Origin of the sequence: Microbacterium sp. SORGH_AS_0888, assembly GCF_030818905.1 — a bacterium.
GTDB lineage: Bacteria > Actinomycetota > Actinomycetes > Actinomycetales > Microbacteriaceae > Microbacterium.
In genome coordinates this window covers 342331-570843 of the sequence record NZ_JAUTAZ010000001.1, presented here as the reverse complement: position 1 = coordinate 570843, position 228513 = coordinate 342331, and the positions used below count along the sequence as shown (strand labels likewise).

221 protein-coding genes, 5 tRNA genes, 1 other RNA gene, 1 pseudogene and 1 riboswitch (2 of these 229 cut by a window edge) are annotated in these 228513 nt (G+C 70.3%); of the genes and pseudogenes, 90 read left to right on the top strand and 138 right to left on the bottom strand.

The features are described from left to right. The 8 genes in view from QE381_RS02765 to sufB are tightly spaced (at most 15 nt apart) and all read right to left on the bottom strand, a layout consistent with a single transcriptional unit that may run on beyond the window. Positions 1–618, bottom strand: the 5' portion of a protein-coding gene (locus QE381_RS02765) for an iron ABC transporter permease (RefSeq protein ID WP_307215301.1). It extends 396 nt beyond the left edge of the window; the window shows 618 of its 1014 coding nt (coding positions 1–618); the start codon lies at positions 616–618; its stop codon lies off the left edge, out of view. Then, positions 615–1541, bottom strand: a complete 927-nt coding sequence (locus tag QE381_RS02760) for a siderophore-interacting protein (RefSeq protein WP_307215299.1) — start codon at positions 1539–1541, stop codon at positions 615–617. Before QE381_RS02760 ends, QE381_RS02765 begins: the two co-directional genes overlap by 4 nt. 15 nt (positions 1542–1556) lie before the next feature. Beyond that, on the bottom strand, positions 1557–2705 hold the full coding sequence (locus tag QE381_RS02755) for a MalY/PatB family protein (protein WP_307215297.1): 1149 nt from the start codon (positions 2703–2705) through the stop codon (positions 1557–1559). Between the two features lie 5 nt (positions 2706–2710). Next, complete coding sequence (locus QE381_RS02750) at positions 2711–3040, bottom strand: metal-sulfur cluster assembly factor (protein WP_307215295.1); 330 nt, start codon at positions 3038–3040, stop codon at positions 2711–2713. A gap of 9 nt (positions 3041–3049) precedes the next feature. Beyond that, on the bottom strand, positions 3050–3820 hold the full coding sequence (gene sufC / locus QE381_RS02745; protein ID WP_307215293.1) for a Fe-S cluster assembly ATPase SufC: 771 nt from the start codon (positions 3818–3820) through the stop codon (positions 3050–3052). Further along, complete coding sequence (locus tag QE381_RS02740; RefSeq protein ID WP_307215291.1) at positions 3821–4147, bottom strand: non-heme iron oxygenase ferredoxin subunit; 327 nt, start codon at positions 4145–4147, stop codon at positions 3821–3823. Further along, positions 4144–5328: a Fe-S cluster assembly protein SufD gene (gene sufD, locus QE381_RS02735; RefSeq protein ID WP_307215289.1), complete on the bottom strand. Its 1185-nt coding sequence runs from the start codon at positions 5326–5328 to the stop codon at positions 4144–4146. Before sufD ends, QE381_RS02740 begins: the two co-directional genes overlap by 4 nt. Then, positions 5328–6746, bottom strand: a complete 1419-nt coding sequence (gene sufB / locus QE381_RS02730) for a Fe-S cluster assembly protein SufB (RefSeq protein WP_307215287.1) — start codon at positions 6744–6746, stop codon at positions 5328–5330. The genes sufD and sufB overlap by 1 nt, the downstream gene beginning before the upstream one ends. Positions 6747–6994: 248 nt before the next feature. Here sufB and QE381_RS02725 point away from each other — a divergent pair, with 248 nt between their 5' ends. Then, positions 6995–7927 (top strand): heme A synthase, encoded by a 933-nt coding sequence (locus tag QE381_RS02725; protein WP_307215285.1) that lies wholly within the window; start codon positions 6995–6997, stop codon positions 7925–7927. Between the two features lie 86 nt (positions 7928–8013). Beyond that, on the top strand, positions 8014–8460 hold the full coding sequence (locus tag QE381_RS02720; protein ID WP_307215283.1) for a hypothetical protein: 447 nt from the start codon (positions 8014–8016) through the stop codon (positions 8458–8460). Between the two features lie 64 nt (positions 8461–8524). On the opposite strand, the gene QE381_RS02715 is transcribed toward QE381_RS02720, so the two are convergent. After that, positions 8525–9448: a heme o synthase gene (locus tag QE381_RS02715; RefSeq protein WP_307220385.1), complete on the bottom strand. Its 924-nt coding sequence runs from the start codon at positions 9446–9448 to the stop codon at positions 8525–8527. A gap of 188 nt (positions 9449–9636) precedes the next feature. Here QE381_RS02715 and tkt point away from each other — a divergent pair, with 188 nt between their 5' ends. From tkt to pgl, 6 genes are read left to right on the top strand one after another with little or no spacing between them, the layout of a single operon-like run. Next, positions 9637–11715 carry a transketolase gene (tkt, locus tag QE381_RS02710; protein ID WP_307215281.1) on the top strand — a complete coding sequence of 693 codons (2079 nt, stop codon included), beginning with the start codon at positions 9637–9639 and terminating at the stop codon, positions 11713–11715. Beyond that, on the top strand, positions 11712–12818 hold the full coding sequence (gene tal, locus QE381_RS02705) for a transaldolase (protein WP_307215279.1): 1107 nt from the start codon (positions 11712–11714) through the stop codon (positions 12816–12818). The genes tkt and tal overlap by 4 nt, the downstream gene beginning before the upstream one ends. Continuing rightward, positions 12815–14437, top strand: a complete 1623-nt coding sequence (locus QE381_RS02700) for a glucose-6-phosphate isomerase (RefSeq protein ID WP_307215277.1) — start codon at positions 12815–12817, stop codon at positions 14435–14437. The genes tal and QE381_RS02700 overlap by 4 nt, the downstream gene beginning before the upstream one ends. Before the next feature lie 11 nt (positions 14438–14448). Continuing rightward, positions 14449–15999, top strand: coding sequence for a glucose-6-phosphate dehydrogenase (zwf, locus tag QE381_RS02695; RefSeq protein WP_307215276.1), 1551 nt, complete (start codon positions 14449–14451; stop codon positions 15997–15999). After that, positions 15996–16937 carry a glucose-6-phosphate dehydrogenase assembly protein OpcA gene (locus QE381_RS02690; protein WP_307215274.1) on the top strand — a complete coding sequence of 314 codons (942 nt, stop codon included), beginning with the start codon at positions 15996–15998 and terminating at the stop codon, positions 16935–16937. Before zwf ends, QE381_RS02690 begins: the two co-directional genes overlap by 4 nt. A 3-nt stretch (positions 16938–16940) precedes the next feature. Further along, complete coding sequence (gene pgl, locus QE381_RS02685; protein ID WP_307215272.1) at positions 16941–17720, top strand: 6-phosphogluconolactonase; 780 nt, start codon at positions 16941–16943, stop codon at positions 17718–17720. A 67-nt stretch (positions 17721–17787) separates the two neighbouring features. Here pgl and QE381_RS02680 read toward each other — a convergent pair whose 3' ends face one another. The 11 genes from QE381_RS02680 to QE381_RS02630 all read right to left on the bottom strand — a co-directional run bounded on the left by QE381_RS02680 (position 17788) and on the right by QE381_RS02630 (position 29559). After that, positions 17788–18141, bottom strand: coding sequence for an RNA polymerase-binding protein RbpA (locus tag QE381_RS02680; protein WP_307215270.1), 354 nt, complete (start codon positions 18139–18141; stop codon positions 17788–17790). 2 nt (positions 18142–18143) lie between these two features. Then, positions 18144–18395: a preprotein translocase subunit SecG gene (secG, locus tag QE381_RS02675; protein WP_307215268.1), complete on the bottom strand. Its 252-nt coding sequence runs from the start codon at positions 18393–18395 to the stop codon at positions 18144–18146. 77 nt (positions 18396–18472) lie between these two features. After that, complete coding sequence (gene tpiA / locus QE381_RS02670; protein ID WP_307215266.1) at positions 18473–19255, bottom strand: triose-phosphate isomerase; 783 nt, start codon at positions 19253–19255, stop codon at positions 18473–18475. Further along, complete coding sequence (gene pgk / locus QE381_RS02665) at positions 19255–20472, bottom strand: phosphoglycerate kinase (RefSeq protein ID WP_307215264.1); 1218 nt, start codon at positions 20470–20472, stop codon at positions 19255–19257. Before pgk ends, tpiA begins: the two co-directional genes overlap by 1 nt. Positions 20473–20481: 9 nt before the next feature. Further along, complete coding sequence (gene gap / locus QE381_RS02660; protein WP_307215262.1) at positions 20482–21492, bottom strand: type I glyceraldehyde-3-phosphate dehydrogenase; 1011 nt, start codon at positions 21490–21492, stop codon at positions 20482–20484. A 123-nt stretch (positions 21493–21615) separates the two neighbouring features. Further along, the gene (locus tag QE381_RS02655) at positions 21616–22242 is read right to left on the bottom strand and encodes a superoxide dismutase (protein WP_307215260.1); all 627 of its coding nucleotides are present in this window, start codon (positions 22240–22242) and stop codon (positions 21616–21618) included. Positions 22243–22371: 129 nt separating this feature from the next. Beyond that, on the bottom strand, positions 22372–23349 hold the full coding sequence (whiA, locus tag QE381_RS02650) for a DNA-binding protein WhiA (protein WP_307215258.1): 978 nt from the start codon (positions 23347–23349) through the stop codon (positions 22372–22374). Between the two features lie 59 nt (positions 23350–23408). Next, entirely contained in the window at positions 23409–24287 is an 879-nt protein-coding gene (rapZ, locus tag QE381_RS02645) for an RNase adapter RapZ (protein ID WP_307215256.1), read from the bottom strand. 26 nt (positions 24288–24313) lie between these two features. Continuing rightward, positions 24314–26173, bottom strand: a complete 1860-nt coding sequence (uvrC, locus tag QE381_RS02640; protein ID WP_307215254.1) for an excinuclease ABC subunit UvrC — start codon at positions 26171–26173, stop codon at positions 24314–24316. A gap of 1 nt (position 26174) precedes the next feature. Continuing rightward, on the bottom strand, positions 26175–29072 hold the full coding sequence (gene uvrA / locus QE381_RS02635) for an excinuclease ABC subunit UvrA (protein WP_307215252.1): 2898 nt from the start codon (positions 29070–29072) through the stop codon (positions 26175–26177). Between the two features lie 58 nt (positions 29073–29130). Beyond that, a complete protein-coding gene (locus QE381_RS02630) occupies positions 29131–29559 on the bottom strand; it encodes a MarR family winged helix-turn-helix transcriptional regulator (protein WP_307215250.1) in 429 nt (142 codons plus the stop codon). A 31-nt stretch (positions 29560–29590) separates the two neighbouring features. Here QE381_RS02630 and QE381_RS02625 point away from each other — a divergent pair, with 31 nt between their 5' ends. Next, entirely contained in the window at positions 29591–29833 is a 243-nt protein-coding gene (locus QE381_RS02625; protein ID WP_373426896.1) for a hypothetical protein, read from the top strand. Between the two features lie 34 nt (positions 29834–29867). On the opposite strand, the gene uvrB is transcribed toward QE381_RS02625, so the two are convergent. The 8 genes from uvrB to rpsA all read right to left on the bottom strand — a co-directional run bounded on the left by uvrB (position 29868) and on the right by rpsA (position 41692). After that, positions 29868–31949, bottom strand: a complete 2082-nt coding sequence (uvrB, locus tag QE381_RS02620) for an excinuclease ABC subunit UvrB (protein ID WP_307215246.1) — start codon at positions 31947–31949, stop codon at positions 29868–29870. A gap of 39 nt (positions 31950–31988) precedes the next feature. Next, a complete protein-coding gene (coaE, locus tag QE381_RS02615; protein WP_307215245.1) occupies positions 31989–32585 on the bottom strand; it encodes a dephospho-CoA kinase in 597 nt (198 codons plus the stop codon). Between the two features lie 20 nt (positions 32586–32605). Further along, entirely contained in the window at positions 32606–33793 is a 1188-nt protein-coding gene (locus tag QE381_RS02610) for a hypothetical protein (RefSeq protein WP_307215243.1), read from the bottom strand. Position 33794: 1 nt separating this feature from the next. Beyond that, positions 33795–35468 carry a cell wall metabolism sensor histidine kinase WalK gene (locus tag QE381_RS02605; RefSeq protein WP_307215241.1) on the bottom strand — a complete coding sequence of 558 codons (1674 nt, stop codon included), beginning with the start codon at positions 35466–35468 and terminating at the stop codon, positions 33795–33797. Between the two features lie 95 nt (positions 35469–35563). Further along, complete coding sequence (locus QE381_RS02600) at positions 35564–36784, bottom strand: hypothetical protein (RefSeq protein ID WP_307215239.1); 1221 nt, start codon at positions 36782–36784, stop codon at positions 35564–35566. Continuing rightward, positions 36769–38514, bottom strand: a complete 1746-nt coding sequence (locus QE381_RS02595) for a cell wall metabolism sensor histidine kinase WalK (RefSeq protein ID WP_307215238.1) — start codon at positions 38512–38514, stop codon at positions 36769–36771. Before QE381_RS02595 ends, QE381_RS02600 begins: the two co-directional genes overlap by 16 nt. A 10-nt stretch (positions 38515–38524) precedes the next feature. Further along, positions 38525–40141: an MFS transporter gene (locus tag QE381_RS02590; protein WP_307215236.1), complete on the bottom strand. Its 1617-nt coding sequence runs from the start codon at positions 40139–40141 to the stop codon at positions 38525–38527. Positions 40142–40234: 93 nt separating this feature from the next. After that, on the bottom strand, positions 40235–41692 hold the full coding sequence (gene rpsA / locus QE381_RS02585) for a 30S ribosomal protein S1 (protein ID WP_307215234.1): 1458 nt from the start codon (positions 41690–41692) through the stop codon (positions 40235–40237). 234 nt (positions 41693–41926) lie between these two features. Between rpsA and msrA the strand changes: the two genes are divergently transcribed. The 4 genes from msrA (at position 41927) to QE381_RS02565 (ending at position 44774) form a co-directional block, all read left to right on the top strand. Beyond that, positions 41927–42481 carry a peptide-methionine (S)-S-oxide reductase MsrA gene (gene msrA / locus QE381_RS02580; RefSeq protein ID WP_307215232.1) on the top strand — a complete coding sequence of 185 codons (555 nt, stop codon included), beginning with the start codon at positions 41927–41929 and terminating at the stop codon, positions 42479–42481. A 91-nt stretch (positions 42482–42572) separates the two neighbouring features. Beyond that, a complete protein-coding gene (locus QE381_RS02575) occupies positions 42573–43109 on the top strand; it encodes a hypothetical protein (protein ID WP_307215230.1) in 537 nt (178 codons plus the stop codon). A 28-nt stretch (positions 43110–43137) separates the two neighbouring features. Continuing rightward, positions 43138–44190 (top strand): LLM class flavin-dependent oxidoreductase, encoded by a 1053-nt coding sequence (locus QE381_RS02570; RefSeq protein ID WP_307215229.1) that lies wholly within the window; start codon positions 43138–43140, stop codon positions 44188–44190. Positions 44191–44231: 41 nt separating this feature from the next. Further along, positions 44232–44774, top strand: coding sequence for a GNAT family N-acetyltransferase (locus QE381_RS02565; RefSeq protein WP_307215227.1), 543 nt, complete (start codon positions 44232–44234; stop codon positions 44772–44774). Positions 44775–44911: 137 nt separating this feature from the next. Here the strand turns inward: QE381_RS02565 and QE381_RS02560 are convergent, their stop codons facing one another. Beyond that, on the bottom strand, positions 44912–45307 hold the full coding sequence (locus QE381_RS02560; protein ID WP_307215225.1) for an ASCH domain-containing protein: 396 nt from the start codon (positions 45305–45307) through the stop codon (positions 44912–44914). A gap of 198 nt (positions 45308–45505) precedes the next feature. Here QE381_RS02560 and QE381_RS02555 point away from each other — a divergent pair, with 198 nt between their 5' ends. The 6 genes and pseudogenes from QE381_RS02555 to rsmD all read left to right on the top strand — a co-directional run bounded on the left by QE381_RS02555 (position 45506) and on the right by rsmD (position 50802). Further along, positions 45506–46081, top strand: coding sequence for an acetyltransferase (locus QE381_RS02555; protein WP_307215223.1), 576 nt, complete (start codon positions 45506–45508; stop codon positions 46079–46081). Between the two features lie 105 nt (positions 46082–46186). After that, positions 46187–48080, top strand: a pseudogene (locus QE381_RS02550) (amylosucrase). 57 nt (positions 48081–48137) lie between these two features. Continuing rightward, the gene (locus QE381_RS02545) at positions 48138–48500 is read left to right on the top strand and encodes a GntR family transcriptional regulator (RefSeq protein ID WP_307215221.1); all 363 of its coding nucleotides are present in this window, start codon (positions 48138–48140) and stop codon (positions 48498–48500) included. Continuing rightward, positions 48497–49393: an ABC transporter ATP-binding protein gene (locus QE381_RS02540; protein ID WP_307215219.1), complete on the top strand. Its 897-nt coding sequence runs from the start codon at positions 48497–48499 to the stop codon at positions 49391–49393. Before QE381_RS02545 ends, QE381_RS02540 begins: the two co-directional genes overlap by 4 nt. Next, positions 49390–50118, top strand: coding sequence for a hypothetical protein (locus QE381_RS02535; RefSeq protein ID WP_307215217.1), 729 nt, complete (start codon positions 49390–49392; stop codon positions 50116–50118). The genes QE381_RS02540 and QE381_RS02535 overlap by 4 nt, the downstream gene beginning before the upstream one ends. A 105-nt stretch (positions 50119–50223) precedes the next feature. Next, positions 50224–50802, top strand: a complete 579-nt coding sequence (rsmD, locus tag QE381_RS02530; protein ID WP_307215215.1) for a 16S rRNA (guanine(966)-N(2))-methyltransferase RsmD — start codon at positions 50224–50226, stop codon at positions 50800–50802. On the opposite strand, the gene thiL is transcribed toward rsmD, so the two are convergent. Continuing rightward, entirely contained in the window at positions 50772–51752 is a 981-nt protein-coding gene (gene thiL, locus QE381_RS02525) for a thiamine-phosphate kinase (RefSeq protein WP_307215213.1), read from the bottom strand. The two genes, rsmD and thiL, sit on opposite strands and share 31 nt — an antisense overlap. A 102-nt stretch (positions 51753–51854) precedes the next feature. Here thiL and QE381_RS02520 point away from each other — a divergent pair, with 102 nt between their 5' ends. Then, on the top strand, positions 51855–52340 hold the full coding sequence (locus QE381_RS02520; RefSeq protein WP_307215211.1) for a DUF3515 family protein: 486 nt from the start codon (positions 51855–51857) through the stop codon (positions 52338–52340). A gap of 1 nt (position 52341) precedes the next feature. Here QE381_RS02520 and QE381_RS02515 read toward each other — a convergent pair whose 3' ends face one another. The 6 genes from QE381_RS02515 to leuC are packed head-to-tail and all read right to left on the bottom strand — an operon-like array spanning position 52342 to position 58656. Further along, entirely contained in the window at positions 52342–53427 is a 1086-nt protein-coding gene (locus QE381_RS02515; RefSeq protein WP_307215209.1) for a D-alanine--D-alanine ligase family protein, read from the bottom strand. After that, positions 53327–54463 (bottom strand): NAD(P)H-dependent glycerol-3-phosphate dehydrogenase, encoded by a 1137-nt coding sequence (locus tag QE381_RS02510; RefSeq protein ID WP_307215207.1) that lies wholly within the window; start codon positions 54461–54463, stop codon positions 53327–53329. Before QE381_RS02510 ends, QE381_RS02515 begins: the two co-directional genes overlap by 101 nt. Next, positions 54447–55223 carry a 1-acyl-sn-glycerol-3-phosphate acyltransferase gene (locus QE381_RS02505; protein WP_307215205.1) on the bottom strand — a complete coding sequence of 259 codons (777 nt, stop codon included), beginning with the start codon at positions 55221–55223 and terminating at the stop codon, positions 54447–54449. Before QE381_RS02505 ends, QE381_RS02510 begins: the two co-directional genes overlap by 17 nt. After that, a complete protein-coding gene (gene murA, locus QE381_RS02500) occupies positions 55223–56584 on the bottom strand; it encodes a UDP-N-acetylglucosamine 1-carboxyvinyltransferase (RefSeq protein WP_307215203.1) in 1362 nt (453 codons plus the stop codon). The genes QE381_RS02505 and murA overlap by 1 nt, the downstream gene beginning before the upstream one ends. A gap of 10 nt (positions 56585–56594) precedes the next feature. Beyond that, entirely contained in the window at positions 56595–57206 is a 612-nt protein-coding gene (gene leuD, locus QE381_RS02495; protein WP_307215201.1) for a 3-isopropylmalate dehydratase small subunit, read from the bottom strand. 1 nt (position 57207) lies between these two features. Continuing rightward, positions 57208–58656 carry a 3-isopropylmalate dehydratase large subunit gene (gene leuC, locus QE381_RS02490; RefSeq protein WP_307215199.1) on the bottom strand — a complete coding sequence of 483 codons (1449 nt, stop codon included), beginning with the start codon at positions 58654–58656 and terminating at the stop codon, positions 57208–57210. Positions 58657–58886: 230 nt separating this feature from the next. Between leuC and QE381_RS02485 the strand changes: the two genes are divergently transcribed. Then, positions 58887–60218 carry an O-acetylhomoserine aminocarboxypropyltransferase/cysteine synthase family protein gene (locus QE381_RS02485; protein ID WP_307215197.1) on the top strand — a complete coding sequence of 444 codons (1332 nt, stop codon included), beginning with the start codon at positions 58887–58889 and terminating at the stop codon, positions 60216–60218. Further along, positions 60215–61528, top strand: a complete 1314-nt coding sequence (locus tag QE381_RS02480; RefSeq protein ID WP_307215195.1) for an LLM class flavin-dependent oxidoreductase — start codon at positions 60215–60217, stop codon at positions 61526–61528. Before QE381_RS02485 ends, QE381_RS02480 begins: the two co-directional genes overlap by 4 nt. Positions 61529–61533: 5 nt before the next feature. Here the strand turns inward: QE381_RS02480 and QE381_RS02475 are convergent, their stop codons facing one another. After that, positions 61534–62526: a TerC/Alx family metal homeostasis membrane protein gene (locus QE381_RS02475; protein ID WP_307215193.1), complete on the bottom strand. Its 993-nt coding sequence runs from the start codon at positions 62524–62526 to the stop codon at positions 61534–61536. A gap of 246 nt (positions 62527–62772) precedes the next feature. Between QE381_RS02475 and QE381_RS02470 the strand changes: the two genes are divergently transcribed. Together QE381_RS02470 and QE381_RS02465 are read left to right on the top strand one after the other, a co-directional pair. After that, the gene (locus QE381_RS02470; RefSeq protein ID WP_307215191.1) at positions 62773–63333 is read left to right on the top strand and encodes an RNA polymerase sigma factor; all 561 of its coding nucleotides are present in this window, start codon (positions 62773–62775) and stop codon (positions 63331–63333) included. Continuing rightward, positions 63330–64373, top strand: a complete 1044-nt coding sequence (locus QE381_RS02465) for a DUF4349 domain-containing protein (RefSeq protein WP_307215189.1) — start codon at positions 63330–63332, stop codon at positions 64371–64373. The genes QE381_RS02470 and QE381_RS02465 overlap by 4 nt, the downstream gene beginning before the upstream one ends. Here QE381_RS02465 and QE381_RS02460 read toward each other — a convergent pair. Further along, the gene (locus QE381_RS02460) at positions 64345–65529 is read right to left on the bottom strand and encodes a glycosyltransferase (RefSeq protein ID WP_307215186.1); all 1185 of its coding nucleotides are present in this window, start codon (positions 65527–65529) and stop codon (positions 64345–64347) included. The two genes, QE381_RS02465 and QE381_RS02460, sit on opposite strands and share 29 nt — an antisense overlap. A gap of 183 nt (positions 65530–65712) precedes the next feature. Here QE381_RS02460 and QE381_RS02455 point away from each other — a divergent pair, with 183 nt between their 5' ends. Both QE381_RS02455 and QE381_RS02450 read left to right on the top strand, forming a co-directional pair. Continuing rightward, entirely contained in the window at positions 65713–66120 is a 408-nt protein-coding gene (locus QE381_RS02455) for a DUF4383 domain-containing protein (protein ID WP_307215184.1), read from the top strand. Continuing rightward, positions 66117–66620, top strand: coding sequence for a hypothetical protein (locus QE381_RS02450; RefSeq protein WP_307215182.1), 504 nt, complete (start codon positions 66117–66119; stop codon positions 66618–66620). The genes QE381_RS02455 and QE381_RS02450 overlap by 4 nt, the downstream gene beginning before the upstream one ends. Before the next feature lie 44 nt (positions 66621–66664). Here the strand turns inward: QE381_RS02450 and QE381_RS02445 are convergent, their stop codons facing one another. Continuing rightward, the gene (locus tag QE381_RS02445) at positions 66665–67348 is read right to left on the bottom strand and encodes a helix-turn-helix domain-containing protein (RefSeq protein WP_307215180.1); all 684 of its coding nucleotides are present in this window, start codon (positions 67346–67348) and stop codon (positions 66665–66667) included. Between the two features lie 191 nt (positions 67349–67539). Between QE381_RS02445 and QE381_RS02440 the strand changes: the two genes are divergently transcribed. Together QE381_RS02440 and QE381_RS02435 are read left to right on the top strand one after the other, a co-directional pair. Continuing rightward, on the top strand, positions 67540–68349 hold the full coding sequence (locus QE381_RS02440) for an MBL fold metallo-hydrolase (RefSeq protein ID WP_307215178.1): 810 nt from the start codon (positions 67540–67542) through the stop codon (positions 68347–68349). After that, positions 68346–69029: a redoxin domain-containing protein gene (locus tag QE381_RS02435; RefSeq protein WP_307215176.1), complete on the top strand. Its 684-nt coding sequence runs from the start codon at positions 68346–68348 to the stop codon at positions 69027–69029. The genes QE381_RS02440 and QE381_RS02435 overlap by 4 nt, the downstream gene beginning before the upstream one ends. A 65-nt stretch (positions 69030–69094) precedes the next feature. On the opposite strand, the gene QE381_RS02430 is transcribed toward QE381_RS02435, so the two are convergent. Then, a tRNA-Glu gene (locus tag QE381_RS02430) sits at positions 69095–69167 on the bottom strand. Positions 69168–69293: 126 nt separating this feature from the next. Between QE381_RS02430 and QE381_RS02425 the strand changes: the two genes are divergently transcribed. After that, positions 69294–69932: an MBL fold metallo-hydrolase gene (locus tag QE381_RS02425; RefSeq protein WP_307215174.1), complete on the top strand. Its 639-nt coding sequence runs from the start codon at positions 69294–69296 to the stop codon at positions 69930–69932. Between the two features lie 40 nt (positions 69933–69972). Here QE381_RS02425 and QE381_RS02420 read toward each other — a convergent pair whose 3' ends face one another. The 5 genes from QE381_RS02420 to QE381_RS02400 form a co-directional block, all read right to left on the bottom strand. Next, entirely contained in the window at positions 69973–70242 is a 270-nt protein-coding gene (locus QE381_RS02420; RefSeq protein ID WP_307215172.1) for an HPr family phosphocarrier protein, read from the bottom strand. 33 nt (positions 70243–70275) lie between these two features. Further along, positions 70276–72339: a fructose-specific PTS transporter subunit EIIC gene (locus QE381_RS02415; protein ID WP_307215170.1), complete on the bottom strand. Its 2064-nt coding sequence runs from the start codon at positions 72337–72339 to the stop codon at positions 70276–70278. A 29-nt stretch (positions 72340–72368) separates the two neighbouring features. Then, entirely contained in the window at positions 72369–73307 is a 939-nt protein-coding gene (locus QE381_RS02410; RefSeq protein ID WP_307215168.1) for a 1-phosphofructokinase family hexose kinase, read from the bottom strand. Continuing rightward, complete coding sequence (locus tag QE381_RS02405; RefSeq protein WP_307215166.1) at positions 73304–74089, bottom strand: DeoR/GlpR family DNA-binding transcription regulator; 786 nt, start codon at positions 74087–74089, stop codon at positions 73304–73306. Before QE381_RS02405 ends, QE381_RS02410 begins: the two co-directional genes overlap by 4 nt. 124 nt (positions 74090–74213) lie before the next feature. Then, positions 74214–74987, bottom strand: a complete 774-nt coding sequence (locus QE381_RS02400) for a hypothetical protein (RefSeq protein ID WP_307215164.1) — start codon at positions 74985–74987, stop codon at positions 74214–74216. A gap of 160 nt (positions 74988–75147) precedes the next feature. Between QE381_RS02400 and QE381_RS02395 the strand changes: the two genes are divergently transcribed. The 4 genes from QE381_RS02395 to thiD all read left to right on the top strand — a co-directional run bounded on the left by QE381_RS02395 (position 75148) and on the right by thiD (position 80211). Further along, positions 75148–77160 (top strand): DUF262 domain-containing HNH endonuclease family protein, encoded by a 2013-nt coding sequence (locus QE381_RS02395; protein WP_307215162.1) that lies wholly within the window; start codon positions 75148–75150, stop codon positions 77158–77160. A 12-nt stretch (positions 77161–77172) separates the two neighbouring features. Continuing rightward, positions 77173–77264, top strand: a riboswitch (TPP riboswitch). A gap of 42 nt (positions 77265–77306) precedes the next feature. Beyond that, the gene (thiM, locus tag QE381_RS02390; RefSeq protein WP_373426895.1) at positions 77307–78062 is read left to right on the top strand and encodes a hydroxyethylthiazole kinase; all 756 of its coding nucleotides are present in this window, start codon (positions 77307–77309) and stop codon (positions 78060–78062) included. Further along, complete coding sequence (thiE, locus tag QE381_RS02385; RefSeq protein ID WP_307215158.1) at positions 78059–78703, top strand: thiamine phosphate synthase; 645 nt, start codon at positions 78059–78061, stop codon at positions 78701–78703. The genes thiM and thiE overlap by 4 nt, the downstream gene beginning before the upstream one ends. Next, entirely contained in the window at positions 78700–80211 is a 1512-nt protein-coding gene (gene thiD, locus QE381_RS02380; protein ID WP_307215156.1) for a bifunctional hydroxymethylpyrimidine kinase/phosphomethylpyrimidine kinase, read from the top strand. The genes thiE and thiD overlap by 4 nt, the downstream gene beginning before the upstream one ends. Here thiD and QE381_RS02375 read toward each other — a convergent pair. Then, positions 80174–81505 (bottom strand): aspartate aminotransferase family protein, encoded by a 1332-nt coding sequence (locus tag QE381_RS02375; RefSeq protein ID WP_307215154.1) that lies wholly within the window; start codon positions 81503–81505, stop codon positions 80174–80176. The genes thiD and QE381_RS02375 overlap by 38 nt on opposite strands. A gap of 4 nt (positions 81506–81509) precedes the next feature. After that, positions 81510–83081 carry an APC family permease gene (locus QE381_RS02370; RefSeq protein ID WP_307215152.1) on the bottom strand — a complete coding sequence of 524 codons (1572 nt, stop codon included), beginning with the start codon at positions 83079–83081 and terminating at the stop codon, positions 81510–81512. Positions 83082–83289: 208 nt separating this feature from the next. On the opposite strand from QE381_RS02370, the gene QE381_RS02365 reads away from it, so the two are divergent. From QE381_RS02365 to QE381_RS02350, 4 genes are read left to right on the top strand one after another with little or no spacing between them, the layout of a single operon-like run. Next, complete coding sequence (locus QE381_RS02365) at positions 83290–84312, top strand: phosphotransferase enzyme family protein (RefSeq protein WP_307215150.1); 1023 nt, start codon at positions 83290–83292, stop codon at positions 84310–84312. Between the two features lie 18 nt (positions 84313–84330). Continuing rightward, positions 84331–85116 (top strand): 3-oxoacyl-ACP reductase FabG, encoded by a 786-nt coding sequence (gene fabG, locus QE381_RS02360; protein WP_307215148.1) that lies wholly within the window; start codon positions 84331–84333, stop codon positions 85114–85116. Positions 85117–85154: 38 nt separating this feature from the next. Then, the gene (locus tag QE381_RS02355; RefSeq protein ID WP_307215146.1) at positions 85155–85946 is read left to right on the top strand and encodes a GntR family transcriptional regulator; all 792 of its coding nucleotides are present in this window, start codon (positions 85155–85157) and stop codon (positions 85944–85946) included. A 46-nt stretch (positions 85947–85992) separates the two neighbouring features. After that, positions 85993–86874, top strand: coding sequence for an AraC family transcriptional regulator (locus QE381_RS02350; RefSeq protein ID WP_307215144.1), 882 nt, complete (start codon positions 85993–85995; stop codon positions 86872–86874). 4 nt (positions 86875–86878) lie between these two features. Here the strand turns inward: QE381_RS02350 and QE381_RS02345 are convergent, their stop codons facing one another. Beyond that, positions 86879–88078: an MFS transporter gene (locus QE381_RS02345; RefSeq protein WP_307215142.1), complete on the bottom strand. Its 1200-nt coding sequence runs from the start codon at positions 88076–88078 to the stop codon at positions 86879–86881. Between the two features lie 146 nt (positions 88079–88224). Further along, entirely contained in the window at positions 88225–88977 is a 753-nt protein-coding gene (locus QE381_RS02340; RefSeq protein WP_307215140.1) for a GAP family protein, read from the bottom strand. A gap of 72 nt (positions 88978–89049) precedes the next feature. Between QE381_RS02340 and QE381_RS02335 the strand changes: the two genes are divergently transcribed. Beyond that, the gene (locus QE381_RS02335; RefSeq protein WP_307215138.1) at positions 89050–89652 is read left to right on the top strand and encodes a TetR/AcrR family transcriptional regulator; all 603 of its coding nucleotides are present in this window, start codon (positions 89050–89052) and stop codon (positions 89650–89652) included. Positions 89653–89675: 23 nt separating this feature from the next. Here the strand turns inward: QE381_RS02335 and QE381_RS02330 are convergent, their stop codons facing one another. The 5 genes from QE381_RS02330 to QE381_RS02310 form a co-directional block, all read right to left on the bottom strand. After that, complete coding sequence (locus QE381_RS02330) at positions 89676–90818, bottom strand: AI-2E family transporter (protein ID WP_307215135.1); 1143 nt, start codon at positions 90816–90818, stop codon at positions 89676–89678. Positions 90819–90959: 141 nt separating this feature from the next. Next, positions 90960–92750 carry a lipase family protein gene (locus QE381_RS02325; protein ID WP_307215133.1) on the bottom strand — a complete coding sequence of 597 codons (1791 nt, stop codon included), beginning with the start codon at positions 92748–92750 and terminating at the stop codon, positions 90960–90962. 545 nt (positions 92751–93295) lie between these two features. Next, complete coding sequence (locus QE381_RS02320; protein WP_307215131.1) at positions 93296–94582, bottom strand: DNA/RNA helicase domain-containing protein; 1287 nt, start codon at positions 94580–94582, stop codon at positions 93296–93298. Between the two features lie 455 nt (positions 94583–95037). After that, positions 95038–95358, bottom strand: coding sequence for a nucleotide pyrophosphohydrolase (locus tag QE381_RS02315; protein ID WP_307215128.1), 321 nt, complete (start codon positions 95356–95358; stop codon positions 95038–95040). A 42-nt stretch (positions 95359–95400) separates the two neighbouring features. Next, the gene (locus QE381_RS02310) at positions 95401–96450 is read right to left on the bottom strand and encodes an alcohol dehydrogenase catalytic domain-containing protein (RefSeq protein ID WP_307215126.1); all 1050 of its coding nucleotides are present in this window, start codon (positions 96448–96450) and stop codon (positions 95401–95403) included. A 242-nt stretch (positions 96451–96692) separates the two neighbouring features. On the opposite strand from QE381_RS02310, the gene QE381_RS02305 reads away from it, so the two are divergent. Beyond that, positions 96693–97589, top strand: a complete 897-nt coding sequence (locus tag QE381_RS02305; protein ID WP_307215124.1) for a helix-turn-helix transcriptional regulator — start codon at positions 96693–96695, stop codon at positions 97587–97589. 15 nt (positions 97590–97604) lie between these two features. On the opposite strand, the gene QE381_RS02300 is transcribed toward QE381_RS02305, so the two are convergent. After that, positions 97605–98534, bottom strand: a complete 930-nt coding sequence (locus QE381_RS02300; protein ID WP_307215122.1) for an aldo/keto reductase — start codon at positions 98532–98534, stop codon at positions 97605–97607. A 62-nt stretch (positions 98535–98596) separates the two neighbouring features. Here QE381_RS02300 and QE381_RS02295 point away from each other — a divergent pair, with 62 nt between their 5' ends. Beyond that, complete coding sequence (locus QE381_RS02295) at positions 98597–98965, top strand: MerR family transcriptional regulator (protein WP_307215120.1); 369 nt, start codon at positions 98597–98599, stop codon at positions 98963–98965. Between the two features lie 198 nt (positions 98966–99163). Here the strand turns inward: QE381_RS02295 and QE381_RS02290 are convergent, their stop codons facing one another. Then, complete coding sequence (locus QE381_RS02290) at positions 99164–99286, bottom strand: hypothetical protein (RefSeq protein WP_307215118.1); 123 nt, start codon at positions 99284–99286, stop codon at positions 99164–99166. Between the two features lie 92 nt (positions 99287–99378). Between QE381_RS02290 and QE381_RS02285 the strand changes: the two genes are divergently transcribed. Further along, a complete protein-coding gene (locus QE381_RS02285) occupies positions 99379–100383 on the top strand; it encodes a GlxA family transcriptional regulator (protein WP_307215116.1) in 1005 nt (334 codons plus the stop codon). Positions 100384–100526: 143 nt separating this feature from the next. On the opposite strand, the gene QE381_RS02280 is transcribed toward QE381_RS02285, so the two are convergent. The 4 genes from QE381_RS02280 to QE381_RS02265 form a co-directional block, all read right to left on the bottom strand. After that, positions 100527–100814: a hypothetical protein gene (locus QE381_RS02280; RefSeq protein ID WP_307215114.1), complete on the bottom strand. Its 288-nt coding sequence runs from the start codon at positions 100812–100814 to the stop codon at positions 100527–100529. A gap of 298 nt (positions 100815–101112) precedes the next feature. Further along, positions 101113–103290 carry a heavy metal translocating P-type ATPase gene (locus tag QE381_RS02275; protein WP_373426894.1) on the bottom strand — a complete coding sequence of 726 codons (2178 nt, stop codon included), beginning with the start codon at positions 103288–103290 and terminating at the stop codon, positions 101113–101115. A gap of 289 nt (positions 103291–103579) precedes the next feature. Next, positions 103580–103831, bottom strand: a complete 252-nt coding sequence (locus tag QE381_RS02270; protein ID WP_373426973.1) for a metal-sensing transcriptional repressor — start codon at positions 103829–103831, stop codon at positions 103580–103582. Positions 103832–104375: 544 nt separating this feature from the next. Beyond that, a tRNA-Gln gene (locus QE381_RS02265) sits at positions 104376–104450 on the bottom strand. Between the two features lie 141 nt (positions 104451–104591). Between QE381_RS02265 and QE381_RS02260 the strand changes: the two genes are divergently transcribed. After that, positions 104592–106631 carry a glycosyltransferase family 39 protein gene (locus tag QE381_RS02260; protein WP_307215112.1) on the top strand — a complete coding sequence of 680 codons (2040 nt, stop codon included), beginning with the start codon at positions 104592–104594 and terminating at the stop codon, positions 106629–106631. 58 nt (positions 106632–106689) lie between these two features. Here QE381_RS02260 and gltX read toward each other — a convergent pair whose 3' ends face one another. The 6 genes from gltX to QE381_RS02230 are packed head-to-tail and all read right to left on the bottom strand — an operon-like array spanning position 106690 to position 113987. Then, entirely contained in the window at positions 106690–108204 is a 1515-nt protein-coding gene (gene gltX / locus QE381_RS02255) for a glutamate--tRNA ligase (RefSeq protein ID WP_307215109.1), read from the bottom strand. A gap of 11 nt (positions 108205–108215) precedes the next feature. Then, a complete protein-coding gene (locus QE381_RS02250) occupies positions 108216–109457 on the bottom strand; it encodes an MFS transporter (protein ID WP_307215107.1) in 1242 nt (413 codons plus the stop codon). After that, positions 109450–110214 carry a fumarylacetoacetate hydrolase family protein gene (locus tag QE381_RS02245; RefSeq protein WP_307215106.1) on the bottom strand — a complete coding sequence of 255 codons (765 nt, stop codon included), beginning with the start codon at positions 110212–110214 and terminating at the stop codon, positions 109450–109452. The genes QE381_RS02250 and QE381_RS02245 overlap by 8 nt, the downstream gene beginning before the upstream one ends. 7 nt (positions 110215–110221) lie before the next feature. Continuing rightward, complete coding sequence (locus QE381_RS02240; protein ID WP_307215105.1) at positions 110222–111328, bottom strand: branched-chain amino acid aminotransferase; 1107 nt, start codon at positions 111326–111328, stop codon at positions 110222–110224. A 60-nt stretch (positions 111329–111388) separates the two neighbouring features. Beyond that, the gene (locus QE381_RS02235) at positions 111389–112441 is read right to left on the bottom strand and encodes a 3-isopropylmalate dehydrogenase (RefSeq protein WP_307215102.1); all 1053 of its coding nucleotides are present in this window, start codon (positions 112439–112441) and stop codon (positions 111389–111391) included. Further along, a complete protein-coding gene (locus tag QE381_RS02230) occupies positions 112404–113987 on the bottom strand; it encodes an MFS transporter (RefSeq protein ID WP_307215100.1) in 1584 nt (527 codons plus the stop codon). The genes QE381_RS02235 and QE381_RS02230 overlap by 38 nt, the downstream gene beginning before the upstream one ends. A 66-nt stretch (positions 113988–114053) precedes the next feature. Here QE381_RS02230 and QE381_RS02225 point away from each other — a divergent pair, with 66 nt between their 5' ends. Continuing rightward, positions 114054–114599, top strand: coding sequence for a TetR/AcrR family transcriptional regulator (locus tag QE381_RS02225; protein WP_307215097.1), 546 nt, complete (start codon positions 114054–114056; stop codon positions 114597–114599). A 19-nt stretch (positions 114600–114618) separates the two neighbouring features. Here the strand turns inward: QE381_RS02225 and serA are convergent, their stop codons facing one another. The 9 genes from serA to QE381_RS02180 all read right to left on the bottom strand — a co-directional run bounded on the left by serA (position 114619) and on the right by QE381_RS02180 (position 124835). Beyond that, on the bottom strand, positions 114619–116223 hold the full coding sequence (gene serA, locus QE381_RS02220; protein ID WP_307215095.1) for a phosphoglycerate dehydrogenase: 1605 nt from the start codon (positions 116221–116223) through the stop codon (positions 114619–114621). A gap of 129 nt (positions 116224–116352) precedes the next feature. After that, positions 116353–116724 carry a hypothetical protein gene (locus QE381_RS02215; RefSeq protein WP_307215093.1) on the bottom strand — a complete coding sequence of 124 codons (372 nt, stop codon included), beginning with the start codon at positions 116722–116724 and terminating at the stop codon, positions 116353–116355. Beyond that, positions 116721–117269: a DNA polymerase III subunit gamma/tau gene (locus QE381_RS02210; RefSeq protein ID WP_307215091.1), complete on the bottom strand. Its 549-nt coding sequence runs from the start codon at positions 117267–117269 to the stop codon at positions 116721–116723. The genes QE381_RS02215 and QE381_RS02210 overlap by 4 nt, the downstream gene beginning before the upstream one ends. A 174-nt stretch (positions 117270–117443) precedes the next feature. Then, a complete protein-coding gene (ilvC, locus tag QE381_RS02205; protein WP_307215089.1) occupies positions 117444–118469 on the bottom strand; it encodes a ketol-acid reductoisomerase in 1026 nt (341 codons plus the stop codon). 99 nt (positions 118470–118568) lie between these two features. Further along, positions 118569–119078, bottom strand: a complete 510-nt coding sequence (ilvN, locus tag QE381_RS02200) for an acetolactate synthase small subunit (protein WP_307215086.1) — start codon at positions 119076–119078, stop codon at positions 118569–118571. Between the two features lies 1 nt (position 119079). Further along, entirely contained in the window at positions 119080–120882 is a 1803-nt protein-coding gene (locus QE381_RS02195) for an acetolactate synthase large subunit (RefSeq protein WP_307215085.1), read from the bottom strand. A 48-nt stretch (positions 120883–120930) separates the two neighbouring features. Beyond that, positions 120931–122637, bottom strand: coding sequence for a dihydroxy-acid dehydratase (ilvD, locus tag QE381_RS02190; RefSeq protein WP_307215083.1), 1707 nt, complete (start codon positions 122635–122637; stop codon positions 120931–120933). 9 nt (positions 122638–122646) lie between these two features. Beyond that, entirely contained in the window at positions 122647–123429 is a 783-nt protein-coding gene (gene otsB, locus QE381_RS02185) for a trehalose-phosphatase (protein WP_307215081.1), read from the bottom strand. Continuing rightward, complete coding sequence (locus QE381_RS02180; protein WP_307215079.1) at positions 123426–124835, bottom strand: trehalose-6-phosphate synthase; 1410 nt, start codon at positions 124833–124835, stop codon at positions 123426–123428. The genes otsB and QE381_RS02180 overlap by 4 nt, the downstream gene beginning before the upstream one ends. 114 nt (positions 124836–124949) lie before the next feature. Here QE381_RS02180 and QE381_RS02175 point away from each other — a divergent pair, with 114 nt between their 5' ends. From QE381_RS02175 to QE381_RS02165, 3 genes are all read left to right on the top strand, one after another. Continuing rightward, positions 124950–125207 (top strand): hypothetical protein, encoded by a 258-nt coding sequence (locus QE381_RS02175; protein WP_307215077.1) that lies wholly within the window; start codon positions 124950–124952, stop codon positions 125205–125207. Positions 125208–125288: 81 nt separating this feature from the next. Continuing rightward, positions 125289–125720, top strand: coding sequence for a MarR family winged helix-turn-helix transcriptional regulator (locus tag QE381_RS02170; protein ID WP_307215075.1), 432 nt, complete (start codon positions 125289–125291; stop codon positions 125718–125720). Next, complete coding sequence (locus QE381_RS02165; protein WP_307215073.1) at positions 125717–126943, top strand: MFS transporter; 1227 nt, start codon at positions 125717–125719, stop codon at positions 126941–126943. The genes QE381_RS02170 and QE381_RS02165 overlap by 4 nt, the downstream gene beginning before the upstream one ends. A gap of 101 nt (positions 126944–127044) precedes the next feature. Here the strand turns inward: QE381_RS02165 and QE381_RS02160 are convergent, their stop codons facing one another. Next, a complete protein-coding gene (locus tag QE381_RS02160) occupies positions 127045–127188 on the bottom strand; it encodes a hypothetical protein (RefSeq protein WP_307215071.1) in 144 nt (47 codons plus the stop codon). 173 nt (positions 127189–127361) lie between these two features. On the opposite strand from QE381_RS02160, the gene QE381_RS02155 reads away from it, so the two are divergent. Then, positions 127362–127901 carry a GNAT family N-acetyltransferase gene (locus QE381_RS02155; protein ID WP_307215069.1) on the top strand — a complete coding sequence of 180 codons (540 nt, stop codon included), beginning with the start codon at positions 127362–127364 and terminating at the stop codon, positions 127899–127901. Positions 127902–128231: 330 nt separating this feature from the next. Here QE381_RS02155 and QE381_RS02150 read toward each other — a convergent pair whose 3' ends face one another. Both QE381_RS02150 and QE381_RS02145 read right to left on the bottom strand, forming a co-directional pair. Continuing rightward, entirely contained in the window at positions 128232–129287 is a 1056-nt protein-coding gene (locus QE381_RS02150) for a DMT family transporter (RefSeq protein ID WP_307215067.1), read from the bottom strand. A gap of 559 nt (positions 129288–129846) precedes the next feature. Beyond that, entirely contained in the window at positions 129847–130836 is a 990-nt protein-coding gene (locus QE381_RS02145; RefSeq protein ID WP_307215065.1) for a DUF4062 domain-containing protein, read from the bottom strand. 269 nt (positions 130837–131105) lie between these two features. Between QE381_RS02145 and QE381_RS02140 the strand changes: the two genes are divergently transcribed. The 6 genes from QE381_RS02140 to QE381_RS02115 all read left to right on the top strand — a co-directional run bounded on the left by QE381_RS02140 (position 131106) and on the right by QE381_RS02115 (position 133855). Next, complete coding sequence (locus QE381_RS02140; RefSeq protein ID WP_307215063.1) at positions 131106–131330, top strand: hypothetical protein; 225 nt, start codon at positions 131106–131108, stop codon at positions 131328–131330. Beyond that, positions 131327–131710, top strand: a complete 384-nt coding sequence (locus QE381_RS02135; protein ID WP_307215062.1) for a hypothetical protein — start codon at positions 131327–131329, stop codon at positions 131708–131710. The genes QE381_RS02140 and QE381_RS02135 overlap by 4 nt, the downstream gene beginning before the upstream one ends. Then, a complete protein-coding gene (locus QE381_RS02130) occupies positions 131703–132332 on the top strand; it encodes a hypothetical protein (protein WP_307215060.1) in 630 nt (209 codons plus the stop codon). Before QE381_RS02135 ends, QE381_RS02130 begins: the two co-directional genes overlap by 8 nt. An 86-nt stretch (positions 132333–132418) precedes the next feature. Beyond that, on the top strand, positions 132419–132892 hold the full coding sequence (locus QE381_RS02125) for a hypothetical protein (protein ID WP_307215057.1): 474 nt from the start codon (positions 132419–132421) through the stop codon (positions 132890–132892). A 165-nt stretch (positions 132893–133057) separates the two neighbouring features. After that, positions 133058–133516 (top strand): hypothetical protein, encoded by a 459-nt coding sequence (locus QE381_RS02120; protein ID WP_307215056.1) that lies wholly within the window; start codon positions 133058–133060, stop codon positions 133514–133516. 117 nt (positions 133517–133633) lie between these two features. Next, positions 133634–133855 carry a hypothetical protein gene (locus tag QE381_RS02115; protein WP_307215054.1) on the top strand — a complete coding sequence of 74 codons (222 nt, stop codon included), beginning with the start codon at positions 133634–133636 and terminating at the stop codon, positions 133853–133855. A 100-nt stretch (positions 133856–133955) separates the two neighbouring features. On the opposite strand, the gene QE381_RS02110 is transcribed toward QE381_RS02115, so the two are convergent. The 3 genes from QE381_RS02110 to QE381_RS02100 form a co-directional block, all read right to left on the bottom strand. Next, positions 133956–134570 (bottom strand): DUF4145 domain-containing protein, encoded by a 615-nt coding sequence (locus tag QE381_RS02110; protein ID WP_307215052.1) that lies wholly within the window; start codon positions 134568–134570, stop codon positions 133956–133958. A gap of 10 nt (positions 134571–134580) precedes the next feature. After that, positions 134581–135429, bottom strand: a complete 849-nt coding sequence (locus QE381_RS02105) for a hypothetical protein (RefSeq protein ID WP_307215050.1) — start codon at positions 135427–135429, stop codon at positions 134581–134583. Between the two features lie 379 nt (positions 135430–135808). Further along, positions 135809–136153 carry a hypothetical protein gene (locus tag QE381_RS02100; RefSeq protein ID WP_307215049.1) on the bottom strand — a complete coding sequence of 115 codons (345 nt, stop codon included), beginning with the start codon at positions 136151–136153 and terminating at the stop codon, positions 135809–135811. 124 nt (positions 136154–136277) lie between these two features. Between QE381_RS02100 and QE381_RS02095 the strand changes: the two genes are divergently transcribed. Then, positions 136278–136583: a hypothetical protein gene (locus QE381_RS02095; RefSeq protein ID WP_307215047.1), complete on the top strand. Its 306-nt coding sequence runs from the start codon at positions 136278–136280 to the stop codon at positions 136581–136583. Positions 136584–136701: 118 nt separating this feature from the next. Here QE381_RS02095 and QE381_RS02090 read toward each other — a convergent pair whose 3' ends face one another. After that, positions 136702–137223, bottom strand: a complete 522-nt coding sequence (locus QE381_RS02090) for a helix-turn-helix domain-containing protein (RefSeq protein WP_307215045.1) — start codon at positions 137221–137223, stop codon at positions 136702–136704. Positions 137224–137301: 78 nt separating this feature from the next. Beyond that, positions 137302–139821: a phage tail tape measure protein gene (locus QE381_RS02085; protein ID WP_307215043.1), complete on the bottom strand. Its 2520-nt coding sequence runs from the start codon at positions 139819–139821 to the stop codon at positions 137302–137304. 17 nt (positions 139822–139838) lie between these two features. Here QE381_RS02085 and QE381_RS02080 point away from each other — a divergent pair, with 17 nt between their 5' ends. After that, positions 139839–140321, top strand: coding sequence for a hypothetical protein (locus QE381_RS02080; RefSeq protein WP_307215042.1), 483 nt, complete (start codon positions 139839–139841; stop codon positions 140319–140321). Positions 140322–140381: 60 nt separating this feature from the next. On the opposite strand, the gene QE381_RS02075 is transcribed toward QE381_RS02080, so the two are convergent. The 8 genes from QE381_RS02075 to QE381_RS02040 form a co-directional block, all read right to left on the bottom strand. Beyond that, entirely contained in the window at positions 140382–140687 is a 306-nt protein-coding gene (locus QE381_RS02075) for a hypothetical protein (protein WP_307215040.1), read from the bottom strand. After that, positions 140684–141349: a hypothetical protein gene (locus QE381_RS02070; protein ID WP_307215038.1), complete on the bottom strand. Its 666-nt coding sequence runs from the start codon at positions 141347–141349 to the stop codon at positions 140684–140686. Before QE381_RS02070 ends, QE381_RS02075 begins: the two co-directional genes overlap by 4 nt. 72 nt (positions 141350–141421) lie before the next feature. Beyond that, entirely contained in the window at positions 141422–141697 is a 276-nt protein-coding gene (locus QE381_RS02065; protein WP_307215036.1) for a hypothetical protein, read from the bottom strand. Continuing rightward, positions 141694–142077 (bottom strand): WhiB family transcriptional regulator, encoded by a 384-nt coding sequence (locus QE381_RS02060; protein WP_307215034.1) that lies wholly within the window; start codon positions 142075–142077, stop codon positions 141694–141696. Before QE381_RS02060 ends, QE381_RS02065 begins: the two co-directional genes overlap by 4 nt. After that, on the bottom strand, positions 142074–142355 hold the full coding sequence (locus QE381_RS02055; RefSeq protein ID WP_307215032.1) for a hypothetical protein: 282 nt from the start codon (positions 142353–142355) through the stop codon (positions 142074–142076). The genes QE381_RS02060 and QE381_RS02055 overlap by 4 nt, the downstream gene beginning before the upstream one ends. 303 nt (positions 142356–142658) lie before the next feature. Continuing rightward, complete coding sequence (locus QE381_RS02050) at positions 142659–143432, bottom strand: hypothetical protein (protein WP_307215030.1); 774 nt, start codon at positions 143430–143432, stop codon at positions 142659–142661. Positions 143433–143542: 110 nt separating this feature from the next. Continuing rightward, positions 143543–143800, bottom strand: a complete 258-nt coding sequence (locus QE381_RS02045) for a helix-turn-helix domain-containing protein (protein WP_307215028.1) — start codon at positions 143798–143800, stop codon at positions 143543–143545. Further along, positions 143797–144024: a helix-turn-helix domain-containing protein gene (locus QE381_RS02040; protein WP_307215026.1), complete on the bottom strand. Its 228-nt coding sequence runs from the start codon at positions 144022–144024 to the stop codon at positions 143797–143799. The genes QE381_RS02045 and QE381_RS02040 overlap by 4 nt, the downstream gene beginning before the upstream one ends. A 306-nt stretch (positions 144025–144330) precedes the next feature. On the opposite strand from QE381_RS02040, the gene QE381_RS02035 reads away from it, so the two are divergent. Together QE381_RS02035 and QE381_RS02030 are read left to right on the top strand one after the other, a co-directional pair. Beyond that, the gene (locus QE381_RS02035; protein ID WP_307215024.1) at positions 144331–144705 is read left to right on the top strand and encodes a hypothetical protein; all 375 of its coding nucleotides are present in this window, start codon (positions 144331–144333) and stop codon (positions 144703–144705) included. Positions 144706–144773: 68 nt separating this feature from the next. Further along, on the top strand, positions 144774–146018 hold the full coding sequence (locus QE381_RS02030) for a site-specific integrase (protein ID WP_307215022.1): 1245 nt from the start codon (positions 144774–144776) through the stop codon (positions 146016–146018). Between the two features lie 63 nt (positions 146019–146081). Here the strand turns inward: QE381_RS02030 and QE381_RS02025 are convergent. Continuing rightward, a tRNA-Lys gene (locus QE381_RS02025) sits at positions 146082–146157 on the bottom strand. 121 nt (positions 146158–146278) lie between these two features. On the opposite strand from QE381_RS02025, the gene QE381_RS02020 reads away from it, so the two are divergent. Genes QE381_RS02020 through QE381_RS02010 form a run of 3 tightly spaced genes read left to right on the top strand, consistent with a single transcriptional unit; the run spans position 146279 to position 148631 of the window. Then, positions 146279–147085 carry an inositol monophosphatase family protein gene (locus QE381_RS02020; protein WP_307215021.1) on the top strand — a complete coding sequence of 269 codons (807 nt, stop codon included), beginning with the start codon at positions 146279–146281 and terminating at the stop codon, positions 147083–147085. Then, a complete protein-coding gene (locus QE381_RS02015; protein ID WP_307215019.1) occupies positions 147082–147606 on the top strand; it encodes a hypothetical protein in 525 nt (174 codons plus the stop codon). Before QE381_RS02020 ends, QE381_RS02015 begins: the two co-directional genes overlap by 4 nt. 14 nt (positions 147607–147620) lie before the next feature. Further along, complete coding sequence (locus QE381_RS02010; RefSeq protein ID WP_307220379.1) at positions 147621–148631, top strand: epimerase; 1011 nt, start codon at positions 147621–147623, stop codon at positions 148629–148631. A 4-nt stretch (positions 148632–148635) separates the two neighbouring features. Here the strand turns inward: QE381_RS02010 and QE381_RS02005 are convergent, their stop codons facing one another. Both QE381_RS02005 and QE381_RS02000 read right to left on the bottom strand, forming a co-directional pair. Continuing rightward, a complete protein-coding gene (locus QE381_RS02005; protein ID WP_307215017.1) occupies positions 148636–148908 on the bottom strand; it encodes a hypothetical protein in 273 nt (90 codons plus the stop codon). Between the two features lie 128 nt (positions 148909–149036). After that, positions 149037–149414: a MerR family transcriptional regulator gene (locus QE381_RS02000; RefSeq protein WP_307215015.1), complete on the bottom strand. Its 378-nt coding sequence runs from the start codon at positions 149412–149414 to the stop codon at positions 149037–149039. Between the two features lie 70 nt (positions 149415–149484). On the opposite strand from QE381_RS02000, the gene QE381_RS01995 reads away from it, so the two are divergent. Further along, entirely contained in the window at positions 149485–150705 is a 1221-nt protein-coding gene (locus tag QE381_RS01995) for an MFS transporter (protein WP_307215013.1), read from the top strand. Here the strand turns inward: QE381_RS01995 and QE381_RS01990 are convergent. Together QE381_RS01990 and QE381_RS01985 are read right to left on the bottom strand one after the other, a co-directional pair. Continuing rightward, positions 150678–152033, bottom strand: a complete 1356-nt coding sequence (locus QE381_RS01990) for a styrene monooxygenase/indole monooxygenase family protein (protein ID WP_307215011.1) — start codon at positions 152031–152033, stop codon at positions 150678–150680. The two genes, QE381_RS01995 and QE381_RS01990, sit on opposite strands and share 28 nt — an antisense overlap. Continuing rightward, positions 152020–153465, bottom strand: a complete 1446-nt coding sequence (locus tag QE381_RS01985; protein ID WP_307215010.1) for an NtaA/DmoA family FMN-dependent monooxygenase — start codon at positions 153463–153465, stop codon at positions 152020–152022. The genes QE381_RS01990 and QE381_RS01985 overlap by 14 nt, the downstream gene beginning before the upstream one ends. 412 nt (positions 153466–153877) lie before the next feature. Between QE381_RS01985 and QE381_RS01980 the strand changes: the two genes are divergently transcribed. Continuing rightward, positions 153878–154876 (top strand): IS481 family transposase, encoded by a 999-nt coding sequence (locus QE381_RS01980; RefSeq protein WP_307215008.1) that lies wholly within the window; start codon positions 153878–153880, stop codon positions 154874–154876. Here the strand turns inward: QE381_RS01980 and QE381_RS01975 are convergent. Both QE381_RS01975 and QE381_RS01970 read right to left on the bottom strand, forming a co-directional pair. Next, positions 154873–155767 (bottom strand): IS5 family transposase gene (locus QE381_RS01975; RefSeq protein WP_307215006.1). Its coding sequence is split into 2 segments (ribosomal slippage): positions 154873–155415 and positions 155417–155767, totalling 894 coding nucleotides; the frame shifts between segments, so codons are not numbered across the junction. The genes QE381_RS01980 and QE381_RS01975 overlap by 4 nt on opposite strands. Before the next feature lie 46 nt (positions 155768–155813). Then, positions 155814–156812, bottom strand: coding sequence for an IS481 family transposase (locus QE381_RS01970; RefSeq protein WP_307220378.1), 999 nt, complete (start codon positions 156810–156812; stop codon positions 155814–155816). A gap of 281 nt (positions 156813–157093) precedes the next feature. On the opposite strand from QE381_RS01970, the gene QE381_RS01965 reads away from it, so the two are divergent. From QE381_RS01965 to QE381_RS01955, 3 genes are all read left to right on the top strand, one after another. Then, complete coding sequence (locus QE381_RS01965; protein WP_307215004.1) at positions 157094–157384, top strand: hypothetical protein; 291 nt, start codon at positions 157094–157096, stop codon at positions 157382–157384. Between the two features lie 165 nt (positions 157385–157549). Then, complete coding sequence (locus tag QE381_RS01960; RefSeq protein WP_307215003.1) at positions 157550–158182, top strand: LysE family translocator; 633 nt, start codon at positions 157550–157552, stop codon at positions 158180–158182. A gap of 137 nt (positions 158183–158319) precedes the next feature. Further along, positions 158320–159126, top strand: coding sequence for an isocitrate lyase/phosphoenolpyruvate mutase family protein (locus tag QE381_RS01955; protein ID WP_307215001.1), 807 nt, complete (start codon positions 158320–158322; stop codon positions 159124–159126). Positions 159127–159254: 128 nt separating this feature from the next. Here QE381_RS01955 and trpS read toward each other — a convergent pair whose 3' ends face one another. Next, a complete protein-coding gene (gene trpS / locus QE381_RS01950; RefSeq protein ID WP_307214999.1) occupies positions 159255–160289 on the bottom strand; it encodes a tryptophan--tRNA ligase in 1035 nt (344 codons plus the stop codon). 295 nt (positions 160290–160584) lie between these two features. Then, positions 160585–160954, bottom strand: a transfer-messenger RNA (tmRNA) gene (gene ssrA, locus QE381_RS01945). A gap of 122 nt (positions 160955–161076) precedes the next feature. Between ssrA and QE381_RS01940 the strand changes: the two genes are divergently transcribed. Together QE381_RS01940 and QE381_RS01935 are read left to right on the top strand one after the other, a co-directional pair. Then, positions 161077–162417, top strand: coding sequence for a M20/M25/M40 family metallo-hydrolase (locus QE381_RS01940; protein ID WP_307214997.1), 1341 nt, complete (start codon positions 161077–161079; stop codon positions 162415–162417). Then, complete coding sequence (locus QE381_RS01935; RefSeq protein WP_307214995.1) at positions 162414–163844, top strand: MFS transporter; 1431 nt, start codon at positions 162414–162416, stop codon at positions 163842–163844. The genes QE381_RS01940 and QE381_RS01935 overlap by 4 nt, the downstream gene beginning before the upstream one ends. Before the next feature lie 6 nt (positions 163845–163850). Here QE381_RS01935 and smpB read toward each other — a convergent pair whose 3' ends face one another. The 18 genes from smpB to QE381_RS01845 form a co-directional block, all read right to left on the bottom strand. Further along, complete coding sequence (gene smpB, locus QE381_RS01930) at positions 163851–164327, bottom strand: SsrA-binding protein SmpB (RefSeq protein WP_307214993.1); 477 nt, start codon at positions 164325–164327, stop codon at positions 163851–163853. Between the two features lie 16 nt (positions 164328–164343). Continuing rightward, positions 164344–165261 carry a permease-like cell division protein FtsX gene (ftsX, locus tag QE381_RS01925; RefSeq protein WP_307214990.1) on the bottom strand — a complete coding sequence of 306 codons (918 nt, stop codon included), beginning with the start codon at positions 165259–165261 and terminating at the stop codon, positions 164344–164346. After that, complete coding sequence (ftsE, locus tag QE381_RS01920; RefSeq protein ID WP_307214988.1) at positions 165258–166211, bottom strand: cell division ATP-binding protein FtsE; 954 nt, start codon at positions 166209–166211, stop codon at positions 165258–165260. The genes ftsX and ftsE overlap by 4 nt, the downstream gene beginning before the upstream one ends. 86 nt (positions 166212–166297) lie before the next feature. Beyond that, complete coding sequence (gene prfB, locus QE381_RS01915; RefSeq protein ID WP_307214986.1) at positions 166298–167410, bottom strand: peptide chain release factor 2; 1113 nt, start codon at positions 167408–167410, stop codon at positions 166298–166300. Positions 167411–167440: 30 nt separating this feature from the next. Continuing rightward, the gene (locus QE381_RS01910; RefSeq protein ID WP_307214984.1) at positions 167441–168307 is read right to left on the bottom strand and encodes an anchored repeat-type ABC transporter permease subunit; all 867 of its coding nucleotides are present in this window, start codon (positions 168305–168307) and stop codon (positions 167441–167443) included. Then, positions 168304–169065, bottom strand: a complete 762-nt coding sequence (locus QE381_RS01905) for an anchored repeat-type ABC transporter ATP-binding subunit (RefSeq protein ID WP_307214982.1) — start codon at positions 169063–169065, stop codon at positions 168304–168306. Before QE381_RS01905 ends, QE381_RS01910 begins: the two co-directional genes overlap by 4 nt. Beyond that, positions 169062–169844, bottom strand: a complete 783-nt coding sequence (locus QE381_RS01900) for a choice-of-anchor M domain-containing protein (RefSeq protein WP_307214980.1) — start codon at positions 169842–169844, stop codon at positions 169062–169064. Before QE381_RS01900 ends, QE381_RS01905 begins: the two co-directional genes overlap by 4 nt. A 189-nt stretch (positions 169845–170033) precedes the next feature. Then, positions 170034–171626: an anchored repeat ABC transporter, substrate-binding protein gene (locus QE381_RS01895; protein ID WP_307214979.1), complete on the bottom strand. Its 1593-nt coding sequence runs from the start codon at positions 171624–171626 to the stop codon at positions 170034–170036. A gap of 76 nt (positions 171627–171702) precedes the next feature. Then, positions 171703–172305 carry a hypothetical protein gene (locus tag QE381_RS01890; protein WP_307214976.1) on the bottom strand — a complete coding sequence of 201 codons (603 nt, stop codon included), beginning with the start codon at positions 172303–172305 and terminating at the stop codon, positions 171703–171705. Positions 172306–172419: 114 nt separating this feature from the next. After that, the gene (locus QE381_RS01885; RefSeq protein WP_307214974.1) at positions 172420–172839 is read right to left on the bottom strand and encodes a pilus assembly protein TadG-related protein; all 420 of its coding nucleotides are present in this window, start codon (positions 172837–172839) and stop codon (positions 172420–172422) included. Further along, positions 172836–173318 carry a TadE family protein gene (locus tag QE381_RS01880; RefSeq protein ID WP_307214972.1) on the bottom strand — a complete coding sequence of 161 codons (483 nt, stop codon included), beginning with the start codon at positions 173316–173318 and terminating at the stop codon, positions 172836–172838. The genes QE381_RS01885 and QE381_RS01880 overlap by 4 nt, the downstream gene beginning before the upstream one ends. After that, complete coding sequence (locus QE381_RS01875; RefSeq protein ID WP_307214970.1) at positions 173293–173685, bottom strand: TadE family protein; 393 nt, start codon at positions 173683–173685, stop codon at positions 173293–173295. The genes QE381_RS01880 and QE381_RS01875 overlap by 26 nt, the downstream gene beginning before the upstream one ends. Positions 173686–173688: 3 nt before the next feature. Beyond that, entirely contained in the window at positions 173689–173889 is a 201-nt protein-coding gene (locus QE381_RS01870; RefSeq protein WP_307214968.1) for a hypothetical protein, read from the bottom strand. 21 nt (positions 173890–173910) lie between these two features. Then, positions 173911–174828, bottom strand: a complete 918-nt coding sequence (locus tag QE381_RS01865) for a type II secretion system F family protein (protein ID WP_307214966.1) — start codon at positions 174826–174828, stop codon at positions 173911–173913. Next, complete coding sequence (locus tag QE381_RS01860; protein ID WP_307214964.1) at positions 174825–175679, bottom strand: type II secretion system F family protein; 855 nt, start codon at positions 175677–175679, stop codon at positions 174825–174827. The genes QE381_RS01865 and QE381_RS01860 overlap by 4 nt, the downstream gene beginning before the upstream one ends. Then, the gene (locus QE381_RS01855) at positions 175676–176833 is read right to left on the bottom strand and encodes a CpaF family protein (protein ID WP_307214962.1); all 1158 of its coding nucleotides are present in this window, start codon (positions 176831–176833) and stop codon (positions 175676–175678) included. Before QE381_RS01855 ends, QE381_RS01860 begins: the two co-directional genes overlap by 4 nt. Positions 176834–176911: 78 nt before the next feature. Beyond that, the gene (locus QE381_RS01850) at positions 176912–177880 is read right to left on the bottom strand and encodes a hypothetical protein (protein WP_307214961.1); all 969 of its coding nucleotides are present in this window, start codon (positions 177878–177880) and stop codon (positions 176912–176914) included. Further along, positions 177877–178224: a GntR family transcriptional regulator gene (locus QE381_RS01845; RefSeq protein WP_307214959.1), complete on the bottom strand. Its 348-nt coding sequence runs from the start codon at positions 178222–178224 to the stop codon at positions 177877–177879. Before QE381_RS01845 ends, QE381_RS01850 begins: the two co-directional genes overlap by 4 nt. A 39-nt stretch (positions 178225–178263) precedes the next feature. Here QE381_RS01845 and QE381_RS01840 point away from each other — a divergent pair, with 39 nt between their 5' ends. The 3 genes from QE381_RS01840 to QE381_RS01830 all read left to right on the top strand — a co-directional run bounded on the left by QE381_RS01840 (position 178264) and on the right by QE381_RS01830 (position 179584). Continuing rightward, complete coding sequence (locus QE381_RS01840; RefSeq protein WP_307214957.1) at positions 178264–178614, top strand: SdpI family protein; 351 nt, start codon at positions 178264–178266, stop codon at positions 178612–178614. Between the two features lie 144 nt (positions 178615–178758). Then, positions 178759–178840 (top strand) — tRNA-Leu (locus QE381_RS01835). A gap of 57 nt (positions 178841–178897) precedes the next feature. After that, positions 178898–179584 carry a DedA family protein gene (locus QE381_RS01830; protein ID WP_307214955.1) on the top strand — a complete coding sequence of 229 codons (687 nt, stop codon included), beginning with the start codon at positions 178898–178900 and terminating at the stop codon, positions 179582–179584. Here QE381_RS01830 and QE381_RS01825 read toward each other — a convergent pair whose 3' ends face one another. Next, complete coding sequence (locus QE381_RS01825; protein WP_307214953.1) at positions 179585–180385, bottom strand: Ku protein; 801 nt, start codon at positions 180383–180385, stop codon at positions 179585–179587. Positions 180386–180453: 68 nt separating this feature from the next. On the opposite strand from QE381_RS01825, the gene QE381_RS01820 reads away from it, so the two are divergent. Next, the gene (locus QE381_RS01820) at positions 180454–182883 is read left to right on the top strand and encodes an ATP-dependent DNA ligase (RefSeq protein WP_307214951.1); all 2430 of its coding nucleotides are present in this window, start codon (positions 180454–180456) and stop codon (positions 182881–182883) included. A 3-nt stretch (positions 182884–182886) separates the two neighbouring features. Here QE381_RS01820 and QE381_RS01815 read toward each other — a convergent pair whose 3' ends face one another. The 4 genes from QE381_RS01815 to murI all read right to left on the bottom strand — a co-directional run bounded on the left by QE381_RS01815 (position 182887) and on the right by murI (position 186164). Beyond that, positions 182887–183801 carry a cation diffusion facilitator family transporter gene (locus tag QE381_RS01815; RefSeq protein WP_307214949.1) on the bottom strand — a complete coding sequence of 305 codons (915 nt, stop codon included), beginning with the start codon at positions 183799–183801 and terminating at the stop codon, positions 182887–182889. An 85-nt stretch (positions 183802–183886) separates the two neighbouring features. Next, complete coding sequence (gene rdgB / locus QE381_RS01810; RefSeq protein ID WP_307214947.1) at positions 183887–184537, bottom strand: RdgB/HAM1 family non-canonical purine NTP pyrophosphatase; 651 nt, start codon at positions 184535–184537, stop codon at positions 183887–183889. After that, positions 184483–185226: a ribonuclease PH gene (gene rph / locus QE381_RS01805; RefSeq protein ID WP_307214945.1), complete on the bottom strand. Its 744-nt coding sequence runs from the start codon at positions 185224–185226 to the stop codon at positions 184483–184485. Before rph ends, rdgB begins: the two co-directional genes overlap by 55 nt. A gap of 119 nt (positions 185227–185345) precedes the next feature. After that, positions 185346–186164 (bottom strand): glutamate racemase, encoded by an 819-nt coding sequence (gene murI / locus QE381_RS01800; protein WP_307214943.1) that lies wholly within the window; start codon positions 186162–186164, stop codon positions 185346–185348. 49 nt (positions 186165–186213) lie between these two features. Between murI and QE381_RS01795 the strand changes: the two genes are divergently transcribed. Further along, positions 186214–187512 (top strand): nicotinate phosphoribosyltransferase, encoded by a 1299-nt coding sequence (locus QE381_RS01795; RefSeq protein ID WP_373426893.1) that lies wholly within the window; start codon positions 186214–186216, stop codon positions 187510–187512. A gap of 4 nt (positions 187513–187516) precedes the next feature. Here the strand turns inward: QE381_RS01795 and QE381_RS01790 are convergent, their stop codons facing one another. The 4 genes from QE381_RS01790 to QE381_RS01775 form a co-directional block, all read right to left on the bottom strand. Further along, the gene (locus tag QE381_RS01790; RefSeq protein WP_307214941.1) at positions 187517–187783 is read right to left on the bottom strand and encodes a DUF3039 domain-containing protein; all 267 of its coding nucleotides are present in this window, start codon (positions 187781–187783) and stop codon (positions 187517–187519) included. A 28-nt stretch (positions 187784–187811) separates the two neighbouring features. Beyond that, positions 187812–188015, bottom strand: coding sequence for a hypothetical protein (locus tag QE381_RS01785; RefSeq protein ID WP_307214939.1), 204 nt, complete (start codon positions 188013–188015; stop codon positions 187812–187814). Between the two features lie 61 nt (positions 188016–188076). Continuing rightward, positions 188077–189381 (bottom strand): hypothetical protein, encoded by a 1305-nt coding sequence (locus QE381_RS01780; protein ID WP_307214937.1) that lies wholly within the window; start codon positions 189379–189381, stop codon positions 188077–188079. Further along, positions 189357–190487 carry an ABC transporter ATP-binding protein gene (locus QE381_RS01775; RefSeq protein ID WP_307214935.1) on the bottom strand — a complete coding sequence of 377 codons (1131 nt, stop codon included), beginning with the start codon at positions 190485–190487 and terminating at the stop codon, positions 189357–189359. Before QE381_RS01775 ends, QE381_RS01780 begins: the two co-directional genes overlap by 25 nt. A gap of 96 nt (positions 190488–190583) precedes the next feature. Here QE381_RS01775 and QE381_RS01770 point away from each other — a divergent pair, with 96 nt between their 5' ends. Beyond that, complete coding sequence (locus QE381_RS01770; RefSeq protein WP_307214933.1) at positions 190584–191387, top strand: hypothetical protein; 804 nt, start codon at positions 190584–190586, stop codon at positions 191385–191387. On the opposite strand, the gene QE381_RS01765 is transcribed toward QE381_RS01770, so the two are convergent. Then, positions 191388–192908: a S1C family serine protease gene (locus tag QE381_RS01765; protein WP_307214931.1), complete on the bottom strand. Its 1521-nt coding sequence runs from the start codon at positions 192906–192908 to the stop codon at positions 191388–191390. A 97-nt stretch (positions 192909–193005) separates the two neighbouring features. Here QE381_RS01765 and QE381_RS01760 point away from each other — a divergent pair, with 97 nt between their 5' ends. Continuing rightward, positions 193006–194211, top strand: coding sequence for a pyridoxal phosphate-dependent aminotransferase (locus QE381_RS01760; protein WP_307214930.1), 1206 nt, complete (start codon positions 193006–193008; stop codon positions 194209–194211). Between the two features lie 4 nt (positions 194212–194215). Here the strand turns inward: QE381_RS01760 and QE381_RS01755 are convergent, their stop codons facing one another. Continuing rightward, positions 194216–195013: a carbon-nitrogen hydrolase family protein gene (locus QE381_RS01755; RefSeq protein ID WP_307214928.1), complete on the bottom strand. Its 798-nt coding sequence runs from the start codon at positions 195011–195013 to the stop codon at positions 194216–194218. Between the two features lie 64 nt (positions 195014–195077). Between QE381_RS01755 and QE381_RS01750 the strand changes: the two genes are divergently transcribed. Continuing rightward, positions 195078–195151, top strand: a tRNA-Met gene (locus tag QE381_RS01750). A 59-nt stretch (positions 195152–195210) separates the two neighbouring features. Here the strand turns inward: QE381_RS01750 and QE381_RS01745 are convergent. Together QE381_RS01745 and QE381_RS01740 are read right to left on the bottom strand one after the other, a co-directional pair. Further along, the gene (locus QE381_RS01745; RefSeq protein WP_307214927.1) at positions 195211–196728 is read right to left on the bottom strand and encodes an MFS transporter; all 1518 of its coding nucleotides are present in this window, start codon (positions 196726–196728) and stop codon (positions 195211–195213) included. Positions 196729–196814: 86 nt separating this feature from the next. Next, positions 196815–200357: a proline dehydrogenase family protein gene (locus QE381_RS01740; protein ID WP_307214926.1), complete on the bottom strand. Its 3543-nt coding sequence runs from the start codon at positions 200355–200357 to the stop codon at positions 196815–196817. A 131-nt stretch (positions 200358–200488) separates the two neighbouring features. On the opposite strand from QE381_RS01740, the gene QE381_RS01735 reads away from it, so the two are divergent. The 6 genes from QE381_RS01735 (at position 200489) to QE381_RS01710 (ending at position 207288) form a co-directional block, all read left to right on the top strand. Next, on the top strand, positions 200489–201403 hold the full coding sequence (locus QE381_RS01735) for a LysR family transcriptional regulator (RefSeq protein WP_307214924.1): 915 nt from the start codon (positions 200489–200491) through the stop codon (positions 201401–201403). 100 nt (positions 201404–201503) lie between these two features. After that, a complete protein-coding gene (locus QE381_RS01730) occupies positions 201504–202133 on the top strand; it encodes an ATP-binding cassette domain-containing protein (protein ID WP_307214923.1) in 630 nt (209 codons plus the stop codon). Beyond that, positions 202130–202810, top strand: a complete 681-nt coding sequence (locus QE381_RS01725; RefSeq protein ID WP_307214921.1) for an ATP-binding cassette domain-containing protein — start codon at positions 202130–202132, stop codon at positions 202808–202810. The genes QE381_RS01730 and QE381_RS01725 overlap by 4 nt, the downstream gene beginning before the upstream one ends. Next, positions 202807–204012: an MFS transporter gene (locus QE381_RS01720; RefSeq protein ID WP_307214919.1), complete on the top strand. Its 1206-nt coding sequence runs from the start codon at positions 202807–202809 to the stop codon at positions 204010–204012. The genes QE381_RS01725 and QE381_RS01720 overlap by 4 nt, the downstream gene beginning before the upstream one ends. After that, the gene (locus QE381_RS01715; RefSeq protein WP_307214918.1) at positions 204009–205553 is read left to right on the top strand and encodes an ABC transporter substrate-binding protein; all 1545 of its coding nucleotides are present in this window, start codon (positions 204009–204011) and stop codon (positions 205551–205553) included. The genes QE381_RS01720 and QE381_RS01715 overlap by 4 nt, the downstream gene beginning before the upstream one ends. Beyond that, entirely contained in the window at positions 205540–207288 is a 1749-nt protein-coding gene (locus QE381_RS01710) for an ABC transporter permease subunit (RefSeq protein WP_307214916.1), read from the top strand. The genes QE381_RS01715 and QE381_RS01710 overlap by 14 nt, the downstream gene beginning before the upstream one ends. 46 nt (positions 207289–207334) lie before the next feature. Here QE381_RS01710 and QE381_RS01705 read toward each other — a convergent pair whose 3' ends face one another. Further along, positions 207335–207862 carry a MarR family winged helix-turn-helix transcriptional regulator gene (locus QE381_RS01705; protein WP_307214914.1) on the bottom strand — a complete coding sequence of 176 codons (528 nt, stop codon included), beginning with the start codon at positions 207860–207862 and terminating at the stop codon, positions 207335–207337. A 41-nt stretch (positions 207863–207903) separates the two neighbouring features. On the opposite strand from QE381_RS01705, the gene idi reads away from it, so the two are divergent. Genes idi through QE381_RS01670 form a run of 7 tightly spaced genes read left to right on the top strand, consistent with a single transcriptional unit; the run spans position 207904 to position 213399 of the window. After that, positions 207904–208449, top strand: a complete 546-nt coding sequence (gene idi / locus QE381_RS01700; protein WP_307214913.1) for an isopentenyl-diphosphate Delta-isomerase — start codon at positions 207904–207906, stop codon at positions 208447–208449. Next, positions 208446–209504: a polyprenyl synthetase family protein gene (locus tag QE381_RS01695; RefSeq protein WP_307214911.1), complete on the top strand. Its 1059-nt coding sequence runs from the start codon at positions 208446–208448 to the stop codon at positions 209502–209504. The genes idi and QE381_RS01695 overlap by 4 nt, the downstream gene beginning before the upstream one ends. Then, positions 209501–210361, top strand: a complete 861-nt coding sequence (locus tag QE381_RS01690) for a squalene/phytoene synthase family protein (protein WP_307214909.1) — start codon at positions 209501–209503, stop codon at positions 210359–210361. Before QE381_RS01695 ends, QE381_RS01690 begins: the two co-directional genes overlap by 4 nt. Then, positions 210358–211908 (top strand): phytoene desaturase family protein, encoded by a 1551-nt coding sequence (gene crtI, locus QE381_RS01685; RefSeq protein ID WP_307214907.1) that lies wholly within the window; start codon positions 210358–210360, stop codon positions 211906–211908. Before QE381_RS01690 ends, crtI begins: the two co-directional genes overlap by 4 nt. Continuing rightward, complete coding sequence (locus QE381_RS01680; RefSeq protein ID WP_307214906.1) at positions 211908–212225, top strand: lycopene cyclase domain-containing protein; 318 nt, start codon at positions 211908–211910, stop codon at positions 212223–212225. Before crtI ends, QE381_RS01680 begins: the two co-directional genes overlap by 1 nt. Then, complete coding sequence (locus tag QE381_RS01675; RefSeq protein ID WP_307214904.1) at positions 212222–212536, top strand: lycopene cyclase domain-containing protein; 315 nt, start codon at positions 212222–212224, stop codon at positions 212534–212536. The genes QE381_RS01680 and QE381_RS01675 overlap by 4 nt, the downstream gene beginning before the upstream one ends. Then, a complete protein-coding gene (locus tag QE381_RS01670; RefSeq protein WP_307214902.1) occupies positions 212533–213399 on the top strand; it encodes a prenyltransferase in 867 nt (288 codons plus the stop codon). Before QE381_RS01675 ends, QE381_RS01670 begins: the two co-directional genes overlap by 4 nt. A 19-nt stretch (positions 213400–213418) precedes the next feature. Here the strand turns inward: QE381_RS01670 and QE381_RS01665 are convergent, their stop codons facing one another. Then, complete coding sequence (locus tag QE381_RS01665; RefSeq protein ID WP_307214900.1) at positions 213419–216313, bottom strand: UPF0182 family protein; 2895 nt, start codon at positions 216311–216313, stop codon at positions 213419–213421. Between the two features lie 54 nt (positions 216314–216367). Beyond that, positions 216368–217486 carry a PDZ domain-containing protein gene (locus QE381_RS01660; protein WP_307214899.1) on the bottom strand — a complete coding sequence of 373 codons (1119 nt, stop codon included), beginning with the start codon at positions 217484–217486 and terminating at the stop codon, positions 216368–216370. Positions 217487–217611: 125 nt separating this feature from the next. Here QE381_RS01660 and QE381_RS01655 point away from each other — a divergent pair, with 125 nt between their 5' ends. Continuing rightward, positions 217612–218973 carry a zinc-dependent metalloprotease gene (locus QE381_RS01655; protein WP_373426892.1) on the top strand — a complete coding sequence of 454 codons (1362 nt, stop codon included), beginning with the start codon at positions 217612–217614 and terminating at the stop codon, positions 218971–218973. A gap of 744 nt (positions 218974–219717) precedes the next feature. Here the strand turns inward: QE381_RS01655 and QE381_RS01650 are convergent. Then, entirely contained in the window at positions 219718–221493 is a 1776-nt protein-coding gene (locus QE381_RS01650) for an ATP-dependent helicase (protein ID WP_307214897.1), read from the bottom strand. Continuing rightward, positions 221472–222356: an NAD(+) diphosphatase gene (gene nudC / locus QE381_RS01645; RefSeq protein ID WP_373426891.1), complete on the bottom strand. Its 885-nt coding sequence runs from the start codon at positions 222354–222356 to the stop codon at positions 221472–221474. Before nudC ends, QE381_RS01650 begins: the two co-directional genes overlap by 22 nt. Positions 222357–222418: 62 nt before the next feature. Between nudC and QE381_RS01640 the strand changes: the two genes are divergently transcribed. Further along, positions 222419–223576, top strand: coding sequence for a phosphotransferase (locus QE381_RS01640; protein ID WP_307214895.1), 1158 nt, complete (start codon positions 222419–222421; stop codon positions 223574–223576). Here the strand turns inward: QE381_RS01640 and QE381_RS01635 are convergent. Both QE381_RS01635 and QE381_RS01630 read right to left on the bottom strand, forming a co-directional pair. Then, positions 223563–226772 carry an ATP-dependent DNA helicase gene (locus QE381_RS01635; RefSeq protein WP_307214893.1) on the bottom strand — a complete coding sequence of 1070 codons (3210 nt, stop codon included), beginning with the start codon at positions 226770–226772 and terminating at the stop codon, positions 223563–223565. The genes QE381_RS01640 and QE381_RS01635 overlap by 14 nt on opposite strands. Further along, positions 226769–228513, bottom strand: partial view of an ATP-dependent DNA helicase gene (locus QE381_RS01630; protein ID WP_307214892.1) — the 3' portion only. 1291 nt of this gene lie beyond the right edge of the window; only the last 1745 of its 3036 coding nucleotides appear in the window; its start codon lies off the right edge, out of view — the gene reads right to left on this strand; the stop codon is at positions 226769–226771. Before QE381_RS01630 ends, QE381_RS01635 begins: the two co-directional genes overlap by 4 nt.

Genomic DNA, 228513 nt, shown 5'->3' with positions numbered 1-228513 from the left:
AGCGACCGGCACGGCCACCACCGCGACCGCATCCAGCCCGCGGGCCGTCAGCCCGCCGACCTGCCAGTACCGGTAGACGTCGAAGGTCAGCACGGAGGTCGTGAGGATCAGGGTCGCGACCGCGGTCAGTCCCGCCGTCATGGCGGCGCCCGTGAGGGCCAGCTTCGCGGGGTTGGTCCCGTCGGGCCCGCGCGTGCCGACGACGGCGACCGCCACGGCGGCGATGGCGGCGCCCGCGAAGGCGAACCAGACGAAGGCGCCCGGGTTCGTCAGACCGAACAGTGTGATCGCGGTGAGGACCGCGACAGAGGCTCCGGCGTTGATGCCGAGGAGACCGGGATCGGCGAGCGGGTTACGGGTCAGCCCCTGCATCAGAGTGCCGGCGAGTGCCAGGGCTGCTCCGGCGACGAGTCCGATCACGGTGCGCGGCACGCGCTGCGTGAGGACGACCACGTGGTCGTTCGAGGCGGGGTCGAACCGCACGAGCGCGTCGATCACGACCGCGGGCGGGATGGGGCGCGCGCCGACCATGAGCCCGAGCAGCGTGGCGGCGGCGAGCAGGAGGACGGCGAGGACGAGGACGAGCCGCGCCCGGCGGAGCCGAGTCGCGCCCGTCATTCCATACGTTCCGACTGCCCCGCTCGCCAGTAGCCCATGAACGCGACCCGCTTCCGATCGACGCCGTGTCCCTGCACGAGCAGGCGACGCAGCGTCTTGACGGTTCCGGACTCCCCCGCGATCCAGGCGTAGAACTCGCCCTCGGCGTCCTGCGGGCTGTCCCAGAGCAGCTCCGCGTCGACGTCGATGTCCTCGAGCACCTGGGGTCGCGGCGCCGCCGCGGCGGAGAGGACGTCGCCGGCCGACCGCGTCCACGCGGTGACGGCCGCGATCAGCCCTTCTCCGCAGGGACGTTGCTCGCGTGCGACCCAGTGCACGCGAGCGTGCGGGGCGCCGATCGCCAGGGCATCGGCGGCCGAGGGGACCTCGATGAAGGCGTCGACGTCCGTCTGGGGGTCGAGGCTCTCGAGGATCGCGCCGATCGCCGGCGCCGCGGTCTCGTCACCGGCGAGCAGCAGCCGGCGTGCCGTGCCGGGGTGCCAGTCGTAGCCGCCGCCTCCGTCGACGCCGCCGCGCACGTCGGGACCGACGAGCAGCAGCTCCTGCCCCGCAGCGGCGTTCGCCGCCCAGGCGCCCGCCGGGCCCTCGTCGCCGTGGACGACGAAGTCGACGTCGACGAGGTTGAGCAACGGGTCGACGCCGCGCACGGTGTAGGTGCGGAACGGATTGCGCTCCGCGGTGGGCAGCGCTCGCCAGCGGTCGTACCAGTCGGAACTTTCGCTGTGCTGCCCGACGTCGGAGAACGAGCCGTCGGCGAACGGAAGCACGACCTTGATGCGCTGATCCGGACCTCCGACGCGGAAGTGCTCGAAGCCCTCGCCGCCGAAGGTGATGCGCACGAAGTGCGGGCTGAGTCGCCGCACGCGCTCGACGCGAGCGAGATAGGGGCGGTAGGCGGGCCGGGCGGCACGAACGGTCGTCACCGAATGAGGATAGCCTTACCTGACAAGGACTTCAATCCGACGGACGGCCTCGGTCAGCACCTCGGGCGCGCAGCCGACGTTGATCCGCACATGACCCTCTCCGCCCGGGCCGAACCGGGGACCGTGGTGCAGCGCCACCCTGCCCTCGCGGAGGATCCTGGTCGCCGGGTCGTCGCCCCAGCCGAGCGCGGAGAGATCCACCCACGCGAGGTAGCCGGCATCCGGGATCCGGAACCGTGCGCCGGGAATGCGGTCCGCGAGGAGATCGGCCAGCAGTGCGTGGTTCGCGGTGATCGCCGCCCGCAGCCGGTCGAGCCACTCGTCGCTCGCCGGCGAGAACGCGGCGGTGCCCGCCAGCGCCCCGAACAGGCCCGTGCGCCACTCGACCTCGTCGGGAAGCGACGAGACGACCGCGGTGGTCGCGTCATCCGCCGTGATGATCAAGGCGCACTTGAGACCCGCGAGGTTGAACGCCTTGCTGGCGGAGGTCACGGCGTATCCGACCCGAGCCGCGATCTCGGAAGCGGACAGGAAGGGGGTGAAGTCGCGGCCCGCGAGCGGCGCGTGGATCTCGTCGCTGATCACGACGGCGCCGTGTCGGTGCGCGATGTCGGCGAGCTCACGCAGCACGGTCTGCGCGTGCACCGTCCCGGTGGGGTTGTGCGGATTGCACAGCAGCAGGGCGCGGGCACCCGCCGCGAACGCCCGTTCGATGCCCGCGAGGTCGAGGGCGGGCGCGTCGTCGAGCCCCACGAGGGGAACCGAGACGGTCTCCGCGCCCGCCTCGGCGACGCAGTCGAAGAACGGCGGGTACACGGGCGGGGTGACGACGACCCGGTCGCCCGGGCGCGTGAGGCGGCGCAGCAGCTCGACGACGCCCATCATCACGTCGCCCGTCGAGCGGATGCGACGCGCGTCCACGTCCCACCCGAACCGTCGTGCCGCGAAGCCCGCGTAGGCGGCGCGGATCCCGGGGTCGGACGGGGTGTACCCGGTGTCGCCGCGGGCGACCGCCTCCGCGAGCACGTCGTGGACCGCCGGTGCGAGGGGGAAGTCGGTCTCCGCGACGAACAGCGGCAGCACGTCCTCCGGGTAGGCGCGCCACTTCACGCTCCGACGCCTGCGGAGCTCCTCGAGCGGCAGTGCCTGCAGCGGCTGCGGCATCCCGATCAGATGGCGAAGCCGAGCGCGCGCATCATGTCGCGACCGTCGTCGGTGATGCGCTCCGGTCCCCACGGCGGCATCCACACCCAGTTGATGCGGAACCGCTCGACGACCTCATCGAGGGCCTGAGCCGTCTGCTCCTCCAGGACATCGGTCAGCGGGCAGCCGGCCGAGGTGAGCGTCATGTGGATGACGAGAGCGTCGTTCTCGTCATCCCAGGCGAGGTCGTAGATGAGGCCGAGGTCGACGACATTGATCCCGAGCTCGGGATCCATGACGTCCTTGAGGGCTTCGGTGACCTCGTCGTACTTCTCCGGCGTGAGCGTCGCTGGCATGGCCGGAGTCTACGCGTCGATCGCGGCGTCGGAGGGGAGGAATCGGTCGTATCCCTCGTTCTCCAACTGCTCGGCCAGCTCGGGTCCGCCCTCCTCGACGATCCGGCCCTTGACCATGACGTGCACGAAGTCGGGTCGGATGTAGCGCAGGATGCGGGTGTAATGCGTGATGAGCAGGACGCCCAGATCGGTCTCGGACTTCGCGCGGTTCACGCCCTCCGAGACGATCTTGAGAGCATCGACGTCGAGGCCGGAGTCGGTCTCGTCGAGCACGGCGATCTGCGGTTTGAGCAGCTCCAGCTGGAGGATCTCGTGGCGCTTCTTCTCACCTCCGGAGAAGCCCTCGTTCACGTTGCGCTGCGCGAACTTCGGGTCCATCCGGAGGTTGCTCATCGCGGCCTTGACGTCCTTCGTCCAGCTGCGGATGGCCGGCGCCTCACCGTCGATCGCGGTCTTCGCGGTCCGGAGGAAGTTCGTCACGGTGACGCCGGGGATCTCCACCGGGTACTGCATGGCGAGGAAGAGACCGGCCCGTGCGCGCTCGTCGACGCTCATCGCGAGCACGTCGTCGCCGTCGAGCGTGATGGTGCCGCCGGTGACGGTGTACTTCGGGTGCCCGGCGATCGTGTACGCGAGCGTCGACTTGCCCGAGCCGTTCGGGCCCATGATGGCGTGCGTCTCACCCGTGCGGACGGTCAGATCGAGGCCGTTCAGGATGGGCGTCGTGCCCTCCTCGGTCTCGACCGTGACGTGCAGGTCGTGGATCTCGAGAACAGACATTCAGACTTCCTTCTTCAGAGCGGGGTCGATGAGCACGTCGTCTCCGTCGATCGTGACGACGAAGACCGGGACGGGCTCATAAGCGGGGAGATTGAGGGGCTTGCCGGTGCGGAGGGAGAACGCCGAGCCATGGGCCCAGCACTCGAGGGTGTCGCCCTCGACGAAGCCGTCGGACAGCGAGATGTCGCCGTGGGTGCACACGTCTCCGATCGCGTGCACCTCGCCGCTCGAGTCGAGCACGAGCGCGATCGCCACGCCGTCCACCTCGACGCGGCGCGCCTCGTCCTGGACGAGATCGGACAGCGCGCATACGCGCGTGGCGCTCATCGGGCGGCCCCGGCGGCGAGCTCGGCCTCGATCCGCGTGACGAGACGCTCCGCGAGATCGTCCACACCGATCTTCTGGACGATCTCCATGAGGAAGCCCAGCACGACGAGTCGTCGCGCCTCCTCCTCGGCGATCCCCCGAGCCTGCAGGTAGAAGAGCTGCTCGTCGTCGAACCGGCCGGTCGCGCTCGCGTGGCCGGCGCCTTGGATGTCGCCGGTCTCGATCTCGAGGTTCGGGATCGAGTCGGCGCGGGCGCCCTCGGTGAGCACGAGATTGCGGTTGGCCTCGTACGAGTCGGTGCCGACCGCATCCGGGCCGATCAGGACGTCGCCGATCCAGACGGTGTGCGCCGACGCGCCCTGGAGCGCCCCCTTGTAGAGGACGTCACCGACCGTGTGGGGTCCCTTGTGGTGGAGGTAGACCTGGCTCTCCAGGTGCTGCCCGGCGTCGGCGAAGGCGAGCCCGTACAGCTCTCCCCTGGCGCCCGCGCCCGCGAGCTCGACGCTCGGGTTGACGCGGACGACCCCGCCGCCGAAGCTGACCACGACGTGGCGGAGGGTCGCGTCCTTCGCCACGCGCGCCTGGTGGGCCGAGAGATGGATCGCGTCGTCCTCCCACTCCTGCACGCTCACGAGCGTCAGGTGGGCCCCATCGCGGACGACGATCTCGACGTTCTGCGCGTGCTGCGCGGAGCCGCGGTGGCGGAGCACGACCACGCCCCGCGACTGAGGCGCCGCCTCGATCACGACGTGTGCATGGGCCACGCCGCCGTTTCCGGTGAGGGTGACGACCACGGGCTCGTCGAGCTCGACCCCTGCCGGGATCCGCAGCAGCGGTGCCTCGGACTCCTGGTGCCAGGCGATCGCGCTGGTCACGTCCTCGGGCGTGAAGACCTCGCCGCGCGGGGCGGCATCCGGACGCAGACGCGTCTGCTCGACGACGTCGGGCGCGCTGACCTCGACCGAGATCACGCCGTGCGGGGCGGGCTCGTCGACGAACAGCGCGGCGAGCCGCTCCACGGGCGTGTGCTTCCAGTTGACCTCGCGGCCGGTCGGCGCGCCGAAGTCCGCCGGGTCGAACGACGTCTGCCGCTCCGAACGGGTCTGCACCGGCACGAAGGCGGAGGCAGGGTCGATGTGGCCCTTCTCGGCGGTGCCGGGGGCCGTTGTGGTCGCGCTCATCAGCCGACGGATCCTTCCATGCCCATCTCGATGAGCTTGTTGAGTTCGAGGGCGTACTCCATCGGCAGCTCCCGAGCGATCGGCTCGATGAAGCCGCGAACGATCATCGCCATCGCCTCGTCCTCGGCGAGGCCGCGGCTCATCAGATAGAAGAGCTGCTCCTCGCTGACCTTCGAGACGGTCGCCTCGTGGCCCAGCTGGACATCGTCCACGCGGATGTCGATCGCGGGGTAGGTGTCCGACCGCGAGATCGTGTCGACCAGGAGCGCATCGCAGCGCACGGTGTTGGCGGAGTGGTGCGCGTTCGCGTCGACGCGGACCTCGCCGCGGTAGCCGGCGCGGCCGCCGCCGCGCGCGATCGACTTCGAGACGATCGACGACTGCGTGTACGGGGCCATGTGGATCATCTTGGCGCCGGCGTCCTGGTGCTGGCCGGGGCCGGCGAACGCGACCGAGAGCGTCTCGCCCTTCGCGTGCTCGCCCATCAGGTAGATCGACGGGTACTTCATCGTCACCTTGGAGCCGATGTTGCCGTCCACCCACTCCATCGTCGCGCCCTCGTGCGCGATCGCGCGCTTGGTCACGAGGTTGTACACGTTGTTGGACCAGTTCTGGATCGTCGTGTAGCGCACGCGGGCGTTCTTCTTCACGACGATCTCGACCACGGCGGAGTGCAGCGAGTCGCTCTTGTAGATCGGCGCCGTGCAGCCCTCGATGTAGTGCACGTAGCTGTCCTCGTCCGCGATGATGAGCGTCCGCTCGAACTGGCCCATGTTCTCCGTGTTGATGCGGAAGTAGGCCTGCAGCGGGATGTCGACGTGCACGCCCTTCGGCACGTACACGAACGATCCGCCCGACCAGACGGCCGTGTTGAGGGCGGCGAACTTGTTGTCTCCGGCGGGGATGACCGTGCCGAAGTACTCCTCGAAGAACTCCGGGTGCTCCTTGAGCGCCGTGTCGGTGTCCATGAAGATGACGCCCTGGCGCTCGAGGTCCTCCTGGATCTGGTGGTAGACCACCTCGGACTCGTACTGCGCGGCGACGCCGGCGACCAGCCGCGCCCGCTCCGCCTCGGGGATGCCGAGCCGCTCATACGTGTTGCGGATGTCCTCGGGCAGCTCCTCCCAGGAGCCGGCCTGCTTCTCGGTCGAGCGGACGAAGTACTTGATGTTCTCGAAGTCGATGTCGCTGAGATCGGCGCCCCACGTCGGCATCGGCTTGCGCCCGAAGAGCTGGTAGCCCTTCAGACGGTTCTTCAGCATCCATTCCGGCTCGGCCTTCAGAGCCGAGATGTCGCGCACGACGGCCTCCGACAGGCCGCGCTTCGCGCTGGCTCCCGCCGCATCGGGGTCGTGCCACCCGAACTCGTAGACGCCAAGGCCCTCGAGCTCAGGACGATCGATCAGCACATCGGACATGGTGTGTCACTCTCCTCATGGGGCCCAACGGTGTCATCCGTTCCGGTGTTCCGTGACCCTCGTGGGAGTTCGCGAGGGGGAACGCCGCTTCCAGGCCCGGATCATCCGGCGTGTGCGCCGCCTAGACTGTCGGAGGCGGCGCTGGTGCGTCGCATCCCGAACCCCTCGATTCTACAGGTTTCCCTCCGGCCGCGGGCCGGACGGCGCGCTCCGAGGGCCGAGGGAGGACGCATTCAGGAGGATCCCCCATGTCCGTGCCCCCCACCGGCAGACTTCTCCGCCCGGTCGCCTGGCTGAACTTCCTCGGCAACGTCGCGATCATCGGCACCGGAGGTGCGGTGCGACTGACCGATTCCGGCCTCGGCTGCCCGACCTGGCCGACGTGCACGGCGGGGTCCATCGTGCCCACTCCGGCACTCGTCGACGACAACTTCCACTCCCTGATCGAGTTCGGCAACCGGCTCATGAGCCCCGTGCTCGGGATCCTCGCCCTTCTCCTGCTCGTGCTCGTATGGCGGCTGCGGCGAGAACGGCGCGACCTCTTCATCCTGTCGTGGGTCGTCATGGGCGGGATCATCGCGCAGGCGATCGTCGGCGGGATCACGGTGTGGACGGGGCTGAACCCGTTCATCGTCGGCTTCCACTACGTGGCCTCGCTCCTGCTGGTGTGCGTCACCGCCGCGATCCTCGTGCGGCTCGCGTCCGTACCCGGGCCGCGTGTGCGGGCCGTGCCTGCCTGGTACGCGATCCTCACCCACGTGACGACGCTCGTGCTCGCCGTCACGATCGTCTTCGGCGTGCTGACCACGGGGGCCGGTCCGCACTCCGGCGACGACGCCGCGGCGCGCAACGGCTTCGACGCCCAGGTGCTGGAGCACGTGCACGCCTGGCCGGGATACGCGCTGTTCGTGCTGACGGTCGTCCTGACGGTCGTCGCGTGGATGCGGCGGCTGCCCACCCGCGCATGGATCACCGCGCTGCTGGCCATCGAGCTCGTCCAGATCGCGCTCGGGCTCTACCAGGCGCGCAACGGTGTCCCGCCGCTGGCCGTCGGGGCTCACATGATCCTCGCCGCACTGACCGCCGCGGCGATGACCGTCGTGGTGCTGCGCCTGAAGGCGACGCCGGCGGACACGCCGCCCGCGACGGCGGCCAGCCCCGTTTCCTCAGCAAACGCATAGCCGACGCAGAAGTGCTGCCGGGGCGCGCCCGGCAGGGTGGCGGGGGTGCGGCAATCCGTGCCGCGCATTCGAGGAGTGACCCCCACATGAACACTGCCCCCCGCCTGTCCCGCAGCTTCCCGTTCTGGCTGCTGCTGGTCGGCTCCCTCGCGAGCCTCGGCTATGGCGTCTGGCTGACGATCGACAAGCTGACCACGATGACGAGCACCTTGAAGGACGGCTCCGCCACCGGTGTGGAGGTGTACGCGGGTCAGTCCTGGGCCGTGTTCGCCGCCGCCTTCGTCGGTGCCGGACTCGTCGGGCTCGTCGTCGTGCTCGGTCTCGTGGTAGCGGCATCCTTCGTCGCGCGGCCCGTCGCGGTCGTCGAGGCGATCGACTGGACCCAGGAGCCCGCCGGCGACACCGCGGTGACGCCGGTCGCCCCGGACACGACGGCTGTGCCGGTCGCATCGGCCGCCGCGGACGAGGAGAAGCCGTCGGATGAGGTCGCCGAGGCGAAGCCGTCGGACGAGACGGCGACGCCCGCGCGCTGAGCCCCTGCACGAAAGAGCCCGCTCCCTCATCCGAGGGGCGGGCTCTTTCGCATGCCCGCCGCGGTCAGAACGGGAGCAGCGGGTCGATCGCGATCGCGACGAAGAGGAGCGTCAAGTAGGTGATGGATGCGTGGAAGACCCGCATCGGACGGGGCTCGCCCCCGCGGACGGCGCGCGAGTAGAGGCGGTGCGACTCGTAGATGAACCAGCCGCCGAAGACGAAGGCCGCGACCGAGTACACGAGGCCCATGCCGGCGACGGGGATCAGCAGCAGCGAGCAGGCGACCGTCGCCCAGGCATAGAGGATGACCTGAAGGCCGACCTGCGCGCCGCTGCGGGTCGAGCCGAGCATCGGCACCTCGACCTCGTCGTAGTCGCTCTTGTACTTCATCGACAGCGGCCAGTAGTGCGGCGGCGTCCACAGGAAGACGAGGACGAACAGGATCGCGGCCGACCACGAGAGCGATCCCGTGACGGCGCTCCATCCGATGAGGACCGGGAAACAGCCGGCGATGCCGCCCCAGACGATGTTCTGCTCCGTGCGGCGCTTGAGCAGCAGCGTGTAGATGACCACGTAGAAGAAGATCGCGCCCGCCGACAGCGCGGCCGCCAGCGGGTTCGTCGTCAGCCACAGCCAGAGGGTGGAGACGACCGCGAGCGTCCATGCGAACACGAGCGCACCACGGGGCGAGACCTCCCCCGTCACGAGCGGCCGGTTCTCGGTGCGCTGCATGTGGGCATCGATGTCGCGGTCGAGGTACATGTTGAACGCGGCCGCGGAGCCGGCGCTCAGCGACCCGCCGACGACGGTCGCGAGCACGAGCCACAGATCGGGCAGCCCGTTCGCGGCGAGGATCATCACGGGCACGGTCGTGACGAGCAGCAGCTCGAGAACGCGGGGCTTGGTGAGGGCGACGTACGCGCGCACCGTGCGGCCGAGGGGACGGCGAGCGGTGGGTGCCTCGATCCCGGTGGTCGTGATGTCCATCTCCCCCGCATTCGCCCGCATCATGGTGGCTTTCAGTCTATGCCACCCGGCTCGGCGAGGCGGCCCGGGGGTCCGGCTGCTTCGCTATGCTGAACACTACGCGCGCCCCTGTGCCGGCTGCCCCACCTGAGTACGTGGTCTGCGGACTGGCCCCTCTCGGGGCGCACCCTCACTCGAAAGGCGGTCCGGTGACCGATTTGCGTTGGGACGAGATCGATCGGCGTGCGGTGGACACCGCTCGCGTGCTCGCGGCGGACGCCGTCGAGAAGGTGGGCAACGGTCACCCGGGCACGGCGATGAGCCTGGCCCCGGCCGCATACCTGCTGTATCAGCGGGTGCTTCGCCACGACCCCGCCGACACCCACTGGCTCGGTCGTGACCGCTTCATCCTCTCCGCGGGGCACTCCTCGCTCACGCAGTACGTGCAGCTCTACCTCGGCGGTTTCGGCCTGGAGCTGAAGGACCTCGAGGCGCTTCGCACCTGGGGATCGCTGACTCCCGGTCACCCCGAGTACGGGCACACCAAGGGCGTCGAGATCACGACGGGCCCGCTGGGTCAGGGTCTCGCCTCCGCGGTGGGCTTCGCCTACGCCGCACGCTATGAGCGTGGCCTCTTCGACCCCGAGGCGCCGGCCGGCACGAGCCCCTTCGACCACTTCGTCTACGTGATCGCCGGAGACGGCGACCTGCAGGAGGGTGTCACGAGCGAGGCCTCGAGCCTGGCGGGACACCAGAACCTGGGCAACCTGATCGCGATCTACGACTCGAACCAGATCTCGATCGAGGACGACACGAACGTCGCCTTCACGGAGGACGTCGCGAAGCGCTACGAGGCGTACGGCTGGCAGGTCCAGACGGTCGACTGGAAGAAGACCGGGCAGTACGTCGAGGACGTCGCCGAGCTGTACGCCGCGATCGAGGCCGCCAAGGGAGAGACCGACAAGCCGTCGCTCATCATCCTCAAGACGATCATCGGCTGGCCCTCCCCCGGCAAGCAGAACTCCGGCAAGATCCACGGCGCCGCGCTGGGCGCCGACGAGCTCGCGGCGACCAAGGAGGTCCTCGGGTTCGACCCGGAGAAGTCCTTCGTCGTCGCCGATGACGTGATCGCACACACCCGCGCCCTCAAGGACCGTGCCGCCGAGGCCCGCGCGCAGTGGCAGAAGGGCTTCGACGCGTGGGCGTCGGCGAACCCCGGGCGGAAGGCGCTGCTGGACCGTCTGGAGGCGGGCGAGCTCCCCGCCGACATCAGCGTGCCGGCGTTCGCCGCGGGCAAGGACGTCTCCACGCGAGCGGCATCGGGCCAGGTCATCAACGCGCTCGCGGAGCAGCTGCCCGAGCTGTGGGGCGGATCAGCGGACCTCGCCGAGTCGAACCTGACGACCATCAAGGACGCGAAGAGCTTCATCCCCGCCGAGTGGTCGACCCACGAGTGGTCGGGCGACCCCTACGGCCGGGTGCTGCACTTCGGCATCCGCGAGCACGCGATGGGCGCCATCGTCAACGGCATCAAGCTGCACGGTCCGACCCGCCCCTTCGGCGGCACCTTCCTGATCTTCAGCGACTACATGCGTCCGCCGGTGCGCCTGGCGGCCCTCATGGACATCCCGTCGATCTTCGTCTGGACCCATGACTCCGTCGCGCTCGGCGAGGACGGCCCGACGCACCAGCCGATCGAGCAGCTCTCCACGCTCCGCCTCATCCCGAACTTCACCGTGATCCGGCCCGCGGACGCCAACGAGACGGCTGCGGCATGGCTCGAGATCGTGCGCCGCTCGAGCGGCGGCCCCGTGGGCATCGCGCTCACGCGCCAGAACATCCCGGTGTTCCCGCGCGGCGAGAACGGCTTCGCGACGACGGACGGTGTCGCCAAGGGCGCGTATGTGCTGCTCGACGCCGAGGGCGGCGAGCCGGACGTGATCCTCATCGCCACCGGATCCGAGGTGCAGCTGGCGGTCGAGGCGCGCGAGACGCTCGCCGGCGACGGCATCCGCGCCCGTGTCGTGTCGGCTCCGTCGCTCGAGTGGTTCGCCGAGCAGGACGAGGCGTACCGCGAGAGCGTCCTGCCCGCCGCGGTGACGGCCCGTGTGTCCGTCGAGGCCGGATCGACCCCGCTGTGGCGCAGCATCGTCGGCAGCACCGGCCGCACCGTCGGCATCGACCACTTCGGCGCGTCCGCCGACTACAAGACGCTGTTCCAGAAGTTCGGCATCACGACCGACGCCGTCGTCCAGGCGGCCCGCGAGACCATCGAGGAGAACGCATGAGCACCCCCACCGAGCAGCTGGCCGCAGCCGGCGTCAGCATCTGGCTGGACGACCTGTCGCGCGAGCGCATCACGACGGGCAACCTGCAGAGCCTGATCGCGGAGCGTTCGGTCAGCGGTGTGACGACCAACCCGACGATCTTCGCCGGAGCGCTCTCGAAGGGCGAGGCCTACGCCGAGCAGGTCGCCTCCCTCGCCGCGGACGGCGCCGACGTGGACCGCGCGATCTTCGAGATCACGACGGACGACGTGCAGGCGGCGTCCGAGATCTTCCGCCCGGTCTACGACGCGACCGGCGGCGTCGACGGTCGCGTGTCGATCGAGGTCTCCCCCGACCTCGCGCACGACACGGCGGCGACCGTCGCCGAGGCCAAGAAGCTGTGGGCCAAGGTCGACCGTCCGAACGCGCTCATCAAGATCCCGGCGACGCGCGCGGGCCTGCCGGCCATCACCGAGGTGATCGGCGCCGGCATCAGCGTCAACGTCACGCTCATCTTCTCGCTCGAGCGCTATGCGGCCGTCATCGATGCGTACCTGGCGGGCGTCGAGAAGGCGCGCGACGCGGGCCACGACATCTCCCAGATCCACTCGGTCGCCTCGTTCTTCGTGTCCCGCGTGGACACGGAGGTCGACAAGCGGCTGAAGGCGATCGGCACGGATGCGGCCACCGCCCTTCTCTCGAAGGCGGGGATCGCGAACGCGCGCCTCGCCTACGAGCTGTTCGAGCGCGAGTTCTCCTCCGACCGCGCTCGCGCGCTCGTCGAGGGCGGCGCCACGGTCCAGCGTCCGCTGTGGGCCTCCACCGGCGTCAAGGACCCGGCTCTCCCCGACACGCTGTACGTCACCGAGCTCGTCGCTGCGGGCACCGTCAACACGATGCCGGAGAAGACGCTCGAGGCGACGTTCGACCACGGTGTCATCGAGGGCGACACGATCACCGGCAACTACGACGACGCACACGCCGTGTTCGACGGCCTCGCCGCGGTCGGGGTCGACTTCGACGATGTCACGCAGGTGCTCGAGGACGAGGGCGTCGAGAAGTTCATCGTGTCCTGGCATGAGCTGCAGGACACCGTCAAGGCCGCGCTGAACGAGGCCCGATGAGCTTCGACGTCCGCGTCAGCGGAGCCGTCGAGGAGGTCGTGGCGCAGACGTTGCCCGGCCTCGTCGAGGCGCTCGTCGCGTCGGGCATCACGGCGCAGGACGCGTCGCTGTGGGGTGCCGCCGCCGAGGCGGAGGCATCCCAGCGGCTCGGCTGGGTGAATGCGGTCTCGGTCTCGCGGCCGCTCCTCCCCCGGATCGCCGCCGTGCGCGACGAGCTCCGCGCACGTGGCGTGACGCGGATCGTGCTGGCCGGGATGGGCGGTTCGTCGCTGGCGCCGGAGGTCATCGCGCAGACGAGCGGGGTGCCTCTCGTGATCCTCGACTCGACGGCGCCCGGGCAGGTGCTGGCGGCGATCGACGGCGACGTGGAGTCCGGCGGCCTCGCGCAGACCGCGCTCGTCGTCTCCTCCAAGAGCGGCTCCACCGTCGAGACCGACTCGGCGCGGCGCGCGTTCGAAGCGGCGTACCGCGATCTGGGCATCGACCCCGCCGAGCGCATCGTCGTGGTGACCGACCCCGGCTCGCCGCTCGAGCTGTCGGCGACGGAGGCGGGCTACACGGTGTTCGCCGCGGATCCCACCGTGGGCGGTCGCTACTCGGCTCTCACGGCGTTCGGACTCGTCCCGGCGGGGCTTGCCGGGGTGGACGTCGCCGAGCTGCTCGACGAGGCGGAGGCGACACTGCTCGAGGTCGCGATCGACGACCCCCGCAACCCGGCGCTCGTCCTCGCGGCGGCCATCGCCGGGGGCACGCCGCGCGCGGACAAGCTCGGTCTCGTGAGCGACGAGACGTACCTCCGTGGGCTTCCGGACTGGATCGAGCAGCTGATCGCCGAGTCCACCGGCAAGGAGGGCACCGGCATCCTGCCCGTGGTGCTGTTGCCGGTCTCTCCCGAGGTCGATCGGACGCCCGATGATCTGCGCATCGTGCGGCTCGTGGACGACGTGCATCACGAGCACCTCTTCGAGCACCACCACGGCGAGGTGCTCGTCTCGGGTTCTCTCGGCGCGCAGTTCGTCGTGTGGGAGTATGCGACGGCGATCGCCGGTCGCCTGCTCGGGATCGACCCCTTCGATCAGCCCGACGTCGAGTCCGCGAAGGCCGCGACCCGTGCGCTTCTGGAGTCGCGCCCGGAGCCGTCGGCTCCGGCGTTCACGGCGGACGGCGTCCAGGTACGAGTCTCGGACCCGGAGCTGGCGGCCTCCGGAACCCTGGCCGGCGTCCTCGACGCCCTCTGGAAGCTGATCCCGGTCGACGGCTATGTCGCGATCCAGGCCTACGTCGACCGGTGGCGGTCGCCGCAGCTCGCGGGACTCCGCGAGCTGGTCGCGGCGGATGCCGGACGTCCGACGACGTTCGGGTGGGGCCCACGGTTCCTCCACTCGACCGGCCAGTTCCACAAGGGCGGCCCGGCGACGGGGGTGTTCCTGCAGATCCTCGAGTCCACCGACGTGGATGTCGAGATCCCCGGTCGACCCTTCACCTTCGGCGAGCTCATCGCCGCCCAGGCCGCCGGCGACGCGGCGGTGCTCGCCAACGAGCACGGCCGCCCCGTCGTGACGCTCACGCTCACCGACCCGACCGTCGATGTGCTGACCCTTTTCGAAGCAGCCCAGTAGGAGTTCCTCTCATGCCCGTCGAGATCTCGCGCGCGCACAATCCGTTGCGCGACCCCGACGATCGGCGCCTCAGCCGCATCGCCGGACCCAGCGCTCTCGTGATCTTCGGTGTCACCGGAGATCTGTCGCGCAAGAAGCTCATGCCCGCCGTGTACGACCTCGCCAACCGCGGCCTGCTCCCGCCGGGCTTCGGCCTGGTCGGCTTCGCGCGCCGCGACTGGGAGGACGAGGACTTCGCCGAAGTCGTGCACGACGCCGTACGACAGCACGCCCGCACCGAGTTCCGCGATGAGACCTGGCAGCAGCTCCTCCAGGGCATCCGCTTCGTCCAGGGCGAGTTCGACGACCCCGAGGCGTTCCGGCGTCTGCGTGAGACCGTCGGCAAGCTCGACACCGAGCGCGGCACGATGGGCAACCACGCCTACTACCTGTCGATCCCGCCGAAGAACTTCGCCGTCGTCGCCCGCCAGCTCAAGGAATCGGGACTCGTCGACGACACCGCCGACGCGCCCGACCGGTGGCGCCGGGTCGTCATCGAGAAGCCGTTCGGGCACGACCTCGAGTCGGCGCGCGCCCTGAACGACGCGCTCCGTTCCGCGTTCCCGACCGACTCGATCTTCCGTATCGACCACTACCTCGGCAAGGAGACGGTTCAGAACATCCTGGCGCTGCGCTTCGCCAACGAGCTGTACGAGCCGATCTGGAACCGCAACTACGTCGACCACGTGCAGATCACGATGGCGGAGGACATCGGGGTGGGTGGCCGAGCCGGCTACTACGACGGCATCGGCGCAGCGCGCGACGTCATCCAGAACCACCTGCTGCAGCTGCTCGCCCTCACGGCGATGGAGGAGCCGATCCGTTTCGACGCGACGCAGCTGCGCGCCGAGAAGGAGAAGGTGCTCGCGGCCGTCACGCTCCCGGACGACCTCTCACTCGCCGCAGCCCGCGGACAGTACGCGGGTGGCTGGCAGGGCGGCGAGAAGGTCACGGGGTTCCTCGACGAGGACGGCATGGACCCGCAGTCCACGACCGAGACCTACGCGGCGATCAAGCTCGAGATCAACACGCGCCGCTGGTCGGGAGTGCCGTTCTACCTGCGCACCGGCAAGCGGCTCGGCCGGCGTGTGACCGAGATCGCCGTCGTCTTCAAGCGTGCGCCCGAGCACCTGTTCGGACGCAACCAGACCTCCGGGCTCGGCCAGAACGCGCTCGTCATCCGGGTGCAGCCCGACGAAGGAGTGACGATCCGCTTCGGATCGAAGGTGCCCGGCGCGGACACGCAGGTCCGAGACGTCACGATGGACTTCGGCTACGGACACGCGTTCACCGAGGCGAGCCCCGAGGCGTACGAGCGGCTCATCCTCGATGTCCTGCTGGGCGACCCGCCGCTGTTCCCCCGTCACGAGGAGGTCGAGCTCAGCTGGAAGATCCTCGACCCGATCGAGCGGTACTGGGCCGCGCAGGGCGGCCCGCTCGAGCAGTACTCCCCCGGTTCCTGGGGGCCCGAATCCGCGGACGCGCTCCTCGCGCGTGACGGCCGCACCTGGAGGCGCCCGTGATCATCGACCTGCCCGACACCAACGTCAGCAAGATCTCGAAGGCGCTCGTGAGCGTTCGCGAGGAGGGCGGCGCCGTCGCGCTCGGCCGCGTGCTGACGCTCATCATCGTCAGCCACCACGGCGTGGACGAGGAGGCCATCGAGGCGGCCAACGACGCATCGCGCGAGCACCCCATGCGGGTCATCGTGCTGATGGAGAAGGATCCCGACGGCGATCCGCGGCTGGATGCGCAGATCCGCGTCGGCGGCGACGCCGGTGCGAGCGAGGTCGTCCTGCTGCACGCCTACGGCCCCGCCGGCTCCAACTCCGAGAGCCTCGTCACGGGGCTTCTCCTGCCCGACGCGCCGGTCGTCGCGTGGTGGCCGGCCGACACGCCTCCCGCCCCGTCCCGCTCCGCGATCGGCCGTATCGCGCAGCGCCGGATCACGGATGCCGCGCAGCAGCCGGACCCGCACGCCTGGCTCGATCGGCTGGGTGAGATGTACGCGCCGGGAGACACCGACCTCGCCTGGACGCGGCTGACCCGTTGGCGCGAGCAGCTCGCGGCGGTCCTGGACCAGCCGCCCTACGAGCCCGTGACCGCGGTCGAGGTCCTCGGCGGTGCCGACTCGCCCTCCACGCCCTTGCTGGCGGCCTGGCTCCGGCTGCAGCTGCAGGTCCCCGTCGACTGGCGCTATCTGGACGCCGCAGAGTGGAAGAGCGGCATCAAGTCGGTGCGGCTCACCCGCGAGAGCGGCGACATCCTGCTCGCGCGCCCGGAGCCGGGAATCGCCGTGCTCACCCAGCCGGGACAGCCGAGTCACGACCTCGCGTTCCCGCGTCGGTCGCTGCGTGAATGCCTCGCAGAGGAACTCCGACGGCTGGATCCTGACCTGCTGTATGGTCGGGTCATCACCGAGGGGTGCGCGCTCCTCGACAGTGACGACCGAGAGGCATGAGCAATGGCCGGAGTGACCGCAGAGAAGCGAGTCGTCATCCTTCCGGACGCGGAGCAGCTGGCGGACGCGGTCGCGGCGCGCTTCCTGAGCCGCCTCGTCAAGATCACGGGGACGGGAGCGCTCGCGCACATCTCGCTCACGGGCGGCTCCATGGGCGGCCGGGTGCTCGAGGCCGCCGCTGCTCATAGCCGCAGCTCTGAGGTCGACTGGTCGCTGGTCCACCTGTGGTGGAGCGATGAGCGGTTCGTGCCCCGCGGTGACGCCGATCGCAACGACGGGCAGGCGTTCACGGCGCTCACCGGGGTCGGGATCCCGGCCGAGAACGTGCACACGATGGCGGGCAGCGACGACGGGCTGACGCTGGAGGACGCGGCACGTGCCTACACGGCGGAGCTCGCCCGCTTCGCCGACGACGAGGTCGGCGGCTGGCCCTCGTTCGACATCTGCTTCCTCGGGGTCGGTCCCGACGCCCACATCGCCTCGCTGTTCCCCGACCGCCCCGAGATCAGGGTGACGGATGCCTCGGTGCTTCCGGTGCGGGACTCCCCCAAGCCGCCGCCGGAGCGCCTGACCCTGACGCGTCCCGTCATCAACTCCTCGCAGCGCGTGTGGCTCGTGCTGTCGGGCGCGGACAAGGCTTCCGCGCTCGGTCTCGCCCTCGCCGGGGCGAGCTATCAGAGCGTCCCCGCCGCGGGCGCGAAGGGTCGCAGCCGCACGGTGTTCTTCGTCGACGAGGCGGCTGCGGCGAAGGTGCCGCCGGAGCTCATCGACGCGGAGTACTGATACCGCAACGAGAGAAGGGGACCGATCGATCGATCGGTCCCCTTCTCTCGTTGCGCCCTCGCTCGGGCTACTGACCGCGTCGGTCGCGCAGCTTCTGCAGCGCCTCGTCGAGCAGTTGCTCGGCTTCCTCGTCGGTCCGACGCTCCTTCACGTACGCAAGGTGCGTCTTGTACGGCTCGTTCTTCGCGATCGCCGGCGGGTTCTCCTTGTCGCGGCCGGCCGGGAGGCCGGAGTGCGGCGAGTCGATCGTCTCCGGGATCTCCTCGTCGGGGATGCCCGCGGCGAAGTACCGGACGGTCTCGTTGCCCAGGGCGTCCCAATAGGACACCGCGACGCGGTCCGCGTGGTAGCCGTGGTCCTGCTCGCCCATCGGGCCGGCACCGACGCGGGTGCCGCGGATCGCGTTTCCTCCTGTCGCCACGGTCACACCAGCCCGGTGAACTTGGTGATCATGCCGAGCGCGACGATCGAGACGAACCACACCAGCGCCAGCACGACGGTGAAGCGGTTGAGGTTGCGCTCCGCCAGGCCCGACGAGCCGAGCGTCGAGCTCATGCCGCCACCGAACATGTCGGACAGGCCGCCACCGCGTCCCTTGTGCAGCAGGATCAGCAACGTCAGCAGGAGGCTCGTGATGCCGAGAAGCACCTGGAGCACGAACTCGAGGATCTGCACTGTCACCCTTTCACAGCGATCCGGCGGATCGCACGACAACAACCCATCATACGGGAGGGCGGCTCGGCCGCCCGGTATCAGACGCCGACGTGCTTCTGATACCGGATGATGGCGGCGAACTCGTCGGCCACGAGGCTCGCTCCCCCGACCAGCGCGCCGTCCACGTCCGGCTCACGCATGAAGCTCGCGATGTTGCCGGACTTGACCGAGCCGCCGTACAGCATGCGCGTGCGCGCCGCCGCGTCCGCGCCGAGCTCATCGGCGACGACGCCACGCAGGGCGGCGCAGACCTCTTGAGCCTGTTCGGGCGAGGCGACCTGGCCGGTGCCGATCGCCCACACGGGCTCGTAGGCGACCACGACGTCCGCGTCCGACGACAGGCCGGCGACCGCCGCGCGGAGCTGGGCGACCGACACCGCGGTGGGGCCGGACTCCTCGCGCTGCTCCAGCGTCTCGCCCACGCAGATGACGGGTGCGAGACCGTGGCGGAGCGCGGCCTTCACCTTCGCTGCGACGACCTCATCCGTCTCGCCGTGGTACTCGCGGCGCTCGGAGTGCCCGATGATGACGTAGCGGCAGTCGAGCTTCGCGAGGAACGCCCCCGAGATCTCGCCCGTGTAGGCGCCGGAGTCGTGCGCCGACACATCCTGTGCCCCGAGGGCGAACGGGATGCTGTCCGCATCGATCAGGGTCTGCACGGTGCGCAGGTCGGTGAAGGGCGGGAAGACCGCCACTTCGACGCTGCCGGTCTCATGGCCGGCGTCCTTCAGCGTCCAGTGCAGCTTCTGGACGAGAGCGACAGCCTGCAGGTGGTCGAGGTTCATCTTCCAGTTGCCGGCGATGAGCGGCGTGCGCGCCATCAGGACTCCCATCCCAGGATCTCCAGCCCGGGGAGCTTCTTGCCCTCCAGGAACTCCAGGCTCGCTCCGCCGCCGGTCGAGATGTGCCCGAACTGGTCGTCGGCGAAGCCGAGCTGACGCACCGCCGCCGCCGAGTCGCCGCCGCCGACGACGGACAGGCCGTCGACCTCGGTCAGCGCCTGTGCGACGGCCTTCGTCCCGGCCGCGAACGCCGGCATCTCGAACACGCCCATCGGGCCGTTCCAGAAGACCGTCTTGGCGCCGCGGATCGCCTCGGCGAAGATCTCGGCCGTGCGGGGGCCGATGTCGAGCCCCATCCCGTCGGCGCCGAAGGGGGTGTCCTCGAGCGCGTCTGCCGCGGCGACCACGTGCTCGGCGTCGGCGGCGAAGCCGGACGCCATGACGGCGTCGACCGGCAGGATCAGCTCGACGCCGCGCTCGGCCGCGTCGGCGATGTAGCCCTTGACCGTCTCGATCTGGTCGGTCTCCAGAAGGCTCTTGCCCACGGGGTGGCCCTGTGCGGCGAGGAAGGTGAACAGCATCCCTCCGCCGACGAGGATCTTGTCGGCGCGGGGAAGCAGATGCGCGATGACGCCCAGCTTGTCGCTGACCTTCGACCCGCCGAGGACGACCGCGTACGGACGCTCGGGGTTCTCGGTGAGGCGGTCGAGCACGTCGACCTCCTTCTCGATCAGGTAGCCGGCCGCGGACGGCAGCAGCTCCGCGAGGTCGTACACCGAGGCCTGCTTGCGGTGGACGACGCCGAACCCGTCGGACACCAGCGCGTCGCCGAGCTCCGCGAGCTGCTCCGCGAAGGCACGGCGCTCCGCGTCGTCCTTGGCGGTCTCGCCGGGGTTGAAGCGGAGGTTCTCGATGACGGTCACGGCGCCGTCCTCGAGCGCCGCCACGGCCTCGTGCGCCGAGGAGCCCACCGTGTCGCGTGCGAACACGACCGGCTTGCCCAGCAGCTCGGACAGGCGCTGGGCCACGGGCTCCAGGCTGTACTTCGGGTCGGGGGCGCCGTCGGGCCGCCCGAGGTGGGAGCACGCGATGACGCGGGCGCCCTGGTTGATGAGCTCGTTGAGGGTCGGAAGAGCCGCCCGGATACGGCCATCGTCCGTGATGACGCCGTCCTTGAGGGGGACGTTGAAGTCAACACGGACGATGACGCGCTTACCGGCCAGCGACCCCAGTGATGCGAGGGTGCGCAAAGCCACGGCGGAGCCTCAGAGCTTTTCGGCGACGAGCTCGGTGAGGTCGACGAGGCGGTTCGAGTAGCCCCACTCGTTGTCGTACCAGGACGAGACCTTGACGAGGTTGCCCGAGACGTTCGTCTGGCCCGCGTCGAACACCGACGAGTGCGGGTCGAGCTGGATGTCGCTGGAGACGATGGCGTCCTCGTTGTACTTGAGGTACCCCACGAGTGCGCCCTCGGCGGCGGCCTTCTTGTAGGCCTCGTTGATGACCTCTGCCGTGAGGCCCTCGGTCGGCGTGATGATGGTCAGGTCGACGATCGAGCCGGTCGGGACCGGGACACGGTACGACGAGCCGCTGAGCTTGCCGTTGAGCTCCGGGAGCACGAGACCGATCGCCTTGGCGGCGCCGGTGGACGCCGGAACGATGTTGATCGCGGCGGCGCGCGCACGGTGCAGGTCGCTGTGCGGGCCGTCCTGCAGGTTCTGGTCGGCCGTGTAGGCGTGCGCGGTCATCATGAAGCCGCGCTCGATGCCGAAGTTGTCGTTGAAGACCTTGGCCAGGGGCGCGAGGCAGTTCGTCGTGCAGGAGGCGTTGGAGATGATGTTCATCGTCGCCGAGTCGTACTCGCCGTCGTTGACGCCCATGACGAACGTGCCGTCGACATCGGTGCCGGGGGCCGAGATGATGACCTTCTTGGCGCCGCCCTCCAGGTGCTTCTTGGCGTCGACGGCCTTGGTGAAGCGTCCCGTGGACTCGATGACGATGTCGACGCCGAGCTCGCCCCAGGGGAGGTTGGCGGGGTCGCGCTCTTCGAAGACCTTGATGGCCTTGCCGTTGACGGTGATCGAGTCCGCGTCGTACGAGACCTCCGCGTCGAGGCGACCGCCGACGGAGTCGTACTTCAGCAGGTGTGCGAGGGTCTTGTTGTCGGTGAGGTCATTCACCGCCACGATCTCGAGGTCCGCGCCCTGCTCCAGGGCGGCGCGGAGGAAATTGCGCCCGATCCGGCCGAAGCCGTTGATGCCGATCTTGACAGACACGGTGTCTCCCGTTTTCTCGTCGCGGCGCACCGTTGTCCCCGGGCGTCGCAGGCAGTTGTTTTTCGTGTGGAAGAGGATGCCGGGGCCTCCGGCGGGCGGGGGCCCCGAGGCATCCTCACCCGGTCACGACACTACCAGCAGACCCGCAGTCTTCTCGCGGGCGGCGGCGAGCCGCTCGGACACGTTCTGCCAGTTCGCGATGTTCCAGATCGCCTTGACGTAGTCCGCCTTGACGTTCAGGTAGTCGAGGTAGAACGCGTGCTCCCACATGTCGACCTGGAAGATCGGCACGGTGCCCTGAGCGGTGTTGGCCTGCTGGTCGAACAGCTGCTGGATGATGAGCTGCTCCCCGATCGGATCCCAGCTCAGCACGGCCCAGCCGGAGCCCTGGATGCCGGTCGCCGCGGCGGTGAAGTGGGCCTGGAACTTCTCGAAGCCGCCGAAGAACTCGTCGATGGCCGACTTGAGCTCGCCCTCGGGCTGGCCGCCGCCCTCCGGGGAGAGGTTGGTCCAGAAGATCGAGTGGTTGACGTGGCCGCCGAGGTTGAACGCGAGGTCCTTCTCGAGCTTGTTCACGTTCGCGAGGCTGCCGGTCTCACGGGCCTCGGCAAGCTGCTCCAGCGCGGTGTTCGCGCCCGTCACGTACGCCTGGTGGTGCTTGTCGTGATGCAGCTGCATGATCTTGCCGCTGATGTGCGGCTCGAGCGCTGCGTAGTCGTAGGGGAGGTCGGGCAGGGTGTAGATCGCCATGTTCTCTTCTTCCTGTCGGCGCCGCGCCGGAGTCCCCGACGCGGCGAGGGTGACGTGTTCATCCTACTGAGCGGCAACCCGCCCGCGCCGGGGTTGATTCCCGCAGGCGGCTGTCTCTCGCGAGGCCGATCAGTCCTCGACGCCGCCGGGCACGGCCGACTCGGTGCCGGGCACGCCGTCGGTCTCGGCCTTCTTGTCGGCCATCGCGAGCAGGCGGCGGATGCGACCGGCCACGGCATCCTTGGTCAGGGGCGGGTCGGCGTGGTGACCGAGCTCGTCCAGGCTCGCGTCGCGGTGCGCGAGCCGCAGCTCACCGGCTTCGCGCAGATGCTCGGGCACGGTGTCGCCGAGGATCTCCAGCGCCCGCTCGACACGGGCGCAGGCTGCCACGGCGGCCTGCGCAGAGCGGCGCAGGTTCGCATCGTCGAAGTTGACGAGACGGTTGACCCCGGCGCGGACCTCCCGGCGCTGGCGCAGCTGATCCCACTCCTGTGCGGCACGTCGAGCGCCCATCTCGGTCAGCATGGCGCGGATGCCCTCGCCCTCGCGGACCACGACGCGCGGCGCGCCACGCACCTCGCGCGCTTTCGCGGCGATGCCGATCCGATGCGCGGCGCCCACGAGAGCCATGGCCGCCTCCCCTGTGGGGCAGGCGATCTCCAGCGCCGCCGAACGTCCCGGCTCGGTCAACGTGCCGCTCGCGAGGAACGCCCCTCGCCAGACGGCGGCGAGGTCGGCACGGGAGCCGGTCGTCAGCCGGTTCGGGAGTCCGCGGACCGGACGTCGACGCTGATCGAGCAGCCCCGTCTGTCGGGCGAGCGTCTCCCCGCCGTCGATGACACGAACCGCGACACGGGATCCGGGGTTTCCGGCGCCGCCCTGCACATGGGCGAGCTCCGGGCGCACCCCGTAGATCTCGACGAGCTCGCGACCGATCCGACGTGCGAGCCGGTCCGAGTCGAGCTCCGCCTCGACGGCGACGCGACCGGCGATCGAGTGCAGGCCGCCCGCGAACCGGAGAACCGTGGTGAGCTCGGCGACCCGGGCTGCGGGCCGGGGGTCGCGGACCGTGAGAAGCTCGGCCTTCACATCGGCGGTCAGTGGCACGGCTCTCCTTGGGTCGGCGGGCGGATCGGCGTCGTCCGAGTCGGGGACGACGGTCCAGCCTACTCGCGGCCGAGGTCGCGGTGCGTGACGGATACCGCCACCCCGGGCGTCGTGGCGAGGCGTTCGGCCAGCTCGACGGCCATCGCGACGGAGCGGTGCTTTCCGCCGGTGCAGCCCACGGCGATGGTCGAGTGGCGCTTGTTCTCGCGCTGGTAGCCCTCGAGGACGGGTGTGAGCGCGTGCGCGTACGCGTCCAGGAACTCGTGAGCGCCCGGCTGGGCGAGCACGTAGTCGCGCACCTCCGGGTCCTCCCCCGTCTGGGCGCGCAGCTCTTCGACCCAGAACGGGTTCGGCAGGAACCGCATGTCCGCGACGAGGTCGGCGTCGGGCGGCAGTCCGTACTTGAAGCCGAAGCTCAGCACGGTGAGGGTGTGGCGCGCCGCACCCTCGGCAGAGAAAAGCTCCCCGACGCGCGTGGTGAGGTCGTGGATGTTGTAGCCGCTCGTGTCGATGATCACGTCTGCGCTCTCGCGGACGGGGGCGAGAAGCCGCCGTTCGCGCTCGATGCCGTCGATGATCGTCCCGCGCTGCTGCAGCGGATGCGGGCGTCGGACCGCCTCGAAGCGACGGACGAGGACGTCGTCGGAGGCGTCCAGGAAGAGCAGACGCACCGACCTCCCGTCGCGAAGCGCGCGCGTGACCTCCGGCAGCCGGGCGAACAGCTCCCGCCCGCGGACGTCCACCACCACCGCGACACGCGGGACAGCGCCCTGGGCGAGCTCGGAGAGCTCCAGCAAGGGCTTCAGCATCTGCGGCGGGAGGTTGTCCACGACGTACCAGTCGAGGTCCTCGAGCGCGTTCGCCACGGTCGAGCGGCCGGCGCCGGACATGCCGGTCACGATGAGCACTTCGCCCGCGCTCTCGGTCTCCGCTTCCATGTCCCTCTCCCCGCCCCGCTGACAGCCTATCGAGAAGCGAGATGGCCGTGGACGGTCTCCGCCAGCTTCGGCCCGATGCCGGGCAGCTCCGCGATCTGTTCCGGCGTGGCCGCGCGCAACGCCGTCACGGAGCCGAAGTGCCGCAGGAGTGCGCGGATGCGCGCCGGGCCGAGGCCGGGGATCTCGGCGAGCACGGTCGTGATGTCGCGCTTGCGCCGGCGCCGCTGATGCGTGATCGCGAACCGGTGGGCCTCGTCGCGCAGTCGCTGCACCAGGTACAGCGCCTCGGAGGTGCGCGGCAGGATGACCGGATACTCCTCCCCCGGGAGCCAGATCTCCTCGAGGCGCTTCGCGATGCCGCACAGTGCGATCTCGGGATGTCCCGCGTCGTCCAGCGCGCGCTGGGCGGCCTCCACCTGCGGTCTGCCGCCGTCGACGATCAGCAGCTGCGGCGGGTACGCGAAGCGCGGACGCCGGCCGGTCTCCTCCTGCTCTTCCCCGCGGTCGAGGTAGGCGGCGCGGCGCGTGAGCACCTGGTAGATCGAGTCCGTGTCGTCCGTCGTCTCGGCGATCGAGAACGAGCGGTACTGGTCCTTGCGAGGGAGACCGTCTTCGAAGACGACCATCGAGGCGACCACATGGGTGCCCGACAGATGCGAGACGTCGAAGCACTCGATCCGCAACGGCGCCTCGGCCAGGCCCAGCGCCTCCTGCAGATCGGTCAGCGCCTGGGTGCGTGCCACGTAGTCGCTCGTGCGGCGGGTCTTGTGCAGCAGAAGGGCCTGCTTCGCGTTGAGCGTCGCCGTCTTCATCAGCTCGGCCTTGCGTCCTCGCTGCGCCACCTGCACGGTGACGGGGCGGCCGCGTCTCTCGCGCAGCCATTGCTCGATCTCGGCGGCGTCCTCGGGCAGCTCGGGGACGAGCACCTGGCGAGGGATGTCAGCGGGTGCCGCATCGCCGTAGGTGCGCTGCAGCACCTGGTCGACGAGCTCGGGGCCCTCGATGTCGATCTCCTTGTCGATCGTCGTGGCACGTACTCCCCGTACGCGGCCGCCGCGCACGACGAAGTGCTGGACGGCCGCGGCGAGCTCGTCCTCGGCGATGCCGAAAAGATCGGCGTCCGTGTCATCGGCCAGCACGAGCGCGCTGCGGGTGAGCACCGCGTCGATGGCCTGCAGCTTGTCTCGGTACGCCGCCGCCGCCTCGTACTCCATCGCGGCCGCGGCATCCTGCATCCGCGCCGTCAGCTCCCGGGCGAACCGCTGGTCGCCGCCGGACATGAAGGCGACGAAGTCGTCGACGATCGCACGATGCTCCTCGATCGTCACCTTCATGGAGCACGGCCCCCCGCAGCGGCCGATCTGTCCGGGGAAGCAGGGGCGGCCCGTGGCCATCGCCTTGCGGTACGACGCGTCGGAGCAGGTGCGGATCGGGAACACCTTGATCATCAGGTCGATCGTGTCGTGGACGGCCCACACCTTCGGGTAGGGGCCGAAGTACTTCGCGCCCTTGATCCGGTGGTTCCGCGTGACGATCACGCGCGGCGCCTCGTCCGCGAGCGTGATCGCCATGTACGGGTAGGACTTGTCGTCCTTGTACCGCACGTTGAAGGGGGGCGAGAACTCCTGGATCCACATGTACTCGAGCTGCAGCGCCTCGACGTCGCTGCCGACGACGGTCCACTCGACGGACGAGGCGGAGGTCACCATGCGCCGGGTGCGCTCGTGCAGCGTGTGCAGCGGCGCGAAATAGTTCGACAGTCGCGCCCGGAGGTTCTTCGCCTTGCCGACGTAGAGGATGCGGCCCTCGCCATCGCGGAACCGATAGACGCCGGGGCTCGTCGGGATCTCGCCGGGACGCGGGCGGTACGAGAGGTCGCCGGCCACGTCAGCCCGCCTTGCGTGCCGCCCGGCCGCCGAGGATCTCCGCCAGGAACACGCCGGTGTGGCTCTCGGGCACCGCCGCGATCTGCTCCGGAGTGCCCGTCGCGACGATCGTGCCGCCGCCGGAGCCGCCCTCGGGACCGAGGTCGATGACCCAGTCGGCGCTCTTGATGACATCGAGGTTGTGCTCGATCACGATGACCGTGTTTCCCTTGTCGACGAGCTCCGAGAGCACGTCGAGGAGGCGCCGGACGTCTTCGAAGTGCAGACCGGTCGTCGGCTCGTCGAGCACGTAGACGCTGCGCCCGTTCGACCGGCGCTGCAGCTCCGTGGCGAGCTTGACGCGCTGCGCCTCGCCGCCGGAGAGCGTCGTCGCGGACTGCCCCAGCCGCACGTACCCCAGCCCCACGTCGACGAGCGTTCGCAGATAGCGGTGGATCGCCTGGATCGGCTCGAAGAACTCGGCGGCCTCGGTGATCGGCATGTCGAGCACTTCGGCGATGTTCTTGCCCTTGTAGTGGACCATGAGCGTGTCGCGGTTGTACCGCTGACCGTGACAGACCTCGCAGTCGACGTATACGTCGGGCAGGAAGTTCATCTCGATCTTGATCGTGCCGTCGCCCGAGCACGCCTCGCAGCGCCCGCCCTTGACGTTGAAGGAGAACCGCCCGGGCTGGTACCCCCGCGCCTTCGCCTCGGGGGTCTCGCTGAACAGCGTCCGGATGCGGTCGAACACCCCCGTGTAGGTCGCGGGGTTGGAGCGGGGCGTGCGGCCGATGGGCGCCTGGTCGACGTGGACGACCTTGTCGAGCTCCTCGAGTCCGGTGACGCGCGTGTGCTTGCCGGGCACGGTCCGGGCGCCGTTGAGCCGGGAGGCGAGGACCTGGTACAGGATGTCGTTGACGAGCGACGACTTGCCGGACCCGCTGACGCCGGTCACCGCCGTCATGACGCCGAGCGGGAACTCCGCCGTGACGTTCTTGAGGTTGTTCTCCCGCGCACCCACGACGACGAGCTGCCGCTTCCGGTTGATCCGTCGCCGACTGTCGGGGATCGGGATCTCCCGGCGGCCCGCCAGGTAGTCGCCCGTGAGCGAATCCGTGTCGGCGAGCAGCGAGGCGTACGGGCCGGAGTGCACCACGGTTCCGCCGTCGACGCCGGCACGCGGTCCGATGTCGACGACCCAGTCGGCGGCCTGCATGGTCTCTTCGTCGTGCTCGACGACGATGAGGGTGTTGCCGAGGTTCTTGAGCGCCAGGAGCGTCTCGATCAGCCGGCGGTTGTCGCGCTGGTGGAGTCCGATGGAGGGCTCGTCGAGCACGTAGAGCACGCCGGTGAGCCCGGAGCCGATCTGCGTCGCGAGTCGGATGCGCTGCGCCTCACCGCCCGAGAGCGATCCGGCCGACCTCCCCAGGCTCAGGTAGGTGAGCCCGACCTGGATCAGGAAGTCGAGACGCACGCGGATCTCGCGCAGGACGGCGGCGGCGATCTTGGCCTCACGGTCGCTCAGCTCGAGCTCGGCGAAGTACTCCTGCGCCTCGGCGAGGCTCATGCGCGACGCATCGGCGATCGAACGGCCGTGCACGCGGACGGCGAGCACCTCCGGCTTGAGGCGCGCGCCGTCGCAGACCGGGCACGGCACCTCACGCAGGTACTCGCCCCACCGCTGGCGCGCGCTGTCGGACTCGGCCTGCTGGTACTGCCGCTCGATGTAGGGCACGACGCCCTCGAACCCCGACGTGTACCGCATCTCGCGGCCGTAGCGGTTCTTCCACTTCACGGTCACCTTGAAGTCCTGTCCGTGCAGGACCGCATCGCGGACCTCTTGCGGCAGATCCTTCCACGGCTCGTCGAGCGAGAAGCCGAGGTCGGCGGACAGGCCCTCGAGCAGTCGTTCGTAGTACTGGAACAGGCCTTTGCCCTGGGTCGTCCAGGGGATGATGACGCCCTGCGCGATCGACAGCTCCTCGTCGCCGAGCATGAGGTCGGTGTCGACGGACATCCGGGTGCCGAGTCCCGAGCACGCGGGACAGGCGCCGAACGGCGCGTTGAACGAGAAGGTGCGCGGCTCGATCTCGGTGAGCTGCAGGGGGTGGCCGTTGGGGCAGGCGAGCTTCTCGGAGAACGACTGCCAGGCGGCGTCGCCTTCCTCGTCGACGAAGTTGACCTGCATGACGCCGCCGGCGAGCCCGAGCGCCGTCTCGACCGAGTCGGTGACGCGCGACAGGATGTCGGGGCCCGCGACCAGTCGGTCGACGACCACCGCGATGTCGTGCTTGTAGCTCTTCTTGAGCGCCGGGGGCTCGGCGAGCTGGATGAGCTCGCCGTCGACGACCGCGCGTGCGTAGCCCTTGGCGCTCAGCTCCTGGAACAGGTCGACGAACTCGCCCTTCTTCTGGCTGACGATGGGCGCCACGATCTGGTAGCGCGTGCGCTCGGGCAGCTCCATGAGCTGATCGGCGATCTGCTGCACCGTCTGACGTTGGATGACCTCGCCGCACACCGGGCAGTGCGGCACCCCGATCCGCGCCCAGAGCAGACGCATGTAGTCGTGGATCTCGGTGATCGTGCCGACGGTCGAGCGCGGGTTGCGGTTGGTCGACTTCTGATCGATCGACACGGCGGGGCTCAGACCCTCGATGAAGTCCACGTCCGGACGATCGACCTGGCCGAGGAACTGGCGCGCGTACGAGCTCAGCGACTCGACGTAGCGGCGCTGACCCTCGGCGAAGATCGTGTCGAACGCGAGGCTCGACTTGCCGGAGCCGGAGAGGCCCGTGAACACGACGAGACTGTCGCGCGGGATGTCGAGGTCGACGTTCTTGAGGTTGTGCACCCGCGCGCCGCGGACACTGAGTTTGCCGGCGTTGTGGGCGAGCTCGGACACAGGAAGGATGGGCACCCGTCAAGTCTAGGTTGGGCCTCCGACACCGGGCCGGGGCTTCGCTTTCGGCGGAGCCTCAGTCGCGTCTGCCGGCGAAGGGTGCCAGGCCGTCGCGCAGCGCGGCGAGCTCTGCGGCGTCCATCCCCACGGCGGCCATGATCTGCTGCGGCACCCGCAGCGCGTCCGCCCGGAGCGCGCGCCCCTCGGTCGTCAGCGAGATGTCGAGCACGCGTTCGTCGTCGACGCGTCGCGTGCGGGCGATCCTCCCCTGACCCTCCAGACGCTTGACCAGCGGCGAGAGCGTCGCCGGCTCCATAGCGAGGTCCTCGGCGAGATCGCGCAGCGACCGCGGCGATCGTTCCCACAGGGCGAGCATCACGAGGTACTGCGGATGCGTGAGTCCCAGCGGCTCGAGGACCGGCCGGTAGATCGACACGATGTTGCGCGCGGCCGTCACGAGGGCGAAGCACACCTGGTTCTCGAGCAGGAGAAGATCGTCGTCCACAGGACGAGTCTACGCGATACTTAGTACACTAATGGTTATGACACAAAACGATGACTCCCGTCCCCCGCTTCGTCAGCGTGTGCGGGAGGCCGGAGGCTGGTACGCGTGGGTGAACTCGCGCCTGATCCGGGCGGCAGGACCGGCGTCGGTCGGCCCCTACGAGACGACGCCCGAGCCGGACCGGACGCACCGGCCCTGCCCGCTCTGTGGCGCGCCCATGACCGAGCACACGTTCGATCGCACCGGCCCGAAGCCCCTCATGCACTGCCCATGACGTACCGCCGCGCGCCGGGATGGGCCCGGCTCTGTCAGGCGTGACCGGCGCGCTCCATCGCTCTGAGCTCCTTCTTGAGATCCTGCACCTCATCGCGCAGACGAGCCGCGAGCTCGAACTTGAGCTCGGCGGCGGCGGCGAGCATCTGCTCGGAGAGGTCGCCGATCGTCGCCTCCAGTTGTGCCGCCCCCTCGGCCGCGATGCCTTCGCGCCCCTTCGACGTGCTCAGGGAACGCGGCGTGGGAGCCTTGCCCTTGCCGGCACCGCTCTTCGCGAGGAGCGCCTTCGTATCGGCGCCCTCGCGGATCAACGCATCGGTGATGTCGGCGATCCGCTTTCGCAGCGGTTGCGGATCGATGCCGTGCTCGAGGTTGTAGGCGATCTGCCTCTCGCGGCGTCGCTCGGTCTCGTCGATCGCGCTCCGCATCGAATCCGTGATCTTGTCGGCGTACATGTGCACCTGGCCGGACACGTTGCGTGCGGCGCGGCCGATGGTCTGGATGAGCGAGGTGCCGCTGCGCAGGAACCCCTCCTTGTCGGCGTCGAGGATCGAGACGAGCGAGACCTCGGGAAGGTCGAGCCCCTCGCGGAGCAGGTTGATGCCGACGAGGACGTCGTACACCCCCGCACGGAGCTCCGTGAGCAGCTCGACACGGCGGAGGGTGTCGACATCCGAGTGCAGGTAGCGCACACGCACGCCGTGCTCGCCGAGGAAGTCGGTGAGCTCCTCGGCCATCTTCTTGGTGAGCGTCGTCACGAGCACGCGCTCGTCGCGTTCGACGCGGATCCGAATCTCTTCGAGCAGATCGTCGATCTGTCCCTTCGACGGCTTGACGACGATCTCGGGGTCCACGAGCCCGGTGGGACGGATGATCTGCTCGACGATGCCGTCGGCGATGCCCATCTCGTACCGCCCCGGCGTCGCCGACAGGTACACCGTCTGGCCGATGCGCTCCTTGAACTCGTCCCACCGGAGCGGCCGGTTGTCCATCGCGGACGGCAGCCGGAAGCCGTGCTCCACGAGCGTGCGCTTGCGAGACGCGTCGCCCTCGTACATCGCTCCGATCTGTGGGACGGTGACGTGCGACTCGTCGATAACCAGGAGGAAGTCGTCGGGGAAGAAGTCGAGCAGTGTGTGGGGAGGCTCCCCCGCGGAGCGGCCGTCGAGGTGCCGGGAGTAGTTCTCGATGCCGGAGCAGAACCCGAGCTGCTGGAGCATCTCGAGATCGAAGGTGGTGCGCATCCGCAGACGCTGTGCTTCGAGCAGCTTCCCCTGTCGTTCGAACTCGGCGAGCCGTTCCGCCAGCTCCGTCTCGATCGTGCCGATCGCCCGCTGCACGACATCCGTTCCCGCGACGTAGTGCGACGCCGGGAAGATCGGGACGGACTCCATCCGCCGGATGACCTCGCCCGTGAGCGGGTGCAGGATGTAGAGCGCCTCGATCTCGTCCCCGAAGAGCTCGATCCTGATCGCGTACTCCTCGTAGACCGGGATGATCTCGATCGTGTCCCCCCGGACGCGGAAGTTGCCGCGCGAGAAGTCGACGTCGTTGCGGTTGTACTGCATCGCGATGAACTGCCGGATGAGCGCGTCGCGGTCGTAGCGCTCCCCCACCTGCAGGGCGACCATGGCGCGCAGATACTCCTCCGGTGCGCCGAGACCATAGATGCACGACACCGTGGAGACGACCACGACATCGCGTCGGGAGAGCAGCGAGTTCGTGGTGGAGTGGCGCAGCCGCTCCACCTCGGCGTTGATGGAGCTGTCCTTCTCGATGAAGGTGTCCGTCTGGGGCACGTACGCCTCGGGCTGGTAGTAGTCGTAGTACGACACGAAGTACTCGACCGCGTTGTTCGGCATGAGGTCGCGGAACTCGTTCGCCAGCTGCGCCGCGAGCGTCTTGTTGTGCGCCAGCACGAGAGTCGGTCGCTGCACCTGCTCGATCAGCCACGCCGTCGTCGCCGATTTGCCGGTGCCGGTCGCTCCGAGGAGCACGACGTCGGTCTCACCGGCGTTGATGCGCGAGGCGAGCTCGGCGATCGCCTGTGGCTGGTCGCCGCTGGGCGAGTACTCGCTGACGACCTCGAAGGGCCGGACCGAACGTGTTGTCTGCACCCATCCAGAGTAGGACGGGGCACCGACATCGGGGCCGGGTCAGTCGCGCAGCCTCGACCAGAGGGCGTCCACCTGGGCGAGCGTGCGGTCGATCGTGCCCGCCGTGTCGATCACGTCGTCGGCCAGTGCCAGCCGGGTCTCGTCCGGTGCCTGCGCGTCGATGCGGGCGGCGGCCTCCGCCGGTGTGAGGCCGCGGAGCGCGATCAGACGCTGGGCACGGACGGCGGCCGGAGCATGGGCGACGACGATCCGGTCCCACTCCCCGCCGCCGCGTGCCTCCGCGAGCAGGGGCACGTCGTATACGACGACGGCATCGGGGTCGTCTGCGAACGCGGCGGCGAAGCGCCGCTGCGACTCGTCACGCACGGCTGGGTGCACGATGGCGTTGAGACGGCCACGGGCCTGCGCGTCTCCGAACACGACGGCGCCGAGCGCCGCACGGTCGAGGCTTCCGTCGGCTCGGATCATCTCGTCCCCGAATGCCGCGACGATCTCCTCGAGGACGGGCGAGCCCGGCTCCTGGACCTCGCGCACGAGGGCATCCGCGTCGACGACGACCGCGCCGAGCTCGGACAGCCGTCGCGCGATGGTCGACTTCCCGGAGGCGATCCCGCCGGTCAGGGCGATCAAAGGCATGCAACGAGCATGCCATGCGCTCACAGGTCGAGGTGACGGGCCGCGTTCGTGCCGCCGAAGGAGACCGAGGTGTCGGGGCTGACGGCGGCGAGTGCCGCGGCCTCGCGCGCCGTCGCCAGGAGCACCTCCACGTCGTAGCCGACCGTCTCGCTGAGGGCGACGCCCACTCCGACGACGGGGATCACCGCGCCCGTGATGCGCCCCAGCGAGTCGAAGAGCCCCCGGTAGATGGCGCCCGCCTGGCGGCGCGCATCGGGTGCGCTCGTCACGATCGTGGCGACGACGAGCGCCGCCTCGCCGTCCTCACCGACCACGGATGCCGACGGCGCGAACCGGCGCACGCCCTGCCGCCACGCGCCGGCCACCTGTCCCGCGACGTCGGCCCCGAAGGCGATGCCGATCTGACGGAGGTCCTCCAGGCGCACCACCGTGACGGAGACGATCTCGCGGCGCCACTCGGCGCGCTGCGACATGTCGTCGAGCGTGGCCTCGAACGTCTCCGCGACCAGGATCCCGTCGCTCGTCACGCCGGCACGCGACATCCATACGTACTCGCGGAGATCGGAGTGCGAGGCTCGGAGCACCGAGACGACGACGACCGCGACGATCGTGAGCACGACCGTCACGATGCTCGTCGCGTTGGTCCCGAAGTAGCGGGTGAACACCGCGCCCTCCGGGCCGACCGCGAGGAACGCCGCGATACGTCCGACGTAGAAGACGGCTTCCGCCCCGAGGACGATCCCGAGCGCCCAGCTCGAGCGGATGCGGCGCATCGGCTCGCGGAAGGTCTCGACGCAGGCGGCGGCCGAGAGCGCGAGGAGGGCGAAGGCCATGACCAGCCAGCCCGCCCAGTCGCCGGCCTGGGGTCCCGCGACGAGCACGGCGCCGCCGACGACGACCGCGGCGGCTCCCACGATGCAGCTCGGCACGAGCATCGGCCGCTGGTTGAAGCGCCGTGAGCCGAGCCACATGCAGCCCGTCGCGCTGACGAAGAGCGCGTTCCCCAGGGCGACCGCGACGAAGCCGCCGAGGCCGGCCGCCCACGCCATGTAGGCGATCGTGGTGGCGATGCCGCAGAGGAACGCGAGCGACCACACCCGGCCCGAGCCCTCGTCGCGTCGCAGCAGGGTCTCGACGATGAAGGCCGTTCCCGCGACGGTGCACACGATCGCCGTCATCAGCGACGTGCTGAACAGATCGAGCTCCACCTCATCCCTCCTGCACCGCGTCGAAGCCGCCGGTGACCGCGGCGGCGTCCGCGCTCACCGGGACGCGGACCATGAACATGGAGCCCGCGCCGGACGCGCTGTGGACGGTGATGTCCCCGCCGTGCGCGCGCACGATGTCACGGCTGATGGACAGTCCCAGCCCGGTGCCGTCGACCCCCGTCCTGGCGCGGAAGAAGCGCTCGAACAGCCGATCCTGATCCGCATCGGAGATGCCGATGCCGGTGTCGCGGATGAGAACCCAGCTCGACTCGCCGTCGGTCGTGGTGCCGAGCGTCACCTCGCCGCCGTCGCGGTTGTACTTGACGGCGTTGCTGACGAGGTTGTCGATCACCTGACGGATCCGCAGCGGGTCGACGTACGCCGGCGCGGTGTCGATCCCCTCCACGGAGATCGTGATGGCGCGCTCGTCCGCCCGCGCCCGCCAGGCCTCGGCCGCGGTGCGGACGATCACGGCGAGGTCCGTGTCCTCCGGTGAGACCGTCATGTCCATCGACAATCGCGACGAGCTGGAGGCGGCGAGGATGTCGGAGACGATCTCGAGGAGACGTTCGCCGTTCTTCGCCGCGACGTCGAGGTCCCGCCGCGCCTCGTCCGGCCGGTCGAGGTGGTCGACGGCGAGGTCGATGTAGCCCAGCACCGACGTCAGCGGTGTGCGCAGCTCGTGCGATACCGACGCGACCAGCTTGTCCCTCGCACGGAGCGCCGTCATCTCTGCCGTGACGTCGCGAGCGATGAGCACGCAGCCGCTGTCCCTGCCGTCGGTGTCACGCAGCCGCCGTGTCGTCATGCTGAGGGCCCAGCGGCGCTGGTCGGGGGCGCCGAACCAGACGATCTGGTTGTCGAAGACCTCGCCGCGGAGCGCGCGCAGAAGAGGACGCTCGTCGCTCGGCAGCGGCGTCGTCCCGTCGGCGAGGTAGGCGTCCTCGAGCGGCCTCGTCGCGTCGCCGAACCCCGGGATGAGGCGCTGGAAGCGACCGAGCGCCTCGTTCACGACGGAGATCGATCCGTCGGGGCCGATGCGGATGACGCCGAAGTCGACCGCGTCCAGCACTTCGCTCACGAGTTGCTCCTGTCGCTGCGCCCGGGCGAGTGCGCCCGTGAGCAGGATGGCCTGCTTGTCGAGGAGGGACTGCTGGGCGACGAAGCGACGGGTGCTGAAGAAGCTCGTCGTGCCGACGACGAGGATGACGACCGGGAGCAGCAGCGCGCCATACGTCCACAGCGTCTGGGTGCTGGTCGCCAGGAGCAGCCAGTACAGACCGATGATGAGAACCGCCTGGGCGATGAAACCCGCGAGCCCGACCGACGCGAGCCACATCGCGGGGAACACCCACAGCGTGGCGAACCCTCCCATCGGCTCGGCCCAGCGCATGAGCCCGATGGCGGCGATGTCCACGAGCGGCACGACCGTGAACCACGTGGCGGACAGCCGCGCCCAGGGAACGATGAGCATGGCGGCGCCGCCGGCGAAGATCATCATCGACCCGATGAGGAAGGCCGCACGTCCCACCGGGCCGCCGTTCGTGAGAGCCAGGGCCGCGACGCCCAGCACGATCGCGCACAGCACCAGCTGCGTGATCGTCGCCGCGCGGACACGTGTGCGGGTCGCGGGGTCCGTCCGTTCCGAGAAGGCGGCGTTCAGCGACCACGGCAAGGTACCTGAGCTCGAAGCGGAGCGTGCCCGCGCAGCATGCATACGGTGACGCTACCGTGCTCGTGCGCCGATGGGTCGTGATCGGAAGCCGCGAGTCACGCGGACTCTCTGAGCGTCGAGTCGGGTGCGAATCCCTGCGCCGGCGCGAACACGACGGAGGACTCCTCGCTCGCCACGGCCTCCGCCGACGCCGCGAGCGCGGCCGCGCACAGCACGGTCGCGTCGTATCCCACCGTCTGGCTGAGAGCGACGCCCACGCCCATGCCCGGGACGATGACGCCGCCCTCCCCGACGAAGGCCTGGACGACGCCGCGGTAGATGAGACCGGCTTGTCGCCTCGCGTCCGCGGGGCTCGCGCTCTGGGTGGCCACGAACATGGACGTCGGCACGTCGCCGTCGCCGACGAGCGCCAGCGGGGCGGCGAAGCGCCGCACGCTGTCGCGCAGCGAACGGGTGATCTCATGGACGACCTCGCTGCCGAACGCGATCCCGATGGCCGGCGAGTCCTCGACACGCACGGCGATGACGGCGACGACCTCCATTCGCTCGGTCGCGCGTCGCAGCACGTTCTCCAGATGTGCGCGGAACGCGGCGGGGGTCAGGACCTCGTCGTCCTCCGACATCGTCGCGACTCGCGCTCCGTCCGAGAGCTCCTCGCGCAGGATGAACGTGCAGATCATCATGACCAATCCCGCCGTCACGGCGACGAGAGCATAGGCAGTCGAACCGAACCATGCCAGGACGGGGTCGCTGGTCCCCCAGCCGGCGAGGATGAGCGTTCCGCAGGCCAGCGAGAACGCCGCCTGCACCGCGGCCGCTGCCGCGAAGGCCCAGGACGTGCGCGTCGTTCGCATCCGGCCCCGGAAAGCGTGGACGACGACGCCCACGAACATGCCGCCGAGCGCGAGGAACAGCCAGATCGAGCCGAAGTGCTGCGAGTCGACGGCTTCGTCCGCGACCGTGGCGGCACCCGTGAGGAGCGCGACGGCGCCGACCATGAACGCCGGCCCCTCGACCGCTGCGCCGTTGAATGCGCGGCAGCCGAGCAGGAAGCACCCCGCCGCGCCGACGGTCGCCGCGTTTCCCAGCCCAGCAGCCCACTCGACGTGCGACGCGGGTTCGGCCGCCACCACGTCGACGGAGCGCGCCACGGCCGCGACGAGCACCAAAAGATAGGCGAGCGCCCAGAGTCGCGCGCCCCCGCCGTCACGCCGCACGACCGAGCCGACGACGTACGTCAGAGCGGTGACGGTGACCACCGCCCCGGTGACGATCGAGACACTGCAGGGGTCGAGCACGATCACGGCATGTCCCACCCTCCGCGAGCACCCTCGTTCGAGACGGTCGCCCGACCGTCCATGCTCTCCGCGGTCGCGGGCAGGTCGACCGTGAACGTCGTGCCGATCCCGATCGTGCTGCGCACCGAGATGTCGCCGCCGTGGGCACGCACGAGCTCACGGCTGATGGCGAGGCCGAGTCCCGTTCCGCTTCTCGCGCTGTCGCCCGCGCGGAAGAACCGCTCGAACAGCCGGTCGAGGCTCTCATCGGAGAGGCCGATCCCGGTGTCCGACACCAGGAGCGAGGTCACGAGCCCGTCGGACTGCGTGCGCAGGGTCACGACCCCGCCGTCTCGGTTGTACTTCACCGCGTTGCTGAGCAGGTTGTCCACGACCTGCCGCATCCGGAGCGGGTCCGCGTAGGCAGGCGCTGCGGCCACCTGCCCGAGATCGATGTGTATCGCGCGCTCGGCCGCCGCGGGGCGCCACGACTCCCCCGCCGCGCGCACCAGATCGGCGAGATCGATGTCCTGCTGCGAGATCGTCATGTCGGCGCTCATCTCGGAGCGGCTCGACGCGGTCAGGATGTCGGACACGATCTCGAGCAGTCGCGAGGCGTTCCGTTCGGCCACGACCAGGTTCTCCCGGGCCGGACCCGGGATCCGCGGATCGTCGACGGCGAGCTCGAGGTAGCCGATGATCGAGGTCAAGGGCGTGCGGAGCTCGTGCGACACCGACGAGACGAGCGAGTCGCGTGCCCGCAGCGCGGTCAGCTCGCTCGTCACATCGCGGGACACGACGACGGCGCCGGTGTCGCTGCCGTCGGCAGCGAGAGTCCGGCGAGCGGTGATGCTCAACGCGCGGCGTCGGGCGCCCTGTGTCCCGAACCAGACGATCTGGTTGTCGAAGACCTCGCCGCGCGCGGCGCGGGCGAACGGGATCTGCTCGCGCGGCAGCGGCGTCACGCCGTCCGCGGCGAACACCCCGTGGCGATCGCCGCTGGAGAGGTCCGCGGTCCTGGCAGACCGCTGGAGGCGGGCGTGCGCCTCGTTCGTGATGGTCGTCGTGCCGTCGGCCGCGATCCTGATGACCCCGAAGTCAACCGTGTCGAGGACTTCCGCCAGCAGCTCCTCCTGCCGTTGCGCGCGTCGGAGGGTGCGCCCCATCGTGCGCGTCTGCCGTTCGAAGAGCAGCTGCTGCACCCCGATGCGGCGAGCCATCAGGATGCCGATCGTCGAGATGAGCACCAGCATCAGCGGCAGCACGAGCGTCGCGTAGGTGAACGGCTGTCCCGCGAGGGCGCTGGTCGTGAGGATCGCCCCCGGGAGGAGGAGGACGGCGAGCAGGTATCCGGTGAGTCCGAAGAAGACGGAGAGCCAGACCGCGGGGACGAACAGCAGGATGCCGAATCCGCCGGTCGGGTCGCTCAATCGCATGAGCGCGACGGCGAAGGTGTCCAGAAGCGGGACGGGCAGCAGCGCCCACGGCGAGATCCGGCTCCACGGCACGAGCGCCACGACGAAGCCCGCCGCCAACGTGAGCGTCGCACCGACGAAGAACGGGCCGAGATCACCGGCGAGCGGGAAGACCGAGACGAGCACGAGGAAGAGGACGACGAGCGCGCACAGGCTCGACTGGAGCGTCACCGCGATCCGTCCGCGCCCCACGACGAGGTACGCCGGCACGGCGAACAGCCGGGTGAGCCGGGCACGTGCGAGCAGTCGGCTGCGACCCGGGCCCGGCGACGGCGGGACCTCGGTGAAGCTCATAACGCCGACGTTATCGTCCCCCACGCTGTCGAAGGCGGTGAATCGTGGGGAGGTCCCCCGAAAGGGGGACAGTCTCGGTAGTCTCCGCCGCGAGATAGCCGGAGATGAGCGCCTGCTCCCGCGCATGACCCGGCAGCAGCACGGCGACGAGCGCCGCGCCGACCGCGATGGCGACGGCGCCGACGATGTACGCGCCCGCCGCCCCGGCGACGAGGCTCTCCTGTGCGGCGTGCAGGATCGCGTCGCGCTCCTGCGGGTACCGCTCGGCGACGCCGAGGGCGGACGCGAAGGACGCCTGCAGCGCGCGCACCACCTCGTCCGAGATCTCCGACGCCTTGCCCGACGCGGCGATGGCCTGCGAGAACGCGTGCGCGAACCCGGCGGTGAGGATCGCACCGAGCAGCGCCTGCATGATCGAGCCGCCCAGGTCTCGCTGCAGGTCGGATGTCGCGGATGCCATCCCCACGCGCCGCACCGGCGTCGCGTCCGTCAAAGAGCGCGACGCGGGAGTCATGGCGAAGGCCGCGCCGCCGCCGATGACGAAGAAGCCGACTCCGATGAGCCAGTAGGGCGTCTGTTCGCGCCAGAACAGCGTGGTGATGAATCCGGCGAGCACGACCAGGTAGCCGGTGAGCATGGTGAAGCGGGTGCCGCGGGCGACGAGGAGACGCGCCGAGACGGGGGCGACGAGCAGCAGTCCGAGCGCGGCGGGGACCACCGCGAGGCCCGCCTCGAGGGTGTCGTACCCCAGGACGTTCTGCAGGAACTGCTGCCCGATGAACATCGCTCCCATGAGGGAGCCGAACACGATCATGCCCGCGACGGCCGGAACCCAGAACAGGCGTCGGCCCGCGACGGCCAGGTCGTAGAGCGGATAGCGAGCGGTGCGCTGGCGCCAGACGAAGGCGATGACCAGGACGACGGCGGCACCGAGCGATACGAGACCCGGCACGAGCTGGTCCGGTGCCGCGAACACGCCGACGCCGAACACCAGGGCCGCGACGGCGATCGCCGACAGGGCGCCTCCGACATGGTCGACCGGATCGTTCGACTCCGCGACATGACTGGGAACGACGACGGCGACCAGCACGAGTCCCACCGCGGCCAGCGGCGCAGCGAGAAGGAAGGCGGAGCCCCACCAGAGGACCTCGAGCAGGAGGCCGGCCGCGACGGAGCCGGCTACCGTGGCCGTCGCGCTGACGCTGGACCAGAGGGCGATCGCCTTCGTCCGGGCCGGGCCCTGTGCCCACAGCGCGGTGATGAGGGAGAGGGTCGTCGGGTATGCCATGCCTGCGGCGACCCCAGTGAAGACGCGGGCGGCGATGAGCGCCTCGACCGAGGGGGCGAACGCGGAGGCGATGCTGGCGACGATGGTCAGCCCGAGCCCCAGCATCAGCAGCTGCTTGCGGCCGTAGCGGTCCGCGATCGCCCCCAGGTACAGCACCGACATCGCGAGTCCGAGCGAACAGCCCAGAGCGACGAGATTGAGGGTGGTCTGTCCGGCGCCGAACGCGTCGCCCACCTCGGGGAGGGCGATGTTGGCCGCCGCGAGGTTGATGTTGCAGACGAGTGCGGCGAGGACCAGTGCGCCGAGGACGAGCAGGGGGCGCCGCGGACCGTCGCTCACGGCGCCCCCTGCTCCGAACCGGTCATGCCCCCACCGTAACGGCGAGCGGGCCGGAACCCGAAGGTCCCGACCCGCTCACGATCAGACTGTTGCTCAGCGACCCGAGAGCTTCTCGCGCAGCGCCGCGAGAGCCTCGTCGTCGGCCAGCGTGCCGGCCGGCGACGACTCGCTCGAGTAGGTCGAGGCGCCGCCCACGGCTGCGTCCCCGATGCTCTGCGCCTCGGCCTCGAGGGCCTTGGCGACCTGCGCCTTGTGCGCCTCCCAGCGAGCCTGCGCGGCCGCGTACTCGGCCTCCCAGGCGATGCGCTGCTCGTCGAAGCCTTCCTTCCAGGCGTTGGTCTCCGGGTCGAAGCCCTCGGGGTACTTGTACTCCCCGTTCTCGTCGTACTCGGTGACCATGCCGTAGAGGGCCGGGTCGAACTCGGTGCCGTTGATGTCGACGGCCTCGTTGGCCTGCTTGAGGGACAGCGAGATGCGGCGACGCTCGAGATCGATGTCGATGACCTTGACGAAGACCTCTTCGCCCACCGACACGACCTGCTCGGCGAGCTCGACGTGCTTCCCGGACAGCTCCGAGATGTGCACGAGGCCCTCGATGCCGTCCGCGACACGCACGAAGGCACCGAACGGCACGAGCTTGGTGACCTTGCCCGGTGCGATCTGACCGATCGCGTGGGTACGGGCGAAGACCTGCCACGGGTCCTCCTGCGTCGCCTTGAGCGAGAGCGACACGCGCTCGCGGTCGAGGTCGACCTCGAGGATCTCGACGGTGACCTCCTGGCCCACCTCGACGACCTCGGAGGCGTGCTCGATGTGCTTCCAGGAGAGCTCGGAGACGTGCACGAGGCCGTCCACGCCGCCCAGGTCGACGAACGCGCCGAAGTTGACGATCGAGGAGACCGTGCCCTTGCGGACCTGGCCCTTGTGCAGGTTGTTGAGGAAGTTCGAGCGCGACTCGGACTGCGTCTGCTCGAGCAGGGCGCGGCGCGAGAGGACCACGTTGTTGCGGTTCTTGTCGAGCTCGAGGATCTTCGCCTCGATCTCCTGGCCGAGGTACGGCGTCAGGTCGCGGACGCGGCGGAGCTCGATGAGCGACGCCGGCAGGAAGCCGCGCAGGCCGATGTCGACGATCAGACCACCCTTGACGACCTCGATCACGGAGCCGGTGACGACACCGTCGTTCTCCTTGATCTTCTCGACGTCGCCCCACGCGCGCTCGTACTGAGCCCGCTTCTTGGAGAGGATGAGGCGCCCTTCCTTGTCCTCCTTCTGGAGAACCAGGGCCTCGACCTCGTCGCCGACCTTGACGACCTCGTTCGGGTCGACGTCGTGCTTGATGGAAAGCTCACGCGAGGGGATGACGCCCTCGGTCTTGTAGCCGACGTCGAGGAGGACCTCGTCGCGGTCGATCTTCACCACGGTGCCTTCGATGAGGTCGCCGTCGTTGAAGAACTTCAGAGTCTTCTCGACCGCGGCCAGGAAATCCTCAGCAGATCCGATGTCGTTGATGGCGACCTGCTTGGTGGCCGGGGCGGTCGTTGCGGTAGTCATGTAGTGGGTTGTCCTTGTTGGGTTGGATGTTCGGGCCTCGACACGCACGGGCGTCTGCGTTTCCAGAGAAGCGCACGCGACGATCGAGGCGAAGGCGGATCGTTCATACGGCGTCACAGTCGGCGAACCTCGGAAGGCCTACCACAAGAGTGACATTCCATGCTATCAGAGCGGGGCCGTCCTCCGAGGGCGGATTTCGACCCCATCGCCCGGCGCTCGGGGGATGATGGTGACATGACCAACGACACCGGAGACATCACGACGCGTCCGGGAGCCGAGACCGCGGTCCTGGCCGGCGGCTGCTTCTGGGGCATGCAGGAGCTCATCCGCGCACAGCCGGGCGTGCTCAGCACCCGCGTGGGCTACACCGGCGGGCAGAACGCTCACGCCACCTACCGCAACCACCCCGGGCATGCGGAGGCGGTCGAGATCGTGTTCGACCCGACGCGGACGACCTATCGAGACATCCTCGCGTTCTTCTTCCAGATCCACGATCCGTCGACGCGCGACCGTCAGGGCAATGACATCGGCACGAGCTATCGCTCCGCCATCTTCCCGCTCTCCCCGGAGCAGGAGCGTGTCGCTCGCGAGACGATCGCGGATGTCGACGCGTCCGGGCTGTGGCCGGGGCCGGCGGTGACGCAGATCGAGGCCGCCGGGCCGTTCTGGGAGGCCGAGCCCGAGCATCAGGACTATCTCCAGCGGATCCCGAACGGCTACACCTGTCACTTCCCGCGCGCGGGATGGGTGCTGCCGCGGCGGGAAGAGGCTGCAGGTCCCGCGTCTTGACGCGGGCCGCGCCGACCGAGAGGATGGCGGAGTCCGATCCGACACGTCGTCGGGCCGTCCCGAGGCCTGGCGAACAATGACGAGGAGACCTGTGCGCGTCCGTCTGATCCTGCTCGCCCTTGTGGGCGCGGCAGCGGCGACCGCGGTGGTCGGTGCCGTGCTCACCACGATGCCGCGACCAGCGGCGACAGGCGAGGCGTCGGCGATCGAGGAGACCGCGGCACATCTGCCCGGCGTCGCGCTCGATGACCAGGAAGCGACCGTGAAGCGGTTCCTCGGCTACGAGAACGCGCCGGTGCCGAGCGAGCCGCCTGTCGCGCCCTGGGTGCCGCGATCCGGCGGCTCCGATCACACCTCCTCGGACGCGCCCGAGTCCGGGTCGGACGGGCGCGGCACGTCGGAGCCGGCGCAGCAGGTCCCCCCGCCTTCGACCCCCACGCCGTCGCCGGATCCGACCTCGCCGAGTCCGACCCCTTCGCCGACGCCGTCGCCGGAGCCCACCGACGGGAACGGGGCGTCCCCCGCGCCCGGCGGCTCCGAGAGCACTCCCCCGAGTGTGATCCCGGCGCCGCCCGCTCCGTCGGAGGACCGTCCGTCCGGCGCCGACGATATCCATTCGGTGGAATGATTTCTTCGCGCGCTTCGTTGTGACGGGCATGCAACGATTCGGAACTCTGTCCTTCGGTCACTACGGCCCCCTCGGCGGGGGCCGGGTCCTCACGGCGGGCGACTCGATGCACCAGGCGATCGACCTGGCGCAGGGCATGGACGAGTTGGGTGCGAACGGGATCTACTTCCGCGTTCACCACTTCGCGCGGCAGCAGTCGTCGCCCATGCCGCTGCTGGCGGCGATCGCGGCTCGCACGTCACGCATCGAGATGGGCACCGGCGTCATCGACATGCGGTACGAGAACCCGCTGTACCTCGCCGAGGAAGCCGCGGCGGTCGACCTCATCAGCGACGGCCGGCTCGCCCTCGGCGTGAGCCGCGGGTCACCCGAGTCCGTCGTGCGCGGCTATGAGGTGTTCGGCTACACCGGATCGGGCGATCCGCGCGGCGCCGATATCGCCCGCGACCACTTCGAGCTGTTCCTCCGTGCGATCGACGGTGAACCGCTCGCGCAGCGCGACCCGCAGAGTCCTTTCGGAGGCGGCACCGGCGGGCAGCAGATCGAGCCGCAGTCGCCCGGCCTGCGCTCGCGCGTGTGGTGGGGCGCCGGCACCCGGCAGACCGCCGAATGGGCGGGCCGGACGGGCGTGAACCTCATGTCGTCGACGTTGCTCACCGAGGCCACCGGCGAGGCCTTCGATCTCCTCCAGGCAGAGCAGATCGATGCGTTCCGCGCCGCATGGCGTGACGCCGGGCACCCGGGCACGCCGCGGGTTTCCGTGAGCCGGAGCGTCTTCCCGATCACGACGTCGGAGGACGCGATGTACTTCGGTCGCAGCCAGGAGGAGGGCGGCATCGGATACATCGATGGCGGCCGGGCCACCTTCGGCAAGACCTACGCGGCGGAGCCGGACGTGCTGGTCGAACAGCTGTTGCAGGACGCGGCGATCGCCTCCGCCGACACGCTCATGCTCACGATCCCGAGCCAGCTGGGGGTCGCGTTCAACCTGCGGGTGGTCGAGTCGTTCGCGAAGTACGTCGCCCCCTCGCTGGGTTGGAAGCCGAACTGGGAAGCTCCGGTGCAGGGAGACGCGATCTAAGCTCATACAGCTCCGGCGAACACGACGGATAGCATCAACCGGTGTTTGAACGCCAGGTGATCGCTCCAGACGTAGAGCTGCGTATCCTCCTAGTGGAGGATGCGATAAAGCTGACAGAGGCCTATCAGCGCAATCGGGAGCACCTCGCTCCATGGGAACCTACTCGCCCAGCGGAGTTCTTCACGGAGCGTTTTCAACGGGAAGACATCGAACGCCGACTCATTGCCACGAGATCCGACGAGGGCTTCCCTCTCGTGCTTGTGAGCGGCAACGAGATTATCGGCCGCTTCAATCTCGCGGGAATCACTCGGGGTCCCTTCCAGAGCGCAGGTCTCGGCTATTGGGTCGACAGGAATCACCTGGGCAGAGGCCTCGCAGGTGCGACTGTTCGTGCAATCGTGGAGGAAGCGCGCGACAAGCTCGGTCTGCACCGCATAGAGGCCAGCACTTTGGTGCACAACGCCGCCTCCCAGCGGGTGCTCCTCAAAAACGGCTTCCATCAGATCGGAATGGCACCTCAGTACCTACAGATCGCCGGAGAGTGGCAGGACCACAATCTCTATCAGCGCATTCTGCACGAGTAGGCCCGAGCATGCCGTTCCGAGCCGGCTGGGGGTCGCGTTCGACCTGCGGGTGGTCGAGTCGTTCGCGACGTGCGTCGCCCGCTCGCTGGGTCGGGCGCCGAACAATGTGACGGCTTCCGTCCGACGCGTCATCGGACTCATGCGGATCGGGCGGGGCGCACGCCGGCAGGGATGACGTGCACCAGCCGGAACCCCTCGCACACCACAGGCAGTTTGACGTCGAATCCACGCGGACTGCGGGAGTGCGTCCGCCAGAAGCGTTCGTGAGCCTCCCGCCGGTGCGTCAGTGAGCGGTCTCCTTCGCCTTCCGCGCGAGCGTGCGCCTCCGTCACCTCATCGAAAGGAACGACGGCGACGGAGAGGGTCTGAATGATGGCGCGCGGCGCGCCGCGGCCATCGAGCACGATGCTGTGGTCGCCTTCGGCGGGCAACGCCTCTCCCTCGGCCTCGTAGTCCCACAGCGATGACGCCGTTGCCGTGCCGGTCGCCGAGGACCAGCTCGAGGAGCAGGTCAGCCTGTTCTTCACCGGCACCGAACGCCCACGCGGCGGGAACCGACTCGGGAAGCCCGTCGACCGCCGCGCGGCAGGAGGCCCAGAAGGACACGATCGATTCGTCGACGCTCATCGCGACACGATATCCGGACGAGCCGGCCCGCCACGCGGCGGCATCGCGGGACGGGCGACGGCGGCTTCTTCGCGCGTCGTCGTGCTCGCTGGGAGAATGGGCGGATGCCCCCGCGGAAAGAGCCGATCATGCCCGTTCTGAGCATCCGTCCCTCGGTCGGAGCTGAGGAGTATCCGGCGCTGGCCGGGATCTGGCGCCGGGCGGTGGATGCGACGCACGACTTCCTTGCGGAAGAGGATCGGGACGAGATCGAAGCCAGACTGCAGTCCGACTACTTTCCGGCAGTCGTGCTCTCCGTCGCGGAGCGTGGTGGTCGACCAGTGGGATTCTCGGGCGTGCTCGACGGGGCTCTGGAGATGCTCTTCGTCGATGCGACGCAACGCAACGGCGGAATCGGCAGCGCGCTTCTCATCCATGCGATCAGGGAACACGGCGTCACCCAGGTCGATGTCAACGAGCAGAACGTCACGGCCGCAGGCTTCTACGCTCGCTATGGATTCGAGGTCGTCGCTCGCAGCGAGACCGACGAGGCCGGTCGGCCGTATCCATTGCTCCATCTGAGGCTCAGTGCGCCGCCTTCACGAGCTGAAGCCGCCCACTGGTGGTCGCGCCTCGGGATCGTCGCGACGACGCCGACGCCGTACGCGCGCGAGGTGCGCGGAGGATCCGCGGACACGTGAGACGAGCAGTGACTCCGTCGAGGGGCAGCGCATCCGCCCCCCCGGCGTAGCCTCCCGTCCGAACCGCGCGAGCGCCCATAGGGTGAATCGGGAGAAGGAGCCGCCTTGACCGCACTGACGACCCTCGACGCCGATCGCGCGGCCGCCCTGTCGGCCTGCGCCACGAGCGGACGCGTCGACGACGCCTTCCGCCGGCGATTCGATGCCCAGTTCCCCCGCTTGCACGAGCTGTTCTCGCAGCTGTACGGCGAGCGTGCGGACGGACAGGAGCAGCTCGCCCGCGACGGTGGCCGCCGCATCCCGCTCGTGGAACGCGCGCCCCCTCGACCTCAAGGTTCACGATGCCCAGCGCGAGGCGCGACCGGACTGGTTCCAGTCCGAGCGGATGCTCGGTGGCGTCTGCTACGTCGACCGGTACGCCGGGGACGTCGCCGGCCTCCGGGAGCAGATCCCCTACTTGCGTGACCTCGGGCTCACGTACCTGCACCTCATGCCCCTGTTCGACGCGCCGGACGGCGAGAACGACGGCGGTTACGCCGTGTCGAGCTATCGCCGCGTGCGCCCCGAGCTGGGGACGATGGAGGAGCTGTCGGAGCTCGCGGCCGAGCTGCGGCTCGCCGGCATCTCCCCCGTCGTCGACTTCATCTTCAACCACACGAGCAACGAGCACGAGTGGGCGCGAAAGGCGGTCTCCGGCGATCCGGACTTCGCCGACTTCTACCTGATCTTCCCCGACCGTGAGATGCCGGACGCCTACGAGCGAACGACGCGCGAGATCTTCCCCGACGATCATCGCGGCTCGTTCGTGCAGCTGCCCGACGGACGCTGGATCTGGTCGACGTTCTACCATTACCAGTGGGATCTCAACTATGCGAACCCCGCGGTCTTCCGCGCCATGGCGGGCGAGATGCTCTTCCTCGCCAACCAGGGCATCGAGGTGCTGCGCATGGATGCCGTCGCCTTCGTCTGGAAGCGGCTCGGCACCTCCTGCGAGTCGCTGCCGGAGGCGCATCTGCTGTTGCGGGCGTTCCACGCCGTGCTCGCCATGGCCGCTCCCGGCATGCTGTTCAAATCGGAGGCCATCGTCCATCCGGACGAGGTCGTCAGCTACATCTCGCCGGAGGAGTGCGAGCTCTCCTACAACCCCCTGCAGATGGCCCTGACCTGGGAGGCGCTCGCGACGCGCGACGGTCGGCTGCTGCAGCAAGCCCTCGATCGCCGACACGCGCTCCCGGCGGGAACGGCCTGGGTGAACTACGTCCGCTCGCACGACGACATCGGCTGGACCTTCGCCGACGAGGATGCCGCGGAGCTGGGGATCGACGGCTACGCGCATCGCCGGTTCCTCAACAGCTTCTACACCGGACGCCACGAGGGCAGCTTCGCCCGAGGGGTGGCGTTCCAGGAGAATCCCGACACGGGTGACGCGCGTGTGACGGGCACGACCGCGTCGCTCGCGGGGATCGAGTCGGGCTCAGCGGCGGGCGAGGAACGCGTGATCCTGGCCTACGCGCTCGCGCTCTCGACCGGCGGCATCCCGCTGCTCTACCTCGGCGACGAGGTGGCGCAGCTCAACGACTACTCCTATGTCGATGACGAGGCCCGGCGCGACGACAGCAGATGGGTCCACCGCGGTGAGCGCGACGTCGCCCGCTACGCCGATCGTGACGATCCGGGCACGGTGGCGGGTCGCGTGCACTCACGGCTGCGCGCCCTCATCGCCGCGCGTCAGGAGGCGCCGGAGCTCGCGGGCAACGTGCTGCTCCCGTTCCACACCCCCCACGACGCGGTCGTCGGTTTCCAGCGGCCCGGAGAGGCATCGCGCGTGCTCGTGCTGGCGAACGTGGGCGAGTCCGCCGTGACGATCGACCCGCTCACGCTCTCGGGATTCGAGAGCGTCGCCTGGGACCTCATCGAGCGTGAGGAAAGCGACCTGAGCGGCGGGCTCGCTCTGCCACCGCTCGGCACCGTCTGGCTGCGGGTGACTCCGCGCGCTTGACATCGCGTCCATGACCTCCTAGGTTCATTACTCAAGTAGTGAACCTAGGAGGTGTCGATGCTCGACGACGGCCGGCCGATCTTCGTGCAGATCGCGGAGAGCATCGCCGACGGCATCCTCGCGGGCACGTATGCGGAAGGCACGCAGGTGCCCTCGACGAACGAGCTCTCGGCGTTCCACCGCATCAATCCGGCCACGGTCGGCAAGGGGCTCGGGCTGCTGGTCGACCGCGACATCCTCCACAAGCGGCGCGGACTCGGGATGTTCGTCAGCGACGGGGCGCGCCAGCGGTTGCGCGACGAGCGCACAGCCTCCTTCCGCGCCGACTTCGTCGTTCCGCTGCTGACAGAGGCGCGCTCCCTCGGACTCGAGCTCGCCGACATCCACCGCATCATCGATCAGGAAGGGGAACGATCATGACCGAGCCCGCCGTCCGCCTCTCCGGGGTGACCCGCCGCTTCGGCACCGTGTCCGGCCTCGAGGACGTCACCCTCGACCTCCACGCCCACGCCATCACCGGCCTGCTCGGCCGCAACGGCGCCGGCAAGACCACGCTGATGTCGCTCATCGCCGGTCAAGACCGGCCGACGACGGGCACGGTGGAGGTCCTGGGACACGACCCGTTCGAGCATGCCGTGACGATGTCGGCCATCAGCTTCGTGCGTGACAACCAGCGCTATCCCGACGACTTCACCCTCCGGCAGGTGCTCGAGGTCGCGCCGCACTTCCACCCCGGCTGGAGCGCCGAGACCGCGGATGCCCTCGTCGCCGGCTTCCGGCTGCCCCGCAAGACCGCCATCAAGAAGCTCTCCCGCGGCCAGCTCTCGTCGGTCGGCATCACGCTGGGGCTCGCGTCGCGGGCCCCCCTCACGATCTTCGACGAGCCGTACCTCGGACTGGATGCGACCGCGCGAACCTTCTTCTACGACACTCTGATGCAGGACTTCCTGGACCATCCCCGCACGATCCTCGTCTCGACGCACCTGATCGACGAGATGGAGCCGCTGCTCGAGCACGTCGTGATCCTCGACGGCGGTCGGGTCGTGCGCACGGCCCCCGCCGACGAGCTCCGCGGGAGCGCCGTGACGGTCAGCGGTCCGACGGACGCCGTCACCGCCTTCGCGGCGGGCCGTCGCATCCTGCAGCGCCGCGTCGTCGGCGCGCTCAGCTCGATCGTCCTCGAGACCGCGGACGACCCCGCACTCCGGACCGATGCCGCGCGAGCCGGGATCCAGATCACGCCGGCCACGCTGCAAGACCTCGTCGCCGCCTACGGCGTCGCCACCGAGAACCTCGAAGGGACACTGTCATGACCACGCAGACGCTGGAGCGCACCACCCACGCGACGGCTCGCGACGTCGTGCGCCTGCACTTCGCGCAGCGCGTCATGCTGCTGGCCACCCCGCCGGCGATCATGGGCATCGCCTTCGTCGTCACGGCGATCGTCTGCGTGATCCTGTGGCGCATGGGATCTGTGCCCGGCAGTGCCGAGTGGGCCGCGAACAGCCGGAACAACCCGGCCGTGGTGTGGTCGCTCCCCGGCTTCTTCGGCTGGATCGGCGTGCAGACGGTCTCGCTGACCTTTCCGCTCGCGCTCTCGCTGGGCAGCACTCGCCGCACGTTCGTCACCGGCACGATCCTCACGCACATCGCGATCTCGCTCTACGTCGCGGTCATGATGCTCGTCCTCCTGGGGCTCGAGCTCGCGACCGACCACTGGTTCGTCGGCGTCTACGTGACGGATGTCTACCTGCTCGGTGACGGTGACCCGTTCCGCCTCGCGCTCACGACCTTCCTCGGCACGCTCCTCGTGCTCTCCGTCGGCGGCGCGATGGCCGCGTCCTGGGTGCGCGTGGGCGCACGGGGACCCCTGGCCCTCGCCGCGGGCGCGATCATCGTGCTCGGACTCGTGGTGATCGCACTCGTGCCGCTCCTGCCGCACTTCCGGTTGTGGTGGCTGGTCGTCGCAGCCGTCGTCATGATCGCGATCGCGCTCGTCGGCCAGTACACGTTCCTCCGCCGCGCGACGGTGCGTTGAACGGGCGCCGCCGCGCGGGCATGGCCAGGGCCCTCCGAAGCGGCACGGCCGCCGCGCCCGTGCGGGACGGACGTCGCCCGAGCCCGATTCGCGTACGCTGAGGCGGTGACCCGGATCATCTCGGGCCGCGCCGGCGGCATCCGACTCGACGTCCCCGCACGCGGCACCCGTCCCACGAGCGACCGGGTGCGGGAGTCCATGTTCGGGGCACTCGAGTCTGCGGACGCGATCGATGGGGCGCGCGTGCTCGACCTCTACGCCGGCTCGGGCGCGCTCGGCCTCGAGGCGCTGAGCCGCGGGGCTGCGTCCGCGGACCTCGTGGAGCGGTCCGCCGACGCGGCCCGGGTCGCCGAGCGCAACGCCGCACGCCTCGCCTCGTCGCTGGGCACCCGAGCGCGCGTCCATCGCGGCGCCGTGCAGGCCTTCCTCGCACGCGCGACTCCGGGCGAATACGACCTGGTGTTCACCGATCCGCCCTACGATCTTGCGGACGCCGACATGCTCGCCGACCTGGCGCTGCTCCGGCCGGCGCTGAGCATCGATGCGCTCGTGGTCGTGGAGCGCGCCCGGCGCTCTCTCGAGCCGGCGTGGGAGGATGCCGCGCTCGAACCCGTGCGGGAGCGCGTCTACGGAGACACGATCGTGTGGTGGGCTCAGCCCCTCACAGCGTCCCAGTCCGAGTAGGGGTCCCAGCCGCCGCGTCCGCGGTACGGCCTGCCATCGACGATCACCGCGTCCGCGCCGCGCACGCGGACGGCGCCGATCCGCCGGAAGCCCACCGGCAGCACCGCCCCGGGTGCGAACGTCGCGAGCAGGCCGTGGTCCTCGCCGCCCGCGAGTGCGACATCCGGATCTGGCCCCAGCGCTTCCGTCTCCAGCGAGAGGGTGACGGCGGAGGCGTCGGCCAGACGCGTGGCGTCGAGCACGAGGCCGTCGGAGACGTCCATCATGGCGGTCGCCCCTGCGGCGGCTGCGCGCGGCCCCGCGTCGATGGGCGGATGCGGCCGGAGCTGTCGGGCGACATCCGCCCGCTCGGCCTCCGTGAGCGTGGTGAGATCGATCGGGACCGGCGTCCCCGCCGCGTCCCGGAAGCGGTCGAAGAGCAGCCGGAGCCCGCGGGCGGCGGGGCCCGCCTCCCCCGCGAGCGCGACCGTGTCCCCGATGCGGGCTCCGGAGCGGCGAACGGCGGGACGGTCGAGCGCCCCGAGCGCCGTGACCGCGATCGTGAGGGTGTCGGATGCGGTGAGATCGCCCCCCTCGACGGCGCACATCGGCGCGAGGGCCGCACACGCATCGCGCAGGCCCTCGGCGAGGTCGGCCACGAAGCCGAGCGGTGTGTCATCGGGCATCGCGAGCGCGACGAGGAGAGCGACGGGGCGCGCGCCCATCGCGGCGACGTCCGCAAGGTTGACCGCCGCCGCCTTCCAGCCGAGATCGCGGCCGCTGGACCAGGCGAGCCGGAAGTCCGGCCCGTGGACCAGCGTGTCGGTCGTCGCGACGAGACGATCCGTGGGCAGAGCGATCACCGCCGCGTCGTCACCCGGCCCCACCTCCGCTCGGCTCGGGCCGACGCCCGCCAGGACGATTCGGAGGACCTCGGCCTCACCGGCCTCGCCCACGGTTCGCTCCTGCACTCCCCTACGCTATCCCGGCCCGTGCGCCTTCCCGTCGTCGCCGCGCAGCCGGTCGACGGGGCATGTGACGGATCGGGCCGCGGCGCGGGTTAGCCTGAAGGGGTGTCCCGCTCGCGTGTCGGCGTCTTCGCCGTGCTCCTCACCGCCGCGGTCGCGGTGACCGGCTGTTCCACCACGGTGTCCCTCCCCACGCCCACGGATGCGAACGATCCGCTGTGCGCGCAGGTCACCGCCTACCTGCCGGGGACTCTCGACGGTCAGCCCCGCCGGTGGACGGATGCGCAGGCCACGGGTGCGTGGGGCGACGGCGAGACGACGATCATCGTCTCCTGCGGCGTCGCCGTGCCGGCGGCATCCGAGCTGCCCTGCCAGACGGTCGACGGGATCGACTGGCTGATCGACGACAGCGAGGCCCCGCACTATCGGTTCACCACCTTCGGGCGGACCCCGGCCGTCGAGGTGTACGTCGACTACGACAAGGTCTCGGCGTTCAGCGCGCTCGACGCGCTGTCATCGCTCGTGAGCAAGCTGCCGAAGGACGGCGAGTGCACGGCGCGACCGGGAGCCACCCCCGGGCCGACCGCCTGACTCAGCGCGTCGCGAGCGCCGTGTCGATGAGCTCCGACACCAGCTGGGGATAGGTCATCCCGGAGGCGATCCAGCACTTCGGGAACATCGAGATCGGCGTGAAGCCGGGCATCGTGTTGACCTCGTTGACGTAGAACCGGGTTCCGGTGAAGAAGAAGTCGACGCGCGCGAGACCTTCGCCGCCGAGCGCCTCGAACGCGCGCGCCGCGATCCGCTGCATCTCGGCGAGCTCGCCGTCGCCCAGCTCCGCCGGGCACACGAGCTCCACACCGGGTGCATCCAGGTACTTCGCCTCGAAGTCGTAGAACCGGCGTCCCGTGATGACGATCTCTCCGGCGACGCTCACGCGCGGCGGTGCGCCCGCGTGGCCCGGCAGCACGCCGCACTCGACCTCGCGCCCCGTGACCGCCTGCTCGACCAGCACCGAGGAGTCCTCGGCGAACGCCACCTCCAGCGCCGCGTCGAGCTCGGCGAGGTCGTCCACCCTGGAGACGCCGACGCTCGAGCCGGCACGGGCGGGCTTCACGAAGACCGGCAGCCCGAGGGCACGGACGCGGCGCTCCCAGAGGTCGCGGTCACGCTCGAGCGCGTCGCGCGTCAGGGTGACCCACGGCACCACGGGCACGTCCGCGGCCTTCAGGACGCTCTTGGTCGCGTGCTTGTCCATGCCGATCGCGGACATGAGCACGCCGGCGCCGACGTAGGGAAGCCCGAGCAGCTCGAGCATCCCCTGGATCGTGCCGTCCTCGCCGAAGCGCCCATGGAGGATGGGGAACACGACGTCGACATCGCCGAGCGACCGCTCGCCCGACGCATCGCGCACACGCAGCTCACGCGTCACCGCCGACTCGGGCCAGAGCACGCGTGTGCCGTTGTCGACGACCTCCGGGAGACGGTGCGGGTCGAGCGTGAACTTCGCCGGGTCGTCCTCCTCCAGGACGAACGCGCCGTCGCGGGTGATGCCGACCGGGATCACCCGGAAGCGGTCACGGTCGATGGCCCTCAGCACCCCGCCCGCCGTGGCGGAGCTGATCGAGTGCTCGCTGGAGCGCCCGCCGAAGAGCACCACCACTGCCGGCTTGTCCATGCTGTGTCCTCTCCCCCTGGGGGGTGTCGTCATCGGTCGTCAGGTGCGGCGCGATCTCGCGGGGGTCCATCGTGCCGTCGAGCACCCGCTTGACCTGTTCCACGATCGGCATCTCGATGCCGGCGGTGCGCGCGAGCTGCAGGATCGGGCCCACCGAGGCGAGTCCCTCGGCCGTCTGCTGCATGTTGTCCACGACGTCCTGGAAGCTGTATCCCTGACCGAGCAGACGCCCCGCCGTGTTGTTGCGGCTGAGCGGCGACTGACACGTCGCGATCAGATCGCCGAGGCCCGCCAGACCCTGCAACGTCTCGGGCTGCGCGCCGTTGGCGACCGCGAAATCGGTCATCTCGACCAGCCCACGCGTGATGATGGACGCCTTCGTGTTCTCGCCGTAGCCGACGCCGTCGACGATGCCGATCGCGACGGCGATGAGGTTCTTGAGCACGCCGCCGAACTCGGTGCCGATGACATCCGTGTTCACGAAGCTGCGGAAGTAGTGGTTGCGCGCGCGCCGGGCCACGGCCTCGGCGGTCTCGAGGCTCGTCGACGCGATGACGGCGGCCGTCGGCTGCTCCTGCGCGATCTCCAGCGCGAGGTTGGGGCCCGAGGCGACGGCGATACGCGCCGGATCGCACCGCAGCTCCTGCTCGATGACCTCGCTCATCCGCATCCCGGTGCGCTTCTCGACGCCCTTCATGAGCGACACGATGGGCGCGTCGCCGCGATCGACGAGCGCACGGAGACCCTTGAGGTTCTGGCGCAGCGCCTGGCTCGGGATCGAGAGGTAGATCTGCTCGGCACCGTCCACCGCGGCCGCGAGCTCCGCGGTCGCCGTCATCGACCGCGGGAGGTTGATGCCGGGCAGATACCTGCTGTTGCGGCGGCCCGTGCGGATCTCGGTCGCGAGCTCCGGACGCCGGGCCCACATCGTGACCTGGGCACCGCCGTCGGCGAGGATCTTCCCGAAGGTCGTGCCCCAGCTGCCGGCGCCGAGCACCGCGACGCGAGGCGCCGCGCTCTCAGTTCTCCGGCTCAAGTCGGCCCGTCTCCCTCTGCCCGTGATCGTTCGGGTTCCAGCGCGTCGCGGGCGCCGGCTCGTTGCGGATGCCCGCGAGGAGCTCCGCGATCTCGTCCATCAGCTGCGCCGTGACGCGAGACTGCTCCGTCGTCTGGTTCGGGTGCTCACGCGCCTGCTCGTCGATGACGAGCGCGGGGCCGAAGGCGAAGGTGACGCGCTTGCGCAGGGGCCACAGACGCAGCTTCCCGTATCGCGGCATGATCTCCTGCACGCCCCAGTGCGCCGCCGGGATCAGCGGGATGTCGCCGGCCATCGCGAGCCGCGCGGCACCGGTCTTGCCGCGCATGGGCCACATATCGGGGTCGCGGGTGAGGGTCCCCTCCGGGTAGACCGTGATCCCCGCGCCGCGTTCCACGAGGTGCCGAGCGGTGTCGAGGGTGTGCTTCGCGGCGACCGAGGACGCGGCGCGCGGCACCGGCACCATTCCGGTCACGCGCAGCGCCCAGCCCACGACGGGGATGCGGAACAGGCTCTCCTTGGCCATGAAGCGCGGTGCGCGGCCGAGCCGCCACAGGGCCACGCAGACCACGAGCGGATCGAACTCGCTGTAGTGGTTCGGTGCGAGGACGTAGGGCCCCTCCTCGGGAAGGTTCTCCTCGCCCTGGATCTCGATCTTTGCCAGCAGCCCGACGAGCGGGAGGACGATGCCCGCGAGCGCGCGGAAGACCGTGATGCCGGACTTCTCCGGATCGACGCGGCGACGCCGTGCGCGGGCCATCAGCCGATGACGTCGAAGTCGGCGCCGAGCGCCGACAGCTTGTCGAGGAAGTCCGCGTAGCCGCGGCGGATGATGCCGATGTTGCGGACGACGGACTCGCCCTCGGCGGTCAGAGCCGCGATGACGTGGCTGTATCCGCCTCGCAGGTCGGGAACCGTGATGTCGGCGCCGTGGAGCGGGGTGGGCCCGTCGATGACCGCCGCCTGCTCGAGCGAACGACGCGGGACGCGACGCGGGCCCTCCTGCAGACCGTTCGGGTACACGCTGATCTGCGCGCCCATCTTGACGAGCGCCTGGGTGAAGCCGAATCGGTTCTCATAGACCGTCTCGTGCACGACCGAGCGTCCGTGGGCCTGCGTGAGGGCGACGATGAGCGGCTGCTGCCAGTCGGTCATGAAGCCGGGGTGCACATCCGTCTCGACCGTGACGCCGCGCAGCTCGCCGCCGCGTCGGAACAGGATCCCGTCCTCGCGGATGTCGAAGTCGCCGCCGACCTTGCGCACGACGTTGAGGAACGTGAGCATCTCCTGCTGCTTCGCGCCGCCGACGAAGATCTCGCCGTCCGTCGCGAGGGCCGCGGCGGCCCAGCTGGCGGCCTCGTTGCGGTCGAAGATCGCGCGGTGGTCGTAGCCGCGGAGGCTGTCGACCCCCTCGATGAGGATGACGCGGTTGGGCTCGTACGAGATGATCGCGCCCATCTTCTGCAGCACCGCGATGAGGTCCATGATCTCAGGCTCGATCGCGGCGTTGCGCAGCTCGGTGGTGCCGGCGGCACGGACCGCGGTGAGCAGGACCTGCTCCGTCGCACCCACGCTCGGGTAGGGCAGGTGGATGTTGGCACCGTGCAGGCCGCGGGGGGCGGAGAGGCGGATGCCGCTCGGCTGCTTCTCGACGACCGCGCCGAACTTGCGCAGCGCGTCGAGGTGGAAGTCGATCGGGCGGTCGCCGATGCGGCAGCCGCCGAGGTCGGGGATGAACGCCTGCCCCAGCCGATGCAGGAGGGGCCCGCAGAACAGGATGGGGATGCGGGAGGCGCCCGCGTGCGCATCGATCTCCTCGAAGTGCGCCGATTCGACGTCCTGCGGGTCGAGCCGCAGCGAACCCCGCTCGGGCCCCTCGTCCACGCGCACGCCGTGCACTTCCAGCAGCGAGCGCACGACCGCCACGTCGCTGATGTCGGGGACATCGCGCAGCACGCTCGGCTCCTCGCCGAGGAGCGCGGCGACCATCGCCTTCGTGACGAGGTTCTTCGCGCCCTTCACCTCAACGGTTCCCGAGAGCGGCTGGCCGCCCCGGATCGAGAGGATCTCCCCCTCCTGCTTCGCGCCGTTCGTGCTGATCGTCTCGCCGAGGAGTGTCATAGGGAGTGCCTCACTGTGCGGGGAGCGACGGGATCGGTAGGGTCCGTGGCTTCCATGATTCGCGTCGCGCCTCGTAGGCGGCGATCTCGTCTTCGTTCCGGAGGGTCAACCCGATGTCGTCGAGCCCCTCCAGGAGCCGCCACCTAGTGTAATCGTCGATCTCGAAAGGGACCCGGAGCGTGCCCAGGACGGCCTCGCGTGTCTGGAGGTCGACCGTGATCTCGATCCCCGGCTGTGCGTCGATGGCGGCCCAGAGCGCCTCGAGGTCCGCCTCCGAGATCACGCCGGTGAGAAGGCCCTGCTTGCCGGAGTTGCCGCGGAAGATGTCGGCGAACTTCGGGCTCAGCACGACCCGGAAGCCGTAGTCGCGCAGCGCCCACACGGCGTGTTCGCGGCTCGAGCCGGTGCCGAAGTCGGGTCCGGCGATGAGCACGGAGCCCGAGCGGTAGGCGGGCTGGTTCAGCACGAACTCCGGGTCCTGCCGCCAGTTCGCGAACAGCGCGTCCTCGAAGCCGGTCTTGGTGACGCGCTTGAGGTAGACCGCGGGGATGATCTGGTCGGTGTCGACGGCGGAGCGGCGCAGCGGCACCGCGACACCCGTGTGGGTCGAGAACTTCTCCATGTCAGGCGCTCACCTTCGCGTCGAGGTCGGCGGGGCTCGCCAGTCGCCCGAGAACGGCGGTCGCCGCGGCGACCAGCGGCGACACGAGGTGCGTGCGTCCGCCCTTGCCCTGGCGGCCCTCGAAGTTCCGGTTCGAGGTCGAGGCGCACCGCTCGCCGGGGGCGAGCTGGTCCGGGTTCATGCCCAGGCACATCGAGCACCCCGCGAAACGCCACTCGGCACCGAAGTCGGTGAAGACCTTGTCGAGGCCTTCCGCCTCCGCTTCGAGCCGCACGCGTGCGGAACCGGGAACCACCATGACGCGCACGCCGTCGGCCTTCGTACGACCGCGCACGATGGACGCGAAGGCGCGGAGGTCCTCGATGCGGCTGTTGGTGCAGGAGCCCATGAAGACCGCGTCCACCGCGACGTCCTTCAGCGGTGTCCCGGGGACGAGATCCATGTACTGCAGCGCACGCTCGGCAGCGACGCGCTCGTTCGGGTCGTCGAAGTCGTCGGGCGAGGGGACGGCCGCGCTCAGCGAGACGCCCTGGCCGGGGTTGGTGCCCCAGGTCACGAACGGCTCCAGCTCGTCGGCGTCGAGGAACACCTCTGCGTCGTAGACGGCGCCCTCGTCGCTGGGCAGCGTCCGCCAGTAGGCGACGGCATCCTCCCAGTCCTGGCCCTTCGGCGCATGCGGCCGTCCCTCCAGGTACGCGAAGGTCGTCTCGTCGGGGGCGACCATGCCCGCGCGGGCACCGGCTTCGATCGACATGTTGCACATGGTCATGCGCCCCTCCATCGAGAGGGACCGGATCGCGCTGCCGCGGTACTCCAGAACGTAGCCCTGGCCGCCGTTCGTGCCGATCTTGGCGATGACGGCGAGGATGATGTCCTTCGCCGTGACCCCAGGCTTGAGCTCGCCCTCGACCGTGATGGCCATGGTCTTGAACGGCTTGAGCGGCAGCGTCTGGGTCGCCATGACGTGCTCGACCTCGCTCGTGCCGATCCCGAAGGCCATGGCGCCGAAGGCGCCATGGGTCGAGGTGTGGCTGTCGCCGCAGACCACCGTGATCCCCGGCATCGTGAGGCCGAGCTGCGGACCGACCACGTGCACGATCCCCTGCTCCGCGTCGCCCAGCGAGTGGAGGCGCACACCGAACTCCGCGGCGTTGCGGCGCAGCGTCTCGATCTGGGTGCGGCTGGTGAGGTCGGCGATCGGCTTGTCGATGTCGAGCGTCGGGGTGTTGTGGTCCTCGGTCGCGATCGTCAGGTCGAGTCGGCGCAGCCCGCGCCCCTCGGCACGGAGGCCGTCGAAGGCCTGCGGACTGGTGACCTCGTGCACGAGGTGGAGATCGATGTAGATGAGGTCGGGTTGCCCGTCCTCGCCTTTCACGACCAGGTGGTTGTCCCAGACCTTCTCGGCCAGCGTGCGCGGGCGCTCGGGAATGTCGGATGCAGAGATGCTCATGACTGTCGTCCTTCGGAAAAGGGGTGATCAAGCCCGCGACGAACTCCGCGACGAGTGAGGCTTGGAATCAGCGCCCGCCGCGGCCGCTAAGGAGAACACGAGCGATCCGCACTCCCCCAGGCTACCACCGGCGCAGACCGTGACGCTCTGTGTCGCCCCGACGGACGGCGCGGGCGGGCTCGTGCGAGCCTTGCCGGGCACGTCACGCGCCCCCGATCCGAGAGGACACGATGTCCGAGACCCGACGCACGGCCGCCGCCGGCTTCGCCACCCGGCAGGTGCACGCGGGCACCGACTGGGCGGAGGCGTCGCCCCGTGCGCTGCCGATCTTCCTCACCGCCGGCTTCCGGTTCGACGACGTCGATGCGGCCGCGGACCACTTCCGCACGGGTGCCGGCTTCGGCTACACCCGTACCGGGAACCCGACGATCGATGCGCTGGAACGCCGGCTCGCCGACCTGGAGGGCGGCGCGGAGGCCGTCTTCGTCGCGAGCGGGCAGGCCGCCGTGAGCGTCGCGCTGCTCGCTCTGGTCGGAGCGGGAGACCACATCGTGTGCGCGAACCAGGTGTACGAGGGAACCCGTGGCCTGCTGCTGGACAACCTCGCGCGCCTCGGGATCGAGACGACCTTCGTCGCCGACGTCGCCGACCCCGACGCGTGGCGCGCCGCACGGCGCCCGACGACGCGGGCGTTCTTCGCCGAGTCGATCTCGAACGCGCGCAACGACGTCCTCGACATCGCCGCGATCTCGGCGGTCGCGGACGAGCACGGCATCCCGCTGGTGGTGGACAACACCTTCGCGACGCCCTATCTGCTGCGCCCGATCGAGCACGGCGCCGCGGTCGTCGTGCATTCCGCGAGCAAGTTCCTCGCCGGGCAGGGCGCGGCCCTCGGCGGCGTGGTGGTCGACGACGGCCGCTTCGACGCCGGGCGCTCGGGCTCGCTGTTCCCGCACCTGGTGGCGGCCTCGCGATCGGGCGGGCCGAGCGTCGCCGAACGGCACGGCGGGCGCGCACGGATCGGCTACCTCCGGGAGACGGTCGCGCCACGTCTCGGGCCGAGCGCGTCGCCGCTGAACGCCTTCCTCGTCGCGCAGGGCGTCGAGACCCTGAGCCTGCGCGTGCGCGAGCAGTCGCGCAGCGCGCTCACGATCGCCCGCTGGCTCGCCGAGCGTCCCGAGGTCGCACGCGTCGACTACGCGGGCCTGCCGACGCATCCTCACCATCCGATCGCGCGCCGATACCTCCCGCGCGGCTACGGCTCCGTCTTCCAGGCCACCCTCGCCGGCGGCGAGCCCGCGGCACGGCGTCTCATCGAGACCCTCGAGGTGTTCACCCACATGACCCACCTCGGCGACGTCCGCTCCCTGGTGCTGCACCCGGCCTCGACGAGCCACGCCCATCTCGACGAGACCGGCCGGGAGGCGGTGGGCGTGGCACCCGGCACGGTGCGCTTCTCGATCGGCATCGAGGATGCGGACGATCTCGTCGCAGATCTCGAGCGCGGGCTGCGGGCGGCCTCGCTCGCCCGTCCCGAGGTCGCCGTGGAGGTGCTCGGGTGACGCGACCCCAGCACTTCGGCTGGTTCCTCGCACGCGGGTTCGGACCGCACGGCTGGGGCCAGGACGCCTGGGCGTGGAACCGCGACTGGACCCGAGCCGACCTGTATCAGGAGTCCGCGCGGACGCTCGAGCAGGCGGGCTTCGATCTGCTCATCATCGAGGATGCGCCCTCCCTCGGATCCCCCGACACGATCGATCTCCGGGTACGCCACGCCTTCGGCGGCCCCAAGCACGATCCGCTCCTGCTCGCACCGTACCTGTTCGCGGCGACGCGGCATCTCGGGATCGTGCCGACCGTCAACCCCGCCGCGATCCTCCCGTACACGGCGGCGCGCCAGTTCGCGACGCTCCACCACCTCTCGGGCGACCGCCTGGGACTCAACGTCGTCACCGACACCGGCAGCGCCCGGCATTTCGGTGCCGCGCCTCCCCTCGGCCATGACGCCGCCTACGACCGTGCCGAGGAATGGCTCACCGCGATCCGCGCGCTCTGGCGCAGCTGGGACGAGGGCGCACTGGTCCAGGACGTCGAGCGCGGCCGGTACGCCGACGGCGCACGCATGCGCCCGACCAGGCACCGCGGTGAGTACTTCGCGTTCGACGGACCGCTCAACGCGATCCCGTTCGAACACGGCGAGCCCGCGATCGTCTCCCCCGGCGGGTCGGGACGCGGTCTCGCCTTCGCCGGCACGAACTCGGATGTCCAGCTGGCGCTCTCGCCCCTCGACGAGCACAGCGTCCGCCGCTACCGCGGCCGCATCCATGATGCGGCGCGCGCAGGTGGTCGCGCGCCGGAGGAGATCGCGATCCTGTTCGCCGTGCAGCCGGTCCTCGTCGACTCCCCCGAGGAGGCCGACCGGATCGTCGCCGCCTCACTCGACCCGGATGACGCGGTGCTGCGGGAGATCGCGCGCCGTCAGTCGAGCGACCTGGAGACGGATCTCACGGTCCTCGACCTCGACGCGCCCCTGGATCCCGCGATCTTCGCAGACCACGTCTCGCACGGCAGCATCCGACGGCTGGTGGGCGATCGCGACGCGGATGCGCCGCTGCGGACGCTTCTCGCGGCGCAGGCGCGGGCGGGCCGGCTGTCCGACGGCAGCGGCATGGTGGGCACGGCCGACGAGTTCGCGGACCTCGTCGAGCGGTTGGCGGACTGGGGCAACGACGGGATCCTGCTGTGGGGCGACCTGCACCCGGTGACGGTGCATCGCACCCTGGATCGGCTGGTGCCGGTCCTCCGCCGGCGCGGGCTGCTGCGCACGGAATACGCGGGCGGTGGCCTGAAAGCCGAGCTCGCCGCGTTCTGAGCGGCTCAGCGCGCCGCGACGTCGTCGCGGCGCGCGGCCAGCAGGCTCGCGACGGTCGCCACCGTCATCGCCGCCACGATCACGCCGAGCGACACCCAGGACGAGAGCTCGGGGGCCCACGCCACGCCGTTTCCCCCGTTGATGAAGGGCACCTCGTTCTCGTGCAGCGCCTGGAGGATCAGCTTCACGCCGATGAACGCGAGGACGAACGCGATGCCGAAGTGCAGGTACCGCAGCCGGTCGAGCAGCCCGCCGAGGAGGAAGTAGAGCTGCCGCAGTCCCATGAGGGCGAAGAGGTTCGTCGTGAAGACGATGAACGGGCTCTGCGTGATGCCGAAGATCGCCGGGATCGAGTCGACCGCGAAGATGAGGTCCGTCACCCCGATCGCGACGAACACCAGGAGCATGGGCGTGAACATCCGCGCGCCGCCGACGGTGGTGCGCAGCTTCGCTCCGTCGTACTCGTCGGTGATCGGGACGAATCTCCTGAGGAACCGCACGATGCCGGACTCGGTCTTCGCGTCCTGCTCCTCCGCGCCGGGGAAGGCCTGGCGCCACGCGGTGAAGACCAGGAACGCGCCGAAGACGTAGAAGATCCAGCTCAGGTTCTCGATCAGTGCCGCGCCGACGAGGATGAACACGCCGCGCAGCACGAGAGCGATGATGATGCCCACCATCAGCACCTCCTGCTGATAGCGCCGCGGCACGGCGAACTGCGACATCAGCAGGACGAAGACGAAGAGGTTGTCGACGGAGAGGCTGTACTCCGTGAGCCACCCGGTGAGGAACTGGCCGGCCGCGTCGCCGCTGCCGGTGACGGCGAACAGGAGCGCGGCGAACGCGAGGGCGAGGGCGACGTAGAAGACGATCCAGCCCGTCGCCTCCCTCATGGCGGGCACGTGCGGTCGCGCGAGGATGATCAGCAGATCGGCGGCGAGCACCGCGGTCAGCACGACGAGCGACGTGATGGCGAACCAGAGCGGGATCTCGAAGCCCATGGCTTCCTTTCGAGGGGTCGGCAGAACCTCGAGAGTCTCTCCCCACGATTCGATCGCGGCACGGCCCGGAGGCACCATGACGTGCTTCGTGATGACGGGCTCGTGCTGACGGGATACTCCCCCTCGCCCGCTCAGTCTAGCCGCGCGGCCGCCCCGCGGCGGTCGACCACGTCCTCTGAGACGATCGCCCGCTCACGGACACCTGCATGATGAGAGACGGCAGAAGACCGAGGACGAGGGGGCCGGATGTCGGCGGAACACGACAGCGACGCGGCGTTGACGGCGCGGGCGGGCCGCGGCGACGACGTCGCGTTCCGGACGCTCTACCGACGGCATGTCACACCGGTCTACCGGATCGCCTACGCCATCGTCGGGACGGCGTCGGACGCTGAGGACATCACCCAGGAGACGTTCGTGACGGCGTGGCGGAAGCTCCGCGCGCTCCGGCTGGAGGGAGAGTCGCTCCTTCCCTGGCTCGCGACGATCTGCCGGTACCAGTCCGCCAATCGTCTGCGGTCGCTCCGTCGCGATCGAGATCGAACGGCCGCCGAGAACGCGGCGGAGCGCGCCGACACCGTGATGGTCGAGGACCAGGTGATCGGCGCCGACCTCGCGCGGCGCATCGCCGGCGAGGTCGAACGACTGAGCGAGCTCGACCGCGAGATCTTCGTGCTCTGCGTGTCCGAGGGGTACGCGTACGTCGCGGCAGCAGAGCGGCTCGGCATCGCGCACGGCGCGGTGCGCAACCGTCTCACCCGCATCCGGACCCGGTTGCGCGGCGTCGTCGAGGAGGCAGCGGAGTCATGAGCCAGCACGAACGCGGGGAGCACGTCCTCCCCCCGGTACCGGACGACGAGCAGGTCCTGCGCATGGAGCGGACCGTGCTCGCGGAGATCGCGGACGACGCGAGACGGCGTCGTGCGCGGCGCGGGCGCGTCTGGGCGGGCGCGGGGGCGGCCGCAGCGGTCGTCGTGCTCGCGGCGCTCATCGGACCCGTCGTCGCCGGTCCCGGAGGAAGCTCCGGGAGCGTCGTGAGGGGCGTCTCCCTCGGCGGCGGCGCCGCGGAGCCGGCGCAGGTGGTCCAGGGTTCTGCGGCGGACGGCGTCGAGCTCGGACGCGCGACGACGGGAGACGCCGGGACCGGACGCGAGATCGTCGCCTCGGGTGCCGTCACGCTCGCGGTCGACGATCCGACCGCGATGGTGGCGCCGCTCAGCACGATCGTCACCGAGCTGGGCGGGTACGTCGAGTCGTCCACGACCGACACGGGACCGACGGCCGCCGGGTCGCGGCCGGCGAACGCCTCGCTCCAGGCGCGAGTGCCTGCCGACGCGCTGCAGGCCCTGCTCGATCGGCTCGCCACGCTCGGCGATGTCACGTCGTCACAGGTGACACGCGCCGATGTGACCGATCAGGCGGCCGATCTCCGTGCGCGTCGGGACGCGGCGCAGACGTCGGTGACGCGTCTCACCCAGCTCATGTCTCAGGCCGGCTCGGTCGCCGATCTGCTGACGGCGGAGAAGGCGCTGGCCGAGCGTCAGGCGGAGCTCGAGTCCCTCGAGCAGCAGCTGGCCGCCCTCGAGGGCCAGGTCGCGATGTCCACGCTCAGTGTGACCCTGACCGCCCGTGCCCCGGCCGTCGAGCCCGAGCCCGGGGGCTTCCTCGACGGTCTGGCGACGGGGTGGCACGGGTTCCTCGTGACCGTCAACGGCGTCGTGGTCGGACTCGGGTTCCTGCTGCCCTGGATCCTGCTCGCCGGTCTCGTGGCGGGGGTCGTGTGGGGCGTCCGCCGACTGCGCCGCCGGCGCGGCCGGAACGCTACGCAGCCAGGTCGAGACGCTCCGTGAGCGCGTCGATCACCGCCCGATACTCGGCCAGCATGCGAGCGCGGTCCAGCCGGGGCCGGGCGGCCAGGGCGGCGCGCCGCATCCACGTCCGGTGCCGCAGCACGCGCTCCCACGTGCCGGCGATCGCCTCCGGGTCCCGCGGCGTGACCGCGCCGAAACCGCGCACCTCGCGCGCGGCGTCGCCGACGTCGGTTGTGACCGGGGTCGCCCCGCACGCCGCGCCCTCTCGAAGGCAGAGCGGGGAGGCCTCGCCGTACGCGCTCGTGAGGGCGACGATGTCGGCCACGCGGTAGACGTCGGGCATGTCGTCGCGGATGCCCCACGTGTGCACGCGAGGGTCGTCCCGGAGCCCGGCGTCGACGAGCAGACGCGTCAGCGCGGGGTTGGCGGCGTCCATGCCCGCGCCGCACAGCACGTAGTGCGCGTCGTTGCGGCTCGCGTGTCGCGCGGCGGCCGTGACGAACAGCTCCGGGTCCTTCATCTCGTCGAAGCGAGCGGCGTAGACGATGACCGGCAGGTCCTCCGGCAGGCCGAGTGCGATGCGCAGCCGCGCGCGACGGGAGCGGGACACCGGCGAGAACAGTCGGATGTCGATGCCGTTCGCGATGACAGCCTCGCTGGCGGCGCGGACTCCGGCCGCGGCGTACGCGTCGGCCGTCGACTCCGCGCACGCGATCGTCGTCGTGACCAGACGCTCGGCGGCGGCCCGACGCAGCCATCCCAGGGCGGGTCCGGCGTGCTCCGGGTCCGAGCGGTGGAGGGCGACGGCCACCGGCACGCGCGGCAGCAGGCCACGGTCGTGAAGAGCAAGCAGGAGCCCGAGCGGCTGCTCCTTGAGGGAGACGACGACATCCGCCTCCGCGAAGATCTCCGCCGCGAGCTCGAGCTCGTCGGCTGTGAAGGCCTCCGGGGCCGGCGGCGCGCCCTCGGCGCGACGGCCCAGCGATCGCACGTCGACGCCCGCGGCGCGGAGCGCACGGTAGCGCGGGTCTGCGGTCATCCGCTGCACAGTGCCTTCGCGACGAGCGGTCGCGGCGATGGAGAGCACGGAGTGGCGTTCGCGATCGCTGTGCAATCCGCGCACGACGTCCGTGTGCAGGATGCGCGCCCCGCCCGCGAAGAACCCCTCGAACAGGTGCAGCACTCGTGTGGTCATGGCGAGCTCCTCTCCGGGCCGGATGGCGGCGACTGGGCCATCCCACGGCATCCGGACCGCGCACAGAAGACCTGGGAGGTGACGGGCGGGAGAACATCGCGTGACGCACCCATCCGATTCGGTCGATGCGACGAACAACTGGTGATCGCGGCGCCCGCCGCGTCATGACACTAGGAGGTCCTCATGGGCTCGTCACCGAACCGTCTGCTCGCCGTCGTCTTCGGCGGCGTCTACCTTGTCGTCGGCCTGCTCGGGTTTGCGTTCACGAGCGGCGTCGGCTTCATCTCGACCGAGGGCGGGCTTCTGCTCGGCATCTTCGCGGTGAACCCGCTGCACAACATCGCGCATCTGCTGATCGGAGCCGCGCTGCTCATCGCGGGCCTGAGCGGTGTGCGCGCCGCGAAGACGGTCAACGTCGTGATCGGAGCAGCGTACCTGCTCCTCGGCGTCGTGGGCTTCTTCCTCGTCGGCACGGGAGCCAACATCCTCGCCCTGAACACACCGGACCACTTCCTGCACCTGGGCAGCGCGGTTCTGCTGCTCGCCGTGGGACTGGGCGCCGAGCGCGGTGCGCGGGCGGCGACGGCGTGAGAACCCTCTGGGCCACGGCATCGGCGTGGGGGGGCGGCCTCGTGCAGGCGGCCCTCGGCGCCGGTGCCGTCTCCGCGGCCTCCGCGCCCCCGGCCGCGCGCGTCATCGGCGCCGCGCTGGTCCTCAGCGGGCTGCTGGCCCTCCTCTGGGGAGCGCTGTGCCTCCGATCCGGTCGCATCCTGGTCCGCCGCGCTGTCCCGGGTGTCGCGGTCGCCGGCATCGCGCTGATCGCCGCGCTGCTCGGGGTGTCTCCCGCTCGGACGAGCATCGCGGCGGTGGCCGTCGCCCTCCTCCTGCTCGTCGCGGTCGCGGTGTCCGCGGCGCGGCGGGCGTCGGAGTCCGCCCCACGACGGCGGCTGCGCGTCCCCCTCTGGGCCTTCGCCCTGGTGACCGTGCTCATGACGGCGCTCACGGTGCCTGCGCTGGCGAGCGTTCAGGACACGCTGCTGATGGATGCGGATGGTCGCGTGCCCGTGATCCCCGGCCACGCCGGTCACTGAGCCGAGCGCACTCGCCCATCCGGTGGCCCTCCCGTCAGGGAGCGTCACCGCGCGTAGGCGACGGAGGACGCGAACGGGCTGAGCGTGAACCAGGCGGAGAACGCGCGCGTCGCGGCCGGGGCGCCGAGCAGCTCGATCTCTCCTTCCCGCACCGCTGCCGGGAGCGCGCGGTGCCCGTACCAGACCTCGTTCCAGACGCGTGCGGTCGCGGTGACCACCAGGTCGATGTCGTAGCCGGGGTGTTCGAGGCAGACGGTGGGCTCTCGGCCCCGGAGGACGATCCATGCTCGGGGCTTCGGGCTGCCGGGGAACCGGAACTCGATCGTGAACCGGCCCTCCGGGAGCGCATCTCGGTTCAGCCCCTGACTGACACGCCAGATGATCATCGACGGGTCCGACTGCCGCTCGGTGGGCGTCGGGAAGTGATGCTTCACCGTCCACTCGCCGATCGCGAGGATGACAGGACGGAGCGCCTCGCCTTCGATCGTGAGTGCGTATCCGCGGGGGTCGCGTCGCGCAGCGATCACGCCCAGCCGTTCCAGGTAGCGGAGCCGCTCGGTGAGCGTCGACCGCGAGAGCCCCGGCAGCCCTCGCTGGATGTCGTTGAAGCGGGAGGCGCCGGTCATCAGCTCGCGCACGATCAGAAGGGACCACCGCTCGCCGATCAGCGACGCTCCGATCGAGACGGGACAGTACTCGGCATCGAGCTCGTCGGCGACATCGGGCATGCGCGCCTCCGTGGGTCGCGGGCTTCTTCGGATGCCTCAGTCGATCCTGTTCCGCGGCTCGCCGGCGGTTCCGCGTTCACAGAGCGTAATGAGTGCGTTTCTCGAACTAGTCGCGTCGTCGGGTCCCGGGTTCACTGGCAGTCAGGCACCCGCTCAGGGGCAGCTCTCGACGAACACGAAAGGCAAGACCGATGTCCTCCACAGCCACGCGGCACGCGCTCACCATCCAGCCCCTCGGCGGTCCGACCGCGATCATCGGCGTGGGCGGGCTGCGGATCATCACGGATCCGACGTTCGACCAGCCGCAGGACTACACCGGTCACCCGAACACGGAGGGACTGCAGGGCGTCGAGCGGACGGAGGCCCCGGCGCTGTCCCCGCAGGAGGTGGGCCGCATCGACGTCGCGCTGGTCTCGCACGATCACCACATCGACAACCTGGACGACTCCGGGAAGGAGTTCATCAAGGATGTCCCCCACGTCTACAGCACCGATGTCGGCGCTGAGCGTCTCGGGAACGGCGTCGTCGGTCTGGACGGCAAGAGCGCGAGCCTCGACCTGCCGGAAGGCGGACGGCTCACGATCACCGGTGTTCCGGCGCAGCACGGCCCCGACGGCGTGTGGCAGCTCATCGGCCCCGTCACCGGATTCGTCATCGACGGCGACGGGGTGCCCACGACCTACGTGAGCGGCGACAACTCGTCGGTCGATGTCGTCCGCGAGATCGCGCAAGCCCATCCCGATATCGAGGTCGCGATCCTGTTCCTCGGCGGCGCCGGCTTCGCCGAGCTCGCGGACGGGGACTACATCACACTGTCCAACGAACGCGCGCTCGAGGTGTCCGATCTCCTCCCGCATGCCGTCATCGTCCCGATCCACAACGACTCATGGAAGCACTTCCGCGAGGACAACGCGCATCTGCGCGCCGTGTTCGCGGGAGCGGGGGCGGAGGATCGACTGCGCATCGTCGAGCGCGGCGCATCCGAGGTCGTCGCTCGATGACGACGTTGCTGCTCGGCGACCGCGCCCCCGACTTCCGCGCGGAGAGCCAGGACGGACCATTGCATCTGTACGGGTGGCAGGGAGGCTCGTGGGTCGTGCTGTTCTCGCACCCCAGAGACTTCACACCTGTCTGCTCGACCGAGGTCGCGGAGATCGCACGGCTGTCGCCCGAGTTCACGCGACGCGATGTCAAGGTCGCGACGCTCTCGACGGGCACGCCGGCCGGCCACGCCGTCTGGGCGGAGCAGCTGACGGAAGCGTTCGGGACGCCCGTGCGATTCCCGCTCATCTCGGATCCGAGTCTCACGGTGGCGCGGCTGTACGGGATGCTGCACCCGAGCTCGAGCGATGTGACGACCATCCGGTCGGTCTTCGTCATCGACCCGCAGCACCGTGTGCGGCTCACGTTGAGCTATCCGCCCACGACGGGGCGGAACTTCGCCGAGATCCTTCGCGTGGTCGACTCCCTCCAGATCGCCGACCGTCAGAACGTGGTCACGCCGGCCAACTGGATGCCGGGTTCCCCCGTTCTCGTGCCGCACGACATCGGTGACGATGAGGCGGAACAGCGGTGGGGTGAAGTCGACCGGACGCTGCCCTATGTGCGCAAGGTCTCTGTCGCGGGCCGATCGGCGCTCGCGCCGGAGAGCGCCCGCCCCGTGCGCCTGCTGAGCGACTGACCCGCATCCCCGCGCCCGCGAACGCAGAAGAGCCCCCGGAACTCCGGGGGCTCTTCTGTCATCTGTGACCCCAGCGGGATTCGAACCCGCGTTACCGCCGTGAGAGGGCGGCGTACTAGGCCGCTATACGATGGGGCCGTTTCGTTGTCTCCGCAGCTCCGGAGGCAACCGTTCGATTATGCCACGCCTTTTCCGAGTCCGCCAAATCGAGCCGGGCATCTGCATCGGCTTGCCTCCCGCCCGCCGCGGGAGTTGACTCAGTGCATGCGCATCACGAAGCACGAGCACGCGGCTCTCACCCTGGAGAAGCACGGGAAGAAGCTCCTCGTCGACCCCGGCAGCTTCACGACCCCGCTCGTCGACCTGCACGGCGTGGTCGCGGTCGTGCTCACGCACGAGCACCCCGATCACTGGACGCCCGAGCATCTCGACCGGGTTCTCGACAAGAACGCCGGAGTGCCCATCTACGCGCCCGAGGGCGTCGCGCAGGCAGCGGCCGGCTACGACATCCGGGTGGTCTCCCCCGGCGATGTCGTCGAGGCTGAGCCCTTCCGGCTCGAGTTCTTCGGCGGGCGGCACAGCGTCATCCACGAGTCGATCCCCGTCGTCGACAACGTGGGCGTTCTCGTCGACGACGCGTTCTACTACCCGGGGGACTCCTATGCTGTCCCGCACGGCCGCGAGATCGAGCTCCTGGCCGCTCCCGTGGGAGCGCCGTGGCTGAAGATCGGTGAGGCCATGGACTTCGTCATCGCGGTCTCGCCGCGGCAGGCCTTCGCGACGCACGACATGACGCTGTCGCGCGCCGGCCTGGAGATGGGCCGCGCCCGCCTCACCTGGGCGACGGAGCAGGGCGGCGGTCGCTTCTACGCACTCGAGCCCGGCGACGGTCTGGACATCTGACCGTCGCCGGGCTCGAGTCGGCGAGCACGGGCGCGCGGGATTACTCCGCGTCGAGGTCCGTCTCGAGGAGCTTCACCAGGTCGTCGAGGGCGGCATCCGCGCCCTCCGCGTCCGACTTGAGAGTCACGACGGTGCCCTTGCCGGCCCCCAGGCCGATGAGCGAGAGGATGCTGCCGGCGTTCAGGTCGGGCCCGCCCTCCGCAGCGATCGTGATCGGGATCTTCTTCTCCTGCACCGCCTGCACGAAGAGCTTCGCGGGGCGGGCGTGCAGCCCGGAGGCGCTGGCGATGGTGGCCTGGCGTTCAGCCATGTTCTTCTTCTCTCTTCTTCGTCGGGAACGGGGTCAGGCGCTGGCCACGACGGCCGGCGTCACCTCTGCTTCGGCGAGTTCTTTGCGTCCGACCCACTTCTTGAGGGCGACGACGATCAACGCAGTCACGACGGTACCTGCCACGATCGAGAACGCGAAACCCCAGAACGGGTTGATGGCGAAGAACACGAAGATCCCGCCGTGCGGCGCCAGCGACGAGACTCCCAGCGCCATGCTGAGGCCACCCGTGATCGCGCCTCCGATGAGGTTCGCCGGGATCACACGAAGCGGGTCCGCCGCGGCGAACGGGATCGCTCCCTCGCTGATGAACGACGCGCCCAGCAGCCATGCCGCCTTGCCGTTCTCCCGCTCGACCGGGGTGAACGCGTCGCGACCCAGCACCGTCGAGGCGAGCGCCATCGCGAGCGGCGGGACCATGCCGGAGGACATCACGGCGGCCATGATGAGGAACGGCACGGCGTGGATGTCGCTCGTCGAGGCGGTCGCAAGACCCGCGGTCGCGAACGCATAGGCCACCTTGTTGACGGGGCCGCCGAGGTCGAAGCACATCATGAGGCCGAGGATGACGCCGACGCCCACGATCGCGCCCGTCCCGGCGAGGCTCGTCAGGCCGTCGTTGAGCAGCTCCATGAGCGAGGCGATCGGTCGACCGAGGAACAGGATCATCAGGCCCGAGGCCACGATCGATCCGATGAGCGGGATGATCACGACCGGCATGAGGCCGCGGAGCCAGCGCGGCGGGTCGAGACGCCCCAGCCACCACGCCACGACGCCGGCGAGCAGGCCGCCGATGATGCCGCCGATGAAGCCCGCGTTCATGAGCACCGCGACGGCGCCGGCCACGAAACCGGGGGCGATCCCGGGACGGTCGGCGATCGCGAACGCGATGTAGCCCGCGAGTGCCGAGACGAGGAAGCCCATCGAGGTCGAGCCGATCATGAACGCGACCGAGCCGAGGTACTGCCCGAGCGGACCGAGCGGCGAGGTGATGTCGGTGGTCGGGAGGTCCCAGAGCGAGTTCTGCACGATGACGTGCGCGGCATTGGCCGTGACCTGGTAGCCGCCGAGGAGGAACCCCAGTGCGATGAGGAGCCCGCCACCGGCGACGAAGGGGATCATGTAGCTCACGCCGGTCAGCAGCACGCGCTGGATCTTCGCTCCCCAGGACTGCGGGGCTGCGGGAGCCGTGGAGGCGGAGGAGGCCGACCCGGACACGCGCGGCGCGGCCGGGTCCTTGGCGGCCGCCACGGCCTCCCGGATCATCGCGTCGGGCTGTTCGATCCCGCGCTTCACGCCCGCGCGAACGACCGGCTTGCCGGCGAAGCGCTGCGGCTCACGGACGTCGACGTCGACGGCGAAGATCACGGCGTCCGCCGCGTCGATGACCGAGGAGGGCAGCGCCTGGTAGCCGCTGGACCCCTGGGGCTCGACGGTCAGCTCGACCCCGTCCTTCTTGCCGGCCGCGGTCAGGGCGTCGGCAGCCATGAACGTGTGCGCGATTCCTGTCGCGCAGGCCGTGACAGCCACGATCCGGGCCGGGCGCCCGTCGATCGTGAGGGACTCGTCCGCGGTCGCGACCGGCGCGACGGCGGGTGCCGCGGGCTCGGCGGCAGGGGCCGCCGCCTCCTCGCCGATCGCGACGCGGACGATGTGCACGACGTCGTCGGGGGTGCGCGCCGCGCGCAGTCCGTCGGTGAAGTCGGACTGCATGAGGCTCCGCGCCAGCTTCGACAGCACCGCGAGGTGCGCCTCCGCGGCATCCGCGGGGGCGGCGATCAGGAAGACGAGGTCGGCGGGTCCGTCGGGCGCGCCGAAGTCGACCCCCGGGGACAGACGGGCGAAAGCGAGCGAAGGAGTCGTGACGGCCGCGCTCTTCGCGTGCGGGATCGCGATCCCGCCGGGCAGCCCGGTCTCATCCTTCTGCTCGCGGGCCCAGGCGTCCTCGAAGAGCGCTTCCGCGTCTGTCGCGCGTCCCTCGGCGACGACGCGCGTCGCGAGGGCACGGATGACCGCGGCCTTGTCGTCGCCCAGGCTCGCATCGAGCGAGACGAGGGCTGGGGTGATGGTGTCGGACACGATGACCTCCAGTGGTCGGTGGTACGGGATCAGAGGGAACGCACGGGCACATCGCCCTGCGGAAGGTCGAGGGGACGCGGCGCCTGCGTGCCGGGCAGGGAGGCCGCAGCGGCGCCGTAGCGGATCGACTGGCGAAGCGCCTCGGCCGGGCTCGCGCCGCGTGCCGCGGCGAGCACGAAGCCGGCGAGCGAGCTGTCACCGGCGCCGACCGTGCTGACGACGCGGATGCGCGGCGGACGTCCCGCCCATGCACCGTCGGCCGTGACCAGCACGGCCCCCGCGGCGCCGAGCGTCACGAGCGCCGCCCCCACCCGCGCCGGCACGAGGGAGCGTGCCACGGGCAGGACCGCGGCGACGAGGTCGACGCCTTCGTCGAGCGGAATGCCGGCGAGCTCGGCGAGCTCGTCCTCGTTCGGCTTGATGAGATCCGGGGCACCCTCCGCCACGACGGCGCGCAGCGCCGCGTCCGAGGTGTCGACCGCGATGCGCGGCGGCCGGGAGCCCGCGCGGACCGCACGGATCACGTCGACGTAGAACGCGTCGCCCGCGCCGGGCGGGAGAGAGCCGGCGAGCACGAGCCAGTCGGCCCCCGCGGAGGCGGCGACCACGGCATCGATGAGAGCCTGCCGCTGCGCGGCGTCGAGCGCGGTGCCGGGCAGGTTGAGCTTCGTGGTCTCGCCGTCGGCGTCGACGATCGTCAGGTTCGACCGCACGTGCCCGTCGACCCCGACGGCTCGGTACGTGATCCCCGCACCGTCCAGCACGGCACGATAGGGGTCGTCGGCGGACAGCGGCAGCACGGCCTGCGTGTCCTCGCCGGCGAGTGCGACGACGCGGGACACGTTGATCCCCTTGCCGCCCGCATCCTCACGTCCTCCGAGTGCCGTCTGCACCTGGCCGGGCCGCAGCGGCGCGGCCAGGCTGATCGCCCGGTCCAGGGAGGGGTTGGCGGTGAGTGTGACGATCATGCGAGCCATACCTCCACTCCGGCATCGCCGAGCGCGGAGGCGAGCTCCCCGGCGGGCGGCGTGTCGGTCACGAGAACATCGATGTCTGTCAGAGGGGCGAAGCCGACCAGCAGCTCGCGGTCGAACTTGCTGCCGTCGACGACAACCACTGTGCGCCGGGCGCACCGCACGATTGCCCGCTTGACCGCCGCTTCCTCGGGATCGGGCGTGCTCAGACCGAACTCCGCCGACATGCCGTTCGTCCCCACGAACGCGATGTCGGGACGGAGCGCTCCGATCGCCTCGACCGTCTGCGCGCCGACGGCGGCGGAGGTGACGCTGCGCACCCGGCCGCCGATCACGGTGAGGGCGACACGGTCGGCGTCGGCGAGTGGGCCGGCGAAGCTGAAGGCGTGGGTGACGACGTCCGCCTGGCCGCCCTGCTCGGCCAGTCGCGCGGGCAGGAGAGCGGCGACCGCACCCGTCGTGGTGCCGGCGTCCAGGAACACGGATCCGCGGAAGCCGGACCCGATGGCCGAGAGCGCGCGACGCGCGATCGCGTGCTTCTGCGAGCCCCGCAAGGTGGACCGCTCGACGAGCGTCGCCTCGGTCGTGCTCTGCCTGTCGGGCGCGATAGCGCCGCCGTGCACCCGGATCACCGAGCCCTGACGCTCGAGCGCGTCCAGGTCGCGTCGCACCGTCTCGGTCGTGACGCCGAAGCGGCGGGCAAGGTCGGTCACCGACACTCGTCCGTCGACGAGGAGCATGCCCTCGATCGCCTCTTGGCGCTCCATCGCGTACACGGTGGCCTCCTTTGGATAGCCACAGATTACAACACAGTCCCACATGGAGCAACGGTTTCGGCGGGCGAAAACACAGAAGCGCCCCCGGTCGTCGGACCGGGGGCGCCTCAGGAGACGGGACGGCTCAGGCTTCGCTCATGGCCTGCACCTCGGCGCGGCCCTTTGCGGCGTAGTAGGCGGCTCGTGCGGCATCCTTGCGGGCCTGCTCCGCCTGACCGGCGTCGAGCTCCTCCTGCGAGATCGGGACGCTCTCGACGTGGTTCACGCCGTGGTACTTCTCGATGTAGGCGTCGAGCTCGGGGCCCGACTCCCACGAGGTGATCAGGCAGTAGCGCGGCTCGGTGCCGCGGTGCGTCGCCGCGTGCCACAGCCGCTGCGTGTCGATGATGAGCTGCGCGCCGGCGGGCAGCGCAATGCGCACCTCCCCCTCCGGATCGGTGCGGTTGTGGCGCAGCACGAAGAAGCTGTCGGTGTCGTCGGTCAGGTTGAAGAAGCCGCGGACGACCCAGCCCGTCCCGTCCGGGTTGAGGCGGTTGTTGTCGTCCTGGTGCAGGTTGTAGAGGCAGTCGCCGTACGGAGTCGGCTGCAGCTCGATCACGCGGCACCGCCCGACGTTCGCGCCCGGCTCCTGTGCGCGACGCGCGAGGTTCGGCGCCTTCTCGACCTGGGAAGGGATCCAGACGCCGTCCTTGTCCGTGCGCGGCGGCTTGTGGTTCCAGAAGCCGTTGCACTCGATCTCGCCGAAAGCGCTCGCGAGCGGCGCGAAGCGCGTGTCACCGGAGGACTTCCAGTCGTTGTACTCGATGTCGAGCCACTCCTTGGGGTCCAGCTCCTGGTTGTAGCGATCCAGGACGACGTAACCCGTCTCCTCGAGCGCGGCGGACGTGATGTAACCCATGACGAATCATGCCTTTCGGTCGGGGCCAGCGAAGTTTTTACAGGCCCAGGTAAGGTCAGCCTATTCCCGCGGGCTGCCGCACCCCTGGGAGGCGGGCCGGTAAAATCGGACCCGGCCGCGGCGCGCTCCGATGCCGGTGCCGCTGCGAAGGACGACCGCCATGACCCTCTCCCCTGCCGCCGCCACCAACGTCGACGCGACGGCGGTGGGCACCCTCGCGTGGCTCTCGTCCCGTGTCTCCGGCATCGTCGTCCCGGTCTACCAGCGTCAGTACCGCTGGGACATCGGCGGGTGCGATCAGCTGCTCTCCGACATCCGCGCGGTCGCGGACGCCGACGACGGCCGCACGCACTTCCTCGCCTCCATCCTGTCGACGCGCACGGAGGGATCTGACGACGAGCTCGTGCTGATCGACGGCCAGCAGCGCATCACGACGCTCATGCTGCTGGTCGCCGCGCTCCAGCACACCGTGCGCCCGAACGACCCCTCCCTGGCCGAGGAGATGGCGAGCGTGCTCGTCCGCCCCGACGATCCCCGCCGCACCAAGCTTCGGCCGCATCGTGCGTGGGCGGGAGTCTTCGAGGATGTCGTGCTCGACCGTGGCGCGGACGGCGCGCAGGGTTCGCGCTTCGCCGACAACTACGCCTTCTTCCGCAGCCAGATCCGGGCGGAGGAGGTGCCCCGCATCTGGCGGGGGCTGCAGCGCCTGGAACACGTGTCGATCACCCTCGGCCCGCACGCGGGGGCGCAGCAGATCTTCGAGAGCCTGAACGCCACGGGCGAGCCGCTGCGGGACCACGAGCTCATCCACAACTACGTCCTGATGGGGCTCAGCCATGCGCAGCAGCTCGACGTCGAGGAGTCGTTCTGGGTCCCGATCGAGCAGAACACGGGTGAGGCGATCGGCGAGTTCTGGCGCCACTACCTCGTCATGCGCACGGGCCGCGAGGTCACGGTATGGGGCGGTCGGGGGGTGTACGACGCCTTCCGGCGCGAGTTCCCGCGTCTGGAGGCGGACTCGCTGCACGACCAGGCCGCCCAGTGGCGGGACTTCTCCGAGATCTATCGTGTCCTCCGGCAGCCCGCCCACGCCGAGTCCGAGGCGATCGGGCGCCAGCTCGCGTACCTGAACACGTTCGGCCCACGGCTGCACTCGCTCGTGATGCGGCTGCTCTCCGAGCGCCGCCACGGGCTCCGCGACGAGGCGGCGCTGATCGAGGTGCTCGAGTACCTGCAGGCGCTCCTGCTGCGACGGACCCTCGTCGGCGTGCCGCTCGATCGCATCGTCGCACGGCTGTGCCGCGCCCACGCGGACGGCGGTGACGCGCTCGAGCGGGCGATCGCGCGCATCTCGCCCTCGGACGAGCGCGTGCGCGTCGCGGTCAAGTACGGCGCTCTCCCCCACCCGGCGTACGTGCTGGGCCGCCTCGCCGGGCTTCCGCGTGTCGCGGGTCTCGACGTCGAGCACGTCCTGCCCGTCGCTCCCGGGGACGACTGGACGGGCGACGGCCGCCGGGCCTGGCGAGACTATGGCGACGACGAGCAGAACAGCGCGCGCGCCCTGACGGAGACGCTCGGCAACCTCACCCTGCTCGAGGAGGCGCTCGCGGAGCGGGCGATGGATGCGTCCTTCCCTGCCAAACGCGGGCTCTACGGGACATCGCGGGTGTCGCTCAGCCAGGAGCTCGGCCGGGTCGAGAGCTGGGGAACGTCCGCGATCGCCGAGCGCACGGAGCGTCTCACGCGGCAGCTGGTCTCGCTGTGGGCCCGCCCACGCGTGACCGCGATCGACGACGACGGCCTCACGCCGATCCTGGATGCCGTGCCCCGTCGCGGCTGGCCCCACGGCTGGGAGCGCGAGTACGCGTACGTGGAGTATCGCGGGGAGCACTGGGAGGTCTACGACATCCGCCATCTCTTCCGGCGGGTGTTCCTCCGGCTGTGGTCGGATGCGCGTGCCGCGGTGCTCGAGGACAGCGCGCGCCGTGGCGGGCCGGTCTACGCCGGCCAGGCCTGGCACGGACAGTGGGAGACCCTCGACGAGACGCACTCGCTGTATCTCGGCTGGGACTCGAGCTACATGCTGAGCGCCGTGCAGGGTGTCCTCGAGGAGGCCGGCATCGCCGCCGAGGTGTTCCTGAAGTACTCCTACATCGGCGAGGCGATGCGCTGAGGTAACCTCGTCAGCAGTGACACGGGGTGCCCGGGAGGGCTGAGATCACACCCGTCGAACCTGATCTAGTTCGTACTAGCGAAGGGATGTCGCCATTGCGCACGTCATCGCCGTCTCTGTCCGCCGCCTTCTGGGCCGTGGAGGAGGTGAGAACGACAGCGCCGCTCGTGCAGTGCCTGACCAACGCGGTCACGGTGAACTTCGTGGCCAACACCCTGCTCGCGGTGGGCGCGTCACCGGCGATGGTGGACGTGCCGGGAGAGGCGGGCCCGATGGCGGGTGCCGCGTCCGCGGTGCTCATCAACCTCGGCACGCCCGGCGCGGAACAGCGTGAGGGCATGCTCGAGGCTGCCGAGGCCTGTGCCGACATGGGCCGCCCGTGGGTGCTCGACCCCGTCGCCGTCGGCGCTCTGCCGGTGCGGACCGACCTGGCCCACCGGCTCCTGACGCGGCGACCGACCGTGATCCGCGGAAACGCCTCCGAGATCCGAGCGCTGGCGGGAGCCGGGACGGGCGGGCGCGGGGTGGACGCGGCGGACGATGTGGCGGGTGCCGCGGACGCCGCCCTCGCGCTCGCCCGCACATCCGGCGGGGTCGTCGCGGTCTCCGGCCCCGTGGACCTCGTCACCGACGGCCGGCGCACCGTGCGGATCACGGGCGGCGACGTCCTGCTCACCCGCGTCACGGGCGGCGGCTGCGCGCTGGGCGGGGTCATCGCCGCCTACGTCGCGAGCCATGCAGACCCGTTCGAGGCCGTCGTGACCGCCTGTCTCGGCTACGGCATCGCGGCCGAGCGCGCCGCCCACGCGGCGGCCGGACCGGCCGGCTTCGCGGTCGCCTTCGTCGACGCGCTCGCGTCCCTCCGCTCCGCCGACCTGGTGGCCGAGGGGCGGATCGCGTGACCATCGACCTCTCGCTCTACCTCATCACCGACGAGCGCGCGGCGGCGTCGGCCGGACGCGGGGTGCTCGACACGGTCCGGCTCGCCGTCGCCGGCGGTGTCACCGCCGTGCAGGTGCGGGCGAAGGACGCGTCCGCTCGCGATCTCCTCGCGCTCGTGCACGCCGTCGCGTCCGCCGTGCCCGAGCGTGTCGCCGTGATCGTGAACGACCGTGTGGACGTCTTCCTCGCCGCGCGCGCGAACCGCGCCGCGGTGGCGGGTGTCCACGTCGGCCAGCGGGACATCCCGGTCGACCACGTGCGGCGTCTCGTGGGCCCGGACGCCGTGGTGGGGCTGACCGCGGCCACGCCGGAGGAGCTGCAGGATGCGGCGGCCTCCCCCGCGCGCGTCGACTACGTCGGAATCGGCACGGTCCGCGAGACGACCACCAAGCTCGACGCCCCGGCCCCGCTCGGGATCGAGGGCGTGATCCGCCGCGCCGCGACGTGTCCGCTGCCGGCCGTCGCGATCGGCGGCATCGTCGCGAGCGATGTGGCCGTGCTCCGCGCCGGGGGCCTCGCGGGAGTCGCCGTCGCCTCGGCGGTCGGAGCGGCCCCGGATCCGACCGCGGCCGCACGGCTCTTCGTCGGAGATCCCGCGTGAACCGGGGCACGCCGCCGGCCGCGCCGCGCATTCTCAGCATCGCCGGCACCGACCCGACGGGAGGCGCCGGCATCCACGCCGATCTCAAGAGCATCGCGGCGAACGGCGGCTACGGGATGGCGGTCGTGACCGCTCTCGTCGCGCAGAACACGCGCGGCGTGCGCAGCATCCACGTGCCGCCCGTCGGCTTCCTCGCGGAGCAGCTGCGTGCGGTGAGCGACGACGTCGAGATCGACGCCGTCAAGATCGGCATGCTGTTCGACCGGGAGATCGTCGACACCGTCCGGGACTGGCTGGAGACGGTGCGACCGCCCATCGTCGTGCTGGACCCGGTCATGGTGGCCACCAGCGGCGACCGGCTGCTCGGTGAGGCGGCCGAGTCGGCGCTGCGCGACATCCTTCCGCTCGTCGACCTCGTCACGCCCAACCGCCCGGAGCTGGCGGCGCTGCTCGACGAAGCGGAGGCGGAGACCTGGGAGCAGGCGCTCGCACAGGCGCGCCTGCTCGCCGAGGGACACGGCGTGTCGGTGCTCGCCAAGGGCGGGCACTTCAACACCGCCGCTGCCTGCGACGCCCTTGTGGATGCCGCGACCGGCAGTGTCACCGAGTACCCGTCGCACCGCGTGCGCACACGCCACACACACGGCACCGGCTGCTCGCTCTCGTCGGCGGTCGCGACGCTCCGCGCACGTCGCGGGTCATGGGGCCCGGCGATCGCGGAGGCGAAGCGGTGGCTGACCGAGAGTCTGGAGGCCGCCGACGGGCTCCGCGTGGGTGCGGGCAACGGACCCGTCTCGCACTTCGCCGGGCTCTGGGACCGCGCCGGCGACCCCGTCGCGCCGGAGCACGTCGCCGCCGCGTGGTGGGAGGGCATCCGCGGGATCCGCGACGCGACCGACGACCTCCCCTTCCTGCGAGGCCTCGCCGACGGAACGCTCGGGGCAGCGGCGTTCCGCTGGTACCTCGCGCAGGATGCCCTGTACCTTCGCGACTACGCACGGGTGCTCGCGCACGCGAGCGCGCTCGCCCCGACATCCGAGGAGCAGACCTTCTGGTCCTCGAGCGCAGCCGGTGCGATCGCGGCCGAGCTCGAGCTGCACAGCCGCTGGCTCTCGACCGATGGGCTGTTCGACGCGGCGCCGAGTCCGACCACGACCGCGTACATCGATCATCTGCTGGCCCTCGCGGCGCGGGGCGACTACGGCGCGCTCGTCGCCGGCGTCCTCCCCTGCTTCTGGATGTATGTCGACATCGGCGAGCGGCTGCTGCCCGCGGCGACGCCGGAGAACCCGTACACCGCATGGATCGAGACCTATGCGGATCCTGCGTTCCGCGCCGCGACCGACCGCGCCATCGACATCGTCTTCCGTCATGCCGCGGGAGCATCGGTCGCTGCGCGCGGTCGGATGCGCGACGCGTTCGTTGTGTCGGCGCAGCACGAGAGGGCGTTCTTCGCCGCGCCGCTCGCGCTCAGCTCACCCGAGCGAGCACCGCGTCGAGCTCCGTGACGAAACGATCCGCGTCGGCGCGCGTGAACGGCAGCGGCGGGCGCAGCTTGAGCACGTTCCCCTGTGGTCCGCAGACCGAGGTCAGCACGCGCCGCGCGCGGAGCCCGTTCACCGTCCGCGTCGCCAGCGGACCGTCCGGACGCTTGCGCGCCCGATCGGCCACGAGCTCGAGGCCGGTGAACGCGCCATCGCCCCGCACGTCGCCGATGGCCTCGTGCCGGGTCGCGAGCGTGCGCAGCTGCGAGCGGAAGTAGGCGCCGACATCGGCAGCGTGCTGCTGCAGCCCTTCGTCGCGGATGACGTCGAGCACGGCCTGCGCCGCCGCGATCGCGACGTCGTTGCCACCGAACGTGTTGAAGTACGGCACCTCGCGCGCGAAGACGTCGAGCACCTCGGCCGTTCCGGCCACGGCGGCCACCGGGTACCCGTTGCCCATCGGCTTGCCCATCGTGACGAGATCGGGGGTCAGGCCATGACGCGCGAAACCCCAGAACGCCGAGCCGGTCCGCCCGAACCCGGGCTGGACCTCGTCGGCGATGAACACGCCGCCCGCCGCCCGCACCGCGTCCACCGCGGGTGCGAGGAAACCGGGCGGGTCGGAGTAGACGCCGTCCGAGGAGAAGATCGTGTCGACCAGGAGCGCCGCGGGCCTGATGTCCGCCGCCGACATCTCCGACAGAGCCACCCGCACCGCCGCCGCGAACGTGGCGCCGGGGTCCTCGTCGGCCCGGTAGGTGTCGGGGGCGGGCACGGTCCACACCGCGGGCCCGATCTGCGACCCGGAGCCGAGCGCGGGCGAGAGCCCGGAGACGAGGTCGGTGTTCCCGTGGTAGGCCTCCTCGGTGATGATCACACCGGTCCCTCCGGTGGCCGCACGCGCCATCCGCACCGCCAGGTCGTTGGCCTCCGAACCGCTGCACGTCAGCATGAGGCGCGCGATCGCGGCGGGCATCGTGCCGAGGAGGTCCTCCGCGTAGTCGACGATCGGCCTCGACAGATAACGGGTGTGCGTGCTGAGGCGCGCCGCCTGCTGTGCGATCGCCTCCGCGACACGGGGATGAGCGTGTCCGACGCTCGCGACGTTGTTGTAGACGTCCAGGTACTCCACGCCTTCGACGTCGTAGAGGTGGGCGCCGGAGCCGCGCACGGGCCGCACCGGGTCCTCGTAGAAGAGCCGATAGGCGGGGCCGAGGAGCCGACGGCGCCGCGCGATCAGGCTGCCGGCTTCCGTCGTCTCGTCCGGATCCGCCTCGTACGCGTTCGCGTCGAGGATCGTGGAGCGCACCGCGGTCACGGGATCAGCGCTCCTTCGCCTCGTCCAGGATCACGCGGCCGAGCCGCGCGAATCGCTGAGGCGACACCTTCTTCAGCACGAGGGCCCACACCACCCCCAGGAGCGCGACACCGCCGACGATGTAGGGGATGGCGGCGAACACCGGGCTTCCCGCCGCGGTTCCCGCGGCGAACTCCGCGTTGGCGACCAGGAGGAACACGACGTAGATCATTCCGACGGCGCCGAGAGCGGGCGCGACGAGTGTCCTGAACCAGTGCTTGGTCTCCGGGTGCGCACCGCGCACGTGGAAGTACCCGATCACCGCGATCGCGGCGACCGCCTGCACGATCATGATGGCGCTCGTGCCGAGGATGGCCATGAGGCCGTAGAGCGCGCCGTAGGGATCCTGCCCCGTCACGAAGAAGGCGACGACGATGAGGGTCGCGACGATGCTCTGCACGAAGCCCGCGACGTGCGGCGAGCCGTGCACGCTGTGCGTGCGGCCGAGTGTGCGCGCCAGCCCCGGGAGGATGTCCTCACGTCCGAGCGCGTAGAGGTATCGCGACGCGCTGTTGTGGAACGCCATGCCGCAGGCGAACGAGCCGGTCGCCAGGAGGATCTGGAACATGATCACGGCCCACTGGCCGAGGTTCTCACCGACCGGCCGGAAGAAGATGTCGCTCGAGGTCGCGCTGTCCTGCGCCAGGGCGATCGCCGTCTGGGGCCCCACTCCCACGATCGCCAGCCAGGAGACGAGGACGTAGAAGATGCCGATGCCCACGACCGACCCGATCACCGCGATCGGGATGATCTTCTTCGGGTTGCGGGACTCCTCGCCGTACATGGCGCTCGACTCGAACCCCACCCAGGACCAGAACGCGAAGAAGAGACCGATGCCGGCGGACCCGGCGACCGCGATGGCGGAGCCGCCGTCGGGGGCGGGCACGGAGCCGGAGAGATCGACGAACGCGTTGAGCGGGTTCAGCGACGCCCACGACCACCCCTCTGGGCCTCCGCCGCGCACCAGCACCGACACGGCCATGGCTGCGAGCATGAGGACCTCCGTGACGAGGAACACGCCCAGGATCTTCGCAGCGACGTTGACGTCGAAGTAGGTGAGGGTCGCGTTCGCGACCAGCATGATCACTGCGAAGACGATCCACGGGACGCTCGCACCCGTGAGCGACTGCACCAGGTTGCTGCAGAAGAACGCGAAGATGCCGACGAGGGATGCTTCGAAGACCATGTAGGCGAGCGTCGTGAGCATGCCGGCGCTGAGCCCGATGACGCGGCCGAGACCGTGCGAGATGTACCCGTAGAACGCGCCGGTCGCCGTGATGTGCTTGGACATCGCGGCGTAGCCGATGGCGAAGAGAGTGAGCACGACGGTGGCGACCATGTAGCCGGCGGGTGCGGCCGCGCCGTTGCCGAAGCCGACCGCGATCGGCACATTGCCGACCATCGCCGTGATGGGGGCGGCCGTGGCGACCGACATGAACAGAACGCCGACCAGACCGATCGCGTTCGGGCGGAGCCGGTGGACGCCGTCGGCGGGGCGTTCTGCGCTCGTCGATGGAGCAGCACTCGTTTCGGTCACTTCTTCTCCGATCATTTGGTCTGGTATCTCAGGTGCGGCCAGTGTGAAGGCATCTGACGACGGTGTCAAGTCGGTCTGATGCTCCGAGATCGGCCTGATTTCAGGCATGTTTCCGAGAGTCTGCACCACGTTACGGCTGGATGAAATCCGGCCTGTTTGGTCTGCTCTAGCATCTCTGAATGGTCCGTGGTGAGCTAGATCTGATGAGGTGATCGGTTCAGAGGACGAGTACACGCGATTCGCTCGCGCAGCTCTCGATCGTTACGGATTCGGCGCGCACGCGCAGCTCACGCTGCTCAGCCTCAGCGAGAACGGCACCTTCCTGGCGCGCGACCAGGACGGCGCCGCGATCCTGCGGGTGCATCGTCCGGGATACCACGACCGGCGGGCCATCGAGTCGGAGCTCACCTGGATGGAGCGGGTGCGGGAGGACTGCGGCATCGCGACGCCGCATCTGGTGCCGGCCGCCGACGGCTCCCGCGTCGTCACGGTCGTTCTGGACGACCAGGTCCGCCACGTCGACGCCGTCACCGTGGTGGCGGGACGCACGGGCGAGGAGGCGGTGGGCGGGGTCCCGCTCGCCGAGCTCGGCCGGATCAGCGCACATCTGCATCGGCACGCGGAGAGCTGGCGTCCACCGGAGGGCTTCACACGATTCCGCTGGGACTTCGCACACTGTCTCGGCGACGCGCCGCGCTGGGGACGGTGGCAGGACGCGCCCGGCATCCGTGGTCGCGACCACGGGATCCTGGCCACAGCGGTCGACACACTCCGCGCGGCGCTCGAGGAGTACGGCACGTCGCCGGCGAGGTTCGGGCTCGTGCATGCCGATCTGCGGATGTCGAACGTGATGGTCGGAACCTCCGGCGAGATCACCGTGATCGACTTCGACGATTGCGGCTACGGCTGGCTGCTCTCCGATCTCTCGTCGATCGTCTCCTGGCGCGAGCACGAACACGACGAGGCCCATGCCGCTATCACGCAATGGCTGCGCGGCTACCTGCCTCACCGCGAGCTCACGGACGAGGACCTGGCGATGATCCCCGCCTTCGTGATGATGCGTCGGCTCATGCTCACGGCGTGGCTCGGAACGCATCCGGATTCCCCTCCCGCGCGCCGTCTCGGCGGCTCCTACGCCCGCGGGACGGTCGACCTGGCGGATCGCTACCTCCGTGATCGGAGATGGCTCCGCTATACCCTGTCGGACCTCCGGTCCGCCGTCACCACCTGAACCAGAAGGAAGTCCCGCATGTTCGATCTCACCGGCCGCCGAGTCCTCGTCACGGGAGGCTCCAAGGGCATCGGTCACGGCATCGCCGCCGCGTTCGCCGAGGCGGGCGCCTCCGTCGCGATCGCCGCTCGTGACACGTCGGCGCTGCAGGATGCGGTCGGCCGGCTCGATGCGCTCGGTCCCGGACGGGTCACCGCCCACGTCGCCGACATCACGAGCCGCGAGGACACCCATCGGATGGTGGCGGAGGCCGTCGCAGCGCTGGACGGACTCGACGTGCTGTGCGCGAACGCGGGCATCTTCCCCGAGCGCTCGCTGATCGAGATGGTCGAGGAGGACCTCGACGGCGTCCTCGCGGTGAACGTCGCCGGCACGATCTGGGCGGTTCAGGCGGCGATCCCCGCCCTCACCGCGTCCGGCCGGGGACGCGTCATCCTCACCTCGTCGATCACCGGACCGACGACCGGGTACCCCGGGTGGTCCCACTACGGCGCGACCAAGGCGGCGCAGCTCGGGTTCATGCGCAGCGCGGCCCTCGAGCTGGCGCCTCGGCGCATCACGGTCAACGCGGTGCTGCCCGGCAACATCCTCACCGAAGGCCTGAGGGACATGGGCGAGGAGTACCTCGCGACGATGTCGCGGACGATCCCCCTCGGCGAGCTCGGCACCCCGGCGGACATCGGGGCGGCGGCCGCGTTCCTCGCCACCGACGAAGCGCGCTACATCACCGGACAGCCGATCGTCGTGGACGGCGGACAGACGCTTCCGGAGAGCCCGGAGGCCGTGCTCCCCGTGACACCGTGAGCCGTCTCGCGGCCGGTGGCCCCGACTACAGTGAAAGGATGGTTTCGGCGGAGAGCGAAGGCGGCCCCGTCGCCGAGGACGTGCGCCGCCGGATCATCCGGCTGATCGCGGCGGGTGCGCTCGCGCCGGGAGCACGGCTGGGCACGGAACGCGAGATGAGCGAGCGGTTCGGCGTGTCCCGCGTCACAATCCGCAGTGCGATCCTCCCCCTGAGCAGAGCGGGCATCCTCGAGCGCCGCACGGGGCGCGCAGGGGGCACCTTCGTGCGCTCCGGTCTTCTGCCCCGCGAGGCGGCCGAGCAGCTCGGGCTCCCCCGGCGTCTTGCCGCGACGGGCCACACCACCGTGACGACCGTGCTCGCGACGCGGAGAGCCGCAGCCACCGAGATCGAGGCGGTCGCGCTGGGGATCGAAGCCGGCACTGAGCTGGCGATCATCGAGCGCCTGCGTGAGGCCGACGGCGTGCCGCTGTCGATCGACAAGGCGCACTTCCCGCTCACGCTCGCGCCCGACCTGCTGGATCAGCCCCTCGGTGGATCCCTCTACGAGATGCTCCATGAGCGCTACGGCATCGACCCGCACCACGTCGACGAGGAGATCAGCGTCGTGTCGGCGAGCCGCCGTGAGGCGCGACTGCTCGGCGTCGCCGAGCGGTCGCCCCTCCTCCAGCTCGTGCGTGTGGCGCGCGATGCGGCCGGCCGCGCCTTCGAGTACTCCGAGGATCTCTTCCGCGCCGACCGCGTCCGGCTCGTCGCACGTCGAGCCGGCCATATCGCCCGCGATGCGGCGCGAGCCGACGACGGGATCATCGAGCTCTCCGTCAGCGTCTGATGGCGTGCCTGGAATACCGCTCCCGCCGCACACGGTTGTCTCCGTCATGACGGTCGACTCCTCCGCGCTGGACAGGGTGCTCGCCGAGATCGACGTGCGCTCCGGTGACACGCGACGCTCGTCGCTCGGACCGGGTGGGCTGCTCGCCCTCGCGCCGGCGATGACGACGCTCGGATACGTCGTCTCCGGCGAGATCACGACGGACGCCGACGCGGATGACGCGTGCACGCTCGACACGCGCACCGGTGTCTCGGCTCCCGTGCGCGGGCCGCGCACGCTGCTGATGGGCGATGCGTTCCTCTACACGGATGCCGCAGCATCCGTGCTCTCGTCCGCCTCCGGCGCGACGGTCGTGACCGCCGAGCTCGATATGGTCTGGCCGGCGACGGCCCGCGCACTGCCGCGATTCGTCCTCGTGCACGAGTTCTCTGAGCGAGAGCCCGCCGCGGCGGGACTCGCCGCGCATCTCGGTCCCGGCCGGATGGACAGCGCGCGATCGGGCGATCCCGTGATCTGCCGGGCGATGATGGCGACGGTCGTGCTGTCGGTCATCCGGGCCTGGGCGGCCGCGTGCGCTCCCGCCCAGTGGCCTGCCCTGAGCGTCGACCCCTTCCTCGAGCGCATCGTGCGGGCCGTCGCGGAGGAGCCCGGGCGCGAGTGGACCCTCGAGTCCCTCGCGAGCCTCGGGGCGATGTCCCGCACCGTCCTCGCCGAGCGCTTCCGCGCCGCGTTCGGCACGTCGCCGGCGAGCTTCGTGACGGAGACGCGGATGCGACGAGCCATGGAGATGCTCGAGGCAGGCGCCTCCGTCACGGAGACCTCACGGGCGCTGGGCTACGGCTCCGACGAGGGATTCAGCCGCGCGTTCCGGCGCCACACGGGGATGCCACCGTCGCAGTGGCGTCGACGGACGGTTCTCGCCCGCTGACGACTCAGTGCCGTCGACCGTGTCCGCGGTTCGCCGCGCCGAACAGCGCGGCGCCGGCCAGCAGGAGCACGATGGCGAGAACGTCGTTGAGCGCGACGCCCCAGGTGTCGACGACGATTCCGCCGAGTCCTGCGGCGAGGACGATCCCGAGCTGGAAGCCGACCACCACCAGGCTGCCGCCGGCCTCCAGACGATCCGGCATGCGATGCCCGACCCAGGCGTTCGTGATGATGAGCCACGAGGAGAAGAAGAACCCCCAGACCGTCACGGCGACGCCGACGGCGATCACGGAGGCCGGAGCCAGCAGAAGGACGGCGATGGACGCGCCGATCACCAACGGGGCGACCACGCCGAACAGCACGAAGGTGCGATCGATCACGGCGCCGATGACGAAGTTGCCGATCAGTCCGCCGACGCCGAAGAGCGCGAGGAGGAGGACGACCGTGCCGGCGTCGATGTCCGGCAGACGCTCCAGCGAGACCCGGACGTACGTGTAGGCGAGGAAGTGCCCGAGGACGGCCAGCACATGTCCGGCGAGACCGAGCGCGACGCCCGGCCTACGCAGGGTGTCCACCAGGGGTCGCAGCCCCGAGCTGGATGCCGCGGGCACGGGCGGAAGGAGCAGTCCGAGCGGGACGACGAGCACGGCGGACGCGATCCCGATGATGAGGAACGCGGCGCGCCAGTCGAGCGCCTCGCTCAAGAGCACGCCGAGCGGGACGCCGGCGACGGTGGCGAGCGACAGCCCTGCGGTGGTGAACATGGCGGCGCGGCCGACACGCTCGGTGCCCACCATGGCAGCGACGACCGTGATCGACATGGCCCAGAACGCGCTGATCGCCGCACCGAGCAGGACACGTGCGAGAAGGATCAGGACCAGGTTGGGAGCGACCGCGACCAGGATGTTCGAGACGGCGGCCGCGGCGGCCGTCGCCATGAGGAGCGTCCGTCGATCCAATCGAGGGAACAGGACGCCGACGGTGAGGGCGACCACCAGCCCCACGATGGCGGTGACCGTGACGGTCTGTCCGGCCTGGCCGGGACTGATGCCGAGGCCGGCCGCCATCTCCGTCAGGATGCCGTTGGGGAGGAACTCCGCCGTCACGAGCAGGAAGCTCAGGCACATCATGACGAGGAGGGCGCCGTAGGGCAGGCGCGCGGACGAAGCGGTACCCGTGACGGGAACGGAAGCGGTCGAGGTCATTGCTCCACTCTGACGTGCCCGCTCGCCGGCCGCCCAACCGCGCGTCCGCGGCATCCGACCGTTCGTCCGGCCGGGCGAGGTCGGCTCGGCCCGTCGGTCCTGCGTGGCGTCGTCCGCCACCGCGCTCCTGTCGCGCGGAGCCAGCCTCAGTCCCCGAGCGTGCGCAGTCCGTCGAACGCGCCGGCGCCGAGCAGGACGCCCGCTATGCCGACGATCCAGAGGGTCGTGCTGCGCGAATGGCGCGTGAGCCACGCCTCGCCGCGCCGCAACGGCGCCTCGATCGCGTCCCCGGCGGCGAGGCGTGCGATGGTCAGCGCAACCGCGGGTGCGATCATCACCGCGCAGTAGGCGACCAGCGTCCCGATCGCGGCGGCCGGGGTCGTGACGTGCGCGGCGATGATTCCCGTGGCGACGAGGTAGGGCAGCATGGAGGCGATCTCGACGCCGACGGCGAGCAGGGCGAGCAGCACGATGGCCGCGAGTGCGGCGCGATGGGGCGTGCCGTCGTCCCCGCGCCCCATCGCCCGGTCCCGCCACCGGACGAGCCGGCCCGCCCGTCGCGGCCGTGCGGCGGCGCGCGCACGCGCCGCCTTCGTGTCGAGGGCGCAGCTCACGATCACCAGAGCGGCACCGAGAAGGAGTTGCGCGACCAGCACGGGTGGCGAGCTCAGCAGCGCGGTCCCGCGCTCGAAGATCACCCGACCGCCCAGGACGAGCGCCGCGCCGACGGCGACGTAGGCGGCCATGACGGTTGCGAGATAGAGCGCGATCCGCGCGACGCGCGGGCGACCGGGGGTCGTGAGGAACCACAGCGGGATGACCATCGTTCCGATGCTCATCGAGTCGGTCAGCGCCAGCACCGCGAGGGTGCCGACGCTCTCGATCGGGATGTCGGACACCGGCGGGATCTCCTCTCACTGGTACAGTCGTACCAGAAGGTAAAATTAGCACAGTCGTACTAGGAGTCTCCGTTGCCTCTCTCTTCGCGCACGGAGCGACGGCAGCACCTCGCCGAAGCGACCTGGCGCGTCATCCTCGACCGTGGGATCGGCGCCGTCTCCGTGCGGTCGGTCGCGGCCGAGGCGGGCGTCGCGGTCGGATCGCTGCGGAATCTCTTCCCCACTCAGGCGGAGCTGCTCGAGTTCTCGGCGGAGCACATGATCCGGCAGGCGAGCGCCCGCGTGACCGCGATCGCCCCGGATCCGGATCCGCTCACGTATGCCGTTGCCGCCATCCGCGAGCTCATCCCCGTGTCCGCCCAGACCCGGCGCGAGTTCGAGGTCAACATCGCGCTGATCGCAGAGACTCCCGCGCATCCACGGCTCGCGGCCATCCGCGACGAGGCGCACGACCGGCTCCTGGAGTTCTTCGTCCGCCTCGTCGCGATGCTCAGCGGCGGCGAGCCGCAGCGTCCCGAGACAGCGCGTGCGGCGCGGCGGCTCCTCGCCCTGGCCGACGGCCTCGGGCTCCATCTGCTGCACCGCCCGTCGGAGGAGAGTGCGGAGTGGGCGGTCGACATCCTGCGCGAGGAGCTGGCGTCGATCCAGGGCGACGCCGGCCGCACGGCGGGGTGAGGTCGACGCGACACCTCACCCGCCTACCGGTCGCCGCTCGGCGGGGCCGTATCGGCGGTCCCCGGCTCTCCCCCGGCTTCCGGCTCTTCCTTCCCGTAGCGGTGTGCCGCCGCGATCATGGAGTTCGTGGTGGCGATGAGCGGCACCGCCAGGAAGGCGCCGGCGATGCCGGCCAGCGTCGTGCCGGTGGTGACGCCGAGGACGATCCCGAGCGGGTGCACCTTGACGGCCGACCCCGTCAGCAGCGGGTGGAGCACGTGACTCTCGAGCTGCTGCACCAGGATGACGATGCCGAGCATGATGACCGCATGCACCCACCCGTTGAACACGAGAGCGATCGCGACCGCGACGACGCCGCCGACGATCGCCCCGACGACGGGCACGAAAGCACCGAAGAACACGATGATCGCGATCGGAACGGCGAGCGGAACGCCGAGGATCGCCGCGCCGACACCGATGCCGACGGCATCGGTGGCCGCGACGACGAGCTGGATGCGGATGAAGCTCGTGAGCGTTCGCCACCCCGCCTCTCCCGCCGCCAGGATGCGCGGACGCGCGCGGCGCGGGAACAGCCGCGTCACCCACTGCCAGATCCGCCCGCCGTCGATGAGCATGAACAGCGTGACGAAGATCACGATGAACACGCCCTCCAGTCCGTGGACGGCGCCCGAACCGACGCGGAGCGCCCCGCTCCCGACATCCGACGCGTGCTGCTGGGCGAAGCGGGTGATGTCGTTCACCCAGCCCGTGAGCATCTCGGGTGTGATCCCGAAGGGCTGCGTCGCCAGGAACCCGCGGGCCGACTCGACCGCCTGCTCGACCTGGGTCGTGAGGGCCGGCAACTGGCTGCGCAGCTGCTCGGCGAACAGGAGGGAGAGTCCTGTGATGACCGCGAAGACGGCCACCCACGCGCTGACGATAGCGACCCACTTCGGCCAGCCGTGGCGCTGCAGGAATCCCGACAGCGGCACGAGCAGGGCGGAGAGGATCAGGCCGATGAAGAACGGGATGACGATCTCGGACAACCGGACCGCGAGCAGAAGTACGAGCCCGAGCACCGCCGCGATCACCAGGACCCGCCACGCGAACCCGGCGCCTATTCGCAGGCCGGCGGGGATCGGGTCGTCTGCCGAGGGGTCGGGATCGGGGTGGTGAACGCTCGTCATGAGCGAAGTAAACACCGTGCGCCCATGAACGCCTGCGCACCACGCGACCTCTTGACACGGGCGGTCTGCGGTGGTCGTGTGCGCGCGAGAACCCGGCTTCCTGCCCGCGAGGTCGCACCCGCCGCTACGTGATCGCGCCGGTCACAGATGATCTGGGCGTTGTCCTGGGCAGGTGGTGGGCACCGACCCTGCCGACACGGCGTCGGACCAGGCGAAGAGGTCGTCGATCATGGCCGCGCCCGGCGCGACGACGCCCATGTGTCCGAGCCCGTCGTACTCATGAGTCACGACGGGACGGCCTGCGGCGCACGCCCGCGCAGTCGTCTGCCGTTGCATCGTGACCGGGACGACCTCGTCGGCGCTCCCTTGCCCCAGGAACAGCGGTGCGGGGACGATCCCGGTCGCGATGTTCTCGGTCAACCGATCGTGGACGGGCCCGGCGTCCAGATCGAAGTCGTACAGGGCGTCGGCGCGTCCGATGCCGAATCCGACGAGCAACGTCACGACCGTGCCCGGGTCGAGAAGGCAGCGGCTCGCGCCAGCGCGCACAAAGGTGGATCCCGCTGGATGCGTGAACCCGGTCACCGTGAGATCGGGGTACTCGTCCGCGTAGGGCACGAGGACGTATGCGCTGATCGTCGTCGCGATCGGGCGAGAGGCGGAAGTCGTGACCCGCCGGGCGAGCTCGAGCGGGTCGCTCGCGGACGAGAGCGCCGCGACATCCACGATCTCGAGCTCCGGCGCGTACTGCTGCGCGATCTGCGCCGCCCACAGCGTGGCGTGTCCGCCCTGCGAATGACCCCAGAGGTGTGTGCGGACCGAGGCGTGCGCCTCCGGGAGCTGACGCAGCGCACGCACGCCGTCGAGCGTGGAACGGCCCTCGCCCTCGCCGATCAGGTACGGATAGCGTCCCGCCGTCCCCATCCCCGGGTAGTCGGTGGCCACGACGGCCCAGCCGCGCGCGATCATCCGGGATATGCCTGGAACGGAATACTCGGACAGCGCGCTCGAGCCGAGGCTCGGGGCGCACGGCTGAGCCACGCCGGTCGTTCCGTGCTGCCAGGCGATGACGGGGCGCCCTTCCGCCGGCGGATCCGCGGCGGGAAACGCCACGACAGCGCTCGCGATCGCGGCGGATCCGTCCGTGCGCGAGGTGCTGTACAGGATGCGGAGCGCCTGAGCGCCGCTTGGCGCCTCTCCGTCGTACGGCTCGGCGCGGAGCAGCTCACCCGGCGACGCAGGAACGTCGTCGCTCCATGCATAGAAGTCGGGGACGGAAGCGACCCTGCCGAACGCCCATCCCGACCCGACGGCCGCGATGACGGCGAGCGAGGCGATGAGCACGGCCGCAGTGACACGGAGCCCGCGGCGCGCACCCGCCCGCAGGGGTTCTCGCGGCGTGCGTCGCGGCCGGACGGCGCGCGAGAGCAGGACGAGCCCCGTCACGCCTGCGGCGCCCACCAGCCCCCAGGACAGAAGCAGCAGCGCGACGTCTGGCCAGAGCAGGACGAGCACGGCAGCCACCAGCGCGGCGGCGCCGCGCACCGCGTGGGCGATGCGGTCGACCGCCGCTCCCGCGCGAGAGGCCCCGTCCGTCGCCCGGCGTCGCACCGCACGTGCAAGAAGCCTCGCGGCGACCCCGACCAGACCGACGGCCAGCAGAGCCGGGTAGGCGCGGATCACCGCGGGGGTGAAGACGACGGCCGCCACGGCGCCCATGCAGGCCGATACCGCCAGCATCCACGCGCGCGGCCGGGCACGGTTGGACGCGACGTGGGCGCACGCCCAGAGCGCGGTCGCCGCGCAGAGCACCCAGAGCACCGCCACCAGAGTCGTCAGCGGGCGTGGGGCGCACAGCACCGCGGCGAGACACAGTATGGCGCCGAGCGCACCGCTCAGACCCCGGTGGGGCATGCCGAGCAGTCTGCGCACACCCTCAGCCTACGGACGTTCCGTCGCTTAGCCGTGGACGCCGAGACGCGCCGTACGTCCGTCGTCGGTCATCGCCACGCTCGGACGCGGTGGACGGTGGCCGTCTTCGGATACTCGCCGCCGCGAGGCCCGATCTCGAAGAGATCGATCATGAGGAAGAGTGGATAGTCGGGAGCCTGCGGGATACGCCGGAGCTCGCGTCCCTCGCATCCGATCAGCGTCTCGCCCTCGCCCCCAGATCACCGTCCACGTGTGCGGCGAGGAGGCGTCCACCGGGATCTCGACCTCGAGCATGTCGGTGGTGAGACGCGGGTCATGGTGCGCCTTCACCCCTGTCCGGGCCATGGTCGTCTGCCCGATTGCGCCGGCATCGATCTCGCAGAGGCAGATCTCGCCTGACTCCGTAGGCGAGCGGTCTTCGGTCCCGACGAGCCAGACTGCGACCATGCAACCGGCGCCACGGCTGGCCGAGAGCGTGACGTCCGCTCTCACGGATCGCCACAGCGTGTACACGGTGGCGATCCGGCCACGAGCACACGGTTCTTCTACGAGCTCCGCACGACCAGGGCCCGAAGGCGATCGCGGAGCGCCTCATCGCAGACATAGACATAGGTGCCTCTGATGCCCCGCGTGAGGAGCACCGCATAGATGTTCTTGACGTACCGTTCGATCTCGTGGTCCGTGTAGACGATGCCGCGCCGGCGATTGTTCTCGATCCCCTTCTTGTCGTGATACTGGGTTCGGTCGAACCGGATCTCACCGGTCGCTCCGTCGAGGCGCAGATCGCGTCCGATGATGACCCCCGCATAGTTGAGGTCGTAGCCCTGGACAGTGTGGATCGATCCGATCTCGTCCAGCGCGTGCGGTGACGTGATCCAGTCCTTGTCAGCCGAGTTCCACCGCCAGCGATACCCGTCGATCTCGATGTCGTAGGGACGCTCGGCGAGGGGAATGCGCTTCATCCCCTTCTTCTTCGGATCCGACTTCCAGCTCCACGCGTATCCCGCCGTCAGACGGGAAAGCCCGTACTCGCGGTCACGCTGCCGAATGAGTGCGTCCAACGTCCCGATGTCGTCGATCAGGCGCAGGTCGTATTCACCGAGGTCGGGAAGCGCAGGGCTGCCTCCAGCCAGCACGGCCTTGATGAAGCCGATGTAGTCGGCCCCGGCCTTGACTCGCATCTGCGTCTTCAACGGGAAGAAGAGATGGCTCGCCTTCGCCTCACCGACCACCTCGCCCACCACTTCGGGCGGAAGGTCCGCGGGGCGCACGGTCTGCTCCGCATCCAGAAGCAGGATGTTGTGGGAGCTTCGGGCACGGATCCAGTCGAGCTGCGTGAACTCAAGCGAATCTGTGCCGAACAGCCGCTCATTGATCTGCCGGAATGCGTGGTTGAGTGAACCCGAGGACTGGTTCGCACGATGATTCAGCCGGTGCGCCTCGTCCACCACAAGGACGTCGTACGGCTCCTCCGCTCGTCCGACGTCGTAGGCGGTCAGAACCATGGTGCGGTCGAGTCCCGGCGCTCGGTCGAAGACCTTCGCGATGGAGGTGCGAAGCGACTGCTGCGGCACGACCATGCCGACGCGCATGCCTCGAAGCATCTCGGGATAGCCCCGCGCGAAGAAGTCCGAGATCGCGTTCCCCTGCTCCGCTTCGTCCACACCACGCGCGGTCGCGATGTCACGCAACGTCTTTATGAGTGAGATGCCTACGACGGTCTTTCCGGTACCGGGGCTACCCGCGACGACCATCGTGCTCCGTCGTCTCGTCTCGATGTCGTCGAAGAGTGCCTTGAGAATCTCCAGGATCGCCCGTTCCTGATCCGGCACGAGCGACTTGAACGGCGAGAGCTTGAAGAAATCGCTGTTCTCGATGTCTCGCAGAGAGTGTTGGAAGAGACCCCGTCGTCGCAGGTCCTCGAAGATCTCTCGGAACCGTGGCTGAAACGTCTCGCGGCCTGCATACTCCTCGTTCCGGTGACCATCGTTCGCATTGATGACGGTGTAGACGCCATCGGAGTAGAACCACTGGATGAGCAGCGACTCCAGGTCGTAGCACGCAGAGCGGTGGAAGGTGTCGTCGAGAAGGATCCTCGCGACCTCGAGAGTGCCGCTTCTTGGGGTCGCGTCGATGCTGCGCCATCCGAAGGAGCGCGTTCCCTGTCTCCCCCACGTAGACGTCTCGTCGATCGCTGATCGCGTAGACCGCGGGCCAGTTGCTCAGCTTCCCGGTGGGATCCGGATAGTCGCGGATCCCCGACGCGTCGAAGGGGACCTCCTCGATCTCAAAGCCGGTCATACTTCGTGCTTCTGCCGCGCGACGTCTCGGTCGGGTACTTCGCGCGCGTGATCTCGAGCTTCTCGAGGATGATCGTCTCCGGGTCGATGCCGAGAAGATCCGCCAGTTCGTAGCAATAGGTCAGGACGTCCGCGAGCTCGAGCCGCACGCGGTCCGGATCGAACTCGGGCGACCACTGGAACTCTTCCAGCAGCTCACCGGCCTCGATCGCGATCGACTTCGCGAGGTTCTCCGCGGAGTGGAACTGTGCCCAGTCGCGCTCTTCGATGAAGGCGCGCAGCGCGCTCATCGCGCTCTCATCAGCCATGGGCTCAGCCTAGCCAGATCATGCGTCCGGCCCGCAGCGAGGTCAGGGAGTGACCATGACCTTCAGCGCCGTGCGATCGTTCATCGCCGCGTATCCGGCGGGAACCTCGTCGAGCGAGACCGTGCGGTCGAACACCTTGCCCGGATTGATCTCGCCGGAGAGGACCTGCGGGATCGCCGCTTCGAGATAGGCGCGCACCGGAGCGCCTCCCCCGGCCAGCCGTGCGTTCTTGGCGAACAGGGACGCGAAGCCGATGGGTGCGGACTCGTACTGCGGCACGCCGACGCGAGAGATGATCCCGCCGGGGCGGACGATGCCGTAGGCCTGCTCATAGGCGGGCATGTGACCCACCGCCTCGATCACGACGTGAGAGCCTTCGCCGTTCGTGAGGTCGATGACCCTCGCGATCCCCTCCTCACCGCGCTCTGCGACGACGGTGGTCGCACCGAACTCGACGCCGAGATCGGTGCGGGCGGCGTGGCGACCCATCAGGATGATCTGCTCGGCGCCGAGCTGCTTCGAGGCCAGCACGGCGCCGAGGCCGACAGCACCATCGCCGATGACCGTCACGGTCTTCCCGGGACCGACCCCTCCCATGTGCGCACCGTGGTACCCGGTGAGGTAGACGTCCGACAACGTCAGCAGCGACGCCAGCAGGGACTCGTCCGCCGTGCGCGGGTCGACATCCGGGACCTTCACCAGCGAACCGTCGGCCAGCGGAACGCGACCGTACTCCGCCTGGAGGCCGGCCGCCTGGGGCGTGCCATACCAGCCGCCGTGGATGCAGGAGGTGTGGAGGCCCTCGCGGCAGAACACGCAGGTGTTGTCACTGAACGCGAACGGCACGATCACGAAGTCGCCGGGCTTCACGCTCCTCACCTCGGTGCCGATCTCCTCGACGACGCCGATCAGCTCGTGCCCCATCGACAGGCCCTCGGGCGTTTCGGGAAGCGAGTGGTACGGATGCAGATCCGAGCCGCAGATGCACGCTCGGGTCGTTCGGACGATCGCATCTGTCGGAGCCTGGATGATCGGGTCCGGGACCGTCTCGATGCGGACGTCACCGGCGCCGTACATGAATGTCGCCTTCATGAGGTCTGTCGTGGCTTTCTCTCGCGGGATACGGAAACCACCGAGCGGCCTGTGCGTCGTGAGCCATCACCCGCGACGCACCCGCCGCTGGGTGTTCCCATCCCATCCGGCCTCGCGCACAGACGGGAGTCCCGGGTCTTCCAGGTACTGGCAGTACCTGGAAGACCCGCCACGGCACGCACCGCGAAACGTCGCCGCACGCGGCGGCCGACGTGCCGCTCGGCTGGCTTACGGTAATGAGCATGGACGACAAGAGCGAGGTCCGCGAGTTCCTCACGACGCGCCGCGGACGCATCACCCCGGCCGAGGCGGGTCTGCCGGCCTACGGCGGCAACCGCCGCGTCGCGGGGCTGCGACGTGAAGAGGTCGCCGTGCTCGCGGGTGTCTCGGTCGATTACTACACCCGCCTCGAGCGCGGCAACCTCACCGGCGCCTCGGAGGCGGTGCTGGCGGGCATCTCCCAGGCGCTGCAGTTGAACGACGCCGAGACAGAGCATCTGTTCGACCTCGCCCGCCGCGCCAACGCGGGCCCCCGCTCGCACCGGAGGTCGCCCGCGCCACGCGTCCGATCGTCCATCCAGCAGGTTCTCGATGCGATCGACAACGCCCCCGCATGGGTTCTCAACGCGGCCCACGACATGGTCGCGGCCAACCGGCTCGCCCAGGCGCTGCACGCCCCCGTCCTCGCCAACCCGCGGCGGCCGGCCAACACGGCCCGCTTCATGTTCCTCGACCCGGCTGCCAAGACCTTCTGGCGTGAGTGGGACCGGGCTTCCGACGACGTCGCAGCGTTCCTGCGCGCCGAGACCGCGCGCAACCCGCAAGAAGAGGCGCTCACAGATCTGATCGACGAGCTCTCCGCGCAGAGTGAGGAGTTCCGTCAGAAGTGGGCCAAGCACGACGTGCGGTTCCACCGCACCGGGACGAAGAAGCTCACGCACCCGGTCGTCGGCGATCTCGACCTCGATTTCGAGTCGATGGAGTTCCCCGCCGACCCCGGCTTCATCCTCATCGTCTATACGGCCAAGGCGGGCACCCCGAGTGCCGACGCGCTCCGGCTCCTCACCACCTGGGCCGCGACACAGGATGTCGAGAACCCTGAACCGTCCGACCGCACCGCGTCCGTCACGGGCGAGTGAGCGGGGCGAGCCGCGTCATCGCCGTCGTTCAGCCCCAGATGGAACACGAGGGTCGGTCCCGCCGAGCCGGCGGAGATGCTCCTCATTGAGGGCCACCCGACCGGCCCGGACGTTCTCTTCCAGGTGCGCAGGCGAGGTGGTCCCCGGGATGGGGATCACGTTGGGAGCCCGGTGCAGGAGCCATGCGAGTGCGACCTGGGACGGTGTCACGCCGAGCTCTGTCGCGATGGCGTCGGCCGCGCTTCCCTGCCGCGCCAGCGCGCCGATGGCGAGTGGGAAGAAGGGGAGGAACGCGATCCCGGACGCCGCCGAATGATCGACCACGGGGTCGTGATCACGGGCGGCGAGGTTGTAGAGATTCTGGACAGCGGCGATCGGGGCGGTGCGTCGAGCCTCGTCGAGTTCGCTGACGGTGACCTCGGAGAGGCCGATGTGGGCGATCTTCCCCTGGGCACGCAACTCCGCAAGCGCGCCGACCTGGTCCGCGATCGGGTAGTTCGGATCGAGGCGGTGGAGCTGCACGAGTGGGATCCGGTCGACCCGCAGGCGGCGCAACGACAACTCCACCTGCTGCGTGAGGTACGCCGGGTGCCCGAGCGGCACCCACTCCGACGGCGACGGGCGGAGGTTGCCGACCTTCGTCGCAAGCACGAGGTCATCACCGTACGGGGACAGCGCCCGGGCGATCAGCTCCTCGCTCTCGCCGAGCGCGTAGGCGTCGGCGGTGTCGACGAGCTGCACGCCGAGCTCCACGGCACGGCGCAGCACAGCGATCTCCGCGGCGGGGTCGGTGCGCACCCGCCAGATCTTTGCGCCCGCATGGGTGCCGTCGCCGGTGGCGTCGGTCAGTCGCATTGCGCCGAATCCGATCCTCCGGACGGGTAGTTCGCCTCCGAGCGAGAAGACGTCGTCGTGGGTGGGCGTTGCCTCGGGTTCCTGAGTCATGCGTGCGATGGTAGGAAGTGACGCTAGCGTCAGATGCAAGTCGCGCGCCGGAAGGAGACGTCATGCTCGCACGGGACGCGGCATCCCTCAGCATCGGAGAGCTGTCCGCTCGCACGGGCGTCAGCGTCCGAGCTCTTCGGCATTACGAGCAGAACGGTCTGCTGACGGCGACGCGCGAGGGCGCGGGACATCGCCGATTCGACTCGGACGCGGTCGAGACGGTGCGCAGGATCCGTCTGTTTCTCGACACGGGACTCCCGATCGCCGTCGTGTCCCAGGTCATGACCTGCTTCGTCGACGGCGGCGCGCGGCTGGACGGCTGCGTCGCGGCGTACCTCCGCGAGCACATGGACGCCATACGGGAACGGATCGACGCGCTCGATCGGCGTCGCGACGCCCTCTCCCGGCTCCAGCAGCTCGTGGTCGTCTGACACCGCGCGCGGACAGAAGGCCTGCCTGGGCGACGCGGGCATCGCTTTCGCGTGGCTTCTGGGCTTGTAAGGTCCACGATCGCCGACATCCCACCAGGGAAGCGCCGGAGCGCTTCATCGATGTCGCGCCCGTGCGGGATGCCGACACCCGATCCCGCTGTGCCCGGCTCTCGCGTGAAGCGGTGCCGTGGGGGCGGATCAGTCGCGACGGATGCGGCTCTCGTCGGTCGGGACCGAGCGGTATCCGTCGGTGGCGAGGGCGACGATCGTGCCGACGATGGCCCAGAGGGCGAGGACTCCGAAGATGACGAGTGCGAACATGGCAGAAACGCTACGGATGCCGGAAAGCAGCCACGAGTGGCAGCCGGGACAATAGTCGTGCGAAAACTGCCAAACAGGCGCATACTGGCGTGATGGAGAGCGTCGCGGTGATCGTGCTTCCGGGCTTCGCCCCTTTCGAGTTCGGTCTCGCGTGCGAGGCCTTCGGGCTCGATCGTTCCGACGACGGCATCCCCTCCTTCGACTTCCGGCTCTGCACACCCGATCCCGGGCTCGTGCCGTCCAACCTCGGATTCTCGATCACCGTCGACGGTGACCTCTCCTTCGCCTACGAGGCCGATCTCGTGATCGTCGTGCCGATCCCGCGATCGACGTGGCGTTCTGTCGACCTCCGGGTGATCGATGCCGTCCGGGCTGCCGCAGCGCGGGACGCGTGGCTCCTGAGCGTGTGCAGCGGTGCGTTCGTGCTCGCGGCTGCGGGTGTGCTCGACGGGCGTCGCGCGACGACGCACTGGCGCTACGCGGACACCATGAGCCAGTGGTACCCGCGGATCGACGTCGATCCCGATGTGCTGTACGTGCAGGACGGCCGTGTCGTCACGAGCGCGGGCACGGCGGCGGGCCTCGACGCGTCGCTGCACGTGCTGCGTCAGGTGCTCGGGGCCGAGATGGCCAACGTGATCGCGCGCCGCATGGTCGTCGCGCCGCAGCGCGACGGCGGACAGGCGCAGTTCATCGGCCAGCCGCTTCCGGTCGCGCGGTCGCTCTCGCTGGCGCCCGTGACAGACTGGGCCGTCGAGAACCTCTGCCTCGAGCTGACCGTCGACGATCTCGCGGCCCGGGCGCACATGTCCCCGCGCACGTTCGCTCGGCGCTTCAAGGCCGACTTCGGAACGACGCCCGCCGCCTGGCTCGCTCGCCAGCGCATCCTGCATGCCCAGCGCATGCTCGAGAGCACCGATCTCGGTCTCGACCGTATCGCCGAGGAGTGCGGATTCGGTTCCGCGGCGGTGCTCCGCCAGAACTTCTCCCGCGTGCTCGGCGTCAGCCCCACGGCGTACCGCGGTCGGTTCCGCTGCGACGATCCGGCGACTCCCACTGAACCCGCAGACCTCGCATCCGCGTCATCCGTCGCTTGAGCGCCGCGCTCAGGCGCGCAGCCTACGCGTCACACATCCGCTACCGTTTCGAGCAATCGCGCGTACATTTCGCGTTGCGATTGCCCGAGATCGTCGCGGAAGCGAGCAGGCTCGACCACTCCCCGTCAGGAGTCGAGCGGCTGTCAGCGGCGCACGCGTGAGCGGATGGCGAGATAGATCAGGAATCCGACGAGCAGGACGTACGCGCCCCAGAGGTAGGGAACTGCGACGGAGGGGATCAAGGTCCCGGTGGTGCAGTAGCTCGCGGCGGGGTCGCTGGAGTCGTAGCAAGCGCCCTGGGTGACGCCGGTGGCTGCGAAGAGCACAACGCCGACGACGCCGATCCCGATGCCGATGCCGATGCCGATGCCGACCAGCACGATCCACCACCAGCGGATGCGCTTCGTCTCGCGGGGCATCAACTCGATCATGACGCCAGCCTAGAGGCGGGGCTCGCGGGCGGGAAGGCAGACCCGCGTGCGCGGGACTCGACCTGGGAGGGCATGTCGCTCGCGTTCGGCGCTCTCGCCGATCCCCGCGTCCTCGACGCCGTCACCGTGACCATCGGTGAGGAGTGAGACCCGGAACGGTTCCTGCTCGGGAACGGCGCGCCGCTCCCCTCGCCGTCGTCCTCCTCATGGTCGTGAACACGTCGTGTGCGCGACCCCTACCAGGCTGTGGCGCACGTCCATGAACGACCATCGCGTCCGGTTGCCGCACGGACAGTCGCTACGTGGTGACGGCGTCCGGATCGAGGTTCAACCGGCGCAGCAGCTGGGCGTTGAGGGCCACGACGATGGTAGACAGCGACATCAGGATCGCTCCCACCGACATGGGCAGCACGAATCCGATCGGGGCCAGGACCCCTGCGGCCAGGGGCACCGAGATGAGGTTGTACCCTGCGGCCCACCAGAGATTCTGCGCCATCTTCCGGTAGCTGGCGCGGGACAGCTCGATCACCGACAGCACCGCCCGTGGGTCGGAGCTGGCGAGGATGACACCGGCGGAGGCGATCGCGACATCCGTCCCGGCTCCGATCGCGATCCCGACATCGGCTTGTGCGAGGGCGGGGGCGTCGTTCACGCCGTCGCCGACCATCGCGACCTTACGGCCCTCGTCCTGCAGTTGCTTCACGGTGGACGCCTTGTCTTCGGGGCGCACTCCGGCGAAGTGCCGGTCGATGCCGAGGTCTGCGGCGACGGAGGCGGCGACGGCCTCGGCGTCGCCGGTGATCATCACGACCTGCACCCCGCGGGCGTGCAGCGCGTTCACCGCGGCGCGGGACTCGGGGCGAATCTCGTCCGCCAGCCGAAGCGCGCCGGCCACGGCTCCGTCGATCAGGACATGCAGGATGATCGCGCCTTCCTCTCGCCACTGGTCCGCGACGGGCAGCTCGCTCCTGCCTCCTTGGCCGAGCAGGTGGGGGCCGCCGACCTGCACGGTGCGTCCCTCTACCTGGGCTCGGACGCCGACTGCTGGTGAGGACTCGAAGTCGGTCGACGCAGCAACGGTGAGCCCGGCCGCTTTCGCGGCGTTCACGATCGCCCGCGCCAGGGGATGTTCGGAGTCGGTTTCGGCGGATGCAGCGAGGGCGAGGACCTTGTCCCGGTCGAACCCTGGCGCGGGGGCGATGGCGGTGACGGCGGGGGATCCCTTGGTCAGTGTGCCGGTCTTGTCGAACAGCACCGTGTCGACGGTGCGCATGCTCTCCAACGCAAGCCGGTCCTTGATCAGCACACCGGCGCGGGCGGCGCGCTCGGTGGCGATGGACACCACCAGCGGAATCGCCAGCCCCAATGCGTGCGGGCAGGCGATCACCAGCACGGTGATGGAGCGCACCACGGCCTGGTCGGGCAGCCCGATGAGCGTCCACACCGCGGCGGTGATCGCCGCTGCGGCCAGGGCGAACCAGAACAGCCACGCCGCGGCCCGGTCCGCGAGTCGCTGCGCGTGCGAGGAAGAGTTCTGCGCCTCGGCGACCAGTCGCTGGATTCCGGCGAGGGCGGTGTCCTCCCCCACCGCGGTGATCTGCGCCCGAAGCCCGGAGTCGGTGGCTACCGTCCCGGCGACCACCTGGTCGCCGTCGCTGCGCCGCACCGGCCGGGACTCGCCGGTGATCATCGACTCGTCCATGCTCGCCGAGCCCTGTACGATCCGTCCGTCCGCGGGCACCCGCCCGCCGGGGCGGACCACTACGACATCCCCCACCTGAAGGTCCACGGGCGGAACGGTCACGGTGGTGTCGCCCTGGACCTTTTCCGCTTCGTCGGGCAACAGCGCGGCCAGGGAGTCCAGCGCGGAGGTGGTCTGGGCGAGGGAGCGCATCTCGATCCAGTGGCCCAGAAGCATGATGACGATCAGCAGCGCCAACTCCCACCAGAAGTCCAGCTCGTGGTCGAGCAGGCCGAGGCTGGCGCCGAGCGACGCGATGAACGCGACGGTGATCGCCAGGCCGATCAGCAGCATCATCCCGGGCTGACGGGCACGGATCTCGCTGACCGCGCCCGTCAGGAACGGAGCACCTCCCCACACGTAGGTGACGGTGCCCAGCACCGGCGACACCCACGCAACCCACGCGGCATCCGGCAGGGGGTAGCCGATCAGCATCGCGAACATCGGTGAGAACCCCACGACCGGGACGGCGAGGATCAGCATGATCCAGAACGACCGCCGGAACCGAGCCACGTGATCGCCGTGTCCGGCATGCCCGGCGTGGTCCGCGTGCCCGGAGTGGGTGTGGCCGCCGTGGTCCGTGGCCGACGCATGGCCCATGTCGCCGGGCTGAGTCATCCCGGCGTGATCGTGCGCGAGCTGACCGTGTTCGACGCCGGTCCCGGGGGTGTGGTCGCGGTGATCGTGGTCGGCGTGGTCCATGTGGTCATGACCGGGCTGGTCGTGCTCGCTCATCGGGGGTCTCCTTCAGGGGATACGGGTGAGAGCCGGTCAGGCCGGTCGCGGCACGCGGCCGCGTCACCGGTGGGACGAAATCGCCGCGGGCGGAGGATGTTGTGTTCGATCCGGTTTGCACACGACGGGAACCTCGTCCCCGACGCCAGGAGCTCCTCCGACAGGACGGACGCCGCGATCGGCGCACCGGTGGCGCTCGAGGCGCCGCAGCATGCGCGCCCAGCGTTGGCGTCCGCGAGGCCGAGGTCGGTGCGGTCAGCCATGATCCGTCTCCTTCATGGTGGCGTGCTCAGGAACGGACGAGAAGCACGATCGCATCGTTGGCTTCGTGAATCCTCTCGGCCGCGGCGCGGCCGCCTTCCGCGCTCGACTCGGCCACGCAATGACTGAGACGGCCGCCCAGCCGCGCGAGCGCGACCGTCTCCCGGGCGTTGGTCGCCGCGGACACCTGGGCCAGGATGTCGGCGCAGCACGTGTCCTCGTTGACGATCCGCGCGATGCCACCCGCCTGCCGCTCGATCCGACGTGGCCGCTTCTGCAGATCGCCCTGGTACCGTCATAGCCGCGCACCGTCCGATCATACCCCCCTGGGGTATATGACGGGACGGGCACGTTCCTACTACCCGCCCTCGCTGTTCTACGTCATCTACAGGTTGGCTCGTGGGCCCACCTACTAAGTTGGGGGTTCCGAGATCTTCATCGCCGCCGTGCCCGCGAACTGCTATCACCCCAGGGCGGGACGGGGATGCGCCAACACCGCCGATCCGTCGCAGGCCCTCCCCGAGGTCGTCGGCTCAGGCGACCGCGAGCCGGCGGCGCGCGAGCGCTGCGACTCGCGCGGCGCGTGCTCCTATCCGGTGAAGAGCTCAGATGGATCGCGTGACGGCCAGGAGGGTGTCGGGAAGCTGTGTGTGTCCGTCATCGGCACCGGGGGCCTTGGCCGTCTCGATGCAGTCCGCCGGCACGAGATCAAGGGTGAACTCACGCTCGCCCAGGCGGGGGACACACGAAGCCCCTCTCGTAGGAGGGAACTTCAACACGCCCCACTGTCAGTTCATCTGACCGTGGCTCGAACAACGTCCGTATGGCTGGGGTACCTGGACTCGAACCAAGAACAACTGAACCAGAATCAGCCGTGTTGCCAATTACACCATACCCCAAGGCGCGTCAGCCGAAGCTGCGCACAAGGGTCTATCGTAGCCGACTCCCGCAGCCGCGCCAAACCGACACGGCCTTCCCCTCATAGGTGAGGCATAGCGGGCGCATCCGCGTCGTTCGACCACACGTCCTACCGTGCAGGGGTGACCACGACGCTCTCCACGCCGCACGGCACCGTTCGACGCGCGCTCTGGCCGATCGGCCTCGTCGTCCTCGGGGTCGCCGCCTTCGCGCTCACCGCGTGGGGTGTCGCGGGCTCCATGAGCGAGTACTACGGCGCGATCGCCCTGTCGATGAGCCGCACGTGGACGAACTTCTTCTTCGGTGCGTTCGACCCCGCCGGCACGGTGACGCTCGACAAGATCCCCGGGTCGTTCTGGATCCCTGCTCTCGCGGTGAAGATCTTCGGCTTCTCGCCCGCGGCCGTCATCATCCCCAACGCGCTCGCGGCTGTCGGGGCCGTGCTCGTCGCGGCGTTCACGGCACGACGTCTGGTGGGCGTCACGACCGGACTGCTCGCCGGCGCGATCGTCGCGACGACCCCGATCCTCGTCGCGGTCGCGCGCTCCAACCAGCCCGAGTCCTTCTTCGTGCTCGCACTCTCCCTCGTCGCCTGGGCCGCCGTCCGAGCCGTCGAGCGGGCGAGCCTGCGCTGGTACATCGTCGCGGGGCTCATGGTCGCGCTCGCGTTCCAGACGTACATGCTCGAAGCATGGGCCGTCTGGCCCGCGCTCGCGGCCGCCTACCTCTGCACCCGGCAACGCTGGTGGCGTCGGATCTGGCATTCGCTTGTCGCCGGCACCATCAGCCTCGCCGCCTCCGTCGTCTGGGTGACGGTCGTGTCGCTGATCCCCGCATCCGCGCGCCCCTACGTGGGCGGCACCAACGGGAACAACCCGTGGGAGATGGTCTTCGGCTACAACGGCCTCGGCAGATTCAGCGCCACGACCTCCGACGACGGCGCATACCGATCGTTCACGCCGGCGTTCTCGGGCTCGCCGAGTGTCTTCCGCCTCTTCAACGAACAGCTCGCCGGCCAGATCGCCTGGCTCATCCCCGCGGCCGCCCTGGCAATCGTCGTGCTCGCGGTCCTCCGCTGGCGTCCGCCGATCGTGGTGTTCCTGGGCGGCTGGCTCGTCACGGATGCCGTCATGTTCTCCGTCGTCGCCGGGATGCACCAGTTCTACACCGCGTCCCTCGCCATCCCGCTGGCGTTGCTCATCTCCCTCGCCTTCGGTGTCGCCCGCTCCCGCGGCCTGCGGTGGCCCCGGATCGCGCTCCTGGCCACCGGCGCCGTGACCGCCGTGGGCGTCGCCTCCCTGTACTCGGCTCCGAGTCCGGCGATCGCCTGGGTCCAGGCCGCGCTCGCGCTCGGCGGCATCGCGCTCATCTCGGTGGAACGGAGATGGATGCGGCTGCGCGCCGTCACCGCGATCGTCGTCACCGCGGGCATGCTCCTGACACCCGCTGCGTGGTCGCTGGTCACCGTCTGGTCTCCGAGCAGCATCAACCCCACCGCGGCCGGCGTGGCGGGCATAGATGGCGGCCCCGGCGGGTTCGGGGCCTTCGGCGGCACGCGCCCCGGAGCCGGCGTGGGCGCGCCCGGCGCCGGATTCCGCGCTGACGGCGGTATGCGCGGCGCGCGCGGCCTCGGCGCCGGAGCGACACCGAACGGCACGGGTCGCAGAGCCCCGTCAGGCGCGGGGTCCCCCTTCGGCGCCAGTTCCACCTCCGCGAACGCGGCGCTGCTCGAGTACCTCGAGGCCTACCGCACCGACAAGACCGAGTACCTCGTGGCGACGTTCGGCGCGCAGACTGCGGCATCCCTCATCGTCGAGTCGAACGGCGGGTCCGTGCTCCCGATCGGCGGGTTCGACGGCAGCGACTCCGTCCCCACCCTCGCACAGTTCCAGCAGCTGGTCGCCGACGGCAAGCTCACCTACGTGCTCGGCTCCGGCATGGGCGGCGGGTTCGGACGGGGCGCTTTCTCCGCCGTCGGCCCGGCGATGCAGGAGCAGGACGGAAGCACCGCTTCGGCACAGACAGGACGCACGGCACGCGGCGCCGAGAGCACCACGACGTCCTCATCGACCCAGCAGATCTCCGAGTGGGTCACGGCGAACTGCACCATCGTGCCGAACGCTCCCACCTCGGAGACCCTCTACTCCTGCGCGGCCGCCTGATCGTCGACGTCGACGGCGTACCGGTCGCAATGACCCGCCGCCTTCGAGAGCTTCGTGCTCAGCCGATGCGCTGCACCAGGGCGCCGAGTCGGCGAACGGACTCGGCCTTGCCCAGCAGCTCCATCGACTCGAACAGGGGCGGTGAGACCCGCCGGCCGCTCACCGCGACCCGCAACGGGCCGTACGCGATCCGTGGCTTCAGACCGAGACCATCTATCAGCGCCGTCTGCAGCGCGTCCTGAACGGCGGCCGCCGCGAACTCGGACTCGGGTACGAGCTCGAGCGCGTTCACGGATGCGACCAGCACCTCGCCCGCGTTGGCGGGCAGGGAGGCGAGCGCGTCCTCGTCGTAGGCCACCTCGTCCGCGAAGAGGAAGCCGAGGAGCCCCGGCACCTGGCCGAGAAGCTGCACCCGCTCCTGCACGAGCGGCGCCGCCGCGGCGATGAGCTCCCGCTCGCGCGGCGAGGGGTCCTCCCCCACGACACCGGCGGCGACGAGGTACGGAAGAATACGCTCCTCGAAGTCGGCAGGCGCCAGCATCCGGATGTGGTCGCCGTTGATGGCCTCCGCCTTCTTCTGGTCGAACCGTGCCGGATTCGGGTTGACGTCGACGATGTCGAACGCGGCCGTGAACTCGTCGAGCGAGAAGACGTCGCGGTCCGCCGACAGCGACCACCCGAGCAGGGCCAGGTAGTTCAGGAGGCCCTCGTGGATGAAGCCCCTCTCCCGCTGCAGGAAGAGGTCGGCCTTGGGGTCCCGCTTGGAGAGCTTCTTGTTGCCCTCCTCCCCGAGGACGAGCGGCATGTGCGCGAACCGCGGCACGAAATCGGTCACCCCCGCATCCGCCAGCGCTCCGTACAGCGCGAGCTGGCGCGCCGTCGACGGCATGAGGTCCTCGCCGCGGATCACGTGCGTGATGCCCATGAGCGCATCGTCGACCGGGTTGGTGAACGTGTACAGCGGCTGCCCGCCGGCGCGGACCACGACGAAATCGGGGAACGAGCCGGCGGGGAACGTCACCTCGCCGCGGATCAGATCGACGTAGGTCACATCGTGGTCGGGCACACGCAGGCGCCACGCGGGCTCACGCCCTTCGGCGCGGAACGCGGCCTTCTGCTCCTCCGTGAGCGTGCGGTCGAAGTTGTCGTAGCCCAGCTGCTTCGCGCGCCCCGCGGCCTCGTTGCGGGCGTCGATCTCCTCTGCCGTCGAGTAGGACTCGTAGACGGCGCCGGCCTCGATCAGCTTCTGCAGCACATCGGCGTAGATCTCGCCGCGCTGGGACTGCCGGTACGGGGCGTGGGGCCCGCCCTTCTCGACCCCTTCGTCCCAGTCGATACGCAGCCACGTGAGCGCGTCGACGAGCTGACGATAGCTCTCCTCGCTGTCGCGTGCGGCATCCGTGTCCTCGACGCGGAAGATGAGCTTGCCGCCCGTGTGACGGGCGTACGCCCAGTTGTAGAGCGCCGTGCGCACCATCCCGACATGCGGAAGGCCCGTCGGGGACGGGCAGAAGCGGACGCGGACGTCGGCGCCGGAAGCGGTCGTGGTGCGGGGATCGGGTGTGCCAGCCATAGGTTCCCAGCCTAGTCGCGCGACTCTCCCCCGCCCGCGCGTCCGAGCGGCGACAGCACGGTCACCACGACGACGATCGTGAGCGCGACGAGAGCGAGGCCGCCGTATCCGATCCACCCCAGGACCACGCCCGCCAGAACCGCACCGCCCGCGCCGGTGAGGTTCATCACGAGGTCGCTGCGGCCCTGCCTGCGGGTGCGCAGCTGCTCCGCGGTGGCCTCTGTGAGCAGCGCCGCGCCTGCCACGGTCGACGCGCTCCAGCCGAGCCCCAGAAGCACGAGGGAGACGGTGACGGCGGGGGCCGACGCCTGCCCGAACGCGGCGATGACGAGGGATGCGGCGAACAGGGCCTGGCCGATCAGCACCGTCGTCACGCGTCCGATCCGGTCTGCCAGGAAGCCGAACAGCGGCGACAGCGCATACATGCCGGCGATGTGGAGGCTGATCGTGAGCCCGATGACGGTGAGCGTCGCCCCTCCGTGCATGAGGTGTATCGGAGTCATCGCCATGAGCGCGACCATCACGCCGTGCGCGCCCGCTATGGAGACGATCGCGTACCGTGCGGCGGCCGGACGGTCGGATCGCGCGAGGCGGCTGACGCCGACGGGACGCTCGGCGATGAGCCGATCCGCGAGCCGGAGCGGGTCGGGACGCAGGAGCACGAGGTACATGACCACCGCCAGCGCCTGCGCGACGATGGTGAACAGGTACGGTCCGGTCGGCGACGGCATCCCGACCATGTCGCCGAGGGCCTCGCCGGGCCCGATCACGTTCGGTCCCAGCACTGCGCCGATCGTGGTCGCCCAGACGACGAGCGAGATGTCACGGGCGCGCGAGCGGTCCGTCGCCAGGTCGGCGGCGGCGAATCGCGACTGGAGGTTGGCGGCCTGTCCTGCGCCGATGAGGAAGACGCCCGTGAGCAGCAGCGGCAACGACGTCGCGCCGGTGCCGACGATCACCACGCATACGCCGACGAGGGCGACGAGGAGGCCTGCCGCGAGGGCGGGACGACGGCCGGAGGCCTTCGCGAGCCGGGCGAGCGGAATCGCGAAGACCGCCGCGCCGAGCGTCACGAACGCGCTGGCGAGCCCCGAAAGGGACTCGTCGCCGGACACGTCCGAGACGATGATCGCGCCGAGCGACACCGTCGCGCCGAACGAGATCCCCCCGAGCACCTGACCGGTGGCGAGCACCCAGAGGGTGCGACGCCGGATGCGGGTCAGTTCCGAGTCGTGCCGCTGCGGGTCAGGCATCCCGCGCGGTGTTGCGGAGCGTGCCGATCCCGGTGATCTCGACCTCCAGCCGGTCACCGGCGACGAACGGACCGACACCCGCGGGGGTGCCCGTGAGGATCACGTCGCCCGGAAGCAGCGTGAACGCGGCGGACGCGTAGGCCACGATGTCGGCGACCGAGTGGATCATGTCGCTGAGCGGGGCGTCCTGCTTCACGGCGCCGTTGAGGCGCGTCTGCACCCGTGCCGCTCCCGCATCGAACTCCGTCTCGATCACGGGACCGAGCGGGCAGAAGGTGTCGAAGCCCTTCCCCCTCGTCCACTGGCCATCGGCGTACTGGATGTCGCGCGCAGTGACATCGACGGCGGCCGTGTACCCGAACACGTACTCGAGCGCGCGTTCGACCGGGACGTTCTTGGCGATCCTGCCGATGACGACGGCGAGCTCCCCCTCGTAGTCCGTGCGCTCGGACTGCGGTGGCCGCACGATCACGTCGTCCGGTCCGATCACCGCGGTGTTCGGCTTGAGGAACAGGAGGGGCGCCTCCGGTGCCTCTCCGCCCATCTCGGCCGCATGGTCGTGATAGTTCTTCCCGACGCACACGACCTTCGAGCGCGGGATGACGGGGGCCAGAAGCGCGACGTCCGAGAGCGGCAACCGCTCGCCGGTGGTGTCGAAGCCTGCGAACATCGGATCGCCGGCGAGCACGACGAGCTCCCCGTCGTCGACGATCCCGTAGCGGATGGCGCCCTGGTGGCTGACGCGTGCGACCTTCACGAAGACCTCAGCCGTCGAGCCGCACGAGCCAGCCGTGGCGGTCCTCGCGGCGCCCGTACTGGATTTCGGTGAGTTCCTCTCGCAACGACAGCGCGAGCGAGCCGCTGGGCTGCTCGTCGAAGAACTCGCGTCCCTTCAGCTGCCCGATCGGCGTCACGACCGCGGCGGTGCCGCACGCGAACACCTCGACGATGTCGCCGGAGGCCACGCCCTCGCGCCACTCCGCCAGCGACACACCGCGTCCCTCGACGCGGTGTCCGCGGTCGCGCGCGAGCTGCAGGATCGACTCGCGCGTCACGCCCTCCAGGATCGAGTCGGACTGCGGCGTCACGAGCGTGCCGTCCTTGTAGACGAAGACGATGTTCATGCCGCCGAGCTCCTCGACGTTGCCGTCCTGGTCCAGGAAGACCACCTGGTCGCACTCGTTCTCGTACGCCTCCGACTGGGGCAGCAGGCTCGCCGCGTAGTTGCCGCCGGTCTTGGCCGCTCCTGTGCCGCCCTTGGCTGCGCGCGTGTACTCCTCGCTCAGCCAGATCGACACGGGTGTCACGCCGCCCTTGAAGTAGGCACCGGCCGGGCTCGCGATCACGTAGTACCCGACCTTGTGCGCCGGGCGCACCCCGAGGAACGCCTCCTTCGCGAACATGAAGGGCCGCAGGTAGAGGCTCTGGTCCTCGCCGTCCGGCACCCAGTCGCCGTCGACCGCGATCAGCTCGCGCAGCGACTGGAGGAAGTAGGCGACCGGAAGCTCTGGCAGTGCGAGCCGCCGTGCCGACCGCTGCAGTCGCCGTCCGTTCTGGTCGGGACGGAAGGTGTAGATGCCGCCGTCCGCGTGGCGGTAGGCCTTGATGCCCTCGAAGACCTCCTGGCCGTAGTGGAGCACGGCCGCCGCGGGATCGAGGGTGATGGGGCCGTAGGGCTGCACACGCGGACGGTGCCAGCCGCCGCCGACCGACCAGCAGATGTCGACCATGTGGTCCGTGAAGTGCTGGCCGAAACCGGGCGCGGCCAGGATCTCGGCCCGCGCTGCCGGGGGGCGAGCGGCGAGGTTGCGGGTGACGGCGAACTCGAGCGGGGCGAGTCCGGTGTCGGGGTCGGTGTCGAGGAGGGACATGGTCTTCTCACTGAGTCTGCGCGGAGCGCTGTCGAGGGCTACGGGTGCGACGACTCCAGGCTACGCCCGAAGCGCCGCCCCGATGGCGTCGCCGATCTGCGACGTCGTGCGGACGGCGTCGCCACGGGCGGCGATGTCCTCCTCGACCGCGCGGGTGACGCGGGCGGCCTCGTCGCGCAGCCCGAGATGGTCGAGCAGGAGAGCGACGGAGAGGATCGCGGCCGTGGGATCGGCCTTCTGAGTCCCTGCGATGTCGGGCGCCGAACCGTGAACGGGCTCGAACATCGAGGGGAACGCGCCGTCCGGGTTGATGTTGCCGGAGGCGGCGAGGCCGATGCCACCGGTGACGGCGCCAGCCAGGTCTGTCAGGATGTCGCCGAAGAGGTTGTCGGTGACGATCACGTCGAAGCGGCCCGGGTTCGTGACCAGGAAGATCGTCGCCGCATCGACGTGAAGATAGTCTACGGCCACATCCGGGTGCTCGCGCGCCACCGCGTTCACGATCCGCTGCCACATCCCGCCGGCATGCACGAGGACGTTCGTCTTGTGCACGAGCGTGAGCTTCTGCCGCCGCCGCTCGGCGAGGTCGAAGGCGTAGCGCACCACGCGCTCCACGCCGAACGCGGTGTTGACGCTGGTCTCGTTCGCGACCTCGTGCGGCGTGCCGCGACGGATCGCACCGCCGTTGCCGACGTAGGGGCCTTCCGTGCCCTCGCGCACCACGACGAAGTCGATGTCACCGGGAGCCGCGAGGGGGCCGGGAGCGCCGTGGTACAGCTTCGACGGACGCAGGTTGACGTAGTGGTCGAGCTCGAACCGCAGCTTCAGCAGGAGGCCGCGCTCGATGTTGGCGTCCTTCAGCCGCGGGTCGCCCGGCGTGCCTCCGACAGCGCCCAGCAGGATCGCGTCGTGCGCCTTGATGGCCTCGAGGTCGGCGTCCGTGAGGGTGTCGCCGGTCTCCAGGTAGCGGGCGGCGCCGAGCGAGAACGCCGTCTTGTCGAAGACGACGCCGGAGTCCGCCGTGACGGCGGCCAGGGCCTTCTCGGCCTCCGCGACGACCTCCGGACCGATGCCGTCACCCGGGATGACGGCCAGCTTCACGACGCGCGACATGACTCTCCTTCGACGCGGAACGGGTTGACCCCAGCGTAGTGGCCGCGATCGTCGCCGCCACGACCACGAGCGCCGCGCCGATGAGGGACGTGACGACGACGCCCTGGTCGAAGGCGTGCGCGGCGGCGGCGCGCAGCGCGTCGGCGAGCGGGGCGTCGAGCCCCTCGGCCGCGGCGACCGCTCCCCCGAGGGTCTCCCGCGCCGCATCCGCGACATCCGCTCCCACGCTGCCGGGCACCACCATGTTCAGGCGATACATCGCCGTGAGGATGCCGCCGAGCACCGACGTGCCGAGCACGGCGCCGACCTCGTACGCCGTCTCCGAGACCGCGCTCGCGGCGCCGGCCTTGGCGGGAGGTGCGCTCGAGAGGATGAGCTCGTTCGAGACCGTCTCCGCGGCGCCGATGCCGACTCCGAGGCTCACGAAGGCGCCGATCAGCAGCGCGAGCCTGCCGTCACCGGCGGCCACCGCGACGAGCAGGTACCCGGTCAGCGAGAACACCAGCGCGACCGGGATCACGATGCGCGGCGAGACGCGCGACGCGATCGGCACCACCACGAGCCCGGCCACGATCATCGCGACGAGCCCCGGCACGAGCGCGAGCCCGGACTCCATCGGCGACAGCCCCGCGATGAGCTGCAGGTGCTGCGCGACGAAGTAGAGGAACCCGACGAGCGCCATGACGCTGAGCAGGTTCACCAGCAACGCCCCCGAGAACGAGCCGTGCGCGAAGAGCCGCATGTCGAGCATGGGCTGCGGCATGCGGAGCTGGCGGCGCACGAACAGCACCGCGAACACGACGCCGCTCAGCACGAGCGCGACCACGATCGCCGTGACGCCGTGCACCGCGATCTCCTTGATCGCGTAGACCACCGGCACCATCGTGGCCATCGAGAGCAGGATGCTCGGCACGTCGATGCGGCCGGGGCGCGGGTCGCGGCTCTCGGGCACCAGCAGCGGCGCGAGGATCAGGAGCGGGACGAGCACGGGCACGGCCATGAGGAACACGGATCCCCAGCCGAAATGCTCGAGCAGCACCCCGCCCACGATGGGACCGAGCGCGGCGCCGGCGGAGAACATCGCGGCCCAGACCGCGATCGCGAGCCGGCGCTGGGCGCGGTCGGTGAAGATGCTGCGCAGCAGCGACAGGGTGGACGGCATCAGCATGGCGCCGAACACGCCCATGGCGGCGCGTCCCGCGATCAGGAGCTCCGCGGAGGGCGCGAATGCGGCAAGCGCCGAGACCGCGGCGAAGCCGGACGCTCCGATGAGCAGCATCCTGCGGCGGCCGAACCGGTCGCCCATGGTCCCCATCGTCACGAGGAGTCCTGCCAGCACCAGCGGGTACGCATCGATGATCCAGAGCTGCTGTGTGCTCGTCGGGCGCAGCGCGACCGCGATCTCGGGCAGTGCGAAGCTCAGCACGGTGTTGTCGACCGAGACGAGCAGCACGGGCAGCATGAGCACCACCAGGGCGAGCCAGCCCCGGATGCCCACGCGCCGCCCGTTCTCGTCGGCGATGCGGATGTCCTCTGTCAGTGTCATAGTTTCTATACCGTCCAGTTGGTATAGTATCAGAATGAGGCCGCAGGCGTCGATAGCATCGAGCGCATGAGCCGACCGCCGCACGCCCGCGAGAAGGTGCTGGACGCGTTCGAGCGCCTGCTCATCGAGGACGGCGAACGAGCGGGAACGATGGATGCCACCGCCCGCGCGGCCGGCGTCTCGAAGGGCGGGCTGCTCTACCACTTCCCCTCGAAGGATGCGTTGGAGCAGGGCCTCATCGCGCGGCTCGATGAGCTGGTGGAAGCCGACATCGCCGAGATGGCCGCATCCCCCGAGGGGCCGGTCGCCTTCTTCGTCCGCACCTCCGCCATGGACGGTGACCGCCTCGACCGCGCGATCGTGAGCGTCTCACGCCTCGCGCAGGGCGGCAGCACGGCAGCCCGCGACGCGCTGCACGCGATGCGCGAGCGCTGGGCCGACGCACTGCGGGCCCACGTGGCGGATGACGCCGCGCTCGACCTCGTGCTCCTGGTCAGCGACGGCCTGTACTACAACAACTCGCTGCAGGGTCAGGGCGTCGCCGGTCCGGTACCGACGGGGCCGGCGATGGACGCGCTGCTCGCGCTGGTCGACCGGGCCACCCGGCCCTGATCGACCAGCGCGCGAGAGATCAGGACTCGACGATCTCGATCTGCTTGACGAGGTCGGCGCCGACAGCCGCGCGGATCTCGTCCGTGATGCTCTCCGGCACCTCCGAGTCGACCGTGATGACCGAGAAGGCACGCCCCTGCGCATCCGCCTTCGCGACCTGCAGGGACTCGATGTTGATCCCGGAGTCGCCGAGCTTCCGCCCGTAGATCGCGATGATGCCGGGGCGGTCGGCGTACTGCATCACGATGTGGTGCTGCGCGATCTGCACCTCGAGCTCGTAGCCGTTGATGCCCACGATCTTCGGCACCATCCGCGTGCCGGCGAGCGTCCCCGCGACCGTGAGGGTCGAGCCGTCGGAGAGCGTGCCCCGCAGCACCGTGAGGTTGCGGTAGAGCGGGCTCTCCGCCTCGACGATGAGTCGCGTCTCGACGCCGCGCTGCTCGGCGAACAGCGGCGCGTTCACGTACGAGACGCTCTCGCTCACGATCGGCGTGAAGATGCCCTTCAGCGCGGCCAGCTTGTAGACGCTCACGTCGTACGCCGCGAGCTCGCCGCGGACCTCGATGTCGAGGCTCGTGAGCGCGCTCTGCGCGAGGCCACTGAAGAACTGACCCAGCATCTCGACCAGGGCGATACCGGGGCGCACGAACGGGTCGATGACCCCGCCGGCGACGTTGACCGCATCCGGCACCAGGTCACCCTCGAGCGCGAGCTTGACCGACTTGGCGACGGAGACGCCGGCCTTCTCCTGCGCCTCCTCCGTCGATGCTCCGAGGTGCGGCGTGACGACCACGTTCGGCAGATCGAGCAGGCGCGCGGCCGAGCCCTCGGGCTTCGGGGGCTCGCTCGTGAACACATCGAGCCCCGCGCCGGCGATCTCGTCCGTCGTCAGCGCCTTGTAGAGGGCGTCCTCGTCGATCAGCCCGCCGCGCGCGACGTTGATCACGTACGCCGTGCGCTTCATGCGCCGCAGCTGGTCGATGCCGATCATCCCCGTGGTCTCGGGCGTCTTGGGCATGTGGATCGTGACGAAGTCGCTCTGGGCCAGCAGATCGTCGAGGCTCAGGAGCTCGACCCCCAGCTGCTGGGCGCGCGCGCTCGTGATGTACGGGTCGTAGGCGACCACGCGCATCCCGAAGGCCTGCAGTCGCGCGGTGATGAGGGCGCCGATGCGACCGAGCCCGATGATGCCGGCGGTCTTCTCGAACAGCTCGGTGCCCGTGAAGGAGCTGCGCTTCCACGCCCCCTGCGCGAGGGACGCGTGCGCGGCGGGGATGCGGCGGGCGAGGCTGAGGATGTGGCCGACCGTCAGCTCGGCCGCCGAGATGATGTTGGAGGTCGGCGCGTTCACGACCATGACCCCGGCGGTCGTCGCCGCCTTGATGTCGACGTTGTCGAGGCCGACTCCCGCCCGGGCGATGACCTTGAGCTGAGGCGCCGCGGCGATCGCCTCGGCATCCATCTTCGTGGCCGAGCGGATCAGCACCGCGTCGACGTCGGCCAGTGCGGGCAGCAGCGCTCCCCGGTCGGCGCCGTCGACGTGGCGGATCTCGAAGCCCTCTCCCAGCGCATCGATGGTGGCGGGAGAGAGCTGTTCGGCAATGAGGACGACGGGCTTGCTCACGGATTCGGGTCCTTCGGGCGGCTGGGTGCACGCGCTCACGGCGCGAGACGGTGGGGAGTCTGGTCCGCTCGTCTCCGACGGCGAGACCATCGTCAGCCTATCGCGGTGCGATGGCGGGGTCGGACAGGGTCACCGCACGTAGATCGACGCGGAGGCCGTGAACGTGAGGGAGAAGACGTTGAGCCAGAACACGGCGACCACGGTCAGCCCCGCGAACATCACAAGCGACAGGGGCAGGATGCGGCGTCGTCGCCCCACCAGCACAGCGGCGACGAAGACGATGATCGGGAACACGATCGGCAGCAGCAGCACGAACCATCCGTAGCCCGTGAGCCCGCCGTCCGCGCCTGCCTGCTGTAGGAGGAACGAGACCGCGGTCCAGACCGCGTAGGCGTAGAACAGTCCGAAGAACCCGGCGACCGCCGCGACGACCCAGCGGGGGGCCGCGATGGTCTTCGGTGTGTCCGCCGGGCCGGCGGGTGTCGTCTCGGACGCGCTCATGCGGGCACTCCGGTCGAGAGGAACGGCCACGGCAGCAGCACGAGCGCTCCGACCACGAGCAGCACGAGACGCAGCCACACCGGGCGCTTCGCCGCCAGGACGAGCACGGCCGCGAACCAGGCGACGGGGGCGGCGGTCGCGAGCGCCCAGGCCGCGATGTACCCGGCCGGCTCGACCGAGAAGTAGGCGAACCCGTAGTAGCGCGATCCCGCGAGATACCAGCCGACCGCGAAGAGCGCGTAGACGCCGCCGAGCACACCGAACAGGACGAGCGCGACGTTTCCGAGCGGCGCGGGGGCGGTGTCCGCATCCGCCTTCGGCTTCGTGGAGGCGCGCCGGTCGTCGGCGTGCGGGTGCACGACCTCGCGCGTGCTCGTCGAGCCGTCGGGGTTCGTGACGACGGCCGTCACGGTACGGCGCGGCGCGGCGGTGGGCAGTGCCGTCGCGGGCTTCTCGTCCCACTCGTCCGGTTCCTCGGCGGCTCCCGTGTCGAGCGTCGGATCGTCGTCACCCCAGGAGAGTGCATCGTCGTCGCGTCGCGCCATGCGCACCAGCCTAATCTCCGCATCCCCGTCTTCCGGCGCACTCCGCGCCGTGGTCGCCTCACCCGCAACTGCGGGGATCGTGCCCGACACGCCGGGGGCCGAGGCCCCATGACGGTGTGTCGTGCACGATCCCCGCGGGAAGGTCACCGGAGCGAGCCCCGATGGGTCCGTGGGTCAGCGCGCGGCCGAGCCCTCGGTGTAGTCCTTGTCCTGCTGCTTCCAGGCGAACAGCCCGCGCAGCTCGCGACCGACCTGCTCGATCGGGTGCTGGGCGGCCTTCTCGCGCAGCTCGAGGAACTCGACGGCGCCGTTGTCCTGGTCGGCGATGAAGCGCTTCGCGAACGCACCCGACTGGATGTCGGCGAGCACGCCCTGCATGTTCTCCTTGACGTGCGGGTCGATGACGCGGGGACCCGACACGTAGTCGCCGTACTCCGCCGTGTCGGACACCGACCAGCGCTGCTTGGCGATGCCGCCCTCCCACATGAGGTCGACGATGAGCTTGAGCTCGTGCAGTACCTCGAAGTACGCGATCTGCGGCTGGTAGCCCGCCTCGGTCAGGGTCTCGAAGCCGTACTGGACGAGCTGCGACACACCGCCGCAGAGGACCGCCTGCTCGCCGAACAGGTCGGTCTCGGTCTCCTCCGTGAAGGTCGTCTTGATGACGCCCGCGCGGGTGCCGCCGATGGCCTTGGCGTAGGACAGCGCGGTCGCCCACGCGGTGCCCGAGGCGTCGCGCTCGACGGCGATGATGTCCGGGATGCCGCGACCGGCGACGAACTCCCGACGCACCGTGTGACCGGGGGCCTTCGGTGCGATGAGGATGACGTCGACGCCCTCGGGCGCTTCGATGTAGCCGAAACGGATGTTGAAGCCGTGTGCGAAGGCGAGCGTCTTGCCCTCGGTCAGGTGGGGCTTGATCTCGTTGTTGTAGATGCCGCGCTGGTGCTGGTCCGGCGCGAGGATCATGATCAGGTCGGCCCACGCGGCGGCGTCGGCGACGGTCTTGACCTCGAAGCCGTCCTCCTGCGCCTTCGCGATCGACTTCGAGCCGTCCTTCAGCGCGATGACGACCTCGACGCCCGAGTCGCGCAGGTTCTGCGCGTGGGCGTGGCCCTGCGAGCCGTAGCCGACGATCGCGACCTTCTTGCCCTGGATGATGGACAGGTCCGCGTCGTCGTCGTAAAAGATCTCGGCCATGGTGTGTATCTCCTTCTGTGAGGTGTGCGTGCTCACGACACGCGGTCATGGTCCGTCGGGGTCCGCGTGTCGTGGACACCCGACGGGGAGGAATAAGGATCAGCCGCGCAGCACGCGCTCGGTGATGGACTTGCCGCCGCGGCCGATCGCGAGAAGCCCCGACTGGGCCAGCTCCTTGATGCCGAACGGTTCGACCGCGCGCAGGAAGGCCTCGATCTTGCCTTTGTCGCCCGTGATCTCGACCACCACCGCATCCGGTGCGTAGTCGACGATCTGCGCGCGGAAGAGGTTCACGACCTCGATCACGTTCGAGCGGCTCTGGTTGTCGGCGCGGAGCTTGACGAGCATGTGCTCGCGCTGCACCGACGCATCGGCGTCCAGCTCGACGATCTTGATGACGTTGATCAGCTTGTTCAGCTGCTTGGTCACCTGCTCGAGCGGGAACTCCTCGACGTCCACGACCACCGTGATGCGGGAAAGGCCCGGCACCTCGGTGACACCCACGGCGAGGGACTCGATGTTGAACCCGCGGCGAGCGAACAGGCCCGCGACGCGCGTGAGCAGACCCGGCTTGTCCTCGACCAGGAGGCTCAGCACATGACTCGACATCTCAGGCCTCCTCATCGAACGCGGGCGAATGATCCTTGGCGTACTGCACGTAGCTGTTGCTGACGCCCTGCGGCACCATCGGCCACACCATCGCATCCGCCGACACCACGAAATCGATCACGACGGGCCGGTCGTTCGTGGCGAGTGCCAGCTCGATCGCGGCGTCGATCTCGTCCTCCTTCTCCACGCGGATCGCGAGACATCCGTACGCCTCGGCGAGCTTCACGAAGTCGGGGATGCGGGCCGTCCCATGTCCGGTGTTGAGGTCGGTGTTCGAGTGGCGCCCGTTGAAGAACAGCGTCTGCCACTGGCGAACCATGCCGAGCGAGGAGTTGTTGATGATCGCGACCTTGATCGGGATCTCGTTGATGACGCAGGTGGCGAGCTCCTGGTTCGTCATCTGGAAGCAGCCGTCACCGTCGATCGCCCAGACCACGCGCTCGGGCTGAGCGACCTTCGCCCCCATAGCGGCGGGCACGGCGTAGCCCATCGTGCCCGCGCCGCCGGAGTTCAGCCAGGAGTTCGGGCGCTCGTACTTGATGAACTGCGCCGCCCACATCTGGTGCTGCCCGACGCCGGCGACGTACACGGCCTCCGGCCCGGTGAGCTCACCGATGCGCTGGATCACGTGCTGCGGCGCGAGCAGGCCGTCGGTCGTGGGCGCGTAGCCGAGCGGGAACTCCTCGCGGAGCCCGTCGAGATAGGCCCACCATTCGGAGATGTCCGGCTTGGACTCGACCGTCGCTCCGCCGAAGGCGGCGGAGAGGTCGATGAGCACCTCGCGCACGTCTCCCACGATCGGCACGTCCGCCGTGCGGATCTTGGAGATCTCGGCAGGGTCGATGTCGACGTGGACGACCTGGGCATGCGGCGCGAACAGCGACGCCTTCCCGGTCACGCGGTCGTCGAAACGGGCGCCCAGCGCCACGATCAGGTCGGCCTCCTGCAGCGCGAGGACGGCCGGCACGGTGCCGTGCATCCCGGGCATGCCGAGGTGCTGCGGGTGCGAGTCGGGGAAGGCGCCACGAGCCATGAGCGTGGTCACGACCGGCGCGCCCGTCTCCTCGGCGAGGGCGCGCAGCTCCTCCGAGGCGCCGGAGCGGATGATGCCGCCGCCGACGTAGAGCACGGGCTTGGCCGCCGTGGCCAGCAGCTGTGCGGCCGCCTGAATCTGCTTGCCGTGTGCTTTGGTCACCGGGCGGTAGCCCGGCAGGTCGACCTTCGGCGGCCAGACGAAGGGCACCTCCGCCTGCTGCGCGTCCTTCGTGATGTCCACGAGCACCGGGCCCGGGCGACCCGTGCCGGCGATCTCGAACGCTGCCGCAAGCGCACCGGGGATGTCCTCGGCGCGCTTGACGAGGAACGAGTGCTTCGTGACCGGCATCGTGATGCCGACGATGTCGGCCTCCTGGAAGGCGTCCGTCCCCATGAGAGTGGAGAACACCTGCCCGGTGATGCACACAAGGGGCACCGAGTCCATGTACGCGTCCGCGATCGCGGTCACGAGGTTCGTCGCGCCCGGACCCGAGGTCGCGATCGCGACGCCGACCCGGCCGGAGGCGGAGGCGTAGCCCTCGGCTGCGTGGCCGGCACCCTGCTCGTGGCGCACGAGGATGTGCCGTACGGCCTCGTCGTCCATGAGCGGGTCGTAGACGGGCATGATCGCGCCGCCCGGCAGACCGAACACATCGGTGACACCGAGCAGGTCGAGCGAGCGGACGACCGCCTGCGCTCCCGTGAGCACAGGCGCGGATGTAGATCGGGCGGGCGGCCGCGGCACGGCCGCGGCGGGCACGTCAGTCATGACGATGGAACCTCGAGAGGGATGAGGGTGAACAGGAAATCGTGCCGGTCAGCTCGTGACGGCACCCTGCGCGGCAGAGTGCACGAGACGCGAGTACTTGGCAAGAACGCCACGGGTATAGCGCGGAGGAAGCGGCTCCCAGCCTTCGCGGCGGGAGCTCAGCTCAGCCTCGTCGACGAGTAGGTCGAGGGAGCGAGCTGCGATATCGACCCGTATCAGATCACCATCGCGCACGAATGCGATAGGACCTGCGTCCACCGCTTCGGGTGCTATGTGGCCGATGCAGAGGCCGGTTGTGCCGCCCGAGAATCGTCCGTCCGTCAAGAGTAGTACATCTTTTCCGAGCCCGGCGCCCTTGATGGCCGCCGTGATGGCGAGCATCTCGCGCATGCCGGGGCCGCCCTTGGGGCCTTCGTAGCGGATGACGACGACGTCGCCCGCGTGGATCTCGCCCGCCTCCAGCGCATCCATCGCGGCGCGTTCGCGCTCGAAGACGCGAGCCGGCCCCTCGAAGACGTCGGCGTCGAAACCGGCGGACTTCACGACCGCGCCCTCGGGGGCGATCGATCCATGCAGGATCGTGAGACCGCCGGTGGCGTGGATCGGGTCGTCGAAGCGGTGGATGACCTGGCCGTCGACGGGGTCGGGGTCGAGCTCGCGGAGGTTCTCGGCGACGGTCTTGCCGGTCACCGTGAGCGCGTCGCCGTGCAGCAGCCCCTCATCGAGCATGGCCTTCATGATGACCGGGATGCCGCCGTGCTTGTCGACGTCGTTCATGACGTACTTGCCGAACGGCTTCATGTCGGCCACGTGCGGCACCTTGTCGCCGATGCGGTTGAAGTCGTGCAGGTTCAGCTCGACCTCGGCCTCGCGCGCGATCGCCAGCAGGTGCAGCACGACGTTGGTCGAGCCGCCGAGCGCCATCGCCAGCGCGATCGCGTTCTCGAACGCCTCGGGCGTGAGGATGTCGCGTGTCGTGATGCCGAGCTTGAGCAGGTTCACGACCGCCTCGCCGGAGCGGTGGGCGTAGTAGTCGCGACGACGGTCGGCGGACGGCGGGGCCGCGGACCCCGGAAGGCTGAGACCCAGCGCCTCGGCGACCGAGGCCATCGTGTTCGCGGTGTACATGCCGCCGCACGCACCCTCGCCCGGCGCGAAGGCGCACTCGATGCGTTTGAGCTCGGCCTCCGTGATGCGCCCGGCCAGGCACGCGCCGACGCCCTCGAAGGAGTCGACGATCGTGATCTCCTTGAGCGTGCCGTCGGACTGCTTGACCCATCCCGGCGCGATGGACCCGGCGTAGAGGAACACGCTCGACAGATCGAGTCGTGCCGAGGCCATCAGCATCCCGGGGATGGACTTGTCGCAGCCGGCGAGCAGGACCGTGCCGTCGAGACGCTCCGCCATGACGACCGTCTCGACGGAGTCGGCGATGACCTCGCGCGACACGAGCGAGAAGTGCATGCCCTCGTGGCCCATCGAGATGCCGTCGGACACCGAGATCGTGCCGAACTGCAGCGGGTAGCCGCCGCCGGCGTGGACGCCCTCTTTGGCGCCCTGCGCGAGGCGGTCCAGGCTCAGGTTGCAGGGAGTGATCTCGTTCCAGCTGGAGGCGATGCCGATCTGGGGCTTGTCCCAGTCCTCGTCGCCCATGCCGACGCCGCGCAGCATGCCGCGGGAGGTCGTGGCCTCGATGCCGTGCGTGACCGTGCGCGAGCGTGGCTTGATGTCGATCGTTCCATCCGGGTGATTCACCGTTGCAGTCTATTCCCGGGCACCGACGGCACGCGCGCGCTGGCGCGCGAGCTCCGCGAGCAGATCGGCGAGGTCCTCGATGCGCGGCACGGAGACCGACGCGGCCGTGTCGCCGTCGCCGACGTGCACGCCGAGGTCCGCGGGACCGAGGCTCGCCAGCGCGTCCTCGTCGGTGACGTCATCGCCCGCGAACAGCACGGCATCCGCGTGCGTGAGACGGCGCAGCTCCGCCACCGCCGTGTCCTTGCCCTCCTGGCGGCTGGCGTACTCGAGGATGTCGTGGCCCGTGCGCCGCCGCCAGTGCGGCTCCTCCCCCGCCATGAGACGCTCGACGCGCGCGTGCGCCTCGGCGGTCTCGGCCGCGCCGGCTTGACGGGTGTGGACCGCGAAGCCGAACGTCTTCGGCTCGATCCAGACGTCCGCGAGGTCTTCGACCGCCCGCTCGGCGTCGCCGCGCACGCGGTCGCGCTCGGCGATGCTCTCGGGCGACGGGGCGGGTGCCGCGTCGGGGTCGCCCGGGTGCCAGAACTCCGCGCCGTGGGAGGCCGCGAGGTGGATCGGAGAGTCCGCTGTGTGCTCGCTGATCTCCTCGAGGTCGCCCAGGCTCCGGCCCGAGACGAGGGCGACGGTCGTGCGCGGCAGTCGCGCCAGCGCATCGACCGCGGCGCGGGCCCCGGGCAGCATCCGTGCCGCCATCGGGTCGTCCTGCCTCGGCGCCAGCGTGCCGTCGAAGTCGAGTGCGACGAGCAGCTCTCCCACGGTCGCGAGCTCGGCGATCGTCGCAACGCTCATCGGTGGCCTCCTGCGTGGCTCGCCTCGTCGAGGGCGGCGAGGAAGTCCTGGGACCACGCCTCGACGTCGTGCTCGCGGACGCGGCGCCGCAGCGCCCGCATCCTCCTCCCCTGCTCCGCGCCGGGCATGTGGACCGCCCGCTCGATCGTGTTCTTCAGCCCGCCGATGTCGTGCGGGTTGATCAGCAGGGCACTGCCCAGCTCGTCCGCGGCTCCCGCGAACTCGCTCAGCACCAGCACGCCCCGATTGTCGACGCGGCTCGCGACATACTCCTTGGCGACGAGATTCATGCCGTCCCGCAGCGCGGTGACCAGCATGACGTCGGCTGCGAGGTACAGCGCGACCATCTCCTCGCGCGGGAACGCCTGGTGGAGATACCGGATCGCCGTGTGCCCCATCGTGTCGTAGTCGCCGTTGATGCGACCGACGGTCAGCTCGATCTCGTCGCGCAGCTGCATGTAGGGCCCGACCCGCTCGCGACTGGGGCTCGCGACCTGGACGAGGGTCACGTCCTCGACCGACAGACGCCCGTCCTCCAGCAGCTCGCCGAACGCCTTCATCCGATGGCGGATGCCCTTCGTGTAGTCGAGGCGGTCGACGCCCAGCAGGATCTTCTTCGGATTGCCGAGCTCGGCGCGGATCTCGGCGGCGCGCGCACGGATGTCCTCGCGCTGCGCGAGCTCGACATACAGCTCGGCGTCTATCGAGATCGGGAACGCCTTGGCGAGAGCGAGTCGCGAGCCGCCGTCCGCCTCGGGCACGCGGATGCCGGAGGCCTTCGTCTCGTAGCGCAGCTGGCGGCGGACGGCGCGCGCGAAGTTTCCGGCGTCGGCGACGCGCTGGAAGCCGATGACGTCGGCGCCCAGCAGCCCCTCGAGGACCTGCCGACGCCACGGCAGCTGGGCGTAGAGACCGTATGCCGGGAACGGAATGTGGTGGAAGTACCCGATCGTGAGGTCGGGCCGGCGTTCGCGGAGCAGGCGCGGAACGAGCTGCAGCTGATAGTCCTGCACCCAGACCGTCGCGCCCTGCGCCGCGACGGACGCCGCGGCATCCGCGAACCGTTCGTTCACCGAGACGTACGACTCCCACCAGGCACGGCGGTAGCGCGGCGCGGCGATCACGTCGTGGTAGAGCGGCCAGATCGTGTCGTTGGAGAAGCCTTCGTAGTACTGCTCGACGTCATCCGCCGTGAGCGTGATGGGGACGAGGTGCATGCCGTCGTTGTCGAACGGCTCGAGCTCGAGGTCCGGCTTTCCGGCCCAGCCGACCCACGCGCCATCGGCCTTGCGCATCACCGGCTCGAGTGCGGCCACGAGTCCTCCGGGCGAGGGGCGCCATCCCCCATCCGCGTCGCGATCCACGGGGAGACGGTTGGCGACGACGACGAACTCGGCTGTGGACACGGGTGATCTCCTGCTTCGAATCGGTTGTGTCAGGCTAACAGCGCGGCTTCCCATGCCGACGGCGGTGGCGTCAAGGCCGATGACTCGCTAGACGCGCGCGCTACGGTGGGGACCATGCGCAAGTACCTGTTCGGCACCGGCCTGTTCAGCGCCGTGATCGGCGGCGTCTCACTCCTGCGGGGGCTCCGCAACCACGAGGAGCCGTTCACCTGGCGGACCGCCCTCGCCTGGATCAGCTGGGGCATCACCCTCGCCCTCGCGATCGGAGCGATCGTCGACACGTTCCGCGCGTCGCGCGGGCACCTGGTGGCGGGGGACTCGCCCGTCTCGGGAGACGAGGAGAAGCTCCTCAAGAAGCGTCTGCGCTCCTGACCCGAGCTCCTCGGCACGGCCGCGTGAACCCCCGCGTCGCGTGGCGCATCGAGTTAGATACCTCGGGTATATACTCGCGGTATGGAACATTCCGACGACATCCTCAGACTGCTGTTGGGCGCACACGCCCTCACGCGCGTCGCGTCGCTCGAGACCCGGACCGAGGCCCCCGCCGCGCAATGGCGGACGATCGTCCTCCTCCGTGATCACGGACCGCTTCGCATCGGCGACCTCGCCACGCTCAGCCGCGTCACCCAGCCCGGAATGACGCGGCTGGTCGCACAGCTCGCCGACGCCGGCCTCGTAGAGCGGGGAGCCGATGCCAACGACTCGCGCGTCACGGTGGTGACGGTGACGCCAGCGGGTCTGGCCGCCCTCGACGAATGGCTCCGAGTCCTCAGCGCGGCGCTCGCCCCGCGGTTCTCCGATCTGAGCGACGAGGACTGGGATGTCGTTCGCCGCGCGGCGGACATCGTCGCCGACCGCACCCGCACGGCGGAGCTCGCCCGATGAGCGGCGGCAAGACCGCCAGCGTGTGGCGTCAGCCGGCACAGGTGTGGGCGGTCGCCTTCGCGAGCGTCGTCGCATTCATGGGCATCGGCCTGGTGGATCCGATCCTGCCCGCGATCTCCGAATCCCTCGATGCGACTCCGGTTCAGACGGAGCTCCTCTTCACGAGCTACCTGTTCGTCACCGGACTCGCGATGCTCATCACGAGCTGGATCTCCAGCCGCATCGGCGCCAAGTCGACGCTCCTCGTCGGTCTCGCCCTGATCGTGGTCTTCGCACTGCTCTGCGCCCTGTCCGGCGACGTGAACACGATCATCGGCTTCCGAGCCGGATGGGGGCTCGGCAACGCGCTGTTCATCTCGACCGCGCTCGCGACGATCGTCGGAGCCGCGAGCGGCGGCAGCGGTGCGGCGATCGTCCTCTATGAGGCGGCGCTCGGGCTCGGCATCGCGATCGGCCCGCTGCTGGGCGGTCTGCTCGGCGAGGTGAGCTGGCGGGGGCCGTTCTTCGGCGTCGTGGCGCTGATGTCGATCGCGTTCGTCGCCGTCGCGGTGCTGCTGCGCGGGCCCGGCGAGAAGCGGACCCCCGTGCCGCTCTCGGCCCCCTTCCGCGCCCTGGGTCGTCCCGCACTCGCCGTGCTGGCGGTCGCCGCCCTCTTCTACAACATCGGGTTCTTCGTGCTGCTCGCCTTCTCGCCTTACCCGCTCGGGTTCGGCGCCATGGGAATCGGGTTCACGTTCTTCGGATGGGGCGTGGCACTCGCTCTCACGAGCGTGTGGGTCGCGCCGGCGCTCCTACGACGCTGGTCGCGCACGGCCGTGATGCTCTGGACACTGCCGTTGCTGGCCGTCGACCTGATCGCGGCGGCGCTGTTCGTCTCGAGCGCGGCGTCGCTGGTGGTGTGCATCATCGTCGGCGGCCTGTTGCTCGGCATCATGAACACGGTGCTCACCGAGTCGGTCATGGAGGCCACGGACCTGCCGCGATCGGTGGCGTCGTCCGCGTACTCCGCGGTCCGCTTCCTCGGCGGCGCGGCCGCTCCTCCGATCGCGGCGTGGCTGTGGCACGCGTACGGCGCGCCCGTGCCCTACTTCTTCGCGGCGGCATCCATCCTGATCGCGACGGCCGTCATCGCGATCTTCCACCGGGTGCTTTCCGGCATCGACGCCCACGAGGCGGATGCCGCGGAAGAAGGCGCCGCGATCCTCATCGGCGACGCGGCCTGACGCGAGGACGAGCCGGGGGCTGCGGCGGCGCCCCCGGCTCGTCCTCGTGCGGATCGTCGAACGGCGGAGCTCCCTCCGGCTCCGGCGGAAGCGTGCTCACGTCAGCCACCTGAGGGGTTGTCGACGGGCCGTCCGTTCTCGTCCGTCGTGACGTCCGGCGCCTCGGGGGCGCCGCCCGAAGCCGTGTCGGCCTCCTCGTCGTCGCCCGGTGTTCCCTGTGCGTTGTGTCCGTCGGGTGTGCTCATGCGGGGAGTCAACGCCGATCTCATCGTGCACGCGACGGGCTTGACAGCCCGCGACGACGGACGAGTCCCCGGCTCCGACCGGTCCGGCACCCGGGATCCGTCGGCCGCACCCCGGCGAGAGGCTCCCGTGCCTCGCGCGGTAGCGTGACCGGATGCGTTCTGACTTTCGAAGGGTGACGACCGAACGCCTGACGTTGACCGCGGTGGCGCCGGGTGACATCTCAGACCTGTTCACGCTGCACTCGGATCCTCGCGTGTGGACTCATCTGCCTTCTGGCGTGTACGTCGACCGCGAGCAGATGGTGTCCGACGTGACCGACTACGCCGCGGACTGGCAGCGTGACGGCCTCGGGTACTGGACAGCTCGCCGCAGCGATGACGGGGCGGTCGTCGGGATCGGAGGAGTGCGCCGCCGCCCCGCCGGGTTCTGGAACATCTACTACCGGCTCTTTCCCGAGCACCAGGGACACGGCTTCGCGACGGAGATCGCCCGCACAGGGATGGCTGCCGCGTCCGCCCAGGCCTCCGGCCTTCCCGTTCTCGCCGTCCTTCTCGAGCGCAACCTGGGGTCTCTGCGCACCGCCCAGCGTCTCGGCCTCACACGTGCATGGCGCGGGCAGGATCCGCGGATCCCCGACCCCGATGCCGTCCGACTCGTCTACGCGGACCGTCCCCTCCCCAGACAGATCCTGGACGCCGTCGTCTCCCCCTGAACCACGCCCTCCGGCGAGAGCTCCTGCGAATCGGAGCGAAGCCGGAACCGCCCCTGACCGAGCGATGCGCGGTGAGGGGCGGTTCTCCGTGCACCCCCTGGGACTCGAGCCCAGAACCCACTGATCAAGGGTCAACTGCGCTGCCGATCGAGCCAGTGACCGTGGCCGCATGGAGGAGCGCTCGGTGCCGTCACCCCGCACAGGACGCAGCGGTGCATCGCCGCGGTCAAGGTCGGACGCTGACGGCTATCGACGCTCGATTCCCGATCTCGCGCGACACCGTGCGACTTACCCTGAGCAGACCGACGCCGACCGAGTGACGCGCACGGCTCAGTGCGCGTGCCTGTGATGCGAGTCGGGGAAGTGCGCGTGCCTGTGCGTCACGGCCTCGTGCGTGTGCTCGTGCCGGTGCCAGGTGCCCGCTGCGACCGGCTCGGGGTGCTCGTGGTCATGGTGCTCATCATCGTGGCGATGCCAGTGGTCGTGAGCGATGGCCTCGTGCCTGTGTTCGTGCTCGTGACGCTCTGTCAGGTGCAACCACACACCCACGGCCATGAGCGCGGCAGCGATGACGAGAGGAGCCGTCAGCGCCTCGCCCATGAGCACGGCGAGCAGCGCGCCGAAGAAGGGCGCCACGCTGAAGTACGCCCCGGCACGGGCGGTGCCGACGTGCCGCATCGACACGATGAACAGCACGAGGCTGACACCGTACGCCAGCAGGCCGACGCCCATCGCGGCGGCGACGCTCCACGCGGGCGGCAGGGCCGCGCCGAGCAGGAACGCGAGAACGAGATTCACGGGGCCGGCCACGCCTCCCTTGATCGTGGCGAGCCACGTCGCATCGTTCAACGCGACCTTGCGTGTCAGGTTGTTGTCGATACCCCACGAGAGGCACGCGCCGAGAACCGCCAGCGTCGGCCAGATGCCTCCGAACCGGATCGACCCGCCCATCGGGATGGACAGCACGACGGCCCCGGCGACGATGGCGACCATGCCGAGGGCGACTCGGCGGTCGAAGTTCTCCCGGAAGACGAACCATGCCAGCAGCGCCGTGGCCACGCCTTCCGCGTTCAGCAGCAGGGACGCGCCAGAGGCAGGCATGTTGGACAAGCCGAACATGAGCAGCACCGGTCCGAGCATCCCACCGAAGAAGACGGCACCGGCCAGTGGAAGCCGCTCGTGCCGCTGGAGCCGAACGCGGGGCGCACGACGCACGAGACGGTAGATGCCGAGGCCGACGCCCGAGCCGAGGTACAGCAGGCCCGCAAGCAGCCACGGCGAGACCTCGCCCAGCAGCAGCTTGGCCACGGGGGCACCCGCACCGAACAGAACAGCCGCTGCCACCCCCGCCTGAACACCGACATGACGCAACGCTCCGAAGCTCACCCGACAACGGTAGCCCGGCCCACCACGGGCAGCGATGGGATGTCCACACCAGCAGGCGAAAGGCCTGGTCAGACAACACGCTCTGACCAGGCCTTCCCTGGAGTGCACCCCCTGGGACTCGAACCCAGAACCCACTGATTAAGAGAGCTTGGGCCTGGGTCTCCGTCGCCGCCCGACATCCCCGGAAAGCCCCGAAATACGCGGATCCCGGGACAGCGACCGGGGATGTCGGGGACCGTCCGGGAGTAGCGGCGGCGCTGTTTTCGCGCTGATCCGGCCCCCGACCCTCTCGCCATGCTGCGCCCATCTGCCACGAGAGAACGCCCCGCCCCTCCCGGCCCCAGGCAGTCCGGGCGTTCTCGGCTTACGGCTCAGGTGCAGCGCGTTCTAGCTCAGCTCGTCGCGGACAAGCTCGGCCGCATCGCCGAGCATCACAGGGACGGTCCGACACTTCGCGCCGCCGTTGGTCGCGGGAACGCGGACCCGCAGTCACTCGACGTCAGAACCGAGTGCAGCTTCGTCTTCCGTGCGCCGCTTCGCTCTCAGCCGCACGAGGTACTCATCGCCTGCCGGGCGTCAGCTTCCAATAGATCGACTTGTCTGATGGAGGTCGCTTCTTCTCACCGATCATGATCGCGCCGAGCGCGCGCAGCTGAACGATTATCGCTCCCCAGGTACTATCGGTGATCGTCGCGGACCCGCTGCGCAGGTCGGGCCAGTCATCGAGTCGTTGAGTGTCGTTGAACATGTGGGAGTTCCATCTATCCCGAAGTTCTGGCTCTGGTGCCTCATCGATCATGAACGGACCGAGTGTCTCGATCACCTCGTCCCAGGTGTAGGTCAACTCCGCCGTCGAGTCGTACCGACCGTCGTAGTCGAAGCCCTTCAACCGGAACTCGAAGGCTATTTCGTCCTCTCCATGCTCGTAGTCTGCGTTCAGTTCAGTTGGCTTCGCGCGCGCGGCCGCTTCCTCTTCAGCCTTCTCCCGTCTCGCATCAGAGAGGGCAGCTTTGAGTTCTGCAATCTGTGTGCGCACTTCAGGCGTCATCGCTTGATCGCCTCGAACCCAGCCAGGCTGAGGATTGCGCTTGATCGCTCGATTGAGCCCTCGGGAAACGACCGAACCGAGCTCCGCTGGTGACGCGTACTTCTTGACCACGCGAGACATGACCTTGGCTCGAAAAGCATCAAGCTTCTCTCGCGCGTCCTTATCGAGCTCTGACTTTCCCACAGGGATGTCGTCCGGATTGCTGTGAACGAATCCCAGCACCGGTATGCCCGATGACACCGCGTAGTCGTACTCCATCTCGGTATAGCTGATGCCTTCGGCAGATACCGAGCCGTAGCGTCCTCCGACGATGACTACGTAGTAATCGCACTCATCGATGACCTCTTTGATGAGTGTCCACTGGTCCTCGTCAGCCGCTGGGAACATCTCCATACCTGCGGGCAGGCAGTCCATTTCGAGCAGCGCCTGCATGACTTCTTGACGCTCGGCGACGAGGTCGACGTAAGTCGAACTCACGAACACCTGGTATTTGCGATCCACAGAACGACTTTATCGGCGTGTGGCGACATCTAGCGGGTGGCCCTGCGCGACGCACATCGCCATCGAAACTCTCGCACCCGTGGTGTCGGGGCGCTCCGAGCTTTCGGAGCTACGCCGAACACTCGCAGCCTCGACTTCTTGAGTGTGCACATCATTATGCATAGTGATGTGCAATGTCGCATCTACCTCCTGATCTGGGGTTACTCCAGCGCGCCCACGCAATTACGACGAGACTTAAGGCAGTCGGAAAGACCGGCTCAGGAGGAAATATGAGCAAGCCGATGGGACGACCGAAGGTGATTGAGGGCGACGTGGTGCTGCTTCAGGTCGAGGTGCCTTGGGAGGAAGCCGCCGAGCTCAACGCTGTGGCTGAGGCCGCAGGGGTGTCCCGGGCGTCGCTCGTGCGCACGCTCCTGTCCTACGGCCTTCGCGCATACACCCAGGCGTGGATCGACACCGAGGCCACCCCGACCACCGGACGGAAGCAGCCGTGAGCCGCCACGCCGGTCTGACCGCCGAGCAGATCGCTCGGTTCGGCTTCACCGACGAGGAGCTCGCCGACCTCGAAGAGCACGACCCTAACAAAGAAGGAGACACCACCATGCCCCGCACGCCACTCCCGGCAGACGCCACGCGAGAGCAGAAGCTCGCCGCGCTGCCGCCGCTCGCAGGAGTCGGAGGCAATCCTGCCTATGAGCGTGTCCTGGGACGCCTCGCCGACACCGCCATCGCCACGCTCGGCGAGGTCGATGACTCGCTGACCGATCTGGCCGACGAGTTCGCGATCCGCTTCCAGGCAGACGACGAGCGCGCCGCCGCTCGCGACCGCATCGCCACCACCGCCAGCGTCCACCGGCTCAAGCCGCGTGGCTGAACCAAGAAGGACAACGAACATCGCCAACGCACGCCGCGTCACCGAAGCCGAAGCTCTCGGCGAGGTCGACCAGAACCCCGACCCGCTCCGCCGCAAGTACGAGCGCAACCTCGGACCGGTGACCTACATCCCCGTGACCCGCTACGACGACATCCGGCTGGAGGCCTACTACGACACGGCCTACCCCAACTCGTACGTCGAGGAGCAGACCCTCGCCGCCGTGGACCGCGCCATCTCGGAGCGCGTTCAGGGAGCCGCCGCCGTTCATCTGGAGCACGCCGCGAAGCTCCTGGAGAACGAAGGTGCACCGAAGCTCACCGGCCCACGTGAGCAGCCCAACGCGCTCGCCAAGGCCGACGCGCATCTGGACGAACTCGCCGCCATCAAGCGGGAGCTGCGCGAGGGCAAGACTCCGACCGCCGAGCTGGCCGACCGATACGAGCGCGTGCGCAAGGCAATGCAGACTCGTGACGGGCATGCGCTGGTCTCGCTGTCGAACCGAGCCACGAGCCTTCGAGACCGGCTCGCCGACCCCAAGGCCGCGGTCAGCAAGACGCTGAGCCACATGCCGCTGTCCACCTGGCGACCGCTGGGAATCTCGGCGGGCAATCGCAGCTGGTGAAACGAAATCGACCCCCGAAGCCTGACCGTGAAAGGCAACGAGAGTCGATCCCCAACAGAGAGTCACGCAAGAAAGGAAGAAGAACTGTGACCACCTCAATTCTCGCTCGCGACACGCCTCGCGCGCTGCCGTTCCCGCTCGCGAGCTACTACGACCGGTATGCAGAGCTTGTCGATGAACCCGAGTTCATCATCCCGAGCAAGGTGCTGCGGCTGCCCGCCGTGACCGTCGCCAGGCTCCGCTACACCGCTCCCGACGTCAACGATCTGCACCCGACGACGCGCGGTCAGGCCACCGAGGCGAGCATCCTGCTGGCCGCGTGGCGGAGCCGTCGCGACCTCACCGGCTGGACCGTGGCCGAGGAGTTCCAGGACCGCTACTACGGCGGTCGAAACCGAGGCTTCACGCGCGGTCTGGACACCTACCGTCGCCTCCCACGCAAGGGGTTCGACCTCCTCGTCGCGACCGAGGCGCTGGGCTATGTCCAGTGGTGGTGCGACATCCCCACGGACGGCCGCCACTACCGGACTGTCCGCCTCGCCGACGCGCTCGGCAGCTAACACAACTTCACATGTAATATCCAATCCGCAGTACCGCTGTCCCATCGGACGGGTTGTGCCCAGAACCGATGACATGCGGCAAGGAATGAGCGAACGGAGCCGATCCCGCGAGGGACGGCGATGGATGGCAGGTCTCTCGTAGACCGGGACACGAAGGATGAGCGCGTGGTGCTCGCAGCCGCGAAGGACCTCGCCGACCGGGCGAACCTAGCAGGCGTTCAGAACGTCGAGATCGGCATTACCAAGCGCGACTTCTCCGACGTGACCGCCGATGTGGTCATGGACCTCGACTGGGACGGCGACGACCCCGAGAGCGCGGACATCGTTGTCGCCGAGATCGTTGAGGACGACGACGAGGACGACCACGAGCGCTGGGAGCGGGAGGACGCCCAGGCCGAGCGAGCCAAGGAGATTGCGCGGCTGCGTCGCGCCCAGCCGCTCCCGCCCGACCTCGAACTCAGCCACGAGCGAGCGGAGCGCGAGCGTCCCCGCATGCGCCACGAGCCGACATGCCCTGTGAGCATGGCCGATCCCCACGCCGACCGGGTCGGGGACCGCAGCTCACGCCGCTCTATGAGCCCGAAGCGCTACGAGCAGCGACGGAACGAGGGAGGCCAGGGCTAATCCCTCACGGGAACGGCGCTACATGGCCATCTGCCATGAGAAATCCCGTCCCCGCTACCCCCGGTAGGGTCCGGCTAGTTGCTCTTGGCGCAACCAATTATTGCGCTGATCTGCGATTTGAGTAGCGAAAGGGGACAGTTCGACATCGGCTCTGTCATCCGGTACTACTTCAAGCCCGCGCTGAAGGAGCTTGGGCTGGTCGGCATCCGCTGGCACGACCTCCGCCACTACTACGCGACGGTCATGATCTCGATGATCGGCAAGGGTGCCCAGTACACGCTCTACGAGGTCAGCCGATGGATGGGGCACGCGAGCTACCAGACCACCGTGGACGTCTAAGGGCATCTGCTCGAGGCCCGCCCGAACGTGGACGTTCTGGACGACATCATGGCCGCCGCCGAGACCGAAGACCGGAGCATCATCCCGCTCCGCGCGTGACCTACTGCGCGGGCTGAGCCTTTGACATTGTGTCGTCCATCTCGTAGGCGAGTTCAAGCAGCTTCTGGGTGAACGTCGCAACGTCAAGCGCGGACTCTTTGCCGACGGGTGCGATCTCGTGATTGGCTTCGTTGCCCACCTCACGAATGCGCTCAATCCATGGCTCCATCCGCTTCGTGACAATCCCTTCCGCTAGCAAACGATCGACACATTGAGCGAATGTCGGGGCGAAGTCCTTGGCATTCTTAGCTGGCAGACCATGGGCGACAGCAACGTGCATCAGCAGCTTGCGGCAGAGCATCACCGACGCGGTGAATGCTCCTACGCCTAGGCACTCGCGAATCTCGTTCCACACCGCACCCTCGTCAACTGGAAGACCCGACGGCACGCGCAACGGCAACTGCGGAGGCGATGTAACTCCGTGATTGGCGACGACTGCCAGCTTGCACTTCAGGCATCGAAGCCACGCAGCATCCTGAGTGCCCGTCACCGCAACGACGACGAACTGGTGCGCTCCGCATTTGGGACAATCGCCAGTCGCGTAGGCGCGCTCGGACGACGTGGAGTATGTGTGCCCAGTGCTGAATACGTACACATCGTCAAACGGAGTGACCATGTGGGTGATGCTATCGGCGAGCGACGACACCCGACGAGAACCACTGCACCAACGGCACCGCAAGCAGCACCGCCGCCTCAGCCTCTTGCGGGGTGGGCTTGCGATATCCGTTGCCGCCGTGTCTACTCTCCTGGCCCTGCCAGAGAGCCTCAGCCATCCGAACCGGAGCATCTGCCTCTGCAGATCCGAGCGGCAGTTTCCAGTCTGTCTGGGACTTCATGTCTCGAATCATTGTGCCGAGAGTTGCCTTCTTGTTGTTAGGCGACACAACGTGCGCCCCCGCCTCCTCGACGGCCTTGATCGCCTTCTCGTATGCCTCTTCAGCGTCGGGAGACTTCCCGAACGCAGCGTGCCAAGCTTCCGCCAGGAGTTGACCAGCGTCGCCTGATGCCGCGATCGCCTGCTCAGCAGCAAGTGCGACGCCGTCAGGCACTCGCTTTTCCAAGGAGACGAACCCCGCGCGCTTACCGACGCGCCATTCCGACCCCGCGTCAAGAAGAATCTCCTCCAGCTTGCGCACAAGTGGCCCACTCCGCTGGGAGCTCTCCTCGCTCACCCGGAAGAGCAGAAAGTCAACGAAGTCTAGGAACTCGTCCTCACCCATGTCACGAAGCAGACGCTCTGCCCCACCTGCAACGAACGTCAGTTCCATCGAAACTGGGCGGCGTACCGCAGTCTCGTACTCAAGTATGTATTCGGGGTTCGGCTTGGCTTCGTTGCCCCACACCCCCATGTCGTTCTTGTAGGAAACCGCCTTCACCCAGGCGACGAGGTAACGCTCCAGCCACGAGGGCACGCCAGCGTACAGCGCCTTGAGTTCGACAGGATCTGCCCCCCGCTTATGCCACTTCGTCGCCACGCTCTTATCCTGCCGCAGCGCCCCGACACCGCGCCGCTGAGACACACGCGCTGTTTTCGCGCTGTTGCCCGCTCTGGCCAGAAACGGCGGAAGGCCCGGTCACTGATCTTGCTCAGTGATTCCGGGCCTTCCTGGTAGTGCACCCCCTGGGACTCGAACCCAGAACCCACTGATTAAGAGTCACGGGACTGCCCCATCCGGCCCTATCCGATAGCGCCCGCTGCCGCCCTACTCCGCACGAGAATGGTGGCAGCGGGCGCTGTCCTTCTCCCCCACTATCCGGCTCTGTCCTGCGTCGCGTGCCCGCGGTGTGCCCGCGCTGCGCCCGCGCGTTTTAGTGAATGGACCGGGCCAGGACCATCAGGCCAGGGGGTGGGGCTCAGTCGTCCCAGACGACGCGCGAGCGGCGCGGACGTAGGCCCGACTCGATGCCGCGGTTCGGTGCGCCGCGCTTGGTCAGCAGCCAGCTCGTAGAGACGCCACACGCCTCGGCGTAGGCGCGGATGTCGAACCGCGGATCATCCTCCAGGAGGGCCTGGCCGGTCACCCACACGACGTTCAGCCGCACCAGCTCGGTCTGCTCGGCCGTCAGGGTGTCGGTCGCCTTGCGGTCCACCTGCCGGTCGTGCCGCGCTCCATCCGGGCGGGTGTGGGCGTCGGACCAGTCCTGTGCCTTGATCTCGTCGGCGAGACGTTGGGCGATGGTGCTCAGGGTCGTGCTCATTGGTGCCTCCTACAGGCGTCGGTCGTGCTCTCGCCCCTATGGCGAGGTGACCAGTACAGCCGAGATCAGCGGCGCGACCGCTGAGGCTCGCCGAGCTGTCGGCGGTCGGCTCTACTGTGCGGTCATGCCCCGGCGAGGACTCACCCCCGAGGTGGCGCTGAACGTCCACCTGAGCGCGATCTGCACGCGCAACCAGTACACCCAGGACCCAGCCCCGGTCATCGCCGAGCTGCGCGCCGTGGCCGGGGACTGGGTGGACATCCTGGCCGAGGTCGCGGGCCGGGTGTCGGGGTTCTACGACGGCGAACACACGCACGCTCTGTGCGCCGCTCTGGTCGCCGAGATCGAGGGAGCCGAGGCGTGGGTGGCACTCGGGCGGCAGCGGCGCGGTGAGCGGGCGCACGGAACGGCGGGGTTCGCCCGCGAGTGACTGGCGGGGATGCCCGCCACCGATGTCGCTGGGCGGGCGTAGGCTCGCTCCCGCGTGTTGGTCCCTCGCCCGGGGGTGCCGGTCTGGCTTGGTCGCCGCCCGAGTGCCCCCGGGCGTTCTACGGAATCTCGACGGTGTAGGCGTTGGGGTCGCCGCCGCCCATGACGTGAGCCAGCCAGAGGTCCACCGCTGCGGCGTCGCGCTCGTTGCCGTCGAGCTGGTGGATGGCGATGTGCTTGTCCAGCGCGATTGCGGCGGCCAGCATGTAGTTCTTCACGTCGCCCGAGGTGGGCCGGTCCAGCGTGTGCTCGGTGGCCTCGCCCTGGTACCAGCCGACGACGACGGTGGGTACGTGGAGCTGGTCCAGGGCGGTGTTCGCCTCAATCAGCAGCCGCTCGGCCAGGCGCTCGCGCTCGGCTTTCACATCCATCCGGTGGGCCTCGGTGGCCTGGGCGGTCTGGGTGCGGTCGAAGGTGACGCCCTCGGCCTTGCAGATGCGCGAGACGGTCGTGGCCCCCACGCCTGTCTCCCGGGCGATCCCGTTGCGGCTCATGCCCTCGCGAGCGAGCTGCACGATGCGCTCCCGCGTCGCCTCGTCTATCGGCGCTCGGCCACCCGTAGGCGCGTCCTTCTCAGCCATGTCGCCACCACCGCACTACGACGCCCACGAGCGCGTTCCACGGGCGCTGGAGCGGCTGCACGATGGCGTTCCAGGCGCTCACGAGAACACCACCTCTCCAGCGCCCACGACTACCTCGCCGCGCCGCTGCTCGCCAGCGTCCACGATCTCCTCGCGCACCAGGGCCATGACGGTCTTGCCGTCGCCGAGGTCGAGCACGACGGTGGCCCCGGCCAGGGAGTTGGTGACGTGGATGGGCTGGGGGCCGCTCTGACCGCCCAGGAGTGCCGCAGCCACGCCGCCCTGTGTCGAGTAGTCCTGAGTGCCCACGAGCCCCGCCATGCGCCGGTCCAGCTCGCTCTGCTCGTCACCGAGTCCCAGCGCCAGACCCTCCACGATGTTGCGCCCGTAGCCGCGGAACACCTTGGACGGGGAGGCGATCCCCAGCGCCGCCTTGAAGGGCCCGACGATCCAGTCGGGCAGCAGGCCCAGGAAGAAGTTCCCGATGGTCCCGGCCAGCGACTTGATGCCGTTCAGCAGGCCAGAGATCAGGTCACGTCCGGCGTTCCAGAGCCACGAGCCGATGCCTGCGAAAAACCCCATGATCGTGCCGGGGATGCCGGTGAAGAACGAGAGGATGCCATTCCACGCCCCGGTGATCCCGCCGCTGATGCCCGACCAGAGCCCGGCGAAGAACGAAGTGAGTCCGCCCCAGATGATCTGCCAGCCGCGGATGAAGTTCACGATGACCGAGGCGGCCCAGGCCACGATCCCCTCCCAAATGCCGGTGAAGAACGAGCCGATGCCGGACCACAGGCCGCTCCACCAGGCTGCGATGGCGTCGCCGCCCGCGACCAGCAGCGCGATGAAGCCGTTCCAGACGCCGACGATCCAGCCGATGAAGCCGTTCCACACCTCGGTGACCCAGGACGCGAACCCCTCCCACATGCCGTTCCACCAGGCGATGAATCCGTCCATCACCCCCGTGAACCAGGAAATGAAGCCGTTCCACACGTCAGTAAGGAAGGAAACTACGGCGTCCCAGTTGGCGATGAGGAGCACCACCGCGGCGATCAGCGCGACGATGCCGAGGATGATCCAGGTGACCGGGCTGGCGAGCATCGCGACGTTCATGGCCCACTGGGCCGCGGTGAGGACCACGAACGCGGCGGCGAGCACGCCGAGGCCGATGGCCACCGCGCTGAGGATGGCGGGGTTCTCGTTCAGCCAGTCCAGCAGCGTCGTGAGAACCGGCAGCAGCCCGGCCCCCACCGTGCCGATGATCGAGTCCCAGGTGCGGGTGAGGTCGGTCCAGCCGGTCTTGGCCGATCCGTTCAGGGTGTCGCCGACCTTGGACATCGTGCCGTTCACCTCGCCGAGCGCGCCTGTTGTCTCCTGGAGGCCCGCGAGGAACTGGGGAATCTCGCCCGTGCCCAGGTCCTCCAGCGGGGTGCCGAACAGGGCGAGCGCGGCCTGAGACTGGGCGGCGGGGTCCTGCACGCCGCGGAGGCCCGACACAATCTGATCGAAAGCGCCCGCGGCCTCGTCCCCACCGGCCAGCAGCTTGCGGGTCATGTCCTCCTGGGACAGCCCCAGCGCGTCGTACGCGGTCTTGCTCGCGGCCGACATGTCGGTGGCCCGGATGCTGAATTCCTTCACCGCGTCGCCGGTCTTGTCGATGCCGAAAGTGCCCTTATCGGCCGCGGTGACCAGCTTGGCCATCGCCTCCTCGCCCGAGATACCGAGCTGCTGGAAGAACGGGCCGTACTCGTCGGCGGCGTCCAGGATGTCCTCGCGCACCCCGGCCGGGACGCGTTGCATCGCGGCGGCCAGGAGGTCGAACCCCTCGTTCGCGTCCGCCACCAGCCCGCCCTTGATGAGCTGCCCCACCACCTGGGTGGACCGGGCCGTATCCACCTCGAACGCCGTTCCGAAGTTCAGCGCCTTGGCAGTCATGTCCTCGATGGCCCCGGCGCTGGCGTCTCGCATCCCGTCGATGCTGGACACGACGTTCTGAACCGCGGTGTTCACCTCCTCCACCGACTCGCCATAGGCGTCGGCGTAGAGCTTGCCCGCCACGCCGCCGATGCGCGCCGACTCCTGCTCGGTGAGGCCGAGCTGGGCGGTGATCTTGTGGCTGGCGTCGTCCAGCTCGATGGCCGAGGAGATACCTCCAGCCAGAGCCATCCCGACGCCGAGCGCAGCAGCTCCAGCGGCCAGCTTCATCGCCGCGCCGCTCACGTCGATCTTGCCGGGCAGCTTGCCCAGCACGTCGTCGTACTGCTTGTCGTCCAGGTCCAGATACCCGGTCAGCGTTCCCAAGTCGAGCGCGATGGCTCTGCCCTCCACGAGGAGGCCCGCACGACGGCGGGCAGCGGTGTTGGTCGTGGTTCGCGCGGAGCCCGCCGTGCGATGCGTGTGCCGCGATCCTACGCCCGACCACCGACAGCGGAAGGGCCGCGATCCCAGTGCTGGCGTGGTTTCCGGGCTACCGCCAAGCGGCCGGCCGCCGCCCTGGGCATCTGATTGAGGATCAGCCGCCCGCCTCGTGCGCCGCGGGATTTCGCGGGCCGCGACCGCTGCGGGCACGGCGCGGGCACACCGCGGCAGCCGGGACACGCCGATACGGTCGGGGCATGGACTCTGGAGTGGCATCGATCCTCGCGGCGGGCATCACCGGGGCGGTCGTGGCCGCGACGTTTCTGGCCGGTGAGCTGATCCGGCTGGCTCGTGATCGTGCCGAGCGCCGCGCCACCGCCGTGGGCCTCGTGCTCGCTGCGCTGCGCGAGCTGCCGGACTGGGCGCTACGGACGCTGCTGGACCGCCTGCCGTTCTCGCTGCTGCGCGGTCAACGCCGGGGCTTGCGGACGTTCATGGACGTGGCGAGCGCATCGACGGCGCTCTATGGCGCGCTGCCCCGGCGCGACTATGCGCTGGCGGACTGGGTGGCCTGGAAGGTCGAGACGCTGCCGATGGAGGCCGAGCCAATGGTGGAGCGTTCCGCCGAGGTCAGCGGCGTGCTGCTGGTCTACCTGGCAGATCGTCGGCGAGCACTGGCTATGGTGCGCCGCCCGAACCCCGAGCTGGACGAATGGCGGGCACAAGCCGGAGGGCGGTGACGAGCGAGCGCCCCGGCCGGTCATCGGCTCGGGGCGCTCTGCGCGTGCACTGCGTGGTGGTCAGGCGAGGGCGTCCAGTTCGGCGTCGCGCTCCTGCTCGGCGATGGCGTCAGCCACCGAGACGGCCGCGGGGAACCGCAGCACCGCGAGACGACGGGCGAGGCGGCGACGCACTGCGGCATCCGCGGGGTACAGCTCGGCGAGCGCCGCGACACGAGCCACGGGGGCCGTGTCCAGCAGATTCGCGAGCGGCTGACCCGCGGCGTCGGCGAGTCGCCTCGTCAGATCGTCGCGATCCTCCTGGGTCACGGCGGGGAGGTTGGCCAGGAGCGCTGTCACCAGCGCGTCCACCTCGGCGGCGGTCATGCCGTCACCTCGCGCGGTGCGATGCGGTTGACCGTGGCCCAGTCCACCGGGGTGTCGCCCGCGTCGAACGCCTGGCCGTAGCCCTCCGGGTCGGCGTGGTAGACCGCGGTTCGGGTGCCCACGCTTACCTCGCCGGACTCCAGCGCCTCGGTGAGCACGTCGTGCCAGGCAGCGGTCGCCGCCGTCTCGCTCTCCTCGGTCGCCGCGGTGATCGCGTCCTGTGCGCCGAGAGCCACGAGCCGCCCGAACAGCAACTCCTCGTGCTCGGCGGCCTCGGCCGGGTCGGTCGCCGCGGTGATCTCCAGCCTGTCGATGAGGGCGGCCACGCGCACGTCGCTGGCCTCGCTCACGATGTCCTCGAACTGGCGGCCCGCGGCCAGCAGCTCGGCGACCTTCTCGCGCTCTCGCGACTGCACGGCCACCTCATCGGCCGTCCGCGGTGCGCGGGAGGCAAGCACGTCGGCGCGGGTGACCGTTCGCTGGGGCACGGCCGGGATGGCGGCGGCGAGCGTGGCACGGGCGGTGCGGATGAGCTTGCCGCGCTCCTCGCCGTTCGCCGCGCTGGTCAGGCGCGGGTCGGTGTACGTCGGCGCGGCCACCAGGGCCTCGCGGTACGCGCGGTATGCGCTGGCGGCGGGGTTCGCCGCGGTGGTGGTGGTCATGGTGTGATCCGTTCTCTTGGTGGCCTGTCGGCCGGGGTTACCCGCGATGCGGCGCGCCGCGGGGGTCTTTGGTCAGTCGCTGGTGCTCAGCTCGATGAGGCGCTGGTGGCACACGTTGCGGATGTGCTCGGCGGCTGCCGGGTCGGTGGCGTCCACCTCAGCGAGGTGCGGCGCGTGCACCATGGCCGCGATGCGAGTGGGCGACGCCAGCGCCACGATCTGCGCGAGACGCAGGCCGACCGCGTGCTGGCGGCCCACCTCCTGCCGCTCGCGCTCGTGAGCGGCGTAGTCCTCAGGTGTCTGGGGTGCGAGAGCTGCGAACATCTGCTCCCGGGTCGGCATGGTCATGCGCTGGTCCTTTCCGCTGTGTGGCCGTTTGCGGCCGTCTCGATGGTCGGCAGGGGTTCGGACACCGCCCGAGGGCCCTCGTTAACTCCTGGGCCCCCTGGAGCGCCGCCTGTGGCCGATTGCTTGCGAGCGGGGCGACCGCCATAGCGCCGTCCGGCCCACACGCCCCCGGTGGGCCGGGCCTTGACGGCGTAGGCGCGGCACAGGTCGAACAGGTCGCAGCCGAGGCAGATGCGGCGTAGCGCGGTCGCCTCGTCGTGCTCCAGCTCGTCGTGGTCGGCGATGAACCGTTCGTCACCGTCGCAGGCTGCTGAGCTGGTCCGCAGCGCGTCGTGCAGCTCGCGCAGCTCGCGCGCGCCCTTGGTCGTCAGGCCGATCACGAGGCACCCCCGGCGAGCGCGGGCGGCTCACCCGTGGCAGTTGCCGTGTCCATCGTCGCGAGCATCGCCACGAGGTCCGGCACGTCCCCCTCGGGCAGTGGCGTCTCGACGCCGAGCACGACGCGCGCTCGACCGTCCGCCCAGTGCTTGCCGGGGATCGAGTGCAGGGCACGGACTGGCAGTCCAGGCTCGCGGATCAAGCGGGGCAGCGTCTCGATGTTCGAGCGCCACAGCAGCTCGAACACGGCGGCGTCCCACTGATTCGGCTCGGTGGTCATCGCTGGTCCTCCAGGGTCGTGTCGATGAGATCGGCGGCAGCGACGAACGCCGCTCGCAGGTCGGTGGCCTGGTCCAGGTGGTCCTCGGCCTCGGCGATGGTCATAGGTCTGCGATCCTCTCGACGTACTCGGACATGCCCTCCAGGGCGGGCTGCTGCTGCGGACGCTCCAGTGGCCCGGGATAGATCACGTCGCCAGCTCGCGACACCACGCGCCCGTCGTCCCTCACGCCGCACCCCCAGCGGCAGTACCCGCTCGGCGAGTCGAACCGATGCGCGCGGCCGGGGCGGCAGTCCAGGGCGCTCATGCCGCCCTCCGTCGCAGACGAGCCAGCAGCGGGGCGTCGGTCAGCCCGGCGTCGCTCAGGCGCTTGGCGACGACGGCGCGGGGGTGGTCCACGCTGTCGAGCGAGCGGGCGGTGGCCTCGCTCACGAGCTTGTAGCCGGTCCACGGGTCACCGCCGCCGAGAGCGTAGGAAGCAGCCAGCAGCTCCTCGACGCCGAACGGCAGACGACGCTCGCCGATGATCGTCTGGAGCGCCCGGCGCGCGTTCGGCTCGTGACGATGCTGCGGCTGCTGATCTGTCGTCGCGCGCTCGCGCTCTATGGCTGATTCCTCTGGAGGATTACCCCCTCCAGGGTTAGGGAAAGGGAGTGGTCCGGCGTCACCGGACGGTTCGCCGGACGGTTCGCCGGACGGTTGCAGCTCGAACCAGTCGGTATCGCCGGACGGTTCATCCACAGTTACCAACAGGTCGGCGTCACCGGACGGTTGCAGCAGCAGCCTCCAGGTGGTCCGGTCACGGCCGCGCTTGGTCGCAGCTCGCTCGATGAGGGCGGGCCGCACACCATCGACGGGGTGGGCGAGGCGTCGGAGCACTTCGGCCACCGAGCTGCGCAGCATCCCGGTCCACTCGGCCAGAGCGTCGTAGCCTGGCGCGCTCGTCTCGCCGTCGAACGAGTCACAGGCCAGGGCCAAGAGCACGAGCCGGTCGGCGGTGTTCAGGCCGTAAGCGCGCGGGAGCGACGTGACTGCCGCGACGGCGGGGCGTGCGCCGTCCACCTCGATCCCATGCATGTCAGCCCTCCTCTCCGCGCTCGTGTTGGCTCGCGTCTCGTTCACCGTTGGTGCTCCTCGTGGTGGTGGTCGATGGCGCGTGCACTGGGTAGTCGGTATCTGATCGGTGGTCAGACGGTGGGCTCGATAGGCCCGGAATCATGCGGTTCTGCGGCGCTGCGGGCACTCTGCGGGCGCAGCGCAGCCTCGTCAGTGCCGAACATCGCGTAGAGCGCGGCGGCCTTGACGTACCAGCGCGCGCCGATCTTCACGGCGGGGATGTCACCCCTGCGGACCGCCTCATAGGTCTGACGCAGCCCAGCCCCCAGCAGGGTCGCCGTCTCCTCCACAGAGAGCGAGAGCTGCGGATTGGGTGCCGCGGTGGTCACTGCTCGCCCGCTTCCAGGAGGGTCAGCAACGCCGGGACGGGCACGACCATGCGGCGACCGAACCGGCGCACCGGAATCTCGCCCCGATGGACAGCGGCGTACGCGGCGGGGCGGGAAAGGCCGAACACGCGGCCCGCCTCCTCCACGCTGATGGTGGCGCGCCCCGCGATCTCGGAGAGCGCCAGTGGGCGCTTGGCCGCAGGAGTGGCATCTGTGGTGCCCATGCGGGAGTCCTCTCAGCTTCGGAAATGAATCAACGAAGCCACGAGCGCGCCCGGCGTCTCACCAGTAGGGCTCCCGTCCCTGCACTGGCATCTTGCGGCGAGATCAATGCTGGCACGGGTCATGCATCTGTGTCAAGCTGTGTCTACACACATATTGCTGGAGGTGAGATGAGTGCAACGCTGATACAGGAGGTGGTCGGGCGAAACGTCCGCCGACTGCGCTCTGCACGGGAGGGTCTGTCTCAAGTCGAGCTGGGCGCGAGAGTCGCCGACCGCCTGGGAGTTGCCGCCTGGTCGTCAGCCACGATGTCGGCGGCCGAGAACGGCCGACGCGAGTTCACGGCCGCCGAGATCGTCGCGCTGGCGGTAGAGCTTGGCGTGCTGCCCGGCGCACTGCTGCTGGTGCCCGACGACATCGACGCCGTGGTGATCGGCGGCAAGCGAGGAAAGGGCGACGAGGTGCTGGGTGGCACGGTCGTGACGCGGGACGAGGTGCAGCCACTTCCCCACGACGCGGACGGGGTGGACCACCTCGCGCAGCTCGCCGCCGACGCCGTAAGCCGAGCAGAGGCCCTGACCGAGAGCCTGGACGAACTGCACAGCGGGGCGATGCGTCTGCGCGTTCAGTCGCTGCGCCAGTCCCAAGGCAGCACACCCGAGCGCACGACCGACCGCAAGTAAACCCGGAAACCAACCGAGAGAGGAGCACGCAATGCACGAGAACACGACCACAAGAGGAGGTGACGGCGATGGCGCGTGACGGGATAGGCCGCCGCTGCTACTGCCGCGACGACGAGGGCAAGGCGCTGGGCTCCCGCTGCACCAAGCTGGGCGGCTCGCGCCACGGCGTCTGGGAGTTCCGCGTGAGCGCGGGCAGCGACCCGGCGACGGGCAAGCGGCGCATGGTGAAGCGCAGTGGGTTTGCGACCAAGGCCGAGGCCGAGGCCGCCCGCGACGAGGTGGTGCGCAAGCTGCGGCGCGGTGTGCTGCGGTTCGAGGTGCCCACGCTCGCCGAGCACATGACCACTTGGCTGGCACGAGCCGAGCGCACCGAGGAGCTGAAAGCGACCACGCTGCGGGAGTACCGCCGCTACGCCGACGACTACGTGGTGCCCGAACTGGGCGCGATGAAGCTGGACACGATCCGGCGCGCGCACGTCGCGCAGTGGGTCGATCACATGGCCGAGGCGGGGCGCGGATCGGTGGCCATCCGCCGAGCGCATGCGACTCTCCGCAGCGGTCTGGCTGCCGCCGTGCAGCTCGATCTCATCGAGACGAACCCCGCGGCCTCGGTGAAGCTCCCCAAGGTCACCACGAGGCGCGTGGAGCCCTGGACGCTGGAGGAGGCGGGGCGATTCCTGGACACCGCAGCACAGCACCGGCTGGGCGCTCTGTTCGAGCTGGCGGTGATGACCGGCATGCGCCGCGGTGAGCTGGTCGGCCTGCGGTGGCGCGACGTGCGACTGGGTGGCGACGCTCCGCAGCTCGTGGTTCGGCAGCAGCTCGTGCGCGTCGGCGACAAGGTGCTGGAACAGACGGTCAAGACCGACGCGGGCCAGGACCGCACCGTGCCGCTGACCGACCGCGCCGTGGGCGCTCTCCTCGCGTGGCAGCTACGCCAGGCGCAGGAGCGCGACGCAGCGGTGGCGGCAGGCATCGAGGTGACCGGTGACCGCGTGTTCACGATGGCCGATGGCTCGGACTGCTTCCCCGAATACCCGTCGCGAGTGCTCGGCCCGCTGGTGAAGCAGGCAGGGCTGCGGCCTCAGCGCCTGCACGATCTGCGGCACCTGTTCGCCTCGCTCATGCTGGCGTCCGGGGAGGACCTGACCGTGGTGTCCAAGGTTATGGGTCACTCCAACTCGCAGATCACGCGCGACCTGTACGCGCACCTCGTGGGCGACCGTGCCCGCACCGCGGTGATGGGCGGCCTGGCCCTCCTCCCGCCCTCTGCGCGCACAGGTGTGCCCGCAACTGTGCCCGCAGGGGCATGAGAGCACCGAGAAAGCAGAAACACCCAGCCAGACGAATACTCATCTGACCGGGCGTTTCTAGGGTGGTGCACCCCCTGGGACTCGAACCCAGAACCCACTGATTAAGAGTCAGTTGCTCTGCCGATTGAGCTAGAGGTGCATGATCCGCCTCGGTGGAGCGAGGCGAACCGAGGGTCAACACTAGCATCGAGTTCGCGTCGGCGCGAATCGAGCCGGGGATGAGCCCTCGGCGCGTCGGAAGGGCCGGGTAGTCTGGCACGGTGACGTCCCCCCACGACTCGCTCGCCGCCGATCTCGATCTCGCCCTGCGCCTCGCGGATGCCGCCGACGCCGTGACGATGGCCAGCTTCGATGCCGACGATCTCGACGTCCAGGCCAAGCCGGATGCCACGTTCGTGACCGCGGCGGACATCGCCGCAGAGCGCGCGATCCGCGATGTGCTGCATGCCGAACGCCCGTCGGACGGCGTGTTCGGCGAGGAGTTCGGTTCCGAGGGCGAGGGCTCGCGCCGATGGATCATCGATCCGATCGACGGCACCCACAACTACATGCGCGGCATCCCCATGTGGACGACGCTCATCGCGCTGGCGATCGACGGCGTGCCGCAGGTGGGTGTGGTCAGCCAGCCCGCGATCGGGCGTCGCTGGTGGGCGGCGACGAGCCTCGGCTCCTGGACGAACTCCTCCGACGGTGCGCGACGCATCCATGTATCCGACGTCGACACGCTCGCCCGCGCGAGCGTGAGCTTCCAGAGCATCGAGCAGTGGGATGAGGTCGGCCGCGCCGACGATCTGATCCGTCTGAGCCGTGCGGTGTGGCGTGACCGCGGCTACGGCGACGCCTGGCCCTACATGCTGCTCGCGGAGGGTCGCCTGGAGATGGTGGCGGAGTTCGACGTCAAGGAGTACGACATCGCAGCCCAGTGGCCCATCGTCACCGAGGCGGGCGGACGCATCACCGCCTTCGACGGCGCCGACACGATCGGCGCACGCTCGGTCCTCGCGACCAACGGCGCGCTGCACGAGCCGTTCCTCCGTTTCTTCGCCGCAGAGACGGACGCCGGATGATCCTCCGGCGGGCCGTGGTCGTCGCCGCGGTCGCCGCATCCCTCGTCCTGGTCGCAGGCTGCACGAGCCAGCCGCCGGTCGTCCACGGCTCGTCCGGAGTGACCGTGACGCCGACGCCGGACGCCGTGCCCGCTCCGACGTGCGAGACGCTCATCCGCTCCGACCTGGTCGAGAGCCTGACCTCGCACAACTGGACCGCCGAGACCGACACGTTCCGCATCGGGAACATCGAGGTGCCCGGCGGGCTCTGGTGCCAATGGGGCGACTACTCCGTCGCGAGCGACCACGTCCAGATCTACGGCTGGGCGCGGATCGACGCGGCCGACGCCGACGCGGCCCGCGCCCAGCTGCTCAAGGACGGCTGGCACGAGCTGGACGGTGGATACGTGACGCAGGACTCCGCCACGACCTTCAACACGGACGCCGACGGCTACGGCATGACCTACCAGTTCGGTGACGGGTGGGTCACCGTCTCCGACACGAAGCAGGGGCTGCTGGTGATCCAGCGTCCCGCGAGCTGAACGGGAGGCTCGGCATCGTGAGCACGCGTCCTCTCGCGGTCGTCGCCGGCGGCTCGGGCTTCCTCGGGCGCGCCATCAGCGCCGCGTTCGAGGACGACGGCTACGAGATACGCCACATCGGTCGCACGGGGCCGGTCCGCTGGGATGACCCGGACGGCATCGCCCGCGCACTCGATGGGGCGGACGTGCTCGTCAACCTTGCCGGAAAGTCCGTCAACTGCCGCTACACCGACCGCAATCGCGACGAGATCCTCCGCTCCCGGGTGACCACGACCCGCGCGCTGCGCGAGGCGATCACGACGTCCGATCATCCGGTGCGGGTGTGGCTGAATGCGTCCACCGCCACGATCTACCGGCACGAGACGGAGCAGGCCAACACGGAGACCACGGGGGTCATCGGCGAGGGCTTCTCGGTGGACGTGGCACGCGACTGGGAACACGAGCTGTTCGACGGCGAGCTCCCCCGCACGCGCCGAGTCGCGCTTCGGATCGCGATCGTCCTCGGCGATGGTCCCGCTACGCGAGCGCTCGTCACACTCGCACGGATAGGCCTGGGCGGACCGCAGTACGACGGCTGGTGGTTCCCCCACAACCGCTATCGCGGGATCGGCAGCGATCCCTCCGGCAACGGCCGAGCCCGCGGGCATCGCGCCGGCGGACGCCAACGCTTCAGCTGGGTACATGTCGACGACGTGGTGGGGGCTGTGCGCTTCCTCCGAGACCGTGACGACATCTCCGGTCCCGTCAACGTCGTCAGCCCGCAGTCGACCGACAATCGGGGCCTCATGCGAGCGCTGCGCCGGACCGTCCATGCTCCGATCGGGCTCCCGGCCCTCCGATGGATGCTGGAACCGGCCATGTGGGTCCTGCGCACCGAGCCGGAGCTCGTCCTCAAGAGCAGGTGGGTCTCACCCGAGGTTCTCACCATGGCCGGTTATCGGTTCCGCCATCCCGAGCTCGAGGAGGCGCTCCTGGATGTCGTCCGCGCAACGGCAGGGCCTCGCCGTCACCGCGGGGGCCGCTGAGCCGTCACCAGACGATCCCGCCGCCCACCGAGATCCCGCCCCAGGTGAGAGCGATGAAGATCGCGGCGAACACGACGGGAGCGATGCCCTTGCCACTGCGCGCGAGCCCCTTGAGCAGCGCGATCACGCCGAGCACGGCGGCCACGACCGAGAGACCGCCGCCGAGGACCAGGCCGATGAACAGCGGGATGGGCATGAGCACGAGACCGGCGAGGGCGAACCAGAAGGCGGCCCATGCCGTGGGGTTGGACGGACGGATCTCACGCGAGGAGGACATGCCTCCAGTCTCTCGCTTCCCGTGACGCTGCGCAGCCTTCTCATGCTCCACGCGCGCCGGGATCGCGTTCGTCAGCGGGGATCCGGGGTCCGCAATCGCGTCGGCTTGCCATGGCGGTGGCGCGACGCTCAGCGCCTCGCTGCACCGCCGGTCCCGGAAGCCGCCTCGTCGAGGAACTGGGAGAGAGCGTGCTTGCTCGTGGTCAGGCTGGCGATCTTGACGTCCAGGTCGGCGATCTGTTCGCGGACCATGCCGGCGAGGATGTCGTCGCATGCACTGGTCCATACGGTGGTGCCGGCTTGACGCTCCAGCACGATCTTGATGAATCGGGTCGGCACGCCGGCGCTGCTGAGGTCCCGGATCGTGGCCACCTGTTCGAGGTCGACGTCCGTGTAGTCCCGGTATCCGTTGGGATGTCGCCTGGGTCGCAGGAGGTCCTGCTCCTCGTAGTAGCGCAGCATCCTCGCGGCCACGCCCGTGCGCCGTGACACCTCGCCGATCCGCATCCCGCCCCTTCCTACCGCCGTCACCATCACCCTTGACCTTGACAGTGATGTGAATGTTTAGCGTAGCAACGTGACCCAGACAGCTCCGTCCGACCCCCGTTCCGTCCCGCTCGCCCGACGTGTGCGTCCAGCGCTGGGGATGCTCACTGCCGCGACGTTCTGGACCGTCACCGCCGAGGTGCTGCCGTCGGGACTCCTTCGCGCGATGAGTCAGGGGCTGGGTGTCACCGAAGGAGCGATCGGGGTACTGGTCAGCGCGTGGGCCGTGACGATCGCGATCGTCGGGATCCCTCTGGTCAAGCTCACCATGAGAGTCCCACGCACCGTGCTGCTGACCGTCAGCCTCGCGGCGACCGCCCCGGCGAACCTCGTCACGGCCCTTGCTCCCGACTTCACTGTGGCGCTGGTGGGTCGTATCCTCGCGGCGACGGCGCACGGCCTGTTCTGGGCGCTCGTCGTGTCGTACGTCGCCACGATCGTCGCGCCGCAGCGCCTCGGCCGCGCCCTGTCGCTGGTGCTGGCCGGGCCCACCCTCGCAGGCCTGGCAGGTCTCCCCGCTGCCGCACTGATCGCGGAATACACCGGATGGCGTTGGGTGTCGATCGGGCTCTCGCTGATCCTCGCCGTCACAGCGGCCGTGCTCTGGCTGACCCTGCCCCGCCGCCGCGTCGACCCCGCTGTCGGAGAGCCGACCGCGACATGGGACGGTAGCGCCCGAGCCGTGGTGTTCGTCGCGGTCGGCGGCGGACTCGTGCTGGTCGGGCACTTCGCCGCGTTCACGTACGTCACCGCGCTCGTCACGGGACGGAACGGGCTGAGCGCGGCAGCGATCCCAGCCATCCTGCTCATCCTTGGGGTGACCGGCGGCGCCGGCGTCATCGTCTCCGGCGTCGCCGCGGACCGGCTCCCCCGCACCGCCCTCTTCTGTGCGTCCGCACTCGTCGCCGTCGGACTGGCGTTCCTCCTCCTCGGCCACGAGCCGGCGGTCTTCATCGCCGGGATCGTCGTCTGGGGGTTCGCGATCGGAGCGTTCCCCCCGATCCTGCAGGCCCGGGTGCTCCGGCTCTCGAGCCCGGCGTTCCGCCCTCTCGCCGGAAGCATCGTCGTGACGGTCCTCAACCTCGGAGTCGCCGCGGGTGCCACCGCCGGTGGGCTCGCCCTCCCCCACGGGCAGACCTCGCTCCTTCTGACCGCACTCCTCATCACGAGCACGGGAGCTGCTGCGGTGGCGGCGGCCGCGCGATCGGCCACCGCCACCCCCGGTCAGGACACGGGCGACGCGATCGGGTAGTTCGAACGCGTGAAACGGCCTGCGGGTGCGAAGCCCGCCAGCAGCTCGCCTGCATCGGTGCCGGTCACGTCGCTCACGAAAGCGAGGGCATCGCGTTCTGAGCGGACGTTCTCGATGAGGTTCGGGGTCTTGATGATGTCGGTCACGGTCGACGCGAAGACCGGTGAGACCGCGGCGGCCACGAAGAGGACGTTCGCGATGTCCGCGAACTCCGGATCGCCCAGGAAGATGCGGGTGAAACGGTTGGCCTGGTCGGAACGCTCCGCGAGATGGCGGGAGTACTGGCGCCGGATCCAGTCCGCGTCGAACTCGCCGGTGTGCTCGGTGGCCGCATCCACCAGCAGACGCGCATAGAGCAGGCCTGCTTGGGCGCCCTGCCCTCCGATCGGATCGTAGGCGGCGGCCGCGTCTCCGATCGCGGCGACCGGGTGACCGCCGGAGGTGACCGCGACCCCCTCCCGCACGACAGGTCGCACGGCACCCCGCAGCCACGACTTCGGGTCCTCCTCGATCGGCTCGAGAGCCAGCACCTCCGGCAGATCCCACTCGGCATGGTCGCGGTAGAGGTCCTGCACGACCCGCAGCGCCGACGCCGCCGAATCGGCGGTCGCGAAGCGCCGCTCGAACTCGCTGCCGGGCCGCGCCCACCCGAGGAACGACCACACCGGGCCGGCGTCCTTGTGCAGGAACGGTCCCCACCAGCCTTCCCCCTCGTTCGAGACGACCGTGAACGCGCTGTGGGTCCCGCCGCCGCGATGACCGAACACCTCTGGGCCGAAACCGAGGCCGCGTGCGGCGACGCTGATCACGCTCCGCTGTGGACGGTCGTACGGGCTGCGTGTCGGGTCGACGGGGAACAGCTCAGAGAGACCGCTTCGACCGGTTGCGACGAGGGTCAGATCGTTCGCCGCGGCGATGCCGTCGAGCGACGCCGGCGTGACGGCATCCACCACGAAACGGCCTCCGCGCTCCTGGAATACGGTCAGCCGCTCATCGGCCTTCAGCCGAGTGTCGACCGCGACGCCCCAGAAGTCGGAGAAGGGCGAGTCGAACTCCAGAAGCTCCGACCCGTCCGGGGCGACGAGGCGTGCGTGCAGGCCCTCGTGATGGGGCGCCCGGTCGCCGAAGGTGTCGAGCCCCAGAGCCCGTTCGGCGTTCAGCGCGTCGCCGAAGATGAGCGCGGTGCCGGTCGGGGGCACTGCGTCGCGCAGTTCTTGCTGCGCGCGCTCGCTGTAGACGGTGACGTCGAATCCGGCATCGAGCAGCCCGAGCGCCACAGTGGCGCCCGTCTGGCCCGCGCCGACGACAGCGGCTTTACGTGTGGACATGACGAGTTCTCCTTTTCTGTTCAGCGGTGGAGGTCAGACGGCGACCGGGGCCTCGGCGAAGGCGCCGCGGTATGCGGCGGCCGGATGGGTCGCCGGCAGGTGGTCGCGACCGAACAGCTTCTGCCGCAACGTTCCCGGCGCGTACTCCTTCTGGGCCAGCCCGCGCTCGCGCAGCACGGGGATGAGATAGTCCACGAAGTCGTTGTAGGTGCCCGGGATCTCGTTGTTCATCACGAGGATGCCGTCCGCGCCCGCGTCGCGCCATCGGGCGAGCTGATCGGCGATGGTCTCGGGCGACCCGACCAGGCGGTTTCCGGTCGCGAGGGAAGCGGCCGAGATCGCCCACCGTCGCCTCTCGACCCTTGGTGCCGGCGTTCACCCAGTCGATGATCGACTGCATTCCTTCCGCCTTGACCTCGCCGATCGGCGAGTCCAGCTCGAAATCACCGAAGTCGACCCCCGCCACTCCGCCCATCTGCGCGAGCTGAGCCTCGCCATCGATCCACTCGTCGATCTCGGCCGCCTTACGGCGGGCTTCTTCGTCGGTGGACGCCACGACGAACTGGAGCCCCTGGAAGAGCTTGATGTCGGAGCCGTCCCGACCGTAGGCGGCGGCGCGGCGACGGAAGTCGGCGGCGTCCTCCGCGATCGTCTCGACGTTCGCGGAGGTCAGGAACACCGCCTCGGCATTGCGCGCCGCGAAGTCACGCCCGGCAGGAGAGGCCCCCGCCTGGAAGAGGAACGGGCTGCGCTGCGGTGAGGGACTCACGAGGTGCGGGCCCTCGACCCGGTATCGCGGACCCTCGTGGTTGATGCGATGCACCTTGTCGGGGTCGTTGAACACGCCGTTCTCGCGGTCGATCACGAGCGCGTCGTCCTCCCATGAGCCCTCCCACAGCTTGTAGACGACATCCACGTACTCGTCGGCCCAGCGGTACCGCTCGTCATGCTCGGTGAGGTCGTCGTAGCCGAAGTTGCGTGCCGCATTGCTGAGGGTGTTGGTCACGATGTTCCACGCGACCCGCCCCTGGGTCAGGTGGTCGAGCGTGCTGATGCGGCGGGCGAAGCTGAACGGATGCTCCTGCAGGATCGACGACGTGTAGGCGATGCCGAGGTGTTCCGTGGCGTAGGCCAGGGCGCTGACGAGCGCGGCCGGGTCGTTGGCGGGAATGCCCACGCCCGATTGGATGAACTTGCGGGTGCCGCCCTTGTGCGCGTTGTACAGGCCGATGATGTCGGCGAAGAAGATCGCGTCGAACGTGCCGCGTTCGAGAGTGCGGGCAAGCTCGACCCAGAGGCGCAGGTCATTCGCGTCCGCCTGCCGGCCGGTCAGCCGACGCCAGGTGCCGTGCACGACGTGTCCCGGGGTGTTCTGCACGAACGCGGCGAAGTGCAGAGGGCGGCCCGGGGAAGACGACACAGAAGTCGACATGGGTCTCTCGCTTTCGTTGCTCGGGAGACCCAGATTGACCCCGCCGACCCGGAGAGCGATCACGCGTGACAGCAGTGGTCGGACAATGACAGGAGGTTACGGAGGCGATCCCTCGACCGTTGCGCAGCGAAGGTCGCGTCAAGGATCATTGACACTTTTCTCGCGCCGCCAGAACCTCTCTGATGCGGGTCCGACGCCGATGGCCACGCCACACACCAGCCCCGCCCCTTCGGCTCGGTACTCTGTACACGATGTCCGGCAGGGGACGACCGGACGCGAGAGCCCGAGGCGGCTAGGTGTGATGTCCAGGGACGTTGTTTCGGTGACACGGTCGTGAAGAGCTGAGGGGCGAGGACCTCCGGTTGTGAAGTGGAGCTGTTCAAGGAACCGCTTCACGAACCAGGAGGCCCTCGTGTCCCACGCTCACGCTGCTCTGACCCCGCGCGCTCGACTCCGGTTGGCGCGCCTGATCGTGGAGGGCGGTTGGCCCCCATCGGTCGCGGCGAAGATGTTCATGGTCTCGCCCGTCACTGCCCGCAAATGGGCGGCGAGATTCCGCACTGAGGGCGCGGGAGGGATGACCGACAGGTCGAGCCGTCCACGTTCGATGCCGACGAAGACGCCGTTACCAGTGGTCAAGCGGATCGTGAAGGCAAGATGGCGGCGCCGACTGGGGCCGGTGCAGATCGCCGGTGAGCTCGGTTTGCCCGCCTCGACTGTCCACGCGGTCTTGGTGCGCTGCCACATCAACCGGCTCTCCGCAATCGATCGGGTCACGGGAGAGCCGATCCGACGTTACGAGCACGACCATCCTGGATCGCTGATCCACGTCGATGTCACGAAGTTCGGCAACATCCCTGACGGTGGCGGTTGGCGCTTCGTCGGCCGCGTCCAGGGCGAGCGCAACCGCGAGGCTACCGCCACCCGCATGAAGAGCAGGAACGACCGCTACGAGCCACGATTGGGCACCGCGTTCGTCCACACCGTCATCGACGACCACTCCCGCGTCGCCTATGCGGAGATCTGCTCTGACGAGAGAGCCCAGACCGCGATCGGCGTCCTGCACCGCGCGGTGACCTGGTTCGCCGACCGAGGTGTCATTGTCGAGCGCGTCCTCTCCGACAACGGTTCGGCCTACAAGTCCTATGCCTGGCGCGACGCCTGCGCAGAGCTCGGGATCACCGCGAAGAAAACCCGCCCCTACCGGCCACAAACCAACGGGAAGATCGAACGCTTCCACCGCACTCTTGCCGATGGCTGGGCCTACGCGAGGCTCTACCCCTCAGAGGCCGCACGCCGCGAAGCACTCCCGGGCTGGTTGCACTTCTACAATCACCACAGGCGCCACTCCGCACTCGGAGCCCCACCCATCAGCAGAATCGCGAACAACCTGCCCGGACATCACAGCTAGGGCGTGTCTGACAATGTCTTGGTCCATGCGATGACGGCGTTGAGGACGACGGCGGCGCGGTAGATCACGGCGTGCTTGTCGTAGCGGGTCGCGAGTCCCCGCCACTGCTTGATTCGGCAGTAGCCGCGCTCGATCACGTTTCGGTTCTTGTAGTCGGCGGCGTCGAGTGCGACCGGGCGTCCGCCTCGCGATCCGCGTCGCTTGCGGTGTCCCTTCTGATCGTCAGGTTCGGGGATCACGGCCTTGATCCGCCGGTCGCGCAAATGCCCGCGGATCGCGCGAGACGAGTACGCCTTGTCGGCTCGGACCGCGTCCGGCCGTGTCCGCGGACATCCGGTGGCGCGGGCGACGCGCAACTGCGCCATCAGCGGCAGGAACATCGGCGAGTCCCCGGCCTGGCCCGGGGTGATCAGCGTGACCAGTGGGAGTCCGTTGCCATCGACGAGCTGATGAATCTTCGTCGACAAACCGCCTCGGGAGCGACCGATGCCATGATCAGGCGACTCGAGCGTCAGATCCTTGTAGTTCGATCCAGCCCCCTGTGAGGCGGGTCGTGTTCGTCACATGCTGATGCGCACGCGCGATCGTGGAATCCACCGACAACGACCAGTCGACCATCCCCGCAGCATCCGCCGCCGCCGTGATCTTCGCCGCCACCCGATCCCACGTCCCATCGAACGCCATCCGACGATGCCAGGTCCATACCGTCTGCCACGGCCCGAACACCTCCGGCAGATCACGCCACGCGATCCCCGTCCGATACCGATACACGATCCCCTCCACCACCGTCCGAGCATCAGAAAACTTCCGACCCGGCCGCCCCGTAGGACGAGGCAACATCCCCTCGATCAACGACCACTGACCATCCGAGAGCAACCGAAACCGCGACACCCGCCGAGACTCCCAGCCCAAGCCGCCAACCTTTGTCAAACACGCCCTAGCTGTGCTGTTCAGGCAGGTTGGTCAATCTGCTGATGGGTGGTTGGCCGCCGATGGCGGTGTGGGGCCTGTGGTGATTGTAGGAGTGCAGCCAGGCCGGGAGTGCGTTGCGGCGGGCTGATTCGGAGTTGTAGTGCCGTGCGTATGCCCAGCCGTCGGCGAGGGTGCGGTGGAAGCGTTCGATCTTTCCGTTCGTCTGCGGACGGTAGGGCCGGGTCCGTTGCGGTCGGATGCTGAGCTCGGCGCAGGCGTCGCGCCAGGCGTGTGAGCGGTAAGCGGAGCCGTTGTCGGAGAGCACCCGTTCGACGGTGACGCCACGGCCGGCGAACCAGCCGACCGCACGACGCAGAACAGCGATGGCGGTGGCGGCGGTTTCGTCCTCGTGGATCTCGGCGTAAGCGACACGGGAGTGATCGTCGATGACGGTATGAACGAACGCCGTGCCGGTGATCATGTCGCCGGCGATCCCGCGTTTGCCGGTCCTCTTCGCGGTGATGGCCTTGTTCCGCTCTCCCTGGAGACGTCCGACGTAGCGCCAGCCGCCGCCGTCGGGGATGTTGCCGAGCTTCTTGACGTCGACATGGATCATCGAGCCGGGATGCTCGTGCTCATAGCGGCGGGCGGGCTCACCGGTGCGGACGTCGACATGGCTGAGTCGATTGATCCGGCACCGGGCGAGGACCGCGTGAACGGTCGAGGCGGGCATGCCGAGCTGAGCGCCGATACCGACTGGTCCCAGCCGCTTCTTCCACCGCAGGTGCACGACTTTGCGGACCAATCTTCGCGGGGTCTTGTTCGGGCTGTGATGCGGCCGTGACGAACGGTCCAGCATCCCCGCCTCGCCCATCTCCACGTAACGACGAGCCCATCGGTCCGCGGTGCGCCATGACACTCGGAAGCAGGTCGCCGCCGCAGCGACAGACCAGCCGTCGTCGACGACTTGGCGGGCCAGGCGGAGGCGTTGGCGAGGGGTCAGCGCAGCGTTAGCGTGGGTCACGAGGACCTCCTTGGTCATCGAGTGCGGGAACTAGACAGCTCCACTCTCGACCGGGAGGTCCTCACCCGTCTATCGCGTCACACCTCAACCAACGTCCCCGGACAGCACACCTAGCCGTTGAAGAAGCGCGCGATCGTGCTCTGCGTGACAGCGTCTTGTGCTGGGCGTGATCTTCATCGCATCCTTGGGTGCCTTGCTTGCCGCGTCCGGCGGTCGCGATCGGACACCTCTTCTGGTGGGCGTGCTGATGACGACAACGACTGTTCTCGGGATCATCGGCGTTGGAACTCGTCGTGCGCCAACACACGATCGAGGTGTGGGCGTGGCATCGCGGCAGCGTCGAACGAAGGATGGCGATTCACGCAGACCAGCGCAGCCGCGCAATCCGTTTAGACGACGAACACTTCCCCACGCGATTCATGATCTGGTGGCTATCCGACGGTGTCGAGCACGCCCTGGCGCTCATCCCCATACGATCGGGCGGCTTGGTCCGGCGAACGACCCCCGAAGCGGATATCCGGATCGTCGCGCAGCGAGTTCGAGATCTCGGCTTCGACCTGAGCGGTTTGTGAAGCGCAGGACGTCGCTCTCCGCGGGACGTGCCCTTCGGCAACGATCTCTCACGCTGTCTCTCCTTTGACGGCGCGGGAGCAGCGATTCCGACACCGACCGGTACCCGGCGGTCGCGGGGCCCTGGAGCGGCGTGCTGCGGACGCGGATTGCGATAGTGTTCGGGCGTGATCCCGATTGAGAACCTGATGGCGTTCGCGATCGCGTCGGTCGTCATCATCGTGATCCCCGGCCCCAGCGTGCTCTTCGTGATCGGCCGCTCCATCGCGCTCGGACGACGCGCCGGCGTGCTGAGTGTGGTCGGCAACGCGCTTGGCACGGTGCCGGCGGTGATCGCCGTGGCCTTCGGGCTCGGAGCGATCGTCGCCGCATCCGTCGTCGCCTTCACGGTCATCAAGATCGTCGGAGCCCTGTACCTGATCTACCTCGGCGTCCAAGCCATCCGTCATCGCCACGCGCACGTGGGAAGCGCCCAGGGGGCGCCCGCGTCAGCCGCGAAGCTCCTCCGACAGGGGTTCATCGTGGGCCTCACGAACCCGAAGACCATCGCGTTCTTCGTCGCCGTGCTCCCGCAGTTCGTGGACCCGGCCGCCGGCGCGGTCTGGGCGCAGCTTCTCCTGCTCGGACTGGCCTTCCAGCTTCTCGCCCTCGCATGCGACAGCGTGTGGGCTGTCACGGCGGGCACTGCTCGCGCGTGGTTCGCGAGGTCGCCGCGGCGCGTCTCGACCCTGTCCGGGGCGGGGGGCGTGATGATGATCGGGCTCGGCGGCACCCTCGCTTTCACCGGCTCCAAGAGCTGACGCCGACCTCAGCCGGCAGATGCTCTCGCTATCGCCGGCAGATCGTGGATGACGCGCCGTCGGGACAGGCGCAGCACCGCTCCCGTCTCGTCTGAAATCCGCCAGAGCCAGCCGGCGGACTCGGCTGGACTAGCCGGATGACGAACACGACAGCGCGGGCCACCGCCTTCCACGCACTCCACACGAACCAGAACCAGCCTCTCCTCCTCGCCAACGTCTGGGACGTCGCCAGCGCTCGACTCGTCGAGAGCGCCGGCGCCCACGCCGTCGCGACGACCAGCGCTGGTATCGCTTGGGCACTCGGACGCCCGGACGGCAACTCGCTGCTGCGCGAGGAGGCTGTCGCAGCGACCGCACGGATCACCGCCGCCCTCTCGGTGCCGGTCACAGTGGACATAGAGGCCGGCTACGCAGACGATGCAGACGGAGTGGAGCGCACGGTGAACGCTGTGCTCGAAGCCGGCGCCGTCGGGATCAACATCGAGGACGGTGCGCTGGCGCCGGACGAACTCGTCGATCGAATCAAAGCGGCGCGACGGGGCGCGGATCGCGTCGGGATCCCGCTGTTCATCAATGCCCGGACGGACGTGTACCTCGCTGACCTCGTCGCTCCCGATCATCTCCTGAGGGAGACCGTCGGCCGTGCACGCCGCTACCTGGACGCAGGAGCGAATGGCGTGTTCGTGCCCGGGCTTCGCGACGTCGCCACGATCGAGTCGGTCGTCGAATCCGTCGATGGTCCGCTCAACGTCATGGTCGGACCCGGCGCGCCGAGCGTCGCGGAGCTCGCACGGGTGGGTGTCGCTCGCGTGAGCCTCGGCTCCGGCGTCGCCCAAGCCGCATACGCCGTCGCCAGAGGCGCCGCCACCGAGCTACTGAGGGCCGGCACATACAGCCGCATGGCTCCGGCCATCGACTACTCCGAACTGAACGCGCTGTTCTAGCGACGCGGACCCACCGGCACCGGACGACGACTCGCGAGAGCGGGACCCCACCACGGAACGAGAGGAGAAGGACCCGAGGCACCACCGACTGTGCGCAGCGCTCAACGTGGACAGAAGGCGCGGCGAGGTCAGTAGAGCATCCCCATTGCGCTCCTGACCTCGTGCAGGGTGTCGTTCGCGATGTTCTGCGCTCGCTCGTTCCCCGCTCGTAGAACGGCGGCCGCATCCTCGATGCTGAGAGCGGCGCGGCGGGCGCGGTGCGCGGAAAGGAACTCGTTGACGGCTTCGGTGGTGAGGCGTTTGAGCGCGACGGCCCCGGCGCCGCATATCTCGTCTGCGATGTCGGCGGGGGTGCGTCCCAGGACGACCGCGGCCGTCGCGAGCAAGCCGGCCACCTCCGGACGATTCTCGGGGTCGTAGGTGATGGTGCGCTCGGAGTCGGTGCGGGCACGCCTGATGACGGCGGCGGTCTCGTCGGCCGTCATACCGAGTGCGATGGCGTTGCCGTAGCTCTTCGACATCTTGCGCCCGTCGAGCCCAGGCAACTCGGGGGCGCTGGTGACCAGGCCGACGGGCTCCGGAAACACGGCACCGTAGCGCTCGTTGAACCGACGGGCGATCGTGCGCGTGACCTCCACGTGCGGCAGGTTGTCCTTGCCGACCGGGACGAGATTGCCCTTGCAGAAGAGGATGTCCGCGGCTTGGTGCACCGGGTACGTCAGCAGCAGTCCGCTCAATGCACGGCCCGATGCCGCCAGTTCTGCCTTCACCGTCGGGTTGCGATGCAGCTCCGCCTCGGTGACCAGGCTGAGGAACGGAAGCACGAGCTGATTCAAAGCAGGCACTGCCGAGTGAGTGAAGATCGTCGTCGACCGCGGATCGAGACCTGCCGCGAGATAGTCGAGCACCGCCTCATAGACATTCTCACGGATGTCTCTCGCCACGTCGCGGTCGGTGATGACCTGGTAGTCGGCCACGACGACGAACGTCTCGACCCCGAGCGACTGGAGTCGGACCCGTTCCCGTATGGTGCCGAAGTAGTGCCCGAGATGAAGCCGGCCCGTGGGGCGCTCCCCCGTCAGGACCCGGAACCGTTCGGGGTGCCGCGCGATCTCAGCGCGCAGTTCGGGCATGCGCGCGGCGGTGGCGGTGAATGAGTCCATGTGTGCTCCTAGATCGAGGGAGCTGCACGGAGAGAGGTCACCGCGGGGTTCGCGGGCTGCCGTGCAGCCCGCGAATGTGCGCTACGGCTGCTCGGGCAGCCACCACCACGACGAGACGGTGAAACGCATGCGCTCACGCTACCCTCATCGGGACTCACTACCGAAAGCTTCGGTGGCCGAACACCACCTGCACAGCGATGCGTTTCCGGTGTGCGCACCCCGGAGACACGGGGACAACGCAGAATGACCGCCCCGAAGGGCGGTCATTCTGCCCTCCGACAGTGTGACAGCGACATCGTGGAGCTGGGGGGAATCGAACCCCCGTCCAGCGCTGAGATACCACGCCTTCTCCGGGCGCAGTCTGTAGAGACGTTCTGCTCGGCCCCGACCTTTGTCACAGACACCTAAGTCGACAGGCCCAGCCTGGGAAGAGTCCCGCGCGGCGTCCAGACGCCGCCGCGCAGCAAGATCCCTAGATGACGCCAGGGTCCGTGGCGGGATCACACACGGTCTGACGGACTATCGGGCTCGCTTAGGCAGCGAGGGCGAAGTCAGTGCGCTTTGCATCGGCACTTATTGGTTCGCAGGGGGCGTTTACGAGATAACCCTGCATCCTCGGCCCGCTTCTCGTGGATTCACAGGCGCTGTCGAAACCGATCAGCCCCGTGGCCTTCTCACGAAGGAGCCGCTGTCACACTGTGGAGTTGCCAACCGGGATGCCGCGACATCCCAGCATTTCATTCTACATGGACGCGCCGCGAAGGGCCCGGATGAGTAGGCTCAGCCCATGCCCTCGCCCGCACCGACCGCTCTCCCCGGAATCGCCGAGCGTCTGTCGCGGATGATCCGCATCCCCACGGTCTCCGCGGAGTTCGCAACGCGCGGCGCGGCGCCCTTCGAGGAGTTCATCGCCCTTCTCGCCGAGCTCTACCCCCTCGCGCACGCCGCGCTCGAGCTCGAGCGGCACGCCGACCTGAGCCTGCTCTACCGCTGGCGAGGACGGGCGGACGCAGACCCCGTCGTGCTCATGGGCCACTACGACGTCGTGCCCGCGGACACGGCGGACGGCTGGACCTATCCCGCGTTCGAAGGACGCATCGCCGACGGCCTCGTGCACGGACGCGGCGCGCTCGATGACAAGGGCTCGGTCGCCACCGTCATGGGGGCCGTCGAGAACCTGCTCGCAGCGGGCTTCACACCCGCACGAGACGTCTACCTCGCCTTCGGCGCAGACGAGGAGATGCGCAGTCTCGGCGCCGACGCGACATCCCGCGCCCTCCACGAGCGCGGCGTCACGCCGTGGCTCGTGCTCGACGAGGGCGGCGCCGTCATCGACGCCCCGCTGCCAGGTGTCGAGGGCACCGCGGCGATGGTCGGAGTGGGTGAGAAGGGAGTGCTGACCCTCGTGCTGACGGCGCGCGGCAGCGGCGGACATGCCTCCGCACCGCCCGACATGACCGCGATCCGCCGCATCGCTCAGGCCGTCGACAGGCTCGACGCGTCCACCTTCCGCGCCCGAACCCCGGCGGCGGTCAGTCGCATGATCGGGTCGCTCGCCGTCCGGGCCCGCGGAGTGGCACGCCTCGCCTACCGCATCCTGTCCGCGCTGCCGTGGCTCAACGCCCGCGTGTTCGCAGCGATGGGAGGTGAGCCCGCAGCGCTCGTGCGCACCACGGTGGCAGCCACCATGGTCGCCGGCGGCACCGCGGGCAACGTGCTGCCCGCCCACGCCTCGGCGACCCTCAACCTGCGGATCGCTCTCGGCGAGACGGTCGAGAGCACCATCGAACGCGTCGTGCGACGCATCGACGACCCGGAGATCGACGTCACCATCGTGCAGGGCAGCGATCCGTCGCCCGAGTCGCCCGTCGACGGCGGCCCGTTCGCACTCATCAGCCAGGCGGTCGCCGCCTCGTACCCGGACGCGTCCACGGTGCCGTACATCATGATGCAGGCCAGCGACTCCCGGTTCTACCACCGCTACTCCCCCGCCGTGTACCGGTTCTCACCGCTGTTCATGAACGCGGCGCAGCGGGCCACGATCCACGGCGTCGACGAGGCCGTCTCGATCGACTCCCTCGAGCGCGGCGAGCTGTTCTACCGCCATCTGCTGCAGAGCCTCGGATGAGCGCGCCGACCAGGCTCTCGCTCGGCGCCCTCGCCGGGGTCATCGGGTTCCTCGCGTTCGTCGAGTTCACGAGCGGCGTCATCCAGGGCTACTACACGCCCATCCTCACCGACATCGCCCGTGCCCTCGGCATCCCCGACGCCGACGTCAACTGGCTCGAAGGCACCCAGCTCATGCTGTCGGCCCTCGTCGTTCCGGCGATGGCCAAGCTCGGCGACATGGTCGGTCACAAGCGCATGCTCGTGGTCGCCACGGCGATCACGGCCGTGGCGTCGATGGTGCTCCCCTTCACGACCTTCTTCCCGCTCTTCCTGGCCGCCTGGGCGCTGCAGGGGTTCTACGTCGTCTGGCTGCCGCTGGAGATCGCCCTCATCTGGTCGCGCGCCCGCCGCTCCGGCGCGCCGTCGCTCATCACGGCGCGAGCGGCCGGCCTCCTCGTCGCGGCGCTCGAGACCGGCGCGATCGTCGGGGCCCTCGCAGGAGGGGCGCTCATCGGCTTCTTCCCGCTCACGATCGTGCTGCTCGTGCCGGCCGTTCTCGTCGTGGTCTGCCTCGTCGTCATCGTCTTCGGCGTGGTCGAGTCCCCGGACCCGGTCGGCGGCCGGCTGGACACGGTGGGTCTCGTGCTCATCTCGCTCGCCCTCGTCGCCTTCACGGGCGGCCTCAGCCTGCTACGGCTCTCGGGGCCGGGAAGCCTTCTCGCCTGGGCCGTGGTCGCGCTCGGGGTCATCCTGGTCGTGCCGTTCGCGCGGTGGGAGCTGCGGCAGCCGGACCCGCTCATCGACGTGCGCATGTTCCGCTCGCCCGCGCTCGGTCCTGTCTTCGTCACCGCGGGGCTGTTCGGCGTCAGCGTCCTCGGCGCTCAAGCGCCCCTGTCGACGTTCGCGCGCACGGATCCCGCCGTCTACGGTTACGGCCTCGGCACGAGCGGGTTCGCCACCTCGCTCATCATCGGGATCTACCTCGTGGCGATGATCGTCGGAGCCCTCCTCTTCCCCCGAGGTGCACGGATGCTGACGCCCCGCGTCACGCTGCTCATCGCCGCCGTGATGGTCGGGATCGGATTCCTGCTCTTCCTCCCCTTCCACTCCGCCTACGCGCAGGTGATCACGAACATGATCATCGTGGGACTCGGCTCGGGCGCCCTCGTCGCCGCGCTTCCCGCCGCCGCTGCAGCCGCCGCGCCGCCGACGCAGACCGGCGTCGCCACCGGACTCACGAACTCGGTGAAGACGGTCGGCGGAGCCATCGCCTCGTGCACGTTCGGGATCGCGTTGTTCGCGGGGACGGCCGCCGCCGCGGGAGAGCCGACGGGGACGGCCGGCTCGTTCTCGGGCTACGTCACGGTGTGGCTCGTGTGCGGACTCGCCGCGCTGGTCGCCGCGGTCCTTCTCCTGTTCGTGCCGAAGACCGCCTTCACCGACTGAGCCGGATCAGTCGCCCATCCGGTTGCGGGTGCGCATGGCGCGCTCGGCTTCGCGCTTGTCCTGCCGCTCACGCAACGTCTGGCGCTTGTCGAACTCGCGCTTTCCCTTCGCGACCGCGATCTCGACCTTGGCGCGCCCGTCCGAGAAGTACAGCTTGAGCGGCACGAGCGTGTAGCCGCCCGCCGAGATGGCGTGCGAGAGCTTGACGATCTCCTCGCGGTGCAGCAGAAGCTTGCGCGTCCGCTTCGCGGCGTGATTGGTCCAGTGACCCTGCGAGTACTCCGGGATGTGGACCGCATCGAGATAGGCCTCGCCGCCGTCGATGTACGCGTATCCGTCCGTCAGGTTCGCGCGTCCCTGCCGCAGCGACTTCACCTCGGTGCCGGTGAGGACGAGTCCCGCCTCGTAGGTCTTCTCGATGAGGTAGTCGTGACGCGCGCGGCGGTTGGTCGCGACGACCTTCTCTCCGCGTTCTCTGGGCATAGCCGAACAGTCTACGTCAGGCGCGGAGCCAACGGCGGATCGCGAAGCCCGCCGACAGCGCAGCCAGCACGATTCCGATCGCGACCATGACCGGGATCACGACCAGGAGATCGCTCGGCCCGACCCAGGTCGTGATGAAGGCGATCCGATCGCGCAGGTAGCCGTTGATACCGAACTGGACGCCCGCCCAGATCGCCGCGCTCGCGAGCACCGAGCCGATGAAGGCCGCGAACACGCCCTCCAGCACGAACGGCGTCTGGATGAAACGGTTGGAGGCGCCGACGAGCCGCATGATGCCGATCTCGCGTCGCCGTGCGAACGCCGACAGCCGGATCGTGGTGGAGATGAGCAGGACGGCGGCGATCAGCATCAGCGCGGCGATGCCGACGGCGATGTAGGTCGCGATCGTGAGCGCGGAGAACAGCGGCTCGAGGTACTGCAGCTGGTTCTGGACCTGCTCGACGCCCTTCATGCCGCTGAACGCCTCGGCGATCACATCCGAGTCGGTCGGATCGACCATGTTCACCGAGAACGTCGCGTTGATCTGATCCGGCGTGATGACGCCCTTGTACTCGGAGCCGAGGAGATTGAGCGCGTCCTCGTACGCCTGGTCGCTGGTCTCGAACGTGTAGCCACGGATGAGCGGGGCGAGCGCCGGCCCCTCCAGCTCGGCCTTCACGGCATCGATCTGGTCCTGTGTGGCCGCCTTGCCCTGATCGCACGTGGACGCGGTGGAGACGGTCGTGCACATGTAGACCGCCACCTGGGCACGGCCCTGCCAGAAGTCCTTCATCTGGCCGATCTGCATCTGCATGAGCACGGCGGCGCCGACGAACGTCAGCGACACGAAGGTCACGAGGACCACCGAGATGACCATCGAGGCGTTGCGGCGCAGGCCGCTCAGCGCCTCGCCGAGGATGAGTCCGAACCTCATCGCGTGGGCCCCACTTCGTCGTCGCCCCGGTCGAGGCCCAGCTTGTCGGCGAGACCGAGCTCTTCGACCATGACATCGGCGGGTGCGGCGGGCGGCTCCTGAGCCGCGACGACGGCCTGCTGGCTCGCCTCCACCGCCTCGTCGAGACGGAGCGGCTCGACCTGACCCGTCTCGGAGATCTCGCGCCGCAGCTCGATCACCGCGGTGAGCGCCGCGGCTGCCGCAGCGCCCTTCTCCGCCTGCGGGCCCAGCCGGGGGATTCCGGAGGTGTCGCCGTAGCCGCCGTGGCTCTCGTCGCGCACGAGCTCACCGTTCTGCAGCTCGATCACGCGGCGGCGCATCTGGTCGACGAAACCCGCCTCGTGGGTGGCCATGAGCACGGTCGTCCCGCCCGCATTGATCCGCGCGAGCAGCTGCATGATGCCGGTGGATGTCGCGGGGTCGAGGTTTCCGGTGGGCTCGTCCGCAAGCAGCACCTTGGGCCGGTTGACGAGGGCACGCGCGATCGCCACGCGCTGCTGCTCGCCGCCCGAGAGCTCGTGGGGCAGTCGCTTCTCCTTGCCGTCCAAGCCGACCAGCGCGAGCGCCTCGGGCACGGCCTGCTGGATGAAGCCCTTCGACGACCCGATCACCTGCAGCGTGAAGGCGACGTTCTGGAACACCGTCTTGGTCGGCAGGAGCCGGAAGTCCTGGAACACGGCGCCGACGTTGCGGCGGAAGTACGGGACCTTGCGGTTGGGCAGGGCACGAAGATCGCGACCGAGCACGCTCACCCTGCCCTGGCTGGGGACGTCCTCGCGGAGGATCAGACGCAGGCAGGAAGACTTGCCCGAGCCCGATGCGCCGACGAGGAAGACGAACTCTCCGCGTTGCACCTCGAAGTCCACGTTCGACAGAGCGGGTCTGGAGGTGCCGCGATACCGCTTGGTGACGTTCTCGAACCGGATCATGGCCGGATCAGCCTAAGCGTGCGAGTCGATGAATCAGCGCAGAACATGCGGCGCGCCGCATCCATCGTCCGCCGACACGGCGGCGATCAGTCGTCGTCGTCCTTGCGCTTGCGCCAGCGGATGCCGGCCGAGATGAAGCCATCGATGTCGCCGTCGAAGACCGGGGCGGGGTTGCCGACCTCGTAGCCGGTGCGGAGGTCTTTGACGAGCTGCTGACCGTAGAGGAAGTAGGAGCGCATCTGGTCGCCCCAGCTCGCCGTGATGACCCCGGCGAGCTCCTTCTTGGTGGCCGCCTCCTGCTCCTTCTGGAGCAGCATGAGACGGGTCTGCAGCACGCGCATGGCGGCGGCGCGGTTCTGGATCTGCGACTTCTCGTTCTGCATCGAGACGACGATGCCGGTGGGAAGGTGCGTGATGCGCACGGCGGAGTCGGTGGTGTTGACCGACTGGCCGCCCGGACCGGAGGAGCGGAAGACGTCGACCCGGATGTCGCTCTCGGGGACGTCGACCTCCTGAGCCTCCTCCATGACGGGGATGACCTCCACCGCTGCGAAGCTCGTCTGCCGCTTGTCGGCGCCGCCGAACGGGCTGATGCGCGCGAGGCGGTGGGTGCCCGCCTCGACCGAGAGCGTGCCGTAGGCATAGGGCGCGTCGATCTCGAACGTCGCGGACTTGATGCCCGCTCCCTCGGCGTAGGAGGTGTCCATGACCTTGACCGGGTACTTGTGACGCTCGGCCCAGCGCAGATACATCCGCAGGAGCATCTCGGCGAAGTCCGTCGCGTCGTCCCCGCCCGCGCCGGAGCGGATCGTCACGACCGCGGCGCGGTCGTCGTACTCGCCGTCGAGGAGGGTCTGGACCTCGAGGTCGCCGATCGTCTTCGTGAGCTCGGCGAGCTCGGAGCGCGCCTCTGCCGCCGACTCCTCGTCCTCCATCTCGTTGGCGAGGTCGACGAGCACCTCGAGGTCGTCGAGGCGTCGCTCCACCTCCGTGACCCGCTTCAGCTCCGCCTGACGGTGACTGAGCGCGCTGGTGACCTTCTGCGCCTTCTCGACGTCGTCCCAGAGGTCGGGGGCGCCGGCCTCCTCGCTCAGCCGAGCGATGTCGGCGCGGAGGGTGTCGACGTCCACCACCGCGAGGATGTCGGCGAAGGTGGCGCGCAGCGCCTGGATGTCGGCGGAGAGATCGAGTTCGAGCATAGCGATTCAGACTATCGCGGATACGGCGCCTCACGCGGCGGCCGTGCGCAGGCGACGTCTCCGGGCCAGAAGCCCCGCGCGGGGCGCGAAGCACCACGCCGCCAGGAACGCGGCGGTGAGCACGAGGACGATCGTGCCGCCGGTCGGCAGGTCCCAGGACCACGAGACGTAGAGGCCGAGCAGCGCCGCCCCCGCGCCGAGGAGCGGGGCGATCGTCATCATGACGCCCAGGCGGTCGGTCAGGAGCCGGGCGGTCGCCGCCGGCGTGATCAGCAGCGCGAGGACGAGGATGTTGCCGATCGTCTGCACGCTGATAACGACCGCCAGTGTCACGAGGACGTAGAGCACGAGGTCGAGCCAGAACACGCGCACGCCCATCGCTCGCGCCGACTCGCGGTCGAGACTGATCGTGACGAACTCCTTGTGGAAGAGGAACATCGCGGTCAGCACGAGCAGCCCCGTCACGGCGACCACCAGGACATCAGAGTCCGGGATGCCGGTGATCGAGCCGAACAGGAACTGCTGCAACGAACCGGCGTAGCCGGGAGCCTGCGAGATCACGACGATCCCCAGCGCGAAGGCGGCGACGAAGAAGACGCCGATGATGGAGTCCTCCTTCAGTCGGCGGTTCTGCGAGAACACGGCGACGAGCACGGCGGTCAGGATGCCGGCCACCGTGCCGCCGAGCACGAGGTTGCCGGACACGACGAACGCGACAGCGAGACCGGGGAACACGGCGTGCGCGACGGCGTCCCCGATGAACGCCATCCCCCGCAGCGCCACGAAGGTGCCGACGACGCCGCAGACGATCGAGGACATCACCGCCACCGCGAGCGCCTTGGGCAGGAAGGCGAGCTCGGGGTTGAGGAGGTCGAGGAGGAAGTCCAGCGGGTTCATCGCGCCGCCGCCGCCACGGCGCGCAAGAGCGCCGACTCGGGCCCGACTCCGAACGCCCGCATCCACAGCGCCGCGTCCGCGGCGAGCTGCGACGGCTCGCCGACGGCGATGACCGTGCGGTTGAGCATCGCGATCCGATCGCAGCCGTCGACCGCCCCCACGAGGTCGTGTGTCGTCATGAGCACCGCTCGTCCTTCGTGCGCGAGGTCGCGGAACAGCTCGGTGAGCAGCTCCTGGGTGGGCACGTCGAGCCCGGTGAAGGGCTCGTCGAGCAGCAGCACGGCAGGCTGGCTCACCAGTGCGCGAGCCACCAGCACCCGTTGCCGCTGTCCACCCGAGAGCTGGCCCACGGGCCGGTCGGCGAAGGCTCCCATGCGGACGCGGTCGAGCGCCTCCGCGACCCGCTCCCAGTCCGCGGCACGGGGCCGGCGGAGGAGGCCGAGTGCGCCGGTCATCCCCGTGACGACGACGTGCGCCACGGAGAGAGGGAAGTCGAAGGCGAAGTCGTGTCGCTGCGGCACGTATCCGATCGGCGCGCGCCCCGGGCGCGTCGATCGGCCCGCCACCCGCACGGTTCCTGCTGCCGGACGCAGGAGCCCGAGCACGGCGCGCAGCAGAGTGGTCTTCCCCGCCCCGTTGGGCCCGACGAGCCCGGTGAGCTCGCCCGCCGTGACGACGAGGTCGGCGTGCTCGAGCACACGTCGTCCGCCGAGGTCGACCGCGAGGTCGACGATCTCGACGGCGGGCGCCGCGCTCACGAGCGCCCCTCCGTCGACCGCGCCAGGGCACGGCGACGCGCACGGTTCCCGCGCACGACGACCACGACCACGCCCGCGACGAGGCCCGCCGCGACGACCACGATCGCGCCCACGAGCACGGGAACGAGCGGGTCCTGGGCGTCGGAGGACTCCGCTGCGTGCGAAGCCGCCTCCGCCGCGGTCGCGCGCGGGCCGCTCCAGGCCGCCGCCAGGGCGTCGTCCGGAGCGGTGCGGCTGCCGACGGCGAGACGGATCGTCTGCGTGTCGCTCACGGTCGAGCCGTCGATGAGGTCGGCGGAGGCCTCGAGCTCGACGAGGTACACCCCGGGCGCGGTGAAGGCCCAGTTCGCGTGGGTGTGCGTGTTGACATCCACCCACACCGGCTGGGGGTCCTGCGTGCGGGAGTCCCACAGCACCTGTGGCTCGCCGAAGCTTCCCGACTGCAGGAACACGGTCATGGTCCCCGGCCCTTCGACGCGGTGGAGCGTCAGTGTGATGCCACGGTCGATCTGTGCCATGACGTCGGGGTCCTGCGTGTTCCAGCCGATCCACACCACCTGCGGGTTCTGCGTCTGCGGGGACACCCACACGGTCGACCCCGGCGCCGCGCCGAGGAAGGCATAAGCGGGGTCGTCGGGGGCCGTCAGCTCTCCGGCGTCGACGACGTGGAACACGGTCTCGTCCGGGTATCGCCAGACGCTCGTGGCCGACGCGTCCGCCTTCGCGACGTCGTCGTGGATCAGGAAGGTCCATCGACCGTCGACGAAGCGCGGCCCCATGTCGACGTGACCGGCCCTCGAGGGTGCGCTCGCCGTGCACGATGGCTTGGCCCTGCTGGATCTGCTGATCGAGGTTCGGATCGTCCGCGGCGAACGCTGCGGCCGGACCCAGCACCAGCGCGACGGCAGCAAGGAGGACACCGCCGAGGGTGCGGAGAGGACGAGAGGATGTGCGAGGTCGGGTCACGGTCACGGGGCTTTCTGGGTCAGACAGGCGCGGATGCTGTCGGCGTTGAAACGCAGGAGCGCGACGTACGAGGCGACGCGGTCGTCGAGGGTGTCGCCGTAGATGGGACACACGCGCACGCCCTGTTCCGCGGCGACCTCGGTGAGGGTCGACGAGCGGGCGGCGAGGTTCGGCTCGAGGAACACGGCCGGCACGTGGAGCGAGCGGATCGTCTCGGCGAGCTTCCGCCGGTCGGCGAGCGAGGGCTCGGCGGCCGGGTTGGGCGTCACGAAGCCCGCGATGTCGAGGTCATAGGCGTGCGCGAGGTATCCGAAGGCGTCATGCGTCGTGATCAGATGGCGGTCGGATGCCGGGATCGCACCGAGCGTGTCGTGCAGATACGCGTCCGTCTGCTCGAGGACGCCGAGATATGCGGACGTGTTCGCGGTGTAGACGCGTGCCCCGGCCGGGTCGGCGCCGATCAGCGTGTCGCGGATGAGCTGCGCATAGGCCATGCCGTTGCGCGCGTCCTGCCAGAGGTGCGGATCGATCTCGCCGTGCACGTGCTTGCCGAGGACCGCCTGGGGGAGCTGATAGACGCGCGTGCCGGCGCGTCCCAGGAACCCGAACGCGGATCCGGCGGGCACCTCGGACAACGCCTTGGGGGGCACCGAGATCACGACGTCCTCCGGTGCGTAGGACACCTGTGAGTGCTCTCCCCCGCCGCCCGGGTCGTAACGCACCTCGAGCGCACCCGCGTCGAGGTCGGCGGCGAGGTCGGCGTGCCCCTGGTCGAGCACGACGGCGCCCGGGCGCCCCGCATCGGCGGGATTCACCCCGACCGCGAACGTGAAGGTGGCCTCGCCCACGCGCTGCGGGCGTGCGCTGTCCGTCACCTGGACGCTCGCGGCCACGGTCAGCGTGTAGACGCCGGGCGCCGTGAACGCCCAGGACAGGTGGGTGTGGGCGTCCGCGGGGAGCGACACGGTGTCGTCGCGATAGCCGTTTGCGGCGTCGAACCCGTCGGAGGAGTCGAAGTACACGTCGGTGTCGCCGAACGAGCCGGTGAGGTAGCCGTAGATCTGCCCGGGCCCGGACGCCGCGACCGCCGACAGCAGGACGTCCGAGGTGCGGGTCGCGCCGTAGCGCGCGGCGCCGTCCCCCTGCGCACGCAGGCCCAGCCAGACGGTGTCGAGGTTCGCGTTCTCCACGAGCGGGATGATCTCGGCCGCGTACTTGATCGATTCCTCCGCGAGCGACACGTTCACCGCATCCGAACGGAGGTTCGCGTCGAGCGTCTTGATGATCGAGTGCTCCTCCAGCAGGGCGTAGTTGCTGAACGCGACGTCGGCGTAGACGACATTGCGCGCATCGCGCAGCGTGGGCTCGTAGGTGTGCGGATCGGCGCCGTCGGGCACGATCGAGACGACGTCGACGCGATCTCCGCCGACCTGTGCCACGAGATCGCGTAGGAGGCCTGTCGTCGTGACGACGCGCAACCGGTCGCTCTCGGGCGACAGCAGCGGCTTGGCGGCGCAGCCGGTCGCGAACAGCAGCGCCACCAGCGGCACGATCACCGCGATCCGGGCACCACGAGGCAGGGCGGACGAGGGCATGAGGGCTTTCGGGAGAGGGCCGACAGGACGGGGCTGTCGGGGCACCCGCTGCGAGTGCCCCGACAGCCCCGAGGGATCAGAACGTGAACCGGTAGGTTCCCGATGCGGTGTAGCTTCCCGCTCCCGCGCCGCTGACGCTCACGGACACGTTCACGTTCACCGCCGTGCTGGAGCCGCTGAACTCCCAGCTGAGGTGACGGTGGTAGCTGCTGCCCGCGGCCACCGCGCCGGTCGAGATCGTGATGGTGCGCGACGAGGCCGACTCGGTGACCTCGTACAGCACGGCGCCCGTCTCCGGGTCCGTGATCTGCAGCCCGGTGCCCGAGGGCACCGAGAGCGTGAACACCGCGGTCTTCGCGGTCGAGGCGGTGTTGGCGAAGCGCACACCGCCTCCCTGCACCGGCGAGGACGCGGTCGCGTCGTCGCCGTCGATGCGCTTCCCGCTTCCGACGGCGAAGGATGCCGACGGGTCGAGGACCGTGTCCCAGGTCTCGGTCTCGTGGTTGTAGCTCTGCAGTCGCGGAGACTGCGACTGGCTCGTGGCGAGGATGTCCCATTCGCCGGTCTGCGCGCCTGTGGCGGCGAAGGCCGGCGTGGACATGCCGAGCGAGAGGGCGACGGCCGCGACGAACGCGAGGACCGCGCCGCCGATCTTTCGTTCCGTGGTGAGAGTGGACATGAGCAGTACTCCATCTAGCCGACACGCGGCGGATCTGAGGGCTTAATTGATAATGGTTATCAATTGCCTATCAACCTGTCACAGACCAGAGCGGGATGTCAAACGTCGCCGCGGTCACCGCAGAGCGGTGCGGCTGGTCGCGGTCGCGGTCAGCCGCACACCCTCTCGCACGAACACGGAGACCAGCGGCGGATGCCAGCGGCCCTCGACCGTCACGCGCGCGGACACGCCGTCCGGCGTCTCGGCGGATACGAGGGCGATGCCGCCCTCCACCGCCACGACCGCGGCGGCCTGCTCCGTCACCGCTGCCGCCGTCAGCACCGCGCGCGGCGTCCCGTCGTCGACGCGCAGCGCGAAGCCGTCCGCGCCCGCGAGAGCAGCCGCATCCGCCGCAGCGTCGACCCGCTTCTGCGCCAGATAGAGGCTCGTCGCACAGGCGCACACGAACACGAGTGTGAGCGCGACGAGGGCGTAGCCGATCACGAGCGGAAGGATGCTCCCCTCGTCGTCGGTCCCGCACGCTCCGCGTCTCATGGTCCCCACGATCGCGACACCTTCTGCACGGCACTGGCCTCGACGGGGACGGCCGCGAGGTCGTCGAGCCCCAGCACGGGCGGCACGAGCGGCAGCGCGACCTCCGAGCGTGCCGTCACCCGCACGGTCGCGCCGGCGACGGGGCAGACCGACCCGCCCCCGACGCACACCAGCTCGATCTGCAGCCGATCGGCGTCCAGGCCGTACTCGGCAGCGATCTCCGCGCGGACGACCTGCACTCGTTCCGCCGCGTCCTCGGGGTCCTCCGCCAGGCTCGCCGCCCTCGCGATGTGCCGAGCCGCGGCCTCCACCCCGAGCGCCGCGTGCTGGATCATCCCGAGCGTCACGACGAGGTAGACGATCGGGACCAGCAGGACGAGCCCGGCCACGAGGAACTCCAACGACGCCGAGCCGTCGTCGTCCGTGACCGTGATCTCCCGAGGACGCGACAGGTCAGTCGAGCGACTCGGCCGGCGCACGACCCGTCACCTCCCAGGCTGCGGGGACGCCGATGAGCCCGATCACCGGCATGGGCGTGCGCACCGTGACGACCACCATCCGGTGGCCGCGCACCTCCTCCTCATCGACGCGTACCTCGTTCGCGTAGTCGGCGCCGATGGCCCGCTCGATCACCGCACGCGTGCGATCCGCGCCGTCATCGAGCGAGGTGTCGGCCAGCGCCGCGTGATACGCGCCTTCGACTGCGGCATCGTGCGCCACGTTTCGCACGTACACCCCGAGCGCGAGCTGGATGACCCCGAGCGTCAGAACCGTCAGCAGCGTCCCGACGAGGACGAACTCGACGGGCGCCGAACCGCGGTCCTCCCAGGGTGCCGGCAGCGACATCCGTCACAGTCCCCCGACGCGCGAGATCGCCTGTTCGAACAGTCCCGACAGCGCGGGCCCCGCGAGCGCCCAGATGACCACGACGAGCCCGGCGGTCATGAGGGTGATGAGCACCCAGCCCGGCACATCGCCGCGGTCGTCCCCGATCAACCGCGCCCACACATCCCTGACGGCCCGCGTTATCCGTCCTCGTCTCACGGTCATGGTTCTGCCCCTTCTTCTGTTTCACGAACCGAGCCGGAGCATGAGCACCCCGGGAAAGACTGCGATGAGGACGCTGAGCGGCAGGATCAGGAAGACCAGCGGGAACAGCATCCCGATCTCCTTGCGTCCCGCCTGCTCGATCAGAGCCCGGCGGGCATCGTCCTGAGCGTCGACCGCCTGCGCCTGCAGAACGTGCGCGAGCGGCGCACCACGATCCATCGCCGCGACGATCTGATCGATGCTGCGCTGTACGGCGGGCATGCGGATGTCGGCCGCGAGCCCGCGCAGCGCGTCGGCGAGCGAGTCGCCCGTGCCGACCTGCACGACGACGTTCCGCAACAGGCGGGCGAGCTCGCCCTCCCCCACGGCGGCGACGCGGCGGACGGCATCGAAGACGCCCTCGCCTGCCGCCAGGCACAGGGCGAGGAACTCCAGCACGACCGGCAGCTCTTCCGTCACGCGCCGCTCGCGCGTCCGCACCGCGGAGGAGAGCCGCACCTCGGGAACCAGCGCGCCCGCGAAGGCGCCCACCAACGGCAGGACCCCGAGCGCTGCTGTGCTGCCGCCCGCGAGCACTGCCCCGACGGCCGTCGCCGCCCCCACGATGAGACCGCCGATGAGCCAGGAGAGCTGCCGCAGGCGGAACTCCGCCGGATCACCATCGATCCCCGCGCGCCGCAGTCGACGAGCGAGCGCATCGGCACCGCCCACGCGGCGGGCTGCGTCTGCGGCGCGGTCACGCCAGCGGCGGGCACCGGGGGCGAGCGGGGTCAGGCCCAGCGGATCGGCGACATCGCGCACATACGGCGCGAGACGACGGTCGAGCGGCGTCGCCCGCCATCGGGGAAGCGCCCAGAGCATCACGCAGCAGCCCACCCCGAACGCGCCGCCCAGCAGAACCCCGAGCGCTGCCTGCGTGAGCAGCGGAAGCTCGATCATCCGAACCACCGCCGCTGCTCCGCCAGCCGGCCGATGCGGAGCATCAGCCGGAAGGCGACGACCGAGACCACCGCGCTCACGACGATGAGGACGATGCCCTCCGGGCTGGAGTAGGCGCGTGCGCCCTCCGGGCGCATCGCGAGGAGCACCATGACGACCCAGGGCGCCACGACACCCAGCACCGCCGCGCCCCGGACCCAGGACTGACGCGCCTCGGCCTCTGCCCGTACGTTCGCCTCCGCGCGGACCGCGGCGGCCAAGGCACGAAGCACGGGCACGAGCTCCGTGCCGCCGACCTCGCGTGCCATCCGCAGCGTCTCGAGGATGCGGTCCGCCACCGGGTCCGCCAGCGTCGCCTTCAGCCGATCGACGCTGCTTCCGAAGTGGCCGGACGCCGCGAGGTCGGTCGCGAAGGCGGCGAACGCCGGTCGCAAGGCCTGCGGCGCGGACGTGCGCAGGGTCGCGACCGCATCCGGCAGCGAGAGCCCGGCCCGGACCGACCCGATCAGCAGATCGCACACGTCGGGCCAGAGCATGCGGCGCGCCTTGCGGATCGTCCGCACGCGCCCGCGGAGCCAGAGAACGGGCGCCGCTGCTCCGGCCAGCAGCGCCGCGAGCGAGATCACGGGCACGCCCGTGAGCAGCCAGGTGATCGCGCCGGCCACCAGCGCGGATGCGGCGCACGCCACGTACAGCGCCGCAGCCGGGAACCGGGCGAGGCCAGCCGCAGCCAGGAGCCCGTTCCCGCCGGTCCGACGACGCGCCTGGCCTGCACCGCCGGCCGGCCACCACCGGGGAGCCAGCATCAGCAGGATCCCGGCGGCGAGCAGCGCTCCCCACAGCACCGTCATGATGCCCGCCAGCGAAGAAGCGGGCGGGTGCGCACGACCCCGTCGTCGACCTCGCCCGTCACCTCGACGATCTCGACGACCCGCCGCGTGCCGTCCACACCCTTCGCGCAGTGCGCGACGATGTCGACACCGCGAGCGATCGCAGGCACCACGAAGTCGCGATCGATGTTGCGCCCTGCCAGCAGCGGCAGGGCCGCCAGCTTGACCAGCGCATCCGCGGCACTGCTCGCGTGGAGCGACGCGGCGCAGGGAACACCCGTGTTGAGGGCGAGCAGGAGGTCGAGTGCCTCGGCGTCACGCACCTCGCCGACCACGATGCGGTCCGGACGCATCCGCAACGCTTCCTTCACGAGCCGCCGGAGCGTCACCTCACCGGTGCCCTCCAGACTGGGCTGTCGCCCCTGCAGCGCGACCAGGTCCGGGGCGTCCACGGCGAGCTCGAAGGTCTCCTCGACCGTGACGATCCGCTGCTGCGCCGCGCACGCGTCGATGAGCGCGCCGAGGAGCGTCGTCTTCCCGGCATGGGTGGCGCCGGAGACGAGGACGCTGCGTCCCTCGCGCATCGCGTCTCCCAGGAGCTCCGCGGCCGGCCGCGGCAGCGCACCCGCCGCGACGAGATCGTCGAGAGTGCGGAACGCGGGGAGGAACTTGCGGATGTTCACCGCCCAGTGACGGCGGGTGATCCCGGTGATCACGACGTGAAGGCGCGACCCGTCCGGGAGCGACGCGTCGACGAACGGCTGACTCAGATCCACCCGCCGGCCGGTGGCATGCAGCATCCGTTCGACCAGCTCCTGCACGGCAGTGTCGCTCAGCACGAGGGACACGCGCTCGTTGCGTCCGCCGCGCGCGACGAACACGGACTGCGGACCGTTGATCCAGATCTCTTCCACACCTGGGTCGTCGAGATAGGGCTGGAGCGGACCGTATCCGCCGACGGCGGCCAGCACATCGCGAACGCACGACTCCTCGTCGTCGATCGTCGCCTCGCCCCGCGCGAGGGCCGCGTCGTTGTGCCGCCCGAGCTCGGCCCGCACGATCCGACCTGCCCGGTCCGGATCGCGCGTCGGATCCGTGCCCTCACGCCGCAGCCGTTCGCGCACGCGCTCGGCCAGCGCCTCGGGCGCGGAGGACACGAACGGGACGGCCGGCATGCCCGCATTCTGGCAAGCCGCCCTCGCCGCCCTCAGCGGTTATCCACAGTCCCGCGCCGGGCAGGCGCGTCGAGCAGGTCAGGCGAGGCGCTCGGGGGTCGCCTCCTGGGCCCGGAGTGTGTTGAGCAGTCCCGCGGGAATCTCCGGATCGGCGAGCGTGATCGCGAACAGCCTGTCGTTGGTCCTGGTGACGATCAGTCCCGGTCCGCCACGGAGGATCAGCGCAGAACGTCCGGGCATGATGCGGTAGCCCCAGCCACCCCACTCGCCGGGACGCAGGTGCGCGGCCTCGGCATGGCGAACCCGGTTCAGCGGTATGCGCATGAGCGGGATCCCGAGCGGCACGGAGATGATCCGCAGACCCCGCCAGTCCACGGTCACCCGGAGTCGCATGAACGCCGCGGTGACCAGGCTCACCGTCACCAGGACGACCAGACCGGGCCACACCGCCCCGAGCCGGCTGGACAGCAGGAGCGGGACGTAGACGATGCCCGCGATCACGAGCAAGGCGATCGTGGCGTAGACGAAGACGTTCGCCGTGACGGTGCGCGACCACGCGCCGACCTCCCCGGGCGCCAGCGGCATGCCGGGCACGAGGGCGGCGTCGGCGCCGCCCGGTGGCGGAGCGATCGCGTACGGAGCGGCGCCCGCGAGGACACAGACGACCAACGGGATGATCCAGATGCCGAGGACCGCCCCCTCGGGCGACCCCGCCCGCAGCGTCAACCACGCCGGGATCAGCCAGCATGCGGCGGCGAGACCGGCAGGCACGCCGAGCCAGAACAGGATGGCCCGCGTGGCTCTCCTGCGAAGGCACGGAACGGCGACGGTCACCGTGCCGGCGATCGCCACCGCACCGGCGACGGCGAGGGTCATGAGGAACACCACTCGGGTCGGCGCGCTGCCGTCGGCCGCACCGAGGTCGGACCAGTGCGTGGCCACCTGCTCCGGCATCGCATCGCGCCAGAGGAGTCCCGAGACGAGGATCCCGACCGGCGGGAGGGAGAGGAGGATGAGCGCGATGGCCCAGCGCGACGACGGCCTCACGAGAGCTCGACCAGCCGGGCGAGCTGCTGCGGAGTCAGGCCGATCTTGCGCGCCTCGGCTGCGAGCTGTCCGGCGAGCTCGGCGATCCTCGTCATCGTCGCGTTCGCCTCCGGCCGCACCCACGCACCGCGCCCTTGGCGCATCTCGATCATGCCCTCCTCGCGGAGACGCGCGTAGGCACGCAGCACCGTGTGCATGTTCACCCGCAGCGCTTTCGCGAGATCACGGGCGGCGGGAAGCCGCTCCCCCGGTGAGAGGTCGCCGGAGACGATCCCGGCCCGGACCTGGAGAGCGATCTGATCGGCGAGCGAGGTCGCGGATGCTTGATCGACGCGAAACAACATGTTCCTAATGCTAGTAGAACAATGGGATAGCCTGGAGCCGTGCCGATCGTCGTCGTGGTCCCCGCCCTGCTCCTGCTCACGGCCGTGCTGACACAGCTCGCCGCCAGCGGCGTGCTGGGCAAGAACCCGATCGCCGGCATCCGCGTCCGCTCGACCCTGCGCTCACCCGGGGCCTGGGTCGCCGGTCACCGCGCCGCCGCACCCTGGACCTGGATCGGGTTCGCTCTCAGCGCCGTGGCGTGCGTCGCGGCGCTCCTGCTCACCGGCCTCGCGGCCGCCATCGCCGGAATCGCCGTGGTCGTCGTGTTCGCCCTGACCATCGTGGTCTCGCTCGTCACGGCGAGCCGCTCCGCAGGAGCCGAGAACCGGCGGCCTCCCACGGCTCACTGAGCCGCTGCGCGACGATGTGAGAGTCGGCGCACACCGCACCTTCCTCCCCGGCCGCGCGCCGGTCCCGCCGCCTGGGGCACCGCATCCTGACAAGATCCCGAACCGCGCACGGCGCCGGACCGCGTCCCTCTAGACTGGCTCTGCGCGGGAGTGGTGAAACCGGCAGACACGCAGGATTTAGGTTCCTGTGCCTTCGGGCGTGGGGGTTCGACTCCCCCCTTCCGCACAGGGATGCCGGCGAACCCCTCCGGCGATTCCATCCGCCTTCGACGACGGGACGCACGTGCAGCACCTCGGCCTCATCCCCTGGCTGGACCCGGCCACCATCATCTCCTCGGCCGGCCCCTGGGCCCTGCTCGTGGTGTGCTTCATCATCTTCGCCGAGACGGGGCTGCTCATCGGGTTCCTGCTCCCCGGCGACACCCTGCTGGTCATCTCCGGGCTCCTCTCGCACTCCAGCGACACGGCGCCGAACGGGGTGTTCGGCATCAACGTGTGGATCGTCGCCCTCCTGATCGGTCTCGCGGCGTTCATCGGCGGCGAGGTCGGCTACTACATCGGGCACAAGGCGGGCCCCGCGATCTTCGAGCGCAAGGACTCCGGGCTGTTCAGCCGCAAGAACGTCGAGCGCACGAACGCGTTCTTCGAGCGATTCGGCGGTCTCACCGTCATCCTCGCCCGCTTCGTGCCGATCGTGCGCACCTTCGCGCCGGTCGCCGCGGGCGTCGGTCACATGCCGTGGCGCCGCTACACGATCTACAACCTCATCGGCGCGATCCTGTGGGGCATCGGCCTCACGATGCTCGGCTACGTCATCGGCTACATCCCCTGGGTCGCCCACATCGTCACCGAGTACATCGACGTCATCCTCATCGGCGTCGTCGTGCTCACCGCCGCCGTCACGATCTGGCACTACCTGCGCGAGCGCGCGAAGGTCAAGAAGGAAGCCGCGGCCGGCGACGCCGAGTGATCAGGCGCCGCGCGCCGCGCGCGACCGCTCGACGCTCGCGCGCAGGGCGGCCATCAGGTCGATGACCTCTCCGCGCTCGGAGGACTCGGCACGCTCGCCGAAGGTCTCGGCCGTGTCCAGCGCATCGCCCTTCTCGAGCTTCGCCTCGATCAGCGTCCGCAGCTCGGCCTGATACTCGTCCGTGAACTGGTCGGCGTCGAAGTCGCCCGCGAAGCTCTCGACGAGCGCCGCCGACAGCTCCAGCTCCTTGTCCGAGATCTTCACGGACTCCGACAGGCTCGGGAACGACACCTCCCGCACCTCGTCGGCCCACAGGAGCGTCTGCAGCACCAGAACGTCGCCCCGCACCCGGAGCGCTGCGAGCCGCGTCTTCTGTCGGAGCGAGAAGCGCACGATCGCGGTGCGATCCGTCTGCTCCAGCGTGCGCCGCAGCAGCACATACGCCTTCGGCGACGCCGAGTCCGGCTCCAGGTAGTACGCCTTGTCGAAGGTGAGCGGATCGACCTGATCGCTCGGCACGAACTCCACGACCTCGATCTCGCGACTGCGCTCGGACGGCAGCGCCTCGAGATCCTCCTTCGTCAGCACCACGGTCCGCTCGCCGTCGTCGTACGCCCGATCGATGTCGGCGTACGGCACGACCTCGCCATCGAGCTCGCACACGCGCTGATAGCGGATGCGTCCTCCATCGGCCGCGTGCACCTGATGCAGCGGCACGTCGTGGTCCTCGGTCGCCGAGTACATCTTGACCGGCACATTGACGAGCCCGAACGTGAGCGCGCCCTTCCAGATCGACCTCATGATGCCAGTAGACACCGTCCGCGCGCACGCCCACCAGGGGTTGCGGACCCCATGACTACCCTGACTGCATGGCAGGCGACACGCAGCTGGTGCGCATCGACGGCCGTCGCCTGCGCCTGTCGAACCTCGAGAAGGTGCTCTACCCGGCCACGGGCACGACGAAGGCGGAGGTCATCGACTACTACAGCCGTGTCGCGCACGTGCTCATCCCCCACATCGCCGGACGTCCCGTGACGCGTAAGCGATGGCCCGAGGGCGTCGGCACCGAGAACGAGCCGAAGGCCGCGTTCTTCGCGAAATCGCTCGAGCAGAGCGCGCCCGACTGGCTGCCGCGGATGCCGATCACACACTCGTCCGGGGACAAGGACTATCCGCTCGTCGAGGACACCGCCGCCCTCGTCTACCTCGCACAGGTCGCGAGCCTGGAACTGCACGTCCCGCAGTGGCGCTTCCTCGCTGGCGGCGGCCGCGGTCCCGCCGACCGCCTCGTGCTCGACCTCGACCCCGGCCCCGGCACGGGGCTCGCCGAGTGCGCCCATGTCGCCCGCTGGGCGCGCGACATCCTCGGCGACATGGGCCTGGCCCCCTTCCCGGTCACGAGCGGGAGCAAGGGTCTCCACCTCTACGCCGCACTGCCCGAGCCCCGCCCGAGCGATGAGGTCGCCGCCGTGGCCCACGAGCTGGCCCGCGCGATCGAGGCCGACCATGGCGATCTCGTCGTGAGCGACATGTCCAAAGCGCGCCGCGAGGGCCGCGTGCTCATCGACTGGAGCCAGAACAACGGCGCCAAGACCACGATCGCGCCCTACTCCTTGCGGGGGCGTGCGCTTCCGACGGTCGCGGCGCCGCGCACATGGGACGAGCTCGAAGACCCGGCCCTCGGGCAGCTCCGTCTCGACGAGGTGCTCGCGCGGGTGGCCACTCAGGGCGACCCCCTCGCGCCGCTGTCGACGACCGTGCCGGACGCGGGGGACGGGCCGCTCCGCGCCTACATCGCGAAGCGCGCCGCGGGAGCCACTCCCGAGCCCGTGCCGAGCGATCCGCGCGCGGCGACCCCGCCCGCCGGACGCCCGAGCTTCGTCATCCAGGAGCACCATGCGAGCCGACTGCACTGGGACTTCCGACTCGAACGCGACGGCGTGCTCGTGTCGTGGGCGGTGCCGAAGGGCGTGCCGCCCACCAGCGCGCGCAACAGTCTCGCGGTCATGACAGAGGACCATCCTCTCGACTACGGATCGTTCGAGGGCACCATCCCCCGCGGCCAGTACGGCGGCGGAAAGGTGTGGATCTGGGATGCCGGCACCTACGACCTCGAGAAGTGGCACGAGGACGAGATCATCGTGACCCTCCGTGGCCGCCCCGAAGGGCCGCTCGGGAACGTCCGCCTCGCGCTGATCCGCACGTCCGGCGCGGGCGAGAGGTCGTCGTGGCTGCTGCACCGCACGAAGACGGATGCCGACGGCGCCCCGCAGCCGCGAGGAGCGCCCGTGGTCGCCCGCGCGGACGATGAGCCCGCTCCCGCGCCGCCCGCGCCCGCCCGGGCCGCGATGCTCACGACCACCGCCACCGTCACCGAGGCGCGCCGTGCGGCCGAACGGTGGCGCGGCGATGCCTGGGCGGAACTGAAGTGGGACGGCATCCGAGCCCTCGGCTCCTGGGACGGCCGACGTCTGCGCCTTCACACCCGCACGGGAACCGACGTCACGGACCGCTATCCCGAGCTGACGCGCGGCAGCGCCCGGCTCGGCGCCGGGCCCACGATCGTGGATGGGGAGATCGTCGCCCTGGACGCGTCGGGGCGGCCGAGCTTCGCGCTGCTCCAGCGGCGCATGAACCTCACGCGCTCCGCCGAGATCGACGCCGAGGCGCGCCGCACGCCGGTGCGGTACTACCTGTTCGACGCGCTGCGATCGGGCGGGCACGATCTCACGTCGCGGCCGCTCCGGGAGCGCCGGGCGGCGCTCGAAGAGCTCGGCCGGCACGCCGCCCCCGAGGTCGTCGTGCCGCCCGTGTTCGACGACCTCGATGATGCGCTGGCAGCCGCCGAGCGGTTCGATCTCGAGGGCGTCGTCCTCAAACGCGCGAGCTCGAGGTACCGCGGCATCCGGTCGGAGGAGTGGCTGAAGCTCAAGCGCACCGCGACGCAGGAGGTCGTGATCGGCGGCATCCGTCCCGGCAAGGGAGCGCGAGCCGGCACGATCGGCTCCCTCCTGGTGGGTCTCCCCGAGGCGGACGGCTTGCGCTACCTCGGCCGCGTCGGCACCGGATTCAGCGACAGCGCGCTCGCCCTGCTCGATCGGACCCTCCGGCCGCTGCGCAGCGATCGGGCGCCGTTCACGGACGTGCCCGCGGCCGACGCCCGCGACGCGCTCTGGGTCGAACCGTGCGTCGTCGGCGAGGTGGAGTACGGCTCCGTCACGCCCGGCGGCGTCCTCCGCCACGCCCGCTGGCGCGGCCTTCGTCCCGACAAGTCCCCCGCCTATGTCGTGCGCGAGTAGCGCTCAGCCGTGCGCCTCGTGCTCGACGTGCCCCGCGGCCTCCAGCTGGAACGTGGAGTGCTCGACGTCGAAGTGCGCGTCCAGGCACTTCTGCAGCTCGGTCAGCATGGCGGGCGCACGCCCCGATGCGAACGTCTCTTCGTCGACGATGACGTGCGCCGTGAACACCGGGGCACCCCGGGTCAGCGACCACACGTGCACGTCGTGCACCGCGACGACCCCCGGTGTGTCCAGCAGATGCGCGCGGATCTCCTCGACCTGCATGCCGACGGGAGTCGCCTCGCTGAGGACGCCGAACACCTCTCGCAGCAGGCCGATGGCGCGCGGCACGATCATCGCGGCGATCGCGAGCGATGCCACCGCATCCGCCGCCATCCACCCCGTCGTGAGGATGACGATCGCGGCGACGATGACGGCCGCCGACCCGAGCAGGTCGCCCAGCACCTCAAGATACGCACCGCGCACGTTGATGCTGCGGCGCTGGGCCGAGCTGAGCAGCCACATCGCGACCGCGTTCGCGAGCAGCCCGACGGCCGCCACGACGAGCATGAGCGGCCCCGCGATCTCCGTCTCGGCTGGCGCGACCAGCCGCTGCACCGCCTCCACCGCGACCCACACGGCGAGCACGAGCAGCAGGATGCCGTTCACGAGCGCGCCGAACACCTCGGCCCGCTGGTACCCGAAGGTCCGGCGGTCGTCCGCCGGGCGGGCGGCGACCGCTCCGGCGACGAGCGCGATCACCAGCGCCGCGGCATCCGTCAGCATGTGCGCGGCATCCGCGAGCAGCGCCAGCGAGCCCGACAGCACGGCGCCGACCACCTGCACGACGAACACGAGGGAGGTGATCGCGAGTGAGGTCGCGAGCAGTCGGCGGTTCGAGCCGTCGCGGAGACCGGCAGCCGGGGCGTGATCGTGCATGTGCCCAGGGTAGGGTTCGAGAAGCCCCGGTGAGGCGGAAATCGCCTAGTCGGGAACGACTTCGGAAATCGTTCTCAGCAGTGGCTCAGAGCGCGTGGAGCAGCGGCAGCAGCGCGGCGAAGGCGCGGGCACGGTGCGAGTCGGCGTTCTTCTCCTCGGCCGCCCACTCCCCGACCGTTCGCTCGGCGCCCGCCGGCTGACCGTCGGGCACGAAGATCGGGTCGTAGCCGAAGCCGCCGGCGCCGGCCGGGGCGTGCGCGAGACGTCCGGGCCAGACGCCCTCGACGACCTCCTCGGACCCGTCCGCGCGCACGAGCGCGATGGTCGAGACGAACTGCGCGCCCCGGTGCGGGTCCGCGATGTCCGAGAGCTGGTCCAGCAGCAGCTCGAGGTTCGCTCGCGCGTCCTTGCGGTGCCCCGCCCAGTACGCCGAGAACACGCCCGGCGCCCCGCCGAGCACATCGACGCAGATGCCCGAGTCATCCGCCAGCGCGGCCAGGCCCGTGTGGGACGCCGCTGCGCGCGCCTTGATGAGCGCGTTCGCCGCGAACGTCACGCCGTCTTCGACCGGCTCAGGCCCGTCGTACGCCACGACCTCCAGGTCCGGCCGAGCCGTGGCCACGATCGCCTGGAACTCCTCGACCTTGTGCGGGTTGTGCGTGGCGAGGACGACGCGGGCGCTCACGCGGCAGGCTCCGCGAGCGCCGCGGTCTGCAGCTCGGCGAGCCGGGCGCATCCGCCCACGCCGAGCTCAAGCAGGGCGTCGAGCTCGCGCTTGTCGAAGGGGGCGCCCTCGGCCGTGCCCTGCACCTCGACGAACAGACCGCGGCCGGTGACGACGACGTTCATGTCCGTCTCGGCGCGTACGTCCTCGACGTAGGCGAGGTCGAGCATCGGCTCGCCGTCGATGATGCCGACCGAGACGGCGGCGACCGAGTCCAGGAGCACCGTGGAACGCTGCGCGATGAACTTCTTGCGACGGCCCCACTCGATCGCGTCGGCGAGGGCGACGTACGCGCCCGTGATCGCAGCCGTGCGCGTGCCGCCGTCGGCCTGCAGGACGTCGCAGTCGATCACGATCGTGTTCTCTCCGAGCGCCTTCGTGTCCACGACGGCGCGCAGCGCACGACCGATCAGTCGCGAGATCTCGTGCGTGCGACCGCCGATGCGGCCCTTGACGCTCTCTCTGTCGTTGCGCGAGTTCGTGGCACGCGGCAGCATCGCGTACTCCGCCGTCACCCAGCCGGTGCCCTTGCCGGTGAGCCAGCGCGGCACCCCGTTCGTGAACGAGGCGGTGCACAGCACCTTCGTCCCGCCGAACGAGATCAGCGCCGAGCCCTCGGCCTGGCTCGACCAGCCGCGCTCTATCGTCACGGGGCGCAGCTCGTCGATCGAGCGGCCGTCGGCGCGGGTGATGTCGGTCATGGTTCTCCTCGTGGGGATCAGAAGCCGGCATGTCCCACTTCGGACCGCTTGCAGAGGCCTGCTGCGGTCCGAAGTGGGACATCGTTCGGTCGGAAGTGGGACATGGAGGTGGTGCGGGGTCAGCGGGGGATGTCGATGGCGCCGGTCTGGACCAGCTGCACGTCGCGCACCTCGCGGCCCATGAGGCGGTGGGCGAGGCGGATGAAGTCGTCGGCCGAGGAACCCGTGGCCTCGTAGACGTGACGGGGCGACGCCTCGGGCCCGGCGAGCAGGTCACGCGAGACGAGCTGTCGATACACGTCCTTCGCGGTCTCGGTGTCGCTCGAGACGAGGCTCACGCCCTGCCCCATGACATAGCTGATGGCGCCCTCGAGGAACGGGTAGTGCGTGCAGCCGAGCACGAGCGTGTCGACCCCGGCGTGGCGGAGCGGAGCCAGGTACTCCTCCGCGACCGCGAGGACCTCCGGCGTGTCGGTCACGCCCGCCTCGACGAAGTCCACGAAGCGGGGGCACGCCTGTGCGTGGACCGTCAGAGCGGCGTTGACCTCGAGCATGTCCTGGTACGCACCGGAGCCGATCGTGCCGGCCGTGCCGATGACGCCGATACGTCCGTTGCGCGTGGTCGACATCGCCGTGCGCACCGCCGGGCCGATCACCTCGACGACCGGCACGTCGTAGCGCTCACGCGCGTCGCGGAGCATCGCCGCCGAGGCCGTGTTGCAGGCGATCACGAGCATCTTGACGCCCTGGGCGACCAGATCGTCGAGCACCTCCAGCGCGTACCGCCGCACGTCGGCGATCGGCTTGGGTCCGTAGGGAGAGCGAGCCGTGTCGCCGATGTAGAGGATCGACTCGCGCGGCAGGAGCTGCGAGACGGCCCGCGCGACCGTGAGTCCCCCGACGCCGGAGTCGAAGATCCCGATCGGTGCGTCATCCACGATCCACCAGCCTACGCCCCGCCCGCCGCGCAGCCGCCCCGCGGATAGAGTGGCCCGCATGAGCACGGCCCTGCTGACCGATCGATACGAGCTGACGATGGTCGAGGCGGCGCTGCGCGACGGCACCGCCCACCGCCCCTGCGTCTTCGAGGTGTTCGCCCGGCGTCTTCCCGGCGCCCGGCGGTTCGGCGTCGTCGCCGGCACGGGGCGGCTGCTCGAGCTGCTGCGCGAGTTCCGTTTCGGCGACGAGCAGCTGCGATTCCTCCGGGATGAGCGCGTCGTGGATGCCGCGACGCTGGACCACCTCGCGGGCTACCGCTTCCGGGGCACGATCATCGGCTATGCCGAGGGCGAGCTGTACTTCCCCGACTCCCCCGTGCTGACGGTCCTCGGCACGTTCGCCGATGCGGTGCTGCTCGAGACCCTCGTCCTCAGCGTCCTCAACCACGACTCCGCCGTGGCGACGGCCGCGGCCCGGATGAGCATCGCGGCCGGTCCCCGCCCGCTCGCCGAGATGGGGTCGCGGCGGGCCGGCGAACGCTCCGCGGTCGCGGCGGCCCGCGCCGCCTACATCGCCGGATTCTCCTCCACCAGCAACCTCGAGGCCGGGAGGACGTGGGGCGTGCCGACCATGGGCACCGCCGCGCACGCGTGGACCCTTCTCCACGACACCGAGGAGGAGGCGTTCCGCGCACAGGTCTCGACCCTCGGCGCCGGCACGACGCTGCTCGTCGACACGTACGACATCGAGCGCGGCGTCGAGACGGCCGTGCGGGTGGCGGGCCCCGACCTCGGCGGCGTGCGGCTGGACTCCGGCGATCTCCCCGTCCTGGCGGCACGGGTGCGCGCGCAGCTCGACAGCCTCGGGGCGACGGGCACCCGCATCACGGTCACGAGCGACCTGGACGAGTATGCGCTCGCCGCACTCGCCTCGGCCCCGGTCGACGCCTACGGCGTCGGCACCTCCGTCGTCACCGGATCGGGCAGCCCGACCGCGGGCATGGTCTTCAAGCTGGTGGCGCGACAGGCACCCTCCGGCGAGTGGATCCCGGTCGCGAAGGCCTCCGCGGAGAAGGCGACGCACGGTGGGCGCAAGCGTGCCGTGCGCGAGCTGAAGGGCGGGACCGCCGTCGCGGAGGTCCTCGCCGTGGGTGAGGACGCCCGCCTGCCGGAGGGCCGGCCGCTCCAGGTCGACCTCGTCGTCGACGGTGAGCCGGTCGCCGGCTTCGCGGGCGCCGAGGGGGTGCGTCGCGCGCGGGCCCACCACGCCGAGGTGCGCCGCGAGCTTCCGCTGTCCGCACTCGGACTGAGCAGATCGGACCCCGCCGTCCCGACCCGCTACGTGTGAGCGCTCAGCCCTGCAGCGACTCGTAGATCTCCTTGCAGGCCGGGCAGACCGGGAACTTCTCCGGATCGCGCCCCGGCGTCCACTTCTTGCCGCACAGGGCCCTCACCGGCTTGCCGGTGATCGCCGACTCGAGGATCTTCTCCTTCTTCACGTAGTGCGAGAACCGCTCGTGGTCGCCCGGCTCGATGTTCTCTTCGCGCAGGAGCTCTTCGAGCTCGCGATCCAGGGTGGTGGTCCCCCCGGCATCCGGTCGATCCAGTGGCGTGCTCATGGTGCACGATTCTACCGAGCGGCGCGCGTCAGGCGGCAGTTTCGGCGAACTCCATCAGGGCGCTGCTGCGCCGCTCGAACACGACGGCCCCGGCCGTCAGGCCGATCCCGAGCACGAGGACGCCGGTCGCGATGCCGCCCGCGAGCGCAGCCAGGGCGAAGGATGTGTCACGGGTCACCGTGACACCCGCCCACCACAGGGTCGGGGCACTCAGCCCGACGGTTCCCACCATGACGAGCGCTTGCGCCCACATACCGGCGCTGCCGGTGCGCTGCGGCTGGTGGAACGGGCTGTCACCCGGACGGGAGACAGGGTAGGGAGCCGCCGCGGAGGCGACAGAGGACAGCCCGAGACCGCTCAGGAACAGCGAGATGCACACGCCGGTGATCGCCGGCGCGAACGCCCAGCGTCCGCTCAGCATCGCCGTCACCGGCACGAGGACGGCGATCGCGGGCACGCCGACGAACAGAACCGGCACGAGACGTCCGACACGATCGGAGATTCCTCGGACACCGCTGGCGATGTGCAGCCAGACGGCGGTCGCGTCGTAGGCCACGTCGTTGTGCGGCAGCCAACCCCAGGAACAGCGCGGCGATCGGCAGCGGGACGAGGGTGACGATCTCTGCCGGGACTCCCGCGATGAGCAGCGGCACCGCCGTGAGCAGGGCCGCGACCGGCACGATCACGACGTTGACCCGATAACGCCGATCGCCGAGCCAGTAGATGAGGCTCCGCGCCGCGATCGCCCCGGCGGGTGTCGCCGGCATCACGGCGAACCACGACATGCCGCTGCGCAGCCGGGAGGATGCCGGACGGTCGGGGGCGTGCAGCATCCGGTCCACGACCGCGTACCAGATCGTCGCGAGGCTCACGGGCCATGCCACCGCGAGCAGCGCGACCAGCCAGAGGAGCGGATCGCCGGTCGCGGCGGCCCCCGGGAGCGCCCAGCCGGCGCCGAGGGGCGTGAACGACACGAGGCGAACGGCCCCGAGAAGGCCGCTCGGCACGCCGCCCTGCCACGCGAACGAGGCGAAGAACACCCCGACGGGCACGACCACGACGAGAAGCGCGACGAGGAACAGCCCGGAGAGCTCTCGCGAGCGGTGCCCTCGCAGGACACGCGTGGAGCCCGCCCAGCCGATGCGCGCGAGCAGCACCGTCGTCATCACCCCCAGCGCGGGACCGGCGACCATCGCGGCACCGGCGTCGCTCGTCGACCACAGCGTGCCGACTCCGACGGCGACGACGATGAGCGCGAGCATCGGCACGCTCACGAGGCTCGCGACGGCGACCCCGGCGGCCAGGGGTCCGGATGTCGCGCCGAACGGACGGAATCGACGCGGATCGAGCTGGTCCTGGCCGCCGACGGCCAGCGGAGCCGCGAGGAAGCCCAGTGCGACGGCCGCGCCGCCGACGACGGTGACGGCCTGGGCGGCGACGTCGGAGGTCGTGCGCAGCGCGAGGAGACCCGCCCACGCCGCGGCGACGCCGAGCACGACGAAGACGAGACCGGCCACGAGCCGAGGACGCTCGCGGGCACCGGGGCGGACGGAGGCGAGCAGGAGCGCGAGCCTCAGTCGGACGAGGTGTGCAACCACTCCAGGCCCTCCACTTCGCCCGCGCCGCCCACGATCTCGACGAAGCGCTCCGCGAGCGTCGTTCCGCCGCGGACCTCGTCGATCGCGCCCGCCGCGAGCACGCGGCCGGCAGCGAGCACCGCCACCCGATCGCAGACGCGCTCGATCAGGTCCATGCCGTGGCTGGAGAGAACCACGGTCCCACCCTGCGCCGTGAACGCCCGGAGGATGTCGAGGATGACGGCCGCCGACGCCGGGTCCAGCGCTTCGAACGGCTCGTCGAGCACGAGCAGGCGCGGTGCGTGGATCATGGCGGCCGCGAGCATGACCTTCTTCGTCATCCCCGCCGAGTAGTCGGCCACGATCCGCCCGAGGGCGTCCTCCAGGTCGAGGGCGCGGGCGAGCGAGTCGACGCGATGCTCGACGACACGTCCCTCGAGGCCGCGGAGCAGGCCGGCGTAGGTCAGCAGCTGACGGCCCGTGAGCCGATCGAAGGTGCGGAGCCGGTCGGGCAGCACACCGATGAGCCGCTTCGCCTCGCGCTCGTGCACGCGTGCGTCCGTTCCGCAGATCCGGATGGTGCCGGCATCCGGGCGCAGGAGCCCCGCGATCATCGACAACGTCGTCGTCTTGCCCGCGCCGTTGGGGCCCACGAGCCCGAAGAACGTGCCCCGCTCGATCCGCAGCGACACGTCGTCGACCGCGATGTTCGTGCCGAACCGCTTGACGACGTTCTCGAGCACCAGTGCCGGCTCGTCCTCGCTCGCATCCCGCGCGTCCGCCGAGTCCTCCTCCGGATCGAACCAGCGCGACTCGCTCGCCTCAGGCTCAGGCTCAGGCTCAGGCTCAGGGTCAGGGTCCGCGACAGGCTCAGCATCCGCGACAGGCTCAGGGTCCGCGACCGCATCCGGCCCCGCCGCGAGATCGGGGAGCACGGCGGCGTCGTCGTCGACGTCGTCCGGGAGCCCTGCGGCGGGCTTCGAGGCGCCCGCCGCAGCCGGCAGGGGCGGCTTCGGCGGGATCACCAGATTCTCCGGAACGGCCGCGGGCGCGTCGATGCGCCGGTCATCGCCGGCTGCTCCGCGCTGCGAGGCGGGGGTGGGGGGATCGGGCAGCGGTGCTGTCACTCCGACACGCTATCAAGGGGTCCCGGGAGAGCCCCGGACCATGCCCGTGTCGGCGCGCCCGGCTCCCTCCCATCGAGCCAGGCCTACGATCGACGCGTGACGGAGCAGGTTCACCGCATCCACTCGCTGCCCGACGACGCACCCTGGGACGGCGGACTCCCCCCGCCCGGATCGCCCGAGCACCCGCTCACGGTCCGGGTGCTCGACCGCGTGCTCGGGCTCCAGCGGCCGGTCGTCCTCGCACACCTCCGGGGCATCCGGGCGCAGCACCCCGAAGCGACCCCCGCTCAGATCGTCCGCATCCTCGAACGTCGCTACCTCGCCGCCGTGACGACCAGCGGCGCCGCGGTGGGCGTCACCGCGGTCGTGCCGGCCATCGGGACCGGCCTGACACTCGCCCTCAGCGGGGTGGAGACCGCCGCATTCCTGGAGGCCACGGCGCTCTTCGCGCAGTCGATGGCCGAGGTCCACGGACTTCCCGTGACCGACCCGGACCGCGCACGCGCACTGGTCCTGACGCTGATGCTCGGCCAGCAGGGAGTGGACCTCGTCGCCCAGCTCGGCAGGCAAGCGGCGGGACAGGGGCCGGGGCGGCAGGCGTACTGGGGCGAGCTCATCACTCAGACGATCCCGCGCGCCGCGATCGGTCCGCTCGTCGATCGCCTCAAGACGACGTTTGTCCGGCGCTTCGCCGTCAGCGGCGGAGCCTCCTGGCTCGGCAAGGCGCTGCCCTTCGGGGTCGGCGCCGTCGTCGGCGGAGCCGGCAACCATCTTCTCGGGCGCCGCGTCCTCACGACCTCTCGACGCGCGTTCGGGCCGGCTCCGGCTCTCCTTCCGGCAGAGCTGGAACCGGCCCGTGGGGATCGGCCGCGGCGATGGCCGCGCCGGCTGCGACGCTGATCAGCTGGTCTGCAGCGTGCCGAGCGTCACGTCGGCCGTGTGCGTCTGGCCGTTGCGCACATAGGTGATCGTGGCCTTGCCGCCGCCGGCGACGGCGCGCACCTGCGCCGTGAGGTCGACCGCGTTCGTGATCGGCACGCCGTTGAAGGCGGTCACGACGTCGCCCGCCTGCAGGCCCGCAGCGGCAGCGCCGCCGTCCGCCGTGACGGAGTTGATCAGTGCGCCCTGCGTGGTGGCGTTGGCCTGGGAGGCGGCGTTCGCGACCGTCGCGCCGAGGAGGCCGTGGGTCGCCTTTCCGCTGGAGATGATCTCCTGAGCCACGCGGTTCGCGATGTCGGACGGGATAGAGAAGCCGACGCCGATGTTGCCGGCCTGGCCCGACGATCCGCTGCTGCCGCCCGCAGAGGCGATCGCGACGTTGATGCCGACGAGCTTGCCCTCGTCGTCCACGAGCGCGCCGCCCGAGTTGCCCGGGTTGATCGCCGCATCCGTCTGGATCACCGCGATCTTGATCGTCGCCTTCGTGGAGCCCGACTGGCCCTGACCCTGCCCGAAGTCGAACTGGAACGGGCTCGTGCCGCCCTCGTCTCCTTCCGCGCCCTGGGTCGGCGCCTGCGACGACGCGATCTCGATCGAGCGGTTCAATGCGCTGACGATGCCGGTGGTCACCGTGTTGTCGAGACCGAGCGGGGAACCCACGGCCATGACGTCCTCGCCGACGTTCAGCTTGCTCGAGTCGCCCATCTGGATGGGCGTGAGCCCGGAGGCGTTGGTGAGCTTGATGACCGCCAGGTCATAGGTCGGGTCGGTCCCCACCACGGTGGCGGCGTAGACGTGGCCATCCGAGGTCGTGACGCGGATGGTCGGGTTGCCGGTGGCACCGTCCAGCGTCACGACGTGCGTGTTGGTGAGCACGTACCCGTCGTCGGTGAGGATCACCCCGGAGCCGGTGCCGCCGCTGCTGCCCGAGCTCACCGAGATCGTGACCACGCTCGGGGTCACCTTGGCGGCCACAGCCGTCGTCTGGTTGACGTCGTCCGTGTCGTTCACCGTGACCGTCGAAGGGCCGGCAACGGTGTTCGAGCTGACGGGGCTCCACAGCTGGGTGCCCACGAACATCCCCCCCAGGCCGGCCGCGCCGCCCACGAGGGCCGCCGCCACCAGCAGCGCGGTGATGCGTGCGGCGCCCGATCCGCTCTTCTTCGTCTCGGGGTGCGCCGCGGGAGCAAGGGGCGTCGTGGGCTGCGTCGAAGCCGCCGCGCCGAAGGCCTGCCCCTGTCCCGCGTAGGTGCCGGGGTAGGGCGGGGCGACGTGCTGCGGCGCTCCGGGATAGGCGGGCTGCTGCGGCGGGACCGGCGATCCTGCGGATGCGGGAAGCGGCGGCTGCGGCGGGATGTGCGGCGCGGCGGGGACCGCCGGGGTCTGCGACGCCACCGGCGTCTGCGCCTGCGTGTCGGGGACAGCGGGGTTCTCGGAGGCGGCGGGGTGCTGTTCGGGACCGGTGGCCTGGGGATCGCTCATGATTGCTCCTTCTGACAAGCACCTTCACTGTGGCCGGGCGTCCTGTGCGTTTCCTATGGTCGGTGTGGGATGCCCCTATGCGACTAACCTGTATGCGGTGCAAGCGATTCCCGGCGCCTGGCGGCGCACAGCGACCGGCGCGGGCCTCCTCGGCCCCGACGGCTCCCCCGCCCCCACGATCTTCGCCGAGATGACGGCGCTCGCCGCTCGGACCGGGGCGATCAACCTGGGTCAGGGCTTCCCCGACGAGGACGGCCCCAGTCAGATCCTCGAGGTCGCGCGACAGGCGATCGCCGACGGTGTCAACCAGTACCCGCCGGGTCGCGGCATCGGCGATCTGCGCGCCGCCATCGCGGAGCACCAGCAGCGCTTCTACGGCATCGATCTCGATCCGGAGCGCGAGGTGCTCGTGACGGCGGGCGCGACCGAGGCCCTCGCGGCGACGCTGCTGGCGCTCCTCGACGGCCCCGACGACGAGGTCGTCGTCTTCGAGCCCTTCTACGACTCCTACGCCGCCTGCGTCGCGCTGGCCGGTGCCCGGCTCGTGCCGGTGCCGCTCGCGTGGCCCGACTTCCAGCCGGACCTCGACGACCTTCGACGCGCCGTCACCGATCGCACGCGGATCATCCTCGTCAACGATCCCCACAATCCCACCGGCGCCGTCTTCTCGGACGAGGTCCGCACCGAGATCGTCCGGCTCGCCGAGCGTCACGACGCGATCATCGTCACGGACGAGGTCTACGAGCACCTCGTGTTCGACGGCGTCCGGCACCGGCCGCTCGCCGCGGAGCCCGGCGCGGCACAGCGGACGGTCTCGATCTCGTCGGGGGGCAAGACGTTCTCGGCGACGGGGTGGAAGATCGGCTGGGTCAGCGGGCCGGCGGCGCTCGTGGATGCGGTCCTCGCGGTCAAGCAGTTCCTCACGTACGTGAACGGCGCACCGTTCCAACCCGCGATCGCCGCGGGCCTGCGCCTGCCGGACGAGTTCTTCGCGGAGATCGCCGCGACGCTGCAGCGCAAACGCGACCTGCTCGGAGACGGGCTCCGGGCGGCGGGCCTCGAGGTCGCCGTGTCGCGCGGCTCCTACTTCACGGTCGCGGATGCGGCATCCCTCGGCGCCACCGACGCGCAGGAGTTCTGCCGCGCACTGCCGGAGCGGGCGGGCGTCGTGGCGATCCCGCTGACGGCATTCGTGACACCGGCGAACCGCGCCCGCTACGCCACGCTCGTCCGGTTCGCCGCGTGCAAGCGGGTCGAGGTGCTGACCGAGGCGTCCGTGCGCCTGTCGTCGTTGTCCCGGTGACCGCTCAGTCGGGGACGACGCGGTAGCGCCGCAGCTGCAGCGCGGGATTCAGCCGACGCACGCGCTCGATCGCCTCCGCATCGAGCGGCGCGACCGCGATGTCCGTCGTCGCGCCGAGCCCCGCGAGCACCACGCCCTGCGGATCGATGATCGCCGATCGCCCGACCCCCAGCGGGGCGGGGTGGTCGGCGGCCGCGACGAAGGCGGTGTTCTCGATCGCGCGCGCCCGCAGCAGCGTGCTCCACTGGTCCTCCTTCAGCGGGCCGCGTACCCACTCCGCCGGGACGATCAGCACATCGGCGCCCGCGTCCACGAGAACCCGTGCGGACTCGGGGAAGCGCAGGTCGTAGCAGGTCATGACGCCGCAGCGCATCCCGTCCGCCTCGAACACCTGGGCCGGCTCGAGGGCGCCCGGCGCGACCCAGTCCGACTCACGCTGCCCGAACGCGTCGTAGAGGTGCTGCTTGCGGTACACCGCCACGATGCCCTCCGGCCCGACGGCGACGACCGTGTTGTGCACGCGCTCGCCGTCGGCGCGCTCGAGCAGCCCCGCGACGATGTGGATGCCGTGCTCGACCGCGAGCTCGTGCAGCTGCGCGGTGAAAGCCCCGTCGAGCTCCTCGGCCGCGGCCGCGAGCGACCCGTCGAACGGATCGATGAAGTAGCTCGAGTACTCGGGGAACACGACGAGCGTCGCGCCGCGGTCGAGGGCGCGCCGCGTGAGCGCGACGATGCTGTCACGGTTGGCGGCCGCATCCGCGATCGGGGCGAACTGGACGACGGCGACGACGGGACCGGTCATGCCGCCATCATCCCACGCCCGATTCGCGTGCCGCTCCAACCCGTGCTAGGCTCATCTCTTGTGCCGCGGGGTGGAGCAGTTCGGTAGCTCGCTGGGCTCATAACCCAGAGGTCGCAGGTTCAAATCCTGTCCCCGCAACAAAAGAAAGGCCCTCCGACCAGGAGTTATCCGGTCGGAGGGCCTTTTCGCGCGCCGCCTCAGGACGCACCGGCCTCCCGTCCCGACAGGACCGGCAGGGGCATGGTGCTCGTGTCGATGTACGGGTTCTCGTCCTGCGCGGCGACCAGCTCCTGCGCCTCGTTCTCGCTGCCCACGGTCGGCACCGAGCCGAGCAGCGGCCGCTTGCCGGTCTCGGCCATCGCGAACAGCGCGACCCCGGCCACCGCGGCGAAGAACATGATGTAGTAGGCCGGCATGAAGTTGTCGCCCGTCCTCATCACGAGCTCGTTCGCGATCAGCGGCGTCGTGCCTCCGAACAGCGACGCGGCGACGTTGTAGGTCAGTCCCATCCCGCCGAATCGCGAGGGTGTCGGGAACAGCGCGGGCAGGGCCGACGCCGTCATCGCGACGTAGAACGCCACCGGCACCGCCACCAGGCCCAGGGCGAGGAAGACCGCCCACTCCTCGCCGATCTGCAGGATCGCGAACGCCGGCACCATGAGGGTCAGGGTCGCGACCACGGCGATGACGTAGACCGGCTTGCGGCCGATCCGGTCGGACAGCCGGCCGATCAGCGGCAGGCACAGCGACATCACGACCAGCACGGGGATGGTGGCGACGGCCGCGTCGAGGTTCGACACGCCGATCTCGTTCTCGAGGTACGTCGGCATGTAGCTGGTGAGCGCGTACCCGGCCGAACCCTCGGCCGCCACGAGCGCGATGCCGATCAGAACGGCCTTCCAGTAGTAGCGGACGATCCCGCCGAGCCCGTGGCGGACCCGCGGATCGCGCGGATCCGTGTACGCGGTCTCGGTCCCGACCGCCGCCTGGAAGCTCGGAGTCTCGGGTATCCGCATGCGGAACCAGATGGCCACGGCACCGAGCGGCAGCGCGAGCAGGAACGGGATGCGCCATCCCCAGTCGCGCATGACCTCGCCGCCGAGCGCGATCGTCGTCAGCGCCACGACCGCGGCGCCGGCGGCGAACCCGAGGTAGGACCCCATGTTCAGCATCGAGGCCCAGAATCCCCGCGAGCGATCGGGCGAGAACTCGGCGACGTACGTGGAGGCACCGGCGAACTCGCCCCCGGTCGAGAAGCCCTGCAGCATCTTGAGCAGGTACAGCGGAACGATGACCCAGACACCGGCGCCAGGGCCGAACCAGCCCTCCACCTGGTCCGACGTGGGGAGCATGCCGATCACGGCGGTCGCGGCGGCCATGACGGCCATCGTGAAGTACAGGACCTTCTGCCGGCCCACGCGGTCGCCGATCGGGCCGAGGATCAGCCCGCCGAGGGGTCGGACCAGGAACGACACCGCGAACCCGAGGAGCGCCAGGGTGAGACCGAGCGCATCGCCGAAGCCGCTGAGGAACACGTGGTGCATCGTGATGGCGAGATAGCCGTAGATCCCGAAGTCGTACCACTCCATGAAGTTGCCGACGAAGGCCCCCGTGAGTGCCGTGCGCATCTTCGCGCGCTGCACGACGATGACGTCCGTGACCTCCAGGCGTCGTGTCGGGGGCCGGCTGGGTGGCTGCGGTTCGTGGTCGGTCATGGTCGTTCTTCCTCTCGGGTAGGCGGAGCATACGGTGCTCCGATCGTGTCGTCGTCCGTGCTCTCGGTCCAGAGCACGTGACGCCGTCAGAGCACGCCGGAGCTCAGGTCGTGCGGCGTGCCGAAGCGGTGCGCGGTGATCGACACCGCCTGCTCTCGCAGGAACGGCAGCATCTCCACGCGCCCCGCCGAGACCACGGCGCCGCCGTAGACGGCGACATCCGGCTTTCCGCCGGCCGCCGCATACACCCCGGCGACCTCCGACGCACGCGAGTCACCCGCGACCACGCGGACCCGCGCGCCGGCGCGCGGCCCCTCCTGCGCGGCCAGAGCCCGCACGCGGTCTGCCCACGCGTCGGCCCCCTCCTGCGCGAGGGCGACGCCCGCACGCGCGAAGGCGGCCGCGACCGGCGCCGGCAGCGGAGCAGCCGTGCTGAGCACGGGGGTCGCCTCCGCGGCGAGTCCCGCGGCGACGACGCGGACGACCTGGACGAGCGAGGCGTCGTCGGCCGCGCGGATCACGACCGGGACCGGCAGATAGCGCAGGACGTTGCGTTCGACCCCGAGCTGGGACACATCGCGCCGCTCGCCGAACTCCGCCTCCCACGCCGCGCCGTCGGACCCCAGTGCGGCGCTCAGCCAGGCCAGCTCCGGCCCCGGGAGACCGGCGCTCTCCGCCGCGGTCAGCAGCGCGGCCGCCCGTGGTCTCACGTCGCGCCCCGGCTCCTCGACCACGGCGTCCTCCCAGTCGACGAGTCCGTGCAGGTAGTTCGGACCGCCCGCCTTGGTTCCCGCGCCGATCGCCGAGCGCTTCCAGCCGCCGAACGGCTGGCGCCGCACGATCGCCCCCGTGATGCCGCGATTGACGTAGAGGTTTCCGGCTTCGACACGCTCGAGCCACCGCGCGATCTCGTCGCGATCGAGCGACTGCAGCCCACTCGTGAGGCCGTACTCGATCTCGTTCACGATGTCGATCGCCTCGTCCAGGGTCGCCGCCGTCATGATGCCGAGCACCGGCCCGAAGTACTCCGTGAGGTGGAACTCCCCGCCTCGACGCACGCCGTCGCGCACGCCCGGGGACCACAGGCGATTCCTTCCCGCGCGATCCAGCGCGAGCGGGCTGTCGGAGGAGACCGGACGCGGCTCGATGAGCCACGTCTCCCCCGGGCCGAGCTCGGTGAGCCCCCGCCGCAGCTTCCCTTCCGGTGCCGCGATGACCGGGCCCATATGCGTCGCACGGTCCTCGGGGGTGCCCACACGGAGCGACCGGACGGCATCCAGCAGCTGCGTGCGGAACCGCCGAGAGCGCGCGACGGATCCGACCAGGATGACGAGGGACGCCGCGGAGCACTTCTGTCCCGCGTGGCCGAACGCCGAGGCGGCGACGTCGCGGGCCGCGAGGTCGAGGTCCGCGTGCGGCGTCACGATGATCGCGTTCTTGCCGCTCGTCTCCGCGAGGATCGGGAGGTCCGTGCGCAACCGCCGGAACGCGGTCGCGGTCTCGTACGCACCGGTCAGGATGAGCCGGTCGACGCGCCGGTCCGCGACCAGACGTGAGCCCAGCTCGCGGTCGGCGAACTGCACGAGCTGCAGCACGTCGCGGGGAACGCCTGCCTCCCAGAGCGCCTCGACCAGCACGGCGCCCGACCGCGCGGCGTGCGTCGCGGGCTTCACCACGACGGCCGAGCCGGCCGCGAGCGCGGCCAGCACGCCGCCGGCCGGGATGGCGACCGGGAAGTTCCACGGCGGGATCACCGCGATGAGCTTCCGCGGGCGCGGCGCGGCTCCGTCGGTGCGCTCGAGCTGCTGGCCGAGCATCGCGTAGTAGTTCGCGAAGTCGATGGCTTCGGACACCTCGGGGTCGCCCTGGTCGAGCGTCTTGCCGGTCTCGGCCCCCATGACCTCGAGCAGATCCGCACGATGTTCCTCGAGGACCTGCCCGGCACGGTAGAGGATGCGGGCGCGCCCATCGGCGCCGAGGGCCTGCCAGCCCTCGGCCGCCGCGACACCGCGCGACAGCACCTCCTCGAGCTTCGCGACATCCGGCACGACGGCGGCCGACACCGCCGCGACACCGAGCTGCGAGCCGACCATCCGATCGGCGATCGCCGCCCCCCATTCGCGGTTTCCCGGCAGGTCGGGATCGGTGTCCGGGGTGTTGGCGAAGCCTCCGCGGCGGCCCCGGGCGACCAACTCCTCCCGCTGAGCGGACATCTCCGCGGGATCGAGCCCGCGGCGCCGATCCTGGCGTCGGCTCGGTCCGGGCGCCGCATCAGGCCTCCCGTTCCCGCTGATCTCGCTCAGCCCTTCGAGCGAGGCGAGGAAGCGCCGCGACTCGCGCTCGAACAGCGCGGGGGTGTCCGCCAGCTCGAAGACGGCCGACATGAAGTTCTCCTGGCTCGCGCCCTCCTCGAGCCGGCGGATCAGGTAGGCGATCGCCACGTCGAACTCGCGGGGGTGCACGACCGGCACGTACAGCCGCAGCGGGCCGACCTCACGCTCGACCGCGGCCGCCTGCCCGGTCGCCATCCCCAGCAGCATCTCGAACTCGATGCCGTCCTGCGCGCCGCGCGCCTGCGCGAGCAGCCAGGCGAGAGCGACGTCGAACAGATTGTGCCCCGCGACGCCGACGCGCACGTTCGCGACGCGCTCCGGGTGCAGCGCGTAGTCGAGAACGGCCTTGTAGCTCGTGTCGCTCTCCTGCTTACTGCCCCAGGTGGCGGTCGGCCAGCCGTGCATCGCCGCATCCACGATCTCCATGGGCAGGTTCGCGCCCTTCACGACACGCACCTTGATGGGCGCGCCACCGCGCGCGACGCGAGCCGCCGACCACTCCTGCAGGCGCATCATGGCCCCCAGCGCGTCGGGCAGATAGGCCTGCAGCACGATCCCCGCCGAGACGGGCAGGAACTCGGGGCGGTCGAGGAGACGCATGAACACCTCGATCGTGAGCTCGAGATCCTTGTACTCCTCCATGTCGAGGTTGATGAACGTCTGCGGCGTCGTCGCGGCCGCGAGCTCGAACAGCGGCACGAGCTCGGCCTCGATGTGGCTCACGGTGTCCTCGAAGGCCCAGTGGTTGTGGGGCGCGATCATGGCGGACACCTTGAGCGAGACGTAGTCGACGTCGGGACGCGCGAGGAGGTGCACGATGCCCGCGCGTCGCCGTTCGGCCTCGGCCGCCCCGAGGATCGCCTCGCCGAGCAGATTGACGTTCACGCGAGAGCCCGATGCCGTGATCTTCGCGATCGCCGCGCCGAGCGAGGCGTCGCTCGCGTCGATGATGAGGTGGCTCACCATGCGGCGCAGAACCCGCCGGGCCACCGGCACGACGACACCGGGAAGCGGCCTCGCCAACGCTCCGCCCACGCGGATCGCCGCACGCATCGGCGCCGGGAGGAACGCCGGCGTGAGCGGCACGAGCTCCGCGAGCTTCTTGGCCGCGACGGAGCGGTCCTCGGGGCGTACGACGCCGTCGACGAAGCCCACCGTGAACGCGAGACCGTGCGGATCGCGGAGGACGCCGGCCAAGCGCGCGGCCGAGGCGTTGACCGGATGCTCCGCAGCCTCTCGCACCCAGCGGTGCACGAGCTCCACCGCCGGGGCAGCCAGATCCTGGGGCTGAACCATGTGACGCGTGTCGGGGAAGAACATGGGGACAGTGTGGAGCCCGCCGAGCATTAACGTAAAGCGAACGTATCTGCCGAATATGATGAAGCAGAAGTGACGTGTCTTGCGCACACCGCAGGCGGGGAGGGCTCGTGCTCGAGATGAAGCGGCTGCGGCTGCTCTGGGAGTTCCACGCGCGGGGCACGATCGCAGCGGTCGCGGATGCGCTCAGCTACAGCCCCTCGGCCGTGTCCCAGCAGCTGGGGCTGCTCGAGCGCGAGGCAGGCGTCCCGCTCCTGCGTCGCACGGGCCGCACGCTCGAGCTGACGGCCGCCGGCGCCGCTCTGGTTGCGGAGACCGACGACCTGCTCGCGGGCCTCGAGCGCGCCGAGGCCGCGCTGCACCGCGTGCGCGCCGAGGTCACGGGGACCGTGCGCGTGGCCGCGTTCCAGACCGCCATGCTCGCGATCATCCCGACAGCCCTGCGGCACCTCAGCGACCGCTACCCGGCACTGCGGGTCGAGGTCGTGCAGTACGAGCCGGGCGCAGCGCTGCGCGAGACATGGGCCCGCGGGTTCGACCTCGTCGTGGCCGAACAGTATCCCGGGCACTCGACCGAGCACTTCCCGGGACTGGACCGCGAGACGCTCACGCACGACCCGATCACGCTCGGGCTTCCGCCTCGCGGCACCGGCGACCGGCGCTTCGACCGCATCGAGGAGCTCGCCGACGCGGCCGGCGTGCCGTGGGTCATGGAGCCGCCCGGCACCGCGACCCGTCACTGGGCGGAACAGGCCTGTCGGCGAGCCGGGTTCGAGCCCGACATCCGCGTCGAGACCGCCGACCTGCAGGCGCATCTGCGCGTCGTCGAGTCCGGGAACGCGGTGGCGCTGCTCCCGGGGCTCGTTCACATCAGTGCGCCCACGCGACTTCGCCTCCTCCCCCTCCCCGATGACCCGCACCGCACGATCTTCACGGCCGCGCGTGCGTCGCGGGGCACGCACCCCGCGCTGGTCGCGGTCCGGAGCGCACTCGCGGACGCCGCCAGCACGCTGCGCTACACCTGAGCCACCCCGGTCGATTTCGTCTCCGCTCATCCGATAGCGATAATGGTTCTCATTACCAGGGCTGCATCCGCGATGGCCCGACCACCGCGATGGAGGCAGCGTGCTCACTCTCGTCGGCGTGCAGGTGCACGCCCCCGGAAACCCGGACCCCCTGCTCACGGTCCGCTCGCTCGCGCTCCGAGCAGGTGACCGCGTCGTCGTCAGAGGACCGTCGGGGGCGGGCAAGAGCCTGTTGCTGAACGTCCTGGCGGGGCGACTCGCGCCATCCCTCGTCCTCACCGGCGAACGGCACGTCGCGCCGGGGCTCGACCGGATCGGCATCGTCCCGCAACGTGGCATCGAGGCTCTGCACCCGCTCCTGTCGCTGCGTTCGCAACTGCGCGCCGCCACGGGCGCCTCTCGCGCCGAGGTCGATGACATGCTCGGGCGGGTGGGCCTGGCGCCCTCGACGTTCGGCCCACGTCGCCCCGCTGAGCTCTCCGGCGGGCAGGCGCAGCGGGCCGCCATCGCGCGCGCTGCGCTCACCCGCGCACCCGTCGTCATCGCCGACGAGCCCACGAGCGCGCTCGACCCGGCCACGCGCGACGAGGTCGTCGACGTCCTCTCCCGCTCTCTGGACCCGGGCACGGCCCTCGTCGTCGCCACGCACGACGCCGCGGTCGCCGCGGTGCTCGGCGCGCATCGCCTCGACGTGTCCCACGGGCAGGTCCACGACGGGGGCCAGGCATGACCGCGCTCGAGGTCCGTGACGTCTCGTTCTCGCACGCTCACGGGCGTCGCCGCTCCCTCGCGCTCGCCACGACGCACCTCGAGCTCGCGGCGGGCGCCACGCTCGCCGTCGTGGGCCGCTCGGGCGCGGGGAAGTCGACGCTCGCCGAGATCGTCCTCGGTCTGCGTCGCCCGGCAACGGGCGTCGTGCGCGTGCTCGGTCATCTCTGGACCGACCCCCGGCACGGCCCGCGGCGTGCGCACCGACGCCTCGTGCAGGGCGTGCCCCAGGATGCCGCCGCGTCGTTCGTCCCCCGCGTCCCGGTGGGCACGCAGATCTCCGACGCCGTGCGCCGGCTCTGCCGCACGACCGCCTCCGACGCGCGCGCACGGACGGGCGACGCGGCCCGCCTCGCCCGCCTCGACGCGGCACTCCTGGGCCGTCGCCCGGGCGAGCTGAGCGGCGGCCAGGCGCAGCGCGCGGCGATCGCACGCGCCGTCGCCCTCGGCCCCGCCGTGATCGTCGCCGACGAGCCCACGAGCGCGCTGGATGCCGAGACCACCGCGGACGTGGCCGCCTCGCTCCTCGCGCTCGCGCCCGCCCGACGGACGGCTCTCCTGATCGTGACGCACGACCCGGATCTCGCGGCGCGATGCGACGCGCGGATCGAGATCGTGAAGGCGGTCGATCCCGCGTGAGCCACAGTCCCCGCCTGCGCGTCCTGCTCGCCGCGCAGGCCGCCTTCATGCTCGGATTCTCGAGCGTCGTGCCCTTCATCGCCGTCCTCGCCGAGAGTCGCTTCGCACTCGGACCGGAGGTCATCGGCGCGATCGTGGGCACACGAGTAGCGGTTCAGCAGGGACTGTTCCTCGTCGGAGGCGCCCTCTGCGACCGCTTCGGTGCGCGACTGCTGCTCATGCTCGGCTGCGGCGTGCGCGCCGCCGGGTTCGGCGTGCTGGCGACGTCCGCGTCGCCCCTGCCCTTCGTCGTCGGCGTCGTGCTGATCGGCATCGCGGGTGCGCTCTTCTCCCCAGCCGTGGATGCGTACGCCGCCGCCGCGGACGCCGACGCGTCCCGCGGGAACGGCGCACGCTCGCCGTTCGGCGCCCTGCAGTGGGCGGGCGAGGCGGGCGGGATCCTCGGCGCCGCGATCGGCACGGCGCTCATGCCCGGCGCTGCGCTGCCGGTGACCCTCGTGGCCTCCGCCCTGTTCCTCGCCGCCATGCTCGTGCTCGCACGGATGCTTCCGAGGCGTGCGGCGTCCCCCGCAGACGGCGAGACCTCGACGCGGAACGCCATCCCGCGGCCCGGGGCGGTGCTGCTCCTCGCCGCGGGCGCCGCCACGCTCCTGCCGAGCTACACGCAGCTCTTCTCGCTCGTGCCGCTCGGCCTGTCCGCGCGGGCCCTCGACGGCGGCCTCGTCGGTGCGGTCTCGATCGTGCTGTCCTCCGCGGTCCTCGCCCTCCACTGGCCGCTCGCCCGGCTCCGTGCCCGCCTGGGGCGGCCTCGGGCCGTCGCGGCCGGCGTCGCCGCCGCGCTCGTCGCCGCCGTCTCGGGCGCCGTGTCCGCCGAGGCGGAGTCGACACTCGCGTTCGCCGCCGCGACGGCGGTGAGCACGCTCGGCATCGCCGTCTCGCTCCTGCTCGCCGCGCCCGCCGCCCAGTCCCTGATCGCCGCCGCGGGCGCTCCGCTCCGGCGGGCGACGCGCCTGGGCGCGTTCGCGACGACGGGCGGGCTCCTGGCTCTCGCCGCCTCCGGGCTCTGCGGTGTCGTCGCCGGCAGCGCCGGCCTCACCGCGGCCTGGGTCTTGGCCGCCGTCGTGCCGCTGGCCGGGCTCGCCTGCGCACTCGCGGCCATACGACCGCTCTCCCGCCTCACCCCTGAAAGGACGAACCCATGAGAGATCCCAGGCTCGCGACGAGGATCACCGCGATCCTCGTGACCGCCGGTGCGCTGACCGCCCTCACCGGATGCTTCGCCGGCGGAGCGACCGGCTCTGCCGCTGCGACCGCCGAGCGGATCTCGGTGGCGATGCTCCAGCCGCCCCGGTCGGGGCTCTCCCCCCTCAGCGACGACGCGTTCAAGCTGTCGCGCTGGAGCACCGCCGAGACCCTCGTGACCCTCGACGACGACGCGACGGCACAGCCCTCGCTCGCGACGTCGTGGACCCGGATCGACGACACGAGCTGGAGATTCGCGATCCGTCCCGGCGTGACCTTCCACGACGGGACGACGCTCACGGCCGACGCCGTCGTGAACGCGTTGCAGCAGGCCGCACAGGCGAGCCCCGTCCCCCGCATCCTGAAAGGTGTCGGGCTCCAGGCTCGGGCCGACGGCGATGCCGTCGTCGTCACGACCGCGTCCGTGGACCCGCTGCTCCCCCAGCGGCTGTCCAGCCCGCAGCTGTCGATCCTCGCGCCCGCCGCGTACGACGGGGACATCGTCTCGCCCGTCGGCACGGGCACCGGGCCGTTCCGTCTGGTCGCCGTGAACGGCATCTCGGGCGCCACGCTGGACCGGTACGACGACTACTGGGGCGGCACCGCGAAGGCCGCCGGCATCGACGTCTCCTTCGTCCCCGACGGCACGGCACGCACGGCCGCCCTGCGCACCGGTGCCGCCGACATCGTCGAAGCCGTGCCGGCCGGTCAGGTCGCCACGATCGACCCGCAGCTCGCGCACGAGGTGCCGATGCCGCGGACGAACACGCTGTACCTGAACACCGCATCCGGACCGTTCGCCGACCCGGGTGTGCGTGCCGCGGCGCGGGCCGCCATCGACCGCGCCGCGATCATCTCCTCGGTCTACGAAGGACGTGCGGACGAGGCCAAGGGCCTCCTGGGGCCGGCGCTGCCGTGGACGACCGAGGCCCGCGGCTCGGCGGAGTACGAGGCCCTCCTCGAGGCTCGGGCCCTGCCTGCGCAGGTCGACAAGGTCGCGATCACGCTCGGAACGTTCACGGACCGCGCCGAGCTCCCGGAAGTCGCCGTCCTCGTGCAGCAGCAGCTCGAGAAGGCGGGCTTCGTCGTCACACAGGACGTGCGGGAGTACCAGTTCATCGAGGCCGACGCCCTCGCGGGGAGGTTCGACGCGTTCATCCTCTCCCGTGCGACCGTGCTCGACTCCGGCGACCCGGTGGCCTACTTCGCGGCCGACTTCGGCTGCCAAGGCGGCTTCTCGATCGCGCAGCTGTGCGATCCCGCGGTCGACACGGCGATCACCGCGGCCTCGCAGACCGCTGCCGGGCAGGAACGCCAGCGAGCCATCCTGGCGGCCGAGGCCCGCATCCTCGCGACCGACGCCGCCGTGCCGATGCTGCACGAGCGGGTCGTCCAAGGGGAGTCCCGGCGCGTGCACGAGGTGGCCCGCGACCCGCGTGAGCGCACGCTCGTGACCGTGGACACCTGGGTGGAGGCGACAACGGACGATGCGAAGCGCTAGGGCAGCCCTCGCATCGCGGCTCGCCGCCGGGGTGGCGCTGCTGATCGTCGCCGGGGCGCTGCCCTGGCTGTCGCAGCGCGACCCCGCGGCGTCGATCCTCCGCGCGCGCTACGCCGAGCTGGAGCCGACGCCGGACGCGCTCGCGTCGATCCGCACCGAGCTCGGCCTCGACGGCGGCCCGATCGCGACCAGCGTGCGATGGTGGTCCGGAGTCCTCAGCGGCGATCTCGGAGCGTCGTGGGTGAGCGGAGCTCCGGTGGCTCCCGGCGCGTGGGCCGCGTTCGGCGTCTCCCTCACGCTCGCGGGCTTCGCGATCGGCGTGGCGGCCGTCATCGCCGTCGGGCTGGTCGCCCCCGCCTGCGTACGGGTGTGGCGTGATCGCCCCATCCGCGGCGCGGGCCCGGTCGGCGTCGCACTCACGGCGATGCCGGAGTTCCTGCTCGCCAGCGGACTGCTCATCGTCCTGGCGGTCCAGCTGCGCCTGTTCCCGCCCTTCGGCTGGCAGGGGCTCGAGCACGTCCTGCTTCCTGCGCTGGCGCTCGGAATCCCCGGCGGCGGGCTCATGGGACGCCTCGTGGTGGATGCCATCGCCGGGGCGGGCAACGAGCGATGGGCGGTGATCTGGCGCGCCGGCGGAGCGCCGCGCGGCGTCGTCCTGCGCGGTGTCCTGCGGCGCGCCGGCGCCGCCGTCGTCGACCAGGTCGCCCTGGTCCTGATCGGGGTGCTCGGCGGTGCGGTCGCCGTGGAACAGGTCTTCGCCATCCCCGGACTCGGACGCTACCTGCTCGGCGCGGCGAACGCCCAGGACCTCCCCGCCCTGCAGGCCGGTGTGCTTCTGATCGCGGCCGCCGCGATCGCCGCGGGAGCGGTCGCAGGCGGTGCCCGGCTTCTGCTGTGGGGAGGCCCCCTGCCGGAGGGCGCGATCGCGCCGCCGCCCGAGCATCGGCCCACGGACAGGGCGACGAGGGCGACGCTCATCACGGCCGCGGGCCTGCTGCTCGTCATCGTGGCGGCGGGAATCGTCCGTGACCCCTACGCGAGCGCCCATCCACGCCTCGCGCCGCCGTCGTGGGCACTGCCCTTCGGGGCCGACGCGTCCGGACGTGATCTGCTGGCCCGCGTCGCCCACGGCGTGACGGGCACCCTCGGACCCGCCCTGCTCATCGTGGTCGCGAGCATCGTCCTCGGCCTGGTCGTCGCGTTCGGCGGAGCGGGCAGCGCGGGACCCGTGGAGGTCGCCAACGCCACGCCGCCGATCCTCGCCGGCGTGATCGTGGCCGCCCTCGCGGGTCCGACTGCGGGCGGCGCCGCCCTGGCCGTTCTCTGGGTGAGCTGGCCACCGCTCGCCGCACATGCACGGAGCCTCCTCGCCGAGGCGCGCGCCATGCCGTACGTGAGGTGGCTGCCGGTGGTCGGCACCCCGCGCCTGGTGACGACGTTCCGTCACATCGTCCCGACGGTGCTTCCCCCGCTGGTCCGACACGCCGTGCTGCGACTGCCGGGTATCGCCCTCGCTCTTGCCTCGCTGGGCTTCCTCGGGCTCGGCGCACAGCCGCCGACACCCGAGTGGGGCCTGCTCCTCGCAGAGGGCATCGACTACGTCGAACGCGCCCCGTGGACCACGGTCGCGCCCGGCTCCGCGCTGATCCTCGTCTCGATCATCGCGGTCGCATCCGCCGGCGCCGGTCTCGGGAGCCGTCGCCGGAGGACGGCACCCGCTCGGCCGGCCGGATGAGACCGGCGACGCGATGACCTCGACGGGGCCGCGTCGCGTTCGCCGCTCAGTTCTCCGGGTCGATCGCGACCGCCGTCTGCACCAGGAAGTCCGCGATCACCCGGAGCTCGGCCGGCGAGTAGCGCACCGCCACATCGCGCATGGCCGACACGCTCGCCGAGAAGTGGCGCACGAACATGCGACGGGCCTCATCCGTGAGCTTCAGCACGCGCGCGCGCCGGTCGCTCGGGTGAGGGGTGCGGACCACATGCCCGGCGGCGTCGAGCCGGTCGACGAGCTTCGTCGTGGACGCGGTGGAGATCCGCAGGTGCCGGGCGATGTCGTGCGGGCTCACGGCCTCGCCGCGCTGCTCGCGGATGATCATCATCCGCAACGCCGCGACATCCGTGGCGTTCATGTCCATGTCGCCCTTCATGCCGCTGTGCATGCGCTCCATGGCGTCGCTGAAGGCGCGCACCGCGATGAGCACCGTCATCACCTCGGGCGTCGTCTCCGTGCGCTCGGGGAGGCCGTCCGCGGATGCACTACCACTTCCTCCGACGACACTCACCCCCGCTGCCGTATGCTCGCTCACCTTGCTAGCTTATCTAGCAAGAGAAGATCGCGGGAGGATGTATGCCGGATATCGACGAGGTCGTGTTGCTGGACGAGCACGCACGACAGATCGGTGTGGCCGCGAAGAGCAGCGTGCACAGCGGCGAGACGCCCCTGCACCTCGCCTTCTCCTGTCACGTGCAGCGGGCCGACGGACGCGTGCTCGTGACGCGCAGGTCCCTGCAGAAGGCGACGTGGCCCGGCGTGTGGACCAACTCGTTCTGCGGCCATCCACGTCCCGGCGAGAGCCTGCCGGACGCCGTGGCGCGCCACGCCGTGAGGGAGCTCGGACTGCGTCTCGATTCGCTCACCCTCGCGCTGGAGGACTTCCGCTATCGCGCCCGCGACGCCAGCGGCATCGTCGAGAACGAGATCTGCCCCGTCTTCTTCGCCCGCGTGGACACGGAGCCCGAGCCGGACCCCGCCGAGGTCGCCGAGCTCCGCTGGGCCGATCCGCGCGACCTCGCACTCTCGGTCGCCGCGACCCCGTGGGCCTTCAGCCCGTGGTTCGTCCTGCAGGCCGCCGAGCTCCCGTTGTACCGGCCGGCACCGGCGGTACGGCCATGAGGAACCTCGTCGACACCGCGGCGCGCGAGGTGCTCGATGGTCGTATCGACGCGGCTCTCGGCCGCATCGTCGCCCGCGGCGCGGCGCACTCCCCCGCCGCCGCCGAGCTCGCCGCGGCGACGGCCCGCGCCGCGCGCGGCGGCAAACGGTTCCGGCCCGAGCTCGTGGCCGCGGCCTTCGCCGCCTGGGGCGGCTCGCCCGCACGTCACCGGGCCATGACGGATGTCGCCGCCGCCGTCGAGCTGCTCCACGCGGCCTTCGTCGTGCACGACGATGTCCTCGACCACGACACGGTGCGCCGCGGCGCACCCAACGTGGCTGGCGAGTTCGAGGCCCGAGGCCGCAGCCTCGGCATGCCCGCGGACGCGCGGAGCGAGCTGGGGGTCGCCGCAGCGGTCCTCGCCGGCGACCTGCTCCTCCACGAGGCCGAGCGCACGGTCGCCCTCGCCGATCTCGAGGCCCCGGCGCGCCGGCTCGTGCTCGACCTCTTCGACGACGCCGTCCACGTCTCGGCCGCGGGAGAGCTCGCCGATATCGAGCACGCCCTCGCCGCCGCGATGCCGGAGCCGGAGCGGCTGCTGCGCGCGGCGCACGACAAGACGGCCGTCTACTCGTTCGTCGTGCCGCTGTGCGCCGGCGCGGTCCTCGGCGACGCGGAGGAGACAGAGGTCGCGGCGCTCCGCGAGGCGGCCGCGCATCTGGGACTCGCCTTCCAGCTCGCGGACGACCTCGTCGGCGCGTTCGGCTCCGAGGCCGACGCGGGCCGGGCCGCCGGAGCGGACCTGCGAGAGGGCAAGCGCACACCGCTCGTCGCGCTCGCGCAGGAGGGGCAGGAGCCCGAGCTCGTGACGGGCGCCCTCGCCCTGGCCCGCACCGGCCCCGTGGCCGTCCGCCACGCACAGCGCGTGCTCGACCGGTCGGGCGCACGTGGCCGGGTGCGAGAGCTCATCGACGACGCGATCGCCGCGGCGGAGACCGAGGGCTCGGCACTTCCTCCCACGGCGCGCGTGCTCATCGATCGCATCGGCGCCGGAATCCGCGAGCGTGCGCTGTGACCGTCGCGACCGGGCTCGCCCTCTACGACCGCGCGGCGTCGGAGGCGGCCGCCCGCGTGATCGCGGCGTACTCGACCTCGTTCTCGCTCGCGACGCGCCTCCTGGGCGAGCGCGCGCGTCCGCACATCCGTCACGTCTACGCCCTCGTCCGGGTCGCCGACGAGATCGTCGACGGCCCGGCGGGCGAGGCGGGCGTAGGACCGGCGGAACGCCGGGCGCTGCTCGACGCCCTCGAGCAGGAGACGACGGATGCGGTGGCTCGCGGCTTCAGCGCGAACCTCGTCGTGCACGCCTTCGCACGCACGGCGCGCGAGTGCGGAATCGGCCCCGATCTGACGGAGCCGTTCTTCTCCGCCATGCGGACCGACATCACGACCACGACGCACGACGCCGCGTCGCATGACGCCTACGTCTACGGCTCGGCCGAGGTCGTCGGGCTCATGTGCCTGGCCGTCTTCGTGAACGCCGGGACGTCACGACCGGCGCGGCCCGCCGAGCATCTCGTCAGCGGCGCCCGACGACTGGGCCGCGCGTTCCAGGACGTGAACTTCCTCCGCGACCGGGCGGATGACGAACGTCGCCTGGGGCGCGACTACCTCGGCATCGCCGAGGAGGGCGACCGGGCGGCCCTCCTCGACCGTGTCGACGACGACCTCGCCTGCGCCGCCGCGACGATCGGCGAGCTGCCGCCGGACTGCCGACGGGCCGTCACCGCGGCGCACGACCTCTTCGCCGAGCTCGCCCGGCGCCTGCGGATGGGCGAGGGGACGGAGCGCGTCCGCGTGCCCGCCTCCCGCAAGGCCGTTCTGGCCACCCGGGCGTGGCTCGGCGCCGGACCGTCGGGAGGGTCGAGGTGAGCCGCGTGATAGTCATCGGCGGCGGCATCGCCGGCCTCGCCACGGCCTCTCTCCTCGCCGCCGACGGCCACGACGTCCAGCTGTTCGAGGCGCGGGCGGAGCTCGGCGGTCGAGCCGGCAGCTGGGAACGCGATGGCTTCCGCTTCGACACGGGCCCCAGCTGGTACCTCATGCCGGAGGTGTTCGACCACTTCTTCCGTCTGCTCGGCACGACGGCGGAGCGCGAGCTCGACCTCGTCCCGCTGACCCCGGCGTATCGGGTCTACTCCGATCCCGGCTCCGCGTACCCCGATCCCGTCGACGTCGTCTCGGGTCGAGAGAACGCGGTCGCGCTCTTCGAGTCCCTCGAGCCGGGTGCCGGCGCGCGACTCGCGGGCTACCTCGACTCCGCCGCCGAGGCGTACGATCTCGCGGTCAGCAGATTCCTCTACGACACCTACGAGAGCCGGCGGAATCTCGCGTCGTCGGCGATCCTCCGTCGCGCCGGACGCCTGACGGCGCTGCTCGGCACGTCGCTGCACGACCACGTCCGGAGCCGGTTCACCGACCGGCGCCTGCGGCAGATCCTCGGCTACCCCGCCGTCTTCCTCGGCGGAGAGCCCCGTCGCGTGCCCGCGCTGTACCACCTCATGAGCCACCTCGACCTCGCGGACGGGGTGCTGTACCCGCAGGGCGGTTTCGCCGCGCTCATCGCGGCCGTCGAGCGGCTGGCGCGCGCGCACGGGGTCCGCATCACGACGGGCACACCGGTGACCGAGATCGTGCGCACCGGACGCCGAGCCAGCGGCATCCGCACCACCGACGGGGTGCGGCACGACGCCGACATCGTCGTCTCGACCGCGGACCTCCACCACACCGAGACGGTGCTGCTGCGCGAGGGACCGCGGGATCGTTCCGATCGCTGGTGGCGGCGTCGCACGCCGAGTCCGGGCGCTCTGCTCCTGCTCCTGGGAGTGCGAGGCGCGCTGCCCGAGCTCGCGCATCACACCCTTCTGTTCACCTCGGACTGGGACGCCAACTTCGACGCGATCTTCGGTGCCGCGCCGCACATCCCCGCACCGGCGTCCGCGTACGTGTGCCGTCCGAGCGCGACGGATCGGAGCGTCGCCCCACCGGACCACGAGAACCTCTTCGTCCTGGTCCCCGTCCCCGCCGATCCTCGGTCCGGACGCGGGGGCACCGACCACGACGGCGACCCGCGGATCGAGCGCGCCGCGGACGCCGTCATCGCCCAGATCGCGACGTGGTGCGACATCCCCGATCTGGCCGAACGCATCGTCGTGCGCCGCACGATCTCGCCGGAGGACTTCGCCCGGGATCTCAACTCGTGGCGCGGCAACTCGCTGGGGCTCGCGCACACCCTGCGCCAGAGCGCGCTCTTCCGGCCCGGGAACGCGTCTCGCGCGGTCCCCGGGCTGTACTACGCCGGCACGTCGGCGCTGCCGGGGATCGGCCTGCCGATGTGCCTCATCTCCGCCGAGCTGGTCCTCAAGCGCCTCCGTGGCGATCGCTCCGCCGGGCCCGTCCCCGAGCCGGAGGGCCATTGATGTCCGGCCTCTACCTCCTCGCGATCCTCCTGTCCGCCGCCGGCGTCCTCGCCCTCGATCTCCGCTTCCGGCTCGCGCTTCGGGCCTCGCCGGGCCGATCGGTGGCGGCCATCGCGATCGGGACGGCCTTCTTCCTGCTCTGGGATGCCGTCGGCATAGCGGCGGGAGTGTTCGTCAAGGGGGACAGCCCGCTGCTGCTCGGATGGGATCTCGCGCCGCACCTGCCCGTGGAGGAGCCCGTGTTCCTGGCGTTCCTCTGCTACCTCGCTCTCGTCGTGCACGCGGCGGCTCTGCGAACGGGACGCCGACGCGCATGACGTACCCGCTGATCGTGCTCCCCTTCCTGGCCGCGACCGCGGTCGTGACGGCGCTCTCGGCACGACGCCCGGGCTTCTCCGGCCGGATGCGGGCGAGCGCCCTCACCGCGGTCGTCCTCCTCCTGCTCACCGCCGTGTTCGACAACGTCATGATCGGCGTGGGCCTTTTCGGCTACCCTCCGGAGCACCTCAGCGGGCTTCGGATCGGGCTCGCCCCGCTCGAGGACTTCTCCTATCCGCTCTGCGCGGCCTTCGGCGTCCCCGCCCTCTCGTGTCTCCTCGGACGCTCGGGCACGGAGGCCCGCCGATGACGACGCTTCGCACGATCCTGTTGTCCTCGCGCCCGGTCAGCTGGATCAACACCGCGTTCCCGTTCACCGCGGCCTACCTGCTCACGACGCGCCAGATCGATGCGACCCTGATCGTCGGCGCGGTCTTCTTCCTCGTGCCGTACAACCTCGCGATGTACGGGATCAACGACGTCTTCGACTACGAGTCCGACCTGCGCAACCCGCGCAAGGGGGGAGCTCACGGTGCCGTGCTGGACCGGCGTCTGCACCGGATCACCCTGTGGACGGCCGCGCTGTCGTGCCTGCCGTTCCTCGTGTTCCTCGTCGCGGTCGGCAGCCCGCCGTCGTGGGGCGTCCTCCTGCTCAGCATGTTCTTCGTCGTCTTCTACTCCGCGCCTCCCCTCCGGCTGAAGGAGGTCCCGTTCGCGGACTCGGTGACCAGCAGCATCCACTTCTTCTCTCCCGCCGTCTACGGTCTCGCGCTCGCGGGCGCGGTCTGGACCTGGCAGCTCGCGGCCGTGGTCGTGGCCTTCGCGCTGTGGGGCGTCGCCTCCCATGCCTTCGGCGCCGTGCAGGACGTCGTGGCCGATCGCGAGGCCGACATCCGCTCCATCGCCACCGAACGCGGCGCGCGCGGGACCGTGCGCTTCGCGCTCGCCCTGTACGCGCTCGCGGGTGTCGCGATGCTCGGCAGCGCCTGGCCGGGGCCCCTGGGCGCGCTGTTGGCGGTGCCGTACATCGCGATGGCGTGGCCGTACCGCGACGTGACCGATGAGACGTCGGCGACGGCGACCGCCGGGTGGCGGCGGTTCCTCTGGATCAATCAGATCGCGGGTTTCGGGGCGACCCTGCTGCTCATCTGGTGGGCGTTGCTCACCGCCTGAGCCGCAGGGCCGCTCCCGGTCAGCGACCGCTGGACTCGAGCGTGAGCAGCTGGTTCACGGCGTCCGTGAGCCGCTTGTCCGCCGCTCCGTAGGCGGTCCAATCGCCCGCCTGGAGCGCAGCCTGACGGTCCATCATGGCTTGCTTGGCCGCCTGCAGAGCGGCCTCCATCTCGGTGCTCGGCGCCGAGGTGCCACCGCCCGTCCCGCCGGACGCGCCGCTGCCGCCCGTGTCCGGCACCACCTGCTGATCGCCCGCGTTCGCGCCCGAGTTGCCGCCGAACAGCGTGTTCAGGGCATCGTTGAGCGTGTTCTCGAAGGCCACCTGCGTGCCGAAGGCGACGAGCACCTTCTGCAGCTGAGGCAGCTGCGTGCCGCTGGAGGCCTGGACGAAGACCGGCTGCACGTAGAGGAAGCCGCCGCCCACCGGCAGCGTCAGCAGGTTGCCGTTCTTCACCTCCGACTGCCCCTGTTTCAGGATGTTGATCTGCGCCGAGATCGACGGATCGGAGTTGAACGTGTTCTGCACCTGACCCGGGCCGGGGATGGTCGTGTCCGCCGTGATCTCGAGCAGTCTGAGCTTCCCGTAGTCGGGACTCTTCGTCCCGGCCGTCTCACCCGCATCGGAGTCCACGGAGAGATATCCCATGAGCACGTTGCGCGAATCGGTCCCCGAGGACCTCGGGATGAAGCTCGTGAACATCGAGTACGTCGGATCGGTCTGACCCGGCATCCGCATCGTCAGGTAGTACGGCGGCTGGTTGACCTGGGAGTTCTGCGGATCGGCGGGTGTGGCCCACACGTTGTCCTGCTGGAAGAACGACTGCGCGTCCGCGACGTGGTAGACGCCGAGCATGGCGCGCTGCACCTTGAACAGGTCGGTCGGGTAGCGCACGTGGCTCATCAGATCGGCTGACATGTCCGAGATCGGCTTGATGGTGGTCGGGAACACCTTCTGCCAGGCCTGCAGCAGGGGGTCCTGGTCGTCCCACGCGTACAGCGTGACGCTCCCGTCGTACGCGTCCACCGTCGCCTTGACGGAGTTGCGGATGTAGTTGATGTTGTCGAGCGCGATCTTCGGGTTCTCGTTGTTCGCGTCCTCGATCGCCTGCGACATGCTCGTCGCCGTCGAGTACGGGTAGGCGTTCGTGGTGGTGTAGCCGTCGATGATCCACTTGATGCGACCGTCCACCACGCTCGGGTACGGGTCGGAGTCGAGGGTCAGGTAGGGCGCCACCTTCTGCACACGATCGACGGGGTTCCGGTCGTAGAGGATCTGCGAGTCCTGGTTGAGGTAGTCCGAGAAGAGGATCTGCTCCGACTGGAACTTGAGCGCGTAGATCAGGCGGTTGAACCAGTTGCCCACGCTGGGGCCGCCGTTGCCGGTGAAGGTCGTCTTGGTCTCACCGGAGCCGTCTGTGCCGGAGGGGTAGTCCAGCTCGATCGGCGCGCGGTCGCTCGGGCCTCCGACGATCGAGTACTTCGGCGACGACTCGCCGAAGTAGATCCGCGGCTGGAAGTCGCTCGCCGAGAGGAAGCCGGATGCCGGGATCCCGCTCTCCACGAACACGGGGTCTCCGTCGCTCGTGCGCTCGTTGCCCTTCGCGACCACCATGCCGTAGCCGTGGGTGTAGACGAGGGTCGAGTTCTGCCAGGTGGGGTTGGCGCCGAGCGCCTGGGTGTTCAGGTCGCGCACCGAGACGATCGTGTCCTGGATCTGGCCGTCGATCTTGTAGCGGTCGACGTCGAGCGGGTTGGCGAACTGGTAGTACGAGCGGTACTGCTGCAGCTGTGCGACGGTCGGGTTGATGATCGCCGGGTCCATGATGCGGATCGACGCCGTCGTGTCGGCATCCGAGCGCAGCTGGCCCGCCTCGGCCGTCGTCGTCGCGTCGTAGGGCGTGGTCGACATGTCGTCGATGCCGAACGCGGTCTTGGTCGCGTCGAGGTTCCGCTGGTAGTACTGCGACTCGAGCGCGAGCTGGTTCGGCTTGACCTGGACGGTGTTCACGACCCACGGGTAGACGAGGCCGACGACGATCGACGTCACGACCAGCAGCGCGGTCGCGATCAGCGGATACCGCCACCGGCCGATGACCGCGGTCACGAAGAAGAGCACGGCCACGAGGGCCGCGACGATCGAGAGGATCGTGAGGCCCGGAATCGTCGCGTTCACGCCGGTGTACGCCGGACCCGTGATCCGGTCGCCCGCCTCCGTCAGCGTGCGGTACCGGTCGAGCCAGAGGCTCGCCGCCTGCAGCAGCAGGTAGACGCCCGCGATGACGGCCAGCTGGATGCGAGCGGACTTGGAGATCCGGAGCTCCCGCTGGCCGACACGCACGGACCCGTAGAGGTAGGAGACGAAGGCCGTGACCAGCAGGGAGATCAGCACCGTCGCCGACGCGAAGCCGAGCAGGCCCGCGTAGAACGGGACGCCGAACAGGTAGAAGCCCGTGTCGAGGCCGAACTGCGGGTCGGTGGTCGAGGTGGGGACGCCGTTGATCCACAGCGCCGCCGTCTGCCACTGTGCCGACGCCGCGAAGCCCGCGAAGAAGCCGAAGAAGATCGGGATCCCCCACATCGCCAGCCGGCGCAGGGGCTCGACGACCTCCTGATAGCGATCGAGCTGGGAGCTGAGACGCACGTACACCGGCCGCAGCCGGTACGCGAGCTGGATCGTCAGCCAGAGCGGGAGCGCCATCCCGAGGAAACCGACGACGAACATGATGGCCCGCGCCGTCCACTGCGTGAGCAGCACGGAGGTGTAGCCGAGCTGGTCGTACCAGAGCCAATCCGCGTAGAGGTTGGCGAAGAGGAAGAAGCCGGCCACGAGCGCCGCGATCACGGCGAGCGAGACCGCGATGATGCGGCGGGATCGTCGGGGTGCAGCAGGCGACGGCGCTGTGGTCGATGTCACCCGTCCATCCTAGGAGCGGGTTCTGACAGAACGCCCTCAGACGCGGATCCGCCGCTACCCGGCGGAGCAGGTCGGAAGCGCGTCGAGGTCACCGTCGTGGGCGATCGCCTGCAACGCCGTGAGCGCGTCGTCGAGCGTCGAGACCGCGAACACCCGCAATCCGGGAGGCACGTGCCCCACGACCTCGTCGCAGTTCGACCGGGGTGCGAGGAAGTACTGCGCGCCCGCGTCGGCGGCCCCCCACATCTTCTGACGGATGCCGCCGATCGCGCCCACCGTGCCTTCGGCGGTGATCGTGCCCGTCCCCGCGACGTCGTGTCCGCCGGTGAGATCGTCGGGGGTGACGGTGTCGATGATCCCGAGCGCGAACATCATGCCGGCCGAGGGCCCGCCGACATTGGTGAGCCCGAACGTCACCTCGTACGGGATCTCATAGCTCTGCTGCGCCGTGACGCCCAGGAGCCACTTGCCGTCCCCCACCGCGGCCGGCGTCACCGACACGGTCTGCTGCGCGCCGTCCCGATCGATCTCGAAGGTCATGGCGGCCCCGGCGGAAGCCGCGACGGCGGCACGCAGCGCATCGGCGGAGGTCAGCCGCTGACCGTCGACGCTGAGGATCTCGTCGCCCGGGGCGAGCAGGCCCTTCGCGGCCGCGTCGTCCGAGACCGACGTGACCGCGAGCGTGGGCTTCACGTCGTAGCCGAGGTGGCGGAAGGCCGCGGCCTCGGCGTCCACCTGCGAGTCCGTCATCATCTCGGCGTTCTGCTGCGAGCGCTGATCGGAGGTCTGCCCCGAGGGGAAGACCGCCTCCATCGGCACGACGGCGCGCGTGCGGTCGAACCAGGCGCTCACGATCTGGAGCCAGGAGGTCGGCCGCTCCGGCGAGCCCACGACCTGCACCGTCAGGAGGTTGAGCGCACCGGACGGGTCGTACGTCTGCGTGCCGTCGATCTTCAGCAGCGGCACCTCGGAGCCGTCGGCGCCCGTGACGTCCCCGATCGTGTTGTAGACGGGACCGGGCTGCTCGATGACGTAGGCCGTGGGAAGGAACGACAGCCCGAGCAGGCACAGAAGCGCGACCACGAGCGACCAGGCTCCGACGACGACACCGCGGCTCGGCGCCCGGCGCGTACGCGGCTCGGGCGCGTGCGGGGCGTCGTCGAACAGGGTCACGCGGTCCTCCGGGGGGTCGGTCGTTCGCGACCGGCGTACGGGATCTGGCCCTCTGCCCGGCGGTGCGATGCTCAGGTGCGACTAGCGTAGAACGTGACGCTATCCGCTCGCTGAAAGGCGCCGACGTGGCCAACGAAGACGACCTCACTCCCGAGGAGCAGTTCCAGGAGATGATGCGACAGCTCATGGGCGGACAGCTCGACCCGGAGCAGTTGCAGCAGCTCGGGGCGCTCGGGATCGACCCGAGCCAGATCGCGCAGGCGATGCAGCAGATGCAGACCGCGTTCACGCAGGGGGACGGCCGCATCCCCTGGGAGCTCGCGGAGCGCCAGGCGCTGCACATCGCCAACCAGTCGGACCTCGGCGTCACCGGGACGCAGCGCGCCGACCTCGACCAGGCCTTCGCCCTCGCGACGCTGTGGCTCAGCGAGGCGACGACCGTGCCGGAGCCGGTCGAACTCCCCCGCGCCGTCACCCGCGGCGCCTGGGTCGCCGCCACGCTCCCCGTCTGGCAGGAGCTCGCCGAGCCGGTCGCCTCGAGCATCGCGGACGCCCTGACGACGACGCTCGCCGAACAGCTCCCGGAGGACATGCAGGGCATGATCGCGGGCGCCGGCCGCATGCTGCGCACCGTCGGCGGATCGCTCTTCGCGACGCAGCTCGGGCAGGTCGTCGGTCGGCTCTCGACCGAGGTCGTCTCGGGCGGCGATGTCGGCATCCCCCTGCTGCCGGCCGGCGAGGCCGTCATCCTGCCTCAGAACTTCGCCGACTTCGGCCAGGGCCTGGATATCCCCGAGGACCAGCTCGCCCTCTCGGTCGCCACCCGCGAGCTCGCGCACGCCCGCCTGTTCCGGCACGCGCGCTGGCTGCGACTCGACGTCATCGCGCAGATCGCCGAGTTCGCCCGCGGGATCCACGTCGACACCGCAGCGCTCGAGGACCTCGCCTCGCGTTTCGATCCCTCGCAGACGGACGAGCTTCGGGCGGCGCTCGAGAGCGGAGCGCTGCTGCCGGCGCACACGGAGCAGCAGACCGCGGCGCTGACGCGACTGGAGAACCTGCTCGCTCTCATCGAGGGCTGGGTGGACGTCGTCACGGCGGACGCGACATCGCGGCTGCCCAGCGCGGATCGGGTCGCCGAGGTGGTGCGCCGTCGGCGCGCCGTGGGCGGCCCGGCGGAGAAGGCGCTCGCGTCGCTGGTCGGACTCGAGCTGCGCCCGCGCAGGATGCGCGAGGCCGCCGCCATGTGGCGCGCCGTCACCGACGCCGTCGGCGTCGCCGCGCGCGACGCCCTGTGGGACTACCCCGACCTCATGCCCACCTCGGACGACATCGACGACCCGCAGGCGTTGATCGAGCGGCTGCGCGCACGGGCGCGCGGCGAGGAGCCCGAACGGGACGAGATGGACGAGGCCCTCGCCCAGCTGCTCGCCGAGGAGACGGGCGACGACCGACCGGAGGACGGTCAGGGTCCCACACCGGTCTGAGCGCATCCCTCCCTCCACACCCCGGCCCGTCGAGCGCGAGCGCGCGTGACTGTGGAGAGCGGGAACGGCCGCCGTTCCCGACGGCGGACAATCGGGCCATGCCGCGTCTCGATCCCGCTCACCCGCCCGTGTGGCGCGCGGCATCGACGCTGCAGTTCGGCACGCCGGCGCGCGTGGTCATCGACGACCCCTCGCCCTGGCAGGAGGCCCTCATCGTCCGGCTCGCCGACGGGCTGACCCCCGACGACCTGCGCCGCTTCGCGATCGAGCGAGGGCTGTCGACGGCGCGGGTGCGCGGCTTCGTCGACCGACTCGCTCCGGTGCTGAGCGATGCGCCGCGCCCCGGTGACCGGGTGACGCTGCTCGTGTCCCCGGGCATGTGGGCGGAGGCCGCCGCCGCCGTCACCGGGCTTCTCTCCCGGGTCGCTCGGGTCGAGGTCGACGGAACGCCCCGACGCGGGACGCCCGTCGTCGTCCTCGCCCACTACGAGGTGGACCCGCGCGTGAGCGCACAGCTCATGCGCGACGACATCCCGCACCTGCCCGCCCTGCTGCGCCCCGACCGCGCGGATGTCGGCCCGTGGGTCGTGCCCGGCGAGACGCCGTGCCTGCGCTGCCTCGCCGCGCACCGGCGTGACCAGGACCCGGCATGGCCGATGATCGCGGCGCAGCTTCTGACGGCGCCGTGCCCGCCGATCGACCCCGTGCTGATCGCGGACACCGCGCTGCTGGTGGCTCAGCTGGTCACGTGCGACGACGCGCCGACGGACCGGATCGCGCTCCTGCGCCCCGGCTCGGCCCGACGGACCTGGCACGTGCCGGCTGCTCATCCAGAGTGCGGCTGCCGATCTCCTGGAGGAAACGCGACCGCTGCCGCGGCGAACGACCGAGCCCCGGAGCCCACGACAGCGACAGCGTACGCGCGGCCCGCGTGATGCCGACGTACGCCAGCCGGCGCTCCTCGTCGATCTCGTCGAACGTGCGCGCGTAGGAGATCGGCAGCTGCCCTTCGGCGAGACCCACGAGATGCACGTGGTCCCACTCCAGCCCCTTCGCCGCGTGCAGTGTCGCGAACGTCACGGTCGCGAGCGCGGGCTCGTGCTGATCGCGGGCACGGGCCATGAGCGTGTCCGTGAAGGCGCGGAGGGTCGTGTCCGCCGGCATCTCCTCAGCGAGCGCGAGGACGGCGCGTCGCGCCTCCCAGGCGTCGCGCAGCGCTCCGCCCGCCGGCGGCGGATCGTCCGTGAGGCCCAGCGAACGCAGGACGTCGCGCACGCTGTCCTGGAAGCTGCTCTCCAGCGGCGCGACCGAGGCCGCCCGCAACGCCATGACCGCCTGCCGCACCTCCGGCTGGTCGAAGAAGCGCGTGCCGCCGAGCACCGTGACGGCGATGCCGGCCTCCGCGAATGCGCCGAGCAGCTCGGCGGACTGCGCGTGAGCGCGGTAGAGCACCGCGATCCGTCGCGGATCGATGCCGGCCGCGAGCTGCGCGCGCACAGCCGCCGCGACACCCGCCGCCTCGTGCGCGTCGTCGTCGTAGCGCACGAGGCGCGGCACCGGGGCCTCGAGCTCGCGCGCGGCGCGCAGCTCCAGCGCGCCCGGACGTCCGCGCATGAGCGCGTTGGCGACATCGAGCACCGGCTGCGCGCTGCGGTGGTTGCGCTCGAGACGGATGACGACCGCATCCGGGTGCCGTCGTTCGAACCCGAGCAGGAACCCGGCGTCCGCTCCGGCGAACGTGTAGACCGTCTGGTTCGCGTCGCCCACCACGCACAGGTCCCGGCGTTCGCCCAGCCAGAGCTCGAGCAGGCGGTGCTGCAGCGCCGAGACGTCCTGGAACTCGTCGACCGTGAAGTGCCGATACTGCTCACGGACCGCGTGCGCGACCCGCGGCTCCGCCTCGATCATGCCCGCGCAAGCCAGGAGGACGTCCTCGAAGTCGATCTGGTGCCGTTCGTCCTTGAGGCGCTCGTAGGCGAGCTGCAGATCGCGGACGGCGCCGACATCCAGTGAGCCGACCCCGTTCGGGCGCTCCGCCGCGTAGGCGTCGACGCTGCGCATCGTCACCTTCCGCCACTCGATGCCCGACGCCACGTCGCGGAGGGTCGTGCCGTCCGGCTGCAGGCCGATGCTCGACGCCGCCTGCGCGAGCAACCGCACCTTGCTGTCGACGATCGTCGGCGCGGGCCCCTGCGCGACGATCGGCCAGAAGTGGTTGAGCTGAGCGAGGGCGGCGGCGTGGAACGTGCGCGCCGAGACTCCGGAGACGCCGAGCGCCCGGAGCCGACCCCGCATCTCCCCCGCCGCCTTGGCGGTGAAGGTCACGGCCATGACCCTCCCGGGCGAGAACGTGCCCGAGGAGACGCCGTAGGCGATGCGCCGCGTGATGACCCTGGTCTTTCCCGTGCCCGCGCCGGCGAGGACGCACAGCGGGCCCCGCACCTGCGTCACGGCGGCACGCTGGGCGTCGTCGAGGCCCGCCAGGATGTCGTCGTCGGTCACGCCGGCGTACCGAGCCACTCGACGATGAGCCGATGGGCGATCGAGGACGGGCCGGGCAGTGTGACCTCGCCCGCGCCGTCGAGCGCCGCACCGATCTGCGCGCGCGTGAACCAGCGCACCTCCGCGATCTCCTCGCCGTCGGCGTGCGCGGCCCGGGCGGGATCCGCCACGGCGCGGAAGCCCAGCATGAGCGAGCGAGGGTATGGCCACGGCTGCGACCCGCGGTAACGGACCGCGCGGACGAGAACGCCGGCCTCCTCGTACACCTCCCGTGCGACGGCGGACTCGAGCGACTCCCCCGCCTCGACGAACCCCGCGAAGCACGAGTACCGACCCTGCGGCCACGCGGCGTTCGCGCCGAGCAGCAGGTGCTCGCCGGACTCGTCCTCGATCGCGACGATGACCGCCGGGTCGGTGCGGGGGAAGTGGATGCGTCCGCACGACGGGCAGTGGCGGGACCACCCCGCCTGCGCGAGGTCCGCGTGCGTTCCGCAGTTCGGGCAGAACGCGGCATCGACCAGCCATCGTGCGAGGCTCACGGCCGTCGCCGCGATGTCCGCATCCGCCTCGGAGAGCTCGCCGCCCACGATGCGCAGCGGTGCCCAGGAGCTCCCCGCCGGCGGCTGCGCCTCGGCGTCGACGACCGCGACCAGCAGGGCCGTTCCGGCCGGATCGCGTCCGAGGAAGGCCCACTCGGCGCCGTCGACGGATGTCGCCGGAACACGCCACAGCGCTGCGTCACGGACCGCCAGCGCGTCGCCGCGGACCACGACGACCCGGGTGCCGGGATCGGCCCGCAGCTCCTCGAGCACCCCGTCCCGGTCGCGCTCCGGCTCGCAGCGGTCCAGGCCCAGCGACACGGCAGATCCGGGCACGCTCACCGATACCTCCTCCACGGGCGTGGCGCAGGGATGCGCGGCGCCCGCCGACCTACCCTAAGGTCATGTCGCGATCCCCGCTCACTCTAGCCGCGGCCGTGACCGCAGCGATGCCGGACGCCGTGGTGCGGCGAACCCGCGCGCTCGGCGACGACGGCGACGGTCGCTACGACTCCGCCGTCGTGTCGCTCGCCGGCGGCGAGACCGTCGTCATCCGCGTCGCCACGGATGCCGCGGCGGACCGCGCGCTGCGCGACGAGCTCCGCGTCCTCGAGGCGTTGACCCCCGGCATCCGCTCCCTCCTCCCCTTCCGCGTCCCTCGCGCGCACGGCCGCACGACGTTGGGCGGCGCGACGGCCGGCGTCGTCGACTTCCTCGACGGCTACCGCGTCCCGACGGCCGATCTGCCGCCCGGGGGCGTCGCCGGCGCCATCGGCCGGGCCATCGCGGCCGTGCACGACCTGCCGGTCGCCGTCGCGCGTGAGGAGGGTTTCGCCGTGCGAGGCGCCGACACGATCCGCGTCGAGCTCTCCCGGATGGTGGACCGAGCCGCCGGCACCGGCCACGTCGATCCCGTGCTGCGTGATCGCTGGCGCACCGCTCTCGACGACGACCTGCTCTGGCGGTTCGAGCCGACCGTCGTGTTCGGCGGCACGGCAGCCGACTGCTTCCTGTTCGAGGACGACGACGAAGGACCGCACCTGACCGGCGTGCTCGGCTGGGAGGGGCTCTCGGTCGGAGACCCGGCGGCGGACCTCGCGTGGACGGCGTCGGCACCGGACGCCGCCGCATCCGTTCTCGACGCGTACCTCCTCGCCGCCACCCGCGCCGCGGATCCGCTCCTGGCCGAGCGCGCCCGTCTCTACGCCGAGCTCGAGTTCGCCGACTGGCTGCTGCACGGCGTCGACGCGGACGACGACGCGGTCGTCCGCGATGCGGCCGCGCTTCTGGGCACGCTCGCCGAGACGACCCGCGGCCTCGACCTGCTGCCACGGACCGGTGGCGACGTGCATGCCGCGGTCGAGCTGTTGGATCGGCTGCCCGCCCATGACACGCCGCGCGGCGACACCTCGATGCAGACCGACGCCTACGATCCCGCCGAGCTCTCCGCCTACCTCCCGGAGAACCAGGACGGCGAGACCGGTCCGGTCGAGACGCTGCCGATCGATCTCGCGGAGTGGACGGCTCACGGCGACGACGCCGAGCGACTCAGGCGCGGATGACCACCCCGTCCGCGACGTAGAACAGCGCGACATCGATACGGTCCACCGGGATGCCATGGCGCTGGTGGTAGGCCTGGCGATAGAGATCGAGCTGCACGAGCCGTTCGGCGCGCTCCGCGTCCGTTCGCGGGCTGCGTCCGGTCTTCCAGTCGACGATCTCGATCCGGTCGCCTCGCTCGTAGACGGCGTCGAGCTTGCAGATGACGACGTGCTCCCGGCCGTCGAGACCGGTGTGCCGGAAGTCGATCTCGGTCTCCACCGCGATCGGCGCGAGGCCGCCCCACTCGGACTCCTCGAACGTGCGCTGCATCCGTTCCAGTGCCACCGCGTCGTCGCCCCCCTGCGCGACCTCCGCGGCGTCGTCCCAGAGCGGATCATCCACTGACGCGGCACCGGCCGCGACGCCCGACCGCTGTTCGACCCACGCGTGGAACAACGTGCCGAGCCGCGTCTGCCGGTAGGGGCGTTCGGGGAGCGGCCTCGCGAGACGCCGCACCGCGGCGTCGTAGTCCGCGACGAACTCCTTGTATCGGGAGGCCGGGATGCGCACCGGCGCCCGCGCGTCGTCACCCGCTGCGGCATCGCGCTCCGCGAGCAGCAGCGCGAGATCGGGCTCGGCGGGCGCGGGCGGGCCCTGCTGCGCCGCACGGACCGCTGCGGCCGCCTCCTCGACACGGGAGCGGCGGGCGCCGAGCGGATCCAGCGGCCAGGTCAGCAGCCGCCGGGCGCCGGCGAACGGGTTCTCGCCGGCATCCTCAGCCGCGAGCGGGATCTCGAGCGCGCCGGCGATCTCGACCAGGAACCGACTCGGCCGGCGCGGCCGGGAGCCCCCCGCCCAGGGGGAGCACGACAGCAGCAGGCGGTCGCGCGCACGGGTCACCGCGACGTAGGCGAGGCGCCGGTCCTCGGCACGGGCACGAGCCTTGTTGCGCTCGACGTACGCCTCGAGGGCCGCGCGGAGCTCCTGCTGTGTCGCCGCAGCCCGCCAGTCGATGTCCGGCAGCCACGCGGCGTCGCCCCGGAAGACCGCGGGCAGCACGCCGAACGCGAGCCATCCCTTCGTGTCCCGCGGCAGAGTCGGCAGCTCGTCCTCCACCAGCCGGACCACGGCGACCGCGTCCCACTCCAGTCCTTTCGAGCCGTGGATCGTGAGGAGCTGGACGACGTCGTCCTCGGGCGGCTCGGTGCGCGGGGCGAACTCGTCGAGACGCTCGGCGTGATCGAGCCACGCCAGCAGGCTCGCCACCGTCCCCCGCTCGTCGGCGGCGAGGAAGGCGCGCACCTCGTCGCCGAAGGCGCGCAGCTGGGCCCCGGCGACGCGCGCGGACCCGCGGCTCTCGTTCGCGGCCAGCTCGATGTCGAGGCGCAGCTCGACCTCGATGACGCGCAAGAGCTCGGGGATCGGCATGCCGGCGGCCCGTCGCAGTCCCGCGAAGACTCCCGCCGCCTCACGGAGCCGCGCGAGCCCCGTCGGGGTGAAGTCGGCGCGCGCCGCGCCGTCGTCGCCGCCCCGGAGGAGAGCGTCGAGCGCATCCGAGAGCGGTGCCTGACCCTCCTCGCCGCCGAGCCGCCGCGCGAGCCGCGAGAGCGCCCCGAGGTCGGCGAGTCCCACGGACCAGCGCGGCCCGGCGAGCAGACGCAGGAGCGCCGAGCCGGCATCCGGATCAGCGATCACGCGCAGGGCGCTCACGACATCGACGACCTCCGGTGTGGACAGCAGCCCGCCGAGACCGAGGATGCGGTGCGGAACCCCGCGCCGCCCGAGCGCATCCGCGAAACGGACCATGTGCCGTTTGCTCCGGAACAGCACGGCGCCCGTCGTCGGCAGGCCCTCCCCGCGGCGCTCGGCGCGCACCCGCACGAACCACTCCGCGACCCGGTCCGCCTCGGCATCCACATCGCTCGCCTGGGCGAGCTCGACCGTGCCGGTCGGCGCGCCCGGGCGCGGTCGGAGCTCCCCCACCTCGACGGGAGCGCTGGAGGCCAGCGGCTCGAGCACGGCGTTCGCGGCGACGAGGACGCCGCGCGCGTTGCGCCAGCTCGTGAGCAGTGCGAAGCGACCGCATCCGCCCTCCGGCGCGAACGCGCGTGGGAAGTCGCCGAGATTGCCCGCGCTCGCGCCGCGCCAGCCGTAGATCGACTGGTGCGGGTCGCCGACCGCCATGACCGGGGTGCGCGCGAAGATCCCGGCGAGCAGCTGAGTCTGCACGACCGAGGTGTCCTGATACTCGTCGAGCAGCACGACGCGATAGCGCTCGCGGAGCTCCGCGGCGACCTCGGGGGCGGCCCGGACCGCGCGAACGGCGCCCGCGACCTGGTCCGAGAAGTCGAGCACGCCCAGCCGCCGCTTGGCGTCGTCGTACTCGCGGGCCAGGTCTGCCAGGAGCGGCAACGCGCCCACCCGGTCCGCGGCATCCGCGACCTCGCGATAGACCGTCGTACGCCGGTTCTCACTGGGCAGCTCGCGGACGGCGGCGAACTGCTCCGCGAGCTGCGCGACCTCGTCGAGCGAGGCGAGGTTGTCGACCGTGTCGCGAGCGATGCGCAGCGCCGCGTCGACGATCGAGCGCACCGACTCGGGGCGCTGCTCGAGTCGCGCGTCGTCCGAGGAGAGCACGGTCCGCCGCATGAGCAGCCATGCCGCGGACTCCGAGAGCAGGGTCGACTCCGGGTCGAGCCCGATGCGCACCGCGTGCTCGCGCACGATCCCGTCGGCGAAGCCGTTGTAGGTCGTCACGGTCGGGCGCTCGAGCAGGGTGTCGACGACGTCCGGAACGCCGGGATGCCGCCGGGAGAGCGCCTCGAGCGCGCGTCGTCTCAGATCGTCGTCGCCGGATCGCTCGGCCTGCCCGAACACCACGAGGGCGCCCGAGTCGTTCAAGGCGTCGAGCTGCGGGACGAGCCCGGCGCGCTCGAACTCGGCCAGCCGGGCGAGTCGGCGCCCGATCCGCTCGCCCAGCTCTCCGGCGGCCTTGCGGGTGAACGTGAGCCCGAGCACCTGATCGCGCCGCACGAACCGGTTGGCGACGAGCCAGACCACGCGCGCGGCCATCGTCTCCGTCTTGCCGCTCCCGGCGCCGGCGACGACGAGCGCCGGGGCGAGCGGCGACTCGATGACGGCGGTCTGCTCGGACGTCGGCGCGAACTGGCCGAGCGCCGCCGCCAGCGCCGCGGCGGACACGCGCGGTGCGCTCATGAGGCGCTCACCGGCCCGATCGTGTGGATCCGGCAGACGCCGAACGAGAACTCGTCACGGCAGTGCTCCTCGTAGGGAGCCGCGAACTCGGTGCCGCTCATGACCTCGACGGCGCGGCCGACGCGCTCGAGGAACGCCTCCGTCCGCTCCGCGTCGAACGGAGGCTGGGTCGGGGTCGCATACGAGACGGAGGCCGAGGTCGGCTGCAGCACGACGAGCTTGGCCCCGCCCGCCGGCAGGCCCGCCGTCTCCGGCAGCGCGCCACGCGCATGGGCGAGCTGATAGGCCGCGAGCTGCGGATGGTCGGCGACCTTCGCGTCGGTCTGCGGCTCGCGTCGGCCGGTCTTGACGTCGACGATGACGACACGGCCGTCGCGCGTGAGCTCGACGCGATCGATGTACCCGCTCAGCAGCGCCTCGCCCCGGTCGAGCGCGATCGGCACCTCGAAGTGCGGTTCGGCGCCCACCAGCCGGCCACCGGAGGCCTCGACGTCGCGCACGTATCGGTGGAGGCGGCGAACGATGTCGCGTGCACGGGCCCGCTCGGCGCGCTCGCGCCACGCGGACTCGAACTCGATCTCGCCCCAGCGATCCTCCACCGCCGCCCACAGCTCCTGCTCCGTGCCGCCGCCGGCCGTCTCGAGCGCCGCGTGGACCAGCGTTCCGATCCCCGCCGTCGCACCCCCGGGGTCGCCGCCGAGATCTCCGATCACCCAGTTGAGCGCGCACTCCTCCACGTCGTGGATGCGGGACGGCGAGACGCGCACGGCGCCCGCAGCCGGATCGTGCAGCGGCGCCGTGCTGGTGACCTCGGCGATGCCGTACCACTCGCTCGGCTCCGCACCGGGAACACCCGCTGCGGCGAGCAGGGCGAGCTGCCCCGCCGCGTGGCGTCGAGCCGGTCCCGACGCTCGCGGCTCGGTCAGCGTGCGGCGGTGTGCGGCCACGAGCCCTCGCAAGGACAGCGGATGCGCGCTGGGCGGCGCGGACGCGGGCGGGAGAAGCTCCAGGAAGGGGCTCGGACCCGTGTCGTCGTCGTCGACCGCCGTCACGAAGACCCGCGAACGCGCACGCGAGAGCGCGCGGGCGAACAGGCGGAGCTCGTCGTGCAGCACGGCGCGGCGGCGGTCGGCGACATCCGGCTCCTCCCCCTCGCCGAGGCGCCAGGTCTCGAGCAGACCGCCGCGCACGCGCGTGTTCGGCCACAGGCCGTCCTGCACGCCCGCCACGACCACGGTGTCGAACTCGGCGCCGACCGCCGCCGCGGGCGTCAGCACCCGTACGCGCGGACGCGGCGCCTCGGCCTCGAGCCGGTCCTCCGCGACCTCGCTGTCGAGCACGGCCCGAAGGAACGCCACGGGCTCGGCATCGACCTCTCGCTCGCCGTGACGTTTCGCGGCCTGGAACAGCGCGACGACGGCGTCCAGATCACGGTCCGCCTGCGCGGCGACCGGCCCCGTGCCGCGGGCGGCCTGGGCCCAGACCTGCTCGCGGCCGCTGCGCTCCCACACCGTCCAGAGCAGCTCGTGCGCGGTCGCCCCCGCCGCGTGCTGCTCGCGCAGCAGCCGCAGCGTCTGCACCAGCCGCGCCGCGGCACGCGACTCCCGCGTGTCGAGCAGGTCGAGCGTGAGCGGCTCCGTGAACGCCGCGCGCAGCAGCTCCGCGGATGATCGTCCCGCCTCCGGGGACGCCTTGCGCAGTGCAGCACGCAGCCGCCGCAGCTCCACCGGGTCCAGACCCG

Bases quoted from the DNA above. Each gene is read 5' to 3' on its own strand.
- QE381_RS02110 (WP_307215052.1), bottom strand. From the start codon at position 134,570: ATGGTCACTCCGTTTGACGATGTGTACGTATTCAGCACTGGGCACACA.
- QE381_RS01675 (WP_307214904.1), top strand. From the start codon at position 212,222: ATGACGTACCCGCTGATCGTGCTCCCCTTCCTGGCCGCGACCGCGGTC.
- zwf (WP_307215276.1), top strand. From the start codon at position 14,449: ATGCCCGTCGAGATCTCGCGCGCGCACAATCCGTTGCGCGACCCCGAC.
- QE381_RS02175 (WP_307215077.1), top strand. From the start codon at position 124,950: ATGCGCAAGTACCTGTTCGGCACCGGCCTGTTCAGCGCCGTGATCGGC.
- QE381_RS02595 (WP_307215238.1), bottom strand. From the start codon at position 38,514: ATGAGCTTCACCGAGGTCCCGCCGTCGCCGGGCCCGGGTCGCAGCCGA.
- QE381_RS01890 (WP_307214976.1), bottom strand. From the start codon at position 172,305: ATGTCCACTCTCACCACGGAACGAAAGATCGGCGGCGCGGTCCTCGCG.
- QE381_RS02625 (WP_373426896.1), top strand. From the start codon at position 29,591: ATGGTTATGACACAAAACGATGACTCCCGTCCCCCGCTTCGTCAGCGT.
- QE381_RS01895 (WP_307214979.1), bottom strand. From the start codon at position 171,626: ATGCCCTCGTCCGCCCTGCCTCGTGGTGCCCGGATCGCGGTGATCGTG.
- QE381_RS02505 (WP_307215205.1), bottom strand. From the start codon at position 55,223: ATGGCCCGCGCACGGCGTCGCCGCGTCGATCCGGAGAAGTCCGGCATC.
- QE381_RS02295 (WP_307215120.1), top strand. From the start codon at position 98,597: ATGCTCGCACGGGACGCGGCATCCCTCAGCATCGGAGAGCTGTCCGCT.
- QE381_RS01635 (WP_307214893.1), bottom strand. From the start codon at position 226,772: ATGAGCGCACCGCGCGTGTCCGCCGCGGCGCTGGCGGCGGCGCTCGGC.
- QE381_RS02035 (WP_307215024.1), top strand. From the start codon at position 144,331: ATGTCGGCGGCCGAGAACGGCCGACGCGAGTTCACGGCCGCCGAGATC.
- tal (WP_307215279.1), top strand. From the start codon at position 11,712: ATGAGCACCCCCACCGAGCAGCTGGCCGCAGCCGGCGTCAGCATCTGG.
- QE381_RS01820 (WP_307214951.1), top strand. From the start codon at position 180,454: ATGGCAGGCGACACGCAGCTGGTGCGCATCGACGGCCGTCGCCTGCGC.
- QE381_RS02275 (WP_373426894.1), bottom strand. From the start codon at position 103,290: ATGAGCGAGCACGACCAGCCCGGTCATGACCACATGGACCACGCCGAC.
- QE381_RS02280 (WP_307215114.1), bottom strand. From the start codon at position 100,814: ATGATCGAGTTGATGCCCCGCGAGACGAAGCGCATCCGCTGGTGGTGG.
- gltX (WP_307215109.1), bottom strand. From the start codon at position 108,204: ATGGCTGGCACACCCGATCCCCGCACCACGACCGCTTCCGGCGCCGAC.
- ftsX (WP_307214990.1), bottom strand. From the start codon at position 165,261: ATGAGGTTCGGACTCATCCTCGGCGAGGCGCTGAGCGGCCTGCGCCGC.
- sufC (WP_307215293.1), bottom strand. From the start codon at position 3,820: ATGTCTGTTCTCGAGATCCACGACCTGCACGTCACGGTCGAGACCGAG.
- QE381_RS01765 (WP_307214931.1), bottom strand. From the start codon at position 192,908: ATGAGCGATCCCCAGGCCACCGGTCCCGAACAGCACCCCGCCGCCTCC.
- QE381_RS02090 (WP_307215045.1), bottom strand. From the start codon at position 137,223: ATGGCTGAGAAGGACGCGCCTACGGGTGGCCGAGCGCCGATAGACGAG.
- QE381_RS02345 (WP_307215142.1), bottom strand. From the start codon at position 88,078: ATGACCTCGACCGCTTCCGTTCCCGTCACGGGTACCGCTTCGTCCGCG.
- QE381_RS01785 (WP_307214939.1), bottom strand. From the start codon at position 188,015: ATGGTGGGAACCGTCGGGCTGAGTGCCCCGACCCTGTGGTGGGCGGGT.
- QE381_RS02015 (WP_307215019.1), top strand. From the start codon at position 147,082: ATGATCCTCCGGCGGGCCGTGGTCGTCGCCGCGGTCGCCGCATCCCTC.
- QE381_RS02140 (WP_307215063.1), top strand. From the start codon at position 131,106: ATGAGCAAGCCGATGGGACGACCGAAGGTGATTGAGGGCGACGTGGTG.
- QE381_RS02350 (WP_307215144.1), top strand. From the start codon at position 85,993: ATGACGGTCGACTCCTCCGCGCTGGACAGGGTGCTCGCCGAGATCGAC.
- QE381_RS02545 (WP_307215221.1), top strand. From the start codon at position 48,138: ATGCTCGACGACGGCCGGCCGATCTTCGTGCAGATCGCGGAGAGCATC.
- QE381_RS02065 (WP_307215036.1), bottom strand. From the start codon at position 141,697: ATGACCATGCCGACCCGGGAGCAGATGTTCGCAGCTCTCGCACCCCAG.
- QE381_RS02395 (WP_307215162.1), top strand. From the start codon at position 75,148: ATGACCCTCTCCCCTGCCGCCGCCACCAACGTCGACGCGACGGCGGTG.
- QE381_RS01985 (WP_307215010.1), bottom strand. From the start codon at position 153,465: ATGTCGACTTCTGTGTCGTCTTCCCCGGGCCGCCCTCTGCACTTCGCC.
- QE381_RS01855 (WP_307214962.1), bottom strand. From the start codon at position 176,833: ATGCCGGCCGTCCCGTTCGTGTCCTCCGCGCCCGAGGCGCTGGCCGAG.
- coaE (WP_307215245.1), bottom strand. From the start codon at position 32,585: ATGCCTTTGATCGCCCTGACCGGCGGGATCGCCTCCGGGAAGTCGACC.
- QE381_RS02240 (WP_307215105.1), bottom strand. From the start codon at position 111,328: ATGTCCCTCCTCGACACCGACCCCGACACCGGACTCGCCCCGCTCGAG.
- QE381_RS01990 (WP_307215011.1), bottom strand. From the start codon at position 152,033: ATGTCCACACGTAAAGCCGCTGTCGTCGGCGCGGGCCAGACGGGCGCC.
- QE381_RS02485 (WP_307215197.1), top strand. From the start codon at position 58,887: ATGTCCGAGACCCGACGCACGGCCGCCGCCGGCTTCGCCACCCGGCAG.
- ftsE (WP_307214988.1), bottom strand. From the start codon at position 166,211: ATGATCCGGTTCGAGAACGTCACCAAGCGGTATCGCGGCACCTCCAGA.
- QE381_RS01885 (WP_307214974.1), bottom strand. From the start codon at position 172,839: ATGAGACGCGGAGCGTGCGGGACCGACGACGAGGGGAGCATCCTTCCG.
- QE381_RS01680 (WP_307214906.1), top strand. From the start codon at position 211,908: ATGTCCGGCCTCTACCTCCTCGCGATCCTCCTGTCCGCCGCCGGCGTC.
- leuC (WP_307215199.1), bottom strand. From the start codon at position 58,656: ATGAGCATCTCTGCATCCGACATTCCCGAGCGCCCGCGCACGCTGGCC.
- QE381_RS02440 (WP_307215178.1), top strand. From the start codon at position 67,540: ATGTCCTCCACAGCCACGCGGCACGCGCTCACCATCCAGCCCCTCGGC.
- QE381_RS01670 (WP_307214902.1), top strand. From the start codon at position 212,533: ATGACGACGCTTCGCACGATCCTGTTGTCCTCGCGCCCGGTCAGCTGG.
- QE381_RS02080 (WP_307215042.1), top strand. From the start codon at position 139,839: ATGGACTCTGGAGTGGCATCGATCCTCGCGGCGGGCATCACCGGGGCG.
- leuD (WP_307215201.1), bottom strand. From the start codon at position 57,206: ATGGAGAAGTTCTCGACCCACACGGGTGTCGCGGTGCCGCTGCGCCGC.
- QE381_RS02285 (WP_307215116.1), top strand. From the start codon at position 99,379: ATGGAGAGCGTCGCGGTGATCGTGCTTCCGGGCTTCGCCCCTTTCGAG.
- QE381_RS02330 (WP_307215135.1), bottom strand. From the start codon at position 90,818: ATGACGAGCGTTCACCACCCCGATCCCGACCCCTCGGCAGACGACCCG.
- QE381_RS02455 (WP_307215184.1), top strand. From the start codon at position 65,713: ATGGGCTCGTCACCGAACCGTCTGCTCGCCGTCGTCTTCGGCGGCGTC.
- QE381_RS02300 (WP_307215122.1), bottom strand. From the start codon at position 98,534: ATGACTCAGGAACCCGAGGCAACGCCCACCCACGACGACGTCTTCTCG.
- rapZ (WP_307215256.1), bottom strand. From the start codon at position 24,287: ATGGAAGCGGAGACCGAGAGCGCGGGCGAAGTGCTCATCGTGACCGGC.
- QE381_RS01715 (WP_307214918.1), top strand. From the start codon at position 204,009: ATGAGAGATCCCAGGCTCGCGACGAGGATCACCGCGATCCTCGTGACC.
- QE381_RS02475 (WP_307215193.1), bottom strand. From the start codon at position 62,526: ATGGGCTTCGAGATCCCGCTCTGGTTCGCCATCACGTCGCTCGTCGTG.
- QE381_RS01860 (WP_307214964.1), bottom strand. From the start codon at position 175,679: ATGACGGTGCTGTGGGGAGCGCTGCTCGCCGCCGGGATCCTGCTGATG.
- QE381_RS02570 (WP_307215229.1), top strand. From the start codon at position 43,138: ATGCAACGATTCGGAACTCTGTCCTTCGGTCACTACGGCCCCCTCGGC.
- QE381_RS01725 (WP_307214921.1), top strand. From the start codon at position 202,130: ATGACCGCGCTCGAGGTCCGTGACGTCTCGTTCTCGCACGCTCACGGG.
- pgl (WP_307215272.1), top strand. From the start codon at position 16,941: ATGGCCGGAGTGACCGCAGAGAAGCGAGTCGTCATCCTTCCGGACGCG.
- smpB (WP_307214993.1), bottom strand. From the start codon at position 164,327: ATGCCCAGAGAACGCGGAGAGAAGGTCGTCGCGACCAACCGCCGCGCG.
- QE381_RS01790 (WP_307214941.1), bottom strand. From the start codon at position 187,783: ATGAGCACGCCACTGGATCGACCGGATGCCGGGGGGACCACCACCCTG.
- QE381_RS02165 (WP_307215073.1), top strand. From the start codon at position 125,717: ATGAGCGGCGGCAAGACCGCCAGCGTGTGGCGTCAGCCGGCACAGGTG.
- otsB (WP_307215081.1), bottom strand. From the start codon at position 123,429: ATGAGCGTTGCGACGATCGCCGAGCTCGCGACCGTGGGAGAGCTGCTC.
- tpiA (WP_307215266.1), bottom strand. From the start codon at position 19,255: ATGGCGCGCACGCCGCTCATCGCCGGCAACTGGAAGATGAACCTCGAC.
- QE381_RS02170 (WP_307215075.1), top strand. From the start codon at position 125,289: ATGGAACATTCCGACGACATCCTCAGACTGCTGTTGGGCGCACACGCC.
- QE381_RS02215 (WP_307215093.1), bottom strand. From the start codon at position 116,724: ATGAGCGCGTCCGAGACGACACCCGCCGGCCCGGCGGACACACCGAAG.
- murA (WP_307215203.1), bottom strand. From the start codon at position 56,584: ATGACACTCCTCGGCGAGACGATCAGCACGAACGGCGCGAAGCAGGAG.
- QE381_RS02420 (WP_307215172.1), bottom strand. From the start codon at position 70,242: ATGGCTGAACGCCAGGCCACCATCGCCAGCGCCTCCGGGCTGCACGCC.
- sufB (WP_307215287.1), bottom strand. From the start codon at position 6,746: ATGTCCGATGTGCTGATCGATCGTCCTGAGCTCGAGGGCCTTGGCGTC.
- prfB (WP_307214986.1), bottom strand. From the start codon at position 167,410: ATGCTCGAACTCGATCTCTCCGCCGACATCCAGGCGCTGCGCGCCACC.
- QE381_RS02425 (WP_307215174.1), top strand. From the start codon at position 69,294: ATGCGCATCACGAAGCACGAGCACGCGGCTCTCACCCTGGAGAAGCAC.
- QE381_RS01755 (WP_307214928.1), bottom strand. From the start codon at position 195,013: ATGACCGGTCCCGTCGTCGCCGTCGTCCAGTTCGCCCCGATCGCGGAT.
- QE381_RS02050 (WP_307215030.1), bottom strand. From the start codon at position 143,432: ATGCATGGGATCGAGGTGGACGGCGCACGCCCCGCCGTCGCGGCAGTC.
- QE381_RS01935 (WP_307214995.1), top strand. From the start codon at position 162,414: ATGAGCGCGCCGACCAGGCTCTCGCTCGGCGCCCTCGCCGGGGTCATC.
- QE381_RS02000 (WP_307215015.1), bottom strand. From the start codon at position 149,414: ATGCGGATCGGCGAGGTGTCACGGCGCACGGGCGTGGCCGCGAGGATG.
- QE381_RS02535 (WP_307215217.1), top strand. From the start codon at position 49,390: ATGACCACGCAGACGCTGGAGCGCACCACCCACGCGACGGCTCGCGAC.
- QE381_RS02655 (WP_307215260.1), bottom strand. From the start codon at position 22,242: ATGGCGATCTACACCCTGCCCGACCTCCCCTACGACTACGCAGCGCTC.
- QE381_RS02160 (WP_307215071.1), bottom strand. From the start codon at position 127,188: ATGAGCACACCCGACGGACACAACGCACAGGGAACACCGGGCGACGAC.
- QE381_RS02040 (WP_307215026.1), bottom strand. From the start codon at position 144,024: ATGGGCACCACAGATGCCACTCCTGCGGCCAAGCGCCCACTGGCGCTC.
- QE381_RS02445 (WP_307215180.1), bottom strand. From the start codon at position 67,348: ATGCCCGATGTCGCCGACGAGCTCGATGCCGAGTACTGTCCCGTCTCG.
- QE381_RS02225 (WP_307215097.1), top strand. From the start codon at position 114,054: ATGAGCCGACCGCCGCACGCCCGCGAGAAGGTGCTGGACGCGTTCGAG.
- QE381_RS02465 (WP_307215189.1), top strand. From the start codon at position 63,330: ATGAGCCAGCACGAACGCGGGGAGCACGTCCTCCCCCCGGTACCGGAC.
- QE381_RS02210 (WP_307215091.1), bottom strand. From the start codon at position 117,269: ATGGCGCGACGCGACGACGATGCACTCTCCTGGGGTGACGACGATCCG.
- rdgB (WP_307214947.1), bottom strand. From the start codon at position 184,537: ATGCGCCCGGCTCGCCGAGCTGCAGACCGCGGCGCTCGCGGAGCCTGC.
- QE381_RS02055 (WP_307215032.1), bottom strand. From the start codon at position 142,355: ATGACCACCGAGCCGAATCAGTGGGACGCCGCCGTGTTCGAGCTGCTG.
- QE381_RS01845 (WP_307214959.1), bottom strand. From the start codon at position 178,224: ATGTTGTTTCGCGTCGATCAAGCATCCGCGACCTCGCTCGCCGATCAG.
- QE381_RS02720 (WP_307215283.1), top strand. From the start codon at position 8,014: ATGAACACTGCCCCCCGCCTGTCCCGCAGCTTCCCGTTCTGGCTGCTG.
- rpsA (WP_307215234.1), bottom strand. From the start codon at position 41,692: ATGACTACCGCAACGACCGCCCCGGCCACCAAGCAGGTCGCCATCAAC.
- QE381_RS02715 (WP_307220385.1), bottom strand. From the start codon at position 9,448: ATGGACATCACGACCACCGGGATCGAGGCACCCACCGCTCGCCGTCCC.
- QE381_RS01815 (WP_307214949.1), bottom strand. From the start codon at position 183,801: ATGCACGATCACGCCCCGGCTGCCGGTCTCCGCGACGGCTCGAACCGC.
- QE381_RS01875 (WP_307214970.1), bottom strand. From the start codon at position 173,685: ATGTCGCTGCCGGCACCCTGGGAGGACCGCGGTTCGGCGCCCGTCGAG.
- QE381_RS01825 (WP_307214953.1), bottom strand. From the start codon at position 180,385: ATGAGGTCGATCTGGAAGGGCGCGCTCACGTTCGGGCTCGTCAATGTG.
- QE381_RS02755 (WP_307215297.1), bottom strand. From the start codon at position 2,705: ATGCCGCAGCCGCTGCAGGCACTGCCGCTCGAGGAGCTCCGCAGGCGT.
- QE381_RS02400 (WP_307215164.1), bottom strand. From the start codon at position 74,987: ATGGGTTACATCACGTCCGCCGCGCTCGAGGAGACGGGTTACGTCGTC.
- QE381_RS01870 (WP_307214968.1), bottom strand. From the start codon at position 173,889: ATGACCGTGAGACGAGGACGGATAACGCGGGCCGTCAGGGATGTGTGG.
- QE381_RS02195 (WP_307215085.1), bottom strand. From the start codon at position 120,882: ATGACTGACGTGCCCGCCGCGGCCGTGCCGCGGCCGCCCGCCCGATCT.
- QE381_RS02750 (WP_307215295.1), bottom strand. From the start codon at position 3,040: ATGCCAGCGACGCTCACGCCGGAGAAGTACGACGAGGTCACCGAAGCC.
- QE381_RS02410 (WP_307215168.1), bottom strand. From the start codon at position 73,307: ATGATCGTCACACTCACCGCCAACCCCTCCCTGGACCGGGCGATCAGC.
- sufD (WP_307215289.1), bottom strand. From the start codon at position 5,328: ATGAGCGCGACCACAACGGCCCCCGGCACCGCCGAGAAGGGCCACATC.
- QE381_RS02095 (WP_307215047.1), top strand. From the start codon at position 136,278: ATGCCCCGGCGAGGACTCACCCCCGAGGTGGCGCTGAACGTCCACCTG.
- QE381_RS02310 (WP_307215126.1), bottom strand. From the start codon at position 96,450: ATGAAGGCGACATTCATGTACGGCGCCGGTGACGTCCGCATCGAGACG.
- QE381_RS02315 (WP_307215128.1), bottom strand. From the start codon at position 95,358: ATGGCTGATGAGAGCGCGATGAGCGCGCTGCGCGCCTTCATCGAAGAG.
- QE381_RS01740 (WP_307214926.1), bottom strand. From the start codon at position 200,357: ATGGTTCAGCCCCAGGATCTGGCTGCCCCGGCGGTGGAGCTCGTGCAC.
- QE381_RS02250 (WP_307215107.1), bottom strand. From the start codon at position 109,457: ATGCCTGACCCGCAGCGGCACGACTCGGAACTGACCCGCATCCGGCGT.
- QE381_RS02070 (WP_307215038.1), bottom strand. From the start codon at position 141,349: ATGACCACCACCACCGCGGCGAACCCCGCCGCCAGCGCATACCGCGCG.
- QE381_RS02230 (WP_307215100.1), bottom strand. From the start codon at position 113,987: ATGACACTGACAGAGGACATCCGCATCGCCGACGAGAACGGGCGGCGC.
- QE381_RS02470 (WP_307215191.1), top strand. From the start codon at position 62,773: ATGTCGGCGGAACACGACAGCGACGCGGCGTTGACGGCGCGGGCGGGC.
- QE381_RS02460 (WP_307215186.1), bottom strand. From the start codon at position 65,529: ATGACCACACGAGTGCTGCACCTGTTCGAGGGGTTCTTCGCGGGCGGG.
- QE381_RS01940 (WP_307214997.1), top strand. From the start codon at position 161,077: ATGCCCTCGCCCGCACCGACCGCTCTCCCCGGAATCGCCGAGCGTCTG.
- QE381_RS02555 (WP_307215223.1), top strand. From the start codon at position 45,506: ATGCCCCCGCGGAAAGAGCCGATCATGCCCGTTCTGAGCATCCGTCCC.
- QE381_RS02305 (WP_307215124.1), top strand. From the start codon at position 96,693: ATGGACGACAAGAGCGAGGTCCGCGAGTTCCTCACGACGCGCCGCGGA.
- msrA (WP_307215232.1), top strand. From the start codon at position 41,927: ATGACCAACGACACCGGAGACATCACGACGCGTCCGGGAGCCGAGACC.
- QE381_RS02740 (WP_307215291.1), bottom strand. From the start codon at position 4,147: ATGAGCGCCACGCGCGTATGCGCGCTGTCCGATCTCGTCCAGGACGAG.
- QE381_RS01865 (WP_307214966.1), bottom strand. From the start codon at position 174,828: ATGATCGAGCTTCCGCTGCTCACGCAGGCAGCGCTCGGGGTTCTGCTG.
- QE381_RS02075 (WP_307215040.1), bottom strand. From the start codon at position 140,687: ATGACCGCCGCCGAGGTGGACGCGCTGGTGACAGCGCTCCTGGCCAAC.
- idi (WP_307214913.1), top strand. From the start codon at position 207,904: ATGCCGGATATCGACGAGGTCGTGTTGCTGGACGAGCACGCACGACAG.
- QE381_RS02435 (WP_307215176.1), top strand. From the start codon at position 68,346: ATGACGACGTTGCTGCTCGGCGACCGCGCCCCCGACTTCCGCGCGGAG.
- QE381_RS02100 (WP_307215049.1), bottom strand. From the start codon at position 136,153: ATGAGCACGACCCTGAGCACCATCGCCCAACGTCTCGCCGACGAGATC.
- QE381_RS02005 (WP_307215017.1), bottom strand. From the start codon at position 148,908: ATGTCCTCCTCGCGTGAGATCCGTCCGTCCAACCCCACGGCATGGGCC.
- QE381_RS01745 (WP_307214927.1), bottom strand. From the start codon at position 196,728: ATGACCGACCACGAACCGCAGCCACCCAGCCGGCCCCCGACACGACGC.
- QE381_RS02235 (WP_307215102.1), bottom strand. From the start codon at position 112,441: ATGTCGCGCGTCGTGAAGCTGGCCGTCATCCCGGGTGACGGCATCGGT.
- QE381_RS02540 (WP_307215219.1), top strand. From the start codon at position 48,497: ATGACCGAGCCCGCCGTCCGCCTCTCCGGGGTGACCCGCCGCTTCGGC.
- QE381_RS01910 (WP_307214984.1), bottom strand. From the start codon at position 168,307: ATGAACCCGCTGGACTTCCTCCTCGACCTCCTCAACCCCGAGCTCGCC.
- fabG (WP_307215148.1), top strand. From the start codon at position 84,331: ATGTTCGATCTCACCGGCCGCCGAGTCCTCGTCACGGGAGGCTCCAAG.
- QE381_RS02700 (WP_307215277.1), top strand. From the start codon at position 12,815: ATGAGCTTCGACGTCCGCGTCAGCGGAGCCGTCGAGGAGGTCGTGGCG.
- ilvN (WP_307215086.1), bottom strand. From the start codon at position 119,078: ATGTCGAGTCATGTGCTGAGCCTCCTGGTCGAGGACAAGCCGGGTCTG.
- trpS (WP_307214999.1), bottom strand. From the start codon at position 160,289: ATGGACTCATTCACCGCCACCGCCGCGCGCATGCCCGAACTGCGCGCT.
- QE381_RS02515 (WP_307215209.1), bottom strand. From the start codon at position 53,427: ATGGACAAGCCGGCAGTGGTGGTGCTCTTCGGCGGGCGCTCCAGCGAG.
- rph (WP_307214945.1), bottom strand. From the start codon at position 185,226: ATGACCGACATCACCCGCGCCGACGGCCGCTCGATCGACGAGCTGCGC.
- QE381_RS01710 (WP_307214916.1), top strand. From the start codon at position 205,540: ATGCGAAGCGCTAGGGCAGCCCTCGCATCGCGGCTCGCCGCCGGGGTG.
- QE381_RS01955 (WP_307215001.1), top strand. From the start codon at position 158,320: ATGACGAACACGACAGCGCGGGCCACCGCCTTCCACGCACTCCACACG.
- QE381_RS02725 (WP_307215285.1), top strand. From the start codon at position 6,995: ATGTCCGTGCCCCCCACCGGCAGACTTCTCCGCCCGGTCGCCTGGCTG.
- QE381_RS01640 (WP_307214895.1), top strand. From the start codon at position 222,419: ATGTCGCGATCCCCGCTCACTCTAGCCGCGGCCGTGACCGCAGCGATG.
- ilvC (WP_307215089.1), bottom strand. From the start codon at position 118,469: ATGGCCGAGATCTTTTACGACGACGACGCGGACCTGTCCATCATCCAG.
- QE381_RS01695 (WP_307214911.1), top strand. From the start codon at position 208,446: ATGAGGAACCTCGTCGACACCGCGGCGCGCGAGGTGCTCGATGGTCGT.
- QE381_RS01900 (WP_307214980.1), bottom strand. From the start codon at position 169,844: ATGGGGCCGCGCTTCGTCGACGGTCGATGGACCTTCCTGATCCACGAC.
- QE381_RS02030 (WP_307215022.1), top strand. From the start codon at position 144,774: ATGGCGCGTGACGGGATAGGCCGCCGCTGCTACTGCCGCGACGACGAG.
- QE381_RS02355 (WP_307215146.1), top strand. From the start codon at position 85,155: ATGGTTTCGGCGGAGAGCGAAGGCGGCCCCGTCGCCGAGGACGTGCGC.
- QE381_RS02290 (WP_307215118.1), bottom strand. From the start codon at position 99,286: ATGTTCGCACTCGTCATCTTCGGAGTCCTCGCCCTCTGGGCCATCGTC.